213 protein-coding genes, 3 tRNA genes, 2 pseudogenes and 3 riboswitches (2 of these 221 only partly in view) are annotated in these 224,920 nt (G+C 62.9%); of the genes and pseudogenes, 124 read left to right on the top strand and 94 right to left on the bottom strand.

Annotated features, from left to right (window positions below; translation table 11 throughout):
* Nucleotides 1–291: the 5' end (the start) of a cation transporter gene (locus RA25_RS09895; protein ID WP_039147484.1), read on the bottom strand. 348 nt of this gene lie to the left of the window's left edge; only the first 291 of its 639 coding nucleotides appear in the window; the start codon lies at nucleotides 289–291; its stop codon lies off the left edge, out of view.
* 73 nt (nucleotides 292–364) lie between these two features.
* On the opposite strand from RA25_RS09895, the gene RA25_RS09890 reads away from it, so the two are divergent.
* The gene (locus RA25_RS09890; RefSeq protein WP_019297558.1) at nucleotides 365–781 is read left to right on the top strand and encodes a MerR family transcriptional regulator; all 417 of its coding nucleotides are present in this window, start codon (nucleotides 365–367) and stop codon (nucleotides 779–781) included.
* A gap of 77 nt (nucleotides 782–858) precedes the next feature.
* Here the strand turns inward: RA25_RS09890 and aroC are convergent, their stop codons facing one another.
* Complete coding sequence (gene aroC, locus RA25_RS09885) at nucleotides 859–1,959, bottom strand: chorismate synthase (RefSeq protein WP_019297559.1); 1,101 nt, start codon at nucleotides 1,957–1,959, stop codon at nucleotides 859–861.
* A 233-nt stretch (nucleotides 1,960–2,192) separates the two neighbouring features.
* Nucleotides 2,193–2,284, top strand: a riboswitch (TPP riboswitch).
* Between the two features lie 32 nt (nucleotides 2,285–2,316).
* Here aroC and thiB point away from each other — a divergent pair.
* From thiB to RA25_RS09870, 3 genes are read left to right on the top strand one after another with little or no spacing between them, the layout of a single operon-like run.
* Complete coding sequence (gene thiB / locus RA25_RS09880; RefSeq protein WP_039171905.1) at nucleotides 2,317–3,294, top strand: thiamine ABC transporter substrate binding subunit; 978 nt, start codon at nucleotides 2,317–2,319, stop codon at nucleotides 3,292–3,294.
* Nucleotides 3,270–4,826 carry a thiamine/thiamine pyrophosphate ABC transporter permease ThiP gene (locus tag RA25_RS09875; RefSeq protein WP_052254213.1) on the top strand — a complete coding sequence of 519 codons (1,557 nt, stop codon included), beginning with the start codon at nucleotides 3,270–3,272 and terminating at the stop codon, nucleotides 4,824–4,826. Before thiB ends, RA25_RS09875 begins: the two co-directional genes overlap by 25 nt.
* Nucleotides 4,813–5,511: a thiamine ABC transporter ATP-binding protein gene (locus RA25_RS09870; RefSeq protein ID WP_039171903.1), complete on the top strand. Its 699-nt coding sequence runs from the start codon at nucleotides 4,813–4,815 to the stop codon at nucleotides 5,509–5,511. Before RA25_RS09875 ends, RA25_RS09870 begins: the two co-directional genes overlap by 14 nt.
* Before the next feature lie 165 nt (nucleotides 5,512–5,676).
* Here RA25_RS09870 and RA25_RS09865 read toward each other — a convergent pair whose 3' ends face one another.
* On the bottom strand, nucleotides 5,677–6,114 hold the full coding sequence (locus tag RA25_RS09865; protein WP_019297562.1) for a 6,7-dimethyl-8-ribityllumazine synthase: 438 nt from the start codon (nucleotides 6,112–6,114) through the stop codon (nucleotides 5,677–5,679).
* Nucleotides 6,115–6,249: 135 nt separating this feature from the next.
* Nucleotides 6,250–6,399, bottom strand: a riboswitch (FMN riboswitch).
* A 157-nt stretch (nucleotides 6,400–6,556) separates the two neighbouring features.
* Between RA25_RS09865 and RA25_RS09860 the strand changes: the two genes are divergently transcribed.
* Nucleotides 6,557–7,180 carry an FMN-binding negative transcriptional regulator gene (locus RA25_RS09860; protein WP_039171901.1) on the top strand — a complete coding sequence of 208 codons (624 nt, stop codon included), beginning with the start codon at nucleotides 6,557–6,559 and terminating at the stop codon, nucleotides 7,178–7,180.
* Here the strand turns inward: RA25_RS09860 and RA25_RS09855 are convergent.
* Nucleotides 7,159–7,455, bottom strand: coding sequence for an antibiotic biosynthesis monooxygenase family protein (locus RA25_RS09855; protein WP_039171899.1), 297 nt, complete (start codon nucleotides 7,453–7,455; stop codon nucleotides 7,159–7,161). The two genes, RA25_RS09860 and RA25_RS09855, sit on opposite strands and share 22 nt — an antisense overlap.
* A 112-nt stretch (nucleotides 7,456–7,567) precedes the next feature.
* Between RA25_RS09855 and RA25_RS09850 the strand changes: the two genes are divergently transcribed.
* The 4 genes from RA25_RS09850 (at nucleotide 7,568) to RA25_RS09835 (ending at nucleotide 11,098) form a co-directional block, all read left to right on the top strand.
* Nucleotides 7,568–8,170 (top strand): glutathione S-transferase, encoded by a 603-nt coding sequence (locus tag RA25_RS09850; protein ID WP_039171896.1) that lies wholly within the window; start codon nucleotides 7,568–7,570, stop codon nucleotides 8,168–8,170.
* Between the two features lie 212 nt (nucleotides 8,171–8,382).
* A complete protein-coding gene (gene petA / locus RA25_RS09845) occupies nucleotides 8,383–8,943 on the top strand; it encodes a ubiquinol-cytochrome c reductase iron-sulfur subunit (protein ID WP_039147478.1) in 561 nt (186 codons plus the stop codon).
* A gap of 12 nt (nucleotides 8,944–8,955) precedes the next feature.
* A complete protein-coding gene (petB, locus tag RA25_RS09840) occupies nucleotides 8,956–10,290 on the top strand; it encodes a cytochrome b (protein WP_039171893.1) in 1,335 nt (444 codons plus the stop codon).
* Nucleotides 10,291–10,309: 19 nt separating this feature from the next.
* On the top strand, nucleotides 10,310–11,098 hold the full coding sequence (locus RA25_RS09835) for a cytochrome c1 (RefSeq protein ID WP_019297568.1): 789 nt from the start codon (nucleotides 10,310–10,312) through the stop codon (nucleotides 11,096–11,098).
* 151 nt (nucleotides 11,099–11,249) lie between these two features.
* Here RA25_RS09835 and RA25_RS09830 read toward each other — a convergent pair whose 3' ends face one another.
* The 3 genes from RA25_RS09830 to dapF form a co-directional block, all read right to left on the bottom strand.
* Nucleotides 11,250–11,687 (bottom strand): glyoxalase superfamily protein, encoded by a 438-nt coding sequence (locus RA25_RS09830; RefSeq protein ID WP_039147477.1) that lies wholly within the window; start codon nucleotides 11,685–11,687, stop codon nucleotides 11,250–11,252.
* A 192-nt stretch (nucleotides 11,688–11,879) separates the two neighbouring features.
* Nucleotides 11,880–13,142, bottom strand: coding sequence for a tRNA (N(6)-L-threonylcarbamoyladenosine(37)-C(2))-methylthiotransferase MtaB (mtaB, locus tag RA25_RS09825; protein ID WP_039171890.1), 1,263 nt, complete (start codon nucleotides 13,140–13,142; stop codon nucleotides 11,880–11,882).
* Nucleotides 13,139–13,981, bottom strand: a complete 843-nt coding sequence (gene dapF / locus RA25_RS09820; RefSeq protein WP_039171887.1) for a diaminopimelate epimerase — start codon at nucleotides 13,979–13,981, stop codon at nucleotides 13,139–13,141. The genes mtaB and dapF overlap by 4 nt, the downstream gene beginning before the upstream one ends.
* Before the next feature lie 187 nt (nucleotides 13,982–14,168).
* Here dapF and RA25_RS09815 point away from each other — a divergent pair.
* Nucleotides 14,169–14,244, top strand: a tRNA-Lys gene (locus RA25_RS09815).
* Between the two features lie 39 nt (nucleotides 14,245–14,283).
* Here RA25_RS09815 and radC read toward each other — a convergent pair.
* From radC to dnaK, 3 genes are all read right to left on the bottom strand, one after another.
* Nucleotides 14,284–15,048 (bottom strand): RadC family protein, encoded by a 765-nt coding sequence (gene radC / locus RA25_RS09810; protein WP_039147474.1) that lies wholly within the window; start codon nucleotides 15,046–15,048, stop codon nucleotides 14,284–14,286.
* A 283-nt stretch (nucleotides 15,049–15,331) separates the two neighbouring features.
* On the bottom strand, nucleotides 15,332–16,492 hold the full coding sequence (gene dnaJ, locus RA25_RS09805; RefSeq protein WP_039171884.1) for a molecular chaperone DnaJ: 1,161 nt from the start codon (nucleotides 16,490–16,492) through the stop codon (nucleotides 15,332–15,334).
* Nucleotides 16,493–16,569: 77 nt separating this feature from the next.
* Nucleotides 16,570–18,516: a molecular chaperone DnaK gene (gene dnaK / locus RA25_RS09800; RefSeq protein WP_275041644.1), complete on the bottom strand. Its 1,947-nt coding sequence runs from the start codon at nucleotides 18,514–18,516 to the stop codon at nucleotides 16,570–16,572.
* Between the two features lie 189 nt (nucleotides 18,517–18,705).
* Here dnaK and RA25_RS09795 point away from each other — a divergent pair, with 189 nt between their 5' ends.
* Entirely contained in the window at nucleotides 18,706–19,308 is a 603-nt protein-coding gene (locus RA25_RS09795) for an alpha-ketoglutarate-dependent dioxygenase AlkB family protein (RefSeq protein WP_039171878.1), read from the top strand.
* Nucleotides 19,309–19,380: 72 nt separating this feature from the next.
* Here RA25_RS09795 and RA25_RS09790 read toward each other — a convergent pair whose 3' ends face one another.
* Nucleotides 19,381–19,986, bottom strand: coding sequence for an SH3 domain-containing protein (locus RA25_RS09790; protein WP_019297576.1), 606 nt, complete (start codon nucleotides 19,984–19,986; stop codon nucleotides 19,381–19,383).
* Between the two features lie 35 nt (nucleotides 19,987–20,021).
* Nucleotides 20,022–20,843, bottom strand: a complete 822-nt coding sequence (locus RA25_RS09785; RefSeq protein WP_019297577.1) for an ABC transporter permease — start codon at nucleotides 20,841–20,843, stop codon at nucleotides 20,022–20,024.
* A 110-nt stretch (nucleotides 20,844–20,953) separates the two neighbouring features.
* Between RA25_RS09785 and cysQ the strand changes: the two genes are divergently transcribed.
* From cysQ to RA25_RS09745, 8 genes are all read left to right on the top strand, one after another.
* Nucleotides 20,954–21,751 carry a 3'(2'),5'-bisphosphate nucleotidase CysQ gene (gene cysQ / locus RA25_RS09780; RefSeq protein ID WP_039171875.1) on the top strand — a complete coding sequence of 266 codons (798 nt, stop codon included), beginning with the start codon at nucleotides 20,954–20,956 and terminating at the stop codon, nucleotides 21,749–21,751.
* Nucleotides 21,751–22,551: a 3-deoxy-manno-octulosonate cytidylyltransferase gene (locus tag RA25_RS09775; RefSeq protein ID WP_039171872.1), complete on the top strand. Its 801-nt coding sequence runs from the start codon at nucleotides 21,751–21,753 to the stop codon at nucleotides 22,549–22,551. Before cysQ ends, RA25_RS09775 begins: the two co-directional genes overlap by 1 nt.
* 178 nt (nucleotides 22,552–22,729) lie before the next feature.
* Nucleotides 22,730–23,623, top strand: a complete 894-nt coding sequence (gene galU / locus RA25_RS09770; RefSeq protein ID WP_019297580.1) for a UTP--glucose-1-phosphate uridylyltransferase GalU — start codon at nucleotides 22,730–22,732, stop codon at nucleotides 23,621–23,623.
* Nucleotides 23,624–23,669: 46 nt separating this feature from the next.
* Nucleotides 23,670–24,653, top strand: coding sequence for a UDP-glucose 4-epimerase GalE (gene galE / locus RA25_RS09765; protein ID WP_039171869.1), 984 nt, complete (start codon nucleotides 23,670–23,672; stop codon nucleotides 24,651–24,653).
* A 2-nt stretch (nucleotides 24,654–24,655) separates the two neighbouring features.
* Entirely contained in the window at nucleotides 24,656–25,696 is a 1,041-nt protein-coding gene (locus RA25_RS09760) for a glycosyltransferase family 2 protein (RefSeq protein ID WP_039171865.1), read from the top strand.
* Nucleotides 25,697–25,888: 192 nt separating this feature from the next.
* Nucleotides 25,889–26,875: a glycosyltransferase family 2 protein gene (locus tag RA25_RS09755; RefSeq protein WP_039147469.1), complete on the top strand. Its 987-nt coding sequence runs from the start codon at nucleotides 25,889–25,891 to the stop codon at nucleotides 26,873–26,875.
* Entirely contained in the window at nucleotides 26,872–28,572 is a 1,701-nt protein-coding gene (locus tag RA25_RS09750) for a DUF5927 domain-containing protein (RefSeq protein ID WP_019297584.1), read from the top strand. The genes RA25_RS09755 and RA25_RS09750 overlap by 4 nt, the downstream gene beginning before the upstream one ends.
* 6 nt (nucleotides 28,573–28,578) lie before the next feature.
* A complete protein-coding gene (locus tag RA25_RS09745; RefSeq protein WP_039171862.1) occupies nucleotides 28,579–30,012 on the top strand; it encodes a sulfotransferase family 2 domain-containing protein in 1,434 nt (477 codons plus the stop codon).
* A gap of 197 nt (nucleotides 30,013–30,209) precedes the next feature.
* Here the strand turns inward: RA25_RS09745 and RA25_RS09740 are convergent, their stop codons facing one another.
* The 8 genes from RA25_RS09740 to RA25_RS09705 all read right to left on the bottom strand — a co-directional run bounded on the left by RA25_RS09740 (nucleotide 30,210) and on the right by RA25_RS09705 (nucleotide 35,273).
* The gene (locus tag RA25_RS09740; protein WP_019297586.1) at nucleotides 30,210–30,674 is read right to left on the bottom strand and encodes a PTS sugar transporter subunit IIA; all 465 of its coding nucleotides are present in this window, start codon (nucleotides 30,672–30,674) and stop codon (nucleotides 30,210–30,212) included.
* Between the two features lie 52 nt (nucleotides 30,675–30,726).
* On the bottom strand, nucleotides 30,727–31,284 hold the full coding sequence (gene hpf / locus RA25_RS09735; RefSeq protein WP_019297587.1) for a ribosome hibernation-promoting factor, HPF/YfiA family: 558 nt from the start codon (nucleotides 31,282–31,284) through the stop codon (nucleotides 30,727–30,729).
* A gap of 268 nt (nucleotides 31,285–31,552) precedes the next feature.
* Nucleotides 31,553–32,311, bottom strand: coding sequence for an LPS export ABC transporter ATP-binding protein (gene lptB, locus RA25_RS09730; RefSeq protein WP_019297588.1), 759 nt, complete (start codon nucleotides 32,309–32,311; stop codon nucleotides 31,553–31,555).
* Nucleotides 32,311–32,763: a lipopolysaccharide transport periplasmic protein LptA gene (gene lptA / locus RA25_RS09725; RefSeq protein WP_241477386.1), complete on the bottom strand. Its 453-nt coding sequence runs from the start codon at nucleotides 32,761–32,763 to the stop codon at nucleotides 32,311–32,313. Before lptA ends, lptB begins: the two co-directional genes overlap by 1 nt.
* Nucleotides 32,764–32,826: 63 nt before the next feature.
* A complete protein-coding gene (gene lptC / locus RA25_RS09720; protein ID WP_019297590.1) occupies nucleotides 32,827–33,426 on the bottom strand; it encodes an LPS export ABC transporter periplasmic protein LptC in 600 nt (199 codons plus the stop codon).
* Between the two features lie 22 nt (nucleotides 33,427–33,448).
* A complete protein-coding gene (locus tag RA25_RS09715) occupies nucleotides 33,449–34,417 on the bottom strand; it encodes a KpsF/GutQ family sugar-phosphate isomerase (protein WP_039171859.1) in 969 nt (322 codons plus the stop codon).
* Complete coding sequence (locus tag RA25_RS09710) at nucleotides 34,414–35,028, bottom strand: ribonuclease D (RefSeq protein ID WP_019297592.1); 615 nt, start codon at nucleotides 35,026–35,028, stop codon at nucleotides 34,414–34,416. Before RA25_RS09710 ends, RA25_RS09715 begins: the two co-directional genes overlap by 4 nt.
* A 158-nt stretch (nucleotides 35,029–35,186) precedes the next feature.
* Nucleotides 35,187–35,273: transfer RNA gene (locus tag RA25_RS09705), tRNA-Leu, on the bottom strand.
* 253 nt (nucleotides 35,274–35,526) lie between these two features.
* On the opposite strand from RA25_RS09705, the gene RA25_RS09700 reads away from it, so the two are divergent.
* Nucleotides 35,527–37,716, top strand: coding sequence for a dehydrogenase E1 component subunit alpha/beta (locus RA25_RS09700; RefSeq protein WP_039171856.1), 2,190 nt, complete (start codon nucleotides 35,527–35,529; stop codon nucleotides 37,714–37,716).
* Nucleotides 37,713–38,747, top strand: coding sequence for an acyl carrier protein (locus RA25_RS09695; RefSeq protein WP_039171853.1), 1,035 nt, complete (start codon nucleotides 37,713–37,715; stop codon nucleotides 38,745–38,747). The genes RA25_RS09700 and RA25_RS09695 overlap by 4 nt, the downstream gene beginning before the upstream one ends.
* 56 nt (nucleotides 38,748–38,803) lie before the next feature.
* Here the strand turns inward: RA25_RS09695 and RA25_RS09690 are convergent, their stop codons facing one another.
* The 3 genes from RA25_RS09690 to RA25_RS09680 all read right to left on the bottom strand — a co-directional run bounded on the left by RA25_RS09690 (nucleotide 38,804) and on the right by RA25_RS09680 (nucleotide 41,485).
* Nucleotides 38,804–40,378, bottom strand: a complete 1,575-nt coding sequence (locus RA25_RS09690) for a DUF427 domain-containing protein (RefSeq protein ID WP_052254212.1) — start codon at nucleotides 40,376–40,378, stop codon at nucleotides 38,804–38,806.
* A 140-nt stretch (nucleotides 40,379–40,518) separates the two neighbouring features.
* Nucleotides 40,519–41,220, bottom strand: a complete 702-nt coding sequence (locus RA25_RS09685; RefSeq protein WP_039147461.1) for a winged helix-turn-helix domain-containing protein — start codon at nucleotides 41,218–41,220, stop codon at nucleotides 40,519–40,521.
* Entirely contained in the window at nucleotides 41,192–41,485 is a 294-nt protein-coding gene (locus tag RA25_RS09680; protein ID WP_039171849.1) for a hypothetical protein, read from the bottom strand. Before RA25_RS09680 ends, RA25_RS09685 begins: the two co-directional genes overlap by 29 nt.
* 157 nt (nucleotides 41,486–41,642) lie before the next feature.
* Here RA25_RS09680 and RA25_RS09675 point away from each other — a divergent pair, with 157 nt between their 5' ends.
* From RA25_RS09675 to RA25_RS09660, 4 genes are all read left to right on the top strand, one after another.
* Nucleotides 41,643–42,158, top strand: a complete 516-nt coding sequence (locus RA25_RS09675) for a hypothetical protein (RefSeq protein ID WP_019297598.1) — start codon at nucleotides 41,643–41,645, stop codon at nucleotides 42,156–42,158.
* 98 nt (nucleotides 42,159–42,256) lie between these two features.
* On the top strand, nucleotides 42,257–42,874 hold the full coding sequence (locus RA25_RS09670; RefSeq protein WP_019297599.1) for a ribonuclease HII: 618 nt from the start codon (nucleotides 42,257–42,259) through the stop codon (nucleotides 42,872–42,874).
* Between the two features lie 107 nt (nucleotides 42,875–42,981).
* A complete protein-coding gene (locus RA25_RS09665; RefSeq protein ID WP_019297600.1) occupies nucleotides 42,982–44,085 on the top strand; it encodes a site-specific DNA-methyltransferase in 1,104 nt (367 codons plus the stop codon).
* Nucleotides 44,086–44,279: 194 nt separating this feature from the next.
* A complete protein-coding gene (locus RA25_RS09660; protein WP_039171846.1) occupies nucleotides 44,280–45,668 on the top strand; it encodes an adenylate/guanylate cyclase domain-containing protein in 1,389 nt (462 codons plus the stop codon).
* Between the two features lie 3 nt (nucleotides 45,669–45,671).
* Here RA25_RS09660 and RA25_RS09655 read toward each other — a convergent pair whose 3' ends face one another.
* A complete protein-coding gene (locus RA25_RS09655; protein ID WP_019297602.1) occupies nucleotides 45,672–46,805 on the bottom strand; it encodes an alkane 1-monooxygenase in 1,134 nt (377 codons plus the stop codon).
* A gap of 84 nt (nucleotides 46,806–46,889) precedes the next feature.
* A complete protein-coding gene (gene mutY, locus RA25_RS09650) occupies nucleotides 46,890–47,954 on the bottom strand; it encodes an A/G-specific adenine glycosylase (RefSeq protein WP_039171843.1) in 1,065 nt (354 codons plus the stop codon).
* An 84-nt stretch (nucleotides 47,955–48,038) separates the two neighbouring features.
* Between mutY and RA25_RS09645 the strand changes: the two genes are divergently transcribed.
* Nucleotides 48,039–48,566 (top strand): DUF721 domain-containing protein, encoded by a 528-nt coding sequence (locus RA25_RS09645; RefSeq protein WP_019297604.1) that lies wholly within the window; start codon nucleotides 48,039–48,041, stop codon nucleotides 48,564–48,566.
* Nucleotides 48,563–49,234: a DsbA family protein gene (locus RA25_RS09640; protein WP_039171841.1), complete on the top strand. Its 672-nt coding sequence runs from the start codon at nucleotides 48,563–48,565 to the stop codon at nucleotides 49,232–49,234. The genes RA25_RS09645 and RA25_RS09640 overlap by 4 nt, the downstream gene beginning before the upstream one ends.
* Before the next feature lie 78 nt (nucleotides 49,235–49,312).
* On the opposite strand, the gene lpxK is transcribed toward RA25_RS09640, so the two are convergent.
* The 5 genes from lpxK to RA25_RS09615 all read right to left on the bottom strand — a co-directional run bounded on the left by lpxK (nucleotide 49,313) and on the right by RA25_RS09615 (nucleotide 55,390).
* The gene (lpxK, locus tag RA25_RS09635; RefSeq protein WP_039171838.1) at nucleotides 49,313–50,314 is read right to left on the bottom strand and encodes a tetraacyldisaccharide 4'-kinase; all 1,002 of its coding nucleotides are present in this window, start codon (nucleotides 50,312–50,314) and stop codon (nucleotides 49,313–49,315) included.
* On the bottom strand, nucleotides 50,301–51,494 hold the full coding sequence (locus tag RA25_RS09630; RefSeq protein WP_039171835.1) for a 3-deoxy-D-manno-octulosonic acid transferase: 1,194 nt from the start codon (nucleotides 51,492–51,494) through the stop codon (nucleotides 50,301–50,303). Before RA25_RS09630 ends, lpxK begins: the two co-directional genes overlap by 14 nt.
* 113 nt (nucleotides 51,495–51,607) lie before the next feature.
* Nucleotides 51,608–52,411 (bottom strand): inositol monophosphatase family protein, encoded by an 804-nt coding sequence (locus RA25_RS09625; RefSeq protein WP_019297608.1) that lies wholly within the window; start codon nucleotides 52,409–52,411, stop codon nucleotides 51,608–51,610.
* Nucleotides 52,398–53,744, bottom strand: coding sequence for a TldD/PmbA family protein (locus tag RA25_RS09620; RefSeq protein WP_039171833.1), 1,347 nt, complete (start codon nucleotides 53,742–53,744; stop codon nucleotides 52,398–52,400). The genes RA25_RS09625 and RA25_RS09620 overlap by 14 nt, the downstream gene beginning before the upstream one ends.
* 122 nt (nucleotides 53,745–53,866) lie before the next feature.
* Nucleotides 53,867–55,390, bottom strand: a complete 1,524-nt coding sequence (locus RA25_RS09615; RefSeq protein WP_039147449.1) for a DUF2125 domain-containing protein — start codon at nucleotides 55,388–55,390, stop codon at nucleotides 53,867–53,869.
* A 135-nt stretch (nucleotides 55,391–55,525) separates the two neighbouring features.
* Between RA25_RS09615 and RA25_RS09610 the strand changes: the two genes are divergently transcribed.
* From RA25_RS09610 to RA25_RS09600, 3 genes are read left to right on the top strand one after another with little or no spacing between them, the layout of a single operon-like run.
* Nucleotides 55,526–56,275 (top strand): SDR family oxidoreductase, encoded by a 750-nt coding sequence (locus tag RA25_RS09610; protein WP_039147803.1) that lies wholly within the window; start codon nucleotides 55,526–55,528, stop codon nucleotides 56,273–56,275.
* A complete protein-coding gene (locus RA25_RS09605; RefSeq protein WP_039171830.1) occupies nucleotides 56,272–56,883 on the top strand; it encodes an enoyl-CoA hydratase/isomerase family protein in 612 nt (203 codons plus the stop codon). The genes RA25_RS09610 and RA25_RS09605 overlap by 4 nt, the downstream gene beginning before the upstream one ends.
* A complete protein-coding gene (locus tag RA25_RS09600) occupies nucleotides 56,880–57,566 on the top strand; it encodes a VOC family protein (RefSeq protein ID WP_039147802.1) in 687 nt (228 codons plus the stop codon). The genes RA25_RS09605 and RA25_RS09600 overlap by 4 nt, the downstream gene beginning before the upstream one ends.
* On the opposite strand, the gene RA25_RS09595 is transcribed toward RA25_RS09600, so the two are convergent.
* Nucleotides 57,563–57,856, bottom strand: a complete 294-nt coding sequence (locus RA25_RS09595) for an HNH endonuclease (RefSeq protein ID WP_019297614.1) — start codon at nucleotides 57,854–57,856, stop codon at nucleotides 57,563–57,565. The two genes, RA25_RS09600 and RA25_RS09595, sit on opposite strands and share 4 nt — an antisense overlap.
* 68 nt (nucleotides 57,857–57,924) lie before the next feature.
* On the opposite strand from RA25_RS09595, the gene RA25_RS09590 reads away from it, so the two are divergent.
* The gene (locus tag RA25_RS09590; protein WP_039171826.1) at nucleotides 57,925–59,124 is read left to right on the top strand and encodes a TIGR03862 family flavoprotein; all 1,200 of its coding nucleotides are present in this window, start codon (nucleotides 57,925–57,927) and stop codon (nucleotides 59,122–59,124) included.
* Here RA25_RS09590 and RA25_RS09585 read toward each other — a convergent pair.
* From RA25_RS09585 to RA25_RS09565, 6 genes and pseudogenes are all read right to left on the bottom strand, one after another.
* Entirely contained in the window at nucleotides 59,040–59,687 is a 648-nt protein-coding gene (locus RA25_RS09585; protein ID WP_039171822.1) for a glutathione S-transferase family protein, read from the bottom strand. The genes RA25_RS09590 and RA25_RS09585 overlap by 85 nt on opposite strands.
* A 76-nt stretch (nucleotides 59,688–59,763) precedes the next feature.
* Nucleotides 59,764–60,792 (bottom strand): DNA polymerase III subunit delta, encoded by a 1,029-nt coding sequence (gene holA / locus RA25_RS09580; RefSeq protein WP_039147446.1) that lies wholly within the window; start codon nucleotides 60,790–60,792, stop codon nucleotides 59,764–59,766.
* On the bottom strand, nucleotides 60,789–61,304 hold the full coding sequence (lptE, locus tag RA25_RS09575) for an LPS assembly lipoprotein LptE (RefSeq protein ID WP_019297618.1): 516 nt from the start codon (nucleotides 61,302–61,304) through the stop codon (nucleotides 60,789–60,791). Before lptE ends, holA begins: the two co-directional genes overlap by 4 nt.
* Nucleotides 61,291–62,655, bottom strand: a pseudogene (locus tag RA25_RS23460) (class I tRNA ligase family protein); the annotation flags it as partial. The gene lptE and the pseudogene RA25_RS23460, both read right to left, overlap by 14 nt.
* A gap of 320 nt (nucleotides 62,656–62,975) precedes the next feature.
* Nucleotides 62,976–64,041 (bottom strand): annotated as a pseudogene (locus RA25_RS23455) (class I tRNA ligase family protein); the annotation flags it as partial.
* Between the two features lie 88 nt (nucleotides 64,042–64,129).
* The gene (locus RA25_RS09565; protein ID WP_039147440.1) at nucleotides 64,130–64,612 is read right to left on the bottom strand and encodes a DUF3576 domain-containing protein; all 483 of its coding nucleotides are present in this window, start codon (nucleotides 64,610–64,612) and stop codon (nucleotides 64,130–64,132) included.
* Between the two features lie 310 nt (nucleotides 64,613–64,922).
* Here RA25_RS09565 and RA25_RS09560 point away from each other — a divergent pair, with 310 nt between their 5' ends.
* The gene (locus RA25_RS09560; protein WP_019297621.1) at nucleotides 64,923–65,933 is read left to right on the top strand and encodes a porin; all 1,011 of its coding nucleotides are present in this window, start codon (nucleotides 64,923–64,925) and stop codon (nucleotides 65,931–65,933) included.
* A 122-nt stretch (nucleotides 65,934–66,055) separates the two neighbouring features.
* Entirely contained in the window at nucleotides 66,056–66,706 is a 651-nt protein-coding gene (locus RA25_RS09555) for a YggS family pyridoxal phosphate-dependent enzyme (protein ID WP_039171814.1), read from the top strand.
* Nucleotides 66,707–66,760: 54 nt separating this feature from the next.
* Here the strand turns inward: RA25_RS09555 and RA25_RS09550 are convergent, their stop codons facing one another.
* Both RA25_RS09550 and ribA read right to left on the bottom strand, forming a co-directional pair.
* Entirely contained in the window at nucleotides 66,761–67,270 is a 510-nt protein-coding gene (locus RA25_RS09550) for a L,D-transpeptidase family protein (protein WP_039147436.1), read from the bottom strand.
* Nucleotides 67,270–68,358, bottom strand: a complete 1,089-nt coding sequence (ribA, locus tag RA25_RS09545; protein WP_019297624.1) for a GTP cyclohydrolase II — start codon at nucleotides 68,356–68,358, stop codon at nucleotides 67,270–67,272. The genes RA25_RS09550 and ribA overlap by 1 nt, the downstream gene beginning before the upstream one ends.
* A 173-nt stretch (nucleotides 68,359–68,531) precedes the next feature.
* Between ribA and RA25_RS09540 the strand changes: the two genes are divergently transcribed.
* Both RA25_RS09540 and RA25_RS09535 read left to right on the top strand, forming a co-directional pair.
* A complete protein-coding gene (locus tag RA25_RS09540; RefSeq protein ID WP_019297625.1) occupies nucleotides 68,532–69,218 on the top strand; it encodes a response regulator transcription factor in 687 nt (228 codons plus the stop codon).
* Nucleotides 69,219–69,440: 222 nt separating this feature from the next.
* On the top strand, nucleotides 69,441–70,229 hold the full coding sequence (locus tag RA25_RS09535) for an exodeoxyribonuclease III (protein WP_019297626.1): 789 nt from the start codon (nucleotides 69,441–69,443) through the stop codon (nucleotides 70,227–70,229).
* A 66-nt stretch (nucleotides 70,230–70,295) separates the two neighbouring features.
* Here the strand turns inward: RA25_RS09535 and RA25_RS09530 are convergent, their stop codons facing one another.
* Complete coding sequence (locus RA25_RS09530) at nucleotides 70,296–70,817, bottom strand: DUF6653 family protein (RefSeq protein ID WP_039171811.1); 522 nt, start codon at nucleotides 70,815–70,817, stop codon at nucleotides 70,296–70,298.
* Between the two features lie 74 nt (nucleotides 70,818–70,891).
* On the opposite strand from RA25_RS09530, the gene RA25_RS09525 reads away from it, so the two are divergent.
* The 3 genes from RA25_RS09525 to RA25_RS09515 are packed head-to-tail and all read left to right on the top strand — an operon-like array spanning nucleotide 70,892 to nucleotide 72,675.
* Nucleotides 70,892–71,818 (top strand): tetratricopeptide repeat protein, encoded by a 927-nt coding sequence (locus RA25_RS09525; RefSeq protein WP_019297628.1) that lies wholly within the window; start codon nucleotides 70,892–70,894, stop codon nucleotides 71,816–71,818.
* Between the two features lie 27 nt (nucleotides 71,819–71,845).
* The gene (locus RA25_RS09520) at nucleotides 71,846–72,490 is read left to right on the top strand and encodes an LON peptidase substrate-binding domain-containing protein (protein WP_039171808.1); all 645 of its coding nucleotides are present in this window, start codon (nucleotides 71,846–71,848) and stop codon (nucleotides 72,488–72,490) included.
* Nucleotides 72,487–72,675 (top strand): Trm112 family protein, encoded by a 189-nt coding sequence (locus tag RA25_RS09515; protein ID WP_029204960.1) that lies wholly within the window; start codon nucleotides 72,487–72,489, stop codon nucleotides 72,673–72,675. The genes RA25_RS09520 and RA25_RS09515 overlap by 4 nt, the downstream gene beginning before the upstream one ends.
* 24 nt (nucleotides 72,676–72,699) lie before the next feature.
* Here RA25_RS09515 and RA25_RS09510 read toward each other — a convergent pair whose 3' ends face one another.
* Complete coding sequence (locus tag RA25_RS09510; RefSeq protein WP_039147433.1) at nucleotides 72,700–73,926, bottom strand: FAD-dependent monooxygenase; 1,227 nt, start codon at nucleotides 73,924–73,926, stop codon at nucleotides 72,700–72,702.
* Between the two features lie 110 nt (nucleotides 73,927–74,036).
* Here RA25_RS09510 and RA25_RS09505 point away from each other — a divergent pair, with 110 nt between their 5' ends.
* The 4 genes from RA25_RS09505 (at nucleotide 74,037) to RA25_RS09490 (ending at nucleotide 80,444) form a co-directional block, all read left to right on the top strand.
* Nucleotides 74,037–75,368, top strand: coding sequence for an amidase (locus RA25_RS09505; protein WP_039172331.1), 1,332 nt, complete (start codon nucleotides 74,037–74,039; stop codon nucleotides 75,366–75,368).
* 109 nt (nucleotides 75,369–75,477) lie between these two features.
* Entirely contained in the window at nucleotides 75,478–76,656 is a 1,179-nt protein-coding gene (locus tag RA25_RS09500) for an aminotransferase class I/II-fold pyridoxal phosphate-dependent enzyme (RefSeq protein ID WP_039171805.1), read from the top strand.
* A gap of 115 nt (nucleotides 76,657–76,771) precedes the next feature.
* Nucleotides 76,772–79,780, top strand: a complete 3,009-nt coding sequence (locus tag RA25_RS09495; protein ID WP_039171803.1) for a DNA translocase FtsK — start codon at nucleotides 76,772–76,774, stop codon at nucleotides 79,778–79,780.
* 79 nt (nucleotides 79,781–79,859) lie between these two features.
* Nucleotides 79,860–80,444, top strand: a complete 585-nt coding sequence (locus tag RA25_RS09490; RefSeq protein ID WP_019297635.1) for a LolA family protein — start codon at nucleotides 79,860–79,862, stop codon at nucleotides 80,442–80,444.
* A gap of 17 nt (nucleotides 80,445–80,461) precedes the next feature.
* On the opposite strand, the gene RA25_RS09485 is transcribed toward RA25_RS09490, so the two are convergent.
* Nucleotides 80,462–81,850, bottom strand: a complete 1,389-nt coding sequence (locus RA25_RS09485) for an alpha/beta fold hydrolase (RefSeq protein WP_019297636.1) — start codon at nucleotides 81,848–81,850, stop codon at nucleotides 80,462–80,464.
* 62 nt (nucleotides 81,851–81,912) lie between these two features.
* Entirely contained in the window at nucleotides 81,913–82,500 is a 588-nt protein-coding gene (locus RA25_RS09480) for a transglycosylase SLT domain-containing protein (protein ID WP_019297637.1), read from the bottom strand.
* A gap of 334 nt (nucleotides 82,501–82,834) precedes the next feature.
* Here RA25_RS09480 and hspQ point away from each other — a divergent pair, with 334 nt between their 5' ends.
* Nucleotides 82,835–83,161 (top strand): heat shock protein HspQ, encoded by a 327-nt coding sequence (gene hspQ / locus RA25_RS09475; RefSeq protein WP_039147423.1) that lies wholly within the window; start codon nucleotides 82,835–82,837, stop codon nucleotides 83,159–83,161.
* Between the two features lie 33 nt (nucleotides 83,162–83,194).
* Here hspQ and RA25_RS09470 read toward each other — a convergent pair whose 3' ends face one another.
* The 3 genes from RA25_RS09470 to RA25_RS09460 form a co-directional block, all read right to left on the bottom strand.
* Nucleotides 83,195–84,769 (bottom strand): gamma-glutamyltransferase family protein, encoded by a 1,575-nt coding sequence (locus RA25_RS09470; RefSeq protein ID WP_039171800.1) that lies wholly within the window; start codon nucleotides 84,767–84,769, stop codon nucleotides 83,195–83,197.
* Between the two features lie 308 nt (nucleotides 84,770–85,077).
* Nucleotides 85,078–85,527, bottom strand: coding sequence for an ATP-binding protein (locus RA25_RS09465; RefSeq protein ID WP_019297640.1), 450 nt, complete (start codon nucleotides 85,525–85,527; stop codon nucleotides 85,078–85,080).
* A 35-nt stretch (nucleotides 85,528–85,562) separates the two neighbouring features.
* Nucleotides 85,563–85,907 carry an STAS domain-containing protein gene (locus RA25_RS09460; protein ID WP_019297641.1) on the bottom strand — a complete coding sequence of 115 codons (345 nt, stop codon included), beginning with the start codon at nucleotides 85,905–85,907 and terminating at the stop codon, nucleotides 85,563–85,565.
* Nucleotides 85,908–86,002: 95 nt separating this feature from the next.
* On the opposite strand from RA25_RS09460, the gene RA25_RS09455 reads away from it, so the two are divergent.
* From RA25_RS09455 to RA25_RS09400, 12 genes are all read left to right on the top strand, one after another.
* Nucleotides 86,003–87,175 (top strand): thiolase family protein, encoded by a 1,173-nt coding sequence (locus RA25_RS09455; RefSeq protein ID WP_039171797.1) that lies wholly within the window; start codon nucleotides 86,003–86,005, stop codon nucleotides 87,173–87,175.
* 93 nt (nucleotides 87,176–87,268) lie between these two features.
* Complete coding sequence (locus tag RA25_RS09450; protein WP_039171794.1) at nucleotides 87,269–87,724, top strand: GAF domain-containing protein; 456 nt, start codon at nucleotides 87,269–87,271, stop codon at nucleotides 87,722–87,724.
* Between the two features lie 200 nt (nucleotides 87,725–87,924).
* Nucleotides 87,925–88,494 (top strand): helix-turn-helix domain-containing protein, encoded by a 570-nt coding sequence (locus RA25_RS09445; RefSeq protein WP_019297644.1) that lies wholly within the window; start codon nucleotides 87,925–87,927, stop codon nucleotides 88,492–88,494.
* Between the two features lie 10 nt (nucleotides 88,495–88,504).
* Nucleotides 88,505–88,876: a GFA family protein gene (locus RA25_RS09440; protein ID WP_039171791.1), complete on the top strand. Its 372-nt coding sequence runs from the start codon at nucleotides 88,505–88,507 to the stop codon at nucleotides 88,874–88,876.
* A gap of 15 nt (nucleotides 88,877–88,891) precedes the next feature.
* Nucleotides 88,892–91,339: a GcvT family protein gene (locus tag RA25_RS09435; protein WP_039147416.1), complete on the top strand. Its 2,448-nt coding sequence runs from the start codon at nucleotides 88,892–88,894 to the stop codon at nucleotides 91,337–91,339.
* A gap of 45 nt (nucleotides 91,340–91,384) precedes the next feature.
* Nucleotides 91,385–92,455, top strand: a complete 1,071-nt coding sequence (locus RA25_RS09430) for an alcohol dehydrogenase family protein (RefSeq protein ID WP_019297647.1) — start codon at nucleotides 91,385–91,387, stop codon at nucleotides 92,453–92,455.
* The gene (locus RA25_RS09425) at nucleotides 92,452–93,348 is read left to right on the top strand and encodes a homocysteine S-methyltransferase family protein (RefSeq protein WP_039171788.1); all 897 of its coding nucleotides are present in this window, start codon (nucleotides 92,452–92,454) and stop codon (nucleotides 93,346–93,348) included. The genes RA25_RS09430 and RA25_RS09425 overlap by 4 nt, the downstream gene beginning before the upstream one ends.
* Nucleotides 93,349–93,366: 18 nt before the next feature.
* Nucleotides 93,367–94,380, top strand: coding sequence for a GlxA family transcriptional regulator (locus tag RA25_RS09420; protein ID WP_019297649.1), 1,014 nt, complete (start codon nucleotides 93,367–93,369; stop codon nucleotides 94,378–94,380).
* An 83-nt stretch (nucleotides 94,381–94,463) separates the two neighbouring features.
* Nucleotides 94,464–96,914, top strand: coding sequence for a GcvT family protein (locus tag RA25_RS09415; protein ID WP_039171784.1), 2,451 nt, complete (start codon nucleotides 94,464–94,466; stop codon nucleotides 96,912–96,914).
* Between the two features lie 259 nt (nucleotides 96,915–97,173).
* Complete coding sequence (dnaN, locus tag RA25_RS09410; RefSeq protein ID WP_039171782.1) at nucleotides 97,174–98,292, top strand: DNA polymerase III subunit beta; 1,119 nt, start codon at nucleotides 97,174–97,176, stop codon at nucleotides 98,290–98,292.
* A 97-nt stretch (nucleotides 98,293–98,389) separates the two neighbouring features.
* On the top strand, nucleotides 98,390–99,487 hold the full coding sequence (gene recF, locus RA25_RS09405; RefSeq protein WP_039171779.1) for a DNA replication/repair protein RecF: 1,098 nt from the start codon (nucleotides 98,390–98,392) through the stop codon (nucleotides 99,485–99,487).
* Nucleotides 99,484–100,104, top strand: a complete 621-nt coding sequence (locus RA25_RS09400; RefSeq protein WP_019297653.1) for a LysE family translocator — start codon at nucleotides 99,484–99,486, stop codon at nucleotides 100,102–100,104. The genes recF and RA25_RS09400 overlap by 4 nt, the downstream gene beginning before the upstream one ends.
* Here the strand turns inward: RA25_RS09400 and RA25_RS09395 are convergent.
* Nucleotides 100,101–100,694 carry a TetR/AcrR family transcriptional regulator gene (locus tag RA25_RS09395; protein WP_019297654.1) on the bottom strand — a complete coding sequence of 198 codons (594 nt, stop codon included), beginning with the start codon at nucleotides 100,692–100,694 and terminating at the stop codon, nucleotides 100,101–100,103. The two genes, RA25_RS09400 and RA25_RS09395, sit on opposite strands and share 4 nt — an antisense overlap.
* 107 nt (nucleotides 100,695–100,801) lie before the next feature.
* Here RA25_RS09395 and RA25_RS09390 point away from each other — a divergent pair, with 107 nt between their 5' ends.
* From RA25_RS09390 to RA25_RS09380, 3 genes are all read left to right on the top strand, one after another.
* Nucleotides 100,802–101,392 carry an NAD(P)H-dependent oxidoreductase gene (locus tag RA25_RS09390; RefSeq protein WP_039171776.1) on the top strand — a complete coding sequence of 197 codons (591 nt, stop codon included), beginning with the start codon at nucleotides 100,802–100,804 and terminating at the stop codon, nucleotides 101,390–101,392.
* 93 nt (nucleotides 101,393–101,485) lie between these two features.
* Nucleotides 101,486–103,903 carry a DNA topoisomerase (ATP-hydrolyzing) subunit B gene (gene gyrB, locus RA25_RS09385; protein WP_019297656.1) on the top strand — a complete coding sequence of 806 codons (2,418 nt, stop codon included), beginning with the start codon at nucleotides 101,486–101,488 and terminating at the stop codon, nucleotides 103,901–103,903.
* A 642-nt stretch (nucleotides 103,904–104,545) separates the two neighbouring features.
* On the top strand, nucleotides 104,546–107,260 hold the full coding sequence (locus RA25_RS09380; protein ID WP_039171772.1) for an ammonium transporter: 2,715 nt from the start codon (nucleotides 104,546–104,548) through the stop codon (nucleotides 107,258–107,260).
* Between the two features lie 260 nt (nucleotides 107,261–107,520).
* On the opposite strand, the gene RA25_RS09375 is transcribed toward RA25_RS09380, so the two are convergent.
* On the bottom strand, nucleotides 107,521–108,390 hold the full coding sequence (locus tag RA25_RS09375) for a hypothetical protein (RefSeq protein ID WP_029204963.1): 870 nt from the start codon (nucleotides 108,388–108,390) through the stop codon (nucleotides 107,521–107,523).
* A gap of 126 nt (nucleotides 108,391–108,516) precedes the next feature.
* Between RA25_RS09375 and miaB the strand changes: the two genes are divergently transcribed.
* From miaB to RA25_RS09270, 21 genes are all read left to right on the top strand, one after another.
* Nucleotides 108,517–109,839, top strand: a complete 1,323-nt coding sequence (gene miaB, locus RA25_RS09370; protein ID WP_039171768.1) for a tRNA (N6-isopentenyl adenosine(37)-C2)-methylthiotransferase MiaB — start codon at nucleotides 108,517–108,519, stop codon at nucleotides 109,837–109,839.
* A 282-nt stretch (nucleotides 109,840–110,121) separates the two neighbouring features.
* The gene (locus RA25_RS09365; RefSeq protein WP_029204964.1) at nucleotides 110,122–110,697 is read left to right on the top strand and encodes an OmpA family protein; all 576 of its coding nucleotides are present in this window, start codon (nucleotides 110,122–110,124) and stop codon (nucleotides 110,695–110,697) included.
* A 12-nt stretch (nucleotides 110,698–110,709) separates the two neighbouring features.
* Nucleotides 110,710–111,015 (top strand): hypothetical protein, encoded by a 306-nt coding sequence (locus RA25_RS09360; RefSeq protein ID WP_029204965.1) that lies wholly within the window; start codon nucleotides 110,710–110,712, stop codon nucleotides 111,013–111,015.
* A 141-nt stretch (nucleotides 111,016–111,156) separates the two neighbouring features.
* Nucleotides 111,157–112,167 (top strand): PhoH family protein, encoded by a 1,011-nt coding sequence (locus RA25_RS09355; RefSeq protein ID WP_029204966.1) that lies wholly within the window; start codon nucleotides 111,157–111,159, stop codon nucleotides 112,165–112,167.
* Between the two features lie 78 nt (nucleotides 112,168–112,245).
* Nucleotides 112,246–112,758, top strand: a complete 513-nt coding sequence (gene ybeY / locus RA25_RS09350; RefSeq protein WP_029204967.1) for an rRNA maturation RNase YbeY — start codon at nucleotides 112,246–112,248, stop codon at nucleotides 112,756–112,758.
* Nucleotides 112,759–112,780: 22 nt separating this feature from the next.
* Complete coding sequence (locus RA25_RS09345) at nucleotides 112,781–113,680, top strand: hemolysin family protein (RefSeq protein WP_019297664.1); 900 nt, start codon at nucleotides 112,781–112,783, stop codon at nucleotides 113,678–113,680.
* A complete protein-coding gene (gene lnt, locus RA25_RS09340; RefSeq protein WP_039171764.1) occupies nucleotides 113,677–115,176 on the top strand; it encodes an apolipoprotein N-acyltransferase in 1,500 nt (499 codons plus the stop codon). Before RA25_RS09345 ends, lnt begins: the two co-directional genes overlap by 4 nt.
* A 61-nt stretch (nucleotides 115,177–115,237) precedes the next feature.
* A riboswitch (SAM-SAH riboswitch) is annotated at nucleotides 115,238–115,286 on the top strand.
* 6 nt (nucleotides 115,287–115,292) lie between these two features.
* The gene (metK, locus tag RA25_RS09335; protein ID WP_019297666.1) at nucleotides 115,293–116,474 is read left to right on the top strand and encodes a methionine adenosyltransferase; all 1,182 of its coding nucleotides are present in this window, start codon (nucleotides 115,293–115,295) and stop codon (nucleotides 116,472–116,474) included.
* A gap of 169 nt (nucleotides 116,475–116,643) precedes the next feature.
* Nucleotides 116,644–117,300 (top strand): COG3904 family protein, encoded by a 657-nt coding sequence (locus RA25_RS09330; protein WP_039147392.1) that lies wholly within the window; start codon nucleotides 116,644–116,646, stop codon nucleotides 117,298–117,300.
* Between the two features lie 79 nt (nucleotides 117,301–117,379).
* The gene (trmB, locus tag RA25_RS09325; RefSeq protein WP_039171761.1) at nucleotides 117,380–118,156 is read left to right on the top strand and encodes a tRNA (guanine(46)-N(7))-methyltransferase TrmB; all 777 of its coding nucleotides are present in this window, start codon (nucleotides 117,380–117,382) and stop codon (nucleotides 118,154–118,156) included.
* A gap of 86 nt (nucleotides 118,157–118,242) precedes the next feature.
* On the top strand, nucleotides 118,243–119,589 hold the full coding sequence (aroA, locus tag RA25_RS09320; RefSeq protein ID WP_039171759.1) for a 3-phosphoshikimate 1-carboxyvinyltransferase: 1,347 nt from the start codon (nucleotides 118,243–118,245) through the stop codon (nucleotides 119,587–119,589).
* Nucleotides 119,586–120,209 carry a (d)CMP kinase gene (locus RA25_RS09315; protein WP_019297670.1) on the top strand — a complete coding sequence of 208 codons (624 nt, stop codon included), beginning with the start codon at nucleotides 119,586–119,588 and terminating at the stop codon, nucleotides 120,207–120,209. Before aroA ends, RA25_RS09315 begins: the two co-directional genes overlap by 4 nt.
* A 97-nt stretch (nucleotides 120,210–120,306) precedes the next feature.
* Nucleotides 120,307–120,840, top strand: a complete 534-nt coding sequence (locus RA25_RS09310) for a hypothetical protein (protein WP_039147383.1) — start codon at nucleotides 120,307–120,309, stop codon at nucleotides 120,838–120,840.
* A gap of 167 nt (nucleotides 120,841–121,007) precedes the next feature.
* Nucleotides 121,008–122,153: an amidohydrolase gene (locus RA25_RS09305; RefSeq protein WP_039171757.1), complete on the top strand. Its 1,146-nt coding sequence runs from the start codon at nucleotides 121,008–121,010 to the stop codon at nucleotides 122,151–122,153.
* 134 nt (nucleotides 122,154–122,287) lie between these two features.
* Nucleotides 122,288–123,454 (top strand): M24 family metallopeptidase, encoded by a 1,167-nt coding sequence (locus RA25_RS09300; RefSeq protein ID WP_039147793.1) that lies wholly within the window; start codon nucleotides 122,288–122,290, stop codon nucleotides 123,452–123,454.
* Between the two features lie 13 nt (nucleotides 123,455–123,467).
* Nucleotides 123,468–124,223 carry a maleate cis-trans isomerase family protein gene (locus tag RA25_RS09295; RefSeq protein WP_039171754.1) on the top strand — a complete coding sequence of 252 codons (756 nt, stop codon included), beginning with the start codon at nucleotides 123,468–123,470 and terminating at the stop codon, nucleotides 124,221–124,223.
* 143 nt (nucleotides 124,224–124,366) lie between these two features.
* Complete coding sequence (locus tag RA25_RS09290; protein ID WP_039171750.1) at nucleotides 124,367–125,917, top strand: sulfatase-like hydrolase/transferase; 1,551 nt, start codon at nucleotides 124,367–124,369, stop codon at nucleotides 125,915–125,917.
* 109 nt (nucleotides 125,918–126,026) lie between these two features.
* Entirely contained in the window at nucleotides 126,027–126,929 is a 903-nt protein-coding gene (locus RA25_RS09285) for a metal ABC transporter substrate-binding protein (protein ID WP_019297676.1), read from the top strand.
* 95 nt (nucleotides 126,930–127,024) lie between these two features.
* Nucleotides 127,025–127,942 carry a manganese/iron ABC transporter ATP-binding protein gene (locus tag RA25_RS09280; RefSeq protein ID WP_052254210.1) on the top strand — a complete coding sequence of 306 codons (918 nt, stop codon included), beginning with the start codon at nucleotides 127,025–127,027 and terminating at the stop codon, nucleotides 127,940–127,942.
* Entirely contained in the window at nucleotides 127,942–128,820 is an 879-nt protein-coding gene (locus tag RA25_RS09275; protein ID WP_039171747.1) for a metal ABC transporter permease, read from the top strand. The genes RA25_RS09280 and RA25_RS09275 overlap by 1 nt, the downstream gene beginning before the upstream one ends.
* Nucleotides 128,820–129,680 carry a metal ABC transporter permease gene (locus tag RA25_RS09270; protein WP_029204970.1) on the top strand — a complete coding sequence of 287 codons (861 nt, stop codon included), beginning with the start codon at nucleotides 128,820–128,822 and terminating at the stop codon, nucleotides 129,678–129,680. Before RA25_RS09275 ends, RA25_RS09270 begins: the two co-directional genes overlap by 1 nt.
* Nucleotide 129,681: 1 nt before the next feature.
* Here RA25_RS09270 and RA25_RS09265 read toward each other — a convergent pair whose 3' ends face one another.
* Nucleotides 129,682–130,596 (bottom strand): LysR substrate-binding domain-containing protein, encoded by a 915-nt coding sequence (locus RA25_RS09265; protein ID WP_039171744.1) that lies wholly within the window; start codon nucleotides 130,594–130,596, stop codon nucleotides 129,682–129,684.
* A 93-nt stretch (nucleotides 130,597–130,689) separates the two neighbouring features.
* Between RA25_RS09265 and RA25_RS09260 the strand changes: the two genes are divergently transcribed.
* The 3 genes from RA25_RS09260 (at nucleotide 130,690) to RA25_RS09250 (ending at nucleotide 135,844) form a co-directional block, all read left to right on the top strand.
* The gene (locus tag RA25_RS09260; RefSeq protein WP_039171741.1) at nucleotides 130,690–132,210 is read left to right on the top strand and encodes a trimethylamine methyltransferase family protein; all 1,521 of its coding nucleotides are present in this window, start codon (nucleotides 130,690–130,692) and stop codon (nucleotides 132,208–132,210) included.
* A gap of 152 nt (nucleotides 132,211–132,362) precedes the next feature.
* On the top strand, nucleotides 132,363–134,837 hold the full coding sequence (locus RA25_RS09255) for a GcvT family protein (RefSeq protein ID WP_152612181.1): 2,475 nt from the start codon (nucleotides 132,363–132,365) through the stop codon (nucleotides 134,835–134,837).
* A 23-nt stretch (nucleotides 134,838–134,860) separates the two neighbouring features.
* Nucleotides 134,861–135,844: a GlxA family transcriptional regulator gene (locus tag RA25_RS09250; RefSeq protein WP_039171739.1), complete on the top strand. Its 984-nt coding sequence runs from the start codon at nucleotides 134,861–134,863 to the stop codon at nucleotides 135,842–135,844.
* Nucleotides 135,845–135,894: 50 nt separating this feature from the next.
* Here the strand turns inward: RA25_RS09250 and RA25_RS09245 are convergent, their stop codons facing one another.
* Complete coding sequence (locus RA25_RS09245; protein ID WP_039171736.1) at nucleotides 135,895–137,310, bottom strand: RtcB family protein; 1,416 nt, start codon at nucleotides 137,308–137,310, stop codon at nucleotides 135,895–135,897.
* 532 nt (nucleotides 137,311–137,842) lie between these two features.
* Entirely contained in the window at nucleotides 137,843–139,399 is a 1,557-nt protein-coding gene (locus RA25_RS09235; protein ID WP_039171733.1) for an RNA-binding protein, read from the bottom strand.
* A 175-nt stretch (nucleotides 139,400–139,574) separates the two neighbouring features.
* Here RA25_RS09235 and rtcR point away from each other — a divergent pair, with 175 nt between their 5' ends.
* On the top strand, nucleotides 139,575–141,155 hold the full coding sequence (gene rtcR, locus RA25_RS09230) for an RNA repair transcriptional activator RtcR (protein WP_039171731.1): 1,581 nt from the start codon (nucleotides 139,575–139,577) through the stop codon (nucleotides 141,153–141,155).
* Between the two features lie 194 nt (nucleotides 141,156–141,349).
* Here the strand turns inward: rtcR and RA25_RS09225 are convergent.
* The 3 genes from RA25_RS09225 to paaZ form a co-directional block, all read right to left on the bottom strand.
* Nucleotides 141,350–141,426, bottom strand: a tRNA-Met gene (locus RA25_RS09225).
* Between the two features lie 192 nt (nucleotides 141,427–141,618).
* Nucleotides 141,619–142,419, bottom strand: a complete 801-nt coding sequence (locus RA25_RS09220; protein ID WP_039171728.1) for a PaaX family transcriptional regulator C-terminal domain-containing protein — start codon at nucleotides 142,417–142,419, stop codon at nucleotides 141,619–141,621.
* A gap of 84 nt (nucleotides 142,420–142,503) precedes the next feature.
* A complete protein-coding gene (gene paaZ / locus RA25_RS09215; protein ID WP_039171725.1) occupies nucleotides 142,504–144,534 on the bottom strand; it encodes a phenylacetic acid degradation bifunctional protein PaaZ in 2,031 nt (676 codons plus the stop codon).
* Nucleotides 144,535–144,661: 127 nt separating this feature from the next.
* Between paaZ and paaG the strand changes: the two genes are divergently transcribed.
* The 5 genes from paaG to RA25_RS09190 all read left to right on the top strand — a co-directional run bounded on the left by paaG (nucleotide 144,662) and on the right by RA25_RS09190 (nucleotide 148,086).
* The gene (gene paaG / locus RA25_RS09210) at nucleotides 144,662–145,447 is read left to right on the top strand and encodes a 2-(1,2-epoxy-1,2-dihydrophenyl)acetyl-CoA isomerase PaaG (RefSeq protein ID WP_039171723.1); all 786 of its coding nucleotides are present in this window, start codon (nucleotides 144,662–144,664) and stop codon (nucleotides 145,445–145,447) included.
* Between the two features lie 2 nt (nucleotides 145,448–145,449).
* The gene (gene paaI, locus RA25_RS09205) at nucleotides 145,450–145,875 is read left to right on the top strand and encodes a hydroxyphenylacetyl-CoA thioesterase PaaI (RefSeq protein ID WP_039171721.1); all 426 of its coding nucleotides are present in this window, start codon (nucleotides 145,450–145,452) and stop codon (nucleotides 145,873–145,875) included.
* A gap of 15 nt (nucleotides 145,876–145,890) precedes the next feature.
* Nucleotides 145,891–147,201 carry a phenylacetate--CoA ligase PaaK gene (gene paaK, locus RA25_RS09200; RefSeq protein WP_039171718.1) on the top strand — a complete coding sequence of 437 codons (1,311 nt, stop codon included), beginning with the start codon at nucleotides 145,891–145,893 and terminating at the stop codon, nucleotides 147,199–147,201.
* A 16-nt stretch (nucleotides 147,202–147,217) separates the two neighbouring features.
* Nucleotides 147,218–147,814: a TetR/AcrR family transcriptional regulator gene (locus RA25_RS09195; protein ID WP_039171715.1), complete on the top strand. Its 597-nt coding sequence runs from the start codon at nucleotides 147,218–147,220 to the stop codon at nucleotides 147,812–147,814.
* Between the two features lie 62 nt (nucleotides 147,815–147,876).
* Nucleotides 147,877–148,086, top strand: coding sequence for a hypothetical protein (locus RA25_RS09190; protein WP_039171713.1), 210 nt, complete (start codon nucleotides 147,877–147,879; stop codon nucleotides 148,084–148,086).
* 70 nt (nucleotides 148,087–148,156) lie between these two features.
* Here RA25_RS09190 and RA25_RS09185 read toward each other — a convergent pair whose 3' ends face one another.
* Nucleotides 148,157–150,145, bottom strand: a complete 1,989-nt coding sequence (locus RA25_RS09185; protein WP_039171711.1) for an OmpA family protein — start codon at nucleotides 150,143–150,145, stop codon at nucleotides 148,157–148,159.
* Nucleotides 150,146–150,296: 151 nt separating this feature from the next.
* Entirely contained in the window at nucleotides 150,297–151,325 is a 1,029-nt protein-coding gene (trpS, locus tag RA25_RS09180; RefSeq protein WP_039171707.1) for a tryptophan--tRNA ligase, read from the bottom strand.
* Between the two features lie 99 nt (nucleotides 151,326–151,424).
* On the opposite strand from trpS, the gene RA25_RS09175 reads away from it, so the two are divergent.
* The gene (locus RA25_RS09175; RefSeq protein ID WP_039171704.1) at nucleotides 151,425–152,111 is read left to right on the top strand and encodes a rhomboid family intramembrane serine protease; all 687 of its coding nucleotides are present in this window, start codon (nucleotides 151,425–151,427) and stop codon (nucleotides 152,109–152,111) included.
* Nucleotides 152,112–152,228: 117 nt separating this feature from the next.
* Here the strand turns inward: RA25_RS09175 and RA25_RS09170 are convergent, their stop codons facing one another.
* From RA25_RS09170 to RA25_RS09150, 5 genes are all read right to left on the bottom strand, one after another.
* Nucleotides 152,229–152,426, bottom strand: a complete 198-nt coding sequence (locus RA25_RS09170; RefSeq protein WP_039147341.1) for a YgaP family membrane protein — start codon at nucleotides 152,424–152,426, stop codon at nucleotides 152,229–152,231.
* An 88-nt stretch (nucleotides 152,427–152,514) separates the two neighbouring features.
* The gene (locus RA25_RS09165) at nucleotides 152,515–153,102 is read right to left on the bottom strand and encodes a Crp/Fnr family transcriptional regulator (RefSeq protein WP_039147338.1); all 588 of its coding nucleotides are present in this window, start codon (nucleotides 153,100–153,102) and stop codon (nucleotides 152,515–152,517) included.
* The gene (gene murJ, locus RA25_RS09160) at nucleotides 153,099–154,649 is read right to left on the bottom strand and encodes a murein biosynthesis integral membrane protein MurJ (protein WP_019297699.1); all 1,551 of its coding nucleotides are present in this window, start codon (nucleotides 154,647–154,649) and stop codon (nucleotides 153,099–153,101) included. The genes RA25_RS09165 and murJ overlap by 4 nt, the downstream gene beginning before the upstream one ends.
* Entirely contained in the window at nucleotides 154,646–157,486 is a 2,841-nt protein-coding gene (locus RA25_RS09155; protein WP_446720370.1) for a [protein-PII] uridylyltransferase, read from the bottom strand. Before RA25_RS09155 ends, murJ begins: the two co-directional genes overlap by 4 nt.
* Nucleotides 157,446–158,612, bottom strand: a complete 1,167-nt coding sequence (locus RA25_RS09150) for a penicillin-binding protein activator (protein WP_039171702.1) — start codon at nucleotides 158,610–158,612, stop codon at nucleotides 157,446–157,448. Before RA25_RS09150 ends, RA25_RS09155 begins: the two co-directional genes overlap by 41 nt.
* Nucleotides 158,613–158,699: 87 nt before the next feature.
* Here RA25_RS09150 and rsmI point away from each other — a divergent pair, with 87 nt between their 5' ends.
* The 3 genes from rsmI to gshB all read left to right on the top strand — a co-directional run bounded on the left by rsmI (nucleotide 158,700) and on the right by gshB (nucleotide 160,939).
* The gene (gene rsmI, locus RA25_RS09145) at nucleotides 158,700–159,557 is read left to right on the top strand and encodes a 16S rRNA (cytidine(1402)-2'-O)-methyltransferase (protein WP_039171701.1); all 858 of its coding nucleotides are present in this window, start codon (nucleotides 158,700–158,702) and stop codon (nucleotides 159,555–159,557) included.
* A gap of 3 nt (nucleotides 159,558–159,560) precedes the next feature.
* Nucleotides 159,561–159,935, top strand: a complete 375-nt coding sequence (locus tag RA25_RS09140) for a YraN family protein (RefSeq protein WP_039171697.1) — start codon at nucleotides 159,561–159,563, stop codon at nucleotides 159,933–159,935.
* Between the two features lie 71 nt (nucleotides 159,936–160,006).
* Nucleotides 160,007–160,939 carry a glutathione synthase gene (gene gshB / locus RA25_RS09135; RefSeq protein ID WP_039147334.1) on the top strand — a complete coding sequence of 311 codons (933 nt, stop codon included), beginning with the start codon at nucleotides 160,007–160,009 and terminating at the stop codon, nucleotides 160,937–160,939.
* A gap of 19 nt (nucleotides 160,940–160,958) precedes the next feature.
* Here gshB and RA25_RS09130 read toward each other — a convergent pair whose 3' ends face one another.
* From RA25_RS09130 to cobU, 4 genes are all read right to left on the bottom strand, one after another.
* On the bottom strand, nucleotides 160,959–162,461 hold the full coding sequence (locus RA25_RS09130; protein ID WP_039171695.1) for a YifB family Mg chelatase-like AAA ATPase: 1,503 nt from the start codon (nucleotides 162,459–162,461) through the stop codon (nucleotides 160,959–160,961).
* Between the two features lie 115 nt (nucleotides 162,462–162,576).
* Nucleotides 162,577–163,260, bottom strand: coding sequence for a glutathione S-transferase (locus RA25_RS09125; RefSeq protein ID WP_039171691.1), 684 nt, complete (start codon nucleotides 163,258–163,260; stop codon nucleotides 162,577–162,579).
* A gap of 58 nt (nucleotides 163,261–163,318) precedes the next feature.
* A complete protein-coding gene (locus RA25_RS09120; protein WP_039171688.1) occupies nucleotides 163,319–163,900 on the bottom strand; it encodes a histidine phosphatase family protein in 582 nt (193 codons plus the stop codon).
* On the bottom strand, nucleotides 163,897–164,415 hold the full coding sequence (gene cobU / locus RA25_RS09115) for a bifunctional adenosylcobinamide kinase/adenosylcobinamide-phosphate guanylyltransferase (protein ID WP_039171685.1): 519 nt from the start codon (nucleotides 164,413–164,415) through the stop codon (nucleotides 163,897–163,899). The genes RA25_RS09120 and cobU overlap by 4 nt, the downstream gene beginning before the upstream one ends.
* A gap of 273 nt (nucleotides 164,416–164,688) precedes the next feature.
* Here cobU and RA25_RS09110 point away from each other — a divergent pair, with 273 nt between their 5' ends.
* From RA25_RS09110 to RA25_RS09080, 7 genes are all read left to right on the top strand, one after another.
* On the top strand, nucleotides 164,689–165,567 hold the full coding sequence (locus RA25_RS09110; protein WP_029204974.1) for an RNA polymerase factor sigma-32: 879 nt from the start codon (nucleotides 164,689–164,691) through the stop codon (nucleotides 165,565–165,567).
* A complete protein-coding gene (locus RA25_RS09105) occupies nucleotides 165,564–166,400 on the top strand; it encodes a ChaN family lipoprotein (protein WP_039171683.1) in 837 nt (278 codons plus the stop codon). The genes RA25_RS09110 and RA25_RS09105 overlap by 4 nt, the downstream gene beginning before the upstream one ends.
* Before the next feature lie 60 nt (nucleotides 166,401–166,460).
* Nucleotides 166,461–167,657 carry a bifunctional phosphopantothenoylcysteine decarboxylase/phosphopantothenate--cysteine ligase CoaBC gene (gene coaBC / locus RA25_RS09100; RefSeq protein ID WP_039147315.1) on the top strand — a complete coding sequence of 399 codons (1,197 nt, stop codon included), beginning with the start codon at nucleotides 166,461–166,463 and terminating at the stop codon, nucleotides 167,655–167,657.
* A 39-nt stretch (nucleotides 167,658–167,696) separates the two neighbouring features.
* Nucleotides 167,697–168,152: a dUTP diphosphatase gene (dut, locus tag RA25_RS09095; RefSeq protein ID WP_019297712.1), complete on the top strand. Its 456-nt coding sequence runs from the start codon at nucleotides 167,697–167,699 to the stop codon at nucleotides 168,150–168,152.
* Nucleotides 168,152–169,201, top strand: coding sequence for a HesA/MoeB/ThiF family protein (locus RA25_RS09090; protein WP_039147312.1), 1,050 nt, complete (start codon nucleotides 168,152–168,154; stop codon nucleotides 169,199–169,201). Before dut ends, RA25_RS09090 begins: the two co-directional genes overlap by 1 nt.
* Nucleotides 169,202–169,210: 9 nt before the next feature.
* Nucleotides 169,211–169,561: a hypothetical protein gene (locus RA25_RS09085; RefSeq protein WP_019297714.1), complete on the top strand. Its 351-nt coding sequence runs from the start codon at nucleotides 169,211–169,213 to the stop codon at nucleotides 169,559–169,561.
* An 81-nt stretch (nucleotides 169,562–169,642) separates the two neighbouring features.
* Complete coding sequence (locus RA25_RS09080; protein ID WP_039171680.1) at nucleotides 169,643–171,658, top strand: M3 family metallopeptidase; 2,016 nt, start codon at nucleotides 169,643–169,645, stop codon at nucleotides 171,656–171,658.
* 83 nt (nucleotides 171,659–171,741) lie between these two features.
* On the opposite strand, the gene RA25_RS09075 is transcribed toward RA25_RS09080, so the two are convergent.
* From RA25_RS09075 to RA25_RS09045, 7 genes are all read right to left on the bottom strand, one after another.
* Nucleotides 171,742–172,674 carry a 2-hydroxyacid dehydrogenase gene (locus tag RA25_RS09075; protein WP_039171678.1) on the bottom strand — a complete coding sequence of 311 codons (933 nt, stop codon included), beginning with the start codon at nucleotides 172,672–172,674 and terminating at the stop codon, nucleotides 171,742–171,744.
* A 17-nt stretch (nucleotides 172,675–172,691) separates the two neighbouring features.
* Nucleotides 172,692–173,843 carry a rod shape-determining protein RodA gene (rodA, locus tag RA25_RS09070; RefSeq protein ID WP_039147302.1) on the bottom strand — a complete coding sequence of 384 codons (1,152 nt, stop codon included), beginning with the start codon at nucleotides 173,841–173,843 and terminating at the stop codon, nucleotides 172,692–172,694.
* A complete protein-coding gene (gene mrdA / locus RA25_RS09065; RefSeq protein WP_039171675.1) occupies nucleotides 173,840–175,786 on the bottom strand; it encodes a penicillin-binding protein 2 in 1,947 nt (648 codons plus the stop codon). The genes rodA and mrdA overlap by 4 nt, the downstream gene beginning before the upstream one ends.
* Nucleotides 175,786–176,322 carry a hypothetical protein gene (locus RA25_RS09060; protein WP_039171674.1) on the bottom strand — a complete coding sequence of 179 codons (537 nt, stop codon included), beginning with the start codon at nucleotides 176,320–176,322 and terminating at the stop codon, nucleotides 175,786–175,788. Before RA25_RS09060 ends, mrdA begins: the two co-directional genes overlap by 1 nt.
* Nucleotides 176,315–177,256 (bottom strand): rod shape-determining protein MreC, encoded by a 942-nt coding sequence (gene mreC / locus RA25_RS09055; RefSeq protein ID WP_039171672.1) that lies wholly within the window; start codon nucleotides 177,254–177,256, stop codon nucleotides 176,315–176,317. Before mreC ends, RA25_RS09060 begins: the two co-directional genes overlap by 8 nt.
* A 64-nt stretch (nucleotides 177,257–177,320) precedes the next feature.
* Entirely contained in the window at nucleotides 177,321–178,367 is a 1,047-nt protein-coding gene (locus RA25_RS09050; RefSeq protein ID WP_019297721.1) for a rod shape-determining protein, read from the bottom strand.
* Between the two features lie 231 nt (nucleotides 178,368–178,598).
* A complete protein-coding gene (locus tag RA25_RS09045; RefSeq protein ID WP_039171670.1) occupies nucleotides 178,599–179,375 on the bottom strand; it encodes a hypothetical protein in 777 nt (258 codons plus the stop codon).
* A 132-nt stretch (nucleotides 179,376–179,507) separates the two neighbouring features.
* Here RA25_RS09045 and RA25_RS09040 point away from each other — a divergent pair, with 132 nt between their 5' ends.
* A complete protein-coding gene (locus RA25_RS09040; protein ID WP_039147294.1) occupies nucleotides 179,508–180,302 on the top strand; it encodes a 23S rRNA (adenine(2030)-N(6))-methyltransferase RlmJ in 795 nt (264 codons plus the stop codon).
* On the opposite strand, the gene RA25_RS09035 is transcribed toward RA25_RS09040, so the two are convergent.
* Nucleotides 180,239–180,871 (bottom strand): TetR/AcrR family transcriptional regulator, encoded by a 633-nt coding sequence (locus tag RA25_RS09035; protein WP_039147291.1) that lies wholly within the window; start codon nucleotides 180,869–180,871, stop codon nucleotides 180,239–180,241. The genes RA25_RS09040 and RA25_RS09035 overlap by 64 nt on opposite strands.
* Before the next feature lie 91 nt (nucleotides 180,872–180,962).
* Between RA25_RS09035 and RA25_RS09030 the strand changes: the two genes are divergently transcribed.
* The 3 genes from RA25_RS09030 to RA25_RS09020 all read left to right on the top strand — a co-directional run bounded on the left by RA25_RS09030 (nucleotide 180,963) and on the right by RA25_RS09020 (nucleotide 183,806).
* Nucleotides 180,963–181,286: a darcynin family protein gene (locus RA25_RS09030; protein ID WP_039147288.1), complete on the top strand. Its 324-nt coding sequence runs from the start codon at nucleotides 180,963–180,965 to the stop codon at nucleotides 181,284–181,286.
* Nucleotides 181,276–181,998, top strand: a complete 723-nt coding sequence (locus RA25_RS09025; RefSeq protein ID WP_039171667.1) for an SDR family NAD(P)-dependent oxidoreductase — start codon at nucleotides 181,276–181,278, stop codon at nucleotides 181,996–181,998. The genes RA25_RS09030 and RA25_RS09025 overlap by 11 nt, the downstream gene beginning before the upstream one ends.
* 65 nt (nucleotides 181,999–182,063) lie before the next feature.
* Nucleotides 182,064–183,806 carry an adenylate/guanylate cyclase domain-containing protein gene (locus RA25_RS09020; RefSeq protein WP_039171664.1) on the top strand — a complete coding sequence of 581 codons (1,743 nt, stop codon included), beginning with the start codon at nucleotides 182,064–182,066 and terminating at the stop codon, nucleotides 183,804–183,806.
* A gap of 58 nt (nucleotides 183,807–183,864) precedes the next feature.
* On the opposite strand, the gene RA25_RS09015 is transcribed toward RA25_RS09020, so the two are convergent.
* Entirely contained in the window at nucleotides 183,865–185,451 is a 1,587-nt protein-coding gene (locus tag RA25_RS09015) for a 2-isopropylmalate synthase (RefSeq protein WP_039171661.1), read from the bottom strand.
* 502 nt (nucleotides 185,452–185,953) lie between these two features.
* On the opposite strand from RA25_RS09015, the gene RA25_RS09010 reads away from it, so the two are divergent.
* Nucleotides 185,954–186,388 (top strand): universal stress protein, encoded by a 435-nt coding sequence (locus RA25_RS09010; protein WP_039147279.1) that lies wholly within the window; start codon nucleotides 185,954–185,956, stop codon nucleotides 186,386–186,388.
* A 21-nt stretch (nucleotides 186,389–186,409) separates the two neighbouring features.
* Nucleotides 186,410–187,954, top strand: coding sequence for an alanine/glycine:cation symporter family protein (locus tag RA25_RS09005; protein WP_039171658.1), 1,545 nt, complete (start codon nucleotides 186,410–186,412; stop codon nucleotides 187,952–187,954).
* Nucleotides 187,955–188,028: 74 nt separating this feature from the next.
* On the opposite strand, the gene pdxR is transcribed toward RA25_RS09005, so the two are convergent.
* On the bottom strand, nucleotides 188,029–189,405 hold the full coding sequence (gene pdxR / locus RA25_RS09000; protein WP_039171656.1) for a MocR-like pyridoxine biosynthesis transcription factor PdxR: 1,377 nt from the start codon (nucleotides 189,403–189,405) through the stop codon (nucleotides 188,029–188,031).
* Nucleotides 189,406–189,500: 95 nt separating this feature from the next.
* Here pdxR and RA25_RS08995 point away from each other — a divergent pair, with 95 nt between their 5' ends.
* Entirely contained in the window at nucleotides 189,501–190,166 is a 666-nt protein-coding gene (locus RA25_RS08995) for a pyridoxamine 5'-phosphate oxidase family protein (protein WP_039171653.1), read from the top strand.
* A gap of 57 nt (nucleotides 190,167–190,223) precedes the next feature.
* Here RA25_RS08995 and RA25_RS08990 read toward each other — a convergent pair whose 3' ends face one another.
* The gene (locus tag RA25_RS08990; protein ID WP_039171649.1) at nucleotides 190,224–191,660 is read right to left on the bottom strand and encodes an MORN repeat-containing protein; all 1,437 of its coding nucleotides are present in this window, start codon (nucleotides 191,658–191,660) and stop codon (nucleotides 190,224–190,226) included.
* Between the two features lie 182 nt (nucleotides 191,661–191,842).
* Between RA25_RS08990 and RA25_RS08985 the strand changes: the two genes are divergently transcribed.
* The 4 genes from RA25_RS08985 (at nucleotide 191,843) to gltX (ending at nucleotide 196,963) form a co-directional block, all read left to right on the top strand.
* Nucleotides 191,843–193,501: an NAD+ synthase gene (locus RA25_RS08985; RefSeq protein ID WP_019297734.1), complete on the top strand. Its 1,659-nt coding sequence runs from the start codon at nucleotides 191,843–191,845 to the stop codon at nucleotides 193,499–193,501.
* 179 nt (nucleotides 193,502–193,680) lie between these two features.
* Nucleotides 193,681–195,012, top strand: coding sequence for an NAD(P)/FAD-dependent oxidoreductase (locus RA25_RS08980; RefSeq protein WP_039172325.1), 1,332 nt, complete (start codon nucleotides 193,681–193,683; stop codon nucleotides 195,010–195,012).
* A gap of 75 nt (nucleotides 195,013–195,087) precedes the next feature.
* Nucleotides 195,088–195,516 (top strand): DUF1801 domain-containing protein, encoded by a 429-nt coding sequence (locus tag RA25_RS08975; RefSeq protein ID WP_039171646.1) that lies wholly within the window; start codon nucleotides 195,088–195,090, stop codon nucleotides 195,514–195,516.
* Nucleotides 195,517–195,637: 121 nt separating this feature from the next.
* Nucleotides 195,638–196,963, top strand: a complete 1,326-nt coding sequence (gltX, locus tag RA25_RS08970; protein ID WP_039171643.1) for a glutamate--tRNA ligase — start codon at nucleotides 195,638–195,640, stop codon at nucleotides 196,961–196,963.
* A 70-nt stretch (nucleotides 196,964–197,033) separates the two neighbouring features.
* Here the strand turns inward: gltX and RA25_RS08965 are convergent, their stop codons facing one another.
* Nucleotides 197,034–198,227: a DUF2254 domain-containing protein gene (locus RA25_RS08965; protein WP_039171640.1), complete on the bottom strand. Its 1,194-nt coding sequence runs from the start codon at nucleotides 198,225–198,227 to the stop codon at nucleotides 197,034–197,036.
* Nucleotides 198,224–198,796 (bottom strand): gamma-glutamylcyclotransferase family protein, encoded by a 573-nt coding sequence (locus tag RA25_RS08960; RefSeq protein WP_039172322.1) that lies wholly within the window; start codon nucleotides 198,794–198,796, stop codon nucleotides 198,224–198,226. The genes RA25_RS08965 and RA25_RS08960 overlap by 4 nt, the downstream gene beginning before the upstream one ends.
* 100 nt (nucleotides 198,797–198,896) lie before the next feature.
* Here RA25_RS08960 and RA25_RS08955 point away from each other — a divergent pair, with 100 nt between their 5' ends.
* Nucleotides 198,897–199,346, top strand: coding sequence for an RrF2 family transcriptional regulator (locus RA25_RS08955; protein ID WP_019297740.1), 450 nt, complete (start codon nucleotides 198,897–198,899; stop codon nucleotides 199,344–199,346).
* A gap of 24 nt (nucleotides 199,347–199,370) precedes the next feature.
* On the opposite strand, the gene RA25_RS08950 is transcribed toward RA25_RS08955, so the two are convergent.
* Entirely contained in the window at nucleotides 199,371–201,896 is a 2,526-nt protein-coding gene (locus tag RA25_RS08950) for an ABC transporter permease (RefSeq protein WP_039171637.1), read from the bottom strand.
* Nucleotides 201,893–202,597 (bottom strand): ABC transporter ATP-binding protein, encoded by a 705-nt coding sequence (locus tag RA25_RS08945; RefSeq protein ID WP_039171634.1) that lies wholly within the window; start codon nucleotides 202,595–202,597, stop codon nucleotides 201,893–201,895. Before RA25_RS08945 ends, RA25_RS08950 begins: the two co-directional genes overlap by 4 nt.
* A gap of 48 nt (nucleotides 202,598–202,645) precedes the next feature.
* On the opposite strand from RA25_RS08945, the gene RA25_RS08940 reads away from it, so the two are divergent.
* On the top strand, nucleotides 202,646–203,287 hold the full coding sequence (locus RA25_RS08940) for an arylesterase (RefSeq protein ID WP_039172319.1): 642 nt from the start codon (nucleotides 202,646–202,648) through the stop codon (nucleotides 203,285–203,287).
* A 52-nt stretch (nucleotides 203,288–203,339) separates the two neighbouring features.
* On the opposite strand, the gene RA25_RS08935 is transcribed toward RA25_RS08940, so the two are convergent.
* A complete protein-coding gene (locus RA25_RS08935; RefSeq protein ID WP_008557431.1) occupies nucleotides 203,340–203,549 on the bottom strand; it encodes a cold-shock protein in 210 nt (69 codons plus the stop codon).
* 230 nt (nucleotides 203,550–203,779) lie between these two features.
* Nucleotides 203,780–204,352: a L,D-transpeptidase gene (locus RA25_RS08930; protein ID WP_039171632.1), complete on the bottom strand. Its 573-nt coding sequence runs from the start codon at nucleotides 204,350–204,352 to the stop codon at nucleotides 203,780–203,782.
* Between the two features lie 164 nt (nucleotides 204,353–204,516).
* On the opposite strand from RA25_RS08930, the gene trxC reads away from it, so the two are divergent.
* A complete protein-coding gene (gene trxC / locus RA25_RS08925; protein ID WP_039171629.1) occupies nucleotides 204,517–204,942 on the top strand; it encodes a thioredoxin TrxC in 426 nt (141 codons plus the stop codon).
* 48 nt (nucleotides 204,943–204,990) lie between these two features.
* On the opposite strand, the gene RA25_RS08920 is transcribed toward trxC, so the two are convergent.
* The 3 genes from RA25_RS08920 to RA25_RS08910 form a co-directional block, all read right to left on the bottom strand.
* Nucleotides 204,991–205,233 carry a hypothetical protein gene (locus RA25_RS08920; RefSeq protein ID WP_019296709.1) on the bottom strand — a complete coding sequence of 81 codons (243 nt, stop codon included), beginning with the start codon at nucleotides 205,231–205,233 and terminating at the stop codon, nucleotides 204,991–204,993.
* Nucleotides 205,234–205,389: 156 nt separating this feature from the next.
* Complete coding sequence (locus RA25_RS08915) at nucleotides 205,390–205,608, bottom strand: hypothetical protein (protein ID WP_039171627.1); 219 nt, start codon at nucleotides 205,606–205,608, stop codon at nucleotides 205,390–205,392.
* A 136-nt stretch (nucleotides 205,609–205,744) separates the two neighbouring features.
* The gene (locus RA25_RS08910; RefSeq protein WP_039171624.1) at nucleotides 205,745–206,119 is read right to left on the bottom strand and encodes an eCIS core domain-containing protein; all 375 of its coding nucleotides are present in this window, start codon (nucleotides 206,117–206,119) and stop codon (nucleotides 205,745–205,747) included.
* Between the two features lie 238 nt (nucleotides 206,120–206,357).
* On the opposite strand from RA25_RS08910, the gene RA25_RS22695 reads away from it, so the two are divergent.
* Nucleotides 206,358–207,836 (top strand): hypothetical protein, encoded by a 1,479-nt coding sequence (locus tag RA25_RS22695; RefSeq protein WP_152612179.1) that lies wholly within the window; start codon nucleotides 206,358–206,360, stop codon nucleotides 207,834–207,836.
* A gap of 56 nt (nucleotides 207,837–207,892) precedes the next feature.
* On the opposite strand, the gene ettA is transcribed toward RA25_RS22695, so the two are convergent.
* Complete coding sequence (ettA, locus tag RA25_RS08905) at nucleotides 207,893–209,548, bottom strand: energy-dependent translational throttle protein EttA (RefSeq protein WP_039171623.1); 1,656 nt, start codon at nucleotides 209,546–209,548, stop codon at nucleotides 207,893–207,895.
* Between the two features lie 219 nt (nucleotides 209,549–209,767).
* Nucleotides 209,768–210,301 carry a DUF2059 domain-containing protein gene (locus RA25_RS08900; protein WP_162183421.1) on the bottom strand — a complete coding sequence of 178 codons (534 nt, stop codon included), beginning with the start codon at nucleotides 210,299–210,301 and terminating at the stop codon, nucleotides 209,768–209,770.
* 227 nt (nucleotides 210,302–210,528) lie between these two features.
* Between RA25_RS08900 and RA25_RS08895 the strand changes: the two genes are divergently transcribed.
* The 3 genes from RA25_RS08895 to RA25_RS08885 all read left to right on the top strand — a co-directional run bounded on the left by RA25_RS08895 (nucleotide 210,529) and on the right by RA25_RS08885 (nucleotide 212,274).
* Nucleotides 210,529–210,867, top strand: a complete 339-nt coding sequence (locus tag RA25_RS08895; protein ID WP_039171620.1) for a hypothetical protein — start codon at nucleotides 210,529–210,531, stop codon at nucleotides 210,865–210,867.
* A 55-nt stretch (nucleotides 210,868–210,922) separates the two neighbouring features.
* On the top strand, nucleotides 210,923–211,453 hold the full coding sequence (locus RA25_RS08890) for a YcnI family copper-binding membrane protein (RefSeq protein WP_029204856.1): 531 nt from the start codon (nucleotides 210,923–210,925) through the stop codon (nucleotides 211,451–211,453).
* Between the two features lie 188 nt (nucleotides 211,454–211,641).
* Nucleotides 211,642–212,274 (top strand): nicotinate-nucleotide adenylyltransferase, encoded by a 633-nt coding sequence (locus RA25_RS08885; protein WP_082023054.1) that lies wholly within the window; start codon nucleotides 211,642–211,644, stop codon nucleotides 212,272–212,274.
* On the opposite strand, the gene RA25_RS08880 is transcribed toward RA25_RS08885, so the two are convergent.
* A complete protein-coding gene (locus tag RA25_RS08880) occupies nucleotides 212,254–213,060 on the bottom strand; it encodes a DMT family transporter (RefSeq protein ID WP_241477385.1) in 807 nt (268 codons plus the stop codon). The two genes, RA25_RS08885 and RA25_RS08880, sit on opposite strands and share 21 nt — an antisense overlap.
* 132 nt (nucleotides 213,061–213,192) lie before the next feature.
* Here RA25_RS08880 and dacB point away from each other — a divergent pair, with 132 nt between their 5' ends.
* Nucleotides 213,193–214,680, top strand: coding sequence for a D-alanyl-D-alanine carboxypeptidase/D-alanyl-D-alanine endopeptidase (gene dacB, locus RA25_RS08875; RefSeq protein ID WP_082023062.1), 1,488 nt, complete (start codon nucleotides 213,193–213,195; stop codon nucleotides 214,678–214,680).
* A gap of 109 nt (nucleotides 214,681–214,789) precedes the next feature.
* Entirely contained in the window at nucleotides 214,790–215,509 is a 720-nt protein-coding gene (locus RA25_RS08870) for a GNAT family N-acetyltransferase (protein ID WP_039171615.1), read from the top strand.
* Here the strand turns inward: RA25_RS08870 and RA25_RS08865 are convergent.
* A complete protein-coding gene (locus tag RA25_RS08865) occupies nucleotides 215,506–215,880 on the bottom strand; it encodes a winged helix-turn-helix transcriptional regulator (RefSeq protein ID WP_019296698.1) in 375 nt (124 codons plus the stop codon). The genes RA25_RS08870 and RA25_RS08865 overlap by 4 nt on opposite strands.
* Before the next feature lie 117 nt (nucleotides 215,881–215,997).
* On the opposite strand from RA25_RS08865, the gene RA25_RS08860 reads away from it, so the two are divergent.
* Complete coding sequence (locus RA25_RS08860) at nucleotides 215,998–216,909, top strand: PLP-dependent cysteine synthase family protein (RefSeq protein WP_039171612.1); 912 nt, start codon at nucleotides 215,998–216,000, stop codon at nucleotides 216,907–216,909.
* Between the two features lie 54 nt (nucleotides 216,910–216,963).
* On the opposite strand, the gene RA25_RS08855 is transcribed toward RA25_RS08860, so the two are convergent.
* Entirely contained in the window at nucleotides 216,964–217,371 is a 408-nt protein-coding gene (locus RA25_RS08855) for a DUF2513 domain-containing protein (protein ID WP_082020155.1), read from the bottom strand.
* A 122-nt stretch (nucleotides 217,372–217,493) separates the two neighbouring features.
* Nucleotides 217,494–217,916 (bottom strand): tellurite resistance TerB family protein, encoded by a 423-nt coding sequence (locus RA25_RS08850; RefSeq protein ID WP_039147779.1) that lies wholly within the window; start codon nucleotides 217,914–217,916, stop codon nucleotides 217,494–217,496.
* Between the two features lie 252 nt (nucleotides 217,917–218,168).
* Here RA25_RS08850 and RA25_RS08845 point away from each other — a divergent pair, with 252 nt between their 5' ends.
* The 3 genes from RA25_RS08845 to RA25_RS08835 all read left to right on the top strand — a co-directional run bounded on the left by RA25_RS08845 (nucleotide 218,169) and on the right by RA25_RS08835 (nucleotide 222,774).
* Nucleotides 218,169–219,812: a lysine--tRNA ligase gene (locus RA25_RS08845; RefSeq protein WP_039171610.1), complete on the top strand. Its 1,644-nt coding sequence runs from the start codon at nucleotides 218,169–218,171 to the stop codon at nucleotides 219,810–219,812.
* 177 nt (nucleotides 219,813–219,989) lie between these two features.
* Entirely contained in the window at nucleotides 219,990–220,391 is a 402-nt protein-coding gene (locus RA25_RS08840; RefSeq protein WP_039171607.1) for a DUF4864 domain-containing protein, read from the top strand.
* Nucleotides 220,392–220,488: 97 nt separating this feature from the next.
* Nucleotides 220,489–222,774, top strand: a complete 2,286-nt coding sequence (locus tag RA25_RS08835) for a hypothetical protein (protein WP_039171605.1) — start codon at nucleotides 220,489–220,491, stop codon at nucleotides 222,772–222,774.
* Between the two features lie 2 nt (nucleotides 222,775–222,776).
* Here the strand turns inward: RA25_RS08835 and RA25_RS08830 are convergent, their stop codons facing one another.
* Together RA25_RS08830 and RA25_RS08825 are read right to left on the bottom strand one after the other, a co-directional pair.
* Nucleotides 222,777–223,262, bottom strand: a complete 486-nt coding sequence (locus RA25_RS08830; protein ID WP_039171603.1) for a HugZ family pyridoxamine 5'-phosphate oxidase — start codon at nucleotides 223,260–223,262, stop codon at nucleotides 222,777–222,779.
* A 27-nt stretch (nucleotides 223,263–223,289) separates the two neighbouring features.
* Complete coding sequence (locus RA25_RS08825) at nucleotides 223,290–223,949, bottom strand: hypothetical protein (RefSeq protein ID WP_052254209.1); 660 nt, start codon at nucleotides 223,947–223,949, stop codon at nucleotides 223,290–223,292.
* A gap of 153 nt (nucleotides 223,950–224,102) precedes the next feature.
* Between RA25_RS08825 and RA25_RS08820 the strand changes: the two genes are divergently transcribed.
* Complete coding sequence (locus RA25_RS08820) at nucleotides 224,103–224,426, top strand: antibiotic biosynthesis monooxygenase family protein (protein ID WP_039171601.1); 324 nt, start codon at nucleotides 224,103–224,105, stop codon at nucleotides 224,424–224,426.
* Nucleotides 224,427–224,462: 36 nt separating this feature from the next.
* Here the strand turns inward: RA25_RS08820 and RA25_RS08815 are convergent, their stop codons facing one another.
* On the bottom strand, nucleotides 224,463–224,920 hold the 3' portion of the coding sequence (locus RA25_RS08815) for a hypothetical protein (RefSeq protein ID WP_039171599.1). 85 nt of this gene lie beyond the right edge of the window; the window shows 458 of its 543 coding nt (coding positions 86–543); the start codon falls outside the window, past its right edge; the stop codon is at nucleotides 224,463–224,465.

Here is a 224,920-nt window from a genome sequence, read left to right as displayed (position 1 = left end):
GGAGCCAAACACCCAGGCGCCCATCAGCAACAGGCTGATGCCCTTGCCCAGGGCCGCCAGCGCGCGGGTGCGCAGGGTGGCGCCGATCACCGCCAATGAGATGCCATAGGTCAGCGCGTCACCCAGAAAATCCAGCGCGTCCGCCTTCAGCGCCTGGCTGCCGGACATTTGGCCCGCGCCCATTTCCACCGCGAACATGCCGGCGTTGATGGCGATCACCAGCCAAAGCCTGCGTTTGTAGTCGTCCGATACCCCGTCGAACCTTGCGTTGTGATTGCAGCAGCCTGCCATTGCTCTTGTCCTCATTCCTGATTCGATATCAATGTAGGTGCTCTAGTCACTAGAGCATCAAGAGGTCATTGCGATGTTTTCCATCGGCCAGCTGTCCAAGGCCACCGGCGTGAAGGTGCCAACCATCCGCTATTACGAGGAAATCGGCCTGCTGCCGCAACCGGGCCGTAATGCCGGCAACCAGCGGCGCTACGGGCAGGACGGGATGGAGGCGCTGGGCTTCATCAGACATGCCCGCGACCTTGGGTTTTCGCTGGAGGACATCAAGGTGATGATGTCGATCGAGGGACAATTGGGAGAGGATTGCTCAGAGGTGCACCGCATCGCCGAGGCGCAGCTGAATGCGGTGCGGGCGCGGATAACCCGGCTGGAGCGGCTGGCGGGGGAGCTGGAGCGCATCACCCATCTGTGCGGCCACGGTCAGGGCGGAGATTGCAAGGTGCTGTCGGCGCTGGGCGATCACGGGCAATGCGGCAGCGACCACGGCTGAGGAACGAAAAAGGCGAAGCCTGCATCTGCACGCTTCACCCTTGAGAATGCGAATTGGCGCTTATTAGAGCCTTACCTTCAGCCAATCCGGCCCTGGTTTTCGCCGATCTGGCCGCGATGCAGCAACAGGTGATCGAGGATCACGCAGGCCATCATTGCCTCGGCCACCGGCACCGCGCGGATGCCGACGCAGGGGTCGTGGCGGCCCTTGGTGATCACCTCGGTGGCGGAGCCGTCCTTGCGGATCGACTTGCGCGGAGTGAGGATCGAGGAGGTCGGCTTCACTGCAAAGCGCACCACCACGTCTTGCCCGGTGGAGATGCCGCCGAGGATGCCGCCGGCGTGGTTCGACGAATACTCAGGGCCGTTTTCGCCCATGAAAATCTCGTCGGCGTTTTCCGAACCTTTGAGGCGCGCGGCGTTCATGCCTTCGCCGATCTCGACGCCCTTCACGGCGTTGATCGACATCATCGCGGCGGCCAGATCGGTGTCCAGCTTGCCATAAACCGGCGCGCCGATGCCTGCGGGAACGCCGCGCGCCACAACCTCAACAACGGCGCCAACGGAATCATGCGCCTTGCGCAGGGCCTGCAAGTAGTCTTCCCATTCCTGCACTGCGCCAGCGTCGGGGATCCAGAAATCATTTTGTTCAATCGCGTCCCAGTCAAAGCGGCTGCGGTCGATCTCCAGCTCGCCCATTTGGGTCATGTAGCCCTTGATCTCCAGCCCCGGCACCAGTGCCTTGATTGCTTCACGTGCAACACCGCCGGCTGCCACCCGCGCCGCGGTCTCGCGCGCCGAGGAGCGGCCGCCGCCGCGGTAGTCGCGGTTGCCGTATTTCTGGAAATAGGTGATGTCGGCGTGGCCCGGGCGGAAGGTCTGGGAAATCTCGCCGTAGTCCTTGGAGCGCTGGTCGGTGTTTTCGATCATCAGCTGGATCGGGGTGCCGGTGGACATGCCGTCGAACACGCCGGAGAGGATCTTCACCGCGTCCGGTTCGTTGCGCTGGGTGGTATTCTTGTTCTGGCCCGGGCGGCGCTTGTCCAGCCACTGCTGCAGCATTTCCGGCTCCAGCGGCACGTTCGGCGGGCAGCCGTCGACGGTGGCGCCAAGCGCGGGCCCGTGGCTCTCGCCCCAGGTGGTGACGCGGAAGAGGTGTCCAAAGCTGTTCATCGACATGAGGCGCGGTCTCCTTTGCGGGACGTGCTTAGCGGGCAGGGGCCTGTGCCTCAAGCGGATTCCTCTGCGGCAAAGGGCACAGGGGGCGCTGCCCCCGCCGCCTAGGGCGGCTCCCCCGGGATATTTTCCGCCAGAAGAACATGGGATCGGCGCGGGCGGCGGTCCAGTTTGCAAAGGGTCATAGGTCCTGACGGGGCTTTGGCTTGTCATTGCCGCGCCCGGGGCATAATGTCCGCGCCACCTCGGGGTGCGCGCAAGCGCTGAGATGACACCCGTTGAACCTGAACCGGATCACACCGGCGGAGGGAAGGTACTGGACAGCCTCCACCCTTGCCCAAAGCCGCAAAGGAGGATGGCATGAAACATCTTGCATTTGCAGCGGGACTGCTTGGCGCCTCGGCAGCCTTTGCCGAAACGCCCGAACTCACCGTTTATACCTATGACAGCTTTGTTTCCGACTGGGGCCCAGGCCCGGCAGTGGAAAAGGCGTTTGAAGAGGTGTGCGGCTGCGACCTGAAACTGGTGGGCGCAGGCGATGGCGCGGCGCTCTTGGCGCGGGTCAAGCTGGAGGGCGCACGCTCGGACGCGGACGTGGTGCTGGGGCTGGATACCAACCTGACCGCGGCGGCCAAGGAAACCGGGTTGTTTGCAGAGCATTCCGTGAGCGCCGAGTTTGCGCTGCCGGTGGAATGGAACGACGCGACCTTTGTGCCGTATGACTGGGGCTACTTTGCCTTTGTCCACAACGCCGATGCTGCGGCGCCTGCGGATTTCAAGGCGCTGGCGGACAGCGACACCAAGATCGTCATTCAGGACCCGCGGTCCTCGACACCGGGTCTGGGCCTGCTCTTGTGGGTGAAGGCCGCCTATGGCGACGAGGCGCCGGAAATCTGGAAGGGCCTGTCTGACAACGTGGTCACCGTGACCAAGGGCTGGTCCGAGGCCTATGGCATGTTCCTGGAAGGGGAGGCCGACATGGTGCTCTCCTACACCACTTCGCCCGCTTATCACCTGATTGCCGAGGAAGACGGCTCCAAGGCTGCCGCCGCTTTTGATGAGGGGCACTACATGCAGGTGGAAGTTGCGGCCAAGCTGGCAAACACCGACCAGCCGGAGCTGGCCGACCAGTTCCTGGCCTTCATGGTGTCGGATGCGTTCCAGTCGATCATTCCGACCACCAACTGGATGTATCCGGCGGTGACCCCGGCGGCAGGCCTGCCGGAAGGATTCGGCACCCTGATCGCGCCTGAAAAATCGTTGCTGCTGAGCGAAACGGAAGCGGCAGAAGTGCGCGATGCGGCGCTGGGCGAATGGCTGGACGCGCTCAGCCAGTAAGCGCCTTTCCCGGAAGCGCCGCTGCCCTGCTGGTGGCGGCGCTGATTCTGGGGACGCTGGGGGCTGTTGCCCTGCGGGCCGAGGCCGGCACCGGGTTCGGCGTTAGCGACTGGGCGGCGCTGCGGTTCACGCTGACCCAGGCGAGTCTGTCGGCGCTCTTGAGCGTCGGCCTTGCCATTCCCGTCGCCCGCGGGCTGGCGCGGCGGCGGTTCCCGGGGCGGACGCTGCTGATTGCACTGCTGGGCGCGCCCTTCATTCTTCCTGTAATTGTTGCGATCCTTGGTCTGTTGGCTGTCTTTGGCCGGGCCGGCTGGCTGAGCCAAGGGTTGATTTTCCTTGGGTTAGAGCCTGTTCAAATCTACGGGCTGCACGGGGTGGTGCTGGCGCATGTGTTCTTCAACCTGCCGCTGGCGACGCGTCTGATCCTGCAGGGCTGGCAGGAAATTCCTGCCGAGCGTTTCCGTCTGGCGGCGCAGCTGGATGCCGGGCCGCTGGCGATGTGGCGGCTGCTGGAAGGGCCGATGCTGCGGCGGGTGGCGCCGGGCGCGCTGGCGGTGGTGTTTGCCATTTGCCTGTCCAGCTTTGCGGTGGCGCTGACCTTGGGCGGCGGCCCGAGGGCGACGACCCTTGAGCTCGCCATCTATCAGGCGTTCCGCTTTGATTTCGACCTGGGCCGCGCGGCGCTTCTGTCGGGGCTGCAGCTGCTGCTGACCGGTGCCGCCGCGCTGGTGGCGTTGCGGGTGTCGGCGGGCGAAGGATTTGGGGCCGGGCTTGACCGGGCTGTGCAGCGCTGGGACGGGCAGGGGTTGCTGGCGCGCGGATTGGACGGGTTCTGGATTGTCTTGTCGGCGGCGTTTTTGCTGCTGCCGCTGGCGGCAATCGTGCTGGCGGGTCTGCCGGGGCTGGCTGCCTTGAAAGGCTCCGTTTGGCAGGCGGCGGGCAACTCGATTCTGGTTGCCGCGCTCAGCACCGTGATTCTGCTGATGCTCGCCCTGCCGATGGCCGCTGCGGCTGCTGCCGGGCGCAGCGGCATCGCCGAACTTTCGGGTATCCTCGGCCTTGCGGCCTCGCCGCTGGTGATCGGCACCGGGTTGTTCATTCTGATCTATCCCATTGCGGACCCGTTTGCGCTGGCGCTGCCGGTGACGGCGCTGGTCAATGCGGTGATGGCGCTGCCTTTTGCCATGCGCATTCTGGTGCCGCGGGCGCGGGAGGTTCTGGGGCGCTATGGCCGGTTGTCGCTGTCGCTGGACATGCAGGGATGGGCGTTCGTGCGCCGGGTCTACCTGCCGCGGATGCGGGCACAGACGGGGTTTGCGGCCGGGCTGGCAGCGGCGCTGTCGATGGGGGATCTTGGCGTGGTGGCGCTGTTTGCGGATCCGGATTTCGCAACACTGCCCTTGCAGATCTACCGGCTGATGGGGGCCTACCGGATGGAGGCGGCGTCAGGTGCGGCACTGTTGCTGCTGCTGCTGTCGATGGGGGCATTCTGGATTTTGGACCGCGGGGGGCGCTGGCATGCTGAGGCTTGAGAGCTGCCGGATCATGAACGGCGATTACGCGGTGGAGGCGGATCTGGAGATCGCGCCCGGCGCCTGCGTCGCGGTGATTGGCCCGTCCGGGGCCGGCAAGTCAACGCTGGTGGAGGCAGTGGCCGGTTTCCTGCCCGTCACCCGCGGGCGTATTTTGTGGAACGGCGCGGAGCTGACCCGCCAGGCGCCGGGCAAGCGGCCGGTGGCGATGCTGTTTCAGGACGGCAACCTGTTCCCGCATCTGACTGTGGCGCAGAATGTGGCGCTGGGGCTGCATGCAAACCTGCGGCTGAGCGCGGCGGAGTGGAGCCGGGTTGATGCCGCGCTGGAGCGGGTCGGCCTGGGCGGCATGGGCGGGCGCAAGCCTGCGGCCCTGTCCGGCGGGCAGCAAAGCCGGGTGGCGCTGGCGCGGGTGCTGGTGCAGGGGCGGGACATTCTGCTGTTGGATGAGCCCTTTGCCGCGCTGGGCCCGGCGCTGAAAGCAGAGATGCTGGACCTGGTGGCGGAACTGGCCCGCGAAAGCGGCGCCACGGTGCTGATGGTCAGCCATGATCCGAATGACGCCCGCCGGATAGCGGATCAGGTGGTGCTGGTGGCGGAGGGCAGGGCGCATGAGCCGCAGGCAACGGCGGAGCTGCTGAACAACCCGCCGCCGGCCTTGAAGGCGTATTTGGGATCTGCCTGACGCGCCGCTGGGAGCCGGTTTCGGAGGTGTGTAAGTGAAAAGGGGTTTCGCTGCGAAACCTTGATTATAAACAAGTGGTTAAGCTGATTTTTTGGCCTTTTTGCCGGATGCCCGCCGCCGGTGCGGCGGGCTGGTGCAGGGGATAATGCACTGTAAGTGCTGCGTTTATGCGGCCAGCGCCGCCTCCCGCGTCTTGGTGATCATCAGCGCTGCACTGGCGGCTTCGTTGCCTTTTTGCACGAAGTGCGCGCGGTAGATGGCCATGTGATGCTCCGTTTCCTGGAAATGATGCGGTGTCAGCGAGACCGACAGAACCGGCACCCCGGTATCCATGCCGGCGCGCATCAGACCGTCAACCACGGCCTGCGCCACGAAATCATGCCGGTAGATGCCGCCGTCGACGACCAGCGCAGCGCAGGCCACGGCGGCGTATTTTCCAGTTTTTGCCAGCTCCTGCGCCAAGAGGGGCATTTCAAAGGCGCCGGGAACGTCGAACACGTCGACCTGCTCCGCCGGGATCAGCTGCAGGAAGCCCTCCAGCGCCTGGTCGACAATATCGGCATGCCATTGCGCCTTGATGAAGGCATAGCGGGTGTGTGTCATTTCGTAATCTCCTATACAGTTTGGTGGCCTGCTGGCGGCCGCGAAAACCGGTGTCCACTTTTCGCTGCCAGCACGGCATGACACGTCACCCAAGGCGATCACGAACAGACGGGCGCACGTATCCGTGGCTCGTCTGCACGTTCTCTTCCATCCGGACTATGACCGTCGGCTCTGGAATCGCACCAGATCTGCTGACACTTCCAAAAGCTTGGAAGCCGCTCGCGGGCTTACGGGACGTGCCCGCTTACCGCCGGTGGGGAATTCCGCCCCGCCCTGAGAACACGCGGACATTGCCAAGCGGCGCAGCCGATTTCAAGAACGGAACGTCAGACGCGCGGCTGGGACGTGAAATTGGTATTGTTCCTGAGCAGGGAAGTGGAGCTTTCAAATTGCAAAGCCGGGTTCCATGGTGTGCGGGACGGGCAGGCACAGGAGAATTTTCATGCACCCCAATCCGGTTTTCCACGATGCGGATACCGCGCAGAACCTGGCGTTTGCCCGTGCGCGGGCCTTTGGCGTGCTGGCGGTCTCCACGGAGGAGGCGCCGCTGATCAGCCATGTGCCGTTCCTGATTTCCGAAGACGGGGAATGGGCGGATCTGCATCTGGTGCGCTCCAATCCGATTGTGCGGATGCTGAAGGAAGCGCGCCCGGCTAGGATCGCCGTCAGCGGGCCGGATGGTTATGTCTCGCCGGACTGGTACGGGGTGCCAGATCAGGTGCCGACCTGGAACTATGTCGCGGTGCATCTGACTGGCGAGCTGGAGTTGCGTCCGGATGAGGAATTGCGCGATCTGCTGGACCGGCAGTCGGCGTTCTATGAGGCGCGGCTGGCGCCGAAGCCGCCCTGGACGACGGCCAAGATGGATGCAGCGGCGCTGGCGCGGATGATGCGGATGATCGTGCCCGCCCGGATGCGGATCACGGGCACTGATGGCACCTGGAAGCTGAGCCAGAACAAACCGGACGCCGCGCGCGCCGGAGCCGCAGAGGCCATAGCCGGCGGCATGGGCGCGGAGCTGGAGGAACTGGCGGTGCTGATGCGTCAGGCTTCTACCAGATCATAGTGTTTGATGGTGCGCGACTCGACCAGTTCGGCCTCGGCCGGGTCGATGTGCGGACTGGTGTAATCCTCGCCCACAAATGCCTTGAGCGAGGCCAGATCCCTCCAGACCATCACAAAGCTGAACTCCCGCGGGGTCTCAGAGTGCGGCGCGCCGGGCAGGACCGAGACGATGCCCTCGGTGCCCTTCATCAGCGGGATTGCGGTTTCGTGAAAGAACTTGCTGAACTCGGCTTCTTTGCCGGGCCGTATGGTAACCTGGAATATCCGCATGATCATTGTGGGGCTCCTGTCACTTGTTACACGGGCCCAGTCTAGCACAGTGCTGCATTTGCCCCTTCCCCTCAGGCCCGCTTGCAGTAGGCTGCGGCCAAACACCGGAGGATTTTCCATGAAGCTCACTTTTTCCCAGGCATCCCCCTTTGCCCGCAAGGTTGTGGTTTTGCTGCATGAAACCGGGCAGCTGGAGGATGTTGATATTGTGGACGTCACCACCACACCCCTGAAGCCCAGCCCGGATGTGAAGGCCAGCAACCCGCTGGCCAAGATCCCGGCGCTGGAGCGCAATGACGGGCCGGCCTTGTATGACAGCAGGGTGATCTGCGCCTACCTGGATGAGCGCGCAGGCGGCAAATTGTACGGCCGCGGCTGGGACAGCAAGGTGCTGGAGGCCACGGCCGACGGAATCATGGATGCGGCGGTGCTGATGTCTTATGAAAAACGGCTGCGTCCCGAAGACAAACAGTGGGACAATTGGCTGGACGCGCAGCGGGGCAAGGTGCTGGGCGGCTGCGCAGCGCTGAATGCCCGCTGGATGAGCCACCTGCAGGGGCCGCTGGATATCGGCCAGATCGCGGTGGCTTGCGCCCTGGCTTATGTGGATTTCCGCCACCCGGAAACCAATTGGCGCCAGGGCAATGAGGCGCTGGCGGACTGGTTCGCGGATTTCGAATCGCGCCCCGCGATGCAGGCGACAAAACCACCCGCGGCCTGAGCTCTGGGCCTTGAAACAGACAGGTGCCGCGCCGATATGGGTGCGGCACTGTCACACAGGCGTGACAGAATTGCCGTCTGCGGCTTTCTGCGCGCCTATGACCGCTGGACGAAGCGGCTTCTCCCCGCTAGACACGCGCCTGAGTCACTGCGAGCAATCGCGGTGCATGCGCATGTTTGCCCTAAACGGGCGCTGGAATTGGAGAAAACCTCGTGTCCCACGCAGAAGACCACGAAGGAACCCGGAGAGATTTCCTCTACTACGCCACTGCCGGCGCCGGGGCAGTGACCGCGGGTGCCGCCGTATGGCCCCTGGTCAACCAGATGAACCCCTCCGCCGACGTGAAAGCGCTGTCCTCGATCCTGGTCGATGTCAGCGGCGTGGAAGTTGGCACGCAGATCTCGGTCATGTTCCTTGGTAAGCCGGTGTTCATCCGCCGCCGCACCCAGGAAGAGATCGAGGCAGCCCGTGCCGTGGAGCTGTCCGAACTGATCGACCCGCGGTCGGAAAACGCCAACAAGCCGGGCACCGACGCGGCTGACGTCAACCGCACCATGGACGACGCCGGCGAATGGCTGGTGATGATGGGTGTTTGCACCCACCTCGGCTGTGTGCCGCTGGGCGACGGTGCCGGCGAATTCAACGGCTGGTTCTGCCCGTGCCACGGCTCGCACTACGACACCGCAGGCCGCATCCGCAAAGGCCCGGCGCCGGAGAACCTGCACGTGCCGGTGGCTGAGTTCACCGACGCCAACACCATCAAGCTGGGATAAGGAAACGCGCTCATGTCCGGTATTCCGCACGACCATTACGAGCCGAAGACAGGCGCAGAAAAGTGGCTGCACAGCCGCCTGCCCATCGTCGGCCTGATCTATGACACCATCATGATCCCCACCCCCAAGAACCTGAACTGGTGGTGGATCTGGGGCATCGTCCTGGCCTTCTGCCTGGCGCTGCAAATCGTCACCGGCATCGTCCTGGTGATGCACTACACCCCGCATGTTGATCTGGCGTTCGCCTCTGTCGAGCATATCATGCGCGACGTGAACGGCGGCCATATGCTGCGTTACCTGCATATGAACGGCGCGTCGCTGTTCTTTGTCGCTGTCTACATCCACATCTTCCGCGGCCTGTACTACGGCTCCTACAAGGCGCCCCGCGAGATCACCTGGATTGTCGGCATGCTGATCTACCTGATGATGATGGGCACCGCCTTCATGGGTTACGTTCTGCCCTGGGGCCAGATGTCCTTCTGGGGGGCCACCGTTATCACCGGCCTGTTTGGCGCGATCCCGTTCATCGGCGAAGCGATCCAGACCTGGCTGCTGGGCGGGCCCGCAGTGGACAACGCAACCCTGAACCGCTTCTTCTCGCTGCACTACCTGCTGCCCTTCGTGATTGCAGCGCTGGTGATCGTGCACATCTGGGCCTTCCACACCACTGGCAACAACAACCCGACCGGTGTTGATGTCCGCAAGGGGTCCAAGGAAGAAGCCAAGAAAGACACCCTGCCGTTCTGGCCGTACTTCGTGATCAAGGACTTCCTGGGCCTGGCCGTTGTGCTGGTTGTGTTCTGGGCCATCGTCGGCTTCATGCCGAACTACCTGGGCCACCCGGACAACTACATCGAAGCCAACCCGCTGGTGACCCCGGCGCACATCGTTCCGGAATGGTACTTCCTGCCGTTCTACGCGATCCTGCGTGCCTTCACCTCCGAGGTCTGGGTGGTGCAGTTCGCCTCCTTCGTGACCGGCGGCATCGTGGATGCGAAGTTCTTTGGCGTGATCGCCATGTTCGGCGCGATCCTGGCCATGGCGCTGGCGCCCTGGCTGGACACCTCCAACGTGCGTTCGGGCCGTTACCGCCCGATGTTCAAATGGTGGTTCGCGCTGCTGGTCGTCGACTTCTTTGCCCTGATGTGGCTGGGTGCGATGCCGGCGGAAGAGCCCTATGCATCGTTCTCGCTGATCGCATCGGCCTACTGGTTCGGCTACTTCTTCGTGATCCTGCCGCTGCTGGGCGTGATCGAGAAGCCGCTGGCTCAGCCTGCAACCATCGAAGAGGATTTCGACGCCCACTACGGCAAGAAGTCTTCTGCTGACGCCACTCCTGCCGAGTAAGAAGAAGGAACACCTGACAATGTTCAAGAAACTGGCAACCGGTGCCGCCTTCGCTCTGGCCATGATCCCTGCTGCGTCTTACGCAGCAGGCGGCGGCGAGCAGCACATCACCGACTACGCCTTCTCGTTTGAAGGCCCGTTCGGCACCTACGACCGCAACCAGCTGCAGCGCGGCCTGCAGATCTACACCGAAGTCTGCGCGGCCTGCCACGGGCTGAAGCTGGTGCCGCTGCGCACCCTGGCAGACGAGGGCGGCCCGCAGCTGCCGGAGGATCAGGTGCGTGCCTACGCAGCTGACAACTTCAGCGTCTACGATCCGGAACTGGATGAGGACCGCCCGGCCAAGCCGGTCGATCACTTCCCGGAGAACAACAACGCCGGCGCCCCGGACCTCAGCATGATGGCCAAGGCGCGTGCGGGCTTCCACGGCCCCTATGGCCTGGGCATCAACCAGCTGTTCAAGGGCATGGGCGGTGCCGAGTACATCGCCTCGCTGCTGGCCGGCTACACCGGTGAGTCCAAGGAAGAAGCAGGCACCACCTTCTATGAGAACACTGCCTTCCCGGGCGGCTGGATCTCCATGGCGCCGCCGCTGTCCGATGAGCAGGTGGAATTTGCCGACGGCCACGCCAACGACGTGGAAGCCATGTCGCAGGACGTCGCGGCCTTCCTGATGTGGACCGCAGAGCCCAAGATGATGGCGCGCAAGCAGGCCGGTTTTGTCGGCGTGCTGTTCCTGACCCTGCTGTCGGTGATGCTGTACCTGACCAACAAGCGCCTGTGGGCGCCGCACAAGGGCAAGCACTGATCCCTGTCGGCTGACTAAAGCTTTGAAACATCAAACCCCCGCAAGTGATGCTTGCGGGGGTTTTTCGTTGCTGACGGGGCGGGGCGCTGCCCCTCTGCGCGCGGACGCGCATTCACCCCGGGGTATTTCGGACCAGAAAGAAGCCGGAAGCCTAGGCCAGCGGGCTGACCGTCAGATGCGGAAGGCCGTTGGAAGTCTTCTGCGGCGAGCGGTCGTCGGCATTGATCACCGCGGACACCCGCTGACGCCAGGAGGAGAAGCTGTCGAACTGGACCACGTCAACAGGCGCGTCGAATTGCAGGGTGATCCGCCGGTGGCCATTGCCGCCGCAGGCAGCCAGACCGTGGACATAGCCGGTGAAGGGCTGGCCCAGATAGCGCCCCTCGACCCGCATCCCCACCTGCAGCTCCGGCGCGTTGGAGGCACGGGCGTGGAGCGTGTTCCAGTCGCGGAAACCGTAGTACTGGGCGATCCGCTCCAGGGCGGTGCTGTGGGGGATGGGCTGGCCCTGGGCCTTGGAATGCTTGCGCAACAGCCGGGCCTCGGCCTTGAGCTGCGCAACAGAAGGAAGGGCAGAGTTGGTCTGCATGGATGTACCTTTCGCGAAAGGGTGCATGTGCCGTTGCAGACAGGGCTCGCATTGCTGTCTGGGCGTGCACCCAGGCGTCAGGATAAACCTTGTCCGGATTTCACCATGGCCAGCGGCCGCGAGCGGCAGGTATCCGGGACCTGTGTTGTGAGATTTAGCGGGTAGGAGCGGGGAAAGCAATTCCCCTCTGGGTCAGGCCACCAGCTGGCTGCCTGCCGTACCGGTAATGGCGGCGGTGACGATCCGGCCTTCTTCCTGGGGGGCTGCGAACGCCACTTCCGTGAACTGTTCGGTGCGGCCCATGTGCGGGTTTTCCATCAGAATGCGGTGGGTCTTGCCGACCTGCTCTGCCAGATGGCGTTCCACTTGCGCATCGCCGGCCGCGCGCAGGCGGGCCGCGCGCTCCTTGATCACGCTGCCGTTCACCTGGTTCGGGATCTTCGCCGCGGGGGTACCCTCGCGCTTGGAATAGGGGAAGACGTGCAGCCAGGTCAGATCGCATTCGGTGACCAGTTTCAGCGAGTTCTCGAAATGGGCGTCGGACTCGGTCGGGAAGCCTGCGATGATGTCGGCGCCAAAGGTCATCTCCGGGCGCAGGCGGCGGGCCTCCTCGCAAAACGCGATGGCGTCGTCGCGCAGGTGGCGGCGGGCCATACGTTTCAGGATCAGGTTGTCGCCATGCTGCAGCGACAGGTGCAGATGCGGCATCAGGCGCGGTTCGGTAGCAATCGCCTGCATCAGGTTTTCGTCCGCCTCGATCGAATCGATCGAGGAGATGCGCAGCCGCGGCAGGTCCGGCACCAGCCTGAGGATCCGCATCACCAGGTCGCCCAGGCGGGGCTGTGCGGGCAGATCAGCGCCCCAGGAGGTCAGGTCCACGCCGGTCAGAACCACCTCGTTGTAGCCCCTGTCCACCAGCCGCTTGATCTGGTCGATCACCACGCCCGCGGGGACCGAGCGGGAGTTGCCGCGGCCGTAGGGGATGATGCAGAAGGTGCAACGGTGGTCGCAGCCGTTCTGGACCTGCACATAGGCGCGGCTGCGGGTGCCGAAACCGTCGATCAGGTGGCCTGCGGTCTCTGTCACCGACATGATGTCGTCGACCTGGACCTTCTCCGTGGTGCCGATGAAATCCGGGCCCTTGGCGATCTGCTGCCAGGTCTCGGGCTGCATCTTCTCGGTATTGCCGATGACGCGGGTGACCTCTTCCATTGCGGCAAAGGTTTCCGGCTCTGTCTGGGCGGCGCAGCCGGTCACGATGATCGGCGCCTCCGGATTTTCGCGGCGCAGCTTGCGGATCTCCTGGCGCGCCTTGCGCACGGCCTCGGCTGTTACCGCGCAGGTGTTGACCACCACGGCGTTCTCCAGGCCTGCCTGCTGGCTCAGCTCCTTCATCGCCTCGGTCTCATAGGCATTCAGGCGGCAGCCGAGGGTGGTGAACTTGGGCACGCTCATGCCAGCGACTCCAGGAATTCGCGGGTGAAGGTGCCGTCGAACACATGCATGGTCGGGCCGGTCATCCAAACGCCGTCCTCAGCCCAGTCGATCCACAGGGTGCCGCCATCCAGATCGATCTGCACCTTGCGGCCCGTCAGGCCGCGCCGGGCGGCTGCAACGGCGGTTGCGCAGGAGGAGGAGCCGGAGGCCAGTGTCACGCCTACACCGCGCTCCCAGACGCGCATGCGGATGCGGTCGGGGCCGGTGACCTGGGCGACCTGTACATTGGTGCGCTGCGGGTAGAGCGGGTGGTGCTCGTAGCGGGGACCGAATTCCGCCAGCGGGATGACCTCGGCGTCTTCGACAAAGAAGGTACAATGCGGGTTGCCCATGCCGGTGGCTGTGGGGCCGCCCTCGATCGGCAGCTCCAGCGTGTCCGCTTCCTCGGCCAGCGGGATGTCCTGCCAGTCCAGCTGCGGCGCCCCCATGTTGACGGAGGTGAGCCCGTTGCCGGCGTCGCGGGCATAAAGGTCGCCGCGGTCCGTGGTCAGGTGCAGCTCCGGCTTGCCGGTCTCCAGGATCAGGTGGCGGGCGATGCAGCGGGTGGCATTGCCGCAGGCCGCAGAGGTGGAGCCGTCGGCATTGAAGAAGGTCAGATGCGCGTCGCCCGGCCCGTTCGAGATCACCGTCAGCTGGTCGAAGCCGACGCCGAACTGGCGGTGCGCGATTCCCTTGGCCATCGCCGGGGTGATGGCAATGTCCTGCGCGCGCGCGTCGACAACGACGAAGTCGTTGCCCAGCCCGTGCATCTTCATGAAGGGGAGATTTGTGTGTGCCGAGGTGCTCATGGCGGGCATATAGACCCGGCGCGGAGATGAATCCAGCCTTCGGTGAGAAAAGTTGAAAAAAGGGGTTGACCCCCCGCCGCACTGGCCCTAGATACGCCGCCTATCGGGACAGCGTGACACACACCGCCACGCCGGACCAAAGCGAAATAAGTGCTTGAACCTTCTGGGAAAAACACTTAGATCGCGACGAAGAAGTGGGCCGTTAGCTCAGTTGGTAGAGCAACTGACTTTTAATCAGTGGGTCGCAGGTTCGAATCCTGCACGGCTCACCACTTCCTCCCCAAACCGCTGATGATGAGACGACCGAACCGCTACAGGTAACCCTGAGCGCGGAAGCTGAGTTCGGCGGATTTTCCGATGATCAGGTGATCGTGCAAGGTGATTCCCAAGGCGCTGAGGGCGGCCTGGATCTGATCTGTCATACCGATGTCACTGTCCGAGGGCGTGGGGTCTCCGGACGGGTGATTATGCACCAGAATCAAGGCGCTGGCGTTGAGTTCCAGGGCGCGTTTGGCGACCTCGCGGGGGTAGACGGGCACGTGGTCGACGGTGCCGCGGGCCTGTTCCTCGTCGGCGATCAGGACGTTCTTGCGGTCCAGGAACAGGATGCGGAACTGTTCGGTTTCGCGATGCGCCATGGTGGTGTGGCAATAGTCCAAAAGGGCGTCCCAGCTGGAGATCACCTGGCGCTGCATCACCCGGGCGCGGGCCATGCGGTGGGCGGCGGCCTCCAGCACCTTGAGGTCGGTGATGACGGCGTCGCCGATGCCCCTGACCTGCGCCAGCCGTTCCGGTGCGGCTGCCACCACGCGGTTGAAATCTCCAAATGTATCAAGCAGTTGCCGCGCCAAGGGTTTCACGTCGCGGCGCGGGATGGAGCGGAACAGGACCAATTCCAGCAGCTCATAATCCGGCATCGCGGCGGCGCCGCCGGCCATGAAACGCTCCCGCAGGCGGGCGCGGTGGTCCTTGATGTAGGAGGGCAGGCGGCCGGGGGAGAGCGGGGCCGCAGGGGCCTCCTCGCTGCCGGGAAACAGCGGCAGGGAGACGTCCTCGAATGCGGGGTCCTGTGCCATGGCGCCATGGTGCCGCCATCATGGTTGAGGAAGTGTTAATGGATGCCCTGCGAGAGCGGCGGAGGGGCGGCAGCAAGGGGGTGACAGGCGTGCACCCCCTGTACACCTCCTGTGCACCGCCGCAGCGCGGCGTGGGGCGTCTGGGCAGGGCGCTGCGTAAAGGATGCGCAAAAGAAAAGCGCCCCGGGCGGGGGCGCTTTGATCGAGTCGTTTCAGGCTAGTGGCCGGGGCTCCGCCCGTTCGCAAGCGAAACGCTCCCCCGGAGCGTTTCCGGGGAGCTTGCTCACCCCTTCATCCCATCCCAGAAGCTTTTCACCGAAGAGAAGAAGCTGCGGGATTCGGGGTTGGTGTTTTCCTCGGATATGTCCTCGAACTCGCGCAGAAGCTCCTTCTGGCGGGCGGTGAGGTTCATCGGGGTTTCCACCGCCAGTTCGATGAACATGTCGCCGGTGGCACCACCGCGCAGCGCCGGCATGCCCTTGCCGCGCAGGCGCATCTGGCGGCCGGACTGGCTGCCCTCGGGGATTTGCACGCGGCCGCGGCCTCCGTCGATGGTCGGCACCTCGATGGAGCCGCCAAGCGATGCCTTGGCCATGCTGACCGGCACCCGGCAATAGAGGTTGTTGCCGTCGCGTTCAAACAGCTTGTGCGGGCCGACCTCGACAAAGATGTAGAGATCGCCCGGAGGGCCGCCGCGCAGGCCGGCTTCGCCTTCGCCTGCCAGTCGGATGCGGGTACCGGTTTCCACCCCTGCCGGGATGTTCACCGACAGCGAGCGGTCTTTTTCCACCCGGCCGTGGCCGTGGCAGGATTTGCACGGGTTCTTGATGATCTGGCCCAGGCCCGAGCAGGTCGGACAGGTGCGTTCAACGGTGAAGAAGCCCTGCTGCGCGCGGACCTTGCCCATGCCGGAACAGGTCGGGCAGGTAGTGGGCTCGACGCCGCCCTCAGCCCCGGTGCCCTCGCAGGAGGTGCAGGAAACGGAGGCCGGGACCTTGATGGTCTTATGCAGGCCGCTGAAGGCTTCCTCCAGCGAGACGCGCAGGTTGTAGCGCAGGTCTGCGCCGCGCGATGCGCGCTGGCGTCCGCCAGCACCGCCGCGCTGGCCGCCCATGAAATCGCCGAACAGGTCGTCGAACACGTCGGAGAAGGCGGAGGAGAAATCGCCGCCGCCAAAGCCCTGGCCGCCGCCGCCGCGCTGGCCGCCGCCCATGCCGTTTTCAAAGGCAGCATGGCCAAAGCGGTCATAGGCCGCCTTTTTCTCGGCGTCCTTGAGGACGTCATAAGCCTCGTTGGCTTCCTTGAACTGCGCCTCGGCGTCCGGATTGTCGGAGTTCCGGTCGGGGTGCAGTTCCTTGGCCTTCTTGCGAAAGCCTTTTTTGATTTCGTCTGCGGTGGCGCCTTTGGCCACGCCCAGAACGTCGTAATAGTCACGTTTTGACATCGGTTACCCCATCTGCCTCAACGAAAATGGGCCGGTCCGGGGTCGGACCGGCCCGCCTTGGCCTGAGTGCTCAGGCGTTAGCGCTTGTCGTTGTCCAGGTCTTCGAACTCGGCATCGACGATGTCGTCGTCAGCCGGGCCTGCGGCTTCGTCAGCTGCTGCCGGCTCGTCGTCGCCGCCTTCTTCGGCCTGCGCCTTGTAGATCGCCTCGCCCAGTTTCATCGCAGCTTCGGTGACGTTCTGGATGCCGGACTTGATCTTGTCGGCGGTTGCCTTGTCGTTCTCCAGCTCGTCCTTCAGCGCGGCCACGGCCAGCTCGATCACCTCGACAGTGGACGGGTCGACCTTGTCGCCATGCTCTTCCACCGATTTCTCGGTCGAGTGGATCAGCGATTCGGCCTGGTTCTTGGCTTCGATCAGCTCGCGGCGTTCCTTGTCCGCCTCGGCGTTGTCCTCGGCGTCCTTGACCATCTTTTCGATGTCCTCGTCGGACAGGCCGCCCGATGCCTGGATGGTGATCTGCTGTTCCTTGCCGGTCGCCTTGTCCTTGGCGCCGACCGACACGATGCCGTTGGCGTCGATGTCGAAGGTCACTTCGATCTGCGGCATGCCGCGCGGTGCCGGCGGGATTTCCTCGAGGTTGAACTGGCCGAGCATCTTGTTGTCGGCCGCCATTTCACGCTCACCCTGGAACACGCGGATGGTCACGGCGTTCTGGTTGTCTTCCGCGGTCGAGAACACCTGCGACTTCTTGGTCGGGATGGTGGTGTTGCGGTCGATCAGGCGGGTGAAGACGCCGCCCAGGGTTTCGATGCCGAGCGACAGCGGGGTCACGTCGAGCAGCACCACGTCCTTGACGTCGCCCTGCAGAACGCCGGCCTGGATGGCGGCGCCCATGGCAACCACTTCATCCGGGTTCACGCCCTTGTGCGGCTCCTTGCCGAAGAACTTGGAGACCTCTTCGATGACTTTCGGCATCCGGGTCATACCGCCGACCAGAACCACCTCGTCAATGTCGGAAGCCGACAGGCCTGCGTCCTTCAGGGCCGCCTTGCACGGGTCCATCGAGCGTTTGATCAGGTCGGAGACCAGGCTTTCCAGCTTGGCGCGGGTCAGCTTCATTACCATGTGCAGCGGCTGGCCCGAGGACGGGTCCATCGAGATGAACGGCTGGTTGATCTCGGTCTGCGAGGTGGAGGACAGTTCGATCTTGGCTTTTTCAGCGGCTTCTTTCAGGCGCTGCAGGGCCATCTTGTCCTTGGACAGATCGACGCCGTTTTCCTTTTTGAACTCATCCGCCAGGTAGTTGACGATGCGCATGTCGAAGTCTTCGCCGCCCAGGAAGGTGTCGCCGTTGGTCGACTTCACTTCGAACAGGCCGTCGTCGATTTCCAGGATGGTGACGTCGAAGGTGCCGCCGCCGAGGTCATATACGGCGATGGTCTGGGTGTTTTCCTTGTCCAGGCCATAGGCCAGCGCAGCTGCGGTCGGCTCGTTGATGATGCGCAGCACTTCGAGGCCTGCGATCTTGCCGGCGTCCTTGGTGGCCTGACGCTGGGCGTCGTTGAAGTAGGCAGGCACGGTGATCACCGCCTGGGTGACTTCCTCGCCCAGGTAGGATTCCGCGGTTTCCTTCATCTTGCCCAGGGTGAAGGCGGAGATTTGCGACGGGGAGTATTTCTCACCCTTGGCTTCGACCCATGCGTCGCCGTTGCCGCCGTTGACGATGGAGAACGGCACCATCTTCTTGTCTTTGGCGACGGCCGGGTCGTCGAACCGGCGGCCGATCAGGCGCTTGACGCCGAACACGGTGTTGTCGGGGTTGGTGACGGCCTGGCGTTTGGCCGGCTGGCCGACCAGGCGCTCGTCGTCGGTGAAGGCAACGATCGACGGGGTGGTGCGCGCGCCCTCGGCGTTTTCGATCACGCGGGGCTGGGAGCCATCCATGATGGCCACGCAGGAGTTGGTGGTACCCAGGTCGATGCCGATAACTTTGCTCATTTGCGATCCCTTTTTACTACTCAAGGCGATTACCCGAGGCCTGAACCCGTTGCGGCATCCTGGCCCCGATTGTTTTGCGGTTTGGTCTGCACCTTGCCGCGTCCCGGCGTATATAGGGACGTGAAAACGGCCCTGCAAGCGCCAGTGCACGCCCGGAGGCGTGAATCAATGCGCTTTTTTGCAAGGGCTATGGTTAAGGATGGATGAACGGCAATGACCCTGCTGCGGGTGCGCGGATTTGATGTTCACAAGGGGTATCTCGATGGCGCCCGGCAGGCGGCGCTGATCGAGGCCTTGCGGGGGGTGCTGAAGGCGGCGCCGCTGTTTTCGCCCAAGGTGCCGGGCGGCGGGCAGATGTCGGTGCGGATGACCTCGGCCGGACGGTTCGGCTGGTATTCGGATGCCAAGGGCTACCGCTATGCGGAGCAGCACCCGGCGGGGCGGGACTGGCCGGCGATCCCGGCGGAGGTGCTGGAAATCTGGGCGGAGCTGACCGGGCTGGAGCGGCAGCCGGAATGCTGCCTGCTGAATTACTACGGTGAGGGTGCGAAGATGGGGCTGCACCAGGATAAGGATGAGGCGGATTTCTCCTTTCCCGTGGTTTCCATTTCGCTGGGCGATGACGGGCTGTTCCGGATCGGCAGCCAGACGCGGGGCGGCAGGACGGAATCGCTCTGGCTGAGTTCCGGCGACGTGGTGGTGATGGGGGGCGAGGCGCGGCTGACCTATCACGGGGTGGACCGGATCCGGTTCAAGTCGTCGCGGCTCTTGCCCAAGGGCGGGCGGATCAACCTGACGCTCAGGGTGGTGACGTGACGCTGGCGGGGCGCAAAAGTTTTGCGGAAAACTTTTGCCAAGACTTTTGCTGAAAAGTCTTGGGGCCGGCGGCTAGGGCACCAGCGAGCAGCAGCCGGTCAGGACGTCGAGCTGGCCCGTGCCGCGCAGGTGCAGCAGGTCGATCGAAATGCCATAGCTGCGGTCCGACATGCCGTCGGTGCAGTGTTGTGACGTCAGGGTGCCGGACAGGCTGGCGGTTCCTGGTACGGACGTTTCGTTGCTGGGGTGGTGGACAGCGTGGAAGCCGGATTTGCCGCTGTGGCCTGCTGCCCGCTGCCTTGCCAGCAGTGTGAAGCCGGTGACCGGGCCCTCCGGGGTGGTCATGCGGGCGGTGTCATCCAGGGTCAGGGACCAGAAGGGCTCGGTGCCGAAGCAGTCCAGCGCCTGTCCGTGCATCATGCGCCAGTCGTTTTGGGGTTGCAGGCTCAGATACCGCAGGGCGGCCCAGCCGGATTGCTCGCCGCTGTTCACCTGGCCCCATTTACCGCTTTCATCCGCTAGAATCACTTCCACACCGGTTTGATCCGGTGCCAGGGTTCCGATGACTTCAGCACTGGCGGAGGGGGTGCTGCGGATGTTGAGCACGTCATCAGCTGCAACACCGGTGACGCTGTGAAGGGCGGGATACTCCTGCGCTGCGGCGGGCAGAGCCAGCAAGGCCAGCCAAAGAAGGGCAGCAGCGTGCCGCCCCCTCACCGGCGCGCGTTCCAGCTGAGGGAGACATGGCGGCGGGTGTAAAACTCGCCCATCAGGCCGATCACGATCAGAACCAGCGCCACCCAGGCGGCATACTGCCAGGAGCTGAAATGCGGGTTGTAGTTGATGAAGACATAGCCGCGCGACTGGTCGATGCAGTGGAACAGCGGGTTCCAGTCGAACATTGCCAGCATGAAGCTGGGCAGCGTGTTGGCCAGGAACATCTTGCCCGAGGCAATCATGTTGGCGCGCTGGTAGATCATCATCAGGATGCTGACAAAGCTTGGCGCCCAAGGCTTCAGAACCAGAAACACCAGCCCCACGCCGAACCCGGTGATCCAGGCCAGCAGCACCATGCCGAAGGCGGGAATGGGTTCCTCGATATGCACAGGCGTGTAGGCGACGTGATAGGCAAACAGGATGATGATCAGCGACAGAACCTGAATATAGAGCGCGCCGATGGCGGCGGACAGCAGCGCCACCATCGTGTTCATCGGCGCGTGCTGCATCATAGGGCTGCTGGGGCCCTCAGCGCCGGCAACGGCACTGACAGTCTTGGTGTGCACCATGAACAGGTAGACGCCGGACATCACATAGAGCAGAAAATCGCCGCGGATGGCGGAGCCGCGCAGGCCCAGCACCGCAAACATGACATAGAAGGCCAGCACGAACAGAATCGTCTGCAGCAGGTTCAGGCCAAGCGCGATGAAGGCGTTGTTGTGCTTGGAGCGGACGCTGCGCACGGCGGAGTGGAATACCACTTCGCTCAGGGAAAGAAATCCGGACATCCACGATTGCTGCGTGCGCTGCTGAAACATGAACCTGCGTTCTCTGCCTTATCTGATGCGGCTGCTTGCCGTTCTGCTGTCTGCGCATCATAAGTGGCAACAGGCAAATTTTCAATTAAACCCGTGTTGGGGAGACCTGCGTGACATATGAAGACCTGGTGCCCGTGATCCGCAAGCTGGCCATCGAGGCCGGTGCAAAGATCATGGAGATTTACAATTCCGACGATTTCGACGTGAAGGTGAAATCCGACGACAGCCCGGTGACCGAAGCGGATGAAGCGGCGGATGCGCTGATCTCGGCCGGTCTGCGGGCGGCATTTCCGGGCGTGATGCTGGTCACCGAGGAGCAGGCGGCCTCGCACAAGGAGCGCGGCGACACCTTCCTGATTGTCGATCCACTGGACGGCACCAAGGAGTTTATCCACCGCCGCGGCGATTTCACCGTGAACATCGCGCTGGTGGAAAACGGCGTGCCGACCCGCGGCGTGGTCTATGCGCCGGCGCGGCAGCGGATGTTCTTTACTCTGGCTGACGGCAGCGCGGTGGAGGAGACCGGCAGCTTTGATCCGGAAACCATCGGCGCAACCCGGGTGATCCGGGTCGCAGACAGCGATAACTCCGCGCTGATGGTGGTGGCGTCGAAATCGCACCGCGATCAGGCCACCGATGACTACATCGGCAAGTACAACGTGAAGGACAGCAAGAGCGCCGGCTCCTCGCTGAAGTTCTGCCTGGTTGCCACTGGCGAAGCGGATATTTATCCGCGTGTCGGCCGCACCATGGAATGGGACACCGCCGCGGGCCATGCGGTGCTTGCAGGCGCTGGCGGCAAAGTGGTGCGTTTTGACGATCATTCCCCGCTGAAATACGGTAAAGAGGGCTATGCCAACCCGTTCTTCATCGCCTATGCACCAGCTGTGGAACTGAAGGAAGCCTGATGTCCGTCCTGATTGTCATCCCCGCCCGCTATGCCTCGACCCGCTATCCCGGCAAGCCGCTGGTGCCGCTGACCGGCGCCACTGGCGAAAAGCGCTCGCTGGTGGAGCGTTCCTGGCGGGCGGCCTGTTCGGTGCAGGGTGTGGACCGGGTGGTTGTGGCTACGGATGACGATCGCATCAAACAGGCGGCGGAAGCGTTCGGGGCCGAGGTGGTGATGACCTCGCCGGAGTGCGCCAACGGCACCGAGCGCTGTGCCGAGGCGCATGCGGCGCTGGGCGGCGGCTATGAGGTGGTGGTGAACCTGCAGGGCGATGCGCCGCTGACGCCGCACTGGTTTGTCGAGGAACTGGTGGCGGGCCTGCGCGCCGCACCCGGCATGGGTCTGGCAACGCCGGTGCTGCGTTGCAACGGCGAAACGCTGAACAGCCTGCTGGCGGACCGGAAAGACGGCCGGGTCGGTGGCACCACGGCAGTATTTGCCGCGGACCACAGTGCGCTCTATTTCTCCAAGGAGGTGGTGCCCTATTGCGGGCATGTCTACGGGGATGGCGAAAACACGCCGGTCTTTCACCATGTCGGGGTCTATGCCTACCGGCCGGATGCCTTGGCAGCGTATCCTGATTGGGATACAGGGCCGCTGGAACAGCTAGAAGGGCTGGAGCAGCTGCGATTCCTGGAGAACGGGCGCAAGGTGCTCTGTGTTGAAGTTGAGGCGCGCGGCCGTGAATTCTGGGAGCTGAACAACCCGGAGGATGTACCGCGGCTGGAAGCCATGATGAAGAAAATGCGGCACGAGTGAGTGAATTATGTTAAAGAGAAGCCGAATGAAAAGGGCGCTGCTGCAAGACGGCAGCTGGGGGCAACGGGCAGTTGCTTTACATTTTGTTGGAGACAGCCGGGCATAATGCGCGCCAGCTTATCAGCGCCGTTTGGCGGTTGCGGCGGCCAGCCCGGAATTTGAGTGCAGAGAGAACCACATGCGTAAAAAAGTAACCAAAGCGATTTTTCCCGTTGCGGGTCTGGGAACCCGTTTCCTGCCGGCAACCAAATCCGTGCCCAAGGAAATCATGACATTGGTCGACCGGCCGCTGGTGCAATACGCCATCGACGAGGCACGGGCTGCCGGGATCAAGGAATTCATCTTTGTCACGTCGCGCGGCAAGGGTGCGCTGGAAGACTATTTTGACCACTCGCCGGTTCTGGAACAGGAGCTGCGCAAGAAGGGCAAGGATGAGCTTCTGGAGATCCTGAAGAGCACCGACATGGAATCCGGTGCCATTGCCTATCTGCGCCAGCACAAGGCGCTGGGCCTGGGCCACGCGGTGTGGTGCGCCCGCCGCCTGATCGCCAACGAGCCCTTTGCGGTGATCCTGCCGGACGACGTGATTGCGGCAGAGAAACCCTGCCTGCAGCAAATGGTCGAGGCCTATGAAGAAACCGGCGGCAACATGGTTGCCGCGATGGAGGTTCCGCCGGAGAAGACCTCTTCCTATGGTGTGCTCGACGTGAAAGAGGACATGGGCCGGGTGGTCGCCGCCAACGGCATGGTCGAGAAGCCCAAGATGGAAGACGCGCCGTCGAATCTGGCGGTGATCGGGCGCTATATCCTGTCGCCGTCGGTTCTGAAGAACCTCAACAAGATGAAGTCCGGCGCCGGCGGCGAGATTCAGCTGACCGATGCGATTGCCGAGGATATCGCCCAGGACGTGCCGGTTTACGGCTACCGCTTCAACGGGCAGCGGTTCGATTGCGGCTCCAAGGCGGGCTTCCTGCAGGCGACCGTCGCCTTTGCGCTGGCGCGCGATGAACTGCGGGATGACCTGATGAGCTACATCACCGAGATCGCGCAGGTCGGCAAGGCCGCGCAGTAACCAAACTGGCCGCCCGCCCTGGGCGGCCCAGCATGGGGCAGAGACAGTGACCAATATCCTCGTGACCGGCGGTGCCGGATACATCGGCTCGCACGCCTGCAAGGCGCTGAAGGCGGCGGGCTATACGCCGGTGACCTATGACAACCTGGTGACCGGCTGGCAGGATGCGGTGAAATTCGGACCCTTCGAGAAAGGCGATCTGAACGACCGCGCGCGGCTGGATGAGGTGTTTGCCAAGTACCAGCCGGCCGCGGTGATGCATTTCGCGGCGCTGAGCCAGGTCGGCGAGGCGATGAGCGAGCCGGGCCGCTACTGGGCCAACAACACCGGCGGGTCGCTCAATCTGGTCGAGGCTGCGGTGGCGGCGGGATGCCTGGATTTCGTGTTCTCCTCGACCTGCGCCACCTATGGCGAGCATGACAATGTGGTGCTGGACGAAAACACTCCGCAGCTGCCGCTGAACGCCTATGGCGCTTCCAAGCGGGCAGTTGAAGATATCCTCAAGGATTTCGGCGCTGCACACGGGCTGCGGTCGGTGATCTTCCGCTATTTCAACGTGGCGGGCGCTGATCCTGAGGCCGAGGTGGGCGAGTTCCACCGCCCCGAGACCCATCTGGTGCCGCTGGTGCTGGATGCGATTGCGGGCAAGCGCGATGCGCTGACCATCTTCGGCACTGACTATGACACCCCGGACGGTACCTGCATCCGCGATTATGTGCATGTCTGCGACCTGGTGGAGGCGCATGTGCTGGGCCTGAAGTGGCTGGAAGGCGGCAAGGGCAGCCAAGTGTTCAACCTGGGCACCGGCAGCGGTTTTTCGGTGCGCGAGGTGATGGACAAGGCGGAAGCCGTGACCGGGCAGAAAGTGCCCTGCAACACCGGCGCGCGCCGGGCGGGCGACTGCACCAAGCTGGTGTCGGGATCGACCCGCGCGGTCACCGATCTGGGCTGGGAGCCGCGCCGCTCTACCTTGGAAACGATGATTGCTGATGCCTGGAAATGGCATAAGACGGGCCATTACGAGGGCTAAGCATGACTGGCCCCGCCGCTCCTGATCTGCCGCCGCTGGGCCTCACCGGGGCTTACCGGATGCGGTGGAAGCGGCGGCGGATGCTGTGGCGGGCGCTGCGTGCCCGCCGGCAGATGCAGAAAACGGCGGACCGCACCCGGCAGATCCCCAATGCCGGCGTTCTGGTTTTTACCGTTCTGCGCAATGAGATCACCCGGCTGCCCTATTTCCTGGAGCACTACCGGCGGCTGGGCGTTGCGCATTTCCTTGTGGTGGACAATGGCAGCGATGACGGCAGTGCGGAGCTGCTGGCGGAGCAGCCGGATGTCTCCCTGTGGCGCGCTGAGGGCAGTTACCGGGACACGCGCTTTGGCCTGGATTGGCTGGGCTGGCTGCTGATCCGCCATGGCCACGGGCGCTGGTGCCTGACCGTGGATGCCGATGAGCTGCTGGTCTACCCCGGCATGGACGCGCACGGGCTGGACGATTTGACCCGGCTGCTGGAGCAGCAAGGGCGCGCGGGGTTCGGGGCGCTGATGCTGGACCTTTACCCCAAGGGGCAGCTGGGCGCCCGGACCTATGCACCGGGGCAAGACCCCTGCGAGGTGCTGCAATGGTTCGACGAAGGCCCCTACCGGGCAGTGCGGCAGCAGCCGAAGGGCAACCTGTGGGTCCAGGGAGGGGCACGGGAAAGAGTGTTCTTCCAGGATCAGCCGGAACGCTCGCCGACGCTGAACAAGCTGCCGCTGGTGCGCTGGAACCGGCGCTATGCCTATATCAATTCAACCCATTCCATGCTGCCGCGGCAGCTGAACATGCTGTATGACGGACCCGGCGGCGAGGCTCCGTCCGGCGTGCTGCTGCATACGAAGTTCCTGCCGGAGATTGTTTCCAAATCGGCAACGGAAAAGCAGCGCCAGCAGCATTTCCATACACCGCAGGAATTTGACGTGTATTACGACCGGATCACGGAGGCGCCGGATATGTGGCACGCCGGGTCGGTCCGGTACCGCGGACCGGACCAGCTGGCGGCGCTGGGGCTGATGACACCGCTGGCCTGGTGACGCCTGGGCGGCATCGCCTGAACTGTTGCAACTGCGCCGTGCGCCCGCGTAACTGTTTCTAAATCCGTTGTTAATAGACTGCGTGCGTGACATATTGCGCGGAAACTTGCCGCTGGCAGAAGGCTGGACCGGGCAGGTGCGCTCCTTGGATAGCGGTTTGGAGTAGACGTGGGGCTTTGGGATTCTTACCGGATGCGGTTGCGGCGCAAACGGCGGCTGGTCCGCGCGGTGCGCAAGTCCGGTGAGCTGTCGCCTGTGCAGGACAACACGAGGGCGATCCGTCCGGGGGATATTCTGCTGGTCTGCACCATGCGCAACGAGCAGATCCGCCTGCCCTACTTCCTGCAGTATTACCGCGGCCTGGGCGTCAATCATTTCCTGTTCGTGGACAATGGCTCCACCGATGGCACCACAGATTATCTTCAGGGAATGGAGGATGTCTCGCTGTGGCAGACCACCGCCAGTTACAGGCGGGCGGGTTTCGGCATCGATTGGATGAACTACCTCAAGCGCAAGTACGCGCATGATCACTGGGTGCTGGTGGTCGACCCGGATGAGTTCTTTATCTACCCGTTCTGCGACACGCGGCCGATCCGGGCGCTGACCGACTGGCTGGACAATTCGGCGATCCGTAGCTTCTCGGCGATGCTGCTGGATGTGTACCCCAAGGGCCGGATCGGCGAGGTGCCGTATCAGCCCGGGCAAAACCCGCTGGAGATTGCCCACTGGTTCGACAGCGGCAATTACACCATCAGCCGCAACAAGGAATACGGCAACCTGTGGATCCAGGGCGGGCCGCGGGCGCGGGTGTTCTTCGCCGATGAGCCCAAGAAGGCACCGGCGCTGAACAAGATCCCGCTGGTCAAATGGCACCGGCGCTATGCCTATGCCAGTTCCACCCACGCGCTGCTGCCGCGCGGGCTGAACCAGGTTTATGAAAGTGATGGCGGCGAAAAAGCCAGCGGCGCGCTGCTGCACACCAAGTTTTTGGATACCTTCACCGCCAAGGCTGAAGAGGAGCTGGTGCGCGGCCAGCATTATGGCGGGTCGGCGGAATACAAGGCCTATGCCGCCAAGATGGCGGAGCAGCCGGAGCTGTGGTGCAAGTGGAGCGAGAAATACATCAACTGGCGCCAGCTTGAGATCCTGGGGCTGATGTCCAAGGGGAACTGGGCATGAGCACGGTTGGGATTGTCATGCTGGTGCACACGGCGCTGGACCGGGCGGCGCAGGTGGTGCGCCACTGGACCGCAGCGGGCTGCCCGGTGGTGCTGCATGTGGACCGCAATGTCAGGCGTGACGTGTTTGACCGGTTCCGGCAGTCGCTGGATGGCAGCCCGCTGGTGCGGTTCTCTGCCCGCCACCGCTGTGAATGGGGCACCTGGGGCATCGTCGCGGCTTCGCAGTCGGCCTCCGAGGTGATGCTGGCGGAGTTTCCGGATGTGCGGCATGTCTATCTGGCCTCAGGCTCCTGCCTGCCGCTGAGGCCGGTGCAGGAGCTGGCGGATTATCTGGCGGCGCGCCCGGAGACCGATTTCATTGAAAGCGCCACCACCGCGGATGTGCCCTGGATCGTTGGCGGCCTGAGCCATGAGCGGTTCACGCTGCGGTTCCCGTTTTCCTGGAAGAAGCACCGCTATCTGTTCGACCGCTACGTGAACTTGCAGCGCAAGCTGCGGTTCAAGCGGCGGATCCCGGCGGGGCTGGTGCCGCATATGGGCAGCCAATGGTGGTGCCTGACCCGGCGGACCCTGGCGGCAATTCTGCAGGACCCGGAACGTCCGGCCTATGATGCCTATTTCCGCAAGGTGTGGATCCCGGATGAAAGCTACTTTCAGACCCTGGCGCGGCAGTATTCCAGCAATATCGAGAGCCGCTCGCTGACGCTGAGCAAGTTCGATTTCCAGGGCAAGCCGCATATTTTCTATGACGACCACTTGCAGCTGTTGCGCCGCTCCGACTGCTTTGTGGCGCGCAAGATCTGGCCCCATGCGGAACGGCTCTATCAGGCGTTTCTGACTGATCCGGCCGGGGCGATGAAAGGCGCGGAGCCCAATCCGGGCAAGATCGACCGGATCTTTGCCAAGGCGGTGGAGCGGCGCACCCGCGGGCGGCCGGGCCTCTATATGCAGAGCCGTTTTCCCGGCCACGGATCGGAGAACGGGATCACTTCCAGCCCCTATTCGGTGTTCCAGGGATTTGCCGAGCTGTTCGAGGATTTCGAGATCTGGCTGGCCCGGACAACCGGCGCCCGGGTGCACGGGCATATCTTTGCGCCCGAGGGGGCGGCGTTTTCTGAAGGCCAGACCCTGATCAACGGCTGCCTGAACGGCAACGCGAAGCTGCGCGACTACAATCCTGAGAGCTTTCTGACCAGCCTGATCTGGAACACCCGCGGCGAGCGCCAGTGTTTCCAGTTCGGCCCGCGCGACAATCAGGCTGTGAACTGGCTGGTGGCGCGGGACACCAATGCGCAGGTATCGGTCATCAGCGGCGCCTGGGCGGTTCCGCTGTTCAAGTCCAGCCGCAGCTTTGCGGAGCTGCGCCAGGAAGCGGCCCGGCTGCAGCAGCGCGAAGCCGAGCAGCTGCAGATCCTGCGCTCGCAATGGACCAAGGCGCGGGTGCGGATCTGGACGATGGCAGAGTTTGTCGAGGCGCCGATGGAGCCCTTGCAGACCATCATTGACGAGATCGGCCCGCTGGCCGCGCGGCATCTGGGTGAGGCGCCGAGGATGACAGATCTTGAAGGCTTCGGGCAGTTCCTGCAGAATCTGAAAAACCAGGGCATGCATCCCTATCTGATGGGGGATTTCCCGGTCGGGCAAAGCCCTGCCAGCCCACCGAAGCCGCAGCGTAAACCCTATCTGGTGCGATAATTCCTGATGCCTTCTTCCTTTGATTACTTTGTTGTCTTTGCAGAAATGCGGACCGGCTCCAATTTCCTGGAGACCAACCTGAATGCCTTTGACGGGCTGGTCTGTCATGGCGAGGCTTTCAATCCGCATTTTATCGGCTATCCCAACAGCACGGACATCCTGGGCGTGACCCGGTCCATGCGGGAAGCAGACCCGGCGCGGCTGATCCGGAAGATCAAGGAAGACCCGCGCGCGCTGGGGGGCTTCCGCTACTTCCACGATCATGACCCGCGGGTGCTGGACCTGATGCTGGAGGATCCGCGCTGTGCCAAGATCATCCTGACCCGCAATCCGCTGGACAGTTATGTGTCGTGGAAAATTGCCAAGGAGACCGGCCAGTGGAAGCTGACCGATGTGAAGCGGCGCAAGGACGCCAAGGCGCGGTTTGATGCGGCGGAGTTTGCAGCTCATGTGGGCGCGCTGCAGGATTTCCAGGTCACACTGCTGAACAGGCTGCAGGCGCTGGGCCAGACAGCGTTTTATGTGGCCTATGAGGACCTGCAGAGCGTTGAGGTGATGAACGGGCTGGCCCGGTGGCTGGGGGTGCCGCACCAGTTGGAAGCTCTGGATGGCAGCCTCAAGCGGCAGAACCCGGCGCCGGTGCTGGCCAAGGTTGCCAATCCTGAGGAGATGCAGGAGGCGCTGGCCGGCATGGACCGGTTCAATCTGACCCGGACCCCGAACTTCGAGCCGCGCCGCGGCCCGGCAGTGCCAGGATATGCGGTAGGGGTGGTGACACCGCTCTTGTACCTGCCGCTGAAAGGCGGGCCGGAGGCGGAGGTGGTACGCTGGATGGCCGGGCTGGACCACGTGGCACCAGAGGGGCTGATCCAGGGCATGAACCAGAAACAGCTGCGCCAATGGAAGCGCGGCAACAAGGGATTTCGCAGCTTTACGGTGCTGCGCCACCCGGCGGCGCGGGCACATGCGGTGTTCTGCCGCCGGATCCTGAACGCAGGCGAGGGCAGTTACCGGCAGATCCGCAATACGCTGCGGCGGCAGTTTGGCTTGCCGTTGCCGGAGCAAGGGCCGGACGCGGGCTATTCCCGGTCGCAGCACCGGGAAGCATTTACCGGATTTCTGGAGTTTGTGAGGTCCAGCCTGGCCGGGCAGACCTCAGTCCGGCTGGATGCGGAATGGGCAACCCAGAGCCAGGCTTTGGCCGGATTTGCCGAACTGGGTCCGCCGGATTTGCTGATCCGCGAAGAGGAAATGGGCGAGGATCTGGTGGCGCTGGCCCGCAAACTGGGCCGGATGGAGCCGGGTGCAGTGCCTGAAGCAGAGCCGGAAACGCCGTTTGCACTGGCGGATATTTATGATGCGGAACTGGAGGCGCTGATCGCCTCGGTTTACCAGCGTGACTACTTGGCCTTTGGGTTCGGGCCCTGGCGGCAGGGCTGACCCTTCCGTTCCCGCTGCAAACTCAGCGCTCCCGCGCCCGCCGGATGTTCAGGGGTCTGAACAGCCGGAACGGCCTTGGGCCAGGCGCCGCACGGGGGCGGCGCGGGCTTGGCGCGGCGGCGGTGCCGGTTTTCAAGAACACATGCCCTGCGGCCGCTGTTGCGCGCCGGAGCCGTCGCATCGTCGATGCCCGTGCCTCAGGCCGCCTGGACGGACTGGCCTTCTGTCAGGATGGTGTAGAGCGTGGCCGGGTCGTGATTGGCCCGCAGCTTGGTGCAGAAGCTTTGCTCCCGCAGGGTGCGCGACACCAGCGCCAGCGCCTTCAGATGTTCGACACCGGCGTCTTCGGGCGCAAACAGGGCAAATGCGATGTCCACCGGCTGGCGGTCAACCGCGCCGAAATCCAGTGGTTTCTCCAGGATCAGGAATGTGCCGCAGACCTCGCTGATGGTGTCGAGCCGGGCATGCGGAAGAGCCACGCCGTGGCCGACACCGGTGGGACCGAGGCTTTCACGGTCCAGCAGCGCTTCGAGTGTGGGCTGGGCATCCAGCCCGTAGGCGGATTGAGCGACCTCTGCGATTTCCTGAAACAAGCGCTTCTTGCTTGAGACCGCTCCGATTACCCGGACGGCCTCTGGCTTGAGGATGCTGGAAATCTGCATGTGTCTGCTCCGTTCCGGCGCCCCTGCGGGGGCGCCGATGCCTTAAGTGTGTTTACGGATCGATCCAGCCGATGTTGCCGTCTTCACGGCGGTAGACCACGTTCAATCCGTCTTTGCCCTCATTGCGGAAGACCAGCACCGGTGCGCCTGCCAGCTCCATCTGCATCACTGCTTCCCCGACAGACAGGGAGGGGATGCGGGTCTCCATTTCGGCGACGATGATCGGCTGCAGCGAGTCCGGTTCGGAATCCGCTTCCTCAGAGGCGAGGATATACGAGTTGGCGCCCAGATGTTCAACCGGCTCGCTGCGGTCCTTGTGGTGATCCTTGAGACGGCGCTTGTAGCGGCGCAGCTGCTTTTCCATTTTCTCGCAGCAGGCATCAAAGGCCGCATAGATTTCGGTTTCGTGGGCTTTCGCCTGAGCACTCAGCCCGGTCGACAGATGGACGGTGGCTTCACACACATATTCATGCGCCGAACGGGAAAAGACCACAGTCGCGTCGGTGGGCCGTTCGGCGTATTTTTGAACGGCCGAACCGAGCTCGTTCTGCACATGAACCTGCAGAGCGTCGCCGATGTCGATCTGTTTGCCGCTGATTTTGTAACGCATGTGATCTCCTTCACAATTTATTGCGGCCGGGCCTGCCGCCAAGGCAATCCTTGGCGGTGTCACGTCAGGTCCGGAACCGGGGGGCAGGCCAGCGGTCCGGTTGCATCCGTCCGGGCCTTGTCGCCAAGGCTGGTGTTCGGACTGCATCGGACTGCGCGTATGCCATGGGTCAATTCCACGGCAAGACAGCGGGAGAGTCAATGGATAACGCGAAAAAAGAAGCCTGGGTTTGCGGCGGTTATTTGCTGCCGCGGAGGCGTGAAAAGGATCAGGAAATACGGAAGTTGTCGCCCAGGTAAACGCGGCGCACGTTCTCGTTTTCCACCACTTCTTCGGGGCTGCCGGACATCAGCACCTGGCCGTCATGCAGGATGTAGGCGCGGTCCACAATCTCCAGCGTCTCGCGCACGTTGTGGTCCGTGATCAGCACCCCGATACCGCGTTTCTTGAGGTCTGCGACCAGGTGGCGGATGTCTCCGACCGAGATCGGGTCGACGCCGGCAAAGGGTTCGTCGAGCAGCAAGTACTTGGGGTCGGCGGCCAGGCAGCGGGCGATTTCCACCCGGCGTCTTTCACCGCCCGACAGTGCCAGCGCGGGGGCGCGGCGAAGGTGTTCGATGGAGAAGTCTGACAGCAGTTCTTCAAGCCGTTCGCGGCGCTTGTGCTCGTGCTTTTGCGAGATGTCCAGAACGGCAGAGATGTTGTCCTCCACCGAAAGGCCGCGGAAGATCGACATTTCCTGCGGCAGGTAGCCGATGCCCAGGCGCGCGCGCCGGTACATCGGCAGGCCGGTCACGTTCTGGCCGTCGATGCTGACGGTGCCGGCCTCCGGAAACACCAGCCCGGCAATGGTGTAGAAACTGGTGGTCTTGCCGGAGCCGTTGGGACCGAGCAGCGCCACCACCTCGCCGCGGTTCAGGGACATGGAGACATCCCGGATCACCACCTTCTTGCGGTAGGATTTGCGCAGCCGTTCGATGCGCAGCCCGGAGGAGCCCTCGGTCACTTTCAGGTCCGGTTTCGCCATCAGTTGCTGCCGCCGTTTGGATTGAGGATGGTTTTCACCCGGCCGGCCATGCGGGCAGTGCCCGAGGTGAGGTTCACCTCCAGCCGGTTGGAGGCCAGGGTGCCGTTTTCCTGATTGAGCAGCACATTTCCGGTCATCACGATGGTGCCGCGGTCGATGGTGTATTCGGCGCGCTGCGCCTCGGCTGCGTCCGGGCCGCTGACCAGGATCACATTGCCGGTGGCCTCCAGCCGTTCGATCCCGGCCTCGCCGCCGCTTTCGCCTGCCGTTTTGTAGATCACCAGAACCTTGTCGGCAGAGAGCCGCATGATACCCTGCACGATCAGGACGTTGCCGGTGAATTCGGCGGAGCCGTCTGCCTGGTTCACTGCCAGATTGTCGGCCGTCACCTCAACCGGCTGGCTGGGGTCGGCCTTGACGGCGCCAAAGGCGACGGAGGCCGTTTGTGCCATTAAGAGGCCGGGAAGCACCGCAAGGGGCAGGCAGAAAATCAATGCGCGCAAATAGGACACAGGTTATCTTTCCGGTTGCTGGGGATCATATAGCAGCTTCACCCCGTTTTTGAACACCATATGGACCGGGCCGCCCTCTGTTTTTGCGCGGATCTGCATGTTACCTGCGGTCAATTCGCCGATAACACCGGTTGCGCGGACCGGACCGGGGCTGCTGGCTTCCAGTCCGCTGAGGGCTGTATTGAGCTCTTCCGTCTCGACGATCAGGCCGTCCGCAGAGGTGATGGTCACATGGCCGGTAAACCGCGCCATATCCTGGCCGGGGTGGATGGCACCGGAGTCGGAGGCAAGGGTGATCTTGCCGCCTTCCGCCAGTCTGAACTCCGCCGATAGGTCGCTTGCAACCGCGGGTGCGCCTTCGCCGCCCGGGCGGGCCAGTGCCGCTGTGACCATAATCTCATCACCCTTCGCGGTGGTGCCTGAGAAAAAGGGCGAGGTGACCTGCTGGCCTTTCATCCGGTCCTCGATATCCCTTTGCGCAAAGGGGATTACCGCATCGGTGTTTACGCCGCGGGAAATCAGGAACAGGGTCGACAGCAGGACCAGGGCGGCCAGCGGCAGCAGCACCTTGAGGTAGGCGACGGCTCTGGAATGGCTGTCCATAGTTTCCTTTCAGGCCCCCTTGTCAGCCCAATCCTGCACGCAGGCAGTCGTGGATGTGGAGAAGCCCCTCGGCCTTTTGCCCGTTGTCAGGATCGACCACAAACAGGCAGGTGATCTTGCGCTGGTTCATCACTGCGACGGCCTCTTGCGCCATTGCGCCGGGGGCAATGGTGGCCGGTCCAGTGGTCATGACCTCGGCCGCCGTCTTGTCCAGCAGCCCGTCCATGTGGCGGCGCAGGTCGCCGTCGGTGATAATGCCGGCGAGGGAGCCATCGGCGGCAGCAACGCCTGCCACGCCGAAGCCTTTCTGGCTGATTTCGATCAGCGCGTCGGCCATCGGGGTTGTCTCGGAAACCAGCGGCAGCGCGTCTTCTGCATGCATCAGGTCGCGCACCTTGCTGAGCTGGGCGCCGAGTTTGCCGCCCGGATGGAAATCGCGGAAATTCTCAGGGCGGAAATCGCGGTGTTTCATCAGCGCAATCGCCAGTGCGTCGCCCATTGCCAGCGTCAGCGTGGTGGAGATTGAGGGCACCATGCCAAAGCCGCAGGCCTCGCCCATCGAGGGGATCTGCAGGTGGACATCCGCCTGTTTCATCAGGGTGCTGTCCATTTTGCTGGAGAGCCCGATCAGCGGGATGGCAAAGCGGCGGGTGAAGGCCAGCAGGTTTGCCAGCTCCGGTGCCTCGCCCGAGTTGGAGATGGCCAGCACCACGTCGCCTTCCGACAGCATGCCCAAATCGCCGTGGCTGGCCTCGGCCGGGTGTACGAAATAAGCAGGCGTGCCGGTGGAGGCCAGCGTTGCCGCGATCTTGTGGCCGATGTGGCCGGATTTGCCGATGCCGCTGACGATGATGCGGCCCTTGGCCTGCAGGATCAGCTGCACGGCTTCGGCAAAACGCTCATCCAGACCTTCAGCCAGGGCGTTCAGTGCCTGGGCCTCATCTGTGATCACCTGACGGGCGGTGGCGAGGAATTTTTCTGAATCGGTCATGAGTGGGCAAAAATGTCAGTTTCGGGCCAGCCAGCCAGGTCCAGCTTGGCGCGCGTTGGGAGGAAATCGAAACAGGCCTGGGCCATTTCGGTGCGGCCTTCACGGGCCAGGCGCTTGTTCAGAGCATCGCGCAGCTTGTGCAGGTGCAACACGTCAGAGGCGGCGTAGTCGAGCTGAGCCTCGGTCAGTTCTTCGGCGCCCCAGTCGCTCATCTGCTGCTGTTTGGAGATGTCGATGCCAATCAGTTCCTGGGTCAGGTTCTTGAGCCCGTGGCGGTCGGTGTAGGTGCGTACCAGGCGGCTGGCGATCTTGGTGCAATAGACCGGCGCTGCCAGGGCGCCGAAGGCGTGGTACATCGCAGCGATGTCGAAGCGGCCGAAATGGAAAAGCTTCAGCACATTGGGATCTTCCAGCATCCGGCAAAGATTGGGGGCATCGGTCTGGCCGATTTCCACCTGCACGATATGGGCATTGCCGTCGCCACCGGACATCTGGATCACGCATAGACGGTCGCGGTGGGGGTTCAGACCCATGGTCTCGCAGTCAATGGCGACAACGGGACCGAGATCCAGCCCGTCGGGCAGGTCGCTCTTGTATAGGTAATTGGCCACTGGAATTCCCTTTTGATTTTCACCGCACCGGAGCTGTTGCAGAGGAAATAGGCGCTTTGGCCTGCAAACTCAACTGCGCGAAGACAGGCTGGTTTACGCGGGCCGATTATCCACGCAATGAGACCCGAAGGAGGCTGCGGATTGTCATTCTTGGGGAATGGTGCCCAGGAGAGGACTCGAACCTCCACGTCCATACGGACACTAGCACCTGAAGCTAGCGCGTCTACCAATTCCGCCACCTGGGCAGGTGTCGTGGAGAGGGCGTATAAGATGGTTTGCCGGGGCCGTCAAACGGAAAAGACGGGCAAAGCCAACAGTGGCGCGCGTATTGGTCTGCGGCCTTGGGCGTGCGCGCGGCACTTCCGGCCATTATGTGACGATCCGGACTGATTGGCGGATTTGACATTCCGTTTTGGAATGATGCCAGTACGCAAACTCATTGGCTTCACGTCCCGGATTCGCGGATAAGGACATGGTCAATCAGCGTAAGGAGGCCGCATGGACCGCGCCCAGATCGTGCATCAGAACTTCCTGGACCGGGTCAAGGCCGGGGACTTCCCCGCAGGTGCTGCACCAAGCGGGCCGCTGGCGGCGGCTGAGGCTGTTTCCACCTTTCGCGCGCAGGTGCTGAGCCGGGCGCTGGACCTGACCAGCCGGGACATGCAGAAAACGGGGCAGGGGTTCTATACCATCGGCTCCTCCGGGCATGAGGGGATGGCAGCGGTGGCCCGCGCCCTGCGCCCCACTGATATGGCGTTTCTTCATTACCGGGATGCGGCGTTTCAGATTGCCCGCGCCGATCAGGTGCCGGGGCAGCGGATTGCCTGGGATATGTTGCTGTCCTTTGCCTGTTCTAGCGAAGACCCGACCTCGGGTGGGCGGCACAAGGTGCTGGGGTCCAAGGCGCTGATGATCCCGCCGCAGACCTCGACCATTGCCTCGCATCTGCCGAAGGCAGTGGGCGCAGCCTATTCCATCGGTGCCGCCAAACGGCACCAGCCGGAGCATCAGCTGCTGCCGGAGGATGCGATTGTCCTGTGTTCATTCGGCGATGCATCTGCCAACCACTCGACAGCGCAGGGAGCGTTCAACACGGCCGGCTGGACCTCGGTGCAGTCGACGCCGCTGCCGCTGCTGTTTGTCTGCGAGGACAACGGTATCGGAATTTCGACCAAGACGCCGAAAGGCTGGATCGAGGCCTCGATGGCGGGGCGGCCCGGCATCAAGTACTTCAAAGCGGACGGGCTGGATATCTACAACGCCTACACGGTGGCGCAGGAGGCGGCGGAGTATGTGCGCACGCGCAAGAAGCCGGCGTTCCTGCATCTGCGCACCGTGCGCCTGTACGGTCATGCCGGGGCGGATGTGCCGACCACCTATATGGCCAAGGCAGAAGTGGAGGCGGATGAGGCCAATGATCCGCTGCTGCATTCGGTGCGGCTGCTGGATGAGGCGGGGGCGCTGCGTCCCGAGGACGCGCTGAAGATCTACCAGGACACCTGCGCGCGGGTGGAGCGGATCCGGGCGGAAGCGGTGACGCGGCCGCATTTGAAAACCGCAGCGGATGTCGTGGCCAGCCTGATCCCGCCCAAACGGGCGTGTGCGCCCACCAATGGCCCCAGTGCCGAGGCACGCGCCGCGGCCTTTGGCAGCGACATGCGGGCGATGGAGGAGCCGCAGCCGATGTCGCGTCTGATCAACTGGGCGCTGACCGACCTGATGCTGGAGCACGGCGAAATCGTCATGATGGGCGAGGATGTGGGCCGCAAGGGCGGGGTCTATGGCGTCAGCCAGAAGCTGCAGCAGCGGTTCGGGCCGGACCGGGTGATCGACACATTGCTGGATGAGCAGTCGATCCTCGGACTGGCGATTGGTATGGGGCACAACGGGTTCCTTCCCATACCCGAAATCCAGTTCCTCGCCTATCTGCACAACGCCGAGGACCAGCTGCGCGGCGAGGCGGCAACGCTGCCGTTCTTCTCCAACGGACAGTTTTCCAATCCGATGGTGCTGCGGATTGCCGGGCTGGGGTACCAGAAGGGGTTTGGCGGCCATTTCCACAACGACAATTCGCTGGCGGTGCTGCGCGATATTCCGGGGCTGGTGATTGCCTGCCCGTCGGACGGGGCGGAGGCTGCGATGATGATGCGCGAGGCAGTACGGCTGGCGCGCGAGGAGCAGCGGGTGGTGGTCTTTGTCGAGCCAATTGCGCTGTATCCGATGCGGGACCTGCATGAGGCGAAAGATGGCGGCTGGATGCGCAGCTATCCCTCTCCGGACCGCCGCATCGGCTTGGGCGAGGTTGGCGTGCATGGGGACGGCACCGATCTGGCCATCGTGACCTATGGCAACGGGCGCTACCTGTCGGCCCAGGCGCAGGCGGAGCTGGCGGCGCAGGGCGTGGATGCGCGGATCGTCGATTTGCGCTGGCTGGCGCCCCTGCCGGAGGCGGCGCTGCTTGATGCGGTCGAGGGCTGCAAGAACGTGCTGATCGTCGATGAATGCCGTGTCACCGGCAGCCAGTCCGAGGCGCTGATGGCACTGTTTGCGGAGCAGAGCGATATCCCCACCGCTCGGATTGCTGCGAGCGACTGCTTCATCGCAACCGGCCCTGCCTATGGCGCGACGCTGCCATCGAAGGACAGCATTGTTGCGGCCGCATTGCAGCTGGCAGGAGGCAAGAAATGACCCGCACTGCTGTTCTGATCTGCCCGGGCCGGGGAACCTACAACAAGGCGGAGCTGGGGTATCTGCACCGCCATCATGCGGACAAGGCGGCGCTGTTTGCGGGTTTTGACGCGCAGCGCCGGGACGCCGGGCAGGAAGAGGTCACCGCGCTGGACAGGGCCACGCGGTTTTCCGTGTCGAAATATTCGCGCGGGGATATTGCCTCGCCGCTGATCTACGCCTCGGCATTGGCGGATGCGCAGTCTCTGGCGGAGGACATCGAGGTGGTTGCTGTCACCGGCAATTCGATGGGCTGGTATATCGCACTGGCGGCGGGCGGGGCGCTGAGCGCTGATGACGGGTTCAAGATTGTGAACACCATGGGCACGCTGATGCAGGAGCAGCTGATCGGCGGCCAGCTGGTCTATCCCTTTGCTGGGCCGGACTGGCAGAACGACCCCGCGCGCAAGGCAGAGCTGCTGGCGCTGGCGGCAGAGATAAATGACCGCGAGAGGCATGACCTGGCGCTGTCGATTGATCTGGGCGGGATGCTGGTGCTGGCTGGGAACGAGGCCGGTCTGGCGGCGTTTGTGCGCGCGGTACCGGTGGTCGAGGAGCGGTTCCCGATGCGACTGGCCAACCACGCGGCGTTTCACACCAGCCTGCAGGCACCGGTGGCTGCGGAAGGGCGCAAGCGTCTGGGGCAAGGGATGTTCACCCAGCCAGAAGTGCCGCTGATCGACGGGCGCGGGCAGATCTGGTGGCCCGGTGCCACGGATACGCAGGCCTTGCGGGACTACACGTTGGGGCATCAGGTGGTGGAGCCCTATGATTTCACGCTTGCTGTGCGGAATGCCGCCCAAGAATTTGCGCCGGATCTGTTCATCGTGACCGGTCCGGGCACCACGCTGGGCGGAGCGGTGGCGCAATCGCTGGTGCAGGCGGGCTGGCAGGGGATGACTTCCAAGGCGGATTTCAAGGCGCGCCAGGAGGAGGCGCCCCTGCTGGTTTCGATGGGGGATGCGGCGCAGCGGTCCCTGGCCGCGGGCTGATCGAGAGGCAAGCGGCGGCTGCGCCGCCCTTTACCCGGTGCTGAGCAAAGGCTGGGCTACTCGGCTGCTGCTTGGGATTTCCGGGCAGGCTGAATTGCAAAGCAGGTGACCGGCTGGGAGACATTGTGCAGGCTTACAGCGCCGAGCGAGACGCCCTGCGAGGTGTCGCCCAGGATGTCGCGGCTGACGACAATCGCGTGGTCGGCGGTTTTGCCGTAGTCGCCCAGCCGGGCGGCGATATTGGCGGCCTGGCCGATCACCGTGAAGTCCAGCCGCTCGCGCGAGCCGATGTTGCCGTAGGTCACACGGCCATAGGCAATGCCGATGGCGGCCTCGCAGCGGTGGCCGTCTTCTTCCTGGGCGATTTCCTCCAGCCGGGCAACGATGGCGCGGGCGCTGCCCAGGGCCTGGGTGCGCGCCTGTTCCGGATCGCTGCCGGCCGGGAAGACGGCGAGTACAGCGTCACCGATGAATTTCAGCACCTCGCCGCCGTGATCATGCACGATGGTTGAGGCGGTTTCGAAGAACTGGTTCAGAAGCGCGATATAGTCTTTCCGCCCCAGCTGCTCTTCCAGCCGGGTGGAGCCGCGGAGGTCGCAGAACATGATGGCGGCGTCGATCTCATCACCGTCACCGCGGCGGATCTCGCCGCCGAGCACCCGGGCGCCGGTGCGCTTGCCTACGTATGTCTCCAGCAGCGCTTGGGCGTTTTCGCGCTGCATGAAAATCTCGTAGTAGCGGGCGATCACCCCGGAGCATTCGAAAATCAGCCCCAGGTTGGCGGTGGAAAAGCCATTCGGGTGATCGCTTGTGAGCGTTAGCACATTGATGCGCCCGTCGGAGAACCGCAGCGGCATCGCGACATAGTCGGTGGCGCCTTCCTTGCGCAGATCCTCAAGAATGGGAAAGGCATCGTCGGTGCAGCAGGCGTCCAGCCGGTGCCGCACCCCGCCCAGACCATTGGAGACATGGCGCAGCGGACTGTTCTGATACGCGGGATGGTCGTGGATTTCATAAGACGGGGCGTAGGTGGTAACCTCGCCGGTTTTCTTCTGCCAGATGTAGTTCTTGCCCGCGATCAGCGGGTGCAGCGACCAGGCCATGACCGACAGGCGGGACAGGTAGATACCCTGCTCGACAAACTTCTCTGCCAAGGCGGCGGTCAGCTCTTCCGGGGTTGCCACCATCGAGGCATCGCGCAGCAGCCAGTCGATTACCGGGCCGGAGATATTGCCGTAATCCGGCATCTCAACAGTGTTTCTGCCGAAGTCGAACTCAACTTCGGCGCCGGGCATGAAGCCGATGTGGCCGGAAATGGCGGCGGCCTCCGGCATGGCGTCCTCGTAGGCCCAGACGCCGTTTTGCACTGTGCTGCCGGGCAGCAGGATGTCGCGGTAGCTGGCGGTGCCCTTGAAGGGGCAGAAAGTTTGCAGGGGAGTATGGGCTGACAGCGGCGCGGTCACGTCTGCCGCGGGGAAGTAGACCGCCGGCGGGAGCCGGGTTTCGAACATCACCTTGGCATGGGAGCTTTGCGCCACAACTGTGCCGTTGCGCCGGGCGGTGACCAGGCCTTGCAGCGGTTCGACAACAATGCCGTAGCCCCGGTTGCGGGTCTGCACCTGTGTGTCCATCCCAGAGATCCTTGTCCTATGTGCCGTTCAGGCGGCGGAAACAGGACCGGCCGGCGCAGGCCGGTTCTGAACTATCTGGGGACTGTGCCGGAAAAATCCAGAGCCGGACACAGGATATTGAGCAGAACGGAGCGGAAGGGTCAGACCATGCGGATCACGTCCTTGCTGATGGCCAGCACATAGCCGCGCTTGGCAATGTTCTTCACCAGCAGTTCGCTGACCATCTGGTTCCCAAGGGTATCACGCAGGCGCTTGATCCGGGTGGCGCCGGCGGCCTCCTCGCAATCGGCGGAGGTGCGGCCGGAAATCACAGCCTCAATCTCGGCGCCGGACAGCACATCGTCGTCCAGCCGGGCCTCGGCCAGGACCGAGAGGGTTTCCATCGCGGCGGGTGTCAGCTTGAACCCCATGTTGTTTAGATAGACGGTGTTTTCATCGCGGCTGATCAGCAGCTCGTTCACCTGGATGCCGGAGCGTTCGATCTGGGCCATGCGGCGGTTCAGCATCACCAGCATGCCCAGAACTGCCAGCGCCGCCACCATCATCGCCGCGGCGAAGACCAGCAGCACAAAGATCACCATCCGGTAGCTGGTCAGCGTGTCGGCAAAGGCGGTGCCGGACTGTGCCAGGATTTCCAGCAGCTTGATCTCGGCCTGGGTGGTCAGGTCGTTTTCGATAAACAGCTGTTCGACCCGGGCGTTGAAGGCATTTGCATCGGGCAGCGTCAGCAGCAGCACCGTGCCGGCCGCGGCCAGAATTGCCACGATGACAGCGATGCCAAAGCCGATGACCTTGCTGCCGGCCGCACGGGCCTCAGAAACGGAGATAGTAGGGTCCGGCATTGGCCTTCCTTTGCTGCAGGCCTTCGGGGCCGAAGACGGAGAGGACATTCAGGAGCGTCCATCCAGCGGGTGCGATGCGGGCCTGGATTTCACCGCGGGCGGCCTGTTTCTGGCAGGCGCCGGAGAGCTGGATCACACCATAGTGCAGCCGCAGCGGGTTGTCCTGCTTGGCCTTGTAGTCGGCATAGCAGTCTGCGGCCATCACGGGCGAGGAAAGCGCCAGAAGGGCGGCCGCAAGGGCGGGGATCAGAAGGTGCTGTTTCATGGGGCCATCCTGCGTTCGCGGTGCGTGAAATTCAATAACCGCAGGGGGTTGGGGCAGCTGATATCTGATAACAACCCGCCGATATTGCCTGTCTGAAAGGGGCCGGGACAGGCTGGCGGCATCAAGTGTTCTGCATATTCAAAAGAAAGGTCCCGACATGACCCAGATTCACCGCCCCCAGCCGCACCGCAAATTCATTGCAATGATTGTCGCCGCCGCCATTGCCATTACCGGTTTCTCTGCGGCGCCTGCCCGCGCTGACGACGATGTCGCGAAAATCCTTGGTGGCCTGGCGCTGCTCGGGATCCTGGGCGCAGCCATCAAGCATTCCCGGGATCGGGATGACCATGCGGTGACCCGCACGTACAATCCGCCGCAGAACCATTCGCACGGCGGCCGTGAGTACCGCGGGCACAACCGTCACGGCGGCCACGTCAAACCGCTGCCGCAATCTGTGCGCCGTTATGATCTGCCCGCGCATTGCGTCCGCTACTTCCCGCGCTACAGCCAGAACTATCCGCTGGCCGCAAAGCGCTGCCTGGACCGCAACTATGGCTACACGCACAAACTGCCGCGGGCCTGTAAGGTGACGTTCTGGAACGGTCAGCGCAACCGCACCGGCTTTAAACCCGGCTGCCTGAAAAGACATGGCTACCGGATGGTGAACCGGTGACCCGCACAACGGTTTCGAGCAGCAGCAAACTTGGGGGGCTTCGGCCCCCTCTTTTTGTGCGGGTTGCATACAGCGCCGGGATTGGCTTTGTCAGAACCATGACACAGCCAGATTACAGTCTCGAAATCGCAGCCCATGAAAAAGGGTTCCTTAGAATTGCCGGTGTGGATGAGGTGGGCCGCGGTCCGCTGGCCGGCCCGGTGACCGCTGCCGCGGTGGTTCTGGATATCAGCGCAATTCCTGAGGGTCTTAATGACTCCAAGAAACTGAGCCTGAAGAAGCGGGAGGCACTGGAGGGGGATATCCTGTCTTCGGCCCAAACGGCGATTGCTCATGCGACGGTTGAAGAGATTGATTCCCTGAACATTTTACGCGCATCGCATCTGGCAATGGAGCGCGCCGTAGCAGCGCTGGATCCGGCACCGGATTACCTGCTGATCGATGGCAACCTGATCCCCAAGGGACTGGCCTTGCCGGCTGAGGCCGTGGTGAAGGGCGATGCCAAATCGGTGTCGATCGCCGCAGCCTCGATCCTGGCGAAACTGGCTCGCGACCGGATCATGGTGGATTTGGCGCAACAGTTTCCGGGATATGGCTGGGAGAAAAACGCAGGCTACCCCTCGAAACAGCATCGGGATGCGCTAGTTCAGCTGGGGATAACCCCACATCATCGGCGCTCATTCAAACCGGTACACAATATCTTGTATCAAGAGTGAACCGTAAGGCGTTGTTGTAATAAACAAATTGACCTCGAATCCGCGATGACTCATCCTGTGGACAACCTAATGAGCGCAAAAATGCGCCGCGGTTATGAGGCAGAGCAATGAATAAAACCATGACAAAGGGCGCGGCAGCGCTCCCTTTAAACACGATTATTGGCGGTGACTGCGTCGAAGCGATGAACAGTCTGCCGGCCAATTCGGTTGATCTGATCTTTGCGGATCCGCCGTATAACCTGCAGCTGAAAGGCCAGCTGCACCGCCCTGACAACTCCAAAGTCGATGCTGTGGATGACCACTGGGACCAGTTCTCCAGCTTTGCGGCCTATGACCAGTTCACCCGTGAGTGGCTGAAGGCGGCGCGCCGGGTGCTGAAGCCGAATGGCTCTATCTGGGTGATCGGTTCCTACCACAACATCTTCCGCGTTGGCGCCGTGTTGCAGGACGAAGGCTACTGGGTTCTGAACGACGTCATATGGCGCAAGTCGAACCCGATGCCGAACTTCCGCGGCAAACGTTTCACCAACGCGCATGAGACGATGATCTGGGCGTCCAAGTCCGAGGGTGCCAAGTACACGTTCAACTACGAAGCACTGAAGGCGCTGAACGAGGGCATTCAGATGCGCAGCGACTGGGTGCTGCCGATCTGCACCGGCCATGAGCGGCTGAAGGACGAAAACGGCGACAAGGCGCATCCGACGCAGAAGCCGGAGTCGCTGCTGCACCGGATCCTGGTGGGCGCGACCAACCCGGGCGACGTGGTGCTGGATCCGTTCTTTGGCACCGGCACCACTGGCGCGGTCGCCAAGATGCTGGGCCGCGAATTCATCGGCATTGAACGTGAAGAAGCCTACCGCAAGGTGGCAGAGAAACGGATCAAGGCAGTGCGCAAGTTCGACCGCGAGGCGCTGGAGGTTTCCGCCAGCAAGCGCGCGGCGCCGCGGGTGCCCTTCGGCCAGCTGGTCGAGCGCGGCATGCTGCGCCCGGGTGAAGAGCTGTACTCGATGAACCGCCGCCACAAGGCGAAGGTGCGGGCAGACGGCACCCTGATCGGCGACAACATCAAGGGGTCCATCCATCAGGTCGGTGCGCATCTGGAAAATGCTCCGTCCTGCAACGGCTGGACCTACTGGTGCTTCAAGCGCGACGGCAAGACCGTGCCGATCGATGTGCTGCGCCAGCAGATCCGGGCGGAAATGCAGAACTGACGCCCCCGGAGCTATTCAGAACACGACAGTCTATTGCAGGTGCCTGTGCAAATTGCGCAGGCGCACACCTTGCCCCGCCTGGATCAGGCGGGGTTTTTTGCATGTTTGCGGCCTGATGGGCTATTCCCTGTTTGAGGCGAGGTGACTATCTGAAGCAGGAATGCTGCTGCAGCCAGCGGGAAGAGGGAGAACCAATGACCGATACGGCGTTTGCAACTGGAACCGGAGCTGCCAGAGCAGCAGAAGCAAGCAGCAAGGAGCTCTCTGCTGCGGAAGGCAGGTTTGCGGAAGCTGCTTTGGACGCGCACAAGCGGCGCGGGCTGCAGCTGGCTGTGCGGGCGCGTTGGATTGCGTTGCCGATAGTCGCGGTATTCATCGTCTTTCTGAATCCCGTTTGGAGTGTCCTTTACTACCACGGGCTTCTTGCGCTTCTGTGCCTGAACGGCTGGTTGATCAGCCGCGCCGGAAAGGTCGGCAAATCGAGGCTGGAGCTGTTCCTGATCTTTTTAGACCTGGCAATCATGACATTCGGGTTTATCGTGCCGAATCCCTTCGATTTCCGCGAAATTCCGGCGGCGATGCACTACAGGTTCGACAACTTTCAGTATTTCTTTATCATTCTTGCAGCGGGCACCATGGCCTATTCCTGGCGCACGGTGATTGCGATCGGAACCTGGACCGCGATGATGTGGCTGAGTACGCTGGGGCTGGTCTGGTGGTTCTCCAGCCCGGTTCCCGGCCTGACAGAGGCTGTTGGCGACGCCCTTAGTTTTGAGCCGGAACTGGCACTGTTCTTTGACCCTAACAGCTTTGTGGTCAAATTGCGGGTGCAGGAAGCGCTTGTTTTTGTGCTGGTGGCAGTGACGCTGGGTTTCTCGGTGCGCCGGTTCAACGGGCTTTTGCGCAGCAATGCCAGCCTGGAACGGGAGCGGGCGAACCTGTCGCGTTACTTTTCACCCAACGTGGTGGAACAGCTGTCCCAGAACGATGAGCCGCTGAAGCAGGTGCGCAGCGAGTACGTGGCGGTTCTGTTTATCGATATTATCGGCTTTACCCGGCTGTCAGCAGGCATGGATCCGCACGCGGTGATTGATCTTTTGCGTGAATTCCATGGCCGGATGGAGCGGGAGGTGTTCCGCCATCACGGCACGCTGGACAAGTATCTGGGAGACGGGCTGATGGCGACCTTTGGCACGCCGGTGGCTGGCAAGCAGGACGCCACGAATGCCCTGGCCTGCGCCCACGCGATGCGGGCTTCGCTTGCGAGATGGAACCGGGACCGTGCAAAACAGGGCAAGCCCGAGATCCGGGCCGGGATCGGTATTCATTATGGCGAGGCGTTGCTGGGTGATATCGGTGCCAACCGGCTGGAATATGCGGTCCTGGGCATGACGGTGAACATCGCCGCGCGGCTGGAGAACCTGACGCGCAGGCTGCAAGCCAGTATTGTAGTCAGCGAAACGATGGCCGCGCAGGTCAAGGCGGAGCTGGCTGGGCTGGACTTGCTGGACGGCGCAGCCCGCCATCCGGATCAGGAAGTGCGCGGGCTGGATCTGCCGATGACCGTCTTTGCTTGGGCCTGACCTCTAGCGCGGCATCGGGTTCTGCGCCTTGTTATAGGCGTACCAGTTGGTGATTTCGGGATAGTAAGTCTGCCGCCAGCGGCGCACCCGCGGATTCATCACCCGCCGCCACAAGGGCGGGATCATCGCGGCAATGGTCATTACCGGATAGCCGTATGGCAGCTGCGGTGCGTCAGCCTCGGTGTAGTTCTGCAGCAGCGGAAAGCGGCGGTTCGGCTTGTAATGGTGGTCCGAATGGCGCTGCAGGTTGATCAGCAGCCAGTTCGATGCCTTGTGCGCCGCGTTCCAGGAGTGGCGCGGCTGGACCGGCTCGTATTTGCCCTCGCCCAGGTGTTTGCGGGTCAGACCGTAGTGCTCGACGTAGTTGACCACTTCCAGCTGCCAGATCGCGGTGCCTGCCTGAACCAGGAAGAGGAGGACACCGGTCAGACCGCCGAGCATCAGTGCCAGCAGCAGCATTGCGGCCTGCAATGCCCAGTAGCGGAAGAACGGGTTGGAGCGGTCGGTCCAGGGGCGGTTCTTCTTGGCAAGTTTCTCTTTTTCGGCTCGGAAGGCAGAATGCCAGCATTGCCGCAGCACCCGGGGATAGAAGCGGTGGAAACCCTCGTTGTAGCGTGCAGTGACCGGATCGCGGGGGGTGCCGACGTAGCGGTGGTGCACCAGCAGATGTTCGGAGCGGAAATGCGAGTACAGCACCATCGCCAGAAGAATGTCCCCCAGCCAGCGTTCCATCCGGCTGGACTGGTGCATCAGCTCGTGGCTGTAGTTGATACCGACGGCGCCGGTCACAACCCCGACACCGAAGAACGCGGCGAACTTTTCAAAGCCATTCAGGTGTTCAGCGCCGCTCACGTACCAGATCAGCCCGAACAGCGTGATGAACTGCAGCGGCACCCAGGCCGCTGTCAGCGCCTTGTACCACTTGAGGTCTCTGTCCGGTGTTTCCGGGTCGGCGTTTTCCAGATTGAGCCCGAAAACCCCATCCAGCACCGCAAACAGGTGCCAGGTCACGAGTGGCGGCAGCAGCAGCGCCCAGCCGCCCTGCAACGCCGCGATCCAGACCAGCGGCAGCAGCAGAAATGACATCCAGAACGGCAGGGCGCTTTGCCAGCGGGAAAGAGTTTCGGGGGCAATCATGCCAGGTCTCCCAAATCAGTCAGCGCGCGTTTGGGGAAACCCTATGCCCAGACATTTAAAAACCCAATAGGGGCGCAGGGTAACCTAGCGGCCTTTGTATAGATCGAAGGCTTTACGCATCACCGTGGGCAGGCTGGAAGGACGGAAATGGTGGCGTGAAATCAATTCCTGTTCCGCACTTTGATTGAACCCGCCAGGCAGTTCTGCGGTCATGATGCGCAGGATCAGGTGAAAATGGGTGAAGGTGTGCCGCACTTCTCCAGCCAGTTCCTGCCAATCTGCTTCAAAGGGCGGGTTCGGGACGGGCGCATCGCTCCAGTCCGAGCCGGGCCAGCCCAGCATGCCGCCCAGCAACCCCTTGTCCGGCCGCCGTTCCAGCAGCCAGGTTCCATCGGCGGATTCCGCCAGATAGACAATTCCTTGCCGGGTGGGTTTGGGTTTCTTTGGTGTCTTCTTGGGCAGTTCAGCCGCTGTTCCGGCAACGCGGGCCGCGCACGGGCCGCGCCAGGGGCAAATGCCGCAGGCCGGGTTGCGGGGGGTGCAGATGGTGGCGCCCAAGTCCATCACCGCCTGCGCGTAATCGCCGGGCCGCTGCACCGGAGTGAGCTCTGCTGCGCGGTCTTTCAGCACCGGTTTGGCACCTGGGAGCGGGTCGTGGATGTCGTGAACACGGGCCATCACCCGCTCCACATTGCCATCCAGCACGGTCTCGGGCCGGTCAAAGGCGATGGATGCGATGGCGGCAGCGGTGTAAGGGCCGATACCGGGCAGCTTGAGCAAGCCTTCGTAGCTGTCCGGAAAGCTGCCGCCGTGATCCTGTGCCACAGCGCGGGCGCATTTCAGCAGGTTGCGGGCGCGGGCGTAATAGCCGAGGCCGGCCCATTCGCTCATCACGTCTGCGTCTTCCGCGGCGGCCAGGTCCAGCACCGATGGCCAGCGGCTGGTGAATCGCAGGAAGTACTCCCGGACGGCGGCAACCGTGGTTTGCTGCAGCATCACCTCGCTGAGCCAGATCCTGTAAGGGTCCGGGCGGATGCCTGCAGCGCGGCTTGCCGGACCTACCCGCCAGGGCATCTCGCGGGCATGCACGTCATACCACGCGAGCAGTTCTTCGCTCATCGTGGCGGAATCGCTCTTTAAGTCACGCATTCGTTATTCCTTGGGCGGCGGTTTGGCTGGCGCCTGCATAACCGCTCTTTACAATAGGGCGGGCAGTCGAGCAAAACCTAGATCATGGCATTCAGGCGCAGCACCACACGCGGGTTCTCCCGGACCTCCAAGCTCCTTAGCGAGCAGATCCGCAAAGCGGGGGAAAGCCGCGGATTCGCGGTGTCCCGGCTGCTCACCCATTGGGAGGAGATCGCCGGGCCGGATATCGCTGCGATGGCACGTCCAGTGAACATCGGCTACGGGCGGGGCTCTTTTGGCGCGACGCTGACGGTTCTGACCACCGGGGCCAATGCGCCAATGCTGGAAATGCAAAAGGAACGCCTGCGCGAGCGGGTGAATGCGGTCTATGGCTTTAACGCCATTTCCAAGGTGCGGATCACGCAAACGGCACCGACGGGATTTTCCGACGGCCGCGTGGAATTCAAATATGCCCCCAAAGTGCAAGCGCCGCTGCAGCCGGATCCGCAGGATGCGGCAGAGGCCAGCAAGGCTGCCGAAGGGGTGGAAAACGATGATTTGCGCGCCGCCCTGGAACGCCTGGGGCGCAATGTGCTGACAAAACAGAAAACGCAAGGAAAGGGGTTCAAATGACCCGTTTGATGTCTGGTGTCTTGGCCGCGGTTGCGGTGGTTGCGGGCGGTTATGCCCTGTCGGGTTTGGGCAGCCAGAGCAATCTGCCTGCAAACCCGCTGGTCGGCGCGGCGGTCGCACAGGAAGCAGAAGTAGACACCTCGACCATCACCGAAATGACCCTGGGGGCGGAGGATGCGCCGGTCACGCTGATCGAATATGCCTCCTACACCTGCCCGCACTGCGCGAATTTCCACAACAACACATTCAAGCAGTTGAAAGCGGATTACATCGATACCGGCAAGGTGAAGTTCATTTACCGCGAGGTCTATTTCGACCGCTACGGGCTTTGGGCATCGATGATTGCGCGTTGCAGCGGGCCGGAGAAATTCTTTGGCATTTCCGACCTGATCTACAAAGGCCAGTCGGAATGGGCGCGGGCCGGCGGTGCGCCGGAGATCATTGATGAACTGCGCAAGATCGGCCGCCTGGCGGGCATCGAAAACGACCAGCTGGAGGCCTGTTTGCAGGACGGCGAGAAGGCGCAAACTCTGGTGACCTGGTATCAGGAAAATGCGACTGAGCATGGGATTGAATCCACGCCGTCCTTCATCCTGAACGGCGAGAAGGTTTCGAACCAGTCCTACGACGAGTTCAAGAAACTGCTGGATGCCGAACTGGAAAGCTGAGCGGCAGTAAGCTGATAAGCAAAAGCCCGGGCCATGTGCCTGGGCTTTTTGTTTGAGCAATTGCTGTCTTTTCGGCGGTCAAGGCGCAGGAGCAGCTGCTTTCAGCATGTCTTTCAGGCTTTCGTCACGGGCGATCTGCAGGCGGACAGGCAGAGTGATCACCCTGGATCGGAAACTGTCCGGCAGACGGACGGCGTCTTTTTCCGTTGTGACCAACTGGGCGTTCAGAAGCTTTGATTCATTGTCCAGCCGGTTCAGCAGCGCCGGGGTCAGCGGCTGATGATCGTCCAATGCCTCAGACCGGGCTATTTCGGCACCAAGGCTGCGCAGGGTGCTGAAGAACTTCTGCGGATGGCCAATGCCGGCAAAGGCCAGCACGCGGGTGCCGTTCCAGGGCATCCCGGTCTGCAACGGTTCCAGCGCGCCGGTGAAATGCGGCAGCCCCTGCAGATGGCTGCCCCAAACGTCCGTGAATGCTTTTTGGGCGGGCTCTGGCCCCAGCGACAGCACCGCGCCGGCGCGTTTCAGCCCTATGGCAACCGGTTCGCGCAGCGGGCCGGCCGGCAGGCAGCGGCCGTTGCCGAAACCGTGCTGGGCGTCGACCACAACAAGTGACAGGTCCTTGGCGACCGCAGGGTTCTGAAAGCCATCGTCCAGTACAATGACCGTCGCCCCGGCGCTGGCTGCAGCGCGGGCGCCCGCGGCGCGGTCCTTGGCGACCCAGACCTCGCCAAAGGCTGCCAGAAGCAGCGGCTCATCTCCCGTTTGCGCTGCCTTGTGCTTGCCGGGCATCACATGCACCGGCCCCTCCAGCGTTCCGCCATAACCGCGGGTGACCACATGCGGATCATGGCCAAGGCTGCGCAGGGCTTCCAGCAGCCAGATCACGGTTGGCGTTTTGCCAGTGCCGCCGGCATTCAGATTGCCCACGCAGATAACCGGCACACCGGGTGCAACCGGATTACCCTTGGACAGACGGGAGGCCGTTGCACGGGCATAGGCCCAGCCTAATGGTGCCAGCAGGGCGGACCGCAAGTCAAACTCCCCCGGCAGCTTGTGCCAGAAATCAGGTGCCCGCATTAGTGTCCTCGCGCTGGTCAAGAAGGGTCTGGATCTTTTCCAGTAGTGTGTCAGTGGTTGCGGCGCTTTCGGTGACGCTTTGCCAGCCGGCCAGGGCCATTTCGGCGGCTCTGTCTGGAGCTGATAAGGCAACAACGGTGTCTGACATCTCGTTGTGGGTCTGCACCTGAACCGCGGCACCGGCCTTGGTCAGCCTGTCATAAAGTTCACGGTGCGCGTGGATGCCGGGGCCATGCAGCAGCGCAGAGCCCAGAGCCGCGGCATCCAGGGGGGATTGACCCTGGGCAGCCGGATCAAGGCTGTTTGCGAGCAGGGCGACCGGCGACAACCGGTACCAGAGGCCGAGGTCCTCGCCGCCGGTGAGCAGAACCTGGTTGAAGTCTTCAGGCTCTCCGCCGTTTTCCCAGTCGGCAAAGGACAATCCGCTTTTCTGCAGCAGGCTGCGGGCCGCCTCAAGATCCGCAATATCGTCCAGCGCAACGACCAGCAGCAAGCGGTGCAGCAGACGCAGGGCATTGCGGTGAGCGTCCAGAACGCGGGACAGTTCATTCAGTTTGACGTGGGCCGCAAGCCAGACCGGGCGGCTGCCCAGGGTCTGCTGCATGGCGGCCAGTTCGTCGTCGTTGCACCCGGGCGGAATGGCCGATACACGCAGCTTGCCAGCCACTTCCAGCCGTTCCGCCGGAAAGCCCAGCCTGATGAGCCGGTCCCGCACAGTTTTGGATGGCGTCAGGATACATGTCAGCCCTTCCAGCATCCTGCGGCGCTGATCCGGCAGCCAGCGGCTGGTGCGGTGAGGCATTTCAGCGTCAAGAAGATCGGCCAGAAGTACACCGGTTCCCTGGTCACGCAGATGCCGCAGCAGGGTCCGGCGGGCTGGCGGGCCTGTCCAGATACAGGCATCGGGCCGCCAGTGCGCCACGAATTCGCGGGCTTCTGCCAATGTGTCCTCCGCCAGCGGGCCAACTGGAATGTCGCAGCCGACAGTGCCGGTCAGTCTCAGATCAGGCTCCCAGCTGGCCAGCACAGAGAGGTCCGGGCGCAGGGTCTTGAGACGGCGGCCTATGTCGCAGAGCGCGAGGTAGCGCTCTGGTGTTGTCGCGTGCACCCAGAGCACTTCACCCTTTGGACGGGGTTGCAGCACCGCAGAGCGGCTGGAATTTGTGCTTCGCCGTTGCATCTGTTTCGATTTGATTTTTCCGGCCAAAGGTAGCTGCAACATGCGGGTTTGTCTGTGAAAAGTTTACGTCCAGCCATTGCAGGACAGCTGAGACCGCTTAAGCCGGGGCAGGTTTAATGTCCAGCGATGCCGGGGCCTGCCGGGTCCAGGGCTGCGATAAGCGCCGTGTGCAGAGACGTATTTCCGGCAACCACGCCGTTCAGGCGGGGATGCGGGTTGTTGAAGCGCAGGGGCTTGCCTGACCTGTCTGAGATGGTGCCGCCTGCCTCGCGCACCAGTAAATCGCCGGCGGCAATGTCCCATTCCCAGCTGGGGCGCAGCGTCAGCATGGCTCCGAACCGGCCGTCGGCCACCTTGGCCAGACGGTAGGCCAGCGAGGGCCGGTAACTGCGGATGAATGCAGGCGGAGTGCCGCCCTGCCAGTGGTGCGGTTGCAGATTTGGCTTGGCGGCCAGAACCTCAGTATCTGCAAGTTCTGCCGCAGCCGAGATCCCGATCGGGCTGCCGTTGCAGGCTGCACCCTTTCCCTTGGCGGCAGTATACATAAGCTCACGTTGCGGCAGAAAAATCACCGCAGCCGTGACCTCGCCTGCTTCGGCAACCGCGATGGAATGCGCCCAGGTGCGGGAACCTTCGGCAAAGCTGCGGGTGCCGTCGATCGGGTCTATGATGAAAACCTTCTCGCGAGTCAGGCGGGCTGGGCTATCTTCGGTCTCCTCCGACAACCAGCCGTAGCCGGGCCGCGCTTGCTGCAACATGTCCTCGAGCATGGTGTTAACGGCCAGGTCGGCTTCGGTCACCGGACCCGCACCGCCTGGCTTGTCCCAGCGCTTGGCGTCGGGACCAGTGTAGCGGCACGCAATGTCTCCGGCCTGTTCCGCCGCTTTTACAAGCAGGGATAGGTCAGTTGCCGGCAAGGGTCATTCCTTCGACCAGCAGTGAGGGTACTACAGTGGACAGATGCGTGCGCGCGTCATTGGCCGGGATAATCCGGCGCAGCATATCGTGCAGGTTGCCCGCGATGGTGCATTCGTTGACCGGATAGGCAATCTCGCCGTTTTCCACCCAGAAACCGGATGCGCCGCGGGAGTAGTCGCCGGTGTTGGGGTTGATGGTGGAGCCGATCATAGACGTGACCAGCAGGCCGGTACCCATCTGGGCGATCAGGTCTTCACGGCTGGCATCACCCTGGGTCAGCGCGATGTTCCAGGTCGAGGGAGAGGGCACCCCGCCGATGCCGCGGGCGGCGTTGCCGGTGCTTTCCAGCCCCAGCTTGCGGGCAGAGGCGAGGTCCAGCGTCCAGCCGGTCAGCACACCGTTGTCCACCACGGTGCGTCTGCGGGTCGCCAGCCCCTCGCCGTCAAACGGGCGGGAGCCGGAAATGCGCGGGCGGTGCGGGTCCTCAACGACAGAGAGGGTTTCGGGCAGTACCTGCTGGCCCAGCGAATCCTTTAGCCAGGAGGAGCCGCGGGCGATTGCGGCGCCATTGGCGGCCGACATCAGATGGCCGATAAGAGAGGAGGAGATGCGTTCGTCGAACAGGATCGGGAAACTGCCGGTCTTGGGCTTGCGGGCGCCCAGCCGGGCGACCGCGCGCTCACCTGCAGTGCGGCCAATCTCTTCAGCGCTGCGCAGATCAGACTGGAAGGTACGGGAATCCCCGTCGTGGTCCCGCTCCATTCCTGTGCCGGTGCCCGCGATTCCGGTGCAGGACAGGGACCGGCCAGTGCGCTGATAACCTCCTGAGAAACCATTGGTGGCTGCCAGATGCACCACATGGCGGCCATATCCTGCGGCCGCGGACTGCACCTGAGTGATGCCGTCCACCGCCTGACAGGCGGCTTCGGCGGCTAGTGCATCCTGTTGCAAGGCAGAAGGCTCAGGTTCTCCGCTGGGGTCTTCCAGTTCCAGTGCAGCAAGATCCCAATCCTTGGCCAGCTGAGACGGGTCAGCGAGGCCTGCGTAGGGGTCTTCTGGCGCTTCCTTGGCCATTGCAACGGCGCGTTCGGCCATCGCTGCAATGGTTTCGGGCCGCATGTCGGAGGAGGAGACCAGCGCCTGGCGCTTGCCTATAAACACCCGCAGGCCCAGATCGGTGCCTTCGGAGCGTTCCGCGTGTTCCAGCTTGCCCTCGCGGACTTCGATGCTGAGAGAACTGCCCTCAGCGGCCATGGCGTCGGCGGCATCTGCGCCGGCCTTGCGGGCGGCGTCGATCAGGGCGTGGCAAAGCGCTTCGGGGGACTGGGTCATGGGCACCTTCTGTTCTGCTCTCTAAAAGAGCTATCCAGTGCAGCGCCATGCCGCAAGTGCGGGGTGCAAAAAAGGGGCCGCGCCAGGCGGCCCCTTTCGAGATCCGGTTCGGGATTTGACGGTTATTTGATGCGCTGGCCGTTGGCGAGCACCTGGCCGTCTTCGGTGACTTCGATCTTGGAGGTCAGGGTGTCCTCACCTTCGCCAGGGACTGCCAGCATGCCCATCATCATCCGCGCGCCCATAGCGTCGCTGTCGGACATCAGGCCCATGCCAATCAGCTTGTCAATCAGGGTGTTGGCGCCGACCAGTTTGAGGTTGGCCTCACCTGCCGGTGCCGGCATGCCGTCAAAGCTGGTCAGGTCTTCGTTGTTGAAGGTGAAATCACCGGTGCCGGTCAGCTCGGCGCCAGCCGCCGAGACCTGCAGTTGCTTCACGGTCAGCGCGTTCAGCTCACCCGGCTGTTCCTCACCTTTTTCCACGGCTTCCATGGCTTCCGGATCGAACAGGTCAAACAGCACCTTGCCCTTGCCGGCCAGGTCCAGAATGACGGTTGCCGGGTCATGCGGCAGCTGGCCGGTCGGGTCGACCATGCCCCACAGCATTTCCGGAACTGCAAAGTCGCGCAGGGTCACACCCAGGGCAAAGTCTTGCTCTTCTTCGGACTTGGCCAGCGGCATCATCAGTTTGAAGCCGGTCTCCGCCATGCTGAGCGCCAACGGGAACGGGATTTCGGAACCGGAAATGTTCACGTTGGTTGCAACCTGCGACACATCGTAGGTCAGGTGCTGCTTGTCCATCGAAACGGTGAAAGCACCACCTTGGGAATTGCTTTCCATGGCGAAGCTTTCGCTGCCGTCCACGCCAGAGAGGGAACCATTGCCACCGGTGAAGGTGAAGGTGCCGTCGAAGGCAAAGCCGGCTTCCAGCAGCGCGGCCATGTCGGGGCTTTCCAGCCCGTCTGGAACGGTGCCGGTACCGGTGAAGCTCAGGCCTTGCAGGGCGCCTTTGAACGCACCTGTGCCGTCGCCCTCGGGATCGTTGAAGCCCATGTCATAGCTGAGGCTGGAGGCGGTCATGGTCTGGTCGTAGCTGCGCCCCTCTGCAACCTTCATGGTGCTTTTGGTGGTCACGTCGTTCATTACGACCTGAACTTTCGCCACTTCTGCAGGCACAGGCTCGCCGTCCGCAGACAGTTCATCCAGCGTCATGGTCACCGTGGAGGAGCTGTAGTCATAGCTCATGTTTTCTGCATCACCTGCGACTTTCATCGGCGAGCCGTCGTGCGCATAGATCAGTTTGCCTGCAAAGGTTTCGCCGTCGCCGGAAAATTCAAAGCCCATCGGGAACTCGGCAGGCAGCATGACATTGACGGTGCCATCGCCGTTCTCAACGAACTGGATTTCCGGGAAGCTGATGGTGCCGGAGCCGTCTTCTTCGGGGATCGGCATGGCCATCGACACATCGGAAACGGTCAGGGTGCTGCCCGAAACGGCCTCAGTCCCGGATACGGTGTATCCGGTGCTGGTCAGATACGCCTTCCAGTCGGCCCAGACGTCCTGGGCGCTCAGATCGGCGAGGGCGCCTTGAGCGGAAACAACCAAAATTGCCGCTGCGGCACCGCCGCGCGCAAAAATTACGGACATTAGAGAACCTTTCTCTGAGAGATAATTGAACGCATCGTCGGCCCGGCGGGCGGTGCCGTCAAGGGGGCCTTGGGCTGGACCGTTCCCCCTAACCGCTTTACCACTTGGGTTATCAGTCACTTGGAGGTTGCGGGCATGGAATTCAACGGAAAAACAGTTGCAATTACAGGCGCCAGCCGCGGCATCGGGGCGGATGCGGCCCGTGTTTTTGCCGCTGCTGGCGCCAATCTGGCATTGCTGGCAAGGAGTGCGGGCGCACTGCAGGACCTTGCGGATGAGATCGGCAAAAATGTGCTGACATTTGCATGCGACGTTTCTGATTACGCTTCCGTGGAGGCCGCATTGGGCAAGGCAAATCAGGAATTCGGCAGCCTGGACGTTCTGATCAACAACGCGGGTGTAATTGAACCGATTGCCAGGCTGGAGGACGCTTCGCCTGAAGATTGGGGTAAGCTGATCGACATTAATCTGAAAGGTGTGTTCAACGGGATGCGGGCCGCGCTGCCGCTGATGAAGCCGGCGGGCGGCGGGACCATAATTACCGTCAGCTCGGGCGCCGCGCACCGGCCTTTGGAGGGGTGGAGTGCCTATTGTTCGTCGAAGGCAGGCGCGGCGATGCTGACCTCTGCGCTCGACCTGGAAGAACGCGGCAATGGCATCCGAGCCATGGGCCTGTCGCCGGGTACAGTCGCGACCCAAATGCAGCGCGAGATCAAGGCCAGCGGCATCAACCCGGTGAGCGAGCTGGACTGGGAGGATCATATTCCGGCTGAATGGCCGGCCCGGACCCTAATGTGGATGTGCAGACCGGATGCGGATGACTGCATAGGTCAGGAAGTCTCTCTGCGAGAAGACAGCATCCGCCAACGGGTGGGCCTGGTATGATCGGGCTGGAGATCGCGGAAAACGGTCTGTGGACTGTTACCATCAACCGGCCGGACAAGGCGAACTCGCTGACAGAAGCGATGCTGACGGAACTGGCGGAAATCGCCGAACGCGCGCAGGAGGCCCGCGGGCTGATCCTGACCGGAACCGGCAAGGTGTTCAGCGCCGGGGCCGACCTGGACGAAGCGCGGGCGGGCCTGGCGACCTCGCCGGTATGGGAGCGGCTGTCGGCGGCAATGGCTGCTGTTCCCTGCCTCAAGGTGGCTGCACTGAACGGTACCTTGGCGGGCGGCGCCAATGGCATGGTGCTGGCTTGCGATATCCGCATTGCGGTGCCGTCGGCCAAATTCTTCTACCCTGTGATGAAGCTTGGCTATTTGCCACAGCCTTCGGACGCGGGCCGGATGGCAGCACTGATCGGGCCTGCCCGGACCAAGGTGATCCTGGCGGCCGGGCAGAAGATCATCGCGCAGGAGGCATACGACTACGGCCTCGTAGACCGGATTGTGGAGCCTGAGGCCTTGCTGGATACGGCGGAGGACATGCTGGCACACTCGCTGGAGGCCAAACCGGAAATTGCGGCCGGGATCCTTAGGATGTGCCGGTGAAGCGGCTGTCCGGACTTCAGCTGCAGGTCGAAGACCCTGAGCGGTTGGCTGCATTTTATGCGGATGTGTTTGGCATGGAAGCGCGGGTTGAAGGTGAGACCTGGCGGGCCGGGTATGCGGGTGAGGATGCGGATCTGGTATTGCTGCCTGGCGGCACACGGGCTCCGCATACGCGCGATGAACGGTACTGGAAGATCGGTATTTGCCTGCCCGATCTGGACATTGCGTGTGAACACCTGCGGCAAAAGGGCATTGAGGTGTCAGCGCCGCATCAGTTCCGCGACATTGGCTATATGGCGCATCTGCACGATCCCGAAGGATTCTCCGTAGAACTCCTGCAGCATGATTTCCAAGGCAACCGGCCAGACGGTGCTGGTGATCCGGCGCTTCCGCTGGGCGGCGGTGCGCATGTCGGGCAGATCACTTTGCGGACCGGAGACATCGCGGCTGAGCTTGCCTTGCGTGCCGACATGAAACTCTTGTCAGTTCAGGATGTAGCGGAGTTCGGATTTGACTTGCATTTCCTTGCCTTTACCGAAGAAACGCCGCCAAACCCGGATCTGCAGTCCGTGGCGAACCGGGAATGGCTGTGGCGGCGCTCCTATACAACGCTGGAGTTCCAGCACATTCCCGGGGCGCAGTTTCGCGACAGCCCGGCCTTCATGGGGGTTGAAGTCAGTTAGCGCTTGCGCCGTTTGCCGGGCACGCGGGAGCGGAATTCGGGCGGGCGTTTCCGGATCCAGGCGATGAATTTCGCCAGCCGGGGGTGAGCCTGCAGCGCTTCCGGAGTGTTGAAGTCGCGGGCCAGCTCCGCCTCGGTCAGCGTGGCGTGAATCTCGCGGTGGCAGATGTCATGCAGCAGAACGGTTGGTCCGCCCTTGCCTCCTTTCAGTTTTGGGATCAGATGGTGCAGGCTTTGCGGCGCGCCCTTTGGGATTGGGCGGCCGCACAGCGGGCAGTTCGGATCAGACATGCACAGGCCTCAGCTGGTTTCGTGCGGGCACTAGACACGTCGGCGGCAAGGGCTGGCAAGGGGATGGCATGACAGAGGCGTGGGACGCTGTGGTGATCGGAGCCGGGCCAGCCGGGCTGATGGCTGCCGAAGAACTGGGCAGCGCCGGGCACCGGGTGCTGGTGGCTGAGGCCAAGCCGTCAGCTGCCCGAAAGTTCCTGATGGCGGGCAAATCCGGTCTGAATTTGACCAAGGACGAGCCTTTCGAGCAGCTGATTGCATCTTATGGAGAGGCCGCGGACTGGCTGGCGCCGATGATCCGGGCCTTTGATGCGCAGGCAGTGCAGGCCTGGGCGCAGGGGCTGGGGAGCGCGCTGTTCACCGGCTCCACCGGCCGGGTGTTCCCGAAGGTGATGAAGGCATCGCCGCTTTTGCGGGCCTGGCTGGGGCGCTTGGACCGGTATGGCGTGCAGATCCGCACCCGCTGGCGCTGGGCCGGCTGGGACGGTGCGGCACATGCTTTTGAAACGCCAAGTGGTTCGGTGCGGATTGAGGCAGGCGCTACCGTTCTTGCGCTTGGCGGCGCAAGCTGGGCGCGGCTGGGGTCGGACGGGGCGTGGCGGCCGCTGTTGCAGGAACGATCAGTAGAAGTTTCGCCATTCAAGCCTGCCAATGCCGGGCTGCTGGTGGAGTGGTCCAGGCATATGGCACCGCAATTCGGCCAGCCGCTTAAAGGGATTGCGCTGCGGGCGGGTGGCCAGGTTTCGCGCGGTGAAGCGGTAATTTCGCAGCGCGGGCTGGAGGGCGGCGGCATCTATTCCGTCTGTGCCGCAGTGCGGGAGGGTGCGGTGCTGCATATGGATCTGTTTCCGGATCTGGAAGAGGCGGAAATCGCCCGCCGCCTGTCGCGCCAGCGTGGCAAGGCGAGTTTCACGAACCACCTGCGCAAGACCTTGAAGCTGGCTCCGTCAGCTGTGGCGCTGCTGCAGGAATTCGGGCGACCGCTGCCGCAAGAGCCAGCGGCACTGGCGCGGTTGATCAAGGCGCTGCCGGTGAAACACGCAGGTTTGCGCCCGATGGACGAGGCGATTTCGACCGCGGGCGGCGTTAGCCGCGATGCTGTGGATGGCAACCTGATGCTGAAACAAATCCCCGGAACTTTCTGCGCCGGGGAGATGCTTGATTGGGAAGCCCCGACGGGCGGTTATTTGCTGACCGCCTGCCTGGCGACTGGGCGCTGGGCGGGGCGGGGGGCTGCGGAATATTTGGCCAGTGCCGCAACCCGCTGAAACGCAGGGCGTTCCCGCATCCGTTTGCCGTAGTCCTGCAGCTTTTCACCCTCGACCGGAAACTTGGCGCTGCGCGCCCAGTTCAGGCAATGGGTGCAGATGATATCGGCGATGGTGAACTCTTCCCCCATCAGGAAGGGGCCGGCCATTTTGTCTTCGAGATGGGCCAGGTTGTGGGCGAATTCCCACTTCAGGCTGCCTTTCACTTCCGGCACCCGCTGCTCCTCAGGCAGGATGAAGCTGTGCCGGGCCGCGGCCCAAAGAACGGCGTCGATCTCGTCCAGCAGGAGATGGGTCATTGCGTCCTGTCTTGCGCGCGCAATCGTTCCCGCAGGAGCCGTCAGCGCGCCGTGTTTGTCAGACAAGTAGGTAAGAATGGCTGTGGAATCGGTGATAACTTCACCTTCAGCCTGAAGCACTGGCACCTTGCCCGAGACATTCAGCGCCTGCACTTCAGGGCTGCGGGGCCCATGCAGGTTCAGCTGATAGGGCTGCCCAAGCTCCTCGAGCGCCCACAGCACCCGGAAAGTGCGGGTGAGAGGGGTGCCAATGACCGTATACATCATTCTTCTCCTGTTGGTTCCCGTCCAAGATGGGCAGCAACAGCGGGAGGATCAAGCAGGACGGAGCGTTGGCAGCTCAGCGGGCGCGGCTGAGCATGGCAAGCCGGATCAGGGCGCGTTCCATCAATGCCAGCGCTGGGGCAGTCTGCCCGGCAGAGCGCAGCGCCAGATCGGTGTCGGTAATGATCGTCAGCGCTGTTTCCAACCGGTTTGCGCCCCAGTTTTGCGCCTGCCGCAGCATCCGGTCGCGGCGTTTGCCATAAAGCGGCGGGCGCAGCTGGCCGATGCCCTGGGCCGGGCCGCCGGGTGCCGAGGCAATGGTGTAAAGCGTGCGGAAATGCCGGGTGGCACCAATGCAGAGGGTTACGGCGTTGGTGCCCTGCGCCTGCAGACGGCGGATCAGCGGTCCGATTTCGGGGCTGCGGCCCTCAGCCACCACATTGAGCACGTCATCCAGCGCAGCTTCGGTTGATTGCGGGGCCACGGCGCCGATGTCGTCCAGTGACAGCGGGCTGCTGTCGCCGTGCTTGTAAAGCGCCAGCTTCTCGATCATGCGGGAAAAGTCGCCGGGGCCGATGTCATTGGCGATGTCGGTCAGCGCCGACATGCTGTCGCCGGGCACGTCGCGGATGCCAGCCTCGCCCAGAATGCGTTCGATCTCGGCACGCGAAGGCGGGTCGTCGTAAATGCCAACCGCATAGGCGTTGCTGTGGCCCTCAAACGCCTTGCGCAGCTTGGAGGACGCTTTCAGCTGGCCTGCCGTAACCACGATCTGGGCGTCGCCGAGCTGCCATTCTTCAAGCGCTGCAGTGATTGCGGGGGTGGCTGTGTCATTTGCGCCCTCGACAAACACCGCACGGACACCGGGAAAGAACCCGACCGCCTTGACCGCGTCCAGCAATTGCGCCGGATCTTTGCGCAGGTCGCTGCCGGGCAGGCGCGTCAGGCGCATTTCTTCTTCTGCGCCGGGGCCAAGCAACGCCGCCAGCACCTGCTGCCGCTTCAAGGACACGCGCATTGCGTCGGCGCCATAGATCAGGATGCCGGTCTTGCCCGGATCCGGCTTGGCGAAATAGCCGTCCGCTTCGCGTGGTGAGAGCTTCATTCAGCCGCAGCGGAGAGATCCGCGGTTGCCAGGATCTGTGCGGTGATCTGATCGGCCAGTACGGCCATAAGCCGTTCATGCGCATCCCGTTCCCCGGCCAGTGTTTCCACGGTGGAACCGGTAGCAGAGTAACCGGTGAAGTTCCGAACTGTGCCGCTGGAGGTGACCTTGCCATCCGAAAGACGGGTCAGCGAATACGCTGCGGTGCCGATCACCGAATACCGGGTGATCTCATTGTCCGCTGTGATCGCTTGCCCCTCTTCCCGGGTGCTGAGTGTCAGGTCCAGCTTGTACGCGGCACCACTGCCGCGGCCGAGCCGTTGTTCCAGGTTCTGCACGAGAAAATAGGCATCAGAGCCGCTTGCGCCTTTGATTTCTTCCGGTGCCTGCACTTCGATATTGTCATGCAGTTCTGCCCCGGTTCCGCCGGGGGCGTAAACCGGAGTGAAGCCGCAGGCCGCTACCACCAGGGGCAGGGCCAGCAGCAGGGTTCTGCAGTTAAGCAACGACATTCACAATCCGGCCTGGCACCACAATTACCTTTTTCGGCGCGGCGCCATTCAGCGCCTTCTGCACAGCTTCGTGTGCCAGTGCAAGTTTTTCAACCTCGGCTTTGTCCAGATCCTTGGCGACTTCGATTTCGCCGCGGCGTTTGCCGTTGATCTGGATCGGCAGGGTGACTGTGTTCTCGACCAGCATCGATTCGTCGGCAACAGGCCAAGGCGCGGTGGCGCAAAGGCCCTCGCCGCCCTGATGGTTCCAAATGTCCTCCGCCAGGTGCGGGGTCATTGGCGACATCAGCTGCGCAAGCGTCATGATCGCTTGTTTTTGAATCTTGGCGCTGGCTTTGGATTTGGCGAGCGTGTTGGTGAAGGCATAGAGCTTGGCAATTGCAGCGTTGAAACCGAAGGAATCAACACCCAGGGTCACGTCCCGGATGCACTTGTGCATCTCGCGCAGCAATTCTTGGTCGCCTTCACCAGCCGCTTCCGGGTCCATCTCCCCAATACGGTCGCACAGGTTCCAGACCCGGTTCAGGTGCTTGTAGGCCGCCTCAGCGCCTGCTGCGGTCCATTCCACGTCACGCTCGGGCGGGGAATCAGACAGTACAAACCAGCGCGCGGTGTCAGCACCGAAGGACGAGATGATGTGCAGCGGGTCCACCACGTTGTTCTTGGACTTGGACATCTTGGCGGAGGGTATGATTTCTACCTCTGTGCCGTCCTTTAGGAAGCCCTTGCCGTCGCGCAGCTCCACTTCCTCGGGGTAGTGGTAGACCGGGCGGTGGTTTGAACCGGTGGTCTTGTAGATTGCGTGGGTCACCATGCCCTGCGTAAACAGCGCATCAAACGGCTCGATGGATTTCTCCGGCAGGTGACCGCAGATCTGCATCGCGCGGGCAAAGAAGCGCGAATAGAGAAGGTGCAGAATCGCGTGCTCGATGCCGCCGATGTACTGGTCGACGTTCATCCAGTATTCGGCCTCGGCCATGTCGGTGGGGGTTTCTGCGCGCGGAGCGGTGAAACGGGCGAAATACCAGGACGAATCCACAAAGGTGTCCATGGTGTCGGTTTCGCGCTGGGCCGGCTTGCCGCAGGACGGGCAGGCGCAGTTGCGCCAGGTCGGGTGGCGGTCCAGCGGGTTGCCCGGCACCGAGAAGTCGATGGCCTTGCCGCCCTCATCATAGGGCAGGGCGATGGGCAGATTCTCTTTCTTCTCGGGAACCACGCCGCAGTCTTCACAATGCACCACGGGAATTGGGCAGCCCCAATAGCGCTGGCGTGAAAGGCCCCAGTCGCGCAGGCGGTATTTGGTGACGCCCTGGCCCCAGCCGGCCTTTTCGGCAAAGTCGACGGTCGCGTTGATTGCGTCTGAAACGACGCCCATGGAGAAAACTGGAAAGTCTATGTATTCGAAATCTGTTGAATCCTGCCGGATAGACTGAATCAGCTTAAGCAACTTAAGTGTGTGGGGTGAGGAGGCCTTGATGGCGCGCTCCCGCGTGCCAAAGGTCTCAGCGATCGTTCCGATCCAAACGAACTCAACCTCGCCACCTTCAGGTGTTTCAAATGCCCAATAGGATTGTTTGCTATTGTCGAGTTCGAGAATGGAAATGAGTTCTTGGTGTTCAGGCAGGGAAGGGTCAATTTCGGTTGCGCCAATCGGTTTATATGCCAGCTTTACCGGCAGATCATACTTGCGGCAGAAGTCGAGGTCGCGTTGGTCATGCGCCGGGCAGGCGAAGATTGCACCGGTGCCGTAATCCATCAGGATGAAGTTGGCGATCCAGACGGGCAGTTCCCACTCCGGGTTCAGCGGATGCTTCACACGGATGCCGGTGTCATAGCCCAGCTTCTCGGCGGTCTCGATGGCTTCCTCAGTGGTGCCGCCCTTGCGGCATTCGGCGACAAACGCGGCAACCTCTTCCGATTCGGTTTCCAGCGCCTTGGCAATCGGGTGATCAGGCGAGATGCCGACGAAGGACGCACCCATCAGCGTGTCGGGGCGGGTGGTGTAGACCTCAATCGGTTCTGCGCCATCGGTGCGCTCAAACGAGAACTGCAACCCGCGCGATTTGCCGATCCAGTTTTCCTGCATCAGGCGGACCTTGGCGGGCCAGTTCTCCAAGCTGTCCAGCGCTGACAGCAGCTCTTCGGAGAAATCGGAAATCTTGAAGAACCATTGGGTCAGCTCGCGCCGCTCCACCAGCGCGCCAGAGCGCCAGCCGCGGCCGTTCTCGACCTGCTCGTTGGCAAGCACGGTCATGTCGATGGGGTCCCAGTTCACCACCGCATTCTTGCGGTAGACAAGGCCCTTTTCCAGGAAGTCGAGGAACAGCGCCTGCTGCTGGCCGTAATACTCCGGATCGCAAGTTGCGAACATGCGGGACCAGTCCAGGGAAAGGCCCAGCGGTTTCATCTGCTCGACCATCGTGTCGATGTTCGAATAGGTCCAGTCCTTGGGGTGCCCTCCAGAGGCCATCGCGGCGTTTTCTGCCGGCATGCCGAAGGCGTCAAACCCCATCGGGTGCAGTACGTTATGGCCGGTGGACAGCTTGTAACGCGCGATCACGTCGCCCATCGTGTAGTTGCGCACATGGCCCATGTGCAGCTTGCCCGACGGATAGGGGAACATCTCCAGCACATAATACTTGGGCTTGCCGCCAGTACGCTTGGCCTGGAAAATTCCGGCCTCGTCCCAGGCCTTCTGCCATCGTGCTTCGATTTCAGGAGCTATGTAACGCGGCATCAGAGCTGTCCTTTGCATGAAAACGCCGGGCTTCGGGCCCGGCGCTTCTGATAATGGGGTTTGGCTGGCGTTTCCAGAGGGCGCGGGGTCAGAGTTTCTTGTCTGCAATCCGCAGCTGGCGCGCGCGGGACAGAATAGCGTCCTCGACAGCGCGAGTGGTGCTGGCGCTGACCGGACCGCCCTTGGACTGCAGCGCGACATTCAGGGAACGCGCGTCCAAAGCCGGGTCCTTGATATGGATCGTCGCCCGATAGGAGCGGCCGCCGCCAGGCGGGGTGCCATAGCCAGTCACGATGACACCAGTGAATGGATCAACCGACTGCACCGGAAGGAAGCTCAGCACATCCAGGCTGGCCGTCCAAAGGTAGCGGTTCACCTGCACAGTCTGGTCCGGCTTGGCATTCAGAAAGTCAAAGACGGAGGACTTGGTGGCAGCACCCTGCACCTCTTCCTTGTGGCTAGTTGTCCGGGCCGTGCTTGCTGGTGCTTTTCCGCCCCGGCCGCCGCAAGCCGCGAGGCTGAGACAGATCGCGCTGATCACTGTTACCCGCAGGGTCTTTCCGTATTTCATAACCGCTCCCGGAGCCAATTTCTGCGCGAACACCTAACGCAAGCCGCGCCGGCTGAGCAAGGGCTTTGGCTTCTATGACTCTGCTCCTGTGAGGCATTTTCAGGTTAACCAGCTTGCTTGCGTGCGGATCAGGGCCGTTTCTGGCGCTCGAACGGGGCGGACTGTGGCAAAGCTGCACCATCCCGGACCGCATCGTTTCACCTGACTTTCCCAAGCCTTGCCAAAACGGGGGTGAAAGAGCGAAACCCCTTGGCATACCCACGCCGGATTCCCCGGTTTGGGCATAGGATTAGAAAACCGAGGGAAAAACATGAAAAAGGTTCTCTTCGCGACTACCGCGCTGATCGCCACCGCAGGCATGGCCGCGGCAGAAGTCAAAGTGTCCGGCTATGGCCGCTTTGGTCTGGACTGGAACGAAGCAAACGACGTTGTTGCCGGCCGTTCCGACACCAACATCACCAGCCGTTTCCGTCTGCAGTTCGACGCGTCGACCGAAACCGACGGCGGCGTGACCGTTGGCGGCCGTATCCGTGCCCAGGCTGAAAGCCGTGACGGCACTCCGGGCACCGCAGCATGGTCCGCACCGCAGTTCCACGTCGCATACGGCGGCCTGCGTGTGAACGTTGGCAACATCTGGGGCGCGATCGACTCCGCACCGGGCCTGTACCTGAACACCACCTCCGTTGGCACCGGCATCGACGGCATGGGCTTCAACTCCCTGGCCATCGGCAACAGCTTCGCTTGGGACACCTTCACCTCCGCAGGTGCTGGCCGTAACGGCATTGAAGCCATCTACTCTGCTGGCGGCTTCACCGGCCACGTGTCCTACTCGCAGTCCAACGGCGGCACCGTTGCCGGTTCCGCACAGGGCCTGGAGCGCACCGCAATCATGCTGAGCTACTCCTTCGGTGACTACTTCGTGACCGGTGCATACCAGTCCGAAGACAACAACACCAACACCGTGACCTTCAACAACGGCGCTGTCGAAAGCCAAGGTGACGGCCTCGGCTTCTTCGCCATCGGCGGTGACTTCGGCCAGTTCGGTGCAACCCTGTCCTATGGTACCACTGAAGAAGCTGATGCTGTGACCCTGGCAGGTGAAGCGGAAATCGGCGCAGCCTCCACCATCGTTGGCTGGGTGAGCTCCACCGACGTCGACACCAACGTGGTTGCTGGTCAGACCCGCACCGACGGCACCGCCTTCGGCATCAACTACGAGTATGACCTCGGCGGCGGCGTGACCTTCGTTGCTGGCTATGTGAACACCGCAGCAGCCACCAACGAAAACTCCCTGCAGGCAGGTCTGCACTTCAGCTTCTAAGCTGAAGCACGCCTAGCGTGACTTTCGGGGCGGGTTCCTTCGGAACCCGCCCTTTTCTTTTGCCCTTAACATTTCCAGCCAAACAGTGTTTTTTGCGGCCAAACAGTGATGAGGCCGGACCCATGCCGCTTGCAGAGATTAAATCCAGAATTGCCAAGGCCGAGAGCAAGGCTGGCCGTGAACCGGGCAGCGTGCAGCTGATTGCGGTGTCAAAGGTGCAGCCGAACGAGCGGGTGCAGGCGGTGCTGGAGGAAGGCCACCGCTGCTTTGGCGAGAACAAGGTGCAGGAAGCGGCCGGAAAATGGCCGGGGTTCGCCGAGCAGTTCGACGGAATTGATCTGCACCTGATCGGCCCCTTGCAAACCAACAAGGCGCGCCAGGCGATGGAGCTGTTCAACAGCATTCATTCAGTGGACCGTCCTAAGCTGGCCAATACAATCGCCCGGCTGGCGCAGGAACTGGGGAAATGCCCGGACCTTTTTGTGCAGGTGAATACCGGCGAAGAAGAGCAGAAGGCTGGCGTGATGCCGGCCGATGCAGATTCATTTATCTCCGAGTGCCGCACGCTGGACTTGCCGGTTAAAGGCTTGATGTGCATCCCGCCGGTGGATGAAGAGCCGAGTCTGCATTTCGCGCTGCTGGCCAAGATCGCCGAGCGCAACGGCTTGCAAGGTCTCTCGATGGGTATGAGTGGAGATTTCGAGTCAGCAATTGCCCTTGGTGCAACGCACGTTCGGGTCGGGTCGGCAATTTTCGGCGACCGCACCTACTGAGTTATAAAAGTTCTCAGAACACTTTTGCCAAGACATTGAAAGGCCGGGGTTGCTTCAAGTCCCGGCCAGTTCTGGAACTATGACCCGTGTGCCAATTTGAACCCGGGCGGCGAGCCAATGGAGGTCCTGTCTGGAAAAGGCGACACACCCTTCGGTGGGGTAACCGGGGCGGCGCCACTGATGGATGAAAATGGCCGACCCTCTGCCTGGAATGGCATCCGGCCAGTTCCAGTCGGTAATCAGAACCAGATCGTACAGCGGATCTGCCCTGCGCAGTTTTTCATGACTGAAACCGTAGGGAGCCCGCACTTGCAGATTGTAGCTGCAATGGCGGGGATCATCCGACCATAAATCCCTGGGACCGATGGGTTTTGCCCATTGCGCCGGCCGGGACAAGCGATCCGGGCGGTAGAACATTGCAGCGATTCTGTGCGTGCCGACCGGCGTTGCGCCGTCGCCTTCACGCTTGTTGCCTGACAGCCCGCCTTTGCCGATTGCGCAGGGCAATACACGGCCCATAAACCGGACGCCGGCCCGGGTCAGGACAAGATCCGCAGGAGTCATTACAGCATGTGTCCTGACTTGCGGGCTTTAGTGGCAAGGTAATGCTGGTTATGGGCATTTTCACCAACTTTCAGCGGCACCCGTTCGGCCACCTGAATGCCCGTTTTCTCCATCATGGCGATCTTGTTCGGGTTATTGGTTAGCAGCTTCACCTGTGAAAAGCCCATCTTCTTCAGGATGGCCGCGCCCAGCCGGAAATCCCGCTCGTCATCCTCAAAGCCCAGTCGGTGGTTGGCTTCCACTGTGTCAAAGCCCTGATCCTGCAGCGAATAGGCCCGCATCTTATTGGCCAAGCCGATGCCGCGGCCCTCCTGGTTGAGGTACAAAAGTACGCCTGCGCCTTCGGTTCCCATCTGTGCCAGTGCGCCGTGCAGCTGCGGACCGCAGTCGCATTTGAGGGACCCCAGAACGTCGCCGGTGAAACAGGCGGAATGGAGCCGGGCGAGCACCGGTTTGCTGCGGTCGGGGCGGCCGATTTCCACCGCATAGTGCTCCTCAGCGCCATCTTCAGGGCGGAAGATATGGAGCCTGCCAGCTTCGGCGGCCGTCATCGGCAAGCGGGCTGCTGCTACCGGATGCAGCGGAGAGCTTTCGCTCAGCAGCGGTTCAGCTGCCAGTCGTGAAACGGCGGTCAGGCCGTGGGATGCAGCAAAGGCCGACGGATCACTGATGGGCACCAGCGCGGCAGCAGGCAAAAGGCGGGCGGATTTCGCTAGGGCAATCGCCAGCCGGTGCAGGTCCGCGCTGCCGCCGCGCTGGCTGGACAGCGGGCCTTTCATTGGCGTGTTCAGATCATCTGCCGGGTCTGCCAGGGCCAGGATCCAGTTCAGCCCTTCGGTCTCCGGGACGCATACACGGGCGGTATCCTCGTCGTAAACCCGCGCCTTCAGCGTTTCCGCCCGGCGGGCCGTTAGCGCCAGAGACAACGGGCCCAGGGACCGCATGTCAGACAGGCGCGTCTCAGTCAAAGCTTCCACTGCAATTGCCAGCGCAGCCTCGCGGCCGTCCGTCAATACTACCGGAAGACCCATGCGCAGATCGACCCGGGCGCGGGCCAGCAGTTCGATCATGGTGGGCATCAGGCTCATGCGGGGGTCCTGGTGTTATTTTGTAACAGAAGCTCGCTGTCTTTACGCCTAAATGCAACGGATGTGAAACATTTTCCATGCCATGGACACGTCGGCGTGAGAGTTTTGCAGCAAATCTTGCCGCGGGCGCAAGGGATGCGCATGTGTGGTCAGGAGAACAGGAGGGCGAGCCGATGGCGCAACTGAAGAAAATTCTGCTGGTTGATGACGACGAGGACCTGCGCGAGGCCTTGAGCGAGCAACTGGTGATGACCGAAGACTTCGATGTGTTCGAGGCCGAGAATGGTCAAAGCGCGATGGAGCGTGCGAAGGAAGCCCTGTACGACCTGATTATCCTGGATGTCGGCCTGCCCGATACTGACGGGCGCGAGTTGTGCCGCCTGATGCGCAAGCAAGGCGTAAAAGCGCCGATCCTGATGCTGACCGGCCACGACACTGATGCGGACACGATCCTGGGTCTGGATGCTGGCGCAAACGACTATGTCTCCAAGCCCTTCAAGTTTCCTGTGCTTTTGGCCAGAATCCGGGCACAGCTGCGGCAGCACGAGCAGTCAGAGGATGCTGTCTTTGCGCTTGGCCCATATACGTTCAAGCCCTCGATGAAGCTCTTGATCACAGAGGATGAGCGCAAGATCCGGCTGACGGAGAAGGAAACCAATATTCTCAAGTTTCTGTACCGCTCCAGCGACGGGGTGGTGCCGCGCGATGTGCTGCTGCATGAAGTCTGGGGGTATAACGCAGGCGTGACGACCCATACGCTGGAAACACACATCTACCGCCTGCGGCAGAAAATTGAGCCTGATCCCTCGAATGCACGCCTGCTGGTGACAGAATCTGGCGGCTACCGCTTAGTTGCCTGATGCGGCTGGCGTTGAGCCAGATCAAAGAGGGACCTGAGGTTCATATTTAGAGTAACCCCGAACCCGCGCATATCCGGGTCACGATATGCGCCTCCCTGTTGGACTTGGCCGGGCTGCCTGCCCGGCCTTTTTTGTAAGGGCTGCCTGCAAAACGTCTCTGGCGCTTCCAGCCCCGCGCAGGCAGTATCGCCGCTGAACCCGGATCACATGACGAGGCGCGCGATGCCATTTACTCTTGCCACCTGGAACATCAACTCTGTCCGCCTGCGCGAGCCGATTGTGCAGAAGCTTTTGCAGGAGGAAGGGCCGGATGTGCTGTGTCTTCAAGAGTGCAAGAGCCCGGTGGAGAAGATCCCGATGGAGGGTTTTGCGGCGTTGGGATATACGCACATGATTGCCCGTGGCCAGAAGGGCTACAATGGTGTCGCGATCCTGTCTCGGCTGCCGATCGAGGATGCCGGCGACAAGGATTTTGCCGGTCTCGGCCATGCCCGCCACGTTGCGGGCCGGCTGGAGAACGGAGTGGTTATCCACAATTTCTATGTGCCTGCGGGCGGCGATGTGCCGGACAGGGAGCAGAACGAAAAATTCGGCCAGAAACTGGATTACCTCACGGACATGCGCGACTGGTTCCACGCGGAGAAGCCTGAGAAGTCCATCCTGGTTGGCGATCTCAATATCGCCCCGCGCGAGGATGATGTCTGGGACCACAAGAAGCTTTTGAAAGTTGTGAGCCACACCCCGATTGAGGTCGAGCATTTTGCTGAAGTTATGGAGGCGGGCGGCTGGTCGGATGTAACGCGGGCAGATATCCCCGATGGACGTCTTTACAGCTGGTGGAGCTACCGGGCCAAGGATTGGGATGCCGCCGACAAAGGGCGCAGGCTCGACCACGTCTGGGCGACACCTGATATCAGCAACGCAGCCCACTCCAGCCGAATTTTGCGAACTGCCCGCGGTTGGGAAAAGCCCAGCGACCATGCTCCGGTTTTTGCAACCTTCGATCTGTGACAGTTGGGCATGGTACTGCGCTGACGTTCTGTGCCGCTCCTTCAGCGGGGGCGTAAGCAGTCTGGGTCAGCGCAGCCATCGTGCGTAGTCGGGATGTTTATCCTGCATGTCCTGATACAGCCAGGCCATCCGGTCCACGAACCACAGCTTGCCGCCAAGCATCAAAACCAGCCCGGCCAGAGCGGTTCCCGGGTTCAAAGCCCACAGGCCGTGAACCCAAGGAATCACGCCGGCGCCTGAAGCCAAGGCGAGACCCTTTGCCCACTTTTCGTGATGGGGCGGAATAGGGACGTGTTTCCGGTTTAGAAATACCCGTTCGCCGAATGTGCCGCGAGAGGCCCAATTGTCCGTGCCGGCAGGCCGGGCAAAGGCGCGCGGGTTCCACCAAATCCACGCCAGCACCAGCAGAACCGGCAGCAGAGCACCCCAGCCCAGCCAGACTCTGGACCAGACGGCAAGTGTCATCAGTGGCAGTACCGACATCCGGCTGTAGACGCTCCACGGGTTTGCGTGCCGCGCCCAAGCGGCGTCATCCATCTTCATCAGCCGCTCTGATGCAGCGAAGATATCAAACTTGCGGCTGACCATCGGCAAACTCCTCTCTTGGTTTCCGGCGCGCAGGATTCCATATAGGGGGCAAGTTCCTAGCGGAGAACAAACTGATGAGCGAAATTCTTGGCAATGCCGCACCGGCGGATGACCTGATCAAAGACGTGACCGAAGCCACCTTTATGCAGGATGTCGTAGACGCTTCCATGAAGGCCCCCGTAATCGTGGACTTCTGGGCGCCGTGGTGCGGCCCGTGTAAGACCCTCGGCCCGATGCTGGAGGCTGCAGTTACCAAAGCTAAGGGTGCGGCCACTATGGCCAAGATCAACGTGGATGAGAACCAGCGCTTGGCCCAGGCGCTGGCTCAGCAGGGCTTGCCACTGCAGTCGATCCCGACAGTTGTGGCCTTCGTGCAGGGCCGCCCCATCGACATGTTCCAGGGCGCGCTGCCGGCGTCCGAAATTGATGCCTTTGTGAAGAAGGTGATCGAAGCCGCAGGCGGCACTGCCGATGGCGGTCTGGGAGAGGCGCTGGAAGCGGCGGAGCAGATGCTGGCCGAAGGCGCGGTGGCGGATGCGGCCCAGACCTTCGCAGCTATTCTGGGTGAGGATGACAAGAATGCTGCCGCCTATGGCGGTCTGGCCCGCGCCCACATCGCGCTGGGTGATCTGGATCAGGCAGAGGCGGTGCTGAACGGCGCACCCGCGGAAATTTCCACTGCAGCAGAAATTGAAGCAGCCCATGCCCAGATCGAACTGGCACGGCAGGCAGAAAATGCCGGACCAGTGGCCGAACTGCGCGCCGCAGTGGATGCCAGCCCGGACGATCTGCAAGCCCGTTTCGAACTGGCACAGGCACTGCATGCGGCAGGCGATGCTGAGGCTGCCGTGACAGAGCTTCTGGAGCTGTTCCGCCGCGACCGCGAGTGGAATGACGGTGCCGCAAAGACGCAGCTGTTCACCATTTTTGATGCGTTGAAACCGAATGACCCGGTGGTGCTGAACGGACGCCGCAAGCTCAGCTCAATGATATTTGCCTAAAACCGGGGTAGCACTACACTCTGTCCCATGATCCAGCATGCCGATCTGCCGGACACGATTGCCGTGTTTCCCTTGCCCGGGGCGCTATTGTTGCCCCGGTCACGCCTGCCGCTGCACATCTTTGAGCCTCGGTATCTGCAAATGTTTGAAGACACGCTGAAAACGCGGCAGAGGCTGATCGGCATGGTCCAGCCCTGCCCCCCGCCTCACGGCAACGGAGAAGACCTCCATAACATTGGTTGCGCCGGGCGTGTTACCCAGTTCTCTGAAACTGAGGACGGGCGGTATCTTGTCACGCTGTCGGGAGTTTCCCGGTTCCGGATCACCCGGGAGGCCAATGGGTTTACGCCTTACCGGCGCTGTGATGTCAGCTGGGCGGGTTTTGACAGGGATCTGGGCCGCTGCGAGGCAGATGAAACCTTGGACCGGCCCTCCTTCTTGAATCTTCTGGAGCGCTTCTTTTCAGCCCGCAGTCTGTCCACGGACTGGGAAGCGCTGAAGGATGCGGATGACGAATTGCTGATCAACTCGCTGGCGATGCTGCTGGAATTCGACCCTGAGGACAAACAGGCCTTGCTTGAGGCGCCTTGCCTTGCCACAAGGCGGGAAACGCTTGTCACTTTGATAGAGTTTGCCCTGCGCGGCGGCTCTCAGGAGGAAACCCTGCAATGACCGAAACTCAAGCGCCAGCCTTTGACCGGCGGATGCTGGAAGCACTTGTCTGCCCGCTGACCCAGGCCGTGCTGGAGTATGATGCTCAGGCGCAGGAACTGGTTTCGCGTGCAGCCAATCTGGCCTTCCCGATCCGCAACGGCATCCCGGTGATGCTGGTGGATGAGGCGCGCGAGCTGGACTGATCCGGCCAGCGGCCCCAATTCCCCTTAAATCGCCTGCCCTTTCAGAAGCTTCGGCAGATCACCGGTCAAGCCCGCTGCCTCGCGCACAAAACCGCGGCGCAGGCCGGGGACCGCGCCCGCAAGCCCCATGCCAATGTCCCGGCCCAGCCGCAGCAGCGGGTTGTCATTGGAAAACAGACGGTTGAACACGTCAGTCGCCGCTGCAAGCGAGGCGGTGTCGAACCGGCGCCATTGCTGGTAGCGCTCCATCACCAGGGAGGAGCCGATGTCCTCGCCCCGCCGGGTGGCTTCGGTGATCACTTCGGCCAGTGCGCCAACATCGCGCAGACCCGCGTTCAGCCCCTGACCGGCTATCGGGTGCATGCCGTGCGCGGCGTCGCCGATCAGCGCTATCCGGTCGCCGATGAAACTGTTGGCGATGGTCAGGTTCAACGGGTAGGTGAAGCGCTTTCCGGCCAGGGAAATCTCCCCCAGGAAATCTCCGAACCGGGGCCGCAGCGCCTGGATGTAATCCGCGTCGTCCAACGCGTGGATCGCCTTGGCGGTTTCGGTCCGTTCGCTCCACACAATAGACGACCGGTTGCCTGGCAGCGGCAGAATCGCCAGCGGCCCGGGCGGCATGAAGAACTGGTGGGCAATGCCGTGGTGCGGTTTTTCATGGTCGATGGCGCAGACCAGCGCGGTCTGGCCATAGTCCCAACCTGTGCGCTTGATCCCCGCCCGTTGCGCGGTGCCGCTGCGGCGCCCGTCGGAGCCGACGAGCACTTGGCCGCGCAGCTCTCCGCCGTCATCCAGAGTGACTGTCACGCCGGTCTGATCCGGCGCCTGTCCGACAACTGTGCGGCCCGATACCAAAGTAATCCCGGGCGCATCCTCCATGGCCTGCAGGAAGGCGCGGCGCAGGAAGCGGTCTTCAACCATGTATCCCATCGGGCCTTCTTCCAGCTCGGCGTGATCGAAGTGGATGAAGAACGGCGATGGCCCGTGGCCCGCGTGGCCGTCCGTTACCTTGATCTCCAGCATGGGCTGCGCGTTGTCCCCGACATGCTGCCAGACACCGGTCTGCTGCAGCAGCCGCTGCGAGGCCAGCGCCAGCGCATAGCCGCGGCCGTCGAAACACTTGTCGGCCAATTTGTCTGGAGTCAGCGAGTCGACCACGGTAACGCTGTGGCCGGTCTGAGCCAGGGCTAGGGCCAGGGCCGGACCATTCAGCCCGCCGCCTACGATCAGGATATCGGACGTATTTTTCATGCCCCGCAATATGCGCCTGCTGGCGGGATTGTCCATGCAGGAAGCGCGGGATTGTGCCTGCGTCCCGCTGCCGCTACCGTCACCGGCAACTGCCAAGGGGAGAGATGCTGATGCAAGACTGGCTGACAATGACTGCCGCCGATCTGGGACGCGGGATTGAAGCCGGTGAGATTGGTCCGGTGGCACTAACGCGTTGTTATTTGGACTCCATCGACGCGCATCCCCTGAAAGACCGGATCTACACGCAGGTGACCCATGACCGCGCGCTGGCGGAGGCGGAAGCGGCTGAGCAGCGTGCCCGTTTGGGTTTGCGCCGCTCGCTCTTGGATGGGGTGCCGATCAGCTGGAAGGACCTGTTCGACAGCGCCGACACCGCAACCGAATCCGGTTCGGACCTGCTCAAGGGGCGAGTGCCGGATCAGGATGCTGCTGTGCTGTCCAAGGCGACGCTCATGGGCATGGTATGTCTCGGCAAAACCCACATGAGCGAACTCGCGTTTTCTGGCCTTGGCTTCAACCCGGTCAAGGAAACACCACCCTGTGTGAATGACCAGGAGGCTGCTCCGGGAGGGTCGTCCTCCGGCGCGGCTGCGTCTGTGGCTTACGGGCTGGCGGCGGGCGGAATCGGCTCTGACACGGGCGGTTCTGTCCGGATTCCCTCGGCCTGGAACGATCTTGTGGGGCTCAAGACAACCTCAGGCCGGATCACGCTGGAGGGCGTTGTGCCCTTGTGCCTGAAATTCGACACCGTAGGCCCGCTGGCCCGGTCAGTCGAAGATGCCGGGTTGCTGCTGGGCGTTCTGGAAGGGACTGCGGGTCCTGACCTGCGCAATCCTGGCTCCCTTAAGGGCCGCCGTTTCGCCGATCTCCAGAATGTGGCGCAGGACGATCTCGATCCAAAAGTTGCCGCCGCCCACTGCGAAACGCTGCAGAGGCTGAAGGACGCCGGGGCAGAGATCGTGCCGCTGGAGGTGCCTGCGCTGGACGAGGCGATGGGCCTCAGCCCGATTCTCTACACAACTGAGGCCTATGGCCTGTGGAAGGACGTGATCGAAGCGACTCCGCAGCTGATGTACGCGGAGATCCTCGAACGCTTCCGCTCTGGCGCTCAGTTCAGCGGCCCGGACTATGTTGCGGCCTGGGCCAAGCTGGATCAGTGCCGGATGGCCTGGGATCAAGCTGTGGCTGGATTTGACGCTGTGCTCAGCCCGGTCTCGCCGATCCTGCCGCCCAACCTGGACCGGCTGCAGAACGACCACGACTATTATGTCCGTTCCAACCTGATGGCGCTGCGCAACACCAGGATCGGCAACCTGATGGGGCTGTGCGGCCTGTCGCTGCCCACCGGCATCCCCAGCTGCGGGCTGCAGGTGCTGGGGCAGCCGGACTGCGAGGAAGCCCTGCTGCGCACCGGCGCCGCGATCGAGGCTGCCTTGGCCTGAAAGCCACATTCGGCCCATCGGCCGCATCACCGGGTGGACGCGTCCGCCCGCCCCCTGTAACCTGAGGCGCAAACGGGGCGCCAATGATCCCGTGACCGAGGCATAAGATATGGATTTTCCTGAGCGGTTTTCGAACCTGCCAGCCTATGCGTTTCCGCGCCTGCGGGCGTTATTGGACCATCACACCCCTGGCGGGGATGTGGTGCATATGACCATTGGCGAGCCGAAACATGCGTTCCCGGCCTGGGTCACCGATGTCATCGCAGAAAATGCCGCCGGGTTTAACCAATACCCCAACAACGATGGCACGCCGGAGCTGTGCGGTGCGATTTCGGACTGGATCCACCGTCGCTACGGTGTGACTGCGGATCCTGAAGCCCAGATCATGGCGCTGAACGGCACCCGCGAGGGGCTCTACAATGCCGCCATGGCGCTGTGCCCGGAGCAGAAGAACGGGCAAAAGCCCGTGGTGCTGATCCCGAACCCCTTCTACCAGGTCTACATGGTGGCGACGATTTCTGTCGGGGCAGAGCCTGTGTTTGTCCCCGCGACAGCAGCGACCGGCCATCTGCCGGATTATGAAAACCTGCCGGAGGATGTTCTGAACCGCACGGCGGTCGCCTACATCTGCTCTCCCGCAAACCCGCAGGGCGCCGTGGCCTCGCGCGCGTACTGGACCCGGCTGATCCAGCTGGCTGAGAAATACGACTTCCGCATCTTCGCGGACGAATGCTACTCCGAGATTTACCGCGATGAGGCGCCCGTGGGCGCGCTGACCGTTGCGCAGGAAATGAGCGCCGATCCTGAACGGGTGGTGCTGTTCAACTCGCTTTCGAAACGTTCGAACCTGCCTGGGCTGCGCTCCGGGCTGATTGCCGGCGGGCCGGAGGCCATCAAGCGGATCAAACAACTGCGTGCCTATTCCGGTGCGCCGTTGCCGGGCCCCTTGCAGGCCGCCGCTGCCAGGGTCTGGGCGGATGAGGCGCATGTGGCGGAGAACCGTGCGCTCTATCAGGAAAAATACAAAATTGCGGATGAGGTCTTTGACGGCCTCAACGGCTACATGGCGCCCGAGGCGGGCTTCTTCCTTTGGCTTCCGGTGGAAAACGGCGAGCAGGCCGCGCTGAAGCTGTGGAAGGAAACCGGGGTGCGGGTGCTGCCCGGCGCCTATCTGGCGCAAGGCGCGACCGGCCAGAACCCGGGCGAGACTTACATCCGGGTGGCGCTGGTCGCCCCCGCCGAGGGCACCCGCAAGGCGCTGAGCACGCTGCGCGGCTGTCTTTACTGAATTCTGCTGAGCGGCCCTTGGCTGGGGGCCGTGCAGCCAAAACCAAGAACGGACAGGCCCGTGACCCCGCGGTGAACAGCGGGGCAGGGGCAAATGAAACGGAACTGAGGTAGGCATGGCATTTCAAACCCGCAGCCGCGATCCGCTGCTCGACAGCAATATGCAGGCGGCCATTGAAAAGCGCGGCAAGGAACTGATCGGGATTGCCCTGATCCTGGTGGGGCTGATGGTTGCGGCCATGCTGGGCTCTTACACGCCCGAGGACCCGAACTGGACGGTGTCCACCGACGCGCCGGTACAGAACTGGCTGGGCCGCCCGGGCGCTTCTGTCTCCTTTATCCTGATCACCCTTTTCGGCAAGGCCAGCTGGGCGATGCCGCTGTTCTTGTCGGCCTGGGGCCTGCGCTTTGTGCTGCACCGGGGTGAGGACCGCGTAGTCTGGCCGCTTTTGCTGTCGGTGCCATGGCTGCTTGTGGTGGCCCTGCACATGGAGACCCTGAATGCCAGCACCAGCTGGCAGCAGAACTATGACTTCGGCCTTGGCGGCATGGTTGGCTACACCTTCCTGGGTGCGCTGCTGGCGCTGTTGCCAGTGGGCCTGCACTTCATGGTCAAAATCATGTCCTTGCTGAGCGCCGCGGGCATGCTGGCGCTTGGGTGTGTGGTGCTGGGTTTCACCTGGCCTGAGGTGAAGAAAGGCCTGAACAAGGTGATGGTTGGCCTCATCCTAGGCTATGGCGCGGTTGCGGCCTTGCTTGGCCGGGGGGCGTCCAGCGGGCTGCAGGCTGCAATGACCTACCGCAAGGAACGGGCCGAATGCGTGCATGACGACGGCGCGAACACCTACGCGGGCACCGGCGACGATCCCGAAATGTTCGAGGATTACCCGCAAGATACCTATGCAGTTGAAAGCATCGAGGAGACGCCCGAAGCTCCCGCCAAAGGCGGGCTGCTGTCGCGGGTGCCGGGGCTCATTCGCAGGGCTGCACCTGCTGCGCCGGCATCTGAAGACGTTTATGCTGCAGACCAGCAGTACTCCGGCGCGGAAGAAAGTGATGGCGGGGCAGACGGCGAAGACCGGATCTCACAGAAGATCGCCAACGCGGTAAGGATACGCCGTGCGGCGGACACGCCGCCGGAACTGGATCCGAACCTGCCGCTGACAAAGGGCCGCGGCCAACGGCCGGCACCGCTGATTTTCAATCCCGCGGCCGCACAGGGCGGCCTGCCTGCGGAGCCGCCGCTGACCGCTGCGCAAATGCCGGTGCCGGAAGAGTCGCCGCTGTCCTGGCAGACTGCAGAAGAAGATTACGTCTCGCAGGCACCGGAAGCACGTGTTCAGCAGGAAGATGCCAGCAGCGGCTTTGACAGCGCGCCTCAGATGCTGACTCCGGACCATGTGCCTGCGGAGACCCTTCCTGATGCAACCGCTCCGCTCCAGGACGCACCCCAAGCGCCCAAGACGCCGGGGCCGCGGCTGACCGTTGATCTGCCGGTGGCTGAACCGCGCAAGGCGGTGGTCGAGAAACCGGCGCGCAAGCCGGTGCAGCCCTCAACGCGGGCCAAGGCGGAAGCCCAGCCCAACCTCGCGTTTGATGACAGCAGCAGCGATTTTGAGCTGCCGCCGCTGAACCTGCTGACCAATCCGGTCAGCATCGAACGCCACCATCTGAGTGACGAGGCACTGGAAGAAAACGCCCGGATGCTGGAGACAGTGCTGGACGACTATGGCGTGAAGGGCGAAATCGTCTCGGTTCGCCCCGGCCCTGTTGTCACCATGTATGAGCTGGAGCCCGCGCCGGGCCTCAAGGCTTCCCGCGTGATCGGTCTGGCGGATGACATCGCGCGATCCATGTCCGCGCTGTCGGCTCGGGTTTCGACCGTCCCTGGCCGCACGGTGATCGGCATCGAACTGCCGAATGAGAAACGCGAGAAGGTGGTTTTGCGCGAAATCCTGTCCTCCCGCGACTTCGGCGACGGCAACCATGCGTTGCCGCTGGCGCTGGGTAAGGACATCGGCGGCGACGCCATGGTCGCGAACCTCGCTAAAATGCCCCACCTGCTGATCGCGGGTACGACCGGCTCCGGTAAGTCGGTGGCGATCAACACCATGATCCTGTCGCTGCTTTACAAGCTGACACCAGATGAATGCCGCCTGATCATGATCGACCCCAAGATGCTGGAACTTTCCGTCTATGACGGCATTCCGCATCTGCTCTCGCCCGTTGTGACCGATCCGAAGAAGGCCGTCGTGGCCCTCAAGTGGGTGGTGGGCGAGATGGAAGACCGCTACCGCAAGATGTCCAAAATGGGCGTGCGAAATATCGCGGGCTACAATGGCCGCGTGAAAGAGGCGCTGGCCAAAGGTGAGATGTTCAGCCGTACGGTGCAGACCGGTTTTGACGACGATACGGGCGAACCGGTGTTTGAGACCGAAGAGTTCGAACCCAAGGCACTGCCTTATATCGTTGTAATCGTCGATGAGATGGCCGACCTGATGATGGTTGCTGGCAAGGAGATCGAGGCCTGCATTCAGCGTTTGGCGCAGATGGCGCGGGCCTCTGGCATCCACTTGATCATGGCAACCCAGCGCCCCTCGGTCGACGTGATCACCGGCACTATCAAGGCAAACTTCCCGACCCGGATTTCCTTCCAGGTGACCTCCAAGGTCGACAGCCGCACCATCCTGGGCGAGATGGGTGCTGAACAGCTTTTGGGCATGGGCGACATGCTCTATATGGCGGGCGGCGCCAAGATCACCCGCTGCCACGGCCCGTTCTGTTCGGATGAAGAGGTCGAGGAAGTGGTGAACCACCTCAAGCAATTCGGTCCGCCGGATTACGTCGGAAGCGTTCTGGATGGCCCGGATGAGGACAAGGCCGACAATATCGATGCGGTTCTGGGCCTGAACACCGGTGGCAATACCGATACCGAGGATGCCCTCTATGACACGGCTGTTGCCATCGTCACCAAGGATCGCAAGTGTTCCACCTCCTATATCCAGCGGAAGCTGGCAATCGGCTACAACAAGGCCGCGCGGCTTGTTGAGCAGATGGAGGACGAGGGCGTCGTTTCCGCAGCCAACCACGTGGGTAAACGGGAAATTCTGGTTCCCGAACAGTGAGCTGACGAAAAACTGCCGATGCCGGATCCTTGCAGGTCCGGCATCTTCACTTCTGTAGCAGCGTACCTATGTTGGGCCCATGAAACGGATTGCACTTGCGCTTGCGCTGACCCTCATTGCCCCGGCTTCCTGGGCGGCAGAGAAACTGAGCCTTAACGAGATCTCCCGCTATCTGAACGGGATTTCCACGGCGTCGTCGCCTTTCACGCAAATCAATGACGATGGCAGCCTGTCTACAGGCAAACTGTATATGCACCGGCCAGGGCGGATGCGGTTTGAATATGATGGCAACGGAGGCGGCACTGTGGTGGCCGGCGGCGGTGCGGTGGTGATCCACGACCCGAAATCGAACCAGCCGCCTGAAACCTACCCGCTGAAGCGGACGCCGCTGTCGATTATTCTGGACCGCAGGGTGGACTTGGGCCGGGCCAACATGGTGGTGGGGCACAGCTTTGACGGCACCTCGACCATCGTGCGGGCGCAGGACCCGGAGCATCCGGACTATGGCAGTATTGAGATGATGTTCACCGGCAGCCCCGTGGAATTGCGCAAATGGGTTATCCACGACGGCGCAGGTGGTAAAACAACCGTCATTCTCGGGGCGATGGAAACTGGCGTAAAGCTGTCCTCCAGCTTGTTCACGACTACTGGCCGGTCCCGCTGAACAGCGATTTCTCTCTGTTAAGCGTGGCGGTGAATGAAGGGCATAGCCTCGTCAAAGAATTCCTGAAATCCCGGGTGCCCGCCGACCATGCCGTGATTGTTGCCGGGCAGTTCTACAAAGCTGGCACCTGGGATCAGCCTTGCCGCCAGCCGGCCTTCCGAAACCGGCACCGCCCGGTCGCCGCCGCAATGCAAAACAAGGGTAGGGACCCGGACCTTTTCTGCGTGGGGGGCAGCGTCGATTTCCGCGTTCATCTCCACTATGCGAAGCGCATTTTTTGTGTTGGTTGAAAGCCGCTGCAACTCATCGAAGGACTCACCTTCCGCCGCAGTGGCATCAGGAATGTAAGTGGTCGTGAAGAAATGCCGGTAGATGGAATCGGGTGATCCCCAGCCGTCGCGGATCATGTTGTAGCCGATCTGATAGAACCGGTCCGCCTCCGGGTCCTTGCGCCGCATCCGTCCGCGCACATAGCCGCCCAGCAGGATCAGGCATTTGACCCGCTCCGGGTACTGCGCCGCGAACCGCATGGAAAAGGCTGCGCCCTGGCTGATTCCAAACAAGGCAAACCGGTCCAGGCCCGCGGCATTGGCAACGGTGAACATGTCGTCGATCATCCGGTCTTCGGAAATCTCGTCCACCTCCCAATCCGACAGCCCGTTGCCGCGTTGATCAAAGCGGGTCAGGCTGCATTTGCCTGCAAATTCAGCCAGAAACTGACCCCACACAGGGCTTTGCCACTCGTATTCAATATGGTTGATCCAGTTCGGTGCCTTCAGCACAGGCGGCCCGTGACCGATCGTGGTATAGGCCAAATGGGTTCCATCGGGAGAGGAGCAATACTTGACCCTTTGCTGCAGCGCCGCTTCCGGCGGTTCACGTTCGGGACGGGCTTCGGGAACCCACTGCCAAAGCCGGACTGGACGGGAGATGTTCCTGACCCGTTGTGAACCCATGTCGCGGAAACGTTCCCCAAGCTGCCCAGTCACAGTTTCATGCACGATACCAGAGATGCTAATGCCGCCGGGTTCCGCAAGACCTTCCAACCGGGCAGCCACATTGATGCCGTCGCCGAAGATATCCGCACCGTCGAAAACCACATCGCCGATGTTGATCCCGATCCGGTAGCGGATCCTGATTTTCTCAGGCATATCCGCCTCACGGATCGCCATCTCCTTCTGGATCGCCAGGGCGCAACGGACGGCATCATGCGCAGAGGCAAACTCAACAAGCATGCCGTCACCGGTGGTTTTCACTATATGGCCGCGGTGTGCCGCGATCTGGGGATCGATCAGCTCCTTGCGATGGCCTTTCTGCCGCGTCAAAACGCCCTCATCGTCCTCTTCCATGAGGCGGGAGTATCCGGCCATATCGGCGACCAGAATGGCAGCGAGCCTGCGTTCCATACTCTGTGTCCTCCCCCCTGAATGTTAGGGGAGAGGCGTTCAATATCCAGTTTTGGCCCGGGTCACCGGAATTTGCGGCAGGTTGCCAGCTGTGCTTGATAGGTTTGTGCGCGTGCCTCGACCTGGCCTGCAACGCGCATCAGCCAAGCTTTGGATCGGTAGCTTCCTCGGGAGTAGCCGTAGTGGCCCTCATGATAGGCCAGATACTGGTTGCGCGCATCGTAAAGAGGGATGCCGTTCTTCTCCAAGCTCTTGCGCATATACCAGCCCATGAAGTCGGTGGCATCGCTGATCCGGTCGCGCTTGGCACGGCGGCGGCCAGTGTCGTGGCGGTAATCGTCCCAAGTGCCGTCCAACGCCTGGCTGTAGCCATAGGCGCTTGATTGCCGGCCTATCGGGATCACGCCCAGAAGGTACTGATGCGGCGTGCGGGCATCACCACGAAACCGGCTTTCGTGATAAATCGTGGCCATCTGCACATGCACTGGAACGCCCCAGCGACGCTGGGTTGCGCGAAATGCCTTCAGGTATTCAGGCCGCTGCTGGATGATGCTGCAAGCATTGTCCAGATTGCGCGGCGGCGCTTTGTGCCCGCCTCCGCAAGACGCAACCGCCATGAGGAGAACGAGGGCGCTGATAAGTCTGCTCATTGCCTCTGCCCATTTTGTTTTGGGTATGTTTTGCGGCGAGTTTAGCCGATTGCAGCAGGCGAGGAAATCACATTTCCTGAAACGATTTCAGCTGCGGTGGTGAAAAAAATCGGTGATTTCGGGGTGAAACTGCCTGTTCCGCCGTCTGCTACGCGGGGCCAAGTTCCACAGCTGTGAGGTTGATCCGCCAGGTCAGTTGCCTGCACGTTTCACGACGGCGTCTCCGGGTACTGTCAAAATGGAGTCCACAGTCTGTTTCCCCGAAAATTTGCCTCAACAGTTGGACATTTCCCCGAAGCGCGCGCTATTTAGAAAAGACGGGGGCATAAAGACCATGATGAGAACACGCGCAAAATACAATCTTGGGCAGGTCGTCCGCCACCGGAAGCATCCCTTTCGCGGCGTCGTCTTTGATGTTGACCCGGAATTTTCGAATACCGAGGAATGGTATGAGGCGATCCCGGAAGACAGCCGTCCCGTTAAGGACCAGCCTTTCTACCATTTGCTGGCGGAGAACGACCAAAGCTATTATGTGGCCTACGTTTCCGAACAGAACTTGGTTGCGGACTATTCAGGAGAGCCTGTTGGTCACCCTGATGTGCCTGAAATGTTCGGAAACTTCGATGGCGGCGCCTATGCGCTGCACTATCAACTGAACTGAATTTTTCAGAGGGGCCTGTCTGACGCCGGGTTTTCAGTATCCCAGTGCGCAGCCGTCCTTGCGCGGGTCGCTGGCGCCTTCCAGTACGCCGGAAGCATGGATGCGGATTGCCTGTGCACCTCCCAGCGGAGTGTCTGGAACCTCGACTTTGTGGCCCAAATCCGTCAGCTGCTGGCGGACCGCATCTGAGTAGCCTCGCTCCACCTTCAGCAAGCCAGCATCGGCAAAGCAGCGCGGGGCATCAATGGCGGATTGCAGGTCCATGCCGAAATCCAGAAGGTTCGACACCAGACGGGCGTGACCTGCAGGCTGATATCCACCGCCCATCACGCCAAAAGGCATAGTCACTTCTTCATCTTGCGTCAGCATTGCCGGAATGATGGTATGCATTGGTCGCTTGCCGGGCCCCAGCTCGTTGGGGTGGCCTTTTTCGAGAGTGAAACCCGCGCCGCGGTTCTGCAAGAGAATGCCAAATTTTTCTGACGCGATTCCAGAGCCAAAGCCGTGGAAGATGGAATAGATCAGCGAAACCGCCATCCGGTCTTTGTCCACCACCGTGATGTAAACTGTGTCCTTGTGAACCGCTTCCGTCAGTGGCGCGGCGGCAGGTATGGCCTGCTTGGGGTCGATCAGAGCGGCAAGACGTGAGGCAGTTTCCGGCGCCAGCATGTGCTCCAGCCGGGAGGTGTGGTCAGGATCTGCTAAAAACCGGTTGCGCGCGTCATATGCCAGCTTGGCGGCCTCAGCCTCGATGTGCGCGCGTTCCACACCTAAAGGATCCAATCCTGCAAGGTCAAATTGCTTAAGAATATTCAGCAGAAGGATCGCCGTAGCGCCCTGGCCGTTGGGAGGATGCTCGGCTAACCCCATATCCTTGTAGGAGCCTTCAACCGGTTGGGTAAAGAAACTGCAGGCACTGGCAAAGTCCTGCAGCGAGTGCGTACCTCCAACAGCCGATAGTGCTGACACCATGTCGTCAGCTACTTCACCTAAGTAAAACGCGTCACGCCCGTGCTTTGCAATCCTGCGAAGCACCTCGGCTTGGCCGGGTGCACGGAACAGATCACCCGAGTTTAGCGGTTTTCCGTCTTTCAGAAAGTGGTCACGCGCCGCACCGGTTAAGGTTCCGGCACTGTTCTGCCAGTCAAATGCTGTGCGTGCCGCTACGGGCACGCCTTCTTCTGCGTACCGGATGGCAGGTTGCAGCAGGACATCAAGCCCAAGGCAGCCTTCGGACTCCGCCAGGCGGCAGAATGCATCAATGGCGCAAGGGATGGTAACGGCATCCGCGCTGCCCAGCGGAACTGCGCCAAGACCTTGTGCTCTTAGAGCGGCTGCATTGGCTCCTGCTGGGGCGAAGCCGGATCCGTTAAGTGCCTGAATTCCTTGCTCCGGGTGCGAAAACAGCACAAAGCAGTCGCCACCGATCCCGGTCATTTGCGGCTCGCAGATCCCCAGCAGAACCGCCCCGGCCACTGCAGCGTCCATGGCGTTGCCGCCGCGCTTTAGCATGTCCAGCGCCACACCGGCAGCCAGCGGGTGAGAGGTGGCGCACATGCCGGCGGAAGCAAAAACTGCCGAGCGTCCGGGTAAATGAAAATCTCGCATGGCCTTGCTTCCCGTATTGACGCCGAGAGCCTAGGCAACACGCGCCGGAAAACAAGCCAATTCCTCAGCGAGGGTGTAGGAACTGGAGATACAGTGGTGAGGGAAGATAGGGAGCGCTGAAAGAGATGTCCCCGGTGCCGTGCTCTGGTGGGGGCAAGAACACACGGCACCAGGGGAAGCTCGTTTCAGCTACAAGTAACGTTTCGCATACCTGTTGGGCCGTGGCGGGCCGGAAATGCGGCGCTATTGTGGCGAAACGTTAAAGTTGCGTTTAAGTGGTGTTGGAGGCCGTCAACGCAAGATCAGGTTCAAGCCTCGGCAGAGGGACTGGTAACCTGAATCTCGAAGCAGAGCGTCAGATTATTGCTTCCTTCGGACCGCTCATACTGGACTTGGCTGGCCAATTCCCGGATCAGGAACCAGCCAAATCCGCCCTCGGGCAGGCTCTTGACCGGAACATTGACATCGGCGGGCTTGCCTTCAGGCAGTTGCCCGTTCGGGAAAGGAGAACCAGCGTCCTGGATGCTGATCCAAAGCCGATCGTGGGTAAGTTCCGCTTTGATACGAACATCCCCAGGTGTTGCGTCTGCATAGGCATGCTCTACCACGTTGTTCACGGCTTCAGTTAAGGCAATTTGCACCTCGTCAGCGCGGGCCGAGGGGATACCCAAGGTCCGCAGTCGGGCCACGACCGATGAGATGCTGGAGCGGGCATCTGTATTCGTGGCTGTGAACGAGCAAGCAAAGGTTTTTACCATCAATTTCTCGCTTTGCGCCGCCAGCGCAGTCGTCTTCAGGAATTTGCGCTGGCCGGGGCGGTTGCTTCGCTCAGCGAACTATACAGATCAAAGATCGTGTCCATGCGCGTCAGCCTGAAGACTTTCTCCACCATGGGGGTCAGCCCGGCCAGATCCAGCTTGCGGCCACCGCCCAGCTGCTTCATGGCCGCAACAATCGCGCCAAGTCCGCTGGAGTCGATGAACTGCACCTCGGACAGGTCCAGAATGACGCGCTCGGCCCCGGCTTCGGTTTCGGTGCGCATGTCTTCCTTGAACTGGATGGCCATGGCGGCATCAATGCGCTCTGCATTGACTTTGACGATCTGTGCACCGTCCGTCATGGTGGTGGTCAGGCTCATTTTAGTCCCCCGGGATGTAACGTCATTAGGCTGTACTCTAGACCGCAAAGCTTACTTTTCTGTAGGTATAATTTTGACGATTGGAGGAAAATTGCATGAAAGATGTTGTTATCGCCGGAGCGGCCCGGACGCCTATGGGCGGGTTCCAGGGCATGTATGACGGGGTGACGGCTGCAGAGCTGGGCGGCGCGGCAATCCGGGCTGCTTTGGAAGGGGCCGGCACTGCCACCGTGGACGAGGTGCTGATGGGCTGCGTGCTGCCGGCAGGGCAGGGTCAGGCACCGGCGCGCCAGGCAGGCTTCTCTGCTGGCCTGGGCGAAGAAGTGCCAGCCACCACGCTCAACAAGATGTGCGGTTCGGGTATGAAGGCGGCGATGATCGCATTTGACCAGATTGCGCTGGGCCAGGCGGACACGATGATTGCAGGAGGCATGGAGAGCATGACAAATGCGCCCTACGTGCTGCCCAAGATGCGCGGCGGCGCCCGCATCGGCCACGGCCAGGTGATCGACCATATGTTCCTGGACGGTCTGGAAGACGCATATGACAAGGGCCGCCTGATGGGCACCTTTGCCGAAGATTGCGCCGAAAAATACCAGTTTACGCGTGAGGCGCAGGACGAATATGCGCTGAAATCGCTGTCCAATGCGCTGGAAGCGCAGGAAAGCGGTGCGTTTGACGGTGAAATCGCAGCCGTGACCGTGAAAACCCGCAAGGGCGATGTCATCACGGATGCGGATGAGCAGCCAAAATCCGCACGTCCGGAAAAGATCCCGACGCTGAAACCGGCGTTCCGCAAGGACGGTACAGTGACCGCAGCCAATGCCTCCTCCATTTCTGATGGAGCTGCGGCCTTGGTACTGGCCTCCGCTGAAGCTGCCGAAGCGCAAGGCCTGAAAGTCCGCGCCCGCATTCTAGGTCACGCCAGCCACGCCCAAGCGCCGGGCTGGTTCACCACCGCTCCGGTGCCGGCCGCTCAGAAACTGCTTAAGTCGATTGGCTGGACCGTCGAAGACGTTGATCTGTGGGAGGTGAATGAGGCCTTTGCCGTGGTGCCGATGGCCTTCATGCATGAAATGGGCCTCCCACGCGACAAGGTGAATGTGAACGGCGGCGCCTGCGCGCTGGGCCACCCGATCGGCGCCTCCGGCGCGCGGATCATGGTCACCCTGCTGAACGCTCTTGAAAAACGCGGCCTCAAGCGCGGCGTGGCAGCGATTTGCATCGGCGGTGGCGAAGGTACCGCAATTGCGATTGAGCGGGTCTGATCTTCACTTTTGCGAAATACTCGCAGGGGTGAATTGACCGTGAGGTCAAGAGGGGGCAGACAGCCCCCTCAATACGTTTCAGGAGAGCTGCACATGCAGGTTGAATACGCAACCCTGGCCAAGACCATCGCGGCGCTGACCGAAGGCGAAACGGATGAAGTGGCGCTGATGGCCACCGTGGCCTGCGAGGTGCACCACGCGGACGGCCGCTTCAACTGGACCGGCTTTTACCGCGTCGTGGCACCGGAGCTGCTGAAGATCGGGCCTTATCAGGGCGGCCATGGCTGCCTGCAGATCCCATTCTCCCGCGGCGTTTGCGGCGCAGCGGCGCGCACTGGTGTGGTGCAACTGGTACCGGATGTCGATGCCTTTCCCGGCCACATCGCCTGCGCGTCCTCTACACGCTCGGAGCTGGTGCTGCCGGTTTGGAACGGTGCTGGAGAACTGATCGGGGTGTTTGACATTGACAGCGACCAGCCCGATGCCTTCACTCAGGAAGACGCTGACCAGCTGGAGGCAATCCTGCGGCAGGTGTTCAGCCGCGGCTGATTCGCATATTCGGGGCTTTGCCCCCGGCCTTGCAGCCTTCTTCCAAGGGACAATCGACCAGAAAAAGCCGCCCGGCGCCTGATGGCGCTGGGTTTTTTTCATGGCACTCTTCCGCCCCGTGAAAAAAGGCTTGGAAATTTCACGAACTCGGTCCATCGTGAAAAACGAGAGGATTTTTTCACGGAGCGGGGAGAGAGCCGGTGAACGATCAGACGGTGGCAACGGCGACACTGGGGGCGGATATCCGGGCCTTGCGCAAGGCGCGCGGTCTGACCCTGTCGGATATTGCCGCGATGCTGAACCGCTCGGTCGGCTGGCTGAGCCAAGTTGAACGGGACATGTCCGAGCCCTCGATCTCCGACCTGCGGCAGATTGCCGAAGCGCTGGGCGTACCGATGTCGATGCTGTTTGCCCACTCCGGCGCCCCGGCAGATGAACATGGCTATATCGTGCGTGCAGGCTCCCGCCGCCCGATGGGCTCCGGTGAGGAAGGGCTGATCGAGGAATTGCTCTCCCCCGACCTGACCGACGATTTCGAGATGGTGCACTCCACCTTCCAGCCCAACTCGCGGATGCAGACCCCGGCGAACCGGCCGACACAGGAGGTCGGCTACATGATCTCGGGCAAGCTGGATCTGCTGATCGGAGGCCGCAGCTTTACTGTTGGCCCTGGCGACAGTTTCCGGATCAAGCATGAGCCGTATCAGTGGTCAAACCCTTATGAAGAGCCCGCGGTGGCTGTCTGGGTTATCGCGCCGCCGGTCTATTAGGAGGAAGGTTATGATCAAGGGATCCTGCCTCTGCGGCGACATCCGTTTTGAAACTGCGGCCAAACCGCAAAATGCCTCAATGTGCCATTGCAGCCAGTGCCGCAAGCAATCCGGCGGCATCTGGGCCTCTGCGCAGGTGCGCGACGCAGACCTCACGATCACCGGACCGGTGAGCTGGTTCGAGGCAACGCCGCAGGCCAAGCGCGGGATCTGCCCGCGCTGCGGCTCCTTCCTGTTCTGGAAGGGGACGGGGGAAGACACCACCAGTTTCGCTTTGGGCGCTGTCGACGGGAACACCGGTCTCAGCGTCGAAAAGCACATCTTTACCGCCTCCAAGGGCGACTACTACCGGATTGCGGACGGCGTGCCGCAAGAAGACTGAGACTAGGGAGCGAACATGTCTGATTTTCCAACCAAGGCCCGTGTGGTCATCATCGGCGGCGGCGTCGTCGGCTGCTCGTCGCTTTATCATCTGGCCAAGAAAGGCTGGACCGATTGTGTGCTGCTGGAGAAGAACGAGCTGACTGCCGGTTCGACCTGGCATGCGGCCGGCAACGTGCCGACCTTCTCGACCTCCTGGGCGATCATGAACATGCAGCGCTACTCGACTGAGCTGTATTCAGGCTTGGCCGAAGAGGTCGACTACCCGATGAACTACCATGTTTCGGGCTCGATCCGTCTGGCACACACCAAAGAGCGGATGCAGGAATTCGAACGCGCCATGTCCATGGGCCGTTACCAGGGTATCCCGATGGAGATGTGGACCCCGGAAGAAACCAAGGAACACTATCCGTTCCTGGAGACGCATGACCTGGCAGGTGTTCTCTATGACCCGACCGATGGCGACATCGACCCGGCACAGCTTACCCAGGCCCTGGCCAAAGGTGCGCGCGATATGGGCGCGAAGATCCTGCGCTTCACCCCGGCGACCGGTGTGACCCAGCACGAAGACGGAACATGGACCGTGCACACTGAAAAAGGCGACATCGACTGCGACTATGTGGTGAACGCCGCCGGATACTACGCGCAGCGCGTGGGCGAGATGTTCAAGCCCTACGGCGGCCGGACCGTGCCTGCCATGGTGATGGAGCACCAGTACCTGCTGACCGAACAGATCCCCGAGGTCGAAGCCTGGTCCAAGGAACACGGCGGCAAGCTGCCCCTGATCCGTGATGTGGATGTGTCTTACTACCTGCGTCAGGAAAAGCACGGCTACAACCTCGGCCCCTATGAGCCGAACTGCAAAGGCCACTGGCTGACCGAAGACGATCCGATGCCTGAGGACTTCTCGTTCCAGCTGTGGCAGGAAGACCTAGACCGTATCGAGGATATCGTCACCGACGCGATGGAGCGGGTGCCGCTGATGGCGACTTCCGGTGTCTCCAGCGTGATCAACGGCCCGATCCCCTATGCGCCCGATGGTCTGCCGATGATCGGCCCGATGCCCGGTGTGAAAAACGCCTTCGAAGCGCATAGCTTCACCTTCGGCATTGCCCAGGGCGGCGGCGCCGGAAAGGTGCTGGCAGAATGGATCATCGATGGCCACACTGAGTGGGACATGTGGGCCGTCGATCCGCGCCGCTATACCGACTACACTGATCAGGACTACTGCAACCAGAAAGGCATGGAAGTTTATGGCAACGAATATGCCATGCACTTCCCGCACCACGAGTGGCCGGCCGCGCGCGACAAGAAGGTCAGCCAGGTCCATGCCAAGATCAAAGAACTGGGCGGCGTGATGGGCGCCTACAACGGCTGGGAACGCGCCAACTGGTTCGCGCAGCCGGGTGACGATACCTCGGAAGAGGCCACCCACACCTGGGGCCGCTCCGGCCCGTGGCAGCAGCGCATCAAGGAAGAATGCGAAGCGGTCCGTGACGGCGCCGGTGTGCTTGACCTGCCGGGCTTCTCCCGCTTCAACCTGAGCGGTGAAGGCGCTGCGGAATTCCTGCGCGGCCTGGTGACTGGCGGTCTGCCCAAGGTGGGCCGGATGAACCTGGTCTACTTCTCGGACGACCGCGGCCGTATCCTGACCGAGATGTCCTGTGTCCGTCATGGCGAAGACCACTTTACCATGATCACCGCAGGCTCGGCCCAGTGGCACGATTTCGAAATCCTGAAGAAGGCGCTGCCTGACGGCCTGACCTTGACCGACCACACCACCGAATTCGCAACTATGATCGTCACCGGCCCGAAATCGCGTGAGCTGTTTGCAGGTATCTCCGACGCCGACCTGTCGCTTGGCTGGTTGACCCACCAGGAAGCCACGGTCGCGGGCAAACCCGCCTTCCTGGCGCGGGTGTCCTTTGCCGGCGAACTGGGCTGGGAGGTGCACTGCGCCAATGAGCATCAGCCGGCAATCTATGATGCCTTGCTCGCAGGCGGCGCCAAGCCGTTCGGCATGTATGCGCTGAATTCCCTGCGCATCGAGAAGGGCTACCGCACCTGGAAGGGTGATCTGTCGACCGACTACTCGCTGCTCGAAGGCGGGTTGGAGCGGTTTGTCAAACTGGACAAGCCGCAGGATTTCCCGGGTAAGGCTGCAATCCAGAACGAAAAGCAGCAGGGCGTGAAAAAGTCCTTTGTGACCCTGATTGTCGAAGCTGGCGAGGCAGACGCGCCTTACATGTCCTGCATCTGGAAAGATGGCGAGATCGTGGGCGAAACGACGTCCGGCGACTGGGGCTACCGTGTGAATGCCTCCATCGCGCTGGGCATGGTGCGTCCTGAGCTGGCCGTTCCGGGTACCGAACTGGAGGTAGAGATCTACGGTGAGAAGTGCCGCGCGGTGGTTCAGAAGGACGAACCGTTGTGGGATCCGGCCAACGAGCGCCTGCGCGCCTGATGTGCTAGGGTCGGCCCGTCACGCTTTATTCAGGAGGCTTCAGCGATGGCCCAGATGATGAAAGGCGTTTGTTTGACCCGGCATGGCGGGCCGAATGCGCTCGAATGGCGTGAAGATATTCCTGTTCCGGTCCCAGGGCCGGGGCAGGTGCTGGTCAAGGTTCTGGCAGCCGGCGTCAACAACACCGACATCAACACCCGGATCGGCTGGTATTCGTCAGATGTGACGGGGGCCACTAATGCGGTCGGCGATGACGCAGAGGTCGAGGCCGGCGGCTGGGGTGGCGCCCTGAGTTTTCCCCGCATCCAAGGCGGCGACCTGTGCGGCGTGGTGGTTCAGACCGGCCCAGATGTTGGTGACTTCCACGTGGGGCAGCGGGTCACCAGCCAGATCAATATTCCCCGGCCGCAGCCGGACAATCCGGTGGCCTTTGTCGCCCTAGGGTCAGAGCTTGACGGTGCTTTCGCGCAATACTGCCTGATGGAGGCGGCAGAGCTGTTCGATGTCAGCGCCTCTCCCTTGTCCGATACCGAGATCGCGGCGATGCCCTGTGCCTATGGAACCGCCTGGAACCTGCTGCACCGTGCTGGTGTCTCCGGTGGCCACCGGGTGCTGGTGACCGGCGCTTCCGGCGGGGTCGGGCTGGCTGCGGTCCAGCTGGCGGCCCATCTTGGCGCGCAGGTGACCGGTCAGACATCGCCCGCCAAGGCGGATGCGGTGACCGCGATGGGGGCTTGCAGCATCATTGGCCGCGTGGAAACACCTGAACCAGGCAGTTTCGATGCCGTCATAGACGTGGTCGGCGGCCCGGCCTGGCCCGCGCTGATACAGGCGCTGCGGCCCGGCGGGCATTACGCGGTCTCCGGCGCCATTGCCGGCCCGATCGTCACAGCGGACCTGCGCGAGATTTACCTGCGCGACATCACCGTCCACGGCTGCACCTTCTCCCCCCGTACGGTCTTTGCTGAACTGGTGGAGCTGATCAATTCCGGCGCAATCCGTCCCTTGGTCTCGGCAACCTATCCCCTGCAGGACATCGCTCGGGCGCAAGCCGATTTCATGAGCAAGGCGTTTCCGGGCAAACTGGTCCTGATTCCCCCGCAGGAGGCCCCATGACAGACATCATCCTTCTTGACGGCTCAATCGGGCAGGAAGTTGTCAAGCGGTCCGGCGACCGGGCGACGCCGCTGTGGTCAACCTCCGTGATGATCGAAAAGCCGGATGTGGTCGGCGGCATTCACGCGGACTACTTTGCTGCCGGGGCCACAATGGCCACCATGAATACCTATGCGGTGCTGCGCGACCGCTTGGTCCGCGCAGGGATCGAGGAGCATTTCGAAGAGCTGCTGTCCACGGCAGCCGCTCAGGCAACCGCTGCACGGGACGCCCACGGCTCAGGCCGTGTCGCCGCTGCGCTGGGGCCGCTGATTGCCTCTTACCGCCCGGATATCTGCCCGCCGCACCAGGAGGCCGCACCGGTCTACGCAGAGATTGTTCAGCTGCTGGACCCGCAGGCGGATCTGTACCTGATCGAAACCGTGTCATCTATCGAACACGCTAGGGGGGCGCTGCTTGGCTGCGCCGGGACGGCGAAACCAGTGTGGCTGGCGGCTTCTGTTTCTGATGAAGACGGAACGCTGCTGCGTTCCGGCGAGCCGCTGGCGGACCTCGCGGCGGTGGTCGAGGATTTCCAGCCGGAGGCGGTCCTGCTCAACTGTTCGCGCCCCGAGATCGTCGGCGCAGGCCTGGAAATTGTCAAAACCTTCGGCAAGCCCTGCGGCGCATATGCCAACGGGTTCACCCGGATTTCCGAGGGGTTTCTGAAAGATGCCCCCACCGTGGACGCGCTGGAGCAGCGTCAGGATCTGGGGCCCAAGGCCTACGCGGAATTTGCCATGGGCTGGGTTGCCCAAGGCGCCACGATCGTCGGCGGCTGCTGTGAAGTCGGCCCGGACCATATTGCCGAACTGGCCCGCTGTTTGCGCGCGGCCGGGCATCGGATCGTCTGACCAGGGGAGGGGATCAGCATGGCAGCTCCGGAAAAACTCAAAGCGGCAGAACCGGCCCGGGTCTGGCACATCGACATCATCGTCACCGAAGGATTTGTCCTGATCGAGATGTCGGCGATTCTGGAGGTTCTGCGGATCGCCAACCGCGTGCTGGCCCAGCCGCCGTTCAAATGGACCGTCCGCTCGCTGCAGGGCGGCCGGGTGGGCTGCCGGGCGGGCCTAAGCGTGGATACTGAACCCTTCGCGGCCAAGCCGGACGCGGATTTCGCCTTCTTCCTTGGCAACTCGGACCCGGACCATCCAGGCCTCAGCCTGGGACGGGTGATTTCCAGCTACACCTGCCGCGATATCAAGGTCTACCTGCTGGCCGAGGCCGCGGCGCGCTATATCCGTGACCAGGGTGGCGCCGCCGGGCGGCTGACGACTCATTGGGAAAACTCCGCCCTGCTGCGCGAGCGGATGGGGCTGAACGATTCCAGCCACGCGCTGGCCAGCGAGGACGGGCTGGTGGTGACCTGCGCTGGCATGGGGTCCACCGTCGATATCATCCTGGCGCTGGTCGGCAGGCTGACCTCTGCTGCGGCGCAGATGACCGTGGGCAACATCATGCTGCACGAACAGGTGCGCGATTTCTCCTCGCTGCAGCCTTTTGCCGGCGCCAAGCCGACCATCACCGGAGACAGCGATCTGGACCACTGCATCCGCATCATGCAGGACAACATCGAGGAACCGGTGCCGATCAGCGACATCGTCGGTGAGCTAGGCATCTCCACCCGCTCGCTGGAGCGCAAGTTCAAGACTTTCCTGGGGACCACTCCCAATGGGTTTTACCGGGAAATGCGGCTTTCCAAGGCCAACAACTTGTTGCTCAATACCACCATGAGCGTCCGCGAGATCGGTCTTGCCTGTGGATTTCCCAATGGGTTCTCCAGTCTTTACAAGAGCTTCTTCGGCATTACTCCCTTTGCTCTGCGCAAGCGCCGCCGACTGGGCGAGGATGGTTCAGAAAAAATCCTAAAGGCCGGAGAATAGCTCCGGGAGTCTGACGTTTTTGATGCATTTTGCGCCGCCTGTTCGTGATAATCAGGCGCAAACCCTCATTCAGGAGCGATGACATGAGCGATCTTCCCAACAAGGCCAGCGTGGTGATTATCGGCGGCGGCGTGATCGGCTGTTCGGTGGCCTATCACCTGACCAAGCTCGGCTGGAAGGATGTGGTGCTGCTGGAGCGCAAGCAGCTGACTTCCGGCACCACCTGGCACGCCGCGGGCCTGATCGGACAGCTGCGCGCCTCCTCCAACATGACCAAGCTCGCCCGCTATTCGGCGGAGCTGTACCTGGGGCTTGAGGAAGAAACCGGCGTCGCCACCGGCATGCGCCAGGTCGGCTCGGTGTCCGCGGCGCTGACCAACGAACGGCTTGAAGAACTCTATCGCAACGCCGCAATGGCCCGCGCCTTTGGCGTGCCGGTGGAGGAACTGTCGCCCAAGGAAGTCAAGGAGCGCTACGAGCACATCAATCTGGACGGCGTGACCGGCGGTGTCTGGCTGCCGACCGACGGGCAGGCGGACCCGGCCAACATCGCGCTGGCCTTGGCCAAGGGCGCCCGCCAGCGCGGCGCGCTGGTCAAGGAACGGATCAAGGTCACCGGCATCTCCAAAAACGGCCGCCGCGTCACCGGTGTTGACTGGGCCAGCGATGATGGCCAGTTCCAAGGCCACATCGAAGCCGACATGGTGGTGAACTGTGCCGGCATGTGGGGCCACGAGGTCGGCCGCATGGCAGGCGTCAACGTGCCGCTGCACGCCTGCGAGCATTTCTACATCGTGACCGAAGGCATCGCAGGCCTGTCCCAGATGCCGGTGCTGCGGGTGCCGGATGAATGCGCCTACTACAAGGAAGACGCAGGCAAGATTCTTTTGGGTGCCTTTGAACCCAACGCCAAACCCTGGGCGATGAACGGCATCCCCGACAGCTTCGAGTTCGACCAGCTGCCCGAGGACTTCGACCACTTCGAGCCGATCCTGGAGGCCGCCTGCAACCGGATGCCGATGCTGGCGGAGGCCGGTATCCACACGTTCTTCAACGGCCCGGAATCCTTTACCCCGGACGACGCCTACCACCTCGGCCTGGCGCCGGAGATGGACAACTTCTGGGTTGCCGCAGGCTTCAACTCGATCGGCATCCAGTCCGCAGGCGGCGCCGGCATGGCGCTGGCGCAGTGGATGGAAGACGGCCAGAAGCCGTTTGACCTCGGCGATGTGGACATCTCCCGCATGCACCCGTTCCAGGGTAACAAGCACTATCTGTTCGAGCGTTCAAAAGAGACCCTGGGCCTGCTGTATGCAGACCATTTTCCCTACCGCCAGAAAGCCACTGCCCGCGGCGTGCGCCGCACCCCGTTCCATTATCACCTTAAGGAACAGGGCGCCGTATTCGGCGAAATCGGCGGCTGGGAGCGCGCCAACTGGTTTGCCAACGACGGCCAAGAGCGCGAGTATCAGTACAGCTGGAAGCGCCAGAACTGGTTTGAAAACTCCGCCGCTGAACATCACGCTGTCCGTGAAAACGTCGGCATGTACGACATGTCCTCCTTCGGCAAGATCCGCGTTGAAGGCCCGGATGCCGAAAAGTTCCTGAACTACATCTGCGGTGCCAATGTCTCGGTTCCGGCGGGCAAGATCGTCTACACCCAGTTCCTGAACAGCCGCGGCGGGATTGAGGCGGATGTGACCGTCACCCGCCTGAGCGAGACTGTCTATCTGGTGGTGACTCCCGCGGTGACCCGCCTCGCCGACCAGACCTGGATGATGCGCAACAAGGGTGGTTTCAACGTCGTGCTCACCGATGTGACCGCAGGCGAGGGCGTGCTGGCCGTGATGGGTCCGAACTCCCGTGAACTTCTGCAGAAAGTGTCGCCCAATGATTTCTCCAACGAGGTGAACCCCTTCGGCACCGCGCAAGAGATCGAACTTGGCATGGGGCTCGCCCGTGTGCACCGGGTGACTTATGTGGGTGAGCTTGGCTGGGAAATCTATATCCCGGCAGAGATGTCCGGCCATGCCTTCGAAACCCTCTGGGAGGCGGGCCAGGACATGGGGCTGAAGCTGTGCGGCATGCACATGATGGACAGCTGCCGGATCGAGAAGGGCTTCCGCCACTTCGGCCACGACATCACCTGCGAGGACAATGTGATCGACGCGGGCCTCGGCTTTGCGGTTGCCACCGGCAAGGACGATTTCATCGGCAAGGCCGCGGTACTGGAGCGCAAGGAGAGCGGCCCCAAGAACCGCATGGTTCAGTTCAAGCTGACCGATCCCGAGCCGCTGCTGTTCCACAACGAACCGATCATCCGCGACGGCAAGTATGTGGGCTATCTCAGCTCCGGCAACTACGGCCACACCTTGGGTGCCGCCATCGGCATGGGCTATGTGCCTTGCGAGGGCGAAAGCGCGGCGGATGTGCTGGGTTCGACCTATGAGATCGACGTCTGCGGCGTGAAGGTGCAGGCGGAAGCCTCGCTCAAGCCGATGTACGATCCGAAATCGGAGCGGGTGAAGGCCTAAGCACCTCTCCAGTGCATTCACCTGCCCGTATCGCGTCCCGGCCTTGTGCCGGGGCGTTTTTCGTTGCTGTCCCCGCGGGGACAGTGGCGGGTTCTGCTGCAACGTTTCCCCCGGTTTCACGGCCTAGCCGTTCAGCCCCTCTTGACCCCGCCTGAAATCCCTTGGAGAAATCCATAAAAAGCCTTGTGCGGCAGGGGTAAACAGGTAGGTTGCTTGTCCCGGCATGTGACACGGGCGCCTGACGAAGAGGATTTGGGACATGAAGATCAGCATCGAACGCGGCACGCTTCTCAAGGCCGTGGCCCAGGCGCAGTCTGTGGTCGAGCGCCGCAACACCATTCCGATCCTGGCGAATGTGCTGATCGAAGCCGAAGGCGACAGCGTCCAGTTCCGCGCCACCGACCTGGATATCGAGGTGGTCGACAAGGCCCCCGCGCAGGTGGAACGCGCCGGCGCGACCACCGTCGCTGCCACCACCCTGCACGAGATTGTCCGCAAGCTGCCTGATGGTGCGCTGGTCACCCTGACCGCCGATGCCGCAACCGGCCGTCTGGCGGTCGAGGCCGGGCGCTCCAATTTCTCTCTGGCGACACTGCCGCGCGAGGATTTCCCGGTGATGGCCTCGTCGGAATACCATTCGAACTTTGCCGCCAAGGCCGCGGTGCTGCGCCGCCTGTTCGACAAGTCGAAATTCGCGATCTCCACCGAGGAGACCCGGTATTACCTGAACGGTGTCTACCTGCATGTTTCGTCGGGGGATGGCGGCAAGGTTCTGCGCGCCGTGGCCACCGACGGCCACCGCTTGGCCCGCATCGACGCGGAGCTGCCGCTGGGCGCCGAGGACGTGCCCGGCGTGATCGTGCCGCGCAAGACCGTGGGCGAGCTGCGCAAGCTGCTGGATGATGACGACATGGATATCGCGGTCTCGGTTTCTGAAACCAAGGTGCGCTTTGCCACCCCGAATATCACCCTGACCTCCAAGGTGATCGACGGGACCTTTCCCGACTACACCCGCGTGATCCCGGCCGGAAACACCCGCCGCCTGGAAGTGGACGCGGCCGAGTTCGCACAGGCCGTTGACCGGGTTGCCACTGTTTCTTCTGAACGCTCCCGCGCGGTGAAGCTGCAGTTGGAAGAGGATCGGCTGATCCTGTCGGTGAACGCGCCTGACAGCGGCGCCGCCGAGGAAGAGCTGGCCGTCGCCTACAATGACGAGCGGCTGGAGATCGGATTCAACGCCAAGTACCTGCTGGAAATTGCCAATCAGGTGGACCGCGAAAACGCCGTGTTCATGTTCAACTCCTCCGGAGATCCGACCCTGATGCGCGAAGGCAGCGACGAAAGCGCCGTTTACGTCGTGATGCCGATGCGGGTCTAACGCGCCTGACGGCGCGGCCTCTCCCTTCGGCGGCGAAGCCGCTAGCCGGGCAGCGGGACGCGAGTATTTTTAGAAAGATGAAAAGGGAGCGCGCCGCGTGCTGGCTCTGACCGCATTGACCCTTTCGCATTTCCGCTCGCATTTGCGGGCGGAATTGCGTTTGGACGGGCGACCTGTAGCCATCCACGGCAACAACGGTGCGGGCAAGACCAACATCCTGGAGGCGGTGTCGCTGTTCTCCCCCGGCCGCGGGCTGCGCCGGGCCAGCGCAGCGGAAATGGCACGCCAGCCGGAGATGCTGGGCTGGAAGCTGAGAGGCGAGCTGCAGGCGCCGTCGCAGGCTTACGAGGTGGAAACCTGGTCCGAGGGAGGTAATGCCCGGCAGGTGAAGATCGACAACAAGTCCGCCAGCCAACTGGCGCTGGGGCAAGTGGCGCGCGTGGTGTGGCTGATTCCGGCAATGGACCGGCTGTGGATTGAGGCGGCCGAGGGGCGGCGGCGGTTTCTGGACCGGATCGCGCTGAGTTTCGAGCCGGGTCATGCTGAGGCCTCGCTGGCGTATGAGAAGGCAATGCGCGAGCGCAACCGGCTGCTGAAGGAACAGATCCGCGATGCAGCCTGGTACCGGGTGCTGGAGGATCGCATGGCTGCCGCCGGGCACCGGATTCATGCGGCCCGGGTGCAGGCGGTGGAGCTGCTGCAGCAGGCACAGGCCGAGGCGGAGACCGCCTTTCCGGCTGCGGAGCTGGAACTGTTGCAGTCGGAGGGCAGCATGCCGTTCTCGGAGGCTGATTTCAAAGAGGCGCTGGAGGAAAGCCGGTTCCGCGATCTGGCCGCAGGCCGTACCTTGGTAGGGCCGCACCGCACCGATCTGATTGGCACTTACCGCGCCAAGGGCATCCCGGCCAAGGACTGCTCCACCGGAGAGCAGAAGGCGTTGCTGGTGTCGCTGATTCTGGCCAATGCGCGGGCGCTGGCCGAGCGCGAGGGCGCGCCGCCGATTCTGTTGCTGGATGAGGTTGCGGCGCATCTGGATGCGGGCCGCCGCGCTGCGCTGTATGATGAGATCTGCGCGCTTGGCACCCAGGCCTGGATGACAGGCACCGGCCCAGAGCTGTTTACGGAGCTGGGCGGCCGGGCGCAGGTGCTGGAAGTGTCGGAAAACGAGGGCGTATCGGAGGTTTCCCAGAAATGACCGTTACGCCCTGGGACCTGGCGCTTTATGCCGGGGCCTTGCTGATCCTGTTCCTGACCCCCGGCCCGGTGTGGCTGGCCCTGATGGCGCGCTCGGTTTCCGGCGGGTTCCCAGCGGCCTGGCCGCTGGCGGTTGGCGTCGCCTGCGGCGACATCTTCTGGCCGCTGATTGCAGTTGCGGGCATGTCCTGGGTGGTTTCGGAGATCGAGGGCATCATGACCGTGCTGCGCTGGGTGGCCTGCGCGATGTTCCTGGGCATGGGGTATCTGCTGATCCGCCATGCCGGCGACGCGGTGGAGGAAAACCGCGCCCTGACCCGTCCCGGCATTTGGGCCGGTTTCATGGCCGGTATCGCGGTGATCCTCGGCAACCCCAAGGCGATCTTGTTCTACATGGGCGTGCTGCCCGGGTTCTTTGACCTGTCGGGCATCTCCGGGAGCGACATCGCTGCAATTGTGACCCTGTCCTTCCTGGTTCCGCTTTTGGGCAACCTGGCGCTGGCGGGGATGGTGCACCGCGTGCGCCGGGCGGTAACCTCCACCCGGATCCGGCGGCGGATCAACCTGGTGTCCGGCGGGCTGCTGATCTGTGTCGGGCTGGTGATTCCCTTCACCTAAGGGGCGGGCTGCAGCCAGGCTTGCAGGTATGGCGCCAGCGCCCGGGCAGGCGGCGTTTCATCATCGTGTTCCATGCAAAACCACACGCCCAGGACGTGGTTCAGGAAGGCCTGAATGCCTTCTGCTAACAGTTCCGGCGGCTGATCCTGGCGAATTTGGCCTGCCGTCTGCAGAACCTGCAGCCAGCGCGTCAGCAGCGTGACCTGCCGGATGAAACTGGCGGTGACCACCTCATCCGGTTCCGCCGCTGTGGTGCCGGAGTAGCGCAAAAGCAGATCAAAGATCACCCGGTCCTGGCCGACGTAGTCCAGGTGCGGCGCCAGTCGGGCGGTCAGTTCATCCGCATCCTGGGGAGGGTCCCCTGCCTCCATCCCGTCCAGCAGGCGCATGACCTCATCCCCGATCAGCACGGCCAGCAGCCCGTCCTTGTCCTTGAAATGCGAAAACAGGGTGCCTTTGGCCACACCGGCGCGGGCGACCACATCCTCCACCCGCAATCCGCTGTAGCCCTGCTCCTGCACGATGGTGGCTGCCACCTCCTGCAGTCTTGCCCTGGTTTCCAGCCGCCGTTTCTGCGGTGCACGCGTCATTATCAGCCTCACAAGCTATTTTTTGACCGCGGTCATTTTATAATTGACCGCGGTCATTTTTTGATTCAATAAAGTGACCATGGTCAACTTATCCAATGGAGAGTGAAATGTCTGCCCGGAAAATCCTGATTCTGAACGGCCACCCGGCTGCCAATACCTTTACCGGGGCGCTGTGCGGCAGCTATGCGTCTGCCGCTGGCGGCGCCGGTCATGACGTGCGCATGCACAATCTGTCGCAGCTGGAGTTCGATGCGGATTTCGGGCAGGCCGGGTTCTCCGGTGCAAAGAAGCTGGAGCCCCAAATTGAGGTGGTGCTTTCGGATTTCGAATGGGCGGGCCATGTGGTCATTGCATTTCCACTGTGGTGGGGTGGCCTGCCGGGAAAATTGAAGGGGCTGTTCGACCGGATCCTGCTGCCCGGCCGCACCTTTGATCCCCGCATTGTCACCGATGGCCTGCCCAAGCCGCTGTTGACGGGAAAGTCAGGACGGGTCCTGATTGCGTCAGACACGCCGCCCGATTTGATGGCGCAATACTACGACAATGCCGCGCATGTTCAGGTGGAACGCCAGATCCTGAATTTTGTCGGAATTGACCCGGTTGAGACCTGCCATTTCGGCGCTTTGCAGGGGTCAAGCAGCGAGGAGCGCAAAGCCTGGCTACGCACAGCGGCGGAACTCGGGGCGCTGGGTGCGTAATCGCCTGACGGGCCCATGAAAAAAGGGGGCTTGCTCGTGACATTCCTCCCCGGGTTTCGTATAAAATCCCGAAGCTAAAACAGGAAGATGTGAATGTCCGGAAACGAGCAGGCCCCCGCAGAATATGGCGCGGATTCCATCAAGGTTCTCAAAGGGTTGGAGGCGGTTCGCAAGCGCCCTGGCATGTATATCGGGGACACGGATGACGGCTCGGGCCTGCACCATATGGTGTACGAGGTCGTGGACAACGGCATCGACGAGGCGCTGGCAGGCCACGCTGACCATGTAACCGTGAAAATTCATGCGGATTCCAGCGTCTCCGTCAGCGACAACGGCCGCGGCATTCCGGTGGATATTCATGCCGAGGAAGGCGTTTCGGCAGCCGAGGTCATCATGACCCAGCTACACGCTGGTGGTAAATTTGACAGCAACTCCTATAAGGTCTCGGGCGGCCTGCACGGCGTGGGCGTGTCGGTGGTGAACGCGCTGTCTGACTGGTTGGAGCTGCGCATCTGGCGCAACGGCAAGGAGCACGTGGCGCGGTTTGAACGCGGCGATACCGTTAAGCATCTGGAAGTGGTCGGCGATTGTGGTGACCAGACCGGCACCGAAGTCCGGTTCATGGCGTCGACCGATACATTCTCGAACCTGGAATACTCTTTTGAGACGCTGGAAAAGCGCCTGCGCGAGCTGGCCTTTCTGAACTCCGGTGTGCGGATCATTCTGGAGGATGAGCGCCCGGCAGAGAAGCTCTCGGCGGAGCTGTTCTACGAGGGCGGCGTCAAGGAATTCGTCAAATACCTTGACCGGCACAAGACCCCGGTGATGGACGCTCCGGTCTACATCGTGGGGGAGAAGGACGACATCGGCGTCGAGATTGCCATGTGGTGGAATGACAGCTACCACGAGACGGTGCTTCCCTTCACCAATAATATTCCGCAGCGCGACGGAGGCACTCATGTCGCGGGCTTCCGCGGTGCGCTGACCCGGACCATCAACAACTACGCGCAGACGTCGGGCATCGCCAAGAAAGAGAAGGTCTCTTTCACCGGCGACGATGCTCGCGAAGGGCTGACCTGTGTTCTGTCGGTCAAGGTGCCGGACCCGAAATTCTCCAGCCAGACCAAAGACAAGCTGGTGTCCTCCGAGGTGCGCCCGGTGGTCGAAAGCCTGATGGGTGAAAAGCTGGCCGAATGGTTCGAGGAAAACCCGAACGAGGCCAAGCAGATCGTCGGCAAGATTGTCGAGGCCGCTCTGGCCCGCGAAGCTGCCCGCAAAGCGCGCGAGCTGACCCGCCGCAAGACCGCGATGGACGTGAACTACCTAGCCGGTAAGCTCAAGGACTGCTCCGAGAAAGACCCTTCCAAGACTGAAGTCTTCCTGGTCGAGGGTGACTCGGCCGGCGGCTCCGCCCAAACCGGGCGGGACCGGATGACCCAAGCCATCCTGCCCCTGCGCGGCAAGATCCTGAACGTGGAGCGTGCGCGGTTTGACCGGATGCTGTCCTCTCAGGAAATCGGCAATCTGGTGATGGCGCTTGGTACTGGCATCGGCCGTGATGAATTCAACATCGAGAAGCTGCGCTACCACAAGATCGTCATCATGACCGACGCCGACGTCGACGGCGCCCACATCCGTACCCTGCTGCTGACCTTCTTCTACCGCCAGATGCCTGAGCTGATCGAGGGCGGTTACCTCTACATTGCCCAGCCGCCGCTTTATAAGGTCGCGCGCGGCAAGTCAGAGGTCTACCTCAAGGATCAGGCGGCACTGGACGACTACCTGATCAACCAGGGCGTTGACGGCGCGGTTCTCAAGCTGGGTGACGGGTCTGAAATGGCCGGTGCCGACCTCACTCGCGTAGTGGACGAGGCGCGGCAGCTCAAACGCGTGCTGGATGCTTTCCCGACCCATTACCCGCGCCACATCCTGGAGCAGGCTGCCGTGGCCGGCGCCTTTGTACCCGGTGCCGTGGATTCCGACCTGCAGGGCGTGGCCGACAAAGTTGCCCAACGGCTGGACCTGATCGCATTGGAATATGAACGCGGCTGGCAGGGCCGGATCACCCAGGACCACGGCATCCGCCTGGCCCGCATCCTGCGCGGAGTCGAGGAAGTACGTACCCTGGATGGTCCGATGCTGCGCTCGGGTGAAGCCCGCAAGACCGGCAGTTTCACCAAAAGCCTGCAGGAAGTTTACGGCACCACCGCCCAACTGGTCCGCCGCGACCGCAGCCAGATGATCCATGGCCCGCTGGGCCTCTTGCAGGCGATTCTGGAAGAGGGCGAAAAGGGCCTTACTCTGCAGCGCTACAAAGGGTTGGGCGAAATGAACCCCGATCAGCTTTGGGAAACTACACTTGATCCGGATGCCCGCACGCTGCTGCAGGTCCGTATTGATGATATGGTCGAAGCGGACGATTTGTTTACCAAGCTAATGGGCGATGTGGTGGAACCGCGCCGAGAGTTTATTCAGAAGAACGCCCTTAGCGTGGAAAATCTGGATTTCTGAGGCCGTTGTAGGATCGCCCAACAGCGTGTTTTTGACCCATACTATTGCGCAAATTGTCCATAGTTTTGGGTCTCGCATACGGTAAAGGGTAGGCAGTTTCTGGATGCACTGGGGTCTTCTTTTTTGAAATGATCTCGGGGTTTCAAGTGCTGCTACCCTTTTCGCGATTGCCAACTTGGCGGGTAAATTCACGATTCGCGTGGTGAACTTTTGGCCGCCGGTGCCCTGCCGGCAAGCTCTTGGCGTAGTGCGGACAAAATAGGCTTGTAGGGAGCCCCGCGCGGTCGGCATAGGTGTCTCCTCTGCGTATTTCTAGTTGTTTCCATAAGTTCCTTGTGATTGCCGGCTGGTAGCCCGCCTTTCGCATGTACAGCAGCGCTTTGCCGGTGCAAAGGCGGGCGTTAGTTGCATGGCTGCCCACGGCCGTCCGGGAGTTGGGTGGAGCTGCCATTTGCCGCAACTTAAGCGGCGCCAGGTGCCGGATTTGTGCGGGAAGCGCCTGGGTGGAATTCCGGCAAGTAAAAATGAACACAGAAGTCCAGGGCCGGCCTGAGCTGTGCCAATTTCAGGAAACCAATTTTTGACGCCTGATATTTAATATACTTCTTTAGCGAGTGTTATTTTTAATCTTGGAGTTGTTTAATGTCTGAGGCCGACGCTGTCTGGATACTGTTTTCCGCGCTTCTTGTGCTTGTGCTGCAATCTGGGTTTCTATGCTTGGAATCCGGCACGGTACGGGCAAAGAATGCGGCAAATGTCGCACTCAAGAACTTGTCAGATGTCTGCGTGGTCAGCACTGCATTCTGGCTGACCGGATTCGGTCTGATGTTTGGCCCCAGCTTGGGCGGCCTGTTCGGGACCGGCGGCTTCTGGCCACAGCTCGACAACTCCGCAGGCCATTCAGCCGCAATTTTCCTGTTTCAGATGGCTTTTGCTTCCACAGCTGCAACGATTGTGTCCGGTGCCGTGGCCGAGCGGGAGAGGTTTCTGGGCTACTTAGTGATGTCCGTGATGCTCGGGGCCTTTATTTATCCTGTTGCCGGGCATTGGGTCTGGAATGAGGCCGGATGGTTGCGGCAGGCTGGCTTCATCGACTTTGCCGGCGCGACAGTGGTGCATAGTGTCGGAGGCTGGACAGCGCTGGTGGCAGTCGTTCTCTTGGGGCCGCGGCTGGGCCGCTATGGGCCGAAGAAGCGGTTTTTCGAAGAGAACTCCATCTCCCTCGTGACCCTTGGCGGGTTGTTGCTGTGGGTCGGATGGGGCGCGTTCAACGGCGGCTCAGCTTTGGCTTTCAGCACAAATGTGGGTCCGGTGATCGCCCGCACTATGCTGTCGGCAGCGGGAGCGGGAATTGCCAGCATAATCATAGGTCTAGGGCTGTTCCGTTGTGTCCGGGCTGAAATCCTGGTCAACGGTTTTCTCGGCGGGCTGGTGGCAGGAACCGCGGGTATCCATCTTGTGACAGGGCCGATGGCCTTCCTGATAGGGGTCGTCGGTTCGGTGACAGTGATCGTCGCACGGGACATTCTGGATGCACTGAAAATTGATGATGTGGTGGGCGCGGTACCGGTACATCTGGCAGCCGGGCTGGTCGGCACGCTCGCGGTGGCATTCACGGTCCCGCTGGAGCTGCTCCCTGCCGGGAGCAGGCTGGGCCAGCTCGGAATTCAGGCCTTGGGGGCTTCTGCTGTAGCAGCCTGGGTTATCTCGTGCACGATTCCGCTTGCTATAATTCTCAAAGCTGCTGGACTGCTGCGAGCGCGTCCCAGAGACGAGGTGCGGGGGTTGAACTTGGCTGAAAACAACCAGCGCAATGCGCTGCTGGAAATGCTGGAGGAGATGAAGCGGCATCAGAGGTCCGGGTCTTTCAGCAGCCGAGTGCGTGTCGAACGGTCCACTGATCTGGGAGTGCTGGCGTTCCGTTACAACCGTGTGCTGGACCGGGTCGAAGATGAAATCAGCCTGCGTGTGGACTCGATCCGCAAAGAACGGATGAGCCGGGTGCTGGCGGAAGAGGCCTTTGAGGCGATGCGGGAGGCGCAGGAGGAAAGCGCCTGGTCGGCCCGGCATGACAAGCTCACTGGGCTGGGAAACCGTAAGCACCTGGAGGAAATCGCTTCCGCTCCGGCGGCGGATCAGCAGGCGGGCACACTGGTTGTCGCGCTGGACCTGGACCGGTTCAAAGAGATTAATGACACTTACGGGCATGAGGCCGGTGATCTGGTTCTGGAACACGCGGCGCAGCGGATTTCCGGTAAGATCCACGCCGGGCGCGACTTTGCTTTCCGTATCGGCGGGGACGAATTTGCGATGCTGATGGAGTTTGCCGGCAGCGAAGCGGAGGCATTTGAATTCTGCTCGGATCTTCTGTTCGAGCTGCTTCAGCCGGTAAGATACAAGGATGCCGATCTCCAGGTCGGGGCGTCCATTGGTTTTGCTCTTAGCGAACCGCATGAAACCCTGCTGTCCGCGCTGCGGCGGGCTGACTTGGCGCTGTATGCCTCGAAGGCCGACGGGCGATCCTGCGTGAACGCATACTCCGCCTCTATCGGGTCTGCACATGATGAGAAGATGGACCTCATCCGGGACTTTAAACAGGCGTTCGTCAATAACGAGATTGAAGTTACTTTTCAGCCGCAGATCGAGGGGAAAACAGGGGTGCTAGCAGGGTGCGAGGCCCTGGCGCGCTGGAACCACCCCCGCCGCGGCATTGTCGGCCCTGACGTCTTTGTGCCGATCGCCAGGGAGGTGAACATGCTGGCGGACTTGGACCGGCGGGTGCTGGATATCGCCTTGGCCGCCTACTGGGAGTTTGAGCAACAGGGGGTTGCATTGCCCAGTATCTCAGTGAATGTCTCTGCAGAGCGGCTTGGCCACCCCGGTCTGATCGAGGAGCTGCGGCAGCGCACGGACATCCCGGCAAGCGGCCTCGCCTTCGAGCTTCTCGAGACGGTTTTTCTTGATCATGTTAATGACGATTATGGCAAGCAGATTGACGCTCTTAAGGCGATGGGTATCGGCATTGAGATTGATGATTTCGGAACCGGACATGCCAGCATCGCAGGGGTGCTGGCGCTCAAGCCCGACAGGTTGAAAATCGACCGCATGTTCACGACAGGCATTGATTGCAAACCGGCCCGCCGCGACTTGATGCGCGGACTGATCGAGATGGCCGCCAGCGCCGGAGCGGCAGCGGTTGTGGAGGGGGTGGAAACCGCCGGCGAGGCAGAGGTTCTTTCTGAAATCGGCGCTGACATCCTGCAAGGTTATGCCTTTGGACGCCCAATGGACCGCAAGCGATTCCTGGCATGGGCCCGTGATTGGCAAGCGGAGCGAAAGCCGCTGCAAGCAGGTTAGCCTGGTGGCAGGCGCGCGGCGTGCCTGCTCATCAATTGTTGCATTCTGCCTTCGCTCAGCTGCCGTCTGAGGAAGCATCATCACAGCTGCAAGTTGCTATGCAGAGCGTCACTTGGCGTGCTCCTGCGGATCCAAACCACCTGCCAAATTCATCAGCAATAGCCGAAGTTTGGCCGCTGGACCGTGCGGTACCAGGCGAAACTCTCTGTGATTGGCTTCTTCATAATGTGGGGTGCGAAACCTCCGGCTTTCCGGCCCATTCAGAACCACTGACCTGGTTCCATCAGTCCTAGGTCAAGTAATTGGCGCGAGTGCCATTCAAATGGTGCCGAGTTATGCCAGCGGAAAGATTCGATATCAAAAGTGGAGCCAGGGTTGCGCTTGAGAGCCTTTGCAGTGCGGAAGGAGCAGACCGCGGCGGTCAGATTATGGTGCCAGGGGCAAGCGTATGTATTGTATTCCTGATTGTCGAAGGTGTGATCCGGCTGCAGATGCAGGCCAGGCTTAGCGCGGAACAGTGAAATCCGGTCGATCTTGCGGCTGGCGGCTGGAATGTGCTCTTCAAAGCGCCATCGCACACCGCCAAAGAAATCCAGTTGCCGTTCACGCGGATGACCCGTTTCCGGATCCTTGCGTGACTGTGCGTAATAGCCTGACTTGTCGAGATAGGCCTTCTCCAGCGATACCGCTGTGGGGCTCTCAGTCAGATCGCCGGCATAAAGGTCTATGACATAGGTGAGCATCGCATCGCGGCGTTCCTCGGTGTGGAATGTCAGCATCTCGCCGATGCCTCGGGATTCGCAGAATGGATAGAAGAGGTATTCCGCATTGTAGCAGTAGTACAGCCAGCAGCCCGGCTGCGCGCTGGCAATGACAGCATTGACGGCGCTGGTCACCGCCCCCTCAGGTCCGCAATCAAAGGGGACCCGGTGGACTCTTGCACGCACATCCTGCGGCAGGTCAAAGGCATCCGGCATCAGTGCTACGACCGCCTTGAAGCCGCTTTGCAAATGGTGCCGCAGGGTGGTGGCGATTTCCACCTCATCTTCGATGAAAACCAGTGCAACCGGCCCCTTGGCCAGCAGCGGCTTGCCCTCTTTCAGGAAATCCTGCAGCGAAGAATACATCATGCCGGTCTGCCCTGCCTTTCTGGCCTTTGCTGCTAAAATCGGGTAAATCCCGCTGCATTGCAAGCAACGGCATTTGCCTGTATTGCAAGCCGCTGTTTACCCACCCTGGCTGGAAGGCTGACCCGCATGAGCGCCCCGAAGAAGCTGTTTATCAAGACCTATGGCTGTCAGATGAATGTCTACGACAGCGAACGTATGGCCGAGGCGCTGGGCGGTGAGGGGTACGTGGAGACTAAATCGGCAGATGACGCCGACATGATCCTTCTCAACACCTGCCACATCCGGGAAAAAGCAGCGGAGAAAGTCTATTCCGAACTTGGCCGCTTCAAGGGGCTTAAGGCTGAAAAACCGGACCTGAAGATCGGTGTTGCCGGTTGCGTTGCCCAGGCCGAAGGCGAAGAGATCATGCGCCGTCAGCCGCTGGTCGATCTGGTGGTTGGCCCCCAAAGCTATCACCGGCTGCCGGAAATGGAAGCCAAGACGCGTGAAGGGGAAAAGGTGCTGGACACCGATTTCCCCGAGGAAGACAAATTCGAAAAGCTCAAGCACCGGCCCAAGGCCAAACGCGGCCCAACCGCGTTTTTGACGGTGCAGGAGGGCTGCGACAAATTCTGCGCCTTCTGTGTTGTTCCCTACACCCGTGGAGCCGAGGTCTCGCGCCCTGCGGACCGCATCCTGCGTGAGGCACAAGACCTGGTGGAGCGTGGCGTGCGTGAGATCACCCTGCTGGGACAGAACGTGAATGCATACCACGGCGCCGGTCCCAACGGCGACCTGACTCTGGCACAGTTGATCTGGGAGCTGGACAAAATCGACGGTCTGGAACGGATCCGTTTCACCACCTCGCACCCCAACGACATGCAGGACGACCTGATTGAGGCGCACGGCACTTGCGCCAAGCTGATGCCGTATCTGCATCTGCCGGTGCAGGCAGGGTCCGATAAGATCCTCAAACGGATGAACCGCTCACATACCGCCGAAAGCTACATCCGGCTGATCGAGCGCATTCGAGCCGCGCGTCCGGATATCCTGATCTCCGGAGACTTTATTGTTGGCTTCCCGGAAGAGACCGAGGAAGACTTCCAGGCCACCATGGATCTGGTTGAGGAGGTGAAATACGGCACCGCCTATTCCTTCAAATACTCGACCCGTCCCGGCACGCCGGCTGCAGAGCGCGCGCAAGTCGACCCGGCGGCAGCAGATGACCGGCTGCAGCGCTTGCAGGCCCTGCTCACCAGGCAGCAGCGCGAGGTTCAGGACAGCATGGTCGGCAGAGAGGTTGGTGTGCTGTTTGAGAAGGCAGGCCGCCTGCCGGGTCAAATGGTCGGCAAGTCCGATTATCTGCACGCTGTTCATGTTGCTGATTGCAGCCGTCAGGTTGGTGATCTTGCGCGGGTCCGGATCGTGTCTTCCGGCGCCAATTCTCTTGCTGGTGAACTGATCGGCTAATCAGCAGGATTTCGGCCGAATCCCTTGGCGGCTTTTTCGTGGACCGTCCTCTCGTGACAGGCCGCCTTATTCAGGCGATTCTTCATTGCTTTGCTCTTGTAAACAATTTTTCAAAAATTCATTGAGTGTTCGTGGTGGGTGCCTAATTTGCGCGGAATATTAATAAAATTAGCATGTATACGCGGTCCCTATCAGGTATTTTGGCTCTTATGGCCTGAACGGTGGCCGCTTGTGCGCGGCAACACCCTGGGGGGAACTTTAGGTAAAGGAATTGTGGTTGTGATGATACTCAAACTGAACAATGCGATGGCGCTGGCTGCCGCTGCCACGGCTGCGCTCAGCATCGCTGCCGCGCCTGCCAGCGCGCAAACCGGGCAGCGCACGATCAAGGGCGAACGCTATGTGCCCACGATCTGGGTTGATCCGGACGGCTGCGAACACTGGGTGATGGATGACGGGGCCGAGGGGTTCATGACGCCGCATGTGACTCCGGACGGCAAGCCTGTCTGCCGCCGCGGGAAAATCTGCGGTGTGATGCCGACCGATCAATTCTTTGCCACTGACAAGCATTTTATCAATGCCGCCGGCCGGCAGCGGCTGGGCGAATTCTTCCAGCAGGCCAGGTCGAATGGTGCACGGTCCTTTGTGATCGCGGGCCACACCGACAGCCGCGCTTCCGATGAATACAATATTCGCCTCTCAGAGCGCCGTGCCAATGCTGTGGCCCAGGTTGCCCGATCGGTTGGCGCCCGGATAAATGATGTCCGCGCCTATGGTGAACGGGACCCGCGGGTGCCCAACACCAGCGCGGCCAACATGGCGCAAAACCGCCGCGTCGAAATTTACTGCCTGCGCTGAGGGAGAGGGATGATGAAAACAGTGAAAGCAGCCGTTCTCCTTGCCGCAGTCGCAGGTGTTTCCGCCTGTACTCCGGCGGTTAACAAGACTACCGACGGTCATGTCGCTGATGGCAAGTCTCAACATTTGTCCAATCTCGAAGCTGGTATTTGGGTCGATCCCCAAGGCTGCGAGCATTGGATCATCGATGATGGCCTGGAAGGTTATGCAGACCTGCGGCGCACGCCTGACGGCAAGCCGGTCTGCAACAGTGATCTCCCGCGTAATGTGGCAACTGGCCCATTCAAGAAGGGATCGACCTTCGGCGACCCGATCTGAGAATTGCATACAGCGTGAATTGCAGCCGCCCGTCCGGGGCGGCTGTTTTGTTTCAATGAAGTGATTTTATGCAGCGCCTGCTTGCGCAAATGCTGCGGCGGAGGCAGACTGAAAGGGCAACGCCAGATTGAGGAGATCAGCTTGGCCATCAGTGCCCTGAATGACCCGCAGACCCAGACCGCAACCCACGAAGTGCTGCTGGAATTTCCTGACAACCGATTGCTGATCGACCTGTGCGGCGAATATGACCGCAACCTGGCTGACATCGAACAAAAACTGGGCGTGCAGATTGTCCGCCGCGGCAATCAGCTGTCAGTGATGGGTGAGGATTCGGCGCGGGAGCAGGCGGCAGGTGTGCTCACCGCGCTTTACGACCGGCTTGAAACCGGCCGCAGCGTCGAAAGCGGCGACATCGACCGGGAACTGCGCATGGGGCCGGACACCGACGATGCTGAACCCGACGGACAGCTGCAAATGTTCCGCGGCGGCCGGGTGGAGATCAAGACCCGGAAGAAACTGGTGGAGCCGCGCACCGAGGCGCAGAAGGCCTATGTGCAGTCCCTGTTCGAGCACGAACTGGCCTTCGGCATCGGCCCGGCGGGTACCGGCAAGACCTACCTGGCGGTTGCTGTGGGCGTTTCGATGTTCATCACCGGCCATGTCGACCGCATCATCCTGTCCCGCCCTGCGGTGGAGGCCGGCGAAAAACTTGGCTACCTGCCGGGCGACATGAAGGACAAGGTCGACCCCTACATGCAGCCGCTCTATGACGCGCTGAACGACTTTCTGCCGGGCAAACAACTGGCCAAGCTGATTGAGGACAAGCGGATTGAAATCGCACCGCTGGCCTTCATGCGCGGCCGCACTCTGTCCAATGCCTTTGTGGTGCTGGATGAGGCGCAGAATGCCACCACCATGCAGATGAAGATGTTCCTGACCCGGCTGGGTGAGGGTTCGCGCATGGTGATAACTGGCGACCGCTCGCAGGTCGACCTGCCGCGCGGGGTGCAGTCCGGACTGGCGGACGCCGAACGGCTGCTGAAAACAATCCCCAAGATCAGCTTCAACTATTTCACGGCCCGCGACGTGGTGCGTCACCCGCTTGTGGCTGCCATCATTGAGGCTTATGACGCGGACACGCCACCCGCCTGACGAAAAAACCGCCGGGCTTCATCTTTGCAAAAATACTCCGGGGGTGCGGGGGCTGCCCCCCGCATGTGCAGCCGTACCATGACGCTCGATATCACTATCGAAGACAGCCGCTGGCAGGATGCCGGGCTTGAGGCGCTGGCCGAAGAGGCCATTGCTGCCGTGCTGGCTCATTTTGCACTGGACCCGGAGGATTGCGAAATTTCGCTGCTGGCCTGTGATGATCCGCGCATTGCTGAACTTAACGCCGAATTTCGCAGTAAACCGCAGCCTACAAATGTCCTCAGCTGGCCGGCGGAAGAGCTGGCGGCCGAGGAGGACGGCGGCACGCCGCTGGCGCCAGAGGCTGATTTTACAGGGGAAATCCCGCTGGGTGACATCGCGATTTCCTATGACACTTGCGCCCGGGAAGCCCTGGAAGCGGGAAAAGCACTGACCGATCACACCCGCCATCTCATCATTCACGGACTGTTGCACCTTTTGGGGTATGATCACATACGTGACCGCGATGCCGCATTGATGGAAGGGATTGAGGTCCTGCTACTTGGCAAACTGGGTATCGCGAACCCATATATGAGTGAGGATGCCCCGTGAGCGGGGTTTTTGGATAGGACCGATGGGCGACATAGAAGGCAGTTCTAACGCGGCGCAAGGCGCGCTGCAGGACATCAATGGCACGGCGGCGGAAGCGCCGGCCTCTGAAAATACCGGATTGTGGACGCGGCTGCGCAACGTATTCAGCCCCGATCCGCAGGACGGACAGGACACCGGCGGCGAACAGCCTGCAACGGGTGCTGGGCCGCACGGCATGATCAACCTGCGCCGGATGCGGGTTGAGGACGTTGCTATCCCCTCTGCCGAAATCGCTGCCGTGCCTGTGACAGTCGCCAAGGATGATCTGGTCGGCATTTTCCGGCAAAGCGGCTTTACCCGCATTCCCGTTTACGAGGGCACGCTGGACACGCCGCTGGGCTTTGTTCACCTCAAGGATTTCTCGCTGACGCATGGTTTTAACGGCGGCACCTCTGAATTTGACTTGTCAAAGATGCTGCGCCCGCTGCTGTTCGTGCCACCCTCGATGCCGATCGGCGTGCTGCTGACCAAGATGCAGGCCGAACGCCGCCACATGGCGCTGGTGATCGACGAATACGGCGGCGTGGACGGGCTTGTCACCATCGAGGACCTGATCGAACAGGTTGTGGGCGAGATCGAGGATGAGCACGACGCCGACGAACATCAGACCTGGTTCGAGGAAAAGCCCGGCTGCTACATCGCACTGGCCCGCACCTCGTTGCCGGAGTTTGAGGCCGAGACCGGCCATTCGCTGACCAGCCACGATGACGTGGACGAGGAAGAGATCGATACGCTTGGCGGACTGGTCTTCATGCTGTCAGGCCGTGTACCTGCGCGCGGCGAGGTGATTGAACACCCCGAGGGCGCTGAGTTCGAAGTCATGGATGCTGATCCGCGCCGGATCAAGCGGCTGCGGGTGCGGCTGCCGGACGCCGCTGCATGATGTCACTCGGGCTGCGGCAGGCTGCACGCCGGCTCCGGCTGGCCCCGGCGGGGCTGGCCCTTGGCAGCGGTGCGCTGCTGTCGCTGGCGCTGGCACCCTGGCACATGCTGATCGGGCTGCCGGTTGCGCTGGCTGCGGCTGGCTGGCTGGTGCTGCAGGCAGCCTCTGCCCGTGCTGCGGCTCTGGCGGGATGGCTGTTCGGCCTGGGCTACTTTGCCTTTGGGCTGTCCTGGATCCTTGAGCCGTTTCAGATCGACCCTGAACGTCACGCCTGGATGGCGCCCTTTGCGCTTGTTTTTCTTGCTGCTGGCTTGGCCCTGTTCTGGGGCGCGGCGTTCGGTCTCGCAGCCCGTCTCAGCCATGGCGCCGCGCGACTTGTGATGCTGGTGGCCCTGTGGTCGCTTGCGGAATTTGCCCGCGCTTATCTGCTCACTGGGTTTCCCTGGGCCGCCTTCGGCCAGTTCTGGATAGATACACCTGCTGCAAATCTGCTGCCGTGGATCGGGCCGCAGGGGCTGGCGCTGCTGACGCTCGTTGCATTCCTGCCGCTTGCCTTGCTGCGGAAAAGTCTTGCCGTTGGCATTCTGTCGCCGGTTCTGGCTGCAGCTATAGTCCTGGCCGTGCCTGCGCCGGACCTGGCTGGGCCTTCTGAAAAGACAGTAAGGATCGTCCAGCCCAATGCGCCTCAGGATCAAAAATGGCACCCGGACCACAGGTGGGAGTTTGTTCGCCGCGCGCTGGCGTTCTCTTCAGAGGACCCGCGGCCTGACCTGATCGTCTGGCCGGAAACCGCGGTGCCGCAACTGCTGAACTATGCCGAAGATACTCTGCAGGTCATCACAGAAGGCGCCGGCGGTGTGCCGGTTCTGCTGGGCATCCAGCGGGAGGATGGCGGCGCCTACTACAACTCAGCGGTGCTGCTGGATGCAGATGGTCTGCCAGCCGCAACCTACGACAAGGCACATCTGGTGCCATTCGGGGAATATGTGCCGTTTGGCGACTTCATGGCCCAGTTCGGAATCCACGGCTTCGCTTCCCAGGCCGGGGCCGGATATGCCGCCGGTCCGGGGGCAAGGCTGATGGAATTGCCCATCGGCAGCGCATTGCCGCTGATCTGCTATGAGGCTGTTTTCCCGCAGGATGTGAACGCCGCCGCGGCCCGTCCCGACATGCTGGTGCAGATCACCAATGATGCTTGGTTCGGCACCCGTTCCGGCCCTTATCAGCACCTGGTGCAGGCGCGAATGCGGGCACTGGAACAGGGGCTGCCGATGATCCGGGCTGCCAATACGGGCGTTTCAGCAATGATTGCACCTGACGGGCAGCTTCTGGATCAGTTGCCGCTGGGCCAGGCTGGCTACATTGACGCAGCCCTGCCTATGCCGCTGCCACCGACCCTCTACAGCCGCACCGGTGATTGGCCTGTATTCCTGCTGTGTATGTTCATTGCGGGCGGAGTATTCTTTTTCTCCCGCGCTCTTGCGCCGCGGTCATAGCTGCTTAACTCTACCGGAATATAGATTGACCTGCGCGGATGAGCCGCGTAATGCGGCTTGATACCTGTCACAACGGCTTCCTGGCGTGGCAAGGCTAAACCAATGGAGCACTTTTCATGACCCGTACGAACTACACTTTCACTTCGGAATCGGTTTCCGAAGGCCACCCGGACAAGGTCTGTGACCGCATTTCCGATGCTGTTCTGGACGCATTCCTGGCGGAGGAGCCCGAAGCGCGTGTCGCGGCTGAGACCTTTGCCACCACCAACCGTGTGGTTATCGGGGGCGAGGTGGGCCTGTCCGATCAGGACAAGCTGCACGATTACATGGGCCGGATTGACGAAATCGCCCGCGCCTGCATCAAGGACATCGGCTACGAGCAGGACAAGTTCCACCACGAGACAGTGGAAGTGACTAACCTGCTGCACGAACAATCCGCCCATATCGCGCAGGGCGTGGACGCTTCCGGGGACAAGGACGAAGGTGCTGGCGACCAGGGCATCATGTTCGGCTTTGCCACCAATGAGACCGACGCGCTGATGCCGGCGCCGATCCAGTTCAGCCACGCGATTCTGCGCCGCCTGGCGGAAGTGCGCAAGAACGGCACCGAACCGGCCCTGGGTCCGGATGCCAAATCGCAGCTGTCGGTGGTCTATGAAGGCGGCAAGCCGGTGGGCATCAGCTCTCTGGTGCTGTCGACTCAGCATCTCGATGAATCGCTGACCTCGAATGACATCCGCGCCATTGTCGAACCTTACATCCGCGAAACCCTACCCGAGGGCTGGCTGACCAGTGCCACCCAGTGGCATGTGAACCCGACCGGCAAATTCGTGATCGGCGGCCCGGATGGCGACGCAGGTCTGACCGGCCGCAAGATCATCGTCGACACTTATGGCGGCGCAGCCCCGCATGGCGGCGGTGCGTTTTCTGGCAAAGATCCAACTAAGGTGGACCGCTCTGCGGCTTATGCGGCGCGCTACCTGGCCAAGAACGTGGTAGCCGCGGGCATGGCAGAGAAGTGCACCATCCAGCTGTCATATGCGATTGGTGTGTCCAAGCCCCTGTCGATCTATGCTGAGACCCACGGCACCGGAGAGGTCGACCCGGCGGCGATCGAACGGGCGATCGACCAGGTCATGGATCTGACACCGCGCGGCATCCGCTCGCACCTGGGGCTGAACAAACCGATCTATCAGCGCACGGCGGCCTATGGTCACTTTGGCCGCGAGCCGGAAGCAGACGGGGGGTTCAGCTGGGAACGAACCGATCTGGCCGAGGCGCTGAAGAGAGCCGTCTGAAGCTGGAAATTGCCTAAAAAGGAGCGGGTCCCGGTGCCCGCTCCTTTCTTTTGCGGGCACGCTCGCCCGAATCCTTAGGCTTCGTCTTCACCACTTGTGTTCGGGGTGGAGTGAAACGGCAGCCTGCGCCATAGTTCCGCGCAGGGACCATTCAGCTGCCGGAGCCACGATGCTGCGCTTAATTCCTCTAACGATCTGCCTGTTTCTGGCGTCCGCCGTTGCCGCCAAGGAGGTGCTGCCGCAGAAATTCAGCCTGCAAGGCAAGACGCTGGTCTACGACACCGAAACAGAGGTGACAGGCGAGCTGGCGGAAATCACCGAAGAGGACGTATCGCACCTTCGGAATATTCTGAAGAAAAGCCCTGAGATTACTGAACTGCAGCTCAACAGCGTCGGCGGCAGCGTCTATGCCGGAGAGGAAATCGCCGGGCTGGTGCTGGAATACGGGCTGGACACACTGGTTGACGGTACCTGCATCAGCGCCTGTGTCGACGTGTTTCTCGCGGGCGAGCGGCGGCGGATGACAATCGGCTCCAGCATTGGCTTCCACCAGCGCAACTGGCCCTCCGAGGCCGTGCACAAATACTACCGAAGCGAACGCAAGCGCCGCCGCTGGGCAACACCGTTTGAGTTCGGCTCCTGGATCTACGAGGACACCCAGAGCGAAGTTTACGAGCACCTGAGCTATATGGTTGCGCGCGGGGTTGATCCGGGCTTTGCCATCGAAACGCTGCGCACGGATCCTGACGGGGAATGGTATCCCAGCCGCTTGCGGCTGATCGCGGCAGGGGTGCTGCGGGAACTGAAGCCGGGTGAGCAGCCCTAGATGGCTTGACCCGCGGGCCTGCTTGCGGCACAGGGGCGGCCAGCCTTTCAAAAGACGCCTCGAACAGGAGCCCAGACGCATGTCCGGCGACCAGAAGCCCCGCGACGACCAGTCCAAGGAAACCCGGCCCGCAGTTGAAAACGCTGCCGATAAACACGCCAGCGGCGCGCCCTGGCGCAACTTCTATGGCCGGTTCAAAGGCAAGACGCTGAAGGACAGCCAAAAGCGCTACCTTGACGAGGACCTGGCCAGCCTTAGCCCCGGAGCGGTTGGCTGGGACGAAAACCCGGACCGCAAACCACTGGACCTTGAGGCGCTGTTCGGCGGCAAGGACGTCTGGCTGGAGGTCGGCTTTGGCGGCGGTGAGCATCTGGTGCATCAGGCGGTCGGCAACCCGGATGCGGGCATCATCGGCGCGGAGCCCTTCATCAATGGTGTGGCGATGCTGTTGGGCAAAATCCGCAACGCGGGCGCGGATAACATCGCCGTGCATCCGGGCGACGCCCGCGATCTGATGGATGTGCTGCCGGAGGCATCGGTCTCCCGCGCCTTCCTGCTCTATCCTGACCCCTGGCCCAAGGCGCGCCACCACCGCCGCCGCTTTGTGACGCAGGAGCATCTGGAGCCGCTGGCCCGCTGCCTGAAGCCGGGCGCGATCTTCCGGGTGGCAACGGATATCCCCGACTATGTCCGCCAGACCCTGGAGGAAGTGCCGAAGGCCGGTTTCGAATGGCTGGCCGAAGGCCCAACCGACTGGCGCAAGCCGTGGGATGACTGGATCTCCACGCGGTACGAGCAGAAGGCCCTGCGAGAGGGGCGGACCCCGCATTACCTGACCTTCCGCCGCCTGGGCTGAGGCCAATTACGCTGGACCGGCCAGGCCCAATCCGTTACCGATAGCGCAAACGCACAGACGAACGACCGACAGACGAAGGAAGCCCCATGTCCGGACACGGCACGCCCATCCCGATGACCTCCCACCGTGCTGACCCGCTCAAAGGCGTGGCAGAGGTGCCCGGCGACAAGTCGATCTCGCACCGCTCGCTGATCCTTGGCGCGCTGTCGGTGGGCGAAACCAAGATCTCTGGCCTGCTGGAAGGCGAGGATGTGCTGGACACCGCCAAGGCGATGCAGGCTTTTGGCGCAGAGGTGGTGAACCACGGCGGCGGCAACTGGTCGGTGTTCGGTGTCGGCGTCGGCGGTTTTGCGGAACCGGACAACGTGATCGACTGCGGCAACTCCGGCACCGGGGTGCGGCTGATCATGGGGGTGATGGCAACCTCCCCGATCACCGCGACTTTCACCGGCGACGCGTCCTTGAACAAGCGCCCGATGGCGCGCGTGACCGACCCTCTGGCGCTGTTCGGAACCCAATCCGTTGGCCGCTCCGGCGGCCGTCTGCCGATGACCATCGTTGGCGCCGCGGACCCGGTGCCGGTGCGTTACGAGGTCCCGGTACCATCGGCGCAGGTGAAATCGGCGGTGCTCTTTGCCGGCCTCAACGCGCCCGGCAAGACCGTGGTGATCGAGAAGGAAGCCACCCGCGACCACACCGAACGGATGCTGGCTGGTTTCGGCGCAGAGATCACCACCGAAGAAACAGATGAGGGCCGCGTCATCACCCTGACCGGCCGCCCGGAGCTGAAACCGCAGGTCATTGCTGTGCCGCGTGACCCGTCCTCCGCCGCTTTCCCTGTCTGTGCGGCGCTGATCACCCCCGGCTCTGATGTGCTGGTGCCAAACATCGGTCTCAACCCGACCCGCGCGGGCCTCTATTACACCCTGCAGGACATGGGCGCGGACCTGACGTTCGAGAACATGCGCGAGGAGGGCGGCGAGCCGGTGGCCGATCTGCGCGCAAAATACTCGCCTAACATGAAAGGCATCGAAGTGCCGCCGGAGCGCGCCGCCTCGATGATCGACGAATACCCGGTGCTGTCGGTGGTTGCCTCCTTCGCGGAAGGCAAGACCATGATGGCGGGCGTCAAGGAACTGCGGGTCAAAGAAAGCGACCGCATCGACGCGATGGCAAAGGGCCTGCGCGCCAATGGTATCACTGTCGACGAAGGCGATGACTGGTGGGAGGTTACCGGCCTTGGGCCGGACGGCGTGCCGGGCGGCGGCACCTGCGAAAGCTTCCTCGACCACCGGATCGCCATGTCCTTCATGGTAATGGGCATGGGTGCGCAAAACGCTGTTTCCGTCGACGACGGCAGCCCGATCGCAACGTCCTTCCCGATCTTTGAAAGCCTGATGGGCGGATTGGGTGCCAAGCTGGAGCGCACATGAGCGAAAGTTTCACCATAGCCGTTGATGGCCCCGCAGCCGCTGGAAAGGGTACGCTGTCCAAGGCCTTGGCCGCGCATTACGGGTTTGGTCATCTGGACACCGGTCTTTTGTACCGGGCCGTCGGAGCCAAGATGCTGGATGGTGCGGCCCCGGTGGAAGCCGCGCAGAACTTGACACCTGAGGATCTGGCGCGCGACGACCTGCGCGGGCCGGAGGTTGCGCAGGCGGCTTCCAAGGTCGCGGTGATTGCCGAGGTGCGCGCCGCTCTGGTCGACTTCCAGCGCGCCTTTGCCCGCCGCGCGGGCGGCGCAGTGCTGGACGGGCGCGACATCGGCACCGTGATCTGCCCCTATGCACAGGTAAAGTTCTTTGTCACCGCCAGCGCCGAAGTGCGGGCCCGGCGCCGTTTCCTGGAACTGGCCGCGGCAGGTAAGGTGACGACACTGGAGGAAGTGCTGGGCGACGTGAAGGCCCGGGACGACCGCGACATGAACCGCGCCGAAGCACCGCTGCGCCCGGCAGCGGATGCCATTCTGATCGACACCAGCGACCTGAGCATCGAGGAAGCCCTGGCCAAGGCGATGACGGTGATTGACGCCCTCCGCGAAACTGCCGGCTGACCAGCCATCATCCGCTGTTACTCACTGATCTGTGCATGGTGCCTTGCGCCAGCGCACAGTAGCCTGTGGCAAGGCGCATCAATCAGGAGGTGACGGCATGATCTGGCTGCGGGCAATTTTGATGGCATCTGTGCTGGCCGCACCCGCGTTTGCGCAGGAAGCGAAGGACGCGCCGGAACCGCCAATGACCTATGAGCGGCTGGGGCGGATACTATTTGCGCTGGATGACCAGGCGCAGCCCGTCGGGCGCGGGTTTCAGCTGAGTATTTCCGGCGTGCCGATGCTGGTGGTCACCGATCCGGCGGCGGACCGGATGCGCGCGATGGTGCCCTTGCGCCCCTCCGAAGGGCTGACAGCGGAAGAACTGATGCGGATGATGCAGGCCAACTTCGACACAGCGCTGGATGCGCGTTATGCAGTGGCCAAGGGACAGCTGTGGGCGGTTTTCATTCACCCCCTGTCTCCGCTCAAGAAAGACCAGCTGATTTCCTCGCTGGGACAGACGGTCAACATCGCCCGCACCTATGGAACGCTTTACACCGGCGGGGCGTTGCAGTTTGGCGGCGGCGACAGCCCGGGTATTCAGCGGCAGCTGATCGAGGAATTGCTGGAGAAGGGGGAGGAGATCTGATGCGTTGAAGGGATTCCTCCGGTTGGCGGTTTCCCTGATGTCCCGGATACGTTTTTCGCCGCGAAATGGCGGAACGGGAATGAATTTCGTCACCTGAGAGCTGCAATAATATGCATCAAGTCGTGTGCAGACGCATATTTTCGCCGCACACAGCTTGGAGAGTGCAGATGGCAAGCTTTCAGGACCGACTGACCGCAATGCGCCGGGACTTCCACCGGCACCCGGAGCTTGGCTTTCAGGAGGACCGCACCAAGGCAAAGGTGGCGGAGCAATTGCGCAGCCTCGGTTTGGAAGTGCATGTGGGTGCAGGCGTTGTTGGTCTGTTGCGCGCAGGTACCGGCAACCGCGCCATCGGGCTGCGCGCCGATATGGATGCGCTGCCGATCACCGAAACCTCCACCCATGATTATGTCTCCGAAACGCCAGGCAAGATGCACGCCTGCGGCCATGACGGCCATATGACGATGCTGCTGGGTGCTGCTGAACGGCTGACGCAAGAGCAGGGATTTGACGGCACCGTTGTGTTCATTTTCCAGCCCAACGAGGAACACGGCCTGGGCGCGCAGGCAATGATTGCCGAAGGTGTGCTGGAGCAGTTTCCGATCGAAGAGGTCTATGCCATCCACAATCTGCCCGGCGCCCCGGTGGGGCAGGTCTCGACCCGTCCCGGCCAGATCTGCAACAGCGAAAGCTTGTTTGAAATCTCGATCAAAGGTCAGGGCGGTCATGCCTCGATGCCGCAGGCGGGGGTGGATGCTATCACGGTCGGCGCCGAAATGGTGCTGGCGCTGCAAACCATCGTGGCGCGCAAGCTGGCGCCTGGCTCCGGCGCGGTGGTGTCAGTGACCGAATTCCTGACCGACGGCCAGCGCAACGTGCTGCCGGGCCATGCGGTGCTCAAGGGCGACGTGCGTGCACGGGTGCCCGAAGACCGCGAGGCGGTGGAGCGCTTCATGCGCCAGATCGCCGCCGGTGTCGCCGCCACTCACGGGGTGGAAGCAGAGGTGAGCTTCAACACCGAATTTGTCGAGACCATCAACGCGGCAGAACCTGCTGAGGCCGCCTGCCGCGCAGGTGAAGCCGCAGGCTGCGAGGTGATCCGCAACCGCCCGCCGATGAGCTTCTCCGAGGATTTTGCCCATTTCACAGCCGCCGTGCCGGGCTGCTTCCTGCTTTTGGGCAACGGAGAAGAGGGGCCGCACGGCCAGCCGCTGCATTCGGCGGATTATGATTTCAACGATGCTTTGCTGCCCATCGGCGCGGAATACTGGGTGCAGCTGGTGCGTGACCGGCTGCCTTCCGTAAACGGCTGACCTCGTTTGACGAGCCTGCTGCCGCAGATGAAAATAACCATGGGGGCCGCCCAAAGGCGCCCCAGCACAGCCGCCTGGTTCCGGAACAGTCTCCGGCCCGGCGGCCATTGCCGCGATCATGAAAGGAAATGACCATGTCCAAGGCTCCCGCTCGCGGTTTTCCGGAGTCTGAATTTGCCGCCCGCACGGAAAAGGCCCAGGCGCTGATGGCTGCGCAGGGGCTGGACGGGCTGCTGCTGCTGACCGAACCGGAGGTGCGCTATTTCAGCGGCTTCCACACGCTGTTCTGGCAAAGCCCGACCCGGCCCTGGTTCCTGTTTGTACCGCCTGCAGGCAAACCCATTGCCATCATTCCGGAGATCGGCGCCGACCTGATGCGCCGCACCTGGATCAAGGACATCCGCACCTGGAGCGCACCTGCACCGCAGGATGACGGCATCAGCCTGCTGACCGAACTGCTGTCGCCGATTGCCGGACGCGGCGGTTCTATCGGCCTGATGAAAGGGCACGAGACTTCGCTCAGAATGCCGCTCGGCGATTACGAACGCCTGATGGCGGGGTTGCCGGGGCTGAAGGTGGCCGATGCCACCCCGCTGGTGCGTGGCCTGCGGATGGTGAAATCCGCCGCCGAGATCGAAAAGCTGCGCCACATCTGCGGCATTGGCTCGCGCACCTTTGCGCAGGTGCCGCAGATTGCCCATGAGGGCCTGCCGTTTGAGGATTTGTTCCGCGCCTTCCGGCGCGAGGCGCTGGCGCAGGGGGCAGACGACGTGCCCTATCTGGTTGGCGGAGCAGATCAGGGCGGTTACAGCGACGTGATCTCGCCGCCGACCAGCCGTCCTCTGCAGGCGGGCGACATCGTGATGCTGGACACCGGTTCGACCTGGGACGGGTACTTCTGCGACTTCGACCGTAACTTTGCCATTGGCCGTGCCGACGACCTGTCGCGCCGCGCCCATGATGTGCTGTGGCGCGCGACAGAGGCCGGCATTGCCGCCGCCAAACCCGGTGCCACCTGCCGTGACCTGTTCCAGGCGATGCAGTCGGTGATTGCGGAAATGGACGATCAGGGGGGGGACGTTGGGCGGCTTGGCCACGGGCTGGGCATGCAGCTGACCGAATGGCCCTCGCACGCGGCCTTTGACGAGACGGTGCTTGAGGAAAACATGGTGCTGACGCTGGAGCCCTCGCTGGGCTATGGCGCAGGCCGCATCATGGTGCACGAAGAAAACATCGTGGTGCGGGCCAGTGGCGCAGAGCTGCTGACAGAGCGCGCCGCCCCGGAACTGCCGGTGATCTGAGGAAGCTAAAGTTATGAAGCTCGCTTATGAAACGGACCAAGGCATCGGCACCCGCGCTACTCTGGGTGTAATTGTGCTCGAAACCGACGAGACGCTGGAACCGGAATTCTCCCGGATGATGGCACAGCCAGGCGTCGCGCTCTATCACAGCCGCATCCCGATGGTGCCGGAGGTTCGGCCTGAGACGCTGGCGCAGATGCAGGCGGACCTGCCGGCCTCGGCCCGGCTGTTTCCCTCTGCTCCAGGCTTCGATGTCATCGGCTATGGCTGCACTTCGGCTTCGACCGTGATCGGCTCCGCCAAGGTGGCCGAGGCGGTGCAGACTGTTCTGCCAAACGCCAAGGTGACCGACCCGCTGGCCGCCATCATTGCGGCGGGCAAGGCGCTGGGCGCTGCCAGGTTTGGATTTGTGACACCCTACCTGCCAGAGGTTTCGGCGCAGATGCGCGCCAAGCTGGAAGCGGCAGGGTTTGAGATTGCAGGCTTCGGTTCGTTTGAGCAGATGGATGACCGGGTGGTGGCCCGGATCTCTGAGTCGGCCATTGCAGAGGCGGCCAAGCAAGTCGCCGGTCAGGGAGACTGCGATGCCATCGTGATCTCTTGCACCAACCTGCGCTGCCTGCGGATCATTCCCGAAATCGAGGCGCAGACAGGGGTGCCAGTGATCTCCAGCAACCAGGCGCTGGGATGGCACATGCTGCGGCTTGCGGGCGTAACAGATCCGCAACCGCAGTTCGGTAAGCTGTTTACTCTGCCGCTTGCGGACTGACCACTAAAATTGTCCGGGAATTGCCTGCTGGCAACCTGCGGCAGGCTGCCCCACGGGAGCGGCACAGTCTGTGCTTGTAATCCGCGCGCAGACTGCCACAGATTGTCTCCGGAAACCTGACTTGTTCCAGCGAGGAAGCCCGGATGCCTGCCGCACGCCCCGAAAACCGGAATGTCCTGTTCATCATCATTGACCAGCTGCGCGCGGACTGCCTGTCGGGCGCGCTGGCGGAGCATGTAGACCTGCCGAACATCCGCACCTTTATGCAGGAGGCGGTATCCTTCAACCGGCATTTTTCGGTAACCAACCCTTGCGGGCCGTCGCGCGCATCGATCCTGACCGGGCAGTACGCCATGAACCACCGCTCGGTCCGCAATGGCACGCCCCTGCGCCACGACACGCCGAACATCGCCACCGAGATGCGCAAGGCGGGGTATCTGCCGATGCTGTTCGGCTATACTGACACCTCGCAGGACCCCCGCGCCTTTGACGCCAACGATCCGGCGCTTCGGACCTACGAATACCCGATGAACGGCTTCCATGAAGTGACCGAGATGCGGCTGGAGATGTCCTACCCTTGGCAGTCGCATCTGATGAGCCGCGGCTATGACTTCGAAAACTACTGGGACGTCTACAAGCCGGTTTCACCGGATGGCGGCGCGCCCAGGCTGAATGATCCGGCGCTTTATGCGGCAGAGGACAGCGATACTGCATTCCTCACAAACTCATTCCTGAATACGATGCCGGCCCACGGCAAGGACAGCTGGTTTGCGCATCTGACCTATATCCGCCCGCACCCGCCATTGGTGGCGCCGGCGCCCTATAACAGCATGTACGACCCGGCCAGCCTGCCCTTGCCGCAGCGGCTGGCAGAGCCGGAAGAGGAAAGCGCGCAGCACCCCTTCTTTGGCCCGTTGCTCCGGAAAAGCACTGCCGCCAGTTTTGTCGAGGGCTTTCCGGACCTGGAGCCGACGGATGAGAACATCCAAACCCTTCGCGCGGTTTATCTGGGCCTGGCAACAGAAGTGGATCACCATGTCGGGCGGGTGATCCGGTTCCTGAAGGACAGCGGGCAGTACGGCAACACCATGGTGGTGCTGACTGCTGATCATGGCGAGATGCTGGGCGACCGGCACTCCTGGGGCAAGATGACCGTCTATGACGCCGCCTATCACACGCCACTGATCATCCGGATGCCGGGTAACGAGGAGCACGCAGGAGCCAGCCTCAATCACATTACCGAGTCAGTCGACGTGACGCCAACCATCCTGGAATGGGTAGGGCAGGAGGTGCCGAACTCCATGGACGGACGGTCGCTGCTGCCGCTGTTGCGCGGGGAGGCGCCGCAGGGCTGGCGGCAGTATTCCTTCTCGGAGCTGGATTTTTCTGAGCCGCTTGAGCCAACCCTGTGGCAGCAGGAGCTCGGCACCACCGCCAGCGACTCCTGCCTGGGAATCCTGCGGGATGAGCGGTTCACGCTGGTGGAGTTCGCCGCCGACCTGCCGCCGATGCTGTTTGACAGCCAAGGGCGCGGGGAGCTGGAGAACGTGGCAAGCCAGCCTGAATATTCTGAGGACCTTAACCGGCTGACCCGGCTCATGCTGCGGCACCGGATGAAAAATATGGATCATACGCTGTCGCTGACAGCCATCACGGGTGACGGCCCCCGCAGCAGGCTCCGGTATCCACAGTAAGCCGTCAGGCAAGAGTGTCTCGCTTTTGCAAATCATTCTCAATTTCATTGACAGTTGAGAATGATTTGCAATAACAGTACGTCAATTGTGCCTTCAAAGGGAGAATCGGATGTTTCCGAAGTTGCTGAAGACCGTATCCGCTGCCGCCGTTGCAGCCGTTGCTGCCAGCGCGGCAATGGCAGACGACAAGATGAAGGTGGTCACCACCTTCACCGTTCTGGCCGACATGGCCGCCAATGTGGCGGGTGACGCGGCTGAAGTCGTCTCGGTCACCAAACCCGGGGCTGAGATCCACGGCTACGAGCCGACCCCGCGCGACATTGTCCGGGCGTCCGACGCTGACCTGATCCTGTGGAACGGCATGAACCTGGAGCTGTGGTTCGAGCAGTTCCTGTCGAACCTCGATGATGTGCCCTCCGTCACCCTGACCGACGGCATCGACCCGATCCCGATCGCGGCCGGCTCCTATGAGGGAAAGCCCAACCCGCACGCCTGGATGGGCCTGGATAACGCGCTGATTTACATCGACAACATCGTCGAGGCCTTTGCCGAACACGATCCGGAAAACGCCGCTGTCTATGTCAAGAACGCAGGTGAATACAAAGATAAGTTGCGTGCCACCATCGAGCCGCTGCGCCGTTCCATCGCGGAAATCCCCGAGGACAAGCGCTGGCTGGTGACCTGCGAAGGCGCCTTCAGCTACCTGGCCCGTGATTTCGGCATGAAGGAGCTGTACCTGTGGCCGATGAACGCCGATCAGGTCGGCACCCCGCAGCAGGTGCGTTCGGTGATCGACGGCGTGCGCGCCAATGACATCCCGGTGGTGTTCTGCGAAAGCACCGTGAACACTGCTCCGGCTGAACAGGTCGCCCGCGAAACCGGCGTGGCTTATGGCGGAGAACTCTATGTCGACTCGCTCAGCGAGGCGGACGGCCCGGTGCCCACCTATCTGGATCTGCTCAAGGTCACATCGGAAACCGTTGCTCGCGGTTTGACAGAGGTTACCAACTAAGACCGCATTTCAAACCCGGACGCCCCGCAGCTGATGTTGCGGGGCGTTTCATTTCACAAAACACAATTTCTGTGTGTAACTCAGCAGGACAGCCCATGCTTGATGCCAGCGAGACCCGCACCATGAACACCAGCGCCGCGCTTCTGGATGGCGGCATAGCCGCCAGCAACGTCACTGTCACCTACCGTAACGGCCATACCGCGCTGTGGGATGCCAGCTTTGCCATTCCCCGCGGCACGGTGACGGCACTGGTCGGGGTGAACGGCGCCGGCAAATCGACCCTGTTCAAGGCGATCATGGGGTTTGTTCCGGCCGCGCAGGGCGAGATCCGCATCCTTGGCATGACGGTCAAAGACGCGCTGCGCAAGAATCTGGTCGCCTATGTCCCGCAGTCGGAGGAGGTCGACTGGGCCTTCCCGGTGCTGGTCGAGGACGTGGTGATGATGGGCCGCTACGGCCACATGGGCTTTCTGCGCCGTCCCAAGGCGGCCGATCACGAAGCTGTCGATCAGGCACTGCGCCGGGTCAACATGCAAGACTTCCGCCACCGCCAGATCGGCGAGCTGTCTGGCGGCCAGCGCAAGCGGGTGTTTCTGGCCCGCGCCCTGGCCCAAGACGGGCAGGTGATCCTGCTGGACGAGCCCTTTACCGGCGTGGACGTGAAGACAGAGGAACAGATCATCGCCCTGTTGCGTGAATTGCGGGACGAAGGCCGGGTGATGCTGGTTTCCACACACAACCTCGGCAGCGTGCCGGAGTTCTGCGACCGAACCGTGCTGGTGAAGGGGACTGTGCTTGGGTATGGCCCGACCGAGACCACCTTCACCCGCGAAAACCTGGAACACGCCTTCGGCGGCGTGCTGCGCCATTTCACCCTGGGCGGCGAAGCGCTGCATGACGATGGCGACACCCGCCAGGTGACCATCTTGACTGACGACGAACGCCCCTTTGTCCAATACGGCGAAAAAACCCAGACCAGCGAAGGCAGCGGCGAGGGCGGAGGGCAGCAGTGATGGAATACCTGCTGGAGCCGTTCACTTATGGCTATATGACCAATGCAATGTGGGTTTCCGCGTTGGTTGGCGGCGTCTGCGCCTTCCTGTCGGCCTATCTGATGCTCAAGGGCTGGTCGCTGATTGGCGATGCGCTCTCGCACTCTGTGGTGCCGGGGGTGGCGGGTGCTTACATCCTCGGCCTGCCCTTTGCGCTGGGCGCTTTCATCGCGGGCGGTCTGGCTGCCGGTGCAATGCTGTTTCTGTCGGAACGCTCCGGGCTCAAGGTGGATGTGATCATCGGCCTGATCTTCACCTCTTTCTTTGGCCTCGGCCTGTTCATCGTGTCGATCAGTCCGATGTCGGTTTCGGTGCAGACCATCACCATGGGCAATATCCTGGCCATCACGCCGGAGGATACACTGCAGCTGGCGATCATCGGCTTTGTCTCGCTGGCGGTGCTGCTGGCCAAGTGGAAGGATTTGATGGTCACCTTCTTTGACGAAAACCACGCCCGCACCATCGGCCTGCGCCCCGGCCTGCTCAAGGCGGTGTTCTTCGTGCTGCTATCGGCCTCCGTGGTGGCGGCAATGCAGACCGTCGGCGCGTTCCTGGTGATCGCCATGGTGGTGACGCCGGGCGCGACCGCCTACCTGCTGTGCGACCGCTTCCCGCGGCTGATCCTGGTCTCGGTGCTTATCGGTGCCCTCACCAGCTTCTTCGGCGCCTATGCCAGCTACTTTTTGGACGGGGCCACCGGCGGCATCATCGTGACGCTGCAAACCGTGATCTTCATTGTGGTCTTTGTCTTCGCCCCGAAACACGGGCTGCTGGCGGCCAAGCGCAAGGCGCGCGAGGCGCTGAAACGCGGCCCGGCGGCACAAGGGGGGGCTGCATGATGGACCTCGATACGCTGCTGATGCCGTTCCAGTTCGCGTTCATGCAGAACGCCTTTCTGATCTCTCTGATCGTCTCGGTCCCCACCGCGCTCCTGTCCTGTTTCCTGGTGATGAAGGGCTGGGCGCTGATGGGTGATGCAGTCAGCCATGCCGTGCTGCCGGGGATCGTGCTGGCCTATATCGTTGGTTTGCCGCTGATTATCGGAGCCTTTGCGGCCGGTATGCTCTGCGCTGTCGCTACGGGGTTTCTGTCCGGCAACAGCCGGGTCAAGCAGGACACCGTGATGGGGGTGGTGTTTTCCGGCATGTTCGGGCTGGGCATCGTGCTCTATGTCTCGGTTGAAACCAATGCACACCTCGACCACATCCTGTTCGGCAATATGCTGGGGGTGGAACCGGATGAGCTTTGGACAGCTGGCATCATCTCTCTGGTGGTTGGTGCCGCGCTGGTCCTGAAATGGAAAGACCTGCTGTTGCACAGTTTCGATCCGGCACAGGCGCAGGCCTCCGGTCTGCCGGTCACGGTGCTGCACTACGGGCTGCTGGCAGCCCTGTCGCTGACCATCGTGGCGACGCTGTCGGCTGCTGGTCTGATCCTGGCCATCGGCCTGCTGATTGCACCCGGTGCCATTGCCTTCCTGGTGGTGCGCAAGTTCAGCACCATGCTGTGGGTTTCAGTTCTGGTCTGCATGATCTCGATGCTGGCGGGCACCTATGCCAGCTTCTTCCTCGACAGCGCGCCTGCGCCGACCATCGTGCTGATCCTGAGCGCGCTGTTTGTGCTGGCCTTTGTGCGCCGCCTTTACCTGACCCGCAAGACCTCGAAGCAGCGGGCCAGGGAAGCCACGGGAGCCGCGTGAGTCACGCGGTTCCGGGTTTTGCCATATCCAGGAGCCACTGCCGCACCAGTTCTGCGTTAGGAACCAAGTCCTGCGTCTTGGACCACACCAGATAGAACCCTGACCCGGTGGTCCAGGACCAGTCCTTGCGCGCGGCCAGAAGCCCTTGTTTGATCAGCGGTTCGGTCACATGCTGCCAGCCGAAGGCAAAGCCCTCACCCGCAATCGCTGCCTGCAGCACCAGCGCATAGTCGTTGAGGCGCAGCCCCGCGGCGGGCAGTTGGCCTGTGACCCCGAAATGGGCAAACCACTGCTGCCATCTAGGGCGCTCCCGGATCGGTTCCTCCAGATGGATCAGCCGCTCATGCAGCAGGTTCGGCACTGTTGCCAGGTTGACCGCCGAGGCCATCACCCGCGGGCTGGCCACCGGAAAGATCACCTCAGGTGCGATCAGGGCTGAATGGCAGTCCGGCCAATTGCCGTCGCCGCGGCGCACCGCCAGCGAGATGCCTTCGGTATTGATATCGGGTTCCCGGTCGGAGCTTTGCAAACGCAGGTCGATATCAGGGTACGCCTCATGCAGCTGGGCCAGTCTTGGCATCACCCAGTAGTATGCAAAGGCGGAGGAGCAATTGAGCGTCACATGGTCATTGCGCCCGAACTGCCGCACCGCCTTGGCGGAGGACAGGATGTCCTCCAGCGCTTTGGAGACATCGGTGTAAAGCCTCATCCCCGCCCCGGTCAGCTCCACCTTCCGGTGCCCGCGGCGGAATAAAATAACGCCCAACGACGCTTCCAGCTGCTTGACCGCCGCACTGACGGCAGGCTGCTGCACGTTCAATTCCTCCGACGCCCGCGTGAAAGAGCCATGCCTGGCGGCGGCCTCGAAGACGATCAGGTGGCGGGGGCTGGTGAGGAGTTTCCAGAGTTCTTGCATAACTGTGTGTTATCCAAATCATCAGAATTTTCAACCGTCACAACATCTGCGCCGGGTCTTATTGTTCCGCAACGCCTGAAGATGGAGAGCCCCATGGCCCGACGCGCCCGCGCATCCCGTGACAGAAACACTGCCCCCGCCGGCGCTCCGGCTTCGCCCTGGATCCAGCGTTCGCTGCCGTTCTTTGACGCGCTGGACGAGGAAAAGCTGGTCAAGCTGGAAGCCCAGGTTGACTGGATTTTCGAGGAGGTCGGCATCGCCTTCCGCGACGACCCGGAGGCGCTGCGGATCTGGAAAGAGGCCGGGGCAAAGATCGACGGCGACACGATCCGCGCCGATGCGCAGTGGATCCGATCGCTTTGCGCCAAGGCGCCGCGGGAGTTCACCCAGCTGGCCCGCAACCCGGCGCGGTCGGTCACCATTGGCGGCAACAATCAGGTGTTTGCCCCGATCTATGGCGCGCCGTTTGTGCGCGATCTGGAAGGTGGGCGGCGTTATGGCGACATGGCCGCGTTCGAGAAGCTGGTGAAACTTACCTATATGCATCCGAACCTGCATCACGGCGGGTTTGTGATCTGCGAGCCCTGTGATGTGCCGGTCTCCAAGCGCCATTTCGACATGCTGTTTGCTCATATGACGCTGAGCGATAAACCGCATCTGGGCGCCATCACCGAGATGTCCCGCGCGCAGGACAGTGTCGACATGGCGGAGATTGTCTTTGGCAAGGACGTCATGGACAACAACTGCGTGATAATGGGCAATGTGAACACCAATTCGCCGCTGCTGGTGGACAAGGTGGTGACAGAGGCAATCAGAGTCTATTGCGGGCGGAATCAGGGAATTGTGGTTGTTCCCTTTATCCTCTCGGGTGCCATGGGGCCGGTCTCTACCGCCGCCTCGGTGGCGCAGGCGATGGCCGAGGCGATGATGTGCTGCGCCTTTGCCCAGATCGTCCGTCCCGGCGCGCCCTTTGTGCTGGGCAACTTCCTGTCGTCGATGTCGCTGAAGTCCGGTGCACCGACATTCGGGATGCCGGAGCCGGTGATTTCCAACTATGCCATCGGCCAGCTGGCCCGCCGCGCCGGGCTGCCGCTGCGCTGCGGCGGCTCGCTGACAGCCTCCAAGATCGAGGATGCGCAGGCGGCCTATGAAAGTGCGGATTCGATGCATTCCACCATGCTGGCCGGCGCCAATTTTGTGCTGCATTCGGCGGGCTGGCTGGAAGGCGGCCTGTGCACCGGGTTCGAGAAACTGATCATGGATGCGGACCGGCTGGGCTCCTACCAGAAAGTGCTGAGCCAGGGGCTGGATACCAGCGATGAGGCGATGGCGCGCGATGCCTATGGCGAGGTTGCGCCGGGCGGGCATTTCTTGGGCTCCGGCCATACCATGCGCAACTACCAGACCGCGTTTTATGAGCCGAAGCTGAGCGACAGCGAGAATGTCGAGAGCTGGGAAGAGGGCGGGTCCAAGGACATGCGCCAGCGCGCCTATGAACGCTGGAACCAGATGCTGGATGAATATCAGGCGCCGCCGATGGATGAGGCGGTGAAAGAGGAACTGGCCGCCTATGTCGCCCGCCGCAAGGAGGAGATCCCGGATGCGTGGTACTGAGTTAAGAAACTCTTCACCCATTTCCACAGCTTATGCAGGAAATGCCGGATTGCCCCGGCACCCCCTGTGCACCCCCCGTACACCACTTGTGCACCCCCTGGGTGCCACTTGCCGCAAATCCCGCGCTTTGCCCCGGACCTGAGGACAAATCCATGTCAGACAATTTTGCCCAATCGACGCTCAACATCCACAAAGAGGAGAGCACCGGCGACAAGAAGCTGCCGAGCCACGCCAAGGCGGTGATCATCGGCGGCGGTGTGGTTGGCTGCTCGATCCTGTTCCACCTGGCCAAGTTCGGCTGGAAGGACGTGGTGCTGCTGGAACGGGATGAGCTGACCTCCGGCTCCTCCTGGCACGCGGCAGGGCAGATCCACACGATTTCGTCGGACCCGAACATCTCGCGCCTGCAGAGCTATACCATCGACCTCTATAAGGAGATCGAGGAGACCTCGGGCCACTCGGTGGGTCTGCACATCACTGGTGGGTTCTATCTGGCGTCGAACAAGACCTGGTATGACTATCTGAAGCGGGAACGCTCCAAGGCACGTTACATGGGGCTGAACCAGGAATTCATCAGCCCCAAGGAAGTGGCGGAACGCCACCCGCTGATTGATCCGAAGCATTACCATGCAGCGCTGTGGGATGATCAGGACGGCGATCTGGACCCGTCGGGCGCGACCTACGCTTTTGCCAAATCCGCCAAGGTGCATGGGGCGCAGTATTTCACCCATACGCCGGTGACTGGCACCACCCAGCGTCCGGACGGCAGCTGGGACGTGGTGACCCCGCGCGGGGTGATCAACGCGGAGCACATTGTGAACTGCGGCGGTCTGTGGGCGCGGGAAGTTGGCCACATGCAGGGCATCAACCTGCCGGTGCAGCCGATGGAGCACCACTATCTGATCACCGACAAGATCGACGCGGTCGCCAACCACCCGACCCGCCTGCCGGCCGGGATCGACTATGAGGCGAACATCTATTTCCGCCAGGAACGGCAGGGGATGCTCTTGGGCACCTATGAGCCGAAGGGCACGCCCTGGAAGGTGGATGGCACGCCCTGGGATTTCGGGCATGAGCTGCTGCAGCCCGATCTGGACCGCATTGCCGACCGTCTGGAGATGTCGTTTGAGCGTATCCCGGCCATCGGCGAGGCGGGCATCAAGGATATGATCAACGGGCCCTTCACCTTCGGCCCCGACGGCAACCCGATGATCGGCCCGGTTCCGGGCATGAAGAACTACTGGTGCGCCGTCGGCGTCATGGCGGGCTTCTGCCAGGGCGGCGGTGTGGGCCTGACCATGGCGGAGTGGATGATCGACGGCGAGCCGTCCATCGACGTCTGGGCGATGGATGTGGCGCGGTTCGGCGAGTTTGCGACCCCCGACTGGGGCACTGTGAAGTCGACCGAGAACTATGAGCGCCGGTTTGTAATGACTTTCCCGAACGAGACCCTGCCGAAGGGGCGGATGCAGAAAACGACTGCTCTCTATGACCGGCTGGTTGCCAAGGGCGCGCGGATGGGCCAGGGCTTTGGCCTGGAGAACGCGCTGTGGTTTGCCGACGGGCCGGAGGACGCCCATGAAGAGCCGACGTTTGAGCGCAACCGCAGCCACGATTATGTGGCGCGCGAGGTCAAGGCGGTGCGCGAGGCTGTGGGTGGCATCGAGATTGCCAACTTTGCCAAGCATGAATTCAAGGGCGCGGGCGCGCGGGCGTATCTGGACCACGTGCTGGCGGGCTATGTGCCGAAGCCGGGCCGCCTGACGCTGACGCCGATGCTGACGCCGAAGGGCAAACTGTACGGCGATCTGACCGTGGCCTGCCTGGGGGAGGATCACTTCATGCTGTTCGGCTCCGGCGCCATGCAGGAGGCGCACCGCCGCTGGTTCGAGAAGGATCTGCCCGCGGATGTGTCGTACCAGAACGTCTCCGACGACTGGCACGGGATTGCCCTGTCGGGGCCGAAGTCGCGGGAACTGCTGCAGCGGATCACCCGCGAGGATGTATCGGGCGAGGCGTTCAAGTTCCGCGACCTGCGCCAGACCTTCGTGGGCGGCGTGCCGGTGATCCTGAACCGGATCAGCTTCTCGGGTGAGCTGGGATACGAGATCTACTGCAAGCCGCAGTATCTGCTGCGCCTGGCGGAGGCGATCGAGGAGGCGGGCGCTGATCTGGGCTACCGCTGGTACGGGGCGCGGGCGCTGATGTCGATGCGGCTGGAAAAGGGCTGGGGTGTCTGGACGCTGGACTTCCGCCCGGATTTCGATGCGGCGGAGAGCGGCATGGATGTCTTCATCAACTGGAAGAAGGATTTCGTCGGCAAGGAGGCCGCGCTGAAGGCCCGCGAGGCCGGTCCGAGCCGCAAGCTGGTCACCATGACCATCGACGTGGATGGCATTGATGTCTCCAACGACGAAGCGATCCTGAAGGACGGCGAGGCCGTTGGCTACATCTCCTCCGGCGGCTATGCGCATCACGCAAAGACGTCGATGGCGATGGGCTATGTTTCGGCGGAGCACGCCGCGGCCGGCACCGGGCTGCAGGTGGAGATCCTGGGCGAGATGTATGACGCCGAGGTGCTGGGCGCGCCGATCTATGACGCCAACGGCGCCAATATGCGCGCTTGATCCGGGACGGGGGAGCGTAAGCCATGACCAAACCCATGCGGACGCTCCCCGAAGCGGCTGAGGCCGTGCCGGCCTGCCGCTGCATCTTCCTGCTGCTGCCGACCTTTTCGCCGCTGGATCTGGCCAGCGCGGTGGCGGCGCTGGAGGCTGCGAATACACATGGCGGGACTGCGCGCTATGACTGGCGCGTGGTCAGCGAGGACGGGCAGGCGGTCACCGCCCCGAACGGGCTGGGCGTGGCCGTGGACGGCGGCCTGCCGGAATTGGCGCGCGGCAGCATGGTGTTTGTCTGCGGCGGCCAGGGGGTGGAGCCGGGGATCTCGCTGAAGGTGCTGGGCTGGCTTCGGAAGGCGCAGCGGATGGGGCTGCCCATGGCGGCGCTGGGCGGAGGCATCATGGCGCTGGCACGGGCCGGTCTGCTGGCTGGGCGTCAGGCCTCAGCCCATTGGGCGCAGCGCGCGACGCTGGCTGAGATGCACCCGGACGTGGAAGTGAAAAACTCGCTTTTCACCATCGACGGCAAACTGATCACCTGCGCCGGCGGCACAGCCACGGTCGACATGATGCTGAACCTGATTTCGGATCATCACGGGGCTGATGCGGCGACCGCGGCGGCGGATCTGATGGTTTGTTCCTCGGCCCGCAAGGGCAGTCAAGACCAGACGGTTTCCGAATTCGGGCGCGCAGGCGTTCGGCACGAAAAACTGGCCGCGGCGCTGGGGCTGATGCGCAGCAACCTGGAAGAGCCGCTAACCCCCGGCGGCATTGCTGATCTGGTCGGCCTGTCGGTACGTCAGTTGGAGCGGCTGTTTTCCAAGTATCTGCAGACCACGCCCAAGGTCTACTACACCAAGCTGCGGCTGGACTATGCGCGCAGCCTGCTGCTGCAGACCAACATGCGGATAATCGACGTGGCGCTGGCGGCGGGCTTTAACAGCCAGACCCATTTCGCCAAGGTCTACCGCCGTTACTTTGGTAAATCACCGCATCAGGAGCGGCCGTTCTGAGGCGTCCGCCCTAGGCCAGCGGCCAGGGCGGTGCCTGTCGGGATTAGGGCCTATCGCCGGCCTTTCTTCCGGTTCTTCCAGAACGGCGGCACATCGCCGGCCATGATGCAGCCGTAAGGGTCGATGTAGTCCTCAATTTCGGCCAGATCGTAGGATTTGATCTGATCGACAACGCTCTGCGCCTTCTTGTAGCTCGACGGCAGCTCCGAGGCGTCAACCCCGCCGGCATGAAAGCGGATGTCCAGGCCTTCGGTCTCGGCCTGCAGCATCTGTTCCGGCGTCACGGACCCCATCCGGCGCTTGTGCTCGGAGCGGGAAAAATTCCGCCCCGCGCCATGCGGGCTGAAGCCCAGGCCGCGGGCCGCATCCTTGCCGCGGGCCACCAGCACCGGTTCCGACATGTTCAGCGGAATCAGCGTGAGGCCGGTGGCATCAGCGGCGTAATCCCCCCAGGCGGGGGTCGCACCCTTGCCGTGGTAGTAGAGATCACCGCGTTTGAAAACGAAGTTATGTTCGTTCCAGTAGCGGTCGCCGACGTCGCCTGTCCGGGCGGCCTCCACCGTCGCCTGATGAATGGCGTTATGGTTGGCCTTGGTCCATTTGCGGATCAGCTGCAGCGCTTCCCAGTAGTCGCGGCCCTCCTGCGTGTCCGCAGGGATCCAGGCGTTCTGCTTGGCGGTTTCCGGTGACAGCTCTTTGCGGAAGCGCTCCGCCACCGCCATGCCGTTCTTGTAGAGCACGGCCCCCGGCCCGCGCGAGCCGTGATGGGTCACAATCGCGGTGCGGCCGGTCTTGCGCGAGCGGCCCACAAACAGGAAGTGGTTGCCGTCGCCCTGGGTTCCCATGTGCTCCTGCGCCATGCGCAGCGACTTGGGGTTGTCCAGAAACGGGTTTGCCCGGAACGCGTCCAGCAGCTTGAGCGAGGTGGTGAACCGCTTGCCCTGCGGCCGCCCGCCGGGGCCGAAATGGGTGACCGACTGGGCGGCGTCCAGCACTGCCTTGGGGTCTGCGTTGCCCAGATCGGTGATCATCACCGAGCAGCAGATGTCGGCCGAGTGCATTCCCGGATGGATAGCGCCCCGCGCCGCGGCGATGCCGCCGACCGGGATTGTCCCCATCGGGCCGGCCGGGCAGGCGTCCGGCATGATGGCGCCGGCGTCGATCGTCGGGGTGCGCATCAGCTCTGTCATGGTCGCACGGACTTGGGTCACGTTGGTTTCCTCGTCCGGGTGCGCCGCGGTGATGTTTTCCTCAAACGGCACCTCGCCGCGGGCGCGCAGGCTCAGGGTGGCCGGCTGCGGCGGGATCTCGCCTTCCAGTTCCTGGCGGATGCGGACCAGGCCAAAGCCTTCGGCCCGCAGTGCGTTGGCCTTCTCCAGCAGGGCCGGGAACTGTTTGCCGGGGCGGTGGCCCCAGTCCTTCAGATGCGCCCCGGTAACGGGGTCGTAGGTCGCGTCATTGGTCATACCGTTATCTCACTCTGACAATGGCCCCGGCGACAAGGGGGAAGAAACAACCCGGAGGCCCGCCCCGCATCTGAATGGGCAGATGCGTTTTCCGTCTGGGCGCCGGCAAGGAGGGGAGTTGAACCCGCTCGGCCGTTCCGGAGGTGAAGTGCCTTGTAGTTCCTTCGGCATTCGCCGGGGCTTTCCTTTCAATTCGGGTCAGGAGGACAAAGGGGTGCGGGACATTCTAACCCCGAAGGGCGAGCCTGAATCGAACAGGCAGCACCAGATGTAGTCCCACAGGCATTCCTCCTGCATTTAATTTGGTCCCTGGCGACAAGGTGGCCGTGTTTGCGTGCAAAGCACGGCCGGGGCGAAACATTCCTGCTCTACCAGACTGAGCTACGCGCCATCACTTGATTGGCTGGCGCGGCGGGATTCGAACCCGCGACAAGGGAGTTATCAGCTCTGTAGTTCCGCCGGCATTCGCCAGGGGTATCCTTTCATTCCAGTTTCAAGCCCGGTCAGGCAGGCGATCCGCCTGACCGGTTTGTTACAATGCGATCTTTGCGATCTCGCCAACCCAATGGTCCGGGCCGGTCCGGCCTGCGGCGAAGTCGGCAATCTGGCCGAACACCGCATCCGAGAAGCCGCCGATGTTCAGCACATCCCTGCGCGTCTGCGCCTGGGTGGTGCCGTAGGGCGCGATGTCGATGCAGGCCAGTTTGGCCTTGGGATTGCGAAGCTTGATCAGCTCCCATTCCTGCATCATCGCTGTGCCCTGACGTCCGCCGCGGGCATCTGCCCACGACTGGTTGTCGGAGACAAAGACCACCAGATCCGGCGCCCGGCCGCGGCTGTTCAGCCATTTCAGCGGCGCCGAACAGTTGGTCCCGCCGCCTGCCAGTGCGGCGAGCCGCTCGGCATTGGTCAACACGGTGTCGCGCGCCTGAAGCCGCACATCGCGCACTTCCAGATCGAACGGCAGCACCTGGCAGCCGCGGTTCACCCGGGCAAAGGCCGCGGCGACCAGGGCGGCCACGTCCACGTGACGCACCACCGAAGCCGCCCCCGGGCGGTGGCCCGTTACCGGCCAGGTCATCGAGCCGGACACATCCGGGCACACCACAACCTGGCCCGCCACCTTGGGCACATTGGCGACCGCAATCTCCATCGCGTCATGCAGCGCATCCACGATCTGAGGCGGCATATCCGGCACAACGTTCTGCGCCGCCGCCATCAGCTGGTACGGGAGCACCCGTGCCCTGGCGATTGCCTTGGGTGCGCGCAGCAGGGCCGCAACGCGGTCCGCGTTCTTGCGCACCTCGAACACGCCGTGGCGGTGGAAGGTGTTCAGGTTCTGCCGCACCATCTGCCACGAGCCCTGGCGGGCGATCTGCGCCCAGTGCTGCGGTGTCAGCGGCAGCTGGGTCAGCATCTGGAACGGCACATCCGGCACCGGCCCCTGGCCGGTTTCCTTGAACACCATCCAGTCCTGCACCACCTGCGGCAGCCGTGCCGCATTGCACGGCCGCCCGACGATCCAGGCGAACAGCGCCTCCCGCTCCGGGGTTGCCGGTTTCGGGTGCACCATCCGGATCACATCCGCCAGCGACGGGTTGTTGCCGATATTGGCCTGCAGCAGCGCCCGCTCGGACGCTGTGTTCAGCCAGTCCTGCACCATCGCCTTGGGCGCGGAGCCCAGCGACTTGCGCCCCGTCTGGCCGGAGCGGACCACCTGCACGAAGCTGCGCAGCATCTTGCCGTTGTCCACGACACGGCCAAAGACCGCGCGGAACAGCACCGGGTTGCGGCGCGCCAGTACCGCCAGCAGCACCGCCGGCATGTCCTTCATGTGCCCTTGGGTGCGGGCATAGACAGCGGTCCGGGCCAGGAACTCTGCCGGGACGGCCTCAGCCGCGGCGAGGGCAAACTCCAGCTCCGCATGGGCGTCCTGGTAGAACAGGCCGCCGAAGGTGCCGGTCATGGCCGCCTGCGCCAGCGCCTGTTCGTCAGTGTGGGCGTAGGCCGGTGCGCCTGCGGCGTTTTTAGCGTCCACTTTCGGCTGCAGCCGACCCTTCAGCGATGCAAACACGGATTTGTTTGCCATTTTCCTCGTCCTTCTCTGTTTGTGGAATTGTTTTGCCATGCGTGGAGGTGGCGATCGAGAAAATTGGGAAATCCACGTAGTGTGCTGATAATGAATGGATAATTGGATTGTTGCGGAAATAAGTCTCCGATCATACTATCTGTAGATATAAGGATTTATCTGAATGGATAAGTGAATGCGGAATGTCGTCATCGGTTTTCTTGGAACGCAGCTCGACATGGGCAAGAAACGGCGCTGGCGCCCGACGCTGAGCCTGGTTGAACACGGCAGCTTCCGCGTGGACCGGCTGGAACTGCTGTTTGACATCAAGTTCAACCGCCTTGCCCATCAAGTGAAGCGCGAGGTCGAGGACGCGTCGCCGGGCACGGAGGTGCTGCTGCAGGAGCTGAACCTGAACGACCCCTGGGATTTTCAGGAGGTCTACGGCAAGCTGTTTGATTTCGCCCGGGGATACGGGTTTGACGAGGACCGCGAAAAATATCATGTGCATCTGACCACCGGCACCCATGTGGCGCAGATCTGCTGGTTCCTGCTGACGGAAAGCCGCCATGTGCCGGCAAGGCTTGTTCAGACCGGCCCGCCAGGTCCGGAGGACACCGCGGCAAAGTTCGACATCATCGATCTGGATCTCAGCCGCTACAACGCCCTGCAGCAGCGGTTCGACCAGCTGTCACGGGAATACAGCGATCAGCTGAAGGGCGGGATCGAGACCCGGAACCCGGCCTATAACGCCCTGATTGACCAAGTTGAACTGGTGGCGGGCAGTTCTGATGAGCCGATTCTGCTGCTGGGTGAAACCGGCACCGGCAAGAGCGAACTGGCAGAGCGCATCTATAACCTGAAGCTGGACCGGCGCCGGGTGAAAGGACGGCTGGTGCATGTCAATTGCGCAACCCTGAACGGACCAGATGCGGTTGCAACGCTGTTTGGCCAGCGCCGCAGCTACCTGGGCCAGGCCGGGTCTGAGCGCAGCGGGCTGCTGCGCGAGGCGGATGGCGGGATGCTGTTCCTGGATGAGGTGGATGAATTGAACCTCAGCATGCAGGCCATCCTGCTGCATGCCCTGGAAACCGGGCGCTATTATCCGCTGGGGTCAGACCACGAGGTCTCAAGCCGCTTTCAGGTGATCGCTGGTGCCAGCCGTGACCTGCGCAGCCTTTCTGCCGCCGGGAAGTTCCGGTCTGATCTGCTGGCGCGGCTGAGCATGTGGCGCTTCAGCCTGCCGCCGCTGCGCGCGCGCCGGGAGGACATCGAGGCCAATCTGGCTTTTGAACTTGTGCGGTCAGAGCGGGCACTGGGAACGCAGGTCGGTTTCAACGCGGATGCACGGGAAAAATTCCTTCGCTTCGCCCAGGATCCGGCGACGCCTTGGCCGGCAAATTTCCGCGATTTCAGCGGGTCGGTGCGGCGCCTGTGCACCCTGGCGCCCCGCGGCAGGATCACCCGGGCGATGGTCGAGGGCGAAATGCTCAGGCTGCAAACGGACTGGCAGGCTTCCAGTTCCGATACCGATGTGCGGCTGGTGGAGCAGGTTTTGGGCGCAGCTGCAGCGGACATTGATCCGTTCGACATGGTTCAACTGTCCAAAGTTGTGCGTGTTTGCCGGGCATCGACAAGCCTGAGCGCGGCTGGGCGCACCCTGTTTTCAGCATCGCGGCGCAAGCGAAAGACCCAGAATGACGCCGACCGGCTGCGGAAATACCTGCAAAAATTTGGCCTGGACTGGGAGTCCTTAAGTGCGCCCGGGACGGGTTGAATTTCGGAGTGCAAGCCAAAAGGCGAAACAGCGGCGGGCCGGCGCCGTGGAAGACGCTCTGCGCCGTGATCCGGCAATCGCCTGGACTGGACCGCATTCACGAACGGGGTTTTCGGGTCCGGTTGCAAGCAGGTTGAAATCAAAGGCCGCTTGGGTGCTGATGTTTCCAGCTGATCCGAATATATGGGGAAGGGTGGTAGCGGAGGAGGGACTTGAACCCCCGACACGCGGATTATGATTCCGCTGCTCTAACCAACTGAGCTACTCCGCCGCTCTGTGTGGAGGCGATTTACGGAATGCCGCCAGCCGGGTCAAGCAGAAAAGCGGAAGAATCCCGGATTCTTACGAGATTTTTCCAGTTTCTGGAATTGGTATATAAAATTCAACTGCTTACAGGTTTGTTGGCCTGGTTGCGGCCGGTCACTGACGCTGCCGCGGCGCGGGCGGGTCAGTGGCGGCTTGGTTATTCGGACAGGCCGTCGAGGGCCGTCAGATCCGGCCGCGGCAGCTGGTCCAGCAGGGAAAACACCAGTCCGCGGCAGGTTTCACCGGTCCAGTCCGCGGGGTGGAAGCCCGGCGGCAGGTCCGGGTGGCGCAGCACCACGCGGCGCCAGCGGTGCACAATCAGAGTTCTCAGGGTGCCGGTCTGCGCAGGTGTCAGGCCCGTGGGCGGCGAAGAGATTTTTTGCAGGTCCTGCTGCAGGGCTGCGCAGGCATCGCACAGGTGATCCGGAAACAGGCGTGTCTTGAGCCAGTCCGGCACCGCGATGGAGCTGACGCCGGCTGCAAGCAGGTCATCCAGGCTTCGCGGCATCGGGCCGCGGCCCAGGGCGGTTGTGCGGTTCACCGCCACATAGCTGGGCAGCAGCAGCACCTCATCCAAGGTGGCCTGACCGGCACCGTCCTCGGCGATCAGCAGGTGCCATTCACCCGGGGCTGCGGCGTCGCGTTCATAGATCCGCGGGGTGACGGCTGCGGATTGGTTGCGGCCGTATTCCGTCAGGTAATGCACCGAGGCGCGGCCTGCGCGCTCGCTTTCGATCCAGCCGTCCTTGCGCAGCCGGTGCAGGGCTACCCGGATCGCCTCGGGCTTGATCCCCATCGGGGTGATGATGCGGGTGAGCGCACCGCCGCTGATCTGGGCGCCCTTGTCCTGGGCCAGATCGCCGAACAGCGACACGATGACCGACCAGACCCGCTGGTTCTGCGGGTCGTTCAGCTGCTGGACGGTGGCGTCAAACCAGGGGTTATGCTGTTCGTTCATAGGGATAAACATAGTTCGCCCGGACTGGTTAGACCAGTCCGGGCGTGCGGCAGCGTTACCGCTGCCTACCACTTTTGCACAAGCTCAGAAGGCGTTCATGGTCAGCAGTTCATACTCTGCCGCGATCTCATCATCCTGGTTGGTCAGGGTGACGTGCCAGCGCACCTCGCCGTATTCCTCGTTGCGGGGCGTCTTCTTCTTGACCGAGAGGCGGACCTTGATGCTTTCGCCCGCCGAAATCGGTTTCATGAAGCGCAGGTTGTCGAGGCCGGTGTTGGCCAGAACCGGGCCCTCATCCGGCTGCACAAACATGCCCGCGGCGAAGGACAGGAGCAGGTAGCCATGGGCGACACGGCCCGGGAAGAACGGGTTCCGTTTGGCCGCTTCGTCGTCCATGTGGGCATAGAAGGTGTCGCCGGTGAAGTGGGCGAAGGTCTCGATATCCTCCAGCGTCACGGTGCGCGGGGCGGTGTGCAGCGTCTCGCCGATGGACAGCTCGCCGAACTTGCGGGTGAAGGGGTGTGCCGGGCCTTCGATCTCGGTGCCGCCGGGGACCCATTTCTCGCCAATCGCGGACAGGATGTCGGGCGAGCCCTGGATGGCGGTGCGCTGCATGTAGTGTTTGACGCCGCGCACACCGCCCATCTCCTCGCCGCCGCCGGCCCGGCCCGGGCCGCCGTGCACCATGTGGGGCAGGGGGGAGCCGTGGCCGGTCGATTCCTTCATCGAGTCGCGGTTGTTGAAGTAGAGGCGGCCGTGGTAGGCGCCGGCGCCGATGGCGACCTCCCGGGCGACGGCCGGGTCGTGGGTGATGACAGAGGCCACCAGCGAGCCCTGGCCGCGGTTGGCCAGATCAATGGCGTGGCCCAGGTCGCGGTAGCCCATGATGGTGGAGACGGGGCCGAAGGCCTCGGTGTCGTGCACGCGGCTGGCGTTGTCCGGATCGGCGCAATGGAACAGCATCGGCGGCACAAAGGCGCCTTTGTCGGCGTCGGCGCCATCAACGGAGAAGTTTTCCGGGTCGCCAAAGACGCGTTCTGCTTCCTGGCCGATGATCGCGGCCTTCTCCAGCACGTCGCGTTTCTGGCTGTTTGAGACCAGCGCGCCCATGCGGGTGGTTTCCAGGCGCGGGTCGCCGATCTGGGTTTTTGCCAGGCGGGCAGAGAGTGCCTCGATCACTGCGTCCACCTGTGTTTGCGGTGCGATGATGCGGCGGATGGCGGTGCATTTCTGGCCCGCCTTGGTGGTCATCTCGCGGCTGACTTCCTTGACGAAGAGGTCGAACTCCGGCGTGCCGGGCTGCGCGTCGGGACCGAGGATCGAGGCGTTGAGGCTGTCCTGTTCGGCGACGAAACGGACCGAGTTTTCCAGGATCACCGGGTTCGCGCGCAGTTTCAGCGCGGTGCTGGCGGAGCCGGTGAAGCTGACCACGTCCTGCATGGTCAGATGATCCAGCATGTCGCCGAGGCCGCCGGAGACTAGCTGCAGCGCGCCCTCGGGCAGGATGCCGCTGTCGAGCATCAGTTTCACTGCCAGTTCGGTCACATAGCAGCTGTTGGTGGCCGGTTTCACGATGGCCGGGACGCCGGCCAGCAGGGTGGGGGCGAGTTTTTCCAGCATGCCCCAGACCGGGAAGTTGAAGGCGTTGATATGCACCGCGACGCCGCGCAGCGGGGTGCAGATGTGCTGGCCCAGGAAGGTGCCGTTGCGGCTGAGCTGCTCCACATCGCCATCCAGGTAGACATGGGCGTCCGGCATTTCGCGGCGGCCCTTGGAGGCAAAGACAAACATGGTGCCGATGCCGCCGTCGATGTCGATCATGTGGTCGGACTGGGTGGCGCCGGTGTTGAACGACAGATCATAAAGCGCCTGCTTGTGCTGGTTCAGGTGGCTTGCTAGCGCCTTCAGCATCCGGGCGCGGTCGTGGAAGGTCAACTTCCGCAAGTTGACGCCGCCAACGGTGCGGGCGTAGTCGAGCATTGCTTGCACGTCGAGCGCGTCGTTGCCGGCGCTGGCGATCACCTCGCCGGTGATGGCGCTGGCGATGTTGCGGGCACCTGCGCCCGGTGCGACCCATTGACCCGCTGCAAAGCTGGAAATCTCTAGAAGGCTCATGATGCTGTCCTTTTCATCAGGCCGGCGCGGGGCCGGCTGGCTGGAATCCGATGCTGAGATATATTGACCGTCCGGTCGGTTTATGCAAGAAGTTTGTCAAATGCACCGCTGACAGGGTGAGGGAGCGATGAGCGATACGATTCTGGTTGAGGACCACGGCACTTGGGTGGAGATCACCCTGAACCGCCCGGACCGGCTGAACAGTTTCAACGAGGAGATGCACAACGCCTTGCGCAGCGCGCTGGAGGCCGCCCGCGACGGCGGCGCCCGCGCGGTGCTGCTGACCGGCGCCGGGCGCGGCTTTTGCGCCGGCCAGGATCTGGGCGATCGCGACCCGCGCAAGATGGACGGGCCGCCGGACCTGAGCCAGACGGTGCGCAAATTCTACGCGCCGCTGGTGCGGCTGATCCGCGAATTGAACTTCCCGGTGATCTGCGCGGTGAACGGTGTGGCCGCAGGGGCGGGTGCCAATCTGGCGCTGGCCTGCGACATGGTGCTGGCGTCGGAAAGCGCCAAGTTCATCCAGTCGTTTTCCAAGGTTGGCCTGATCCCGGACACCGGCGGCAGCTGGCATCTGCCGCGGCTTCTGGGCGAGGCCCGCGCCAAGGGGCTGGCGCTGACCGCAGAGCCGCTGCCTGCGAAGAAGGCCGAGGACTGGGGCCTGATCTGGAAGGCGCTGCCGGATGACGAACTGATGGCAGAGGCGCGTGCGATGGCTGAGAAATTCGCCAACGGCCCGACGCTGGGTCTGGGGCTGACCAAACAGTGCATCCAAGCCGCGGCGGTCAACACGCTGTCCGACCAGCTGGAGATCGAGGCGGACGCGATGAAGACCTGCGGCGAAAGCGCGGACTACGCCGAGGGCGTGGCCAGCTTTCTGGAAAAGCGCGCCCCCGCGTTCAAGGGCAAGTGACCATGACCCCGAAAGAACGCGCCCAGAAATCCGCCGCCGCTATGTGGGCGGACGACCACGCGTCCAAATGGGCGGGGATGGAGATCACCCATGTGGACGAGGGTGAGGCCACGCTGGAGCTGACCATCGGCCAGCACCACTGCAACGGCCACGGCATCTGCCATGGCGGTGTGACCTTCATGCTGGCCGACAGCGCCTTTGCCTTTGCCTGCAACAGCCGCAATCAGGCCACCGTGGCGCAGCACAACGTGATCAGCTTCACCGCGCCGGGACGGCTGGGCGACAAGCTGATTGCCACGGCCCGCGAGATTTCCCTGACCGGGCGCAGCGGTATTTACGACGTGACAGTGACCAACCAGGACGGCCAGCAGATTGCCGAGTTCCGGGGCTTCTCCCGGGCGGTCAAAGGCCAGTTGTTTGAAGAATAAGGTGTGGAGGACGCCATGGAAGACCTGAGCCCCAAGAAGGGTGAATTGGACCCGATCGAGATTGCCTCGATCGACGAAATCCGCAGCTTGCAGCTGGAGCGGCTGAAGTGGTCGCTACGCCACGCCTATGACAACGTGCCGATGTACAAGCAGCGGTTTGACGAGGCAGGCGTGCATCCGGACGACCTTCAGGAGCTGTCCGACCTGGCCAAGTTCCCTTTCACCTACAAGAACGACCTGCGGGACAATTATCCCTTTGGCCTGTTTGCCGTGCCGCGCAGTGAAATCATCCGTCTGCACGCGTCCTCCGGCACCACCGGCAAGCCGACGGTGGTGGGTTACACTGCCAATGATATTTCGAACTGGGCGGATCTGGTGGCGCGGTCCCTGCGGGCATCTGGCCTGCGCAAGGGCGACATGGTGCATAACGCCTATGGCTATGGTCTGTTCACCGGCGGCCTCGGCGCGCACTACGGGATCGAACGGCTGGGGGCGACTGTCGTTCCGATGTCGGGCGGCCAGACCGAGAAGCAGGTTGGCCTGATCACCGACTTCAAACCCGACGGTATCATGGTGACGCCCTCCTACATGCTCAACATCCTGGAGCAGTACCACAAGGTCGGCATGGACCCGCGCGAGTGCTCGCTGAAGGTGGGCGTCTTTGGCGCCGAACCCTGGACCGACGCGATGCGCAAGGAAGTTGAAGACGCCTTTAACATGCATGCGGTCGATATCTACGGCCTGTCCGAGATTATGGGGCCGGGTGTCGCCAACGAATGCGTTGAGACCAAGGACGGCCCGGTGATCTGGGAGGACCACTTCCTGCCGGAGATCATCGACCCGCAGACCGGCGAAGTGCTGCCGGACGGGGAGCTGGGCGAGCTGGTGTTCACCACGCTGACCAAGGAAGGCCTGCCGATGGTCCGCTACCGCACCCGCGATCTGACCCGGCTGCTGCCGGGCACCGCGCGCTCGATGCGGCGGATGGAGAAGATCACCGGCCGCAGCGACGACATGATCATCCTGCGCGGTGTCAACGTCTTCCCCAGCCAGGTGGAGGAGCAGCTGCTGGCGACCGGGGGCCTCGCGCCTTACTATCAGATCGAGCTGTACAAATCCGGCCGCATGGACGCGATGCGGGTGTTTGTGGAGGCCAATCCGGACGCAACCGACGAGTTGAGCAAGACCGCGGCAGCGCGGATGCTGACCAAGCGGATCAAGGATATGGTTGGCGTTTCGACCGAGATCATTGTAGGCGACCCGGGGTCCGTCGAGCGCAGCCAGGGCAAGGCCAAGCGCGTCGTCGACAACCGCAGCAAGACCTGACCCGGGAGAGTGAGCCTTGGCCCGCACGATCGCAAAAGACCACGATGAGAAACGCGCGCAGATCCTGAAGTCGGCAGCCAAGGTGTTTGCCGAGTCCGGCTACGACCGGGCCTCAATGACCCAGCTGGCGCGCGAGTGCGGGATCTCCAAGGCAAACATCTACCACTATTACGACAGCAAGGATGCCGTGCTCTACGGCCTCCTTGATACCTACCTTTGCGAGCTGCGCGACCGGGTCTGCGGGGTGGATCTGGCGGGGCTTGGTGCCGAGGACCGGCTGCGCCGTATCGTGTCGGAAATCATGCTGGCCTATCAGGGCGCCGACCATGAGCATCAGGTGCAGCTGGGCGCGATGGGGGCGCTGCCGGAGGAGCAGCAGAAGCATCTGCGCGGCTACCAGCGCGAGATGGTTCAGTTCATGAGCGATGCGCTGAAGGATGTGGCACCAGAGATTTTCAACGGCGACGCGGCCAAGCTGCGCGGCGCCACCATGTCGGTCTTTGGCATGCTGAACTGGTATTACATGTGGAATTCCGGCGCCGGATCAAAGGCGCGCGAGGATTATGCGGGGCTGGTCGCAGACCTGACGCTGAGCGGGGTCAAGGGGCTCTGACAGCGGCGCGGTTTGGTGTTTGGGTGTTTCTGCGCTAGCCTGCCCTGGTATCGGAGGGTGCCATGCAGAAACCTGAGAACTTCGAGAATTTCTATTACAAGAAGGTTGGCTTGGGCGAAGCCTGCGGCTGCGCCGAGCGAGCCATCGACATGTATGAGTTCGATCGCACGGCGGGCAAGCCGAAGGCGGCCAGCGGCAGGCGCCGGTTCAGCTGGAAAGGATTTGCGCTGAAATACGGGCTTCTTTCGCGGAAGAAGACACCGGCAGAGTAACAGTGAAACACCCGGCAGTTCGTGCCCGCCGGGTGTTGTTTCTTTTCAGATATGGCTGGTTTCAGGCCTGTCAGCCCGGGTTGCCCAGCAGCTGGGTGATGCGGCGCACCGCGACGCGGCGGTTGGCGCGTTCGGCTGCCAGGGTGCTGACCGCCAGGTCGCTCTCGCCGTAGCCCTGCACCACCATGTTTTCCGGTGCCACGCCGAAATACTCCGTCAGCGCCAGCGCCACGGTTTCGGCGCGCCGGTCCGACAGGGCCAGGTTATAGGTCGCGGCGCCCACGGCGTCGGTATGGCCCTCGATCAGGAACACCTCGCCCGGGTTGCGGTCGATCAGCTCGCGCAGCGCGTTGCCCAGCGTTGCCAGTTCTTCAGCCTCTTGCGGGCGGATCACCGAGGAGCCGGTGTCGAAGTTGACCGAATCCACGTTGATCACCGGCGTCAGGCGGCGCACCGCGTCGATGTTGCGGATCTGCGCCAGCGAGAAGCGGCGGTCCACCGTCTTGGCTTCCTGTGCGGCCAGCGCCGCGGCCAGGTCCTCTGCCGATACCGCGCCGGTGCTGGAGAAGGCGCGGCGGTTGTCCTGCACCTGCGGCAGCTCGTTGACCACCACGCGCTCGGCCTTTTGGGTGTCGTCGAACAGCACTACGCTGCGCCCGTCCGGCAGCAGTTTGGTGCGGCGCAGCACCCGGCCTTCGGCGGAGCGGATGGTTTCCACTTCAACCCCGTTCTCGCGCACCACCACGGTGCGGGTGGAGCCGTCCTGGAAGCGGTAGGTGGTCACGTTGGAGCCCGGCTGGCGCAGCAGCGCGTCATCGTCTTTCAGGACGCGGTACTGGCCGTCCTGTTCGACGATGGCGCGGTCGCCGGAGTTGGACACGACCTTGCCGCCGTTGTTGAGCAAGGTGCCGATCGCCAGCGCGCCTAGGCCAAGCAGGGCGTTGCGCTCGCGGGTCGACAGGCCGCTGTCCTCCTCAGTGGCGGCATTGGTCTGCGGGGCAGGTGCTTGGGCTTCCGCCTGGGCGTTTTCATTGACGCCGGTTTCGAATTCCTCGTCAGAGCTGCGCGCGGTCTCCTCGGTGACCACTTCTTCGGTCACTTCCGCCTCACCTTCGGCAGCAGCGCCGTCTGCGGCTGCCGCGGCGGCGGCAGCAGGTTCGCTGGTTTCCTCGGCCAGGGCATCAGCCTGGGCCTGACTGTCCTGTTCAACCAGTTCAGGATTGTCAGTTTCTTCAGTCGTTTCGCCTTGTGACTGGGCAAGGTCCGCTGCGATGTCCTCGGCGCTGGCGCCTGCGGATGCCTCGCCGCTGCCGTCAGCCTGAGGGTCGGTTTGCACCTCAGCCTCTGCCTGCGCTTCGGCTTCAGCCTGAGCCTCTGCCTTGGCCTGTTCCTCGGCTGCAGCCTGCGCCGCCGCTTCCGCTTGAGCCTGTTCTGCTGCGGCTTGTTCCTCGGCTTCAGCCGCGGCTTGAGCTTCGGCCTCGCCTTGCGCTTGTTGTTCAGCTGCGGCCTGCGCTTCGGCTTCTTCTTGCGCCAATGCCTCTGCCAGTGCCTGCGTTTCGGCTTCAGCCTGAGCTTCGGCCTCTACTTGCGTTTCGGCCTCTGCAGGCTGTTCCTGCGTGTCCTGCTGCCCGGTGGTTTCCGCTGCAGCTTCAGCCTGGGGCTGATCTTCGCTGACGGTTTCGGTTTGGACTTCCGCTACAGCCTCTGCCTGGTCTGCGGCCGCCGTGAACTCTGCCTCAGCAGCGCCGATGCCTGCCAGAACACTGGCGGACTGGAGGTCTGCGGGCAAGGCGGGGTCAAAGGCACCTTCGCCATAAGCCTGGCAGAACCTGGCGACCTTGCCGGTCTTCTCTTCGATGTCCTGACCGGCCTCCAGCTTTTTGTGCCGCCGTTCCGCACGCTTGCGGCAGCGGTCCACCAGTTCGCCGATTTCCGCGGCGGACATCTGGCTGAGATCGATCTGCTTGCCGCCCTGGTTTTGCGACAGGGCGGGCAGCGGCGCCGCCAGCGAGATCATCACTGCCAGCGCCGTGGATGATTTGAAAATTCCCGGTTTCATTACGGTTCCTTTCTTGTTCCGGCACATGGCCGCACAAGGATAACGGATAAACACCGGGTTAGTTGCGCATCGCGGGGCAAAAAGAAAAGCCGCCCCGGGCTGGGGCGGCTTGGATCAGGCTGTTTTCCGCTGGCGGATGCCGTGGTGGGCGTTAGACCGCCGGCGGAGGCACCATGCCGATGATGTCATAAGTCTGGCGCAGGATCGGTGCGGTGATCGCGCGGGCGCGTTCGGCGCCGCGGGCCAGGATCTTGTCGATCTCGTCCTGCTGCTGCATCAGCCGTGCCATCTCAGTGGAGATCGGCGCCAGCTTGGAAACCGCAAGATCCGCCAGCATCGGTTTGAATTCCGAGAATTGGCGGCCGCCCACATCAGCCAGCACCTGTTCGACGGTCTGCTCGTTCAGGGCGGCGTAGATGTTCACGAGGTTGCGCGCTTCCGGGCGCTCCTCCAGGCCCTTCACTTCGGAGGGCAGCGCCTCGGGGTCGGTCTTGGCCTTGCGGATCTTCTTGGCGATGGCGTCGGCGTCATCGGTCAGGTTGATGCGGCTGGCGTCCGAAGGATCGGACTTCGACATTTTCTTGGAGCCGTCGCGCAGGGACATCACCCGGGTGGCTGCGCCTTCGATCACCGGCTCGGTTTCCGGGAAGAAGTTGACACCGTAGTCGTGGTTGAACTTGATCGCGATGTCGCGGGTCAGCTCCAGGTGCTGCTTCTGGTCCTCGCCGACCGGCACATGGGTGGCGTGATAGACCAGAATGTCGGCGGCCATCAGGGCCGGGTAGGCAAACAGGCCCAGCGAGGCGTTCTGCTGGTTCTTGCCCGCCTTGTCTTTCCACTGGGTCATCCGTTGCATCCAGCCCATGCGGGCGACGCAGTTGAACACCCAGGCCAGCTGCGCGTGCTCGGGCACCTGGGACTGGTTGATCAGGATAGAATCTTCGGGGTCGATGCCGGCGGCGATGAAGCCTGCGCAGAGCTCGCGGGTGGATTTCTTGAGGTCCGCGGGGTCCTGCCAGACGGTGATCGCATGCAGGTCAACCATGCAGTAGATGGTCTCAACGTCCTTGGCCTGCCAGTCGACGAAGCGCTTCAATGCACCGAGGTAATTCCCCAAGTGCAGGTTGCCCGAAGGCTGGATCCCCGAAAACACGCGCGGGGTGAAGCTGGTTTCGCTCATCGCGGAAACTCCCGTCTGGAATTATGCACCATCGTCGCTTACCCATGGGGCCAGGATAGGTCAACAGGCGCGGGGAAATCCGTGCCGCAAGGAGCCAGAATGAGCAGCCAGCCCCATAATGCCCCCGTCAACCCGCTGCCCGCCGCCGTGGTGGCGCTGGTGCTGATCGTCATCGGCATCGAGGCGGTGTTTTCGCTGGGTGCGCGCGGCATCATCGGCGGCCCGGAGGCGATCGGCTGGCGGCTGGAGGCGGTGCAGTCCTATGCGTTTTCCAGCGATATCTTCTGGTGGATGCAAGAAAGCGGGCGCTGGGTGCCGGAGCATCTGATGCGGTTCCTGTCCTATATCTTCGTCCACGGCGCCTTTACCCACGCGCTGTTCGTCTGCGTCTTTGTGCTGGCGATGGGCAAGATGGTGGGCGAAGTGATGGGTGACCTGGCGATGGTCATCATCTTCCTGCTGTCCGGCGCCGGCGGCGCGCTCGGCTATGCGCTTCTGGTCAGCTCACCTGCGCCGCTGGTGGGCGGGTTTCCCGCGGTTTACGGGCTGATCGGGGCGTTCACGTTTCTGCTGTGGCGCTCGCTGGCCTTGATTGGGGCACAGCAGAGCCGGGCGTTCACGCTGATCGCCTTTCTGATGGGGGCGCAGCTGCTGTTCGGGCTGCTGTTTGGCGGCCAGAAGGACTGGGTGGCGGATCTGGCAGGTTTTGCCACCGGTTTCGGCCTGTCGTTCTTCCTGGCGCCGGGTGGCTGGGCGCGGATCAGGAACCGCATCCGCCACGATTGAAGCCGGGTTGCTCCCGCCCGCTGGTGACGCCCCTGCCGGGGCATCGCCAGCCCTTGGGCCGGGCCGCGCTGACGCGCGGCGGACAAGCCGCACCTGATCCGGGGTTTGCCGGGAAGGTCAGCCCTGTTTCTTCAAAGGACAGGTGCTGAGGCCAAGGATCTGGTAGAGCGGGCAGTAACCCATGAGGCCGGTCGCCAGCGGCACCAGGCCAATAAGGCCCCACGGGGTTTGCGGGCCGATGAACACCAGCGACAGCAGGATCAGGCCGAGAATGATGCGCAGGGCGCGGTCGAGGGTGCCTTCGTTACGGGGCATTGCGTGGTCCTTTCGAACTCAGGTTGGAAATTCTGAGCCTATTTTAGACCGCGGCGGCACTGGCTGACGGTGACAGTGTCACCAAAGCTCAAGTTTCATCCTGAGCCACCCGCTCCAGCCCGGTGCGGTCCAGGATCCGCAGGTGGCCACGCTGTGTTTCCACCAGGCCGAGGCGGGCAAACTCGCGCAGCCGGCGGGTGACGAAGGCACGGCCGGAGGCGGTTTCGGCCGCCAGCGCGTCATGGGTAATGCGGATATCGTCGCCGGTCTGCGCCAGACGCAGCAGCGCGCGTGCAAGCCGTGCGTCAAATCCGGTGAGCGCGACGTCCTCGACCAGTTGCTCGTAATCGGCAAAGCGGCGGGCAACGGCTGTCAGCACTTCGCTGCGGAACGCCCCGTCCTCTGACATCGCCTGGCGAAAGGCCGCATGCGGGAGGATCTCGCCCTCCAGCGCGGTCTCTGCCACGCCTTCGGCGGCGTAGCTGCGGCCGTCGGTGAGGCAGGCAAAGGTCTGCAGGCAGACGTCGCCCGGGCTGACGCGGTACAGCACGACTTCGCGGCCGTTGGCGGCGGTCAGGGTGACCTTAATGCGGCCGGCGGTGAGCCGGACAAAGCCGGGGCAGTCCTGCCCGGGGCGGAACAGCACGGTGCCGGCGGCGCAGGAGAGGCGGCTCATGCCTGTTTGCGGCGGCTGAGGGCGCTGCGGAACTCCGACAGGCGGAAGGCGCCGATGGCCTGACCCGTGGCGAAGTAGACCGCGCCGCCCAGGACAACCAGGCCCAGCAGCGACAGGTAGCGCCAGTAGTCCAGCGTGAACAGCCAGCCGGCGGAGGCGGCCACGGCATAGAGCACCGCGCCCATCGCTGCCGAGGCCGCAAGAATACGCCAGGCGCGGTGGCGGAAGCGGGCGTCGAAACGGGCTTCGTCTCCCATGCCGCGGGCGCCGAGCGCCAGCAATGCCACCATCACCCAGCCGGCGGCAGAGGCGGCAATGGCAGGCGCGATCCAGCCCAGCACCGGTTTCAGGCCAAAGGCCAGAGCGGCGTTCACGGCCATCGCCACCAGCGCGTAGCGGAACGGGGTTCTGGTGTCCTCGCGTGCGAAATAGAGCGGCTGCAGCACTTTTTGCAGCATGAAGGCCGGCAGGCCAGCGCCATAGATGGCGACGGCCACGGCAATCGCCGCGACGTCTTCGGGGCCGGTCGCACCCCGCTCATACAGAACGGAGACCAGCGGAACTGGCACGGTCATGAAGGCAACAGCCGAAGGAACTGCCAGCAACAGTGAAAACTCGCCGGCGCGGGACAGGGCGTCCTGGGACCCGGCGCTGTCACCGGCGCGCAGGCGGCGGGACAGGGCTGGCAGCAGAACGATGCCGACGGCGATGCCCACGACCCCCAACGGCAGCTGATACAGGCGGTCGGCAATGAACAGCCAGCTGGCGGCCTTTTCAATGTCCGAGGCCACATACTGCCCGACAACCAGGTTGATCTGAGTGACTCCCATGGCCAGCGCGGCCGGAACCGCCACACGCACCAGGGCACGCATATCAGCATTCCAGCGCGGCAGGCCGGGGCGCAGAGGGATGCCGGCCTTTTCAGCCGCGGCCCAGACGAGTGCCAGCTGGGCCACGCCGGCAACCGGGATTGTCCAGACCAGCCAGACAATCACATCGCCGCCCAGGACCGCCCCGGCTGCCATCGCAGAGCAGGCAAAGATATTGAGCAACACCGGCGCAGCGGCGGCAGCCGCAAACCGTCCGGTGGCGTTCAGCACGCCAGAAAACAGTGCCGCCAAAGACATAAACAGGATGTAGGGAAAGACGATGTAGCCGTATCCCACGGCCATATCGAACCGTGCATCGCCCACGAAGCCGCCTGCCGTCAGCCAGACCAGTCCCGGCATGAACACCATGCCAAGGCCGACCAGTGCCAGCACCGCTGCCGCCAGGAGGTTGAAGGCTTGCTGGGCAAAGGCGGTTGCGTTCTCATCCGCCTCGTAGCGTTTCGAAAATGCCGGCACAAAGGCTGCGTTGAAAGCACCCTCGGCGAAGAAGCGGCGGAACAGGTTGGGCAGGCGGAAGGCGACGATGAAGGCGTCCAGCACCGGCCCCGGACCGATGAAGGCGGCAATCAGGATTTCGCGGGCAAAGCCCAGCACACGGCTTGCCAGCGTCCAGAACCCAACGGTCAGGAAGCCCGACAGCAATTTGATCGGTTTCATGTATCCGCCCGTTTTGCACCCTCGGCAATCGCCGCGCGCAGTTTCTTTTCCAGCGTCCGCTGCTTGGAGTCCGCGTAGTATTTCAAGCCGAACATGTCCTTGACATAGAAGGCATCCACCACCTGCTCGCCATAGGTCGCAATCACCGCATTGGCAATATAGACATTGGCGGAGGCCAGGGTGCGGGCGAGGTCATAGAGCAGGCCGGGCCGGTCACGGGTATCGACCTCGATGATGGTGTAGATTTCCGAGCCTTCGTTATCGAAAGTGATATGGGTCGGCACCTTGAAGGCGCGTTCGCGCTTCTTGATCTTGTCGCGGGATTTCAGGGCATCGCGGGTGATGACCTCGCCCTTCAGGGTCTTTTCGATCATCTGCTTGAGCCGGTGCAGGCGGATCGGATCGAAGGGGTGGCCTTCGCTGTCCTGAATCCAAAAGGCATCGGTCACATAGCCGTCCTTGGTGGTGTAGGAGCGCGCATCAACCACATTGGCCCCGACCAGCGCCAGCGCACCGGCGATACGGGCAAAGATGCCAGGGTGGTCCTCCATCACGAAACAGGCGCGGGTGGCGTCGCGGTCCTCGTCCGGGTAGAGCCGGATCATCACCTCGCCCGGGTCGCCCTTGGCGGTGTAATCGCGCAGCATCTCGGCAAAATCCACATGGGCGGTCACATGAAGCCCGTGCCAGTAGGGCGGGTAGTGGCGGGCGGTTTCGGTCTTGAGATCGGCCTTGGACCAGTCCGGCAGCGCCTCACGCAAGGCCTTCTTGGCGGAGACGCCGCGGTGTTCGCGGTTCAGGGCCTCCATGCCGCCCTCCAGCGCCGCGCGGGTCTGGCCGTAGAGCGCGCGCAGCAGCGCCGCCTTCCAGTTGTTCCAGGTGTCCGGCCCGACCCCGCGGATATCGCAGACGGTCAGCAACAGCAGCAGGTCGAGCCGTTTCACTGTCTGCACCGCCTTGGCGAAATCGCGCACCGTGCGCGGGTCGGCGATGTCGCGCTTCTGCGCCATGTCGGACATCAGGAGGTGATAGCGCACCAGCCATTCCACGGTTTCGCATTCCGAGGGTTTCAGCCCCAGCCGCGGCGCGACCTTGCGGGCGATCTGCGCGCCCAGGATCGAATGGTCCTGCTCACGCCCCTTGCCGATGTCGTGCAGCAGCATCGCCACCATCAGCACCTTGCGGTTGAGACCCTTGCGCAGGATTTCCGACGACAGCGGCAGCTCGTCTTCCAATTCGCCGCGTTCAATGGCGGCAAAGTTGGCGATCACCTGAATGGTGTGCTCATCCACCGTGTAGGAGTGATACATGTTGAATTGCATCATCGCCACGATGGGTTCGAATTCCGGCAGGAATGCTGACAGCACCCCCAGTTCGTTCATCCGCCTGAGCGCGCGTTCGGAATTGCCGTGTTTCAGCAGCAGGTCCAGGAAGAGCTTCCGCGCTTCCTTGTCGTTGCGCATGCCGTCGTCGATCAGGTGCAGGTTGGCGGTCACCAGCCGCATCGCGTCCGGGTGGATCAGCATGCCGGTGCGCAGGGCTTCCTCGAACAGCCGCAAGAGGTTGAGCCGGTCTTCGAGGAAGGCCTTGGGGTCGATCACGTCCAGCCGGTTGTTCACCACCTTGTAGCCGGGCTTGATACGCGGGCGGCGGCGGAAAATCCGCTCCAGGAGCGGTGCGTTCTTTTGCTGGCTGGCCTCCAGCTTGGTCAGGAAGATGCGGGTCAGGTCGCCGACGCGGGTGGCGTGGCGGAAATACTCTTGCATGAAAACTTCGACGCCGCGGCGGCCCGCCTTGTCCTCGTAACCCATGCGGCTGGCCACCTCGACCTGCAGGTCAAAGGTCAGCTGTTCGGTGGCGCGCCCCGTTGCCAGATGCAGGTGTGACCGCACCGCCCACAGGAAGGTTGCCGCCTTGGCGAACAATTCCATCTCTTCCGGGCGGAACAGGCCCAGCGGCACCAGATCCTCGGCATCCTTAACCTGGTAGAGGTACTTGGCAATCCAGAACAGCGACTGCAGGTCGCGCAGGCCGCCCTTGCCCTCTTTCACGTTGGGCTCAACCATGTAGCGCTGGCCCTGCTTCAGATGGCGGGCGTCGCGTTCGGCCAGCTTGGCCTCGACAAACTCCGGTGCATCCTGGGAGAACAGCTCCTTTTTCAGGCGCTTGTCCAGCTCTTTAGCCAGCGGCGCATGGCCGGCCAGAAACCGGTGTTCCAGCATCGCAGTGCGAATGGTGTAATCCTCGCCGCCCAGGCGGATGCAGTCCTTGATGGTGCGGCTGGCGTGGCCAACTTTGAGCCGCAGATCCCACAGGATGTAGAGCATGGATTCAATCACGCTCTCCGCCCAGGCGGTGATCTTGTAGGGAGTTAGAAACAGCAGATCGACATCAGAGGCCGGCGCCATTTCCCCCCGGCCGTAGCCGCCAACCGCCATCACGGCGATCCGTTCGCCCCGGGTCGGGGTCGCCAGCGGATGCAGCAGCTCGCTGGCCACATAGAGCGCTGTGGTCACCAGCCCGTCGGTCAGGAAAGTGTAGGAACGGGTGAGTTCGCGCGCGGCAAAGGGTTTGTCCGCGAAGGCTTCGGCAATGACCGCGCGGCCAGCCTTGTTTGCGGCCTTCAGGATTTTCACTGTTTCCCCGCGCAGGGCCGCGGGTGCAGTGTCCTCTGCCAGCGCCTTGATCTGCGCCCGGATGCCTATGGCATCAAAGATGTCCGCGGGTCCGCAGATCAGCGGATCCAGCGGTTCCGGCAGGCCTGTGCCTGCGGGCTGCGACTGAGCGGCGGGGGCTTTAGAAGCCCGCGCCTGCGAAGCTGCTTGGGGCTGGGTCAATGATTACGACCTTCTGTTCTTGAATGGTGGCCACTGCCAGCCCGCGTTCGTTGGTGCCGTCGGCCCGCAGCCGGAAGATGCCGCCTGCGCCCTGGAAGCCCGCGCCCTGGGTCAGGGCACCCGCGGTCAGCGCGTCGGATTTGCCGGCCGCAACCAGGGCGCCGATGGCGGCGATGCCGTCATAGGCCAGGCTGCCGATCGAATGCGGCGAGGCGCCGTAAGTGGCCTGGTAGCGGGCGCTGAACTGCTGAACCTTTCCCTGGTCCGGCAGCGCGAACCAGCCGCCCTGAACACCGGGCAGGGCCAGGGTTTGCGGCGGAATATCCCAGCGGGTCAGACCGATGTACTGTTTTTCTGCCGGGTCAACACCGGCCTCAGGCAGCAATTGCGCCAGCAGCGGCAGCGCGCCTGCGGTGGTGGAGGTCAGGAAGACGGCATCTGCGCCGGCCGATTGGGACCGGATAGTCGGAATGGCATTGATCACTCCCTGCTGCGACAGCTCGTAGCCGACGCTGCCGGCGATGTTCACGCCGCTGTTGCCTGCGGCGCGCTGGATCGCGCTGCGCCCGGCGGTGCCTGCGGCATCATTGCCGCCAACGACCAGAATGTTGCGCTTGCCGTTGCGGGCGGCGAAGCTGGTCAGCCGCTGGGCCGTGTTGTCAAAGGTCGGCCCCAGGATGAAGACGTTGCCGCCTGCAATTGCCGTGTTGTTGGAGAAGGCGAGCACGTTCACGCCACGCTGGCGGGCTGCAATGCCTGCGGCATTGGCGGCTTCGGCATAAACCGGGCCAAGGATCACGCGGGCCCCGTCCTTCAGCGCCTGCTGCGCCGCGCCGGAGGCCACCTCGGGGCTGCCCGCGGTATCATAAACCCGCAGGTCGATTTGCACCCCATCCAGGTCCGCAATCGCCATGCGGGCGGCGTTTTCCAGGCTTTTTGCCAGCACGCTGTCGCCTTGCTGGGCAGAACCGCGCGGCACCAGCAGCGCCACCGGAACGGGTTTAGAGGTGTTGATGGTCGGGCCGGTGCCGACGGCAATCGGGTCACAGGCGGAAAGGGCAATGGCGGAAAGGGCGGCGGCGGCAGTCAGAGCCGCCTTGCGGGCGCGTTTGAAAACAGCAAACATAATGGACTTGAAACTCCGTTCTCCCGGCGCAATGCGCCGCGTGGGTTTAAGGGCGGATCATAAACGACCAAAAAGGCGGGTCCAGCGTTGAATCACCAGAATGTCATATTGTCCCCCGGGCTTTACTTTGTTGCCACGCCGATTGGCACCGCCCGCGACATTACCCTGCGGGCGCTGGATGTGCTGGCCTCGGCCGATGTGCTCGCGGCTGAGGATACACGCTCGCTGCGCAAGCTGATGGAGATTCACGGGGTGCCTTTGGGCGGGCGGCGGATCATTGCTTACCATGACCACAGCGGCACCGGTGCGCGGGCAAAATTGCTGGAGGCGATTGGCGAAGGGAAGTCGGTCGCCTATGCGTCTGAGGCCGGGATGCCGCTGATTGCCGATCCCGGGTTTGACCTCAGCCGCGCGGCGGCGGAGGCAGGCCATACGGTCACCTGCGCCCCCGGCGCCTCGGCGGCAGCGACGGCGCTGACGCTTGCAGGGCTGCCGACGGATGCGTTCTTCTTTGCAGGCTTCCTGCCCAATGCCTCTGGCGCCCGGCGCAAGCGGCTGGAGGAACTGCGGGAAATCCCCGGCACGCTGATTTTCTATGAATCGCCCAAGCGGGTTGCCGCTTCGGTTGCCGATATGGCGGCGGTGCTGGGCGACCGACCTGCCGCGTTGTGCCGCGAGCTGACCAAGAAGTTTGAGGAGGTGCGACGGGCACCGCTGACGGAATTGGCTGCCGGGCTGGAGGAGACGCCGGTCAAGGGCGAGATCGTGCTGCTGGTTGACCGCGCGCAGGAGGTTGAGGTCAGCGAGGGCGACCTTGAAAGCGACCTGCAGGCCGCATTGCAGGGCAATTCGGTCAAGGATGCCGCAGGAATCGTCGCCGAGATGCACGGGCTGCCCCGGCGAAAGGTTTACCAGATGGCGTTGCAGATGGCGAAGGACAGCTGAGCCGTGAGCCGTGCCCGCCAGCACCGCGGCGCCCGCGCGCATCTGGCCGGTGAAGCGGCGGAGGAGATCGTCGCGCGCCACTATGAAAACCGCGGCTACTCCGTGGCCGAGCGCCGCTGGCGCGGGGCTGGAGGCGAGATTGACCTGATCCTGCGCGGTCCGGACGGTCTGGTGTTTGTCGAGGTGAAACACAGCGCAACCATCGCCGGTGCGGCGCTGCGGATCAGCCCCCGGCAGGCGGAGCGCATCTATGCCAGCGCCGGGCAGTATCTGGAAAACGAACCGCTAGGCCAGCTGACGCCGGTCCGTTTCGACGCGGCGCTGGTGGATGGCACGGGCGCGGTGGAGATTATCGAAAACGCCATCGGCTTTGACTGATCCGCAGCTGCCCCATTGAACCCTGGCGTTCTGTGGGCCATGTATTCGGGCAGCTTACGAGGGATACTGCCATGAAAATCGCCTTCCAGATGGACCCGGTCATGGGCGTGAACATCAACGCCGACAGCAGCTTCCGCCTGGCCGAGGAAGCCCAGGCGCGCGGCCATGAGCTGTTTTATTACGGCCCCGACCAGCTGGCCTACCAGGAAGGCCGCATCACCGCCCGCGGCCACGACATGACCGTGCAGCGGGTGGAGGGCGCCCCGGCGGTTCTGGGGCCCGAACGCGAAGTTGATTTAGCGGAATTCGACGTGGTCTGGCTGCGCCAGGACCCGCCGTTTGACATGCACTACATCACCTCGACCCACCTGCTGGACATGCTGAAAGGCAAAGCGCTGGTGGTGAACGATCCGTTCTGGGTGCGCAACTATCCGGAAAAGCTGCTGGTGCTGAACTTCCCGGAGCTGACTCCGCCCACAACCATCGCCCGCGACCTGCAGACCATCAAGGCGTTCAAGGAAAAGCATGGCGATGTGATCCTGAAGCCGCTCTATGGCAACGGCGGCGCGGGTGTGTTCCGGCTGGATGCAAACGACCGCAACCTCACCTCCCTGCATGAGCTGTTCACCGGCTTCAGCCGCGAGCCTCTGATCGTGCAGAAATTCCTGCCGGATGTCAGCAATGGCGACAAGCGGGTGATCCTGGTTGATGGCGAGCCGGTGGGGGCCATCAATCGGGTGCCGGCAGCGGGAGAGACCCGGTCGAACATGCATGTGGGCGGCCGGCCTGAGAAGATCGGCCTGAGCGAGCGAGACCTTGAGATCTGCGCCGCCATCGGCCCGCTGCTGCGCGAAAAGGGCCAGATTTTTGTCGGTATTGACGTTATTGGCGACTACCTGACCGAGATCAACGTGACCTCACCCACCGGGATTCAGGAGCTGGAGCGGTTCGACGGCGTGAATATCGCTGAGAAGGTCTGGCGGGCGATCGAAGCGAAGGTCTGACGTCTGCTCCGGCTCCGGGTCATCCCGGCAGCCGGAAGCTCAGCGCCTCGGCAAAATGGGGGCGCTGCACCGCTTCTTCGCAGGCCAGATCCGCAATCGTACGCGCGACCCGCAGCACCCTGTGGTAGCCGCGCGCACTGAGGCCGAAACGTTCGGCTGCCCGGACCAGCAGATCGCGGCTTTCGGCGTCAGGGGCGGCGATTTCCTCCAGCACCGCGCCCTCGGCGTCGGCGTTCTGGCGCAGGCCGGGGTGGTCCTGAAACCGGGCGGTCTGCGCTTCCCGCGCAATTGCCACGCGCTGCGCAACCTCGGCAGAACCTTCGGCGCTGGGCGGCAGCTCCAGGTCGGCCACATCCACCGGCGGCACGTCCAGATGCAGGTCGAAACGGTCCAGCAGCGGCCCTGAAATCCGGCCCAGGTAGTTCGCCCCGCAAATGGGGGCTTGGGAGCAGGCGCGGTTGGCATCGGCCAGATAGCCGCATTTGCAGGGGTTGGCGGCGGCCACCAGCATGAAGCGGCTGGGGTATTTCACATGGGCATTGGCGCGCGCCACCATCACTTCGCCGGTCTCCAGCGGCTGGCGCAGCGTTTCCAGTACCGGGCGGCCGAACTCCGGCAGCTCGTCCAGGAACAGCACGCCGTTGTGGGCCAGGCTGATCTCGCCCGGCTGTGCCCGCCGCCCGCCGCCGGCGATTGCGGCCATGGAGGCGGTGTGGTGCGGTTCGCGGAAAGGGCGGGCGCGGCTGATGCCGCCCTCGTCGATCAGCCCGCATAGGGAGTGGATCATCGAGGTTTCCAGCGCCTCGGCTGGGGACAGCGGCGGCAGGATCGAGGGCAGCCGTGCCGCCAGCATCGACTTACCCGATCCTGGCGGGCCGACCATCAGAGTGTGATGGCGCCCGGCGGCGGCGATTTCCAGTGCGCGTTTGGCGGTCTCCTGGCCTTTCACATCGCGCAGGTCCTTGCCGCCCAGCCCGAGGACGGCCTCGCCCGGCACGGCAGGCTCGATGCGCCGCTGGCCGGTGAAGTGCTGCACCACCTCCGTCAGCGTGGCGGCCCCGATCACCTGCGCGGCATCGACCCAGGCGGCTTCCGGCCCGGAATGTTTCGGGCAGAGCAGCATCCTGCCTTCCTCTGCCGCGGTCACAGATGCGGGCAGGGCGCCAACCACGGGCATCAACTGGCCGTCCAGGGACAGCTCGCCAAGGGCAATGGTTTCCTCAGCCTTTTCCGCCGGAACGATGCCGATGGCGGCCAGCAAGGCGAGTGCAATCGGCAGGTCGAAATGGCTGCCTTCTTTGGGCAGATCCGCGGGCGACAGGTTTATGGTGATCCGGCGCGAGGGCAGGGCGATGGACATCGCCGCAAAGGCTGCCCTCACCCGTTCGCGCGCTTCCTGGACTGCCTTGTCCGGCAGGCCAACTACCGAGAAAGCAGGCAATCCGGGGGCGACGGCGCATTGAACCTCGACCTGGCGGGCCTCGACGCCCTGAAAAGCCACCGTGTAGGACCGTGCTGTCATCTCTCCCCGCCTCCTGAAAGGTCAGGGAGAGATGCTTGGCAATCGTGGTTTCCGATTGGTTAACGTGTTCGCCGGGCAGCCGCGAATTCACGAAGAATTCGCGCAGGCCGCGGGCTCAGTCCAGCGACCAGGGCCGCTTTGGCAGGTCAATCGCATAGGGTTCCGGGTCATAGCTGACCTCATGCGCCTGTTCCTGCCAGCGCAGGACTGCCGGGTCCGACAGCAGCAGTTTGCAATAGGCGCGGGTTTCCGCGGAAACCGGCAGGCCATATCCCACGATCCGGGCTGCAACCGGGGTGTAGAAAACATCTGCCAGAGAATATTCCCCGAACAGATAACCGCTGCTGTGGCCGGAAACCTTGCGGGCATGGGCAAACAGCGCCTCGATCCGGTCCAGGTCGGCTTTTACGCTGCGCGACACCTCGAAGCCTTCATAGATATGGGCCAGCTGCATCGGGCATTCGCCGCGCAAGGCCGAGAAGCCGCCAACCATTTCCGCTGCCAGCCAGCGCGCTGTGGCCCGCTGTGCAGGATCGGACGGCCAAAGCCCAGCGTCGGGGTGGGATTCGGCCAGGGTTTCGGCAATGGCCAGGCTTTCGCCAACCACCATGCCCTCCGGCGTACGCAGCGCGGGCACCAGCCGCGCCGGTGCCAGATGCGCCATTTCCTGCGCCATGGTTCCGGAATAAAGCCCCACCATATGCACTGTATGGGGCAGGGAGAATTTCTCGAGCATGAGCCAGCCGCGCAATGACCAGCTGGAATACATGCGGTCGCCAATATAGATTTCATAAGCCATGGCAGGAGGCTAGCGCGGGCCCGCACATTTCAAAATGGAATGTTTGTGATGGTGCCCGTCACGGCAGGTGATTGATACTTCCGGCCTTCCAGCCATCCGGCCCGAGGGAGACTTCGCTGACCGACAGGTTGTCGATCCGGTGGGCAAAGGCCTCCTCCGCCGTCAGCATTTCCGCCCGCTGGATTTGGGTCAGGATCTGGCCGAAATGGCCGACCACGATCAGGTCGCGGCCCCTGTGGGCGCCGATCAGTGCGTCAATCGCCGCGTTCACCCGGTTGCAGACCTGGTGCCAGCTTTCACCGCCGGGCGGGGTGACGTCGCCCGGGGTTTCCCAATAGGCGCGGATGCGCTCAGGGTCTTCGGCGTCCACTTCGGCCCAGGTGCGCAGTTCCCAGGCGCCGAAATGGATTTCGCGCAGGGCCTCGGCGTGGGGCAGGCGTTCCCGGCTGCCCTGGATGGCGGAGGCTGTCTCAACCGCTCGGGAAAGATCGGAGGACACCACCAGGGCATCCGCAGGCAGATACGCTGACAGGCGCTTCAGCGCTGCCGAATCGGACAAGTCGGCGGGCAGGTCGGACCAGCCGACCATGCACTTCGCGTGAGTCGGACCATGCCGCACCAGAAACAGGCGGGTGATCACAGCGCCCCTTTCAGCACCAGGGGCAGCCCGGCCGTGACCTGAACAACGGTATCCGCCCGTGCCGCCAGAGCAATATTGAGCCTTCCCTGGGCTTCGCGGAAGCGGCGCGCCAGCTTGTTTTCCGGCACAATGCCCAGGCCGGTTTCATTGGAGACAATTACCAGATCGGCCTGGCAGCGGCTGATGGCGGCCAGCAATTCGTCGGTTGCCGCGTTCAGGTCATGCTCTGCCAGCAAATGGTTTGTCAGCCACATGGTCGCGCAATCCATCAGGCAAACCTGGCGGCTGTTGAGGGGATCCAGGACCTGCGCGGCTGTTTCCGGTTCTTCAATAGTCGCCCAGCCGGAACCTCTTTGTTCGAGGTGCCGGGACACTTTTTCGCGCATTTCAGTGTCAAAAATTTGTGCAGTTGCCCAGTAAACTTTGTCTTTTCCGGTGTTTGCGCACAGCTGTTCGGCAAATGCCGATTTGCCTGAGGCAGCGCCCCCCAGAATAAAAGTTACATTTAACGGCATTTTTTGCTAACCTATGAGTCCGAAGCCGTTCCTGTGGGTAACTGCAGGGCCCGGTGAAGACAAGAGACCGCAGCGTCCCGGGGTTCCACTTATTTAGGCCGGGAAAGTCTGCGCAGGGGCCAAAATACAATTTAACTTTTCCGTTTTGGCCTTTGGATGAGCCGAGAGTCGCATCCAGTGCGCTGTTGCTGCCGGCCTAAAACCGGGCCCCCGATTGTTCCATGCACGCCCCCAGGCGGCAGTTTGTTAATTAGTTTCCGGGGGGAAATCACAATGGCACTTGATCAAACACTCGAAAACCCATTGCCGAGACAGGCAATGAAGGCGGAACTGCTGGATGCAGAGACCGAGCGGCGCCTGGCTTATGCCTGGCGGGATGACCGCGACGTGCAATCGCTGCACCGGCTTATCAACGCCTATATGCGCCTGGCAATTTCCATGGCGGCCAAGTTCAAGCGGTACGGGGCGCCGATGAACGACCTGATTCAGGAAGCAGGCCTGGGTCTGATGAAAGCAGCGGACAAATTCGACCCGGACCGCGGAGTGCGGTTCTCGACCTATGCGGTCTGGTGGATCAAGGCGTCGATCCAGGATTATGTGATGCGTAACTGGTCGATGGTGCGCACCGGCTCCACCTCGTCGCAGAAATCGCTGTTCTTCAACATGCGCCGGGTGCAGGCGCAGTTCGAACGCGAGGCACGTGTGTCGGGCGTGCGGCTGGACCGGCATCAACTGCACCAGAAAATCGCAACAGAAATCGGGGTGCCGCTGCGCGATGTCGAGATGATGGAAGGCCGCCTGTCCGGCGCCGACTTCTCGCTCAACGCGATCCAGTCGGCGGAGGATGAGGGGCGCGAATGGATTGATGCGCTGGAGGATGAAACCTCGCAGGCCGAGGAACTGGTGCAGGAGCGGCATGACCGCCGTCAGCTGCGCAAATGGCTGGTCTCTGCGCTGCAGGCACTGAATGAGCGTGAGCGGTTCATCATCACCGAACGCAAGCTGCGCGAACAGCCCCGCACGTTGGAAAGCCTGGGGACGGAGCTCGGCCTGTCCAAGGAGCGGGTGCGCCAGCTGGAGGCCGGCGCGTTCCAGAAAATGCGCAAATGCCTTGAAGGCCAATCGCGCGAGGTGCACAAACTGCTTTCATGAGAAAGCGTTTCCCTGGCCTGAGAATGATTGCAAGCGCCGCCGTTCTGGCGGCGCTTGGCGTGATGGGTGCCCGCGCAGAAGAGCTTGCCGGCGCAGTTGAAGTGCTAAGGGGAGCGGATGTTGCGATCCTGGGCGAGGTGCACGACAATCCTGTGCACCACCAGCGGCAGGCGGAGCTGCTGGCTGTTCTGGAACCTAAGGCCGTGGTCTGGGAGATGATCACCGCGGAACAGGCTGAAAGGCTGGAAACCGGAGGTCTCGGTGATGCAGAGCAAACGGCCAAAGCGCTGAACTGGGCGGCAAGTGGCTGGCCGGAGTTCGGCCTGTATGCCCCGGTCTTTGCGGCAGCCAAGGGTGCACGCCAGTATGGCGCACTGGTGCCGAGGGAAAACGCCCCTGCAGTCATGAGTGACGGGATAGCGGACTATTTCGGTGCTGACGCTTCCGCGCGTTTCGGATTGGACCAGCCGCTGCCGGAAGCGGAACAGGCAGCGCGGGAGACGGATCAGCAGATCAATCACTGCAACGCCATGCCAGAAGAAATGCTGCCGGTGCTGGTGGGCTTCCAGCGCTTGCGCGATGCTGCGCTTGCGGCGGCTGCAGACAAGGCTCTGGCAGAGACTGGAGGCCCGGTTGCTGTCATCACCGGCAACGGCCATGCCCGCATGGACAGGGGGCTGGCGGTCTATCTGGCAAAGGCCCGCCCGGAGGCCGTTATCCGCAGCCTGGGCCAGTCTGAGGACGGGCAAATCGGCGGGCAATTTGATGTGATACTGGATGCCCCTGCGGTCGAACGCCCCGATCCCTGCCTTGCGTTCCGCGAGGACGGCTGACAGCTTCACACTTTTGCCGCGCCGCAGTAAGGTCGCGGGAAACCGGGCGAGGATGCGCAAATGCTGGCTGGCAAACATATTCTATTGATCATCGGCGGCGGCATTGCGGCCTATAAGTCGCTGGAGCTGATCCGGCGCCTGCAGGATCATGGCGCCCGGGTGACGCCGGTGCTGACCAAGGCGGGCGCGGAGTTCGTGACGCCGCTTTCGGTTTCGGCCTTGGCCGGGACTGCGGTGCATCAGGAGCTGTTCGACCTGACGGCAGAAGCTGAGATGGGCCATATCCAACTGTCGCGCAGCGCCGATTTGCTAGTTGTGGCGCCGGCCACCGCCGATCTGATGGCGAAGATGGCGCAAGGTTTTGCCAATGACCTTGCCTCGACTCTGCTTCTGGCGACCGACACGCCGGTGCTGCTGGCGCCTGCGATGAACGTCCGCATGTGGGAGCATCCGGCCACGCAGCGCAACCTTGAAACCCTGAAAGAGGATGGCGTGTCCTTTGTTGGCCCCAATGAGGGCAGTATGGCCTGCGGTGAATTCGGCCCCGGCCGGATGGCGGAGCCGGAGGAAATCCTGGCCGCTATCGCCGCCAAGCTTGCGGATGGACCGCTGAAGGGGAAGCGCATCCTGGTGACCTCCGGACCGACGCATGAGCCGATCGACCCGGTGCGCTATATCGCCAACCGCTCCTCCGGGGCGCAGGGGGCAGCGGTGGCCCGTGCTCTGCGCGACTTGGGGGCGGAGGTCGTGTTTGTCACGGGCCCCGCAGAGGTGCGCCCGCCCGAGGGCGTGCAAGTGGTGCCGGTGGAAAGCGCCCGTGAGATGGAAGCCGCCGTGCAGCAGGCACTGCCCGCCGACGCTGGTGTCTTTGCCGCCGCGGTGGCGGACTGGCGGGTGGCCAGCGCCTCTGACCGGAAGCTGAAGAAATCCAAGGATGGTTTGCCGGTGCTGGAGTTCGCTGAAAACCCCGACATTCTAAAAACCGTCTCGCAGATGAAGCAAGGCCGCCCCGGGCTGGTGGTCGGCTTTGCGGCGGAAACCAACGACGTTATCGAGAACGCAACCGCCAAACGCAAGCGCAAGGGCTGCGACTGGATCGTGGCCAATGACGTCTCCCCCGCAACCGGCATCATGGGCGGCAGTGAAAACGCGGTGATCCTGATTTCAGATGACGGGGCTGAAGAATGGCCGCGCATGGGCAAGGATGAAGTGGCCCGCAAGCTGGCAGAACGGATAGCGGCGGCGCTGGCCGGGTGATTTTGAGTATTTTTGGAAAGATGAAGCAGGGGCGCTGTGATGGTGACTATCCGTGTGATCCACGATGAGGGGGCAGACCGGGATGTGCCGCTGCCGTCGTATGAAACTGCCGGTGCTGCCGGTGCCGACGTGCGCGCCAACCTGCCGGACCGCGGCTGTCTGGTGCTGCAGCCGGGCGAGCGGGCGCTGGTGCCGACCGGCCTGCGGATCGAGATCCCGGCAGGCTATGAGGTGCAGGTCCGTCCCCGCTCCGGGCTGGCGCTGAAGCATGGCATCACCCTGCCCAATACGCCCGGCACCATCGACAGCGATTACCGCGGGCCCTTGGGGGTGATCCTGATGAATGCCGGTCAGAAGCCCTTTGAGGTTCACCACGGCGAGCGCATCGCCCAGATGGTGGTGGCGCCGGTTCTGCAAGCGCGGTTCGAGGTTGCGGACGCGCTTACAGGAACTGAGCGGGGCGACGGCGGCTTCGGCTCCACCGGGCGCGGCTGATGCTGCGCATTCTCATTCTTGCTGTGCTGATCTGGTGGGGCGGCCGCTTCCTTGGCCTGCCGCGCAATCTGCGTATCACGCTGCTGGCGGTGCTGTTCACCGCCGTGCTGGCAGTGCAGCTGACCCTGCCGGACGGGCATCCCCTGCGCGAAGGCACTGGCGGCTCTGCGGCATCCTGGCTGTTGCTCGGCGGCTTTGCCCTTGTGGCGGGGTTCTATGCGCGTATCGTGGCGGCCTTGAAAAACCGCGCCCAGCCTCAGGAAGCAAAGATGAACCAGCCCGCCAGCACCTTCACCGAAAGCGAGCTTGACCGATATGCCCGCCACATCGTTCTGCGGGAACTGGGCGGGCCGGGGCAGAAGAAGCTGAAGAAGGCCAAGGTGCTGGTGATCGGTGCCGGCGGGCTTGGCGCGCCTGCGCTGCAATACCTGGCCGCTGCCGGCGTGGGCACAATCGGGGTGATTGACGACGACGTGGTCGACAACGCCAACCTGCAGCGCCAGGTAATCCACCAGGACGCGGACATCGGCAAACCCAAGGTGTTCTCGGCCCAGGCCGCGATGCAGGCGCAGAACCCCTACGTGGAGGTGCGCCCGTACAACCGCCGTCTGACAGAGGAGGTCGCAGCAGAGCTATTTGCCGAATATGATCTGATCCTCGACGGCACTGACAATTTCGAAACCCGCTATCTGGCCAACCGCACCGCGGTGGCGCTGGGCAAGCCGCTGATCTCCGGCGCGCTTTCGCAGTGGGAGGGCCAGCTGAGTGTGTTTCACCCGGCCGAAGACGGCCCGTGTTACCAGTGCATCTTTCCTGAGGCCCCCGCAGCCGGTCTTGCGCCCAGCTGCTCCGAGGCCGGGGTGATCGGTCCGCTGCCCGGCGTGGTCGGATCGATGATGGCGGTGGAGGCGGTCAAGCAGATCACCGGCGCCGGGGCGGTGCTGCGCGGCGAGATGCTGATCTATGACGGGCTGTATGGCGAAACCCGCAAGATCCGCCTGTCCCGGCGGGCGGGCTGCCCGGCCTGCAGCGGCAAAGCGGAAAGCTGAACGCCGCCAGTGAACGAAGCCTACTACATCGCGCTCCTTTGCGGTGCCCTGTTCGGCGGCCAGCCGGAACGGGTGCATGATTTCACTTATCCCGGCGGCGGCGCCTCGATCCGCACCGATTGCGAGAACGAGAACCGCGTCATCGAGTTCGGGCTGGATAAACGCAGCAGTCTCGACAGTATCCAGCAGGCGCTGTTTGCGGCAGAGATTACCGGCAAGGAGCCGGTGGTGGTGCTGATCGACACCGATGGCAAAATGGGACGCTTTGAGTGGCGCATCGCGCGGGCAGCCAATGTGGCGGATGTGCCCATCCGCATCATTCCAGCAGAACTGACGGAGGGCGAGGGCGCAGGCGGCTGAGACAGCGGACCTGCGCCGGGAAAGGCCAATTGCAGCCTCCTGTCTTTGCCGATAGCGTCACCTGCAAAGGAGACCTTTCATATGTCCAATCCGCTTCTGTCCCGCTGGGACACGCCGTTTGAAATCGCCCCGTTCAAAAGCATTTCCGATGATGATTTCGCCCCTGCGCTGGAACAGGCGCTGGCGGCGCATAAGGCACAGATCGACGCCATCGCAAGCAATTCCGAGCCGCCCGGCTTTGCCAATGTGATCGAGGCGCTGGAGACACCCTGCCGCGAGCTGGAGCAGGTGCTGGGCGTGTTCTTCACCGTGGCCGGCGCCGACAGCAACCCCAAGCGGGAAGAACTGCAGCGGGCGTTCTCTCCGAAACTTGCCGCGCATTTCTCGGCCATCACCGCCAACAAGGCGCTTTATGCGCGCATTAAGGCAGTGTGGGACCAGCGCGAGCAGCTGGACCTGACCGATGAACAGCAGCGCGTGCTGATGCTGACCCATCGCGGCTTTGTCCGCGGCGGCGCGGCGCTGGAAGGTGACGCTGATACGCGGATGCAGGAGATCAAGGGGCGGCTGGCCACCCTGGGCACTCAGTTCACCCAGAACCTGCTGGCGGATGAGCGCGAGTGGTTCATGGAACTGTCCGAAGAGGATTTGGAAGGCTTGCCGGATTTCGTGGTCAAGGCGGCCCGTGCGGCTGGCGAGGAAAAGGGCAAGGGCGGCCCGGTGGTCACCCTGTCCCGGTCGCTTATCACACCGTTCCTGCAATTTTCGCCGCGCCGCGACCTGCGCGAAAAAGCCTTCAACGCCTGGGCCGCCCGCGGCGCCAATGGCGGCGAGACCGACAACCGCGCCATCGCAGCGGAAATCCTGCAGCTGCGGGAAGAACGTGCGCAGCTGCTGGGTTACGAAAACTTCGCAGCCTATAAGCTGGAAACAGAAATGGCCAAGACACCGGAGGCCGTGCGCGGGCTGCTGATGGAGGTCTGGGAGGCGGCCAAGTCGCGGGCCGATCAGGACGCGCAGATACTGACTGAAATGATGCAGGCGGACGGTGTCAACGGCGATCTGGAACCATGGGATTGGCGCTACTACGCGGAGAAACGCCGCAAGGCCGAGCATGACCTGGATGAGGCTGCGCTGAAGCCTTACCTGCAGCTGGACCGGCTGATCGAGGCGTCTTTTGCCTGCGCCAATCGCCTGTTCGGGCTGGAGTTTGCGCCGCTGAACGTGCCGCTTTACCACCCCGACTGCCGCGCCTGGGAGGTGACCCGGAACGGAAGCCATGTGGCGGTGTTCATCGGCGACTATTTCGCGCGCGGTTCCAAACGCTCGGGAGCCTGGTGCTCCGCCATGCGCCAGCAGGCCAAGTTCCCTGATGTTCAGGCGCCGGTGGTGATCAACGTTTGCAATTTCGCCAAGGGCGACCCGGCATTCTTGTCCTGGGACGACGCCCGCACCCTGTTCCATGAGTTCGGCCACGCGCTGCACCAGATGCTGTCTAATGTGACTTACGAGAGCATCTCCGGGACTTCGGTTGCACGTGACTTTGTCGAACTGCCCAGCCAGCTTTATGAACACTGGCTGGAAGTGCCGGAGGTGCTGCAGGAGTTTGCCACCCACGCGGAAACCGGCGAACCGATGCCGCAGCAGATGCTGGAGAAAGTGCTGGGGGCGGCCAATTTCGACATGGGCTTTCAGACGGTAGAGTACGTCGCCTCCGCGCTGGTCGACCTTGCCTTCCACGACGGGGCGGCACCCTCCGACCCGATGGTCAAGCAGGCCGAGGTGCTGGAGGAAATCGGCATGCCGCGGGCGATCATCATGCGCCACGCTACGCCGCATTTTGCCCATGTGTTTTCCGGCGACGGCTATTCCTCGGGCTACTACAGCTACATGTGGTCGGAAGTGATGGACGCCGACGCCTTTGCCGCTTTTGAGGAGGCAGGCGGGGCCTTTGATGCAGAACGTGCCAAGGCGCTGGAGGCGCATATCCTTTCCACCGGCGGGTCTGTTGATCCGGCTGAGCTATACACCGCGTTCCGCGGGCGGCTGCCGGGCGTCGAGGCGCTGCTGAAAGGCCGCGGTCTGGCCGCAGAGTAAGCGACGCGCCCTGACGGGCGCTGCTTCCGGCGGGAGTATTTCAGGAAGGATGAAAGAGCGGGTGCTGGCCCGCTCTTTTGCGTTCAGTAGCCGAGGCTGCGGTCGACCAGATGCAGCAGCGGTTCCCCCGCCTCGGCGCGGCGGATGTTTTCGGCGATCACCTCCGCCGCGGTGCTTTCGCGGGTTTCCGAGGCGATATGCGGGGTCACCGTCACATTGGGATGCGCCCAATAAGGGTGTTCCGGCGGCAGCGGCTCGACGCGGAATACGTCCAGCGTTGCATGGCCCACCTGTCCGCTGTCCAGTGCCGCCAGCAGCGCATCGTCATCAATCAGCGGGCCGCGGCCCGGGTTGAGGATGTTGGCCCCCTTGGGCAGCAGCGCGAGGGTGTCCGCATTCAGGGTATTTTCTGTGGCGGGTGTGTCCGGCAGCAACAGAATGACAATTTCCGCCTGCGCCAGTGCCGCCTTCAGCCCCTCTGCGCCGGAGTGGCAGGTGATGCCCGCGATATCCTTTTGGCTCCGGCTCCAGCCGGAAACCTGGAACCCGAGTACGGCCAAGGCTTTGGCCGAGGCAGTTCCCAGCGCACCAAGGCCTAGCACAGTCACGCTGCGGTCCTTCGCCAGCGGCGGGGCCTTGGGCTCCCAGTGCCCGTTCTGACCAAGGATATGCGCGTCCATGCCCAGGTGGTAGCGCAGGGTGTGGCCAACAACCCATTCGGTCATGCCCTGCTCCAGCCCGCTGTCCACCATCCGGGTGAGCGGCAGTTCGGCGGGCACAACAGGCACAATTTTCTCGACACCTGCCCACAGGCTCAGCACCGCCTTCAGGCGGGCGAAGGGGGTGAAATCGCTGACCGGACCGCTAGGGGCGTAGACAATGTAATCCACCTCCTCCGGCGCAAATTCATTGCGCAGATCGGCATCCACGCCAAGCTGGGCAAGCTCTGCCTTCAAAAGCGGCTCATAGGCGGGCCAGGCGTCGGGGCGGCCTGCAAACAGGACATTGGCGGTCATGGAAACTCCCTGAGTATCTAACGTGAGGCCTGGCGCGGGCGGTGGATATGGGCGCTTTGCACGATGCCGAAGGCACCCAGCAGAACCAGCATCGCCGAGCCGCCGTAAGAGACCATCGGCAGCGGCACCCCGACCACCGGTGCCAGCCCCATCACCATCGACATGTTCACCGCAAAGAACAGGAAGAAGGTGATGGCGATTCCCATGATCACCAGCGAAGAGAACCGGTCCTTGGCGGCGATGGCGGAGGCGATGCAGAATACGATGATCAGCATGTAAATGGACAGAAGGGTTACGCCGCCGATGAAGCCGAATTCCTCCGCCAGGGTGGTGAAGATGAAGTCGGTGTGCTTTTCCGGCAGGAAGTTCAGCCGCGACTGGGTGCCTTGCATGAAGCCACGCCCGGACCAGCCGCCGGATCCCAGCGCAATCTTGGACTGGGTGATGTGATAACCCGCGCCCAAGGGGTCCTGCGAGGGATCCAGGAAGGTGTCGATGCGGCGGAACTGGTAGTCCTTCAGCAGCTGCCACTCAGTGCCGCGGCTTTGGAAAACCGCGCTGACCAGCCCCACGCCAGCCGCAATCACCGCCACGAAATAGGCCCAATGCACGCCCGCCAGGAACATCACGCCGCCGCCCGCGGCCATCAGCAGGATCGAGGTGCCAAGGTCCGGCTGCTTCAGAACCAGTGCCGTCGGCACCAGGATCAGTATCACCGGCAGAAGCACCCACAAGGGGCGCGAAGTCTTCTCGGCAGGCAGCCAGTCGTAATAGGCGGCCAGCAGCATCACCAGGGCGATCTTGGTCACCTCCGATGGCTGAAGCCGCATGAAGCCGATGTCGATCCAGCGCTGCGCGCCCATTCCGACGGTGCCGAACAGCTCCACCGCAACCAGCAAGGCCAACGACCCCAGGTAGGCCAACACTGAGATATTGCGCCAGAACCAGATCGGGATCATCGCAACCACAAACATCACGCCAAGGCCAAGGGCAAAGCGCTTGACCTGCGGTTCCACCCACGGGCTGAACGATCCGCCTGCCACCGAATAGAGCATCAGGAAGCCGACGCTGGACACGGTGATCAGGAGCAGCGTCAGCCCCCAGTTCAAATGCAAAACCTTGCGCAGGCCGGTGGGGGTCGATTTGGCGTGATATTCAAGATAGCTCATGCCCGGCTGCTCCTGCTGCCCAGCGGGCGCTTGACGCGTTCGCGTTCCAGCCGTTCCTGCTGCGCCTTGATGCGGCTTCGGTCGGCTTTGGGGTAGGCCTCCAGCGGCGGCGTGCCGTTGTAAAGCGCCTGCAGCATCACGTCGCGCGCCACCGGTGCCGCCGCCTTGGAGCCGCCGCCGCCATGCTCGACAACCACGGCAACCGCATATTTCGGCTTGTCATAAGGTGCAAAGCAGACAAACAGCGCGTGGTCACGCCGTTCCCACGGCAGGTCCTCATTGCGGATCACACCGGCGGCACGTTCGGCGGCGGTGATGTTGCGGACTTGGCTGGTGCCGGTCTTGCCGGCCATCTCCATCTCCTTGGGGGCAATGCGCGAGCGGTAGGCGGTGCCGCGGCGGTCGTTGCTGACCGAATACATGCCGCGGCGCACCATACGCAGGCTGTTTTCGCTGACCGGCAGCGGCTCGCCCGCGCCGCTGGGCTGCTCTACACCGTCCAGAGACTTCAGCAGCCGCGGCGTTACGCTGCGGCCGGTGGCAATCCGCGCGGACATGACAGCCAGTTGCAGGGGCGAGGCCAGCATGTAGCCCTGCCCGATCGAAGCGTTTGCCGTATCCCCGATCAGCCAGTCCTTGCCGTAGGAGCTGGATTTCCACTCCTTGGTCGGTGTGATGCCTTGGGCGACCGCCGACATCGGCAAATCGTGCTTGATACCCAGACCGAACAGATTGGCCATTTCGGAGATCTTGTCGATGCCGGTTTTGATCGCCACGTCATAGTAATAGACATCGCAGGACCGCTTCAGCGAGGTGTTCAGGTCCACATGTCCGTGGCCGGCCCGTTTCCAGCAGTGGAAGCGGCGGCCGGCAACTTTCAGGTGGCCGGGGCACCAGACGGTTTCCTCCGGCCCGACAACGCCGTTCTCCAATGCGGCCAGCGCGGTGATCATCTTAAAGGTGGAGCCGGGCGGGTAGGTGCCCTGCACCGTCTTGTTGGAAAGGGGACGGTAGTTGTCCTCGGTCAGCATCCGATAGTCGGCGACCGAAATACCGCGCACGAACAGGTTGGGGTCGAAGCTGGGCGAGGAGCAGATCGCACGGATATCGCCATCCTCGCAGTCGATCACCACAGCAGCGGCGCTTTCCCGGCCCAAACGCGCCTGTACGTAATTCTGCAGCTCCGCGTCGATGGTCAGCTGCATGTCGGCGCCGGAAATCCCCTCGCGCCGGTCCAGCTCGCGCATCACCCGGCCGGTGGCATTGACCTCCACCCGCTTGGCGCCGGCCTTGCCGCGCAGCACATCCTCGCGCTTGGCCTCAAAGCCGACCTTGCCGATCTGAAAGCGCGGAATCATCAATACGGGCTCCGGGTCGTCCATCTTGCTCAGGTCATAGTCGGAGACCGGCCCGACATAACCGATGACATGTGCAAAATCCCCAAGTTGGGGGTAAACCCGCGTCAGGCCCACCTCTGGCGTGACGCCGGGCAGGGCCGGGGCGTTGACCGCCACCTTGGAGATATCCTCCCAGCCGATACGGTCGGCCAGGGTAATCGGCAGGAATGGCGGCGAGCGGCGCATTTCGGTGCGGGCACGCTCCAGGTCTTCCGGGTCCAAAGGCACCAGGCTGGAGAGCTTGGCAATCACCGCCTCCACATCGCCCGCATCCTCCGGCACCACGGTGATCCTGTAGGAGGGCGAGTTCTGCGCGATGATCAATCCATTGCGGTCAAAGATCTGGCCGCGGGCCGGCGGCAGCAGGCGGATGTTGATCCGGTTTTCTTCGGCCAGCAGGCGGAATTCATCGGCCTGATCCACCTGCAGATAGCGCATCCGGGCCGCCAGCCCGCCGGCAAAGGCCAGCTGCAGCCCGCCGAGGAACAGCGCCCGCCGGGTCAATTTGCCATGTGCGGCATCCAGATCCTTGGGGTTGCGTTTCATCAGCGGCTCACCAGGGTTTCGGCTTCAGAGGGGGACAGCTTGCGCACCCCCAGAATAGACTGGCTGGCCCAAACTGCCAGCGGATAGGCGGCGATGGTCATCACAACCTGGATCACCGTCAGGCTCAGCTGCGCCTGTTCCACTCCGAACAGGGTCAGGATCAGCCGGTTCAGCGTCGCAATCCCGGTCAGCACCAGGGCAACGGCCAGCCACTCGCTGGCAAAAGTGCTCTCGCGGTGCGGTGCCGCGCGGCCTTTGAGGAAGCCGCAGCCCAGCACCGTCAGCAGTGCCAGCAGCCCGGGCGGGCGGTGGAACAGCAGATCCGCCAGCAGCATCACCAGGCCGATCGACAAGGCGGGCACATAATCCGGACGGCGCAGGCTCCAGGCCATGGCCAGTGCCAGCAGCAGATCCGGGGGTGACCAGAACCGCGGCTCGGTTTCCAGCGGCAGCAGGTGGAAAAACATGATCAAGAGCGCCAGCGCCGGAAATGCCGCGCGCATGGTCCAGATCCGGGCGGGCGAGGTATTAGCCATTGCCCGCCTCAGCCGTGCTTTCGGCGCTGTCCTCCCCCAGGGTTTCCGGCCGCGGCTGCGGCTGCGGGTCGCCGGGGGCGGCGCCGACCAGCCCGCCTGGATCCTGGATCACTTGCGTCCCGTGGTGGCGCAGCACACGCAGGAACTCCAGCCGGCCATAGTCAGCGGACAGGCGCACGCGCATCCGGCCGGAGCGGTCTTTGGCGACCTGGCCGATCAGCAGGCCCGCCGGAAAGACAGAGCCGTCGCCGGAGGAAATCACCCGGTCGCCGGGACGCACTTGGTCGGCGTTTTCCAAAAAGCTCAGCACCGGCGCGGCGCTGTTGTCGCCGGTGACCAGCGCGGTCTGGCCAGAGGGCTGGATTGTGGCCGGCACGGCGCTGGCGGCATCGGTCAGCAGGATCACCCGCGCGGTGTTACGCCCGGTGCCGGAGATCCGGCCCACCAGCCCGATCCCGTCCATCGCGGCCCAGCCGTCATGCACCCCGTCGCGGCTGCCCACATTCAGCAGCACCGACTGCCGGAACGGGGAGCCGCTGTCGGCCATCACCACTCCGGTGATGTAGGTCAGCTGCGGATCGAGCCGCACGTTGTTGAGGTCCAGAAGCCGCGCGTTTTCCTGTTCCAGCTGCAATGCCGCCTCTTTCCAGGCCCGCATCTGCCGCAGCTCGCTGCGCAGCTCGCGGTTCTGTTCGGCCAGCCGCTGGTAGCTTTGGAAATCGCGGATCAGATTGATGGTTGCGGTGACCGGCACCATCGCCCAGTCCATGCTGGGCACGACGGTGTCGACCACCTGCGCGCGGAAGCGTTCCACCCGCGGGCTGTCAATCCGCCAGACGATGAAGATGACTGCCAGGCACAAGCACAGTACCGCTGTCAGCAGACGCCGCAGCGGGGTTGCGTAATCGTCGCGCTGTGACTTGTCCTTGGCCACGTCTCTCCTTCCAGCTACCCGGAAACCGGCCTGTCAGCTGGTGCCATTCCGGCAGGCTGCGGCGTTAGCTGTCGTAGTCGATGGCGTGCGCCAGCTGCTTTTCGAATTCCAGCGCCTTGCCGGTGCCGAGCGCCACGCAGTTCAGGCTCTCGTCCGCGATGGAGACGGCCAGGCCGGTCTGCTCGCGCAAGGCAAGATCCAGATCGCCCAGCAGAGCACCGCCGCCGGTCAGCATGACGCCGCGGTCAACGATGTCGGCGGCAAGGTCCGGGGGGGTGGTTTCCAACGCGGTCATCACCGCCTCGCAAATCTGCTGCACCGGCTCAGCCAGCGCTTCGGCCACCTGGGCCTGGGAAATCTCGATCTCCTTCGGGACCCCGTTCAGCAGGTCGCGGCCGCGGATCTGCATCGACTGGCCGCGGCCGTCGTCGGGCATCCGGGCGGTGCCGATGGAGGTCTTGATGCGCTCGGCGGTGGATTCGCCTACCAGAAGGTTCTGCTGACGGCGCAGGTAACTGATGATCGCCTCGTCCATGCGGTCGCCGCCGACGCGGACAGAGCGGGCGTAAACGATGTCACCCAGCGACAAAACCGCCACCTCGGTGGTACCGCCGCCGATGTCGACAACCATGTTGCCGGTCGGGTCGGTGATCGGCATGCCGGCCCCGATGGCGGCTGCAATCGGCTCTGCAATCAGGCCGGCGCGGCGGGCACCTGCAGACAGAACCGACTGGCGGATCGCGCGTTTTTCAACCGGGGTGGCGCCATGCGGCACGCAGACGATGATCTTGGGCTTGGAGAAGGTCGAGCGCTTGTGCACCTTGCGGATGAAGTGCTTGATCATTTCTTCGGCGGTGTCGAAGTCGGCAATCACGCCTTCGCGCATCGGCCGGATCGCCTCAATCGAGCCGGGGGTGCGGCCCAGCATCAGCTTGGCGTCTTCGCCCACGGCCAGCACCTTCTTGACGCCGTCCTTCACGTGATAGGCAACCACGGAAGGTTCGGACAGGATCACCCCGCGGCCCTTGACATAGACCAGAGTGTTGGCTGTGCCGAGGTCGATGGCCATGTCCGAGGAGAACAGACCGCCCAAGTTTCCGAAAAGCGCCATATAGAAGGGATCCTGTGAGTGCTGCCAATATTCCTTGGGCGACTCCCCGCAGGAGCCGCCTTCCCAAACCTTATAAGCGGCACGGCAGGGCCGCGAAAGGGCGTATTATGGTGAAACAGCGCCTTTCCGCCCAGTATCCAGCGGCGTCAGCCTGCCGCGTTCACGCGCTGTTCCGGCAGGGCCGGGGAGACGCGCCCGGAGGGGCAGCCTCAGTGACCTGAGTTTCAACGCTCAGGCCGGGAAAATCCGCTGCATCTCCGCCTTGAAATGCGCCCAGGTCAGGCTGGCGCTGTTGCCGGCATAACCCTCGTAATAGGATTTCCCGCTGGAGACCGGCAGCCCGGCCCAGATCTTGGCCAGGTTCAGCATGAAGGTCTTGCGCGGCATTTCCGCGGCCAGGAAAGCGCTATAGCCAGCTTCCTCGATCAGCTGATGTGCCAGCTGGTCCTGAAGCTCAGGTGTGAAGCGGGCCTGCGGTTTCACCCCCTGATGTTTGACCAGCCGCCGCAGCGTTGCGGGGATGAACTGATAGCGCCCGATGGCATGGGGCTGTCCCGGGGTGGCATCGATCCAGGCGTTGATCTCGGCAATTGTCATGCTTGTCGGTTTTTCCGGCGGCTTGCGGGTGGCCCCGTATTGCACTGCATCGTACTGCGCCTTGCCGGCTTCGGCGCTGGCAATCAGGTCCAGCAGCCGCTTGACGCTGGGTGGCGCCTTGAGGATGGGGGCGAACAGCCCGCCGCCGCTGCGGCCGCGGAACAGGCTGGCCGCACCGGGGTTGAGCGATACCGCGCCGCGGCCCTGATCGGCGCCCGGCAGGGTGTCGGGCAGCAGGCTTGCAATGGCCTGCGGGGCCGGAGCTGCGGAAGGGGCCGGTCCGGGCATCGGGGCAGAGGCCTTTTGCAGGAAGAAATTTTTGCCAACCAGCGAATAGCCTTGCGCGCTGACGGCGGCCGCGCTGCACAGCAGCAGGGCCAGAAGTGTCACGATCAGGGCAAGGGCGCTCATTCTGAGGGGCATGGGAACCTGCATTCTGCGGTATCTCGTCGGGATGCAGTCTGCCCCAGCGGGGTTGAGATTCCGTTTACCGGGCGTACGCCGCCTCTTCCGCCCTTTGGAAATAGCGGCTAGAGGGGGCGCATGCTCTCATATCAGCACATCTATCACGCCGGAAACCTGGCCGACGTTCAGAAGCACGCGCTGCTTGCCTGGATGCTGGCCTATCTCACCCGCAAGGACAAACCGGTCAGCTATATCGAGACTCACGCGGGCCGGGGGCTCTATCAGCTGGACGCGCCCGAGGCCGTGAAGACAGGCGAAGCGGAGCAGGGCATCACCAAGGTGCTGGCAGAGCAGGGGCTGGCGGCGGATCATCCACTGCACCGCGCGCTGTCGGAGACCCGCAAGGCGCATGGCGCGGCCGCCTATCCCGGATCGCCGCTGATTGCGGCCTCGCTGCTGCGCCCGGGCGACTCGCTGCATTTTGCGGAGCTGCACCCGCAGGAAAACGCCGCCCTGCGCGCGGCACTGAGACCCTGGAAGGCCAAGGTGCATCAGCAGGATGGGTTTGAACTCGCCATGTCCCTGGCGCCGCCAACACCGCGCCGCGGCCTCTTGCTGATCGACCCGAGTTACGAGATCAAATCCGACTATGCCCGCATCCCCGGCATCATCGGCCAGCTGCATAAAAAGTGGAATGTGGGCGTCATCGCCCTGTGGTATCCGATCCTGAAGGACGGCAGCCACAAGCAGATGCTGAAGGCGCTGGAAAGCCAAAGGCTGCCAGATGCGCTGCGCCACGAGGTGTCCTTTCCGCCGGTGCGCGAAGGACACCGGATGGTCGGCAGCGGCATGTTCGTGGTCAACGCGCCTTATGGTGCAGCAGAGGAAGCCGCGCGGATTTCGGCGCTGTTTGACGCGGTTTCGCGCAAGTAACCCCGGATCGCGCATTCCACCCGCTGGACCAGCGCAGCACCGCCAGCCTCACCGGCAAAAGCGGCAGAGTTGATCATGCCCTTGGCAATGGCGACCACGTCGCGTGCCTCCTGCGGTCCGGCGGCGGGGGAAAACCGGCGGATGGTGTCCAGTACGATCTGAGCCATCTCCTGCGCCAATGCTGCGGTTTCCGGTGCCAGCTGCAAGTGCTGTTCAGCATATTCCGCCTCCATCGCCAGTCGCGGCCGCTCGAACTGATGCCGCATCCCGGCGGTCAGCAATTCCTGCAATGCTGCCTCTGGCGGCGCCTCCCGGCAACGCGCTGCGGCGTCCTGCATCCAGCCCAGCAGCTCTGCCCGCTTGCTGCGCAGCACCGCGGCCAGCACCGCCTCCTTGTTGGGAAAATACTGATACAGCGACCCGATGCTGACGCCGGCCCGCTCGGCAATCGCATTGGTGGTCAAACCCTCCCGTCCAGCGGTTTCCAGAATGCGAGCCGCTGCCTCCACAATTGCCTCCTGCGTGGCACGGGAACGGGCCTGGCGCGCTTGTTTTCTTGGGCTGTGCATTGCGGGTGACTTCCTGCCGGGAACGCGAGTTGAGAATGTGAGCAATTCTTCACATTCTTGGCGGCAAAGGCAACATCCCGGAGGTTCCCCGATGAAAATGACCATATTCCTGCTGCTGCACGCTTCCCCCAGTTGGCTGCGCCTGGATCGGCAGGAGCGGGGGCGTCTGGCGGCAACCGGGCTGGAGCCCTTCACCCGAAACGGGCTGTCGCTGCGCCATTTTGATGCCGAGGCGTTTCATGCGGACTGCAGCGATGTTGCGATGATCGAGGCGGAAACGCCCGAGGCCTACTATTTTGCCATCGAGCAACTGCGGGACACCGCCCTGATCGCCGAGGGCTACTTCACGGTAACCGGGATCATTCCAGCCTATGAAAATGGCTTCCGCAGCTTTGAGGCCACCCATGCGGTTTGATGGCAAGCGCATCCTGGTCACCGGTGCTTCCCGCGGGATCGGGCGGGCGCTGGCATTGCAGCTGGCTGCAGAGGGGGCAGAGGTTCTGGCCCTGGCACGAAGCAGCGAAGCGCTGGATGATCTGCCAGAGGGTATTGAGCGGCTGGCCTGCGACCTGACGGACGGCAACGCGCGCACTGCGCTGATTGCCGGGCTGCAGCGGCAGCGTCTGGACGGGGTGATCAACAACGCGGGTATTCAGATCGCCGCTGATTTTGCCAAAGGCTCTGCGGACACGCAGGACATCGAGCAGGAGCTGGCGGTGAACCTGACAGCGCCCATGCATCTTGCCGCCGGGCTGCTTCCGGTTCTGGCGCGCACGCCAGGCAGCTTTCTGATCAATGTGACCTCCGGCCTTGCCTTGGCCCCGAAACCGCAGGCGCCGGTCTACTGCGCCTCCAAGGCCGGCTTGCGCAGCTTCACCCGCGCCCTGCGCTATCAGGCTGAGGATGCCGGCCTGCGGGTCCAAATCACCGACTGCGTGATGGCGCTGGCGGCGACGCAGATGATCACCGGGCGCGGCCGGGGCAAGATCAGCCCCAACACCGCCGCCGCCGCTTTGCTGGACGGGGCCGCGGCGGGCAAAATCGAAATCTGGGTGGGTCAAATGAAGCTGTTGCGGCTGATCCACCGCCTCTCACCGGCGCTGGCAGCCCGCATCCTGCGCGGCTGAGGGTTTGCAAACAGCTTTGAAATCCAGCGCTTTCCCGCTACGCTTTCCGGCAGGGAGGGCGCTACATGGAACGCAGGCTGGCCGCCGTGCTGGCGGCGGATATGGTTGGCTACAGCCGTCTGATGGACGTGGACGAACAGGGCACGCTGGCCCGCCTTCGCACCCACCGGATCGAACTCATTGACCCTGCGATCTCCAAAAACCGCGGCTCCATTATCAAGACCACCGGCGACGGGATGCTGGTCGAGTTTCCCAGCGTCTGCGACGCAGTTGCCTGCGCCGCTGAGGTGCAGGACAGGATGCGCCGCCGCAACGCCGATGTGGCGCCCGACAAACGTATCCAGTTCCGGATTGGTGTGAACCTTGGCGATATCATCTTTGACGAGGGCGATATCTACGGCGGCGGCGTCAACGTGGCGGCCCGGCTGGAGCAATTTGCCGGCACCGGCGACGTCTGCATCTCGGCCGCGGTTTTCGATCAGGTCCGTCGCATGGATGACTTGCAGTTTGAGGACCTGGGGCCGCAACAGCTCAAGAATATCGCAGAGCCGGTGCAGGTCTACAGGCTGCTCTTGGAAGGAGACGCCGCCGACGCGCCGGAACAGGACAGCAGCGCGGCTGAACCGGTTGCCGTGGTCAAACCCTCCATCGCGGTGCTGCCCTTTGCCAATATGAGCGGCGATCCGGAGCAGGAGTTCTTTGCCGACGGCCTGACGGAGGACATCCTGACCGAGCTCAGCCGCCGCCACGAGCTGTTCGTGATCTCCCGCAACTCGACATTTGTCTACAAGGGGCAGGCAGTGAACATCCGCGAAGTGGCAGAGAAGCTTGGCGCCCGCTACATCGTCGAAGGCAGCGTGCGTAAAGGCGGCAACCGTGTCCGGATCACGGTACAGCTGATCGACAGCTGCAATGATTCCCACATCTGGGCAGAGAAATACGACCGGACCCTGGATGATATCTTTGAGATTCAGGACGAGGTGACATCGGCGATTGTCGCCACCCTGCCGGGCCGGATCGAAGCGGCGCAGCAGGATGAGGTCTCGCGCAAGAAACCCGCCAGCCTGGCGGCTTATGAATGCGTGCTGGCGGCCAAGGTGCTGCATCACCGCAGCACGGCTGAAGACAATGCAGAGGCGATGAAGCTGATCGACCGCGCGGTGGAGCTGGACCCGGAGTTTGCCCATGCCCACGCCTGGCGCGGTTGCATCCGCGGCCAGGCCTGGGGGTATGGCTGGTGCGATGATGTTGAGGGGATGCTTGAGCTGGCGCTGGAGTCGATCCAGAAAGCCGCGTCGATGGATGACAATGATGCGGATGTGCACCGGCTGATGGCGGCGGTGTCCATCCTGCAGGATAACTTGGACCAAGCGCAATACCACCAGGAACGCGCCCTATCGCTCAATCCCAACTATGATCTGATTGTGGTGCAGATGGGCGAGCTCTTGACCTGGCAGGGACGGCCGGAAGAGGGCGCGGAATGGATCGAAAAGGCGATGCGCCTCAATCCGCATTTCCCGGTCCGCTTCTGGAGCCATCTGGGCAAGGCGCATTTCACTGCCCGCCTGTACCAAGAGGCGCTGACAGATTTCAAACGCCTGCCATCAATGGATGCGGTGCAGACCGCGCTGGTGGCGGCATGCCACAGCTGGCTGGGCGACGAGGCACAGGCGCAGGACTGTGTGGCTCAAATCCGGGTGATGCAGCCGGACGCCACGGCAGAGGCTTTGCTGGCCGGGCTGCATTACGGCCGCAGCGAAGACAAAGAGCATTTCACCGAAGGTCTGCGCAAAGCCGGGCTGGAGTAAGTTGTAACGAAAAAAGGGCGCCGCAACGGGCGCCCTTTCTCTTTCTATTGAGCCTGGCTCAGGCGAGATCCTTGTAGGAAATCTCCTTGGTGTCGGCACCTTCGCCGACCCGGCCGCGGCGCACGATCAGGCGGTTCAGCGCGTTCACATAGGCCTTGGCCGAGGCCACAACCGTGTCGGTGTTGGCGCTTTCGCCGGTGGCAATATTGCCGTCTTCTTCCAGCCGCACGGAGACGGTTGCCTGCGCGTCGGTGCCCTCGGTGACCGCATGCACCTGGTAGAGCTGCAGGCGGGCGGTGTTCGGATAGATCATGCGGATCGCCTTGAAGGTCGCATCCACCGGGCCGTCTCCCTCGGCGGTTTCGGTCACGTCCTTGCCGTCGATCTCCATCTCGACGGTGGATTCCGCCGGGCCGCCGGTGCCGCAGACCACCTTCATCGACACAATCTTGAGGTGGTCGTTCTCCGCGTCGGTGCCGATGCGCATCAGCGCGATGAGGTCGTCGTCGAACACTTCTTTCTTGCGGTCGGCCAGCTCCTTGAAGCGGACAAAGACATCCTTCAGCTGGTTGTCGCCCACGTCATAGCCAAGATGCTCCAGCTTGTCGCGCAGTGCGGCACGGCCGGAATGCTTGCCCAGGGGCAGCGAAGTGCCCGAAAGGCCGATGTCCTCGGGCCGCATGATCTCGAAGTTCTCGCGGTTCTTCAGCATCCCGTCCTGGTGGATGCCGCTTTCATGGGCAAAGGCGTTCTTGCCGACAATCGCCTTGTTCGGCTGCACCACAAAGCCGGACACGGTCGAAACCCGGCGCGAGACATGCATGATCTTGGTGGTGTCAATGCCGGTCGACCAGGGCATGATGTCATTGCGGGTCTTCAGTGCCATCACAACTTCTTCCAGCGCGGTGTTGCCCGCCCGCTCGCCGAGGCCGTTGATGGTGCACTCGATCTGGCGCGCACCGCCTGCCACGGCTGCCAGCGCGTTGGCGGTCGCCATGCCGAGGTCGTTGTGGCAATGGGTGGCAAAGACCACCTCGTCGGCGCCCGGCACGGTTTCAATCAGGCGCTTGATCAGGTCGGCGCTTTCCGCAGGTGCGGTATAGCCGACGGTGTCGGGGATGTTGATGGTGGTCGCACCCGCCTTGATGGCGATCTCGATCACCCGGCACAGGTAGTCCCACTCGGTCCGGGTCGCATCCATCGGCGACCACTGCACGTTGTCGACCAGGTTGCGGGCGTGGGTCACGGTCTCGTGAATCTTGTCCGCCATCTCATCCATCGTCAGGTTCGGGATGGCGCGGTGCAAGGGCGAGGTGCCGATGAAGGTGTGGATGCGCGGCTGCGCGGCCTTGCGCACCGCTTCGGCGCAGCGGTCGATGTCCTTGAAATTGGCGCGCGCCAACCCGCAGATCATCGCGTTCTTCGAACGCTCGGCGATCTCGGACACAGCGGCAAAGTCGCCTTCGGAGGCAATCGGGAAACCTGCCTCGATGATGTCCACGCCCATTTCGTCCAGAAGCTCGGCAATCTCCAGCTTCTCGTCATGGGTCATGGTGGCGCCGGGGCTCTGCTCGCCGTCGCGCAGGGTGGTATCGAAAATCAATACACGGGATTTGTCACCGGAAATCGGGGATGCGTTTGTCATGATGGTATCTCTTGTCTCTGTCCTAAGCCCTTAGGGGCATCATAAGCCTTCTATGGCGCGCGTGCGGCAATCCTCTGAGCGGGCGCGCCGGAAGGGCACGCTCAGAGGCGGGCTAGGATCAGTAGGGCGCGCAGAGCGGCACCGCGGGCGGCGGTGGCTGCAATAGTGATATCTGCGCAAATGGTCATGGCAGGGATTTATACAGAGGCGGCGGCGAATGGAAAGGGGGATTCTGTCCGCCGTGATTGCCTGAGTTGCCGTTGCGGCACGGCACCGTTTTGACACCGCCGTATGCCGCTGTATGCGGTAAGTGCAAGACAATATTGAAAAAGGGATATAATATAAGTAAGGACCTGCCGCAGTTTCAATGCGGCAGTTTGTCCGCACTGCGCCTTTTTTTGAGGCGGGAACGGCAATGGGTCTTGCGTCGGCAGGTTTTCCGGCGTTGACACCCCGGATCCGGCGCTCCCGTAGAGGAATGCGCCATCGATAGGAGGAAAAAGTGTCGAATAAAATTGTCCTTGGATATGACGACAGCGAGGCCGCCAAATCGGCGCTTGCTTTTGCCGTCAGCCTTGCCAAAGCGCAAGGGGCAGAGCTGGTGATCGCGCATGTGCTGGAATGGTCGCCCTATTCTTTCCTCACCCCGGAGGAGATCGAGCAGCGCCACAAGCGCCGCGAGGAAGAACTGAAGCGCGCAGAAGACGCCCTGCTGGCACCGGTGCGCAAGAGCCTTGAAGACGACGGTGTCACCGTCTCGACTGAGCTGAAATACGGCCATATCGCGGAAACCCTGATCGACGTGATCAATAAGAGTGGCGCCAACCACCTGATCATCGGCCGCACCGGCCATTCGGCCCTGTCTTCGCGGCTGTTCGGCTCTGTCGCGGGCAGCCTTGCCCAGGCGGCTCCGGTTCCGGTCACCATCGTTCCCTAAAGATAAACTCAGAGGACAGTCATGAGGAAATCAATCAAGGCGGCAGCCCTGTCTGCGCCGCTGCTGCTGGCGGCAACTGCGCCGGCGATGGCACAATCCGTCGATGAACGCGTCAATGAGCTGTTTGCCAGCTCCACCGGCTGGTTCGTCAACCTGATCTTCAGCCCGTTCCCCGGCACCAGCTTTCCCTGGATCGTGGCCTGGCTGGTGATCGCGGCCACCGTGTTCACACTGTACTTCGGCCTGATCCAGTTCCGTGCCTTCCCGCACTCGATTTCGCTGGTCAAAGGCGACTACTCCGACCCCAACGACGCGGGTGAGGTCAGCCACTTCCAGGCGCTGGCAACCGCACTGTCGGGTACCGTCGGCCTCGGCAATATCGCCGGCGTTGCGGTGGCAGTCGGCATCGGCGGCCCCGGTGCAACCTTCTGGATGATCCTGGCCGGCCTGATGGGCATGGCGTCGAAGTTCACCGAATGCACCCTGGGCGTGAAATACCGCAATGAGTTCGAAGACGGCCACGTCTCCGGCGGCCCGATGTATTACATGACCAAAGGCTTTGCCGAACGCGGCCTGCCGATGGGTAAGTTCCTGGCGGTGCTGTTCTCGGTGTTCTGTATCCTTGGCGCCTTTGGCGGCGGCAACATGTTCCAGGCCAACCAGGCGCACGCGCAAATCTCCGGCGTCGTGGGCGATTACCCGGGCTGGATCACCGGCGTCGTGTTCGCGGCGGTGGTGTTTGCCGTGATCGTCGGCGGCCTGAAATCCATTGCCCGCGTCACCGAAAAGGTCGTGCCGTTCATGGGTGTAATGTATGTTGCAGCCGCGCTGGTCATTCTGGCGATGAACGCGGACAAGATCGGCTGGGCATTCGGCCAGATCTTCGAAGGCGCCTTCACCGGTGCGGGTGTTGCCGGCGGTATGGTTGGCGCGCTGATCCAGGGCTTCAAGCGCGCGGCCTTCTCGAACGAGGCAGGCGTTGGCTCTGCAGCGATCGCCCACTCCGCGGTGAAAACCAAGGAGCCGATCACCGAAGGCTTCGTGTCGCTTCTGGAACCCTTCATCGACACCGTGGTGATCTGCACCATGACCGCGCTGGTGATCATCATCACCGGTCAGCTGATCCAGGATCCGAACACCGGCCTCTACCTGCTGGATGAGGGCGCAAGCACCATCCAGACCGTGGACGGCAACAAGGGCGTGGCGCTGACCTCGGCAGCCTTCTCGTCGGCCTTCGGCTGGTTCCAGTACGTGCTGGCGCTGGCAGTGATCCTGTTTGCCTTCTCCACCATGATCAGCTGGTCCTACTATGGCCTCAAGGCCTGGACCTTCCTGTTCGGCGAAGGTCAGACCACCGAACTAGTGTTCAAGGTGATCTTCTGCATCTTCGTGGTGATCGGCGCAGCCGCAAACCTCGGCCCGGTGATCGACTTCTCCGACGCGGCAATCTTTGCCATGGCGGTTGTCAACATCATCGCGCTCTACTTCCTGATGCCGATCGTCAAGAAAGAGCTGAACAGCTACATGGCGCGCCTGAAGTCGGGTGAGATCAAGAAGTACAGCTGATCGGCTCCGGCCTGATCAACGCTGAATGAGGCAAGCCTCCCCGGCCATCCGGGGAGGCTTTTTTTTACTCGATGTTAGCGCCTGCCTTCCACGATCCGGCGCAAGCCGGCGACCTGGCCGGGCAGGTCATCAGCTGGCGACTGGCAGAACCCGATCAGCAAACCCTGAGCTGCGCATTCCGGATCATGCGGCGACAGCGGCCGGACGCCATATCCTGCCTCAGCCGTGCGGCGGCAAATCTCCGTGTCGTTTTGCGACTCCTTCAGATGAAAAGCGATCTGCATCCCGGCATTGTGGCGGTGAAAGTATCCCAGTGACTCCGGCCATTCTGCCAGCGCCTCCGCCGCCGCTGCATAGCGCTCTGCATAAAGCCTGCGGGCGCGGCGGATGTGGCGGTCGTACTGGCCTGACGCCATGAACTCCGCCAGCGGCCGCTGTGCGGTGATGGCAGCGCCTGCGCTCGGGTGGATGAACTGCGCCCTGAACTGCGGCACCAGCGCCGACGGCAGGATCGCATAGCCCAGCCGCAGCGCATGGGAAAATGTCTTGGAGAAGGTGCCCACATAAATGCAGCGCCCCTCCCCATCGAGCGCGGCCATCGCAGGCACCGGCTGGCCGCCATAGCGGAATTCGCTGTCAAAATCATCCTCGATGATCCAGCCATCGCGCGCCTTGGCCGCCTGCAGGAAGGCCTGCCGCTGCGGCACCGGCAGGGTGCCGCCCAGCGGGAACTGATGCGAGGGGGTCAGCAGCGTGACCTTGGCCATCTGCTGCGGCACCTCGGCCCCGCGCGCACCTGTGCGCAGCCAGTGCACCCGCCAGCCGCGGGCCTGCGCAAACCGCTGGGTCGGTGTGAAGCCAGGAGCCTCCAGCGCGATGTCCTCGCCCTCCACCAGAAACTCCATTGTCAGTTCCAGCGCCTCGCGCGCACCGCTGGTGACCAGCACCTGTTCCGCGCTGCATTCGATGCCCCGCCAGCGCGCCGCATAGGCGGCGATTTCCCGGCGCAGCTCCGGGTCGCCAAAGGCATCCTCCTGGTGGCTCAGGCTCATCGGGGCCATCCTTGCCACACGTGAAACACAGCGCGCCCAGGGGCGGGCAGGAAACACGTCAGGATCTGGCGCACCGGGCAGAAGCAGGCCGGGTACAGGCGGCGGAACTGCTGCGGCCGGCTGCGCCGCAGCCTCAGGCGGCCGGATCGGCGCCACGTCGCAGACAAATATCCCGGAACCCTGGCGTGTTTCGGCAAAGCCCTCGGCCACTAGCTGGTCATAGGCCGTCACCACTGTGGAGCGCGCCACCCCCAGATCCTGCGCCAGTGCCCGTGAGGACGGCAGCCGGGTGCCAAGACCCAGGCTGCCCTCGCTGATCCGGCGGCGCAGCGCGGCGACAATCTGCTGGTACAGCGGTCCGGCTTTGCTGTCAGAAATCATGCCGGAGAGGTCAATCATGCTGGACTGCTCTTTTTGTCAGAAAGTGGAGGTTAAATTCAATCCAGTTTGCGCGTAGCTGTCACGGGACACAACAAGAAATATGAGGTCAGCCGATGCGCCAGCCCGAACAAGAAGCCGCCCTGAAAACAGACCGCAGCCGCCTGCGCCGCGCCCATGAACGCGGGCTCTATGACCGCGACAGCCTGTATCAGGTGCTCGACGCCATGCCGCTGGCCCACATAGGATATCAGATCGGCGGCTCAACTTCGGTGCTGCCGACCCTGCAATGGCGTGAGGGCGATCACGTCTACTGGCACGGCTCCGCCGCCAGCCGGGCGATCCGGGCAATGGCGGGTTCGGAGGTCTGCCTGACCGTCACTTGCATGGATGGCTACGTGCTGGCGCGTTCCGCCTTTCACCACTCTGTCAACTTCCGCTCTGCGATGCTGTTCGGGGTGGCAGAGCAAGTCACGGACAAGGACGCCAAGGCCGCCAGTCTCAAGACGATGGTGGATCACATCTTCCCCGGCCGCTGGGAGACCCTGCGCCCGATGACCGCGCAGGAACTGAAGGCAACAGCGCTGCTGCGGATGCCGATCGAGGAAGGCGCGGCCAAGATCCGCTCCGGCCCGCCCAAGGACGATGAAGAGGATTACGCACTGCCAATCTGGGCCGGCGTGGTGCCGATGGCAATGGAATTGAAGCCGCCGCAGCCGGACCCGGCCAACTTGGAGGGCGTCGCAATGCCCGACCACCTGAGCAGCATCCGCATCGGCTGAAACAAAAAAGGCGCGCCATCCCGGCGCGCCATTTTACAGTCTGAAGTCCCTTTCGGCTTACTCGGTCTGCCCTGCTTCGGTCTGGCCCGTGTCCCCGGACCCCTGGCTGACCAGTGCACCGTTTTCCCAGGTGCCGTCCGCCTGCTGGCCGCTGGCGTATTTCATCGTGCCCGGCCCCTGCCGCTTGCCATTGACGAAACTGCCTTCGTACACATCGCCATTGGCATAGGTCGCCACGCCCTGGCCGTAGATCTTGCCTTCCTGCCATTCGCCCTCATAGGTGAAGCCGTCGGGCATCACGATCTTGCCCTGCCCGTGGCGCTGGCTGCTGGCAAATGCGCCGGTATAGACCGAGCCGTCCGCATAGGTCACCGTTGCCTCGCCATGGCGCTGCCCGTCCTGCCAGCCGCCCTCGTAGCGGTAGCCGTCGGCATAGGTCATCACCCCCTGGCCGTGGTTCTTGGCGTTCTTGAAGCCGCCGGTATAGGTGATGCCGCTGGGGTAGGTGGCGGTGCCTTCGCCCTCAATCACCCCGGCCACCCAGTCGCCCTCGTAGGTGGAGCCGTCAGGATAGGTAATCTTGCCCTTGCCCTCCGCCAGATCATCGCGGAAATCGCCTTCGTAGACCGAGCCGTCTGGGTAGACCGCTTTGCCCTTGCCCTCGATCTGGCCTTTCACCCATGCGCCTTCATAGGTGTAGCCGTCCTTTTCGGTAAAGGAGCCAGTGCCATGACGCAGGTCATCGTGGAAATCGCCAGCATAGACGTCACCATTGGCATAGGTCTGCTTGCCAGTGCCATGGCGGCGGCCCTTCTGCAGTTCACCCTCGTAGATATCGCCATTGGCCTGCATCAGCTTGCCGGTGCCATGCATCTGGCTGGCCTGCCACTCGCCCTCATAAATCAGCCCGTCGGAGGTCTCCAGCTTGCCCTGGCCCTGCAACTGTCCGTCGGTCACCGACCCCTCGTAAACGGTGCCTTCAGCATAGGTGATCTTCGCCAGGCCCTGCTGGCGGCCCTCCACCCAGTCACCGTCATAGGTATAGCCGTCAGGCGACGTCATCACGCCCTTGCCGTGCCGCTTGCCATCGGCAAAGCTGCCCTGATAGCGCACGCCGCTGGCATAGACAGAGGTGCCGTCACCATGGATCTGCCCGTCCTGCCAGCCACCTTCATAGGTGCTGCCGTCGGCGCGGGTCAGCTTGCCCAGCCCGTGCGGCTTGCCTTGCGCGAATTCGCCTTCATAGACCGAACCGTCCGGGAAACGCGCCACGCCCTGGCCGCGCACTTCGCCGTCGACCCATTCGCCGGTGTACTCATAGCCATTGGGCAGCTTGTAGGTGCCGGTGCCATGCTGCAGCCCGCCTTTGAACGTGCCTTCATAGACGCCGCCGATCTCGTCCTGGGTGGTGATGACCTCGCCTTCCTGCGCCAGCGCAGGCGCGGCCAGTGCCAGGAGGGTGGAAAGCGCGAATGCGGTGCCGAAACGGGTCATTGAAAACCTCTGCCTGCCCAGGAATTACGGTGCTGCTGCCATATTGGGTTGCTCGCCCGGAAACTAAGCTACCGCAACACGGGCCGCAATGTCTTTTCCCTGGCCTGCCCCCCTTGCCCTTTTCCTTGGCCGTCAATCTGATAAATGGCTGGGAGAGGTATTTCACAAAGGGCCCAAGCAGCATGGCAGACCGTTTCCGCGTGACACTGGCGCAGCTGAACCCCACCGTCGGCGACCTGGCAGGCAACGCCGCCAAGGCCCGTGCCGCCTGGGAGGAGGGGCGCAAGGCAGGCGCCGATCTGGTGGCGCTGCCGGAAATGTTCATCACCGGCTATAACACCCAGGACCTGGTGATGAAGCCGGCCTTCCACACCGCCGCCATCGCCGAGGTAGAGAAACTGGCCGCGGATTGCGCAGACGGCCCCGCGCTGGCTATCGGCAGCCCCTGGGTCGAGGGCGCTAAACTCTATAATGCCTACCTTGTCCTGAAAGACGGCAAGATCGCCTCGCGCAGCCTCAAGCACCACCTGCCCAATGAAACCGTGTTTGACGAGGTGCGGATTTTTGATGCCGGCCCGCTGGGCGGTCCCTATGCCGTTGGCAATACCCGCATCGGCTCCCCCATTTGCGAGGACGGCTGGCACGAGGATGTCGCGGAAACCCTGGCTGAGACCGGCGCAGAGTTCCTGCTGATCCCCAACGGGTCGCCCTATTTCCGCGACAAGATGGAAGTGCGCTTCAACCACATGGTGGCGCGCTCTGTCGAAACCCATCTGCCGGTGATCTATCTGAACATGGTTGGCGGCCAGGACGATCAGGTCTTTGACGGCGGCTCTTTCGTGCTGAACCCGGGCGGTGCGCTGGCGCTGCAGATGCCGGTGTTTGATGAGGCCTATGCCCATCTCGACCTGGAACGCACCGAGGACGGCTGGCGCGCGGTCGAGGGCGAAAAGGCGCATCTGCCCGACGCATGGGAGCAGGACTACCGGGTGATGGTGGAGTCCTTGCGCGACTACATGGGCAAAACCGGCTTTAATAAGGCTCTGCTGGGCCTGTCCGGCGGCGTCGACTCGGCCATCGTCGCGGCTATCGCCGTGGATGCGCTTGGCGCCGAAAATGTCCGCTGTGTGATGCTGCCGTCGGAATACACCAGCCGGGACTCCCTCGACGATGCAGAGGCCGTCGCCAAGGCACTGGGCGTCCGCTACGACTACGTGCCGATCTCCGAAGGCCGGGCCGCGATCACCAATACGCTGGCCCCGCTGTTCGAGGGCATGGAGCCGGGGCTGACAGAGGAGAACATCCAGTCCCGGCTGCGCGGCCTCCTGCTGATGGCAATGTCCAACAAGTTCGGAGAAATGCTGCTGACCACCGGCAACAAGTCGGAGGTCGCAGTCGGCTATGCCACCATCTACGGCGACATGAACGGCGGCTACAACCCGATCAAGGATCTGTACAAGACCCGCGTGTTCGAAACCTGCCGCTGGCGCAACGCCAACCACCGTCCCTGGATGAGGGGCCCGGCTGGCGAGGTGATCCGCCCCAATGTGATCGACAAGCCGCCCAGTGCCGAGCTGCGCGAAGACCAGAAGGACAGCGACAGCCTGCCGGACTACCCGGTGCTGGATGCAATCCTTGATATTCTGGTGGATCAGGATGGCTCAATTGCAGATTGTGTTGCGGCGGGCTATGACCGGGATACAGCCAAGCGAGTGGAGCACCTGATTTATATCAGCGAATACAAGCGCTTCCAATCGGCTCCCGGTGCCCGCCTGACCCGGCGCGCGTTCTGGCTGGACCGCCGCTATCCGATTGTGAACCGCTGGCGCGACCCCTCTTGAAGGCCGCGCTAACCCGTTGACTCCGCAGGTTAATCCGCGTCTCTTTAGTCGCGGTTTAGGGTTTTTCGTTGCCGGTAACGTTCTGATATGCGGCGGAAAAATCACAATGGCCGAATGCGGCGCAACCTGTGTCGCATGCACGCTGGACCGGCGGTTTTTCACCGGGCATAGATGCCCGCATGCCCGGACCGAAGCTGCCCCATTTCCAATCCGATCTGGCCTTGCCCAAGGCCGTTGACGCCGTGGTGATCGGCGGCGGCATCATTGGTGCCAGCACCGCGCTGGAGCTGGCCGAACGCGGCCACTCGGTGCTGCTCTGCGAAAAGGGCCAGATCGCAGGGGAGCAAAGCTCGCGCAACTGGGGGTGGGTGCGCATCGCTTGCCGCGACCCGCGGGAAATCCCTCTGATGGCAGAGGCTTTGCGCCTGTGGGACGGATTGGCAGAACGCACCGGGCATGAGACCGGCTTCACCCGATCCGGTATCCTCTACACGGCTGAGACCGCCAAGCGCGAGGCGCAGCTGGAGCGCTGGCTGCGCAACCTCGACAGCTGGGACCAGGGCGCGCGCATGGTCCGCGGCCAACAGCTGGCCCAGCTGATGCCAGGACACCAGACCAAGGCGCAGGCAGCGCTGCACACGCCCATGGACGGCCGCGCCGAACCGCAGCTGGCAACCCACGCAATCGCCTCCGCCGCCCGTGCTGCCGGGGCGAAAGTAATGACCGATTGCGCCGTGCGCAGTGTTGAAACTTCTGCGGGCCGCATCAGCGGGGTGATGACCGAACGCGGCCGGGTGGCCTGTTCCGCCGTTGTCACCGCAGGCGGCGCTTGGTCGCGGCTGTTCCTGGGCAATGCGGGCGTGGACCTGCCGCAGCTCAAGGTGCTGAACTCGGTTCTGCGCACCTCGCCGGTGCCGGGAGGTCCGGAAACAGCGGTGCGCAGCGGCAATCTCGGCCTGCGCAAGCGGGCAGACGGTGGCTACACGGTCTCTGATGCGATGGAAAATGTGGTGGACATCGTTCCTGACAGTTTCCGCCTTGGCTGGAAATACCTGCCCAGCCTGCGCCAGGAATGGCGGGCCCTGCAATTCCGTGTCTCCGGCCGCTGGGCCGAGGAAGCTGCCCAGGCGCACCGATGGGATCCGCAGGACATTAGCCCTTTTGAACAGTGCCGCGTTCTAGATCCGGCACCCTCTCAGAAAGCACTCCGCAGCGGCTGGGCCGCAGCGCAAAGGGCATTCCCGGTGCTGCAGGGCGCCGATGTGGTGCAAAGCTGGGCCGGGCTGATGGATGTGACACCGGATGCAATCCCGGTCCTCTCGCAGGTCGACAGCTTGCCGGGGCTGTTCATTGCCACCGGCTTTTCCGGCCACGGTTTTGGTATCGGCCCCGCTGCCGGACGGCTGGCCGCTGATCTGGTGACCGGCAGCATCCCGGTGGTGGACCCGCACGCCTTCCGCCTGTCGCGCTTCACCGACGGCGGCGGCTACGGCCCTCAAACTGTCTACTGATCCCTCCGCCAGCCAAACGCCCGGCACTTCCAGACTGCTCCCGTTGTGCTATCATCTCAGCAGGAGGGCTGGCGGATGAGCCGGAACAAGACAGCCCTGACGGGCGCAAGCGTCATAGAGTTTCTGCAAGCGGTGGAGCCGGAGCGCAAATTGGTCGAGGCGCAGGAACTGGACCGTCTGTTCCGCAAGGCGACAGGCTATCAGCCGCAGATGTGGGGACCGTCTATCGTCGGTTACGGCAGATACCACTACCGCTACGCAACGGGCCGCGAAGGCGAGTTCCTAGCCACCGGATTTGCCCCGCGCCGGGCGCGCCATTCGATCTACATCATGCCGGGCTACCAGGACTACAGTGCCATCCTGGCCCGATTGGGTAAGCACCGCCTCGGCAAAAGCTGCCTTTATGTGAACAAGCTCGCCGACATTGATCTGAACGTGCTGGGCGAGCTGATCCGCGCGGGCATCAAAGACCTCAATGCAATCTGGCCTGTGCAGCCTGAATAACCTCGCTTCATCTTTCCAAAAATACTCGCACCGCAGGCCCGCGCCAAAGGCGCGTTAACCCTCGCGAAACTGGACAAACCGCGGCCCATGTGACAAGGGGCAGGGCAACAGGAGACTCGTGATGACCACCACCCGTTTTGCCCCGTCGCCGACCGGCTTTATCCATGTCGGCAACCTGCGCACCGCGCTGATGAACTATCTGATCGCCCGCAAGGCCGGCGGCACTTTCATTCTGCGCATCGACGACACCGACCCGGAGCGGTCCAAGGAAGAATATGTCGATGCAATCAAGCAGGACCTGGAGTGGCTGGGCCTGACCTGGGACAAGGTCGAACGCCAGTCCGAGCGCCTTGACCGCTATGTGGCGGCCGCCGACAAGCTGCGGGAGATCGGCCGCTTCTACGAGGCGTTTGAGACCCCGACTGAACTGGACCTGAAGCGCAAGAAGCAGCTGAACATGGGCAAGCCGCCGGTCTATGACCGTGCCGCGCTGAACCTGTCCGACGACGAGAAAGCTGCCCTGCGGGCTGAGCGCGGCGACGGCGTCTGGCGCTTCAAGCTGGACCATCAGCGCATTGAGTGGACCGACGGCATCCTGGGCGACATCTCCATCGACGCGGCCTCGGTCTCCGACCCGGTGCTGATCCGCGGCGACGGCCAGTTCCTTTACACGCTTGCCTCGGTGGTCGACGACACCGAGATGGGCGTGACCCATGTGGTGCGCGGCTCCGACCACGTCACCAACACCGCCACCCAGATCCAGATCATCGAGGCGCTGGGCGGTTCTGTCCCCTCCTTCGCCCACCACTCGCTGCTGACCGGCCCGCAGGGCGAGGCGCTGTCCAAGCGTCTGGGCACCCTGGCGCTGCGCGACCTGCGCGAGGCCGGCGTGCAGCCGATGGCGCTCCTCAGCCTGATGGCGCGCCTGGGTTCCTCCGACCCGGTTGAACTGCGCTCGGAACTGGCAGAGCTGATCGAGGGCTTCGACATCAACCGCTTTGGTGCCGCGCCGACCAAGTTCGACGTCGAGGATCTCTATCCGCTGACCGCCCGCCACCTGCAGTCGCTGCCGCTGGAAGCCGTGCAAAGCCACGTGGACGCGCTGGGCGTCCCGGCGGAGAAACAGGCCGCCTTCTGGGATATGGCCAAGGAAAACATCACCACGCTCCAGGATCTTGCGGGCTGGTGGGAGCTGTGCCGCGACGGTGCCGAGCCGCTGGTGGCGGATGAAGACAAAGAGTTCATCGCTGAGGCGATGGCGCTGCTGCCCGAAGGCCCCTACGACAGCGAAAGCTGGGGCAAGTGGACCGCCGCGGTGAAAGAGGCGACTGGCCGCAAGGGCAAGGGCCTGTTCATGCCGCTGCGCAAAGCCGTCACCGGCATGGAGCGCGGTCCCGACATGTCCGCCCTGCTGGCGCTGATGGAAACCGTGCGCGCCCGCGGCTGACACCTGAGACATACTGTTGCAAAGGGCGGTGCCTCAGGGTGCCGCCTTTTCCGTTCCCGGGCGGTCTCTATCAACCCCTGTTGCCGTCCGTTACCTCCCGGCACATCTCCTTGGCCGCCTCTGCCATGTCCGGGTTCGGGTGGCCGCCAAGCGCATCAAGTGATTTCTCCATCCAGCGCATCACCGAAGGCGAGTCGCTGCCGCAGCGGGCAATCGGCGGAAAGGCGCAGTGCAGCAGATGCTTGGCTGTGACCGGCGGGATGCTCACATTCGGATAGGTCGCTTCGCGTGTCCCGCTGGTCTCATCCGCCGGCATGTTCTCCCACAGCAGCCGCTCCAGCCGCCCCATTACCTCCACCGCGGTGCCGGGATCGTTGACACCGGGCGACAGCGCCCGCTGCGCGGTCTCCGCCAGCAGCGTGAGGCCAAAGGACGGGTCCTGGTCGAAACTGCGCACATCACCGATGTCGATTGCCGCAGAGGCCGCCTTGCAGAAATCATTGTCCCCCGCCGTGGCCCAGGCCACCGGCTGGCCGCGCAGGATGTATTCCCCAGGTGCCCGCGCCAGGGTGATTTGGGTGCCGGCCTCCTCTGCCAGCTCATTCAGCCGCGACAGTCCCGCATATCGGACAAAGCCGCTTTTAGCAGCGGGGATATCAACGGCGTCCTCGGGCTTGGCCTCTTCCCGCGCGCACAGGCCGCCGAGACAGGGCTTTTTCATCCGCGCCCGCAGGCTGGCGCGGGCGCGGCTCTCGATCAGCCGCAGAGTGTGGTCCATGCTGCCCAGGCTCGACAAATGGTCGATCCAGCGCAGGATGGCGCCGACGATCAGCACCACCACGATGACGGTCAGGCCAAACACCACCAGCGCGCCTTCCGGGGTGAAATAGCCGGCCCGGAACAGGATCACCGCGCTCAGCGAATAGATGAAGCCGCTGACAAAGGTCGCCAGCACCCGGTGGGTGACAGTGTCCTCCAGCAGCAGCCGGTAGACCCGCGGTGTCGCCATTGACGCGGCCGTGCGGTAGGCGCTGACCATGACGTTCAGCGAGAACGTGGTGACCGCCAGCATGCCAGACGCCAGGATCGTCAGAACCGGCAGCACTGCCTCGCGCCCGAAATCTTCGCTCAGGTTGTCCGGCAGCCAGGGTTTCGCCAACGGCGCCAGCAGCAGTGCCAGCACGGAGATTATGGAAATCAGAACAACCCTGAACCAGAGCTGCCGCGCAATCCGGCCCAGGTGCAATAATAGCTTTTCGATCATGCCTTCCAGACTATGCGGCAGGCGCCGGTGCTGTCGATCAGATCGTCAAAGATTTTGCGCTCCGCTGCGGCGATGCTCTGATGGCGCGGATACCGCGGTGCTGCACGGTCATCCAGAATTGGCGCCTCCCAGCCGTCGGTGGTGTCCACGAAGCCCTGAAGGCCGTCATCACCAAATACCCGCAGGTAGCCCTGCAGCACCACATCCAGATAGCTCAGCAGGATCGGGTGCTGCTCGCTGACGCCGTTCTGCTTGTCGGCAGCGACCGCATAGACAGAGATTTCCGGCGCGCCCGCCAGCCCGTGCTGCACGCGGTCCGAGGCCGGCAGCCGCTCATAGGCAAACTCCCGTTCGTCCAGCGCCGCCCAGTCGGCACCCGGCACCTCGGCAATCAACCCGTCGATTTCACTGTTCTCGCAGGGCACCGCCGACAGAAATGCCACCTCGCGCAGGGAGGTGTGAACCCAGGCCCGCCGCCAGCCCTTCAGGCGGGCAGGCTGGGCACCGCCGTAGCTGTGTGTCGCCGTATTCACCAGGCTGCCGTAGCCAAAGAAGTAAGGAGCCGTCATCTGCGCACCCTTCCGCCGCATTTCCGCTTATTGATGTATGTCAAACCGCTTTTTGGCGGCTTGTGCAATAAGCTATGCAATCTAGCTTCGGGAGCACCCCATGCGCATTACCAAAAGGACCAACATTGCCGTGCGGCTGCTGATGTACTGCGCCGCGCATGAAGACCGCCTGGTGACCAAGGCCGAGATTGCAGAGTGCTGTAATATCTCGGAAAACCACCTGGCGCAGGTGATCAACCAGCTGAGCCAGCTGGGCTATCTTGCCACCCAGCGCGGCCGCAACGGCGGTATGAACCTGGGTAAGAACGCCGCAGAGATCCGAATCGGCGATGTGTTCCGCGATGTGGAAGGCAACCTGCCGATGGTGGAATGCTTTGCAGATGCGGACAACACCTGCCCGCTGGCCTCGGCCTGCCGCCTCAAGGTGGCGCTGGCGGATGCAGCCCAGGCTTTCTACACCTCGCTGGACGATATCTCGCTGGAATCTCTGGTTTGCGACAACCACGATCTGATGCGGATCCTGCAGCCGGTGTCCTGCGGCGCCCGCTAAGGCAGGCCGCCGCAGTTCTGCTTCTTACTCGCGGGCGCGCAGGATGCGGGCCGGCTTGGCCGCAAGCGGCCGCAGCGCAAAGGCAAGCCCGGCCAGCAGCGTTGTCAGCACCCCGCCGGAAATCACCATCAGCGCATTGGGCCAGATCACCGCATAGCTGGTCTCGAACACATAGGCGTTGATCGCCCAGGCCCCGGCAATGCCCGCCGCCAGCGCAACCATCCCCGCCGCCGCGCCCAGCAGGGCAGAGCGCAGCGCAAAGCTTGCCAGGATCTGCTTGCGCGGCGCGCCGAGGGTTTTCAGCAGCGCTGCCTCATAGCGCCGCGCGGGCTCCCCCGCAGCCGCGGTGCCCAGCAATACGAGGAACCCGGTCAGCAGCGTCGCCGCCGCGCCATAGGCGGTGGCCGCCGCCAGCTGCCGCAGGATGTCTGACACCCGGTCGATGGCATCGCGCATCCGGATTGCGGTGATATTCGGCATCTCCCGCGCCAGATCGCGCAGGATCGCAGCCTCGGCCTGCTCCTCTGCATAGACGGTGGCGATGAAACTGTGCGGCGCACCGGCCAGAGCAGCCTCGTTCAGGACCATCACAAACCCCATCCCCGCGGTAGAGAAATCCACGTTGCGGAAACTGGTGATTGTGCCGGTGATGTCGCGGCCCAGGATGTTCAGCGTCAGCGTGTCCCCCAGCTTGAGGCCCAGTTCCTCCGCCTCCTCGGCGGCAAAGCTGATCTGCGGCTCACCGGAATAATCCTCCGGCCACCATTTGCCCGCAGTGACCTCAGTCGCCTCCGGCTGAGCGGCGGCATAGGTGATGCCGCGGTCGCCGCGCACCACCCAGTGATCGCCCGCAACCTCCGTCGCGGGCTGCCCGTTGATCCGGGTCAGCACCCCGCGCAGCATCGGCGCGTTTTCCACCCGGGTGACGGAGGGATCGTTCTCCACCCGCTCCAGGAACGCGGGCATCTGGCTGCGCTGGATATCGACAAAGAAATAGCTCGGCGCCACGTCCGGCAGGTTGCCCGCAATGGCGCGGCGCATGTTGCCGTCGATCTGGCCGATGGCAGCCAGCACCGTCAGGCCCAGACCCAGCGCCAGAACCGCAGGCACGGCGCCATCACGCGCGCTGCCAATGGATGAGAGCGCCCAGCGCAGGGCAGGGCGCCCGCGCGACGCCCCGGTGCCGCGGCGGGCCATAAACCCGATCCCTAGCGCTGCAACCAGCAGAACCATCAGCGCCCCCATCAGCCCGCCTGCGGTCCACAGCGTCAGCTGCGCCGAGCCGCTGAACCACGCCGCCAGTCCCACGAGCGCTGCCAGCGCCACCCCGGTCGCCAGCAGGTAGCGCGGCGCGGGCAGCCTTGTGCGGCTGGCAAAGGCATCCCGGAACAGCGAGGCCGCGCGGATGCGTTCCGCCCGCGCCAGTGGCCATAGGGCAAAGATAAAGGCGGTCAGCACGCCGTAAATCGCAGCCTCCGCCAGCGCGGACGGGTAGAGCGAGAACACCGCCGGGAACGGCAGCTGCGCCGCGATCAGCGGCCCCAGCAGGACCGGGCCAAGCCCGCCCAGTACCAGGCCGATGCCCACGCCCACCAATGTCAGCGCGCCGATCTGCAGGAAGTAGGTCAGAAAAATTGTCTGCCGCTCCGCCCCCAGCGTGCGCAAGGTTGCGATGGTTGCGGTTTTGGTCGCCAGGTAGGCGCGCACGGCAGCGGACACGCCAACCCCGCCCACTGCCAGGCCGGACAGGCCGACCAGCACCAGGAATCCGCCCAGCCGCTCGACAAAGGCGGTGATCCCCGGCGCGCCGTTCCGTGCATCGCGCCAGCGCATGCCGGTGCTTTCAAACAGTCCCTCGGCTTCGGCCTGCAGGGCGTTCAGGTTGCTGCCCGCGGGCAGCTCCATCCGGTACTTGGTGTCAAAAATGGTGCCGGGTTCCAGCAGGCCGGAGTCACCCAGGTCTGCTGTCCGCACCATCGTGCGCGGCCCAAGTTCAAAGCCTGAGGCCGCGGCATCCGGCTCCAGCGCTATCATCGCCATCAGGCGGAAGTCCTGTGTTCCAAGCCGGAAAGTATCCCCCGGCTGCAGTCCTAAACGGTCGGCCAGCACCCGGTCCATTACCCCGCCGGGCAACCCGTCCGCGCCCGCCAGCGCCTCTTCCAGCGGCATCTCAGGCGCCAGCTGCATCTCGCCTTTCAGGGGATACAACCCATCCACCGCTTTCACCTGGGTCAGCCCGCGCTCCTCTCCCACTGTCGCCATGGAACGGAACTCGGCAATCTCGGAATGGCGCCGCGCGGTCCGGTCCAGCCAGGCGCGCTCTTCTTCAGTGGCAAACCGGTAGGTGAAATTCAGTTCGGCATCGCCGCCCAGGATGGTTGCGCCCTCGCGTTCCAGCCCGGTTTCGATCGACGCGCGGATGGAGCCGATGGCGGCAATCACCCCAACCCCCAACGCCAGGCAGGCGAGGAAGATGCGAAACCCTTTCAGGCCGCCGCGCAGCTCCCGCAGGGCAAAACGCCAGGCGAGGCGGAACGCCGCAGCATTCATTCTGCAGCCTCGCGCGCCGCGGCGTCATCCACCCGTCCGTCGCGCAGCCGCACCACCCGGTCGCAACGTGATGCCAGCTCCGGCGCGTGGGTGACCATCACCAGTGTCGCGCCATAGCGGTCGCGCAAACCGAACAAGAGGTCCATCACCGCGGCGCCATTGGCCTCATCCAGGTTGCCGGTCGGTTCATCCGCCAGCAGGATCGCAGGCCGCGGTGCCAAGGCGCGCGCCAGCGCCACCCGCTGCTGCTCGCCGCCCGACATCTGCGCCGGGAAATGGCCTGCCCGATGGCCAAGGCCCACGGCTTCCAATTCGGCCTGCGCGCGGGGGAAGGCATCCTTGACGCCTGCCAGCTCCAAAGGCGTCGCCACGTTTTCCAGCGCCGTCATGGTCGGGATCAGGTGAAAGCTCTGGAACACCACGCCCATGTTGTTGCGCCGGAACCGCGCCAGCGCGTCTTCATCCATCGCGGTCAGGTCCTGGCCCAGGGCCTTTACAGTTCCGCCGGTCGCCTGCTCCAGCCCGCCCATCAGCATCAGGAGAGACGACTTGCCCGAACCCGACGGCCCCACCAGCCCCAGCGTCTCCCCCTGCCGCACGTCCAGCGAGATGCCGTGCAAAATCTCTACCGGGCCGGTATTGCTTTTCAGGGTCAAACTCGCATCTAAAAGATGCAGAACGGGGCTGTTTTGATCGGTCATCGGGCCTGCCTGTTGGATGCACCTAACCGATATGGAGTGTTTGCCGCCATGCGCAAGACATTGGCACTGCTGAGTTTGCTGCTTTTTACCGGTGCTGCCTGGGCAGAGCCGCTGCGGATCACCGCGCTCGGCGACAGCCTGGTGCAGGGCTACGGGCTGCCGCAGGGCCAGGGGCTGGTGCCGCAATTGGAGCGCTGGCTGAACGGCAACGGCGCCGAGGTCACGCTGCAAAACGCAGGCGTTTCCGGCGACACCACCGCCGGCGGGGCAGAGCGCGCCGAATGGACCCTGTCAGACAACCCCGACGGGCTGATCGTGCTTCTGGGCGGCAACGACATGCTGCGCGGGCTGGACCCGCAGGAGGCGCGCGGCAACCTGACGCGCATCCTGCAAACTGCGCAGGACAAGGGGATCGTGGTCCTGCTGATCGGCATGAAGGCGCCGCGCAACTACGGCCCGGAGTACAAGCAGGATTTCGATGCGATCTATCCGGAGCTCGCGGCAGAGTACGGCGCGGTACTGCACCCGGATGCCTTTGCCGGCATCGCCGCTGAAGCGGGCAATGATCCCGCCGCGGCACAAGGCTTCATGCAGGACGACGGCATACACCCCAACGCCCGCGGCGTTGCGTTGAATGCGGCCGCTATCGGCCCGGCTGCCCTGCAGCTGGTAGCTGCCATAGGCCATTGAAAACAGCCCCGGCCATCAGGGCTGTTTGAAACTCTCGGTGCAGATCAGAGGATCAGGAGACCAGCGCGATATCCACTGCGGATTCGCGGCCGTCGCGGCCTGCGCGCAGCTCATAGGTCACTTTCTGATTGTCCGCCAGGCCGGTCAGGCCGGAACGCTCAACTGCGGAAATATGGACAAAAATGTCCTTGCCGCCATCTTCGGGTGCAATAAAGCCGTAGCCTTTGGTGGTGTTGAACCATTTGACGGTGCCAGTGGCCATCGTCGTGTACTCCTAAGTCGTCTCAGTTCTCTGCCCGCTTATGCGGCAGTCCGGCAAGGTTTTCGGATGATCATCACCGTGCCGTAATGGGGACAGTGATGGCATCCGCGTAACATCGCCGTGACAGAATTGAGTACGAATCCCCTTTTGCGCAAGAAAAATGCGCGGTGACGCGGGGTTCCGGGGCCGATTCCGGCGGCAGAGCGCCTAATGAACCGTCAGTTGTGCGGCTATAGCACAGTCACCACCGTGCCCAGCGGCACCCGCGCGTACAGATCCACCACATGCTCGTTCATCATCCGGATGCAGCCGTTTGACACCGAATGGCCAATGGTCTGCGGCTGGTTGGTGCCATGAATGCGGAAATAGGTGTCGATGCCGTTCTGGAACAGATACAGCGCCCGCGCCCCCAGCGGATTGTCCGGCCCGCCCGGCTGGATGTACTCGTTGTCGATGAACTTGGCATAAGCCCGCGGGTCGCGCTCGATCATCTCGTCGGTGGGGCGCCAGGTCGGCCATTCCTTCTTGCGTTCGATCACCGCCTTGCCGGTGAACTCCAGCCCCGCCTTGCCAACGCCGACGCCATACCGCATCGCCTTGCGCTTGTCGGTCACGAAATAGAGGTAGTAGGAGCGCGGCAGCACCAGGATCTGGCCGGGGGCAAAATCCTTGCGGATGCGCACCTCCTGCGGTGTAGGATCAAAGGGCGCGGGCTCCTTCTTGCGGGCCAGCGCGGGCAGCGGCAGCAGTGCCGCCGTTGCGGCTGCGGTGCCCGTGGTCAGAATTTTCCGGCGTGAAAACATGGCCAAACCTCCGAACGTCAACTGTATCTCCCTTCATCTTCCGGCGGCGGCGGCAGGCGGTCAACGGGTTTTGGCGGATGTTATGCAAACTGTTGCACAGGATGCAGGCTGTTGCACGCGCGGGTGCCGCGGCTATACCGGGGCAAACAGCCAAAGGAGCCGTTATGGGCGCCAAGACCCTCACTTGCCTGACCTGCACCCAGTTGAACCGGGTGCCGGAGGAGAAACTCGGCAGCGGCCCGAAATGCGGCAGCTGCGGCGCGGCGCTGATGCCGTCCAAGCCCTTGGACGTGGATCCGGCCACGCTGCAAAAGGCGGTGCAGAACGACGACGTGCTGCTGGTGGCGGATTTCTGGGCGCCCTGGTGCGGCCCCTGCCGGATGATGGCGCCGGAATATGCCAAGGCCGCCAAGGCCCTCTCGGGCCGCGCCCGGCTGGTCAAGCTCAACACCCAGGACCACCAGTCCACCGGCGCCCGCTACCGCATCCGCGGCATTCCGACGCTGATTGCCTTTGAGCGCGGCAAGGAAAAGAAACGCCAGGCCGGCGCGTTGCGGTCAGGCCAGATCATCAGCTGGCTGCGCGGCTGAAACCGCGGGCCTTGCGGCGGCAGGTTTGCTGCAGCGGAAAGATCAGGTTCAGAACGGGTCCAGCCCCGGGCTGCAGCCAGCCTTGGGGCCGCTGCCCCTCCTGGCGCCGGCGCTGTGCTCCCCGCTGCCGCTGCGCCACAGCTGGAACGCAAGCATTCCCAGCATCAGCACAACAGCCGCAACGGGATACAGAAGCAGCACCAGCCAAACCGGCCAGCCGCCGATCATGCTGGCAGCAACGGCCAGCACCAGGCCGCCCACTGCGCCGAATAACGCGCTGATCCAGGCCATGCAGCCCTTCCCCCAATAATCCCCATCCAACAGCAAACTAGGGCGCAGCCTGCCATCAGGCAACTGCGCACATGACACTTGCACGCGATTCCTGCGGAACCGGCTATGTCAAAGGTGGTGTTATCCGAACCTCAGTCCGGCGCCCTGCCGCCTGCCTCAGGCGGCGGCCAGATGGCCGGATGGGGGCAGCCTGCCGCCAGGCCCGCCCGCTTGACTGCGCCAGTACATCAGGGCGGTTACCAGCAGCGCAGTTGCAGAGCCCGCTGCCGGATAGATCACAATGCAGGCCCACAGCGGCAGCCCGGCAGCGGCATAACCCGCCACCGCGGCGCACAGGCCAACAACCATACCCAGAATGACACCTGCCCAGGCCATGACGTCTCCAACAAAACCGCGCAGCGCGGACCCGAGCGCCCCGCTGCTTCTCTCCCTATCATCCGGCCAACTGTGTTGTAAAAAGGTTAAGATTGCGGCGGCAGCAGCATTCCTGCGCAAATAACCGGCCCGCGCGTCATTTCGAGGTCAGCGCCACCCCGTCTTTGGCCTTGGGCATCCGGCCCTTGCCCTGCTCCAGCACATGCGCCAGCTCATGCACCAGCAGTTGCGGGTTCTTGGCGTCGCCCGGCTTCATGAAGTAGATATCGTTGCCATAGGTGAAGGCCTTGGCCTTCAGCTCCTTGCAGACATCCTTGGCGTTGCCGCCCACGTGCACCTGCACCTTGGCCAGCTTCGCCTTGGAGAAATGCGCCTCCAGCGCTTTGCGCACATCACCGGGCAGCTTCTTGCCCTTGGTGCCCTCCGGTTCCGTCTTCAGCTTCTTGCGCTTGGCCTTCTTGCCACCCAGCGCCTCGACCTGTGTCTTCACGTCTTCCGGTTTCAGGGGCATGGGAGATCCTTTTCAACGCTTCAATCAGTACCGGGCGCGCCGGGCGCCTGAGGCGATGATAGCGCAGAGCGGGAAAAGGCGAAACGGGGAGCGCTGAATAATCGGAAGGATGCACCTTCAAAAAGGCCAAAGCCACTTCAGCTCTACGACTTGTTGGAAAGTTGATAATTTTCTTGAATTTTTTCCAGTGAAGGTTGAGATGTGTGCATAAAAACAGACGGATCTTTGCGAGAGGCTAATGACAGAAGACGAAGTTGTTCAAGTGGAGCTTGAGACGGGTTTGGTAGTTCCTCCCCCGCTAGACCCTCATATTGCAAGTGTTAGTATACGCACTGGCTCCAATAACCCGACAGACTACTTTGACCTTCTCTTGTCGGCCTCTTTTGGCGCTGAGTACGTAACAATTAACAGTGGCGGTGATAAAATTGAGGTTAAGCTAACGATTAAAAAGGCAGAGATAAAGGTAGATACCAGCAACTGTGATCTGCATTTACTGTCCGACAAGGATAGCGAAGGTTGGGTTGGTTCGGAAACTAGGGAGACAACGAGCGAACGGAAAACACGTGGCTCCAGTGATACAACGATTGGAGTTTCAAACAGCGGTACGAATATTTCTACCAAAGCAAATTTGAACGCGTCCGTTGGTGCAACATGTGACGGTAAGTCTCAGATTGTGAGGCAAGTCTTGCCGTGGAGAGTCCTGTCCGCCGATACAGTTCAGTTCGGCTACATTGAACGCCCCAATGAGCCTCTCATTGGTAGAATGCTTGATGAAGACGTATTAATAAGAGTTACGCCATCTAATCTAGGGCAGAGAATAGGTGTACTGGCACGTTTAAGGGTTCGAGAAAGGTGGATTGACCTGGAGGTCGATGAAACCTCACTGATTGGAGCCTCGAAGAAATTTGGCGATTTTTTGAAATCTCTTATTGGTCATGATGCTGCCGCACTTAGGAAAAAAGAGCTGTTCTCAATGCTTCTCGCCCACCTTGTTACGAAAGAGTTGCAAGCGGAAGAGGAGGGTAAGGATGCAACCTTGGCTGCTGCGGCTGTTGTTTTTTCACCGAGGTCAGAGAAATTTGGTGGCTTACCTTTGCCACATAATAGAAAAGAGATTAAGGTTGATCCTACTGCGATAGATCAGTTTATTTCACGCGATGGCGAAGAAGAAGACGTTTTGCGTGAAATAGGTGTGGACTTCGAACCAGATGTTGATGGCGATACTGGTGAGTTTGGCCGTGATTTTCAAAAGATATGGAAAATGCGACCGCCGGGAGATTTTTGCTTCCGATCGGTGGATATTGATGTGCTTCAGCAGTGTTACAGCCTATCATTTGGATTGGTCGCGAGAATAAAATGCGAAGAAAATAATGGGCCGTGGTTGGATTTTTCAGTTGAAATTACTGATGAGCCATACCCGCAAGGTGATGCTGAAGAGATATTGGACCTCCTCGGAGCAGGTTGGAGGGCTTCGGAAGCTGCTGTTTATTTTTCTATTTTGACCAAAGGTGAGCAATCTTTGACAGTGGCTGAACTTTTTGGGTTCCGGAAGACTTATCAGTCTCTTAGGAAAAGATTGAAGGATTATTCTGTCAAAAGTGGCTACGGCAATCTAGTTTCCTTTGGGCGCGTAATAAGCGAGGTAAGTGCAGAAGGCAAAGTGGAGGGAATTGCTGGAGCCAAGAGACGCTTCAGGATGTGGAGCCGGGAGGACTAAGAGTGAAAAGTTAGCCAGGCATGCACCGAAGGTAGCATGCCTGGGAACGAAACGGTTTACCGCACAAATTTCTTGTGCTTCAACCGCTTGGGCTCCAGCGCGTCGGGACCCAGGCGGCGCTTCTTGTCCTCCTCATAGTCCTCGAAGTTGCCTTCGAACCACTCCACATGGGCGTCGCCCTCGAACGCCAGGATATGCGTGCAGATCCGGTCGAGGAAGAAACGGTCGTGCGAGATCACCACCGCGCAGCCGGCGAAATCCACCAGCGCGTCTTCCAGCGCCCGCAGGGTTTCCACGTCCAGGTCGTTGGTCGGTTCGTCGAGCAGCAGCACGTTGCCGCCCTCTTTCAGAAGCCGCGCCATGTGCACGCGGTTGCGCTCACCGCCGGACAGCAGCGACAGTTTTTTCTGCTGGTCGCCGCCCTTGAAGTTGAAGGAGGAGCAATAGGCGCGGGAATTGACCTGCGCGTCGCCCAGCTCGATGATCTCGGCACCGCCGGAGATCGCCTCCCACACGGTGTCGTTGTCGTTCAGGTCATCGCGCGACTGGTCGACATAGCTGAGTTTTACGGTGTCGCCGTATTCCACGCTGCCCACATCGGGCTGCTCCTGGCCGGTCAGCATCTTGAACAGGGTCGATTTACCGGCGCCGTTGGGGCCGATCACGCCGACGATGCCGCCCGGCGGCAGCGAGAAGTCGAGGCCTTCGATCAGCTGCTTGTCGCCGTAGTGCTTGGCGAGGCCATTGACCTCGATCACCTTGGAGCCGAGGCGCGGGCCGTTCGGAATGACGATCTGGGCACGGCCGACCTTCTCGCGCTCGGACTGCGACGCCATCTCGTTATAGGCAGCAATACGGGCCTTGGATTTTGCCTGGCGGGCTTTCTGGCCCTGCTGCATCCACTCCAGTTCTCGTTCCAGCGTTTTCTGCTTGGCCTTGTCCTCGCGGGCTTCCTGCGCCAGACGCTTGGCCTTCTGTTCCAGCCAGGCGGAGTAGTTGCCCTCGTAAGGGATGCCGCGGCCGCGGTCGAGCTCCAGGATCCAGCCGGTGATGTCATCCAGGAAGTAACGGTCGTGGGTCACACACAGGATGGTGCCCTTGTAGTCGATCAGGTGCTGCTGCAGCCAGGCGATGGTCTCGGCGTCCAGGTGGTTGGTCGGTTCGTCGAGCAGCAGCATGTCGGGCGCTTCCAAGAGCAGCTTGCACAGCGCCACGCGGCGGCGTTCACCGCCCGACAGGTCGGCGATCTTGGCGTCATCCGGCGGGCAGCGGAGCGCCTCCATGGATACGTCGACCTGGCTGTCCAGGTCCCACAGGTTCTGAGCGTCGATCTCATCCTGCAGCTTGGCCATCTCCTCGGCGGTCTCGTCCGAGTAGTTCATCGCCAGCTCGTTGTAGCGGTCCAGGATGTCCTTCTTGGCCTGCACGCCCAGCATGACGTTTTCGCGCACGCTCAGGCTCTCATCCAGCTGCGGCTCCTGCGGCAGGTAGCCGACCTTGGCGCCTTCCGCGGCCCAGGCCTCGCCGGTGAAATCCTTGTCGAGGCCGGCCATGATCTTCATCAGCGTGGACTTACCGGCGCCGTTGACGCCGACCACACCGATCTTCACGCCGGGCAGGAAGGAGAGGTGGATGTTTTCAAAGCATTTCTTGCCACCCGGGTAGGTCTTGGAGACACCCTGCATGTGGTAGACGTACTGGTAGGAGGCCATGTGCTCGCTCCGTTAAGGGGGAAATTCGCTGGCGGGAGTGATAGCGGATGGGCGGCGGCGGGGCAATGCGGGAAGCAGGCCTGCGCGAGGGGGTGCCAAGCGTGCACCGGCTGTGCACCCCCTGTGCACCGGGTGGTGCCATTCCCGGCCCGCGCCGGGCTGGTGGCGCGGGCCGGCAATGGCTCGCTGGCTACGCAAAGCTGCCCAGCGGCAGGTCTTCTAGTTAAAAGCGTTCAGAAGCTTGTCGGTGACGGAGGGGCTGTCGATGATGATACCTTCTTCTTCCATCCGGCGCGTAACACGCGGCATCAGCTTGGAGACAGAGGATCTGCCGACCTCCCGGCCCATGTCGGCTCCGCGGGTCATCAGCGCGGGCGTTTTTTGGATGAGAGCCTGTCCTGGCGCTGTTTGGTAAAAGGCTGCGATGCCTTGAATTTCGCTCTTAGTGAAAAGGTCCAGATAGATATCCTTGGTGCGCTTCTGCATTTCTTCTGTGAAGCTCGCAACAAACTCTTCCATGATAATGTCCATGAAGGAATCCAGATCGCTGACCCGGATTCCTTTTTCTTGAAGGTCGTTGTTCATGGCACTCAGAATGAGTTGCCTTTGGGATTGCAAGGCAGCTTCGAACAGTTCAGCCGTCACCGTTTCAGTGACAATAAACTCCAGATCTTCGTTCACACCTGCCATGGCGGAACCGGTAAAGAGGGTGCTGAAAACAATGGACGCGGCAATGTTTCGAAGTTTGAGCAATGGAGGTCTCCAATAAAAAAGCGAGGCGGTATATTCCGTGTTACAGCAACACCTGAAGGCGAGGTCAACAAGCGAGCAGGCACTTTTTTGATGGGGTGAGATGCCATCGTTTGTTGCGGGCTGGTGGTGCTGAATATCTCTCCAGCACATTGATCAAGCGCAACAAATGCCCCGCGTCCGTGCCCTAGACAGGGGCCAGGAACAAGGCACCCGAAGGGCAGGTCCCCATGACGCAGTGGCACAGATACAGGACGGGGCTGGCGCTGGCGGCGGCGTTCTGTTTTGCGCTGCTGGCGGGGGGGCATGCGGCGCGGCCGGTTGCGGCGGATCCGGGGGTTGCGGCCTTTGGTTTTGCCGCCTCGGATATCTGCGGCTTTGGCGGCGGCGAAGACCGCCAAGGCTGCCCGAATTGCACCCTGGCGGCGGGGGCGGTGCTGCCCCAGGCCAAGGCACCTGTGCATTCCTGCCTATACCGCCGCACGGCAACTGCCGCGCGCGGCGGCTGGATCGCGGCACTGGGCGTTGTGTCCATTTACCAGGCCCGGGCGCCGCCAGCCTTCACATGACAGCCACCGCCGGGACCCCCGGCACATCTGACATGTGAACAAACGGACAAGACTGATGACACTCATGAAAATCGCTTCGGCGGCGCTGCTGGCGGCTGCCTTTGGAACCGCGGCTCAGGCCCATGCCACCCTGGAACAGCAGGAGGCCGCAACCGGCAGCTTCTACAAGGGCGTGATGCGGATTGGCCACGGCTGCAGCGGCGAGGCCACCCTGAAATTGCGGATAACCATCCCAGAGGGTGTGATTTCGGTGAAGCCGATGCCCAAGGCGGGCTGGACGCTGGAGACTGTGACTGGCGATTACGCAAACAGTTACGACTACTACGGCAAGACGCTCACCTCCGGCGTCAAGGAAATCATCTGGACCGGCGAGCTGCAGGATGACTTCTACGATGAGTTCACCTTCCGCGCCAAACTGGACGGGTCGCTGGAGCCGGAGAAGATGCTGTTCTTCCCCACTGTGCAGGAATGCGCCAGCGGCGAAAACAGCTGGAGCGAAATCCCGGCGGCAGGCCAGGACCCGCATGACCTGGCGCATCCGGCACCGGGTCTGCATCTGACCGCGCCCGCCGCGCATACCCACTGACGCGGCCCCGCCGGAACACCGGTTTGCGGAACACCGGCAGGGGCTGGCGGCTCTGGCCCCTTGGCGTTTCGCGGTGCAGCTGCCCCGTCTCATGGCGGCTGCACCATCTGCAGGGCGGACAGGTGCTGCCGTACTTCCGCTGTTCTGCACTGCCGCCCGCAGGCGGCAATTGATCTCTCCCAAAAACTATGCGCATCAAGGCCTTCATGGTTTGCAAGCTGCCGCATATCCGCCCGGGCCAGAGCGTCGGGCTGCTCGGAGGGTCCTTTGATCCGCCGCACCGCGGCCATGCGGCGATTTCCCATGCGGCACTGAAACGCTTCGGGCTCGACCACCTGTTCTGGCTGGTGTCGCCCGGCAACCCGCTGAAGACCCGCCAGCCTGCGCCCCTGCAGCGGCGGATCGCAGCGGCAGAGGCGCTGGTGCAGCATCCCCGCATCCATATCAGCGGCATCGAGGCGGACCTTGGCACCCGCTACACCGCCCAAACCCTGCGCCACTTGCGCCGCCGCCATCCGGGCGTGCGCTATGTCTGGCTGATGGGGGCCGACAACCTGACCCATTTCCACCGCTGGAAAGACTGGCAGCAGATCCTCGACACGGTGCCGGTGGGGGTGCTGGCGCGGCCCGGCGACCGGATCTCAGCCCGGTTTTCACCCGCCGCGCGGATCTACCGCCACGCGATGCTGAAAGGCAGCGAAAGCCGCCTGCTGGCGCAGGCCGACAGCCCGGCCTGGTGTTTCGTGAACCTGCCGATGGTGGAGGCCAGCTCGACCGAAATCCGCGCCCGCGGCGGCTGGTCAGCGACGGAGGGCGGCTGAGGCCAGCCCGGCCGACAGCACCACCGTCAGCCCTGCCCAGGTCCAGGCGTCCGGCAGCTGGCTGAACACCGCCCAGCCAAGGCCGACCGCGGCGGCCAGCTGGAAATAGACCATCGGCGCCAGCTTCACCGCCTGCACCCGGCCATAGGCAAACAGCAGCAGGAGGTTGCCCAGCATCGAGAACGCCGCACTCCCCACCGTCAGCGCGGCGGTGGACGGGGTGAACTCCGGCAGGCTGGCGAGGCCCAGCGGCAGCATCAGCAAGGCCGACAGCAACAGCTGCGTCAGGCTCAGCTCCAGCGGTGTGCCCACATGCGCCAGCCAGCGCGAACTGGTCAGGAAGCCGCCGTAGAAACAGCCCGCCAGCACTGCCCAGAGCAAGTTGGCGGAGCCGCCGAACCCCGGTCGCACCACCATCAGCACGCCCAGGAACCCCAGCGCCATCAGCAGGCTGCGCAGGCCGGTTGCCTGCTCGCGCAACAGCAGCACCGACAGCACATAGCTGACCACCGGCCCGATGAAGAAGGCGGCAAAGACATTGGCCAGCGGTTCCGTCTGCAGCGCCAGCTGGATGGAGAAGATGCCGCCGGTCAGCAATCCGGCGCGCAGCCACAGCCGCCAGTCACCCAGCAGGGAGAACGCCCGGCGCGGCACAAAGGGCAGGATCAGCGCGGTGCCGATGGCAAAGCGGGACCAGGCGACAAAGGCGGGCGTCGCCAGCCCGGCGCCGGTCAGCAGTTTCCCGCACAGGTCGCCTGCGGGGATCATTGACATGGCCGCGAACATGAGGAGTACTGCCTGAAACATGGCTGCCAGCGGTAGCAGGACTTGCCCGTGTGAAAAAGCCCGGACCTTGCGGCGCAAAGCCGTGGATCGGGGATTGAAGTAGAGCCGCTCCTGACCCTAAAAATGAACAAGATGACTTCACGCCGGACATTCCTCCTTTCCGGGCTTGCCGCATTGGCGGGCTCCTCTGCGCTGGCCAATGCGCCGGCGGTTTCCTTGCGGCCTGTTGCCCGCAAGGTGAGTTCACTGGCGGCCGGTGCCGATGGCCTCAAAGCCTTGATCGAACGCGCGGGGCTGCGCGGCGAGGCGGTCTGTGCAGTGGCGGATGTGAAGACCGGCAAGCTGCTGGAATCCTCCGGCGGCTCTCAGGCCCTGCCGCCCGCCAGCGTCGCCAAGGCGCTGACCGCGCTTTATGCGCTGGATGTGCTGGGCGCGGACCACCGGTTCGAAACCCGCATCCTCGCCACCGGCGGCGTGTCCGGTGGCGTGGTCAAGGGCGACCTGATCCTCGCCGGCGGCGGCGACCCGCTCTTGAACACCGACCATCTGGCGCTGCTGGCAAAATCGCTGAAGACCGCCGGCGTGCGCGAGGTGCGCGGCAAGTTCCTGGTCTGGGACGGCGCGCTGCCGTCGGTCAAAACCATCGACCCGGACCAGCCTGATCATGTCGGCTATTCCCCTGCGGTGTCCGGCATTTCGCTGAACTTCAACCGGGTGCATTTCGAGTGGAAACGCGCCGCCAGCGGCGGCTGGGCGATCACCATGGACGCCCGTACTGAGAAATACCGCCCCGAGGTGGCCACTGCCCGGATGGCGATCCAGTCCCGCGCGGTGCCGGTTTATACCTATGCGGAGAAGGGCGGGGTGGATCACTGGACCGTCGCCTCCAAGGCGCTGGGCAAGGGCGGCGCGCGCTGGCTGCCGGTGCGCAACCCGGCGGCTTATGCGGGGGACGTGTTCCGCACCCTGGCACGCGCCAACGGCATTAAACTCTCCAAGCCCAAGGAGACCCGCGCGCTGCCCTCAGCCACCCTGCTGGCCCAGCACCACAGCCCGCCGCTGGATGTGCTGCTGAAGGCAATGCTGAAATACTCCAACAACCTGATGGCAGAGATGATCGGCATGTCCGCCACCGCCGCCCGCGCGGGCCGCCCGGCCTCGCTCAAGGCGTCGGCTGCAGAGATGAGCCGCTGGGCCGCGGGCAAATACGGCATGTCCGGCAGCCGGCTGGTGGATCACTCCGGCCTTGGCGGGGACTCGCGGATGACACCGGCGGATCTGACCGGCGCGCTGGTGGCCGCCTATAAGGCGGGCCAGCTGAAGCCGCTTTTGAAACCGTTCCAGATGCGCGACGCCAAGGGCCGCACCATCAAGGGCCACCCGATCAAGGTCGCCGCCAAGACCGGCACCCTGAACTTTGTCTCCGGCCTCGGCGGCTTCATGACCGCGGCGGACGGCACCGTGCTGGCCTTTGCCATCTTTACCGCGGATCAGAACACCCGCAACCGCCTGACGCGGGCGCAGCGCGAACGCCCCCAGGGCGGGCGCAGCTGGAACCGCCGCGCCAAGCAGCTGCAGCAGCAGCTGATTGAACGCTGGGGCGCGGTTTACGGCAGTTAGGGCCTGACTGGTCTGGGAAAGTTTTCACTTTCTGGACGTTTGCGCTGGGCCAGTTTGCGGGCAGACCGGCGGGCGGCATCTGCCTGCCCGGAGTGCAAAGGACCAGACCATGACCGAGCGTATCAATGACCACGGACAGCCCATCGGTGCTGCGCTGCCGGACTGGCAGGGCGCGCGCCTGCCCGGCCACGACGGTATGGCAGGCCGCTATTGCCGGGTGGAGCCGCTGGACGCCGCGCGCCACACAGCGGATCTGTTTGCCGCCTTCAGCCAGGACCCCAGCGGCGCGATCTGGACCTATATCCCCTGGGGGCCGTTTGGCACCGAAACCGAACTGCGCGCCTGGATCCAGGGTGCCAGCGGCGTCGACGCGCAGCCCTATTTCGCCATCGTCAACACCGCCAGCGGCCGGGCCGAAGGTGTGGCCAGCTACATGCGGATCAAGCCGGAGCACGGCGTGATTGAGGTTGGCGGCATCACCTATGCGCCCGCCTTGCAGCGCACTCCCGCCGCGACGGAGGCGATGTTCCGGATGATGGCGCGGGTGTTCAATGACCTGGGCTACCGCCGCTATGAATGGAAATGCGACGCCCTGAACGCTGCCTCCTGCCGGGCAGCGGAACGGCTGGGTTTCACTTATGAAGGGCTGTTCCGCCAGGCCGTCGTCTACAAGGGCCGCAACCGCGACACCGCCTGGTATGCGGTGCTGGACAGCGAATGGCCGCGGCTGGAGGCGGCCTATGCTGAATGGCTCGACCCTGGCAATTTCGACGCTGAGGGGCAGCAGAAACAGAGCCTAAAAAGGCTGATTGAGGCCCACAGGGGTTAATCCGCTTCCGCCACCGTCCGCCCGGTTTGCGGGTCATACAATCCGCCGCCCAGATGCGCGTGGCCCCAGCCCATGATCTGCAGCAGCAGCGCCTCCAGGCTACGGCCCTCCTCCGTCAGCGCATAGCGGTAGCGCACCGGCCGGTCCTGATAGGCCTCCCGCGCCACCAGCCCCAGCGCCATCAGCCGCTTCAGCCGCTCTGACAGCAGGTTGGCGGCGATATGCTCCTCGCTCGCCTGCAGCTCCTGAAACGTATGCTTGCCGTGCCACATCAGGTCGCGCACCACCAGCAGCGTCCACTTGTCCCCCAGCACATCCAGCGTGCGGGCAATCGAACAGCGCGAGCGGTACTTTGTCTGCGGCTGGGTCACGGCGCGTCTCCTAAGGGTATTAGCCCTCTAACACTAAGAGACTTTTAAAATGAAAGCCACTGGCGCATAGTCACTTTAATTTTGAAAGTGAGTCGCGCAGCAAGGGAGACCCGCCGCATGAACGCCATCGGAAACACGCCGCTTGTTCAATTGAAGCATCTGACCACCCCGGACATGGCCGAGGTCTGGGTGAAATGGGAGGGCGCCAACCCGACCGGCAGCATGAAGGACCGGATGGCGCTGTCGATGATCGAAGGGGCGGAGCGGCGCGGCGATCTGGAACCCGGCGGCAGGGTGGTGGAATACACCGGCGGCAGCACCGGCAGCTCGCTGGCGATGGTCTGCGCCACCCGCGGCTACCAGGCGCATTTCGTCTCTTCCAATGCGTTCTCGGAGGAAAAGCTGCAGACCATGCGCGCCTATGGCGCCGAGGTGGAGATCATCCACGCCGAGGGTGGCATCCTGACCGCCAGCGTGATCGACCGCACCATCGCGCGGGCCAGAGAACTGGCGGCGGAGCCGGATGTGTTCTGGACCGATCAGGTCAACAACATGGACAACAAGCGCGGCTATCACGGTATGGCGCGGGAGATCCTGTCGCAGCTGGACGGGGCGGTGGATGAGTTTGTCATGGCCACCGGCGGCGGCGGCTGCATCTCCGGCAATGCCGAGGTGCTGAAGGAGGTGAACCCCGAAACCCGCATCATCGCCATCGAGCCGTACTACGTGCGCAACCTGTCGGGCGGCGACACCAGCGGCACCCACCAGCTGGAGGGGATCGGGCTGTCCTTCCTGCCGAAAATCCTACGCCGCGACCTGATCGACGACGTGGTGCCGGTCCGGGACGAGGACGCCTTTGCCGCTGCCCGCATGCTGGCGCAGCAGGAAGGCTTGCTGGGCGGTATTACCTCCGGCGCCAATATCTGGGCGGCGCTGCAGCGGGCGCGCGAACTGGGGCCGGGCAAGCGGGTGGTCACCGTGGTGATCGACACCGGCCTGCGCTATCTGAACTCTGCTCTGTACCGGTGAAAAAAAGTACGGCCGGCGCGGGGTGAGCGCCGGCCGGGTCCCCGGAAGCACTGCTCAGGTGCCGGAAGTTTCCAGCACGCCGGCCTCACGGCGCATCATGTCCCTGGCCAGATCGCTAAGGATCTCCATGCTGAAGCCGCCCATCTGCCGGTGGAGCGCCTGGACCGCGGTCCAGATGTCCTCGCGGCGGATATTGTCCAGCAGTTCATGGCCGCTCCAGGTCAGGCCGCGCACATGCCAGTTGCCGTTCGACAGCCGGCTGAACTGCGCCAGCCCGGCGCTTTCCAAGAGGCTCAGGTGATAGGACAGCTTGCGGGCCTCGGCGTCGGGCAGGCACTCCTCCGCGGGCAGCATCATTGCTTCGGCAGAAGAGCGCGGCAGGGCGCAGAACGCCTCTCTGCCGCCCTCAATCTCAAGCAGAAGCCTGCGGATTTCACCTATGTCTCTTTGCCACCTGACCATGAACCGATTCCCAACACGCGTCGAACTAGCGCGAAATGGGAGTCGGTCAAATTTTCTGCAAGTCTGCGTTGTGCAACCCCGCCATGCGCGGGCAGCAAGGGAAGCTGCGTCAACTTCTGGCGTCAGACCATGTGCCGCGCCCGTGCGCCGCGCTCGATTGCGGCGGCGTGCAGCCGGTCGATGTTCAGCTCGTAGCGGACCTCTGCCAGGAACTCCAATTCGGTCTCGCCCAGCACCCCGTCGGCCGCCGCCACATCGCAAGACAGCGCATAGGCTGTCTCGAACAGCCGCTCCGGCAGGTCGCCGCGAATGAGGCCGAACAGCGCCTCCAGACCGTCCTCCTGCTCAAACAGGTCGAACACGGTGCGGGAAATGCGGCTCACCCGGTCGATGTCATAGTCGGCAAACACCGGCAGCATGTTCACTGCCGACTGGATCTTGACCAGCTCGGCGGTGCGGATGTTCTCGTCCGAGGCAGATACCGCCACCATCAGCGCCACCAGGCAGTCCTGCGGGGACATCGGGTGCGGGGTTTGCTCTGTCATGGACGAATTCCTTGTCTGGAAATATTGCGATGCAATCAGGATAGGTATGCCTGCAGCCGGGTTCAACGGCAGACCGCGCGCTGCGGCAATTTTTGCGCGGCTGCGGCCCGCAAATCCCCGTGCCGGCAGGGCTGCCATTATTGACTCATGCTGCACAGGCACAATAGAGGGAAGGGCCGGGTGCATGGGGCATCCGGGATGATCACGCGGCACCCCGATAGCTGACAGAACTGCCGCCGATGGAGAACACAAATGTCTGATGTGCGCGAAGAAGCTCTGAAGAGCAAAGCCTGGCCGTTTGAAGAAGCCCGCCGGGTTCTCAAACGTTATGCCAAGGGCGCGCCGGAGAAGGGCTATGTGCTGTTCGAAACCGGCTATGGCCCGTCGGGCCTGCCGCATATCGGCACCTTCGGCGAGGTCGCCCGCACCACCATGATCAAGAAGGCGTTCGAGACCATCTCGGACATCCCGGCCAAGCTGATCTGCTTCTCCGATGACCTCGATGGCATGCGCAAGGTGCCGGGCAACGTCCCCAACCAGGAGGCGCTGGCAGAGCACCTGCAAAAGCCGCTCACCTCGGTGCCGGACCCGTTCGGCACGCATGAGAGCTTTGGCCACCACAACAACGCCATGCTGCGCCGCTTCCTCGATACCTTCGGGTTCGAATATGAGTTCTATTCGGCCACCGAATTCTATGGCTCCGGCCAGTTCGACGAGATCCTGAAGCGCGCCGTCGAGAAATACGACGACATCATGGCGATCATGCTGAAGTCCCTGCGCGAGGAGCGCCGCCAGACCTATTCGATCTTCCTGCCGATCCACCCGGACACCGGCCGCGTTCTGTACGTGCCGATGAAGAAGGTGGACGCGGAAAACTATACCATCACCTTCGACGATGAGGACGGCAAGGAATGGACCCTGCCGGTGACCGGCGGCAACGTGAAGCTGCAGTGGAAGCCGGACTTTGGCGCCCGCTGGGCCGCGCTGGAAGTCGATTTCGAGATGTACGGCAAGGACCATTCCACCAACACGCCGATCTACGACGGAATCTGCCGGGTGCTGGGCCAGCGCGCGCCGGAGCATTTCACCTATGAGCTGTTCCTCGATGCCAACGGCCAGAAGATCTCCAAATCCTCCGGCAACGGCATCTCGATCGACGAATGGCTGACCTATGCCTCGACCGAGAGCCTGGCGTATTTCATGTACCAGAAGCCCAAGACCGCCAAGCGGATGCACTTCGACGTGATCCCCAAGGCGGTGGACGAATACCATCAGCAGCTGCGCGCCTACCACACACAGGACCTGAAGGCGCAGCTGAACAACCCGGTGTGGCATATCCACGGCGGCGACGTTCCGCAGTCCGACATGGTGGTGCCGTTCTCGATGCTGCTGAACCTGGCCTCCGCCTCCAGCGCCGAGGACAAGGAAACCATGTGGGGCTTCATCAACAAATACGCCCCCAACGCCACCCCCGACACCCATCCGGGCATGGATCAGGCAGCGGGCTTTGCGGTCGCCTATTTCAATGACTTTGTGAAACCCGCAAAGGAATTCCGCCTGCCCACCGATCAGGAGCGCGCAGCACTCAGCGATCTGGCGGATGCGCTGAAATCACCGGACGCAGCACTGGCTGCGATTGCCAAGAAGAACGAAATTGCAGGCAACGACGACCCGCTGCCCGAGGCCAACTTCGCGGATGAGGAATTCCTGCAGTCGGTGGTCTTTGCCATCGGCAAGATCCACGGGTTTGAACCGCTGCGTGCCTGGTTCTCGGCGATCTACGAGGTGCTGCTGGGCGCCTCCCAGGGCCCGCGTTTCGGCGGTTTCATCGCGCTTTACGGCGTCGAGGACACCATCGCCCTGATCGAAAAGGCGCTGGCGGGCGAACTGGCCTGAACCTGCATTCAGGGACAATGAGACAGGGCGCGGTTTTCCGCGCCCTTTTCGTTTCAGCGATGCGGCGCACAGCGCGCCTGCGGCCTTCCCCTGCGCAAGAAAATTACCAAATCGCAAAAAATGTTTTGACGCTGCGTCACTCTGGTCTAACTTAAGGGAACGGACCGGGAGGGACAGATGCGCAGTGTTCTGTTTGCGGGGGTAAGTGTTTTTCTTCTGTCCTTTCCGGCATTAGCTCAGAAAGAGCCGGTCACATCCGTGATCGGCTCTCAGTTTGAGGCCTTCCTGAACAATGATGCAGAGACGGCGTTCACCTACGCCTCCCCGAATATCCGGCGGATTTTCGGCACGCCAGAGCGGTTTGGCGAGATGGTGCAGCAGGGCTATCCGATGGTCTGGCGCCCGGCTGAGGTGCGTTATCTGGATCTGCGCGAGGTGGCCGGCAGCCTGTGGCAGCGGGTGATGATCACCGATCAAAGCGGCGCCGTGCACCTCTTGGATTACCAAATGGTTAATCTGGAAAGCGGATGGAAAATCAATGCGGTACACCTGCTGAAAGGGCAGGCTGACAGCGTCTGAACCCAGGGCAGCGTACGCACCGCTTGGCGGAATTTAACGCCCTTTCTGTACTTCCTTTTCCCCGAACGCGACATGCGCAGCAGGAAAGGAAGCTTCCATGAACAAGGCAATCACCGAAGGTCTGCAGCTGATGCCCCCCGCCTTTGCGGAAGGTCTGAATGTCTGGTCCAGCGGCGACGGCACCCCCGGCTCTGACACCTATGACGGCGCCGCCAATGCGGTCTTTGTGGCGGCGGACGCGGATTTCGGCGGCTGCCTGGAGATGCAGAAGACCGAAAACACCCAGAAGCTGCGCTTCATGGGCCAGACACCTCTGGAGCCGGGCTGCTATCTGCAGATCAAAGTGAGAATCAAAGCCGTCAGCGGCGCGCTGCCCTCGGTCCGCGTGGCCGGCTGGGCGGCGCAAAGCAATGGCAGCCACATCAGCGGCGTTTCAGAAACCGCTCCGCAGGTCGCGCTCAGCACTTATGGCGAGGTGGTGGAGGTGACCGGCATCGTCGGCAGCGGCAGCCGCGGCGGCGTGGATATGCCGTGGGGCCGCAATGCGGCTTACGGGCACTTCGGCCTCGACCTCACCGGCGCCAACGGCGGCGTGGTGCGGATTGATGATATCGAGATCACCGACATCACCAGCGCCTTCCTGCGCGATATGCTGAACGTGGTGGACGTGACCGATTACGGCGCCATCGGCAACGGCAGCTTTGACTGCGCGGCTGCGTTCGAGGCCGCAGATGCCGCCGCAGACGGCCGCCGCATCCTGGTGCCTGCGGGCGAATACTACCTTGGCAGCACCGTGTCGCTGAACCACGAAGCGGTGTTCGAAGGAACGCTTGAGATGCCGGACAGCGCCATGCTGCTGCTGACCAAGAACTACAACTTCCCGGCCTATGCCGCCGCCTTCGGGGATGAGGAACTGGGCTTCAAGAAGGCCTTTCAGGCTCTGATCAACAACTCTGACCATGAATCGCTCGACCTGATGGGCCGCAAGATCACCGTCACCGGCCCCATCGACATGGCCGCAGCGGTGCCGAACAAATCCTCCTATGCAACCCGCCGCGTCATCCGCAACGGCCAGCTGGAGGCCGCCAGCAGTTCCGCCTGGGACACGGATGTTGTGACCTCGCAGGCGACCTACAGCGCGTCGGATTCCAAGAAGCTGACCAATGTGTCCAATATCGCCAACATCGCCGTCGGATCGCTGGTTGAGGGCGCGGGCGTGGGCCGCGAGATCTATGTGAAATCCAAGAACACCGGGGCCGGCGAGCTGACCCTCAGCGGGGCGCTTTATGATGCTGAGGGGACCCAGAGTTTCACCTTCCGAGATTTCAAGTACCTGGTGGATTTCAGCGGTTTCAGCTCGCTCAGCAAGTTCGGGCTGCAGGATATCGAGTTCCAGTGCAACGGCCGCTGCAGCGCCCTGCGGCTGTCGCCCGCGGGATCCGTCACCTCGATCGACAGCTGTTTCATCTCCCGCCCCAAGGACCGCGGCATCACTTCCATCGGCACCGGCTGCCAGGGCATCCTGGTCGACAACTGCCAGTTCCTGTCGGACGAGGACCCGCTGGATGTCTCGCAGCGGGTCAGCATCGGGCTCAACGTCAACAACAACGACGCCAAGCTGCGCAGCAACCGTGCCACCCGCTTCCGCCACTTCGCGATCCTGGGCGGCAGCAACAACACAGTGACCGGCAACCATTTCTTTCAGGGCGACAGCGTGCCGAACGGGGTGCGCACCGCGGGGCTGGTGCTGACCTCCAACAACTGCACCTCCACCGTGTCCGACAACTATGTCGACAATTGCTTCATCGAATGGACCAACGAACGCGACCCCACCCCGGACTACACCGGCGGCTTCTCCTTCAGCGCGCTGTCGATCAACGCCAATGTGTTCCTGTCCGGCGATGTCGCGCCCTGGTTCAGCTACATCGTGGTGAAACCCTACGGCAGCGGCAACTTCCTCAACGGCGTCTCGATCACCGGCAACAAGTTCCGTTCCACCAATGGCAGTATCGACCGGGCGGAACGGGTCGACACCAGCTTTGCCGATCTCGACTTCAGCCGGTCCAAGAACGTGGTGGTCACCGGCAACATGTACCACAACGTCACCGCTCATTCCGCCAATCCGCTGCGGGTGCTGCATGACCAGTCCTCGGCGTCGTCGTCCTGGACCGTGGATTCAGACGGGGAGCTGCCGTTCCGGGGCTATGCGCGCTTTGTCGACAGCGTGGTGGCGCAGGGGGCGCTGCGCACCAGCGGCAACAGCATCCGTTACCTCGCGCCCTATGCCGACGTGCTGCAGGGATCGAACAACGACGAAATCCGCCTGCGCTGGCAGGAGGCGGTCAAGGGCGAGGTGCAGGTGCTGATGCGGATGGACAGCTGATGTCAGCGGCCGGGCAGCAGATCAGCAGCGGCAAGGCGGAAGGCCTTGCCGAAGCCGCCGTTCAGATGCGCCGCCGTGACACGAAAGCGGACAAAGCTGAAATCGGCAAACTGCAGGTACAGCTTGGCCTTGGGCTGATGGCGCAGATAGGCTTCCGCCAGCGCCTCATGCGCCGGATCGCTGCGGGGCACAAACGCCGCCTCTGCCAGCAGGCTGAGGCGCGGGTGGGTCAGCGCATCCCCCTTGGCGCCCGGCTCCCCCACCAGCAGCGAACAGGCCGGGTGCTGCCGCAGTGCTCCGGTGTGCTGCGCCAGGTCCGAGACCAGGCTGACCGGGCATCCGTCCGGGTCCAGCCCGAAGGCCACCCGCGTCACCAGCGGCTGGCCACCCTCCAGCAGCACGCCAAGCGCAGCAAAGCGGGCGGTTTCCATCAGGCCGCGCGCCAGTGCGCGGGCTTCATCATCGGTGGGGCGGATCACATCGGCCATATCGCGCTTTCTGTCCTGGGAAAGGGTTCAGAATTTCTGCCACAGCCCCAGCTTCAGGCCAAGACTGCCGCCGCCCGCGCTGCGGTGCTCCAACCCCAGGATCAGCTCGCGCCCGGCAGGCAGCGGATAGCGCAGCGACGGCGTCAGCGTATAGGAAAACTGGCCGCCTTCCGGCTTGTAGGTCTCAATCTGCAGCATCGGTGCAGGTTTGCCGGGGCGGTTCAGCCCCAGGGTGGCATCAAATTTCCAGGCTGCCGCCAGACCGCTGTTGCGCAATTCATAGGCGGCATCTATGGCCAGCCAGCCGCTGGTTTTGCCGGTTTGGAACCCGCGCCCGTAGGACAGGGTCGTTCTCTGCATCAAGGCCCATTGGCCGCGGTAATGATTGCCGCCGAAGCCGGCCTCAACCGCAAGCCTGTACCTTTCCCCCGCGCGCAGCGGCATCCGTGCGAAGATCATCGCGTGCCCGGAGATATCCGCATTCTGGTTCAGATCCACCCCCAGCGTCAGCTTCGGCGTGATCCCGTAAGTGCCGTAATAACCCAGCTCATGCAGTGCGCCGCTGTCGGTCTGCCGGTAGGTGGCGCTGGCCGCGGCAAAGCCCTTGCCCGGCGCCTCCAGCCAAGCGCCGCCAGCCGCCGGCGGGGCCAGCAGCACGGCAAGACAGGCGGCATAGGCAGTTCTCATCCCTGGGCCTCATCACGAGTTCCTCAAGGGTTTGGCGTTATGGTTAAGGTTGTATTAACCGCAATGGTCGCTGCCCTGGGGTGTTCCGTAAAAAATGTCGTGCGCTTTCCGCGTGATCGGGCGTAGGCTGGACCCAAGTCAACGGAGGAGCCAATGCCGAAAATAGCAAAAACCGCGGACATCCAGACCGTTATCACCACATTCGAGATGACGCCGGGGACATGCCAGGACCTGCTGGAGGCGCTTGAGGACGCCTATGCCGAGTTCATCTCCAAGCAGCCGGGCTTCATCGCAGCGGGCCTGCATGTGAACGATGCGCAGACCCGGATCGCCAACTACTCGCAATGGCGCCGCCGCGAGGATTTCATGGCGATGCTGCGCAGCCCGGAGATGCGCGAGCGCAACCGCAAGATCAACGAGCTGTGCCGCAGCTTCGAGCCGGTGATGTATGACGTCGCCGAAGTGTTCGGGGCCTGAGGCCCCGGCCCGGGTCAGGCGGTGGGCTGCCTGACCCTAGATAAACCGGCGCAGGGTCATCAGCCCGGAGCGGATGATGACCTTGGCCGAATCCACCACCGCGGCGATGCGCTCGTAGTGCACCTTGATCGGCCCTTGGGAACGCAGCAGGATGGTCACCGCATCAGCCCGGGCGCGCCGGAAGGCTTCGGCCGCCGGGCTCAAACCCTCCGGCTTGATCGCCTTGAACGTCTGGCCGCCGCTGCGCAAAGGCGCCGCCGATCTGTCCCGGTACTGCTTCAGCGCCGCGTTCAGGGTGCTCTCCACCATCTTCAGCGCCTTGCGTCCGTCCTTGTAGTCCGGGTAGCGGCTCAGCTCCGCTGCGGCGCGGCGGTAGAACTGCCGGTAGCAGTCGATCTGATAGGCGGAGGGCAGCTGGCGGCAGGTGCCGTTGCCGCTGGTCAGCACTTTCACCGCCTTGGCGGTGACGCTGTCCGACATCGCGATGGTGTAGC

Source organism: Leisingera sp. ANG-S5 (genome assembly GCF_000813925.1).
In the GTDB taxonomy this organism is placed as follows: domain Bacteria; phylum Pseudomonadota; class Alphaproteobacteria; order Rhodobacterales; family Rhodobacteraceae; genus Leisingera.
This window is presented reverse-complemented; position numbering and strand designations above follow the sequence as displayed.

Coding starts and splice junctions, on each gene's coding strand:
- coaBC (WP_039147315.1), top strand. CDS start 166,461: ATGCTGGCTGGCAAACATATTCTATTGATCATCGGCGGCGGCATTGCG.
- RA25_RS09490 (WP_019297635.1), top strand. CDS start 79,860: ATGAAACGGATTGCACTTGCGCTTGCGCTGACCCTCATTGCCCCGGCT.
- RA25_RS09415 (WP_039171784.1), top strand. CDS start 94,464: ATGAGCGATCTTCCCAACAAGGCCAGCGTGGTGATTATCGGCGGCGGC.
- RA25_RS08950 (WP_039171637.1), bottom strand. CDS start 201,896: ATGAATGCTGCGGCGTTCCGCCTCGCCTGGCGTTTTGCCCTGCGGGAG.
- RA25_RS09250 (WP_039171739.1), top strand. CDS start 134,861: ATGACCAAACCCATGCGGACGCTCCCCGAAGCGGCTGAGGCCGTGCCG.
- RA25_RS09035 (WP_039147291.1), bottom strand. CDS start 180,871: ATGCACAGCCCAAGAAAACAAGCGCGCCAGGCCCGTTCCCGTGCCACG.
- ybeY (WP_029204967.1), top strand. CDS start 112,246: ATGACGCTCGATATCACTATCGAAGACAGCCGCTGGCAGGATGCCGGG.
- RA25_RS09620 (WP_039171833.1), bottom strand. CDS start 53,744: ATGACCCAGTCCCCCGAAGCGCTTTGCCACGCCCTGATCGACGCCGCC.
- gshB (WP_039147334.1), top strand. CDS start 160,007: ATGAAAATCGCCTTCCAGATGGACCCGGTCATGGGCGTGAACATCAAC.
- RA25_RS09315 (WP_019297670.1), top strand. CDS start 119,586: ATGAGCGAAAGTTTCACCATAGCCGTTGATGGCCCCGCAGCCGCTGGA.
- RA25_RS09745 (WP_039171862.1), top strand. CDS start 28,579: ATGCCTTCTTCCTTTGATTACTTTGTTGTCTTTGCAGAAATGCGGACC.
- RA25_RS09150 (WP_039171702.1), bottom strand. CDS start 158,612: ATGTTTGCTGTTTTCAAACGCGCCCGCAAGGCGGCTCTGACTGCCGCC.
- RA25_RS08980 (WP_039172325.1), top strand. CDS start 193,681: ATGCCCGGACCGAAGCTGCCCCATTTCCAATCCGATCTGGCCTTGCCC.
- RA25_RS08945 (WP_039171634.1), bottom strand. CDS start 202,597: ATGACCGATCAAAACAGCCCCGTTCTGCATCTTTTAGATGCGAGTTTG.
- RA25_RS09015 (WP_039171661.1), bottom strand. CDS start 185,451: ATGACAAACGCATCCCCGATTTCCGGTGACAAATCCCGTGTATTGATT.
- RA25_RS09305 (WP_039171757.1), top strand. CDS start 121,008: ATGGCAAGCTTTCAGGACCGACTGACCGCAATGCGCCGGGACTTCCAC.
- RA25_RS09075 (WP_039171678.1), bottom strand. CDS start 172,674: ATGACCGCCAATGTCCTGTTTGCAGGCCGCCCCGACGCCTGGCCCGCC.
- RA25_RS09220 (WP_039171728.1), bottom strand. CDS start 142,419: ATGAACGAACAGCATAACCCCTGGTTTGACGCCACCGTCCAGCAGCTG.
- aroA (WP_039171759.1), top strand. CDS start 118,243: ATGTCCGGACACGGCACGCCCATCCCGATGACCTCCCACCGTGCTGAC.
- RA25_RS08975 (WP_039171646.1), top strand. CDS start 195,088: ATGAGCCGGAACAAGACAGCCCTGACGGGCGCAAGCGTCATAGAGTTT.
- RA25_RS09515 (WP_029204960.1), top strand. CDS start 72,487: ATGACCGAAACTCAAGCGCCAGCCTTTGACCGGCGGATGCTGGAAGCA.
- dapF (WP_039171887.1), bottom strand. CDS start 13,981: ATGCCCGCCATGAGCACCTCGGCACACACAAATCTCCCCTTCATGAAG.
- rodA (WP_039147302.1), bottom strand. CDS start 173,843: ATGAGCTATCTTGAATATCACGCCAAATCGACCCCCACCGGCCTGCGC.
- RA25_RS09175 (WP_039171704.1), top strand. CDS start 151,425: ATGAGCAGCCAGCCCCATAATGCCCCCGTCAACCCGCTGCCCGCCGCC.
- RA25_RS09005 (WP_039171658.1), top strand. CDS start 186,410: ATGAGGAAATCAATCAAGGCGGCAGCCCTGTCTGCGCCGCTGCTGCTG.
- lptA (WP_241477386.1), bottom strand. CDS start 32,763: ATGGCACAAACGGCCTCCGTCGCCTTTGGCGCCGTCAAGGCCGACCCC.
- hspQ (WP_039147423.1), top strand. CDS start 82,835: ATGATGAGAACACGCGCAAAATACAATCTTGGGCAGGTCGTCCGCCAC.
- RA25_RS09360 (WP_029204965.1), top strand. CDS start 110,710: ATGAAAACAGTGAAAGCAGCCGTTCTCCTTGCCGCAGTCGCAGGTGTT.
- dacB (WP_082023062.1), top strand. CDS start 213,193: ATGACTTCACGCCGGACATTCCTCCTTTCCGGGCTTGCCGCATTGGCG.
- RA25_RS09540 (WP_019297625.1), top strand. CDS start 68,532: ATGGCGCAACTGAAGAAAATTCTGCTGGTTGATGACGACGAGGACCTG.
- RA25_RS09275 (WP_039171747.1), top strand. CDS start 127,942: ATGGAATACCTGCTGGAGCCGTTCACTTATGGCTATATGACCAATGCA.
- RA25_RS09605 (WP_039171830.1), top strand. CDS start 56,272: ATGATCGGGCTGGAGATCGCGGAAAACGGTCTGTGGACTGTTACCATC.
- RA25_RS09420 (WP_019297649.1), top strand. CDS start 93,367: ATGGCAGCTCCGGAAAAACTCAAAGCGGCAGAACCGGCCCGGGTCTGG.
- RA25_RS09265 (WP_039171744.1), bottom strand. CDS start 130,596: ATGCAAGAACTCTGGAAACTCCTCACCAGCCCCCGCCACCTGATCGTC.
- RA25_RS09645 (WP_019297604.1), top strand. CDS start 48,039: ATGGCATTCAGGCGCAGCACCACACGCGGGTTCTCCCGGACCTCCAAG.
- RA25_RS09830 (WP_039147477.1), bottom strand. CDS start 11,687: ATGCAGACCAACTCTGCCCTTCCTTCTGTTGCGCAGCTCAAGGCCGAG.
- RA25_RS09040 (WP_039147294.1), top strand. CDS start 179,508: ATGCTCTCATATCAGCACATCTATCACGCCGGAAACCTGGCCGACGTT.
- RA25_RS08920 (WP_019296709.1), bottom strand. CDS start 205,233: ATGGCCTGGATCAGCGCGTTATTCGGCGCAGTGGGCGGCCTGGTGCTG.
- RA25_RS08960 (WP_039172322.1), bottom strand. CDS start 198,796: ATGACGGCTCCTTACTTCTTTGGCTACGGCAGCCTGGTGAATACGGCG.
- lptE (WP_019297618.1), bottom strand. CDS start 61,304: ATGTCGTTGCTTAACTGCAGAACCCTGCTGCTGGCCCTGCCCCTGGTG.
- trmB (WP_039171761.1), top strand. CDS start 117,380: ATGTCCGGCGACCAGAAGCCCCGCGACGACCAGTCCAAGGAAACCCGG.
- RA25_RS09125 (WP_039171691.1), bottom strand. CDS start 163,260: ATGGCTTATGAAATCTATATTGGCGACCGCATGTATTCCAGCTGGTCA.
- RA25_RS09585 (WP_039171822.1), bottom strand. CDS start 59,687: ATGTATACGGTCATTGGCACCCCTCTCACCCGCACTTTCCGGGTGCTG.
- RA25_RS09755 (WP_039147469.1), top strand. CDS start 25,889: ATGCGGTTGCGGCGCAAACGGCGGCTGGTCCGCGCGGTGCGCAAGTCC.
- RA25_RS09480 (WP_019297637.1), bottom strand. CDS start 82,500: ATGAGCAGACTTATCAGCGCCCTCGTTCTCCTCATGGCGGTTGCGTCT.
- RA25_RS09345 (WP_019297664.1), top strand. CDS start 112,781: ATGGGCGACATAGAAGGCAGTTCTAACGCGGCGCAAGGCGCGCTGCAG.
- RA25_RS08820 (WP_039171601.1), top strand. CDS start 224,103: ATGCCGAAAATAGCAAAAACCGCGGACATCCAGACCGTTATCACCACA.
- RA25_RS09190 (WP_039171713.1), top strand. CDS start 147,877: ATGCAGAAACCTGAGAACTTCGAGAATTTCTATTACAAGAAGGTTGGC.
- RA25_RS09440 (WP_039171791.1), top strand. CDS start 88,505: ATGATCAAGGGATCCTGCCTCTGCGGCGACATCCGTTTTGAAACTGCG.
- RA25_RS09025 (WP_039171667.1), top strand. CDS start 181,276: ATGCGGTTTGATGGCAAGCGCATCCTGGTCACCGGTGCTTCCCGCGGG.
- RA25_RS09890 (WP_019297558.1), top strand. CDS start 365: ATGTTTTCCATCGGCCAGCTGTCCAAGGCCACCGGCGTGAAGGTGCCA.
- dut (WP_019297712.1), top strand. CDS start 167,697: ATGGTGACTATCCGTGTGATCCACGATGAGGGGGCAGACCGGGATGTG.
- RA25_RS08845 (WP_039171610.1), top strand. CDS start 218,169: ATGTCTGATGTGCGCGAAGAAGCTCTGAAGAGCAAAGCCTGGCCGTTT.
- ribA (WP_019297624.1), bottom strand. CDS start 68,358: ATGAGCCTGATGCCCACCATGATCGAACTGCTGGCCCGCGCCCGGGTC.
- RA25_RS09060 (WP_039171674.1), bottom strand. CDS start 176,322: ATGGCTAATACCTCGCCCGCCCGGATCTGGACCATGCGCGCGGCATTT.
- RA25_RS09465 (WP_019297640.1), bottom strand. CDS start 85,527: ATGGTAAAAACCTTTGCTTGCTCGTTCACAGCCACGAATACAGATGCC.
- RA25_RS08870 (WP_039171615.1), top strand. CDS start 214,790: ATGACCGAGCGTATCAATGACCACGGACAGCCCATCGGTGCTGCGCTG.
- RA25_RS08965 (WP_039171640.1), bottom strand. CDS start 198,227: ATGATCGAAAAGCTATTATTGCACCTGGGCCGGATTGCGCGGCAGCTC.
- metK (WP_019297666.1), top strand. CDS start 115,293: ATGACCCGTACGAACTACACTTTCACTTCGGAATCGGTTTCCGAAGGC.
- RA25_RS09270 (WP_029204970.1), top strand. CDS start 128,820: ATGGACCTCGATACGCTGCTGATGCCGTTCCAGTTCGCGTTCATGCAG.
- RA25_RS09300 (WP_039147793.1), top strand. CDS start 122,288: ATGTCCAAGGCTCCCGCTCGCGGTTTTCCGGAGTCTGAATTTGCCGCC.
- RA25_RS09560 (WP_019297621.1), top strand. CDS start 64,923: ATGAAAAAGGTTCTCTTCGCGACTACCGCGCTGATCGCCACCGCAGGC.
- RA25_RS09365 (WP_029204964.1), top strand. CDS start 110,122: ATGATACTCAAACTGAACAATGCGATGGCGCTGGCTGCCGCTGCCACG.
- RA25_RS09655 (WP_019297602.1), bottom strand. CDS start 46,805: ATGATTGCCCCCGAAACTCTTTCCCGCTGGCAAAGCGCCCTGCCGTTC.
- RA25_RS08860 (WP_039171612.1), top strand. CDS start 215,998: ATGAACGCCATCGGAAACACGCCGCTTGTTCAATTGAAGCATCTGACC.
- RA25_RS09030 (WP_039147288.1), top strand. CDS start 180,963: ATGAAAATGACCATATTCCTGCTGCTGCACGCTTCCCCCAGTTGGCTG.
- RA25_RS08855 (WP_082020155.1), bottom strand. CDS start 217,371: ATGGTCAGGTGGCAAAGAGACATAGGTGAAATCCGCAGGCTTCTGCTT.
- RA25_RS08895 (WP_039171620.1), top strand. CDS start 210,529: ATGACGCAGTGGCACAGATACAGGACGGGGCTGGCGCTGGCGGCGGCG.
- RA25_RS09400 (WP_019297653.1), top strand. CDS start 99,484: ATGACCGTTACGCCCTGGGACCTGGCGCTTTATGCCGGGGCCTTGCTG.
- cobU (WP_039171685.1), bottom strand. CDS start 164,415: ATGCCGTTAAATGTAACTTTTATTCTGGGGGGCGCTGCCTCAGGCAAA.
- paaK (WP_039171718.1), top strand. CDS start 145,891: ATGGAAGACCTGAGCCCCAAGAAGGGTGAATTGGACCCGATCGAGATT.
- RA25_RS09165 (WP_039147338.1), bottom strand. CDS start 153,102: ATGAGCCGCCTCTCCTGCGCCGCCGGCACCGTGCTGTTCCGCCCCGGG.
- RA25_RS09290 (WP_039171750.1), top strand. CDS start 124,367: ATGCCTGCCGCACGCCCCGAAAACCGGAATGTCCTGTTCATCATCATT.
- RA25_RS09130 (WP_039171695.1), bottom strand. CDS start 162,461: ATGACAGCACGGTCCTACACGGTGGCTTTTCAGGGCGTCGAGGCCCGC.
- RA25_RS09375 (WP_029204963.1), bottom strand. CDS start 108,390: ATGATGTATTCTTCGCTGCAGGATTTCCTGAAAGAGGGCAAGCCGCTG.
- RA25_RS09395 (WP_019297654.1), bottom strand. CDS start 100,694: ATGACGCGTGCACCGCAGAAACGGCGGCTGGAAACCAGGGCAAGACTG.
- mutY (WP_039171843.1), bottom strand. CDS start 47,954: ATGCGTGACTTAAAGAGCGATTCCGCCACGATGAGCGAAGAACTGCTC.
- mtaB (WP_039171890.1), bottom strand. CDS start 13,142: ATGAGCGTGCCCAAGTTCACCACCCTCGGCTGCCGCCTGAATGCCTAT.
- RA25_RS08910 (WP_039171624.1), bottom strand. CDS start 206,119: ATGCCCCTGAAACCGGAAGACGTGAAGACACAGGTCGAGGCGCTGGGT.
- RA25_RS09080 (WP_039171680.1), top strand. CDS start 169,643: ATGTCCAATCCGCTTCTGTCCCGCTGGGACACGCCGTTTGAAATCGCC.
- RA25_RS09865 (WP_019297562.1), bottom strand. CDS start 6,114: ATGACACACACCCGCTATGCCTTCATCAAGGCGCAATGGCATGCCGAT.
- RA25_RS09855 (WP_039171899.1), bottom strand. CDS start 7,455: ATGATCATGCGGATATTCCAGGTTACCATACGGCCCGGCAAAGAAGCC.
- RA25_RS08880 (WP_241477385.1), bottom strand. CDS start 213,060: ATGTTCGCGGCCATGTCAATGATCCCCGCAGGCGACCTGTGCGGGAAA.
- RA25_RS09550 (WP_039147436.1), bottom strand. CDS start 67,270: ATGACTCCTGCGGATCTTGTCCTGACCCGGGCCGGCGTCCGGTTTATG.
- RA25_RS09795 (WP_039171878.1), top strand. CDS start 18,706: ATGACCCTGCTGCGGGTGCGCGGATTTGATGTTCACAAGGGGTATCTC.
- RA25_RS09535 (WP_019297626.1), top strand. CDS start 69,441: ATGCCATTTACTCTTGCCACCTGGAACATCAACTCTGTCCGCCTGCGC.
- RA25_RS09760 (WP_039171865.1), top strand. CDS start 24,656: ATGACTGGCCCCGCCGCTCCTGATCTGCCGCCGCTGGGCCTCACCGGG.
- dnaJ (WP_039171884.1), bottom strand. CDS start 16,492: ATGTCAAAACGTGACTATTACGACGTTCTGGGCGTGGCCAAAGGCGCC.
- RA25_RS09045 (WP_039171670.1), bottom strand. CDS start 179,375: ATGAGCGCCCTTGCCCTGATCGTGACACTTCTGGCCCTGCTGCTGTGC.
- galU (WP_019297580.1), top strand. CDS start 22,730: ATGCGTAAAAAAGTAACCAAAGCGATTTTTCCCGTTGCGGGTCTGGGA.
- RA25_RS09470 (WP_039171800.1), bottom strand. CDS start 84,769: ATGCGAGATTTTCATTTACCCGGACGCTCGGCAGTTTTTGCTTCCGCC.
- radC (WP_039147474.1), bottom strand. CDS start 15,048: ATGGCACAGGACCCCGCATTCGAGGACGTCTCCCTGCCGCTGTTTCCC.
- RA25_RS09380 (WP_039171772.1), top strand. CDS start 104,546: ATGTCTGAGGCCGACGCTGTCTGGATACTGTTTTCCGCGCTTCTTGTG.
- RA25_RS09610 (WP_039147803.1), top strand. CDS start 55,526: ATGGAATTCAACGGAAAAACAGTTGCAATTACAGGCGCCAGCCGCGGC.
- RA25_RS09835 (WP_019297568.1), top strand. CDS start 10,310: ATGTTCAAGAAACTGGCAACCGGTGCCGCCTTCGCTCTGGCCATGATC.
- RA25_RS09050 (WP_019297721.1), bottom strand. CDS start 178,367: ATGGCGCTTTTCGGAAACTTGGGCGGTCTGTTCTCCTCGGACATGGCC.
- RA25_RS09485 (WP_019297636.1), bottom strand. CDS start 81,850: ATGGAACGCAGGCTCGCTGCCATTCTGGTCGCCGATATGGCCGGATAC.
- RA25_RS08850 (WP_039147779.1), bottom strand. CDS start 217,916: ATGACAGAGCAAACCCCGCACCCGATGTCCCCGCAGGACTGCCTGGTG.
- RA25_RS09110 (WP_029204974.1), top strand. CDS start 164,689: ATGGCACTTGATCAAACACTCGAAAACCCATTGCCGAGACAGGCAATG.
- RA25_RS09235 (WP_039171733.1), bottom strand. CDS start 139,399: ATGGCAAACAAATCCGTGTTTGCATCGCTGAAGGGTCGGCTGCAGCCG.
- RA25_RS08825 (WP_052254209.1), bottom strand. CDS start 223,949: ATGAGAACTGCCTATGCCGCCTGTCTTGCCGTGCTGCTGGCCCCGCCG.
- lptC (WP_019297590.1), bottom strand. CDS start 33,426: ATGGACAGCCATTCCAGAGCCGTCGCCTACCTCAAGGTGCTGCTGCCG.
- RA25_RS09630 (WP_039171835.1), bottom strand. CDS start 51,494: ATGCAACGGCGAAGCACAAATTCCAGCCGCTCTGCGGTGCTGCAACCC.
- paaG (WP_039171723.1), top strand. CDS start 144,662: ATGAGCGATACGATTCTGGTTGAGGACCACGGCACTTGGGTGGAGATC.
- RA25_RS09185 (WP_039171711.1), bottom strand. CDS start 150,145: ATGAAACCGGGAATTTTCAAATCATCCACGGCGCTGGCAGTGATGATC.
- RA25_RS09640 (WP_039171841.1), top strand. CDS start 48,563: ATGACCCGTTTGATGTCTGGTGTCTTGGCCGCGGTTGCGGTGGTTGCG.
- RA25_RS09675 (WP_019297598.1), top strand. CDS start 41,643: ATGACCCAGATTCACCGCCCCCAGCCGCACCGCAAATTCATTGCAATG.
- pdxR (WP_039171656.1), bottom strand. CDS start 189,405: ATGATTGACCTCTCCGGCATGATTTCTGACAGCAAAGCCGGACCGCTG.
- RA25_RS08990 (WP_039171649.1), bottom strand. CDS start 191,660: ATGACCCGTTTCGGCACCGCATTCGCGCTTTCCACCCTCCTGGCACTG.
- lpxK (WP_039171838.1), bottom strand. CDS start 50,314: ATGCGGGCACCTGATTTCTGGCACAAGCTGCCGGGGGAGTTTGACTTG.
- gyrB (WP_019297656.1), top strand. CDS start 101,486: ATGTCCGGAAACGAGCAGGCCCCCGCAGAATATGGCGCGGATTCCATC.
- lptB (WP_019297588.1), bottom strand. CDS start 32,311: ATGGCGAAACCGGACCTGAAAGTGACCGAGGGCTCCTCCGGGCTGCGC.
- RA25_RS09700 (WP_039171856.1), top strand. CDS start 35,527: ATGGACCGCGCCCAGATCGTGCATCAGAACTTCCTGGACCGGGTCAAG.
- mrdA (WP_039171675.1), bottom strand. CDS start 175,786: ATGAAACGCAACCCCAAGGATCTGGATGCCGCACATGGCAAATTGACC.
- RA25_RS09875 (WP_052254213.1), top strand. CDS start 3,270: ATGGCTGGACGCGCTCAGCCAGTAAGCGCCTTTCCCGGAAGCGCCGCT.
- paaZ (WP_039171725.1), bottom strand. CDS start 144,534: ATGAGCCTTCTAGAGATTTCCAGCTTTGCAGCGGGTCAATGGGTCGCA.
- hpf (WP_019297587.1), bottom strand. CDS start 31,284: ATGCGTTACAAAATCAGCGGCAAACAGATCGACATCGGCGACGCTCTG.
- gltX (WP_039171643.1), top strand. CDS start 195,638: ATGACCACCACCCGTTTTGCCCCGTCGCCGACCGGCTTTATCCATGTC.
- RA25_RS09695 (WP_039171853.1), top strand. CDS start 37,713: ATGACCCGCACTGCTGTTCTGATCTGCCCGGGCCGGGGAACCTACAAC.
- RA25_RS09520 (WP_039171808.1), top strand. CDS start 71,846: ATGATCCAGCATGCCGATCTGCCGGACACGATTGCCGTGTTTCCCTTG.
- RA25_RS09455 (WP_039171797.1), top strand. CDS start 86,003: ATGAAAGATGTTGTTATCGCCGGAGCGGCCCGGACGCCTATGGGCGGG.
- petB (WP_039171893.1), top strand. CDS start 8,956: ATGTCCGGTATTCCGCACGACCATTACGAGCCGAAGACAGGCGCAGAA.
- trxC (WP_039171629.1), top strand. CDS start 204,517: ATGGGCGCCAAGACCCTCACTTGCCTGACCTGCACCCAGTTGAACCGG.
- RA25_RS09685 (WP_039147461.1), bottom strand. CDS start 41,220: ATGCCGGACCCTACTATCTCCGTTTCTGAGGCCCGTGCGGCCGGCAGC.
- RA25_RS22695 (WP_152612179.1), top strand. CDS start 206,358: ATGACAGAAGACGAAGTTGTTCAAGTGGAGCTTGAGACGGGTTTGGTA.
- RA25_RS09555 (WP_039171814.1), top strand. CDS start 66,056: ATGCCGCTTGCAGAGATTAAATCCAGAATTGCCAAGGCCGAGAGCAAG.
- rtcR (WP_039171731.1), top strand. CDS start 139,575: ATGCGGAATGTCGTCATCGGTTTTCTTGGAACGCAGCTCGACATGGGC.
- RA25_RS09280 (WP_052254210.1), top strand. CDS start 127,025: ATGCTTGATGCCAGCGAGACCCGCACCATGAACACCAGCGCCGCGCTT.
- RA25_RS08985 (WP_019297734.1), top strand. CDS start 191,843: ATGGCAGACCGTTTCCGCGTGACACTGGCGCAGCTGAACCCCACCGTC.
- RA25_RS08935 (WP_008557431.1), bottom strand. CDS start 203,549: ATGGCCACTGGCACCGTCAAATGGTTCAACACCACCAAAGGCTACGGC.
- RA25_RS09255 (WP_152612181.1), top strand. CDS start 132,363: ATGTCAGACAATTTTGCCCAATCGACGCTCAACATCCACAAAGAGGAG.
- dnaN (WP_039171782.1), top strand. CDS start 97,174: ATGAAGATCAGCATCGAACGCGGCACGCTTCTCAAGGCCGTGGCCCAG.
- RA25_RS08955 (WP_019297740.1), top strand. CDS start 198,897: ATGCGCATTACCAAAAGGACCAACATTGCCGTGCGGCTGCTGATGTAC.
- RA25_RS09460 (WP_019297641.1), bottom strand. CDS start 85,907: ATGAGCCTGACCACCACCATGACGGACGGTGCACAGATCGTCAAAGTC.
- RA25_RS09330 (WP_039147392.1), top strand. CDS start 116,644: ATGCTGCGCTTAATTCCTCTAACGATCTGCCTGTTTCTGGCGTCCGCC.
- RA25_RS09310 (WP_039147383.1), top strand. CDS start 120,307: ATGATCTGGCTGCGGGCAATTTTGATGGCATCTGTGCTGGCCGCACCC.
- RA25_RS09435 (WP_039147416.1), top strand. CDS start 88,892: ATGTCTGATTTTCCAACCAAGGCCCGTGTGGTCATCATCGGCGGCGGC.
- RA25_RS09785 (WP_019297577.1), bottom strand. CDS start 20,843: ATGTTTCAGCAGCGCACGCAGCAATCGTGGATGTCCGGATTTCTTTCC.
- RA25_RS09665 (WP_019297600.1), top strand. CDS start 42,982: ATGAATAAAACCATGACAAAGGGCGCGGCAGCGCTCCCTTTAAACACG.
- RA25_RS09615 (WP_039147449.1), bottom strand. CDS start 55,390: ATGTCCGTAATTTTTGCGCGCGGCGGTGCCGCAGCGGCAATTTTGGTT.
- murJ (WP_019297699.1), bottom strand. CDS start 154,649: ATGAAACCGATCAAATTGCTGTCGGGCTTCCTGACCGTTGGGTTCTGG.
- RA25_RS08930 (WP_039171632.1), bottom strand. CDS start 204,352: ATGTTTTCACGCCGGAAAATTCTGACCACGGGCACCGCAGCCGCAACG.
- ettA (WP_039171623.1), bottom strand. CDS start 209,548: ATGGCCTCCTACCAGTACGTCTACCACATGCAGGGTGTCTCCAAGACC.
- RA25_RS09510 (WP_039147433.1), bottom strand. CDS start 73,926: ATGAAAAATACGTCCGATATCCTGATCGTAGGCGGCGGGCTGAATGGT.
- RA25_RS09530 (WP_039171811.1), bottom strand. CDS start 70,817: ATGGTCAGCCGCAAGTTTGATATCTTCGCTGCATCAGAGCGGCTGATG.
- RA25_RS09740 (WP_019297586.1), bottom strand. CDS start 30,674: ATGCAGATTTCCAGCATCCTCAAGCCAGAGGCCGTCCGGGTAATCGGA.
- trpS (WP_039171707.1), bottom strand. CDS start 151,325: ATGAGCGAAACCAGCTTCACCCCGCGCGTGTTTTCGGGGATCCAGCCT.
- RA25_RS09245 (WP_039171736.1), bottom strand. CDS start 137,310: ATGACCAATGACGCGACCTACGACCCCGTTACCGGGGCGCATCTGAAG.
- RA25_RS08885 (WP_082023054.1), top strand. CDS start 211,642: ATGCGCATCAAGGCCTTCATGGTTTGCAAGCTGCCGCATATCCGCCCG.
- RA25_RS09870 (WP_039171903.1), top strand. CDS start 4,813: ATGCTGAGGCTTGAGAGCTGCCGGATCATGAACGGCGATTACGCGGTG.
- holA (WP_039147446.1), bottom strand. CDS start 60,792: ATGAAGCTCTCACCACGCGAAGCGGACGGCTATTTCGCCAAGCCGGAT.
- RA25_RS09295 (WP_039171754.1), top strand. CDS start 123,468: ATGAAGCTCGCTTATGAAACGGACCAAGGCATCGGCACCCGCGCTACT.
- RA25_RS08890 (WP_029204856.1), top strand. CDS start 210,923: ATGACACTCATGAAAATCGCTTCGGCGGCGCTGCTGGCGGCTGCCTTT.
- RA25_RS09425 (WP_039171788.1), top strand. CDS start 92,452: ATGACAGACATCATCCTTCTTGACGGCTCAATCGGGCAGGAAGTTGTC.
- RA25_RS09090 (WP_039147312.1), top strand. CDS start 168,152: ATGCTGCGCATTCTCATTCTTGCTGTGCTGATCTGGTGGGGCGGCCGC.
- RA25_RS09260 (WP_039171741.1), top strand. CDS start 130,690: ATGGCCCGACGCGCCCGCGCATCCCGTGACAGAAACACTGCCCCCGCC.
- RA25_RS09020 (WP_039171664.1), top strand. CDS start 182,064: ATGGAACGCAGGCTGGCCGCCGTGCTGGCGGCGGATATGGTTGGCTAC.
- RA25_RS09390 (WP_039171776.1), top strand. CDS start 100,802: ATGTCTGCCCGGAAAATCCTGATTCTGAACGGCCACCCGGCTGCCAAT.
- RA25_RS09170 (WP_039147341.1), bottom strand. CDS start 152,426: ATGCCCCGTAACGAAGGCACCCTCGACCGCGCCCTGCGCATCATTCTC.
- RA25_RS09500 (WP_039171805.1), top strand. CDS start 75,478: ATGGATTTTCCTGAGCGGTTTTCGAACCTGCCAGCCTATGCGTTTCCG.
- RA25_RS09105 (WP_039171683.1), top strand. CDS start 165,564: ATGAGAAAGCGTTTCCCTGGCCTGAGAATGATTGCAAGCGCCGCCGTT.
- RA25_RS09450 (WP_039171794.1), top strand. CDS start 87,269: ATGCAGGTTGAATACGCAACCCTGGCCAAGACCATCGCGGCGCTGACC.
- RA25_RS09860 (WP_039171901.1), top strand. CDS start 6,557: ATGCACCCCAATCCGGTTTTCCACGATGCGGATACCGCGCAGAACCTG.
- RA25_RS08835 (WP_039171605.1), top strand. CDS start 220,489: ATGAACAAGGCAATCACCGAAGGTCTGCAGCTGATGCCCCCCGCCTTT.
- RA25_RS08915 (WP_039171627.1), bottom strand. CDS start 205,608: ATGGCCTGGGCAGGTGTCATTCTGGGTATGGTTGTTGGCCTGTGCGCC.
- RA25_RS08940 (WP_039172319.1), top strand. CDS start 202,646: ATGCGCAAGACATTGGCACTGCTGAGTTTGCTGCTTTTTACCGGTGCT.
- thiB (WP_039171905.1), top strand. CDS start 2,317: ATGAAACATCTTGCATTTGCAGCGGGACTGCTTGGCGCCTCGGCAGCC.
- lnt (WP_039171764.1), top strand. CDS start 113,677: ATGATGTCACTCGGGCTGCGGCAGGCTGCACGCCGGCTCCGGCTGGCC.
- RA25_RS08840 (WP_039171607.1), top strand. CDS start 219,990: ATGCGCAGTGTTCTGTTTGCGGGGGTAAGTGTTTTTCTTCTGTCCTTT.
- RA25_RS08995 (WP_039171653.1), top strand. CDS start 189,501: ATGCGCCAGCCCGAACAAGAAGCCGCCCTGAAAACAGACCGCAGCCGC.
- RA25_RS09525 (WP_019297628.1), top strand. CDS start 70,892: ATGAGCGAAATTCTTGGCAATGCCGCACCGGCGGATGACCTGATCAAA.
- RA25_RS09680 (WP_039171849.1), bottom strand. CDS start 41,485: ATGAAACAGCACCTTCTGATCCCCGCCCTTGCGGCCGCCCTTCTGGCG.
- RA25_RS09565 (WP_039147440.1), bottom strand. CDS start 64,612: ATGAAATACGGAAAGACCCTGCGGGTAACAGTGATCAGCGCGATCTGT.
- RA25_RS09495 (WP_039171803.1), top strand. CDS start 76,772: ATGGCATTTCAAACCCGCAGCCGCGATCCGCTGCTCGACAGCAATATG.
- paaI (WP_039171721.1), top strand. CDS start 145,450: ATGACCCCGAAAGAACGCGCCCAGAAATCCGCCGCCGCTATGTGGGCG.
- RA25_RS09590 (WP_039171826.1), top strand. CDS start 57,925: ATGACAGAGGCGTGGGACGCTGTGGTGATCGGAGCCGGGCCAGCCGGG.
- RA25_RS09430 (WP_019297647.1), top strand. CDS start 91,385: ATGGCCCAGATGATGAAAGGCGTTTGTTTGACCCGGCATGGCGGGCCG.
- miaB (WP_039171768.1), top strand. CDS start 108,517: ATGAGCGCCCCGAAGAAGCTGTTTATCAAGACCTATGGCTGTCAGATG.
- RA25_RS09670 (WP_019297599.1), top strand. CDS start 42,257: ATGACACAGCCAGATTACAGTCTCGAAATCGCAGCCCATGAAAAAGGG.
- RA25_RS09715 (WP_039171859.1), bottom strand. CDS start 34,417: ATGACCGATTCAGAAAAATTCCTCGCCACCGCCCGTCAGGTGATCACA.
- RA25_RS09595 (WP_019297614.1), bottom strand. CDS start 57,856: ATGTCTGATCCGAACTGCCCGCTGTGCGGCCGCCCAATCCCAAAGGGC.
- RA25_RS09660 (WP_039171846.1), top strand. CDS start 44,280: ATGACCGATACGGCGTTTGCAACTGGAACCGGAGCTGCCAGAGCAGCA.
- RA25_RS09505 (WP_039172331.1), top strand. CDS start 74,037: ATGCAAGACTGGCTGACAATGACTGCCGCCGATCTGGGACGCGGGATT.
- RA25_RS09775 (WP_039171872.1), top strand. CDS start 21,751: ATGTCCGTCCTGATTGTCATCCCCGCCCGCTATGCCTCGACCCGCTAT.
- RA25_RS09285 (WP_019297676.1), top strand. CDS start 126,027: ATGTTTCCGAAGTTGCTGAAGACCGTATCCGCTGCCGCCGTTGCAGCC.
- RA25_RS08830 (WP_039171603.1), bottom strand. CDS start 223,262: ATGGCCGATGTGATCCGCCCCACCGATGATGAAGCCCGCGCACTGGCG.
- RA25_RS09750 (WP_019297584.1), top strand. CDS start 26,872: ATGAGCACGGTTGGGATTGTCATGCTGGTGCACACGGCGCTGGACCGG.
- RA25_RS09690 (WP_052254212.1), bottom strand. CDS start 40,378: ATGGACACACAGGTGCAGACCCGCAACCGGGGCTACGGCATTGTTGTC.
- aroC (WP_019297559.1), bottom strand. CDS start 1,959: ATGTCGATGAACAGCTTTGGACACCTCTTCCGCGTCACCACCTGGGGC.
- RA25_RS09850 (WP_039171896.1), top strand. CDS start 7,568: ATGAAGCTCACTTTTTCCCAGGCATCCCCCTTTGCCCGCAAGGTTGTG.